This window comes from Pseudomonas sp. Leaf127 (genome assembly GCF_001423155.1).
In the GTDB taxonomy this organism is placed as follows: Bacteria; Pseudomonadota; Gammaproteobacteria; order Pseudomonadales; family Pseudomonadaceae; genus Aquipseudomonas; species Aquipseudomonas ovata.
The window spans coordinates 114606-341094 of sequence record NZ_LMOA01000001.1; the positions used below are offsets into that span (position 1 = coordinate 114606).

Annotated in this window: 215 protein-coding genes, 1 other RNA gene and 1 pseudogene (1 of these 217 running past the window's edge); 131 read left to right on the forward strand and 86 right to left on the reverse strand. The window is 61.9% G+C overall.

The features are described 5' to 3' along the window. Positions 1-37: 37 nt before the first annotated feature. The 10 genes from ASF84_RS00475 to ASF84_RS00520 all read right to left on the reverse strand — a co-directional run bounded on the left by ASF84_RS00475 (position 38) and on the right by ASF84_RS00520 (position 7112). Positions 38-310, reverse strand: coding sequence for an HPr family phosphocarrier protein (locus tag ASF84_RS00475; protein WP_056834140.1), 273 nt, complete (start codon positions 308-310; stop codon positions 38-40). A gap of 15 nt (positions 311-325) precedes the next feature. Continuing rightward, complete coding sequence (gene rapZ / locus ASF84_RS00480; protein WP_056834141.1) at positions 326-1183, reverse strand: RNase adapter RapZ; 858 nt, start codon at positions 1181-1183, stop codon at positions 326-328. Positions 1184-1185: 2 nt separating this feature from the next. Continuing rightward, entirely contained in the window at positions 1186-1650 is a 465-nt protein-coding gene (ptsN, locus tag ASF84_RS00485; RefSeq protein ID WP_056834143.1) for a PTS IIA-like nitrogen regulatory protein PtsN, read from the reverse strand. An 11-nt stretch (positions 1651-1661) separates the two neighbouring features. Further along, complete coding sequence (gene hpf, locus ASF84_RS00490; RefSeq protein ID WP_056834144.1) at positions 1662-1970, reverse strand: ribosome hibernation-promoting factor, HPF/YfiA family; 309 nt, start codon at positions 1968-1970, stop codon at positions 1662-1664. Between the two features lie 120 nt (positions 1971-2090). After that, complete coding sequence (locus ASF84_RS00495; protein ID WP_056834146.1) at positions 2091-3599, reverse strand: RNA polymerase factor sigma-54; 1509 nt, start codon at positions 3597-3599, stop codon at positions 2091-2093. Positions 3600-3758: 159 nt separating this feature from the next. Continuing rightward, complete coding sequence (gene lptB, locus ASF84_RS00500) at positions 3759-4484, reverse strand: LPS export ABC transporter ATP-binding protein (RefSeq protein WP_056834148.1); 726 nt, start codon at positions 4482-4484, stop codon at positions 3759-3761. Continuing rightward, a complete protein-coding gene (gene lptA / locus ASF84_RS00505) occupies positions 4485-5030 on the reverse strand; it encodes a lipopolysaccharide transport periplasmic protein LptA (RefSeq protein WP_056834150.1) in 546 nt (181 codons plus the stop codon). Continuing rightward, on the reverse strand, positions 5017-5589 hold the full coding sequence (gene lptC, locus ASF84_RS00510; protein WP_056834151.1) for an LPS export ABC transporter periplasmic protein LptC: 573 nt from the start codon (positions 5587-5589) through the stop codon (positions 5017-5019). The genes lptA and lptC overlap by 14 nt, the downstream gene beginning before the upstream one ends. Positions 5590-5598: 9 nt before the next feature. Beyond that, complete coding sequence (locus ASF84_RS00515; RefSeq protein ID WP_156684119.1) at positions 5599-6138, reverse strand: KdsC family phosphatase; 540 nt, start codon at positions 6136-6138, stop codon at positions 5599-5601. Next, complete coding sequence (locus ASF84_RS00520) at positions 6138-7112, reverse strand: KpsF/GutQ family sugar-phosphate isomerase (RefSeq protein ID WP_056834152.1); 975 nt, start codon at positions 7110-7112, stop codon at positions 6138-6140. The genes ASF84_RS00515 and ASF84_RS00520 overlap by 1 nt, the downstream gene beginning before the upstream one ends. 299 nt (positions 7113-7411) lie before the next feature. Here ASF84_RS00520 and ASF84_RS00530 point away from each other — a divergent pair, with 299 nt between their 5' ends. The 10 genes from ASF84_RS00530 (at position 7412) to hisC (ending at position 15403) form a co-directional block, all read left to right on the forward strand. Next, positions 7412-8221, forward strand: coding sequence for an ATP-binding cassette domain-containing protein (locus tag ASF84_RS00530; protein ID WP_056834156.1), 810 nt, complete (start codon positions 7412-7414; stop codon positions 8219-8221). Continuing rightward, positions 8221-9018, forward strand: coding sequence for a lipid asymmetry maintenance ABC transporter permease subunit MlaE (mlaE, locus tag ASF84_RS00535; RefSeq protein ID WP_056834157.1), 798 nt, complete (start codon positions 8221-8223; stop codon positions 9016-9018). Before ASF84_RS00530 ends, mlaE begins: the two co-directional genes overlap by 1 nt. Next, complete coding sequence (gene mlaD, locus ASF84_RS00540; protein WP_056834159.1) at positions 9018-9485, forward strand: outer membrane lipid asymmetry maintenance protein MlaD; 468 nt, start codon at positions 9018-9020, stop codon at positions 9483-9485. Before mlaE ends, mlaD begins: the two co-directional genes overlap by 1 nt. Before the next feature lie 11 nt (positions 9486-9496). Further along, positions 9497-10150 (forward strand): MlaC/ttg2D family ABC transporter substrate-binding protein, encoded by a 654-nt coding sequence (locus tag ASF84_RS00545; protein ID WP_056834161.1) that lies wholly within the window; start codon positions 9497-9499, stop codon positions 10148-10150. Then, positions 10147-10464, forward strand: coding sequence for an STAS domain-containing protein (locus ASF84_RS00550; RefSeq protein ID WP_056834163.1), 318 nt, complete (start codon positions 10147-10149; stop codon positions 10462-10464). The genes ASF84_RS00545 and ASF84_RS00550 overlap by 4 nt, the downstream gene beginning before the upstream one ends. 102 nt (positions 10465-10566) lie before the next feature. Further along, a complete protein-coding gene (locus ASF84_RS00555) occupies positions 10567-10806 on the forward strand; it encodes a BolA family protein (protein ID WP_056834165.1) in 240 nt (79 codons plus the stop codon). A 22-nt stretch (positions 10807-10828) separates the two neighbouring features. Beyond that, entirely contained in the window at positions 10829-12094 is a 1266-nt protein-coding gene (gene murA, locus ASF84_RS00560; protein ID WP_056834167.1) for a UDP-N-acetylglucosamine 1-carboxyvinyltransferase, read from the forward strand. Positions 12095-12243: 149 nt separating this feature from the next. After that, a complete protein-coding gene (hisG, locus tag ASF84_RS00565; protein ID WP_056834169.1) occupies positions 12244-12879 on the forward strand; it encodes an ATP phosphoribosyltransferase in 636 nt (211 codons plus the stop codon). Positions 12880-13002: 123 nt separating this feature from the next. After that, positions 13003-14349, forward strand: a complete 1347-nt coding sequence (hisD, locus tag ASF84_RS00570) for a histidinol dehydrogenase (RefSeq protein ID WP_056834172.1) — start codon at positions 13003-13005, stop codon at positions 14347-14349. A 1-nt stretch (position 14350) separates the two neighbouring features. Then, positions 14351-15403, forward strand: coding sequence for a histidinol-phosphate transaminase (gene hisC, locus ASF84_RS00575; protein WP_056834173.1), 1053 nt, complete (start codon positions 14351-14353; stop codon positions 15401-15403). A 16-nt stretch (positions 15404-15419) separates the two neighbouring features. On the opposite strand, the gene algW is transcribed toward hisC, so the two are convergent. Further along, positions 15420-16580 carry a Do family serine endopeptidase AlgW gene (algW, locus tag ASF84_RS00580; RefSeq protein ID WP_056834175.1) on the reverse strand — a complete coding sequence of 387 codons (1161 nt, stop codon included), beginning with the start codon at positions 16578-16580 and terminating at the stop codon, positions 15420-15422. A 175-nt stretch (positions 16581-16755) separates the two neighbouring features. Between algW and ASF84_RS00585 the strand changes: the two genes are divergently transcribed. From ASF84_RS00585 to cysN, 3 genes are all read left to right on the forward strand, one after another. Continuing rightward, a complete protein-coding gene (locus ASF84_RS00585) occupies positions 16756-17514 on the forward strand; it encodes a Nif3-like dinuclear metal center hexameric protein (RefSeq protein WP_056834177.1) in 759 nt (252 codons plus the stop codon). Positions 17515-17723: 209 nt separating this feature from the next. Beyond that, positions 17724-18641 carry a sulfate adenylyltransferase subunit CysD gene (gene cysD / locus ASF84_RS00590; protein WP_056834179.1) on the forward strand — a complete coding sequence of 306 codons (918 nt, stop codon included), beginning with the start codon at positions 17724-17726 and terminating at the stop codon, positions 18639-18641. 15 nt (positions 18642-18656) lie between these two features. After that, entirely contained in the window at positions 18657-20558 is a 1902-nt protein-coding gene (gene cysN, locus ASF84_RS00595) for a sulfate adenylyltransferase subunit CysN (RefSeq protein ID WP_056834181.1), read from the forward strand. 153 nt (positions 20559-20711) lie between these two features. Here cysN and ASF84_RS00600 read toward each other — a convergent pair whose 3' ends face one another. Further along, on the reverse strand, positions 20712-21146 hold the full coding sequence (locus ASF84_RS00600) for a YhcB family protein (protein ID WP_056834183.1): 435 nt from the start codon (positions 21144-21146) through the stop codon (positions 20712-20714). 144 nt (positions 21147-21290) lie between these two features. On the opposite strand from ASF84_RS00600, the gene ASF84_RS00605 reads away from it, so the two are divergent. From ASF84_RS00605 to zapE, 3 genes are read left to right on the forward strand one after another with little or no spacing between them, the layout of a single operon-like run. After that, positions 21291-21938 (forward strand): alpha/beta hydrolase, encoded by a 648-nt coding sequence (locus tag ASF84_RS00605; RefSeq protein WP_056834185.1) that lies wholly within the window; start codon positions 21291-21293, stop codon positions 21936-21938. A gap of 10 nt (positions 21939-21948) precedes the next feature. Continuing rightward, on the forward strand, positions 21949-23307 hold the full coding sequence (locus ASF84_RS00610) for a tryptophan--tRNA ligase (protein ID WP_056834187.1): 1359 nt from the start codon (positions 21949-21951) through the stop codon (positions 23305-23307). A 60-nt stretch (positions 23308-23367) separates the two neighbouring features. Then, positions 23368-24465, forward strand: a complete 1098-nt coding sequence (zapE, locus tag ASF84_RS00615; RefSeq protein ID WP_056834189.1) for a cell division protein ZapE — start codon at positions 23368-23370, stop codon at positions 24463-24465. Positions 24466-24549: 84 nt separating this feature from the next. Here the strand turns inward: zapE and ASF84_RS00620 are convergent, their stop codons facing one another. Beyond that, positions 24550-25446 (reverse strand): GlxA family transcriptional regulator, encoded by an 897-nt coding sequence (locus ASF84_RS00620; protein WP_162241241.1) that lies wholly within the window; start codon positions 25444-25446, stop codon positions 24550-24552. A gap of 462 nt (positions 25447-25908) precedes the next feature. Here ASF84_RS00620 and rplM point away from each other — a divergent pair, with 462 nt between their 5' ends. From rplM to ASF84_RS00655, 7 genes are all read left to right on the forward strand, one after another. Beyond that, entirely contained in the window at positions 25909-26337 is a 429-nt protein-coding gene (rplM, locus tag ASF84_RS00625) for a 50S ribosomal protein L13 (protein WP_056834193.1), read from the forward strand. Between the two features lie 14 nt (positions 26338-26351). Further along, positions 26352-26744, forward strand: a complete 393-nt coding sequence (gene rpsI, locus ASF84_RS00630; protein WP_056834195.1) for a 30S ribosomal protein S9 — start codon at positions 26352-26354, stop codon at positions 26742-26744. Between the two features lie 255 nt (positions 26745-26999). Further along, complete coding sequence (gene petA, locus ASF84_RS00635; protein WP_082481219.1) at positions 27000-27656, forward strand: ubiquinol-cytochrome c reductase iron-sulfur subunit; 657 nt, start codon at positions 27000-27002, stop codon at positions 27654-27656. Next, a complete protein-coding gene (locus ASF84_RS00640; RefSeq protein WP_056834197.1) occupies positions 27653-28864 on the forward strand; it encodes a cytochrome b in 1212 nt (403 codons plus the stop codon). The genes petA and ASF84_RS00640 overlap by 4 nt, the downstream gene beginning before the upstream one ends. Next, positions 28864-29619 carry a cytochrome c1 gene (locus ASF84_RS00645; protein ID WP_056834198.1) on the forward strand — a complete coding sequence of 252 codons (756 nt, stop codon included), beginning with the start codon at positions 28864-28866 and terminating at the stop codon, positions 29617-29619. Before ASF84_RS00640 ends, ASF84_RS00645 begins: the two co-directional genes overlap by 1 nt. Positions 29620-29827: 208 nt before the next feature. Next, on the forward strand, positions 29828-30445 hold the full coding sequence (locus tag ASF84_RS00650; RefSeq protein WP_056834200.1) for a glutathione S-transferase N-terminal domain-containing protein: 618 nt from the start codon (positions 29828-29830) through the stop codon (positions 30443-30445). A 17-nt stretch (positions 30446-30462) separates the two neighbouring features. Continuing rightward, entirely contained in the window at positions 30463-30882 is a 420-nt protein-coding gene (locus tag ASF84_RS00655) for a ClpXP protease specificity-enhancing factor (RefSeq protein ID WP_056834202.1), read from the forward strand. Between the two features lie 45 nt (positions 30883-30927). On the opposite strand, the gene ASF84_RS00660 is transcribed toward ASF84_RS00655, so the two are convergent. From ASF84_RS00660 to ASF84_RS00675, 4 genes are all read right to left on the reverse strand, one after another. Continuing rightward, positions 30928-31506, reverse strand: a complete 579-nt coding sequence (locus ASF84_RS00660; RefSeq protein ID WP_056834204.1) for a BON domain-containing protein — start codon at positions 31504-31506, stop codon at positions 30928-30930. Beyond that, a complete protein-coding gene (locus tag ASF84_RS00665) occupies positions 31503-32096 on the reverse strand; it encodes a phosphoheptose isomerase (RefSeq protein WP_056834206.1) in 594 nt (197 codons plus the stop codon). Before ASF84_RS00665 ends, ASF84_RS00660 begins: the two co-directional genes overlap by 4 nt. A 144-nt stretch (positions 32097-32240) precedes the next feature. After that, complete coding sequence (locus ASF84_RS00670; RefSeq protein ID WP_056834208.1) at positions 32241-32609, reverse strand: YraN family protein; 369 nt, start codon at positions 32607-32609, stop codon at positions 32241-32243. After that, complete coding sequence (locus tag ASF84_RS00675) at positions 32606-34423, reverse strand: penicillin-binding protein activator (RefSeq protein WP_056834211.1); 1818 nt, start codon at positions 34421-34423, stop codon at positions 32606-32608. Before ASF84_RS00675 ends, ASF84_RS00670 begins: the two co-directional genes overlap by 4 nt. Before the next feature lie 259 nt (positions 34424-34682). Between ASF84_RS00675 and rsmI the strand changes: the two genes are divergently transcribed. The 18 genes from rsmI (at position 34683) to lpxC (ending at position 54087) form a co-directional block, all read left to right on the forward strand. After that, entirely contained in the window at positions 34683-35555 is an 873-nt protein-coding gene (gene rsmI / locus ASF84_RS00680; protein ID WP_056834213.1) for a 16S rRNA (cytidine(1402)-2'-O)-methyltransferase, read from the forward strand. An 81-nt stretch (positions 35556-35636) separates the two neighbouring features. Beyond that, an RNA gene (gene rnpB / locus ASF84_RS03705) (RNase P RNA component class A) lies at positions 35637-35994 on the forward strand. 317 nt (positions 35995-36311) lie between these two features. Further along, positions 36312-36767 carry a division/cell wall cluster transcriptional repressor MraZ gene (mraZ, locus tag ASF84_RS00685; protein ID WP_056834215.1) on the forward strand — a complete coding sequence of 152 codons (456 nt, stop codon included), beginning with the start codon at positions 36312-36314 and terminating at the stop codon, positions 36765-36767. A 2-nt stretch (positions 36768-36769) separates the two neighbouring features. Continuing rightward, the gene (rsmH, locus tag ASF84_RS00690; RefSeq protein ID WP_156684120.1) at positions 36770-37711 is read left to right on the forward strand and encodes a 16S rRNA (cytosine(1402)-N(4))-methyltransferase RsmH; all 942 of its coding nucleotides are present in this window, start codon (positions 36770-36772) and stop codon (positions 37709-37711) included. Then, positions 37708-38001 (forward strand): cell division protein FtsL, encoded by a 294-nt coding sequence (gene ftsL / locus ASF84_RS00695; protein ID WP_056834219.1) that lies wholly within the window; start codon positions 37708-37710, stop codon positions 37999-38001. Before rsmH ends, ftsL begins: the two co-directional genes overlap by 4 nt. Further along, positions 37998-39725 (forward strand): peptidoglycan D,D-transpeptidase FtsI family protein, encoded by a 1728-nt coding sequence (locus ASF84_RS00700; RefSeq protein ID WP_056834221.1) that lies wholly within the window; start codon positions 37998-38000, stop codon positions 39723-39725. The genes ftsL and ASF84_RS00700 overlap by 4 nt, the downstream gene beginning before the upstream one ends. Beyond that, entirely contained in the window at positions 39725-41188 is a 1464-nt protein-coding gene (locus tag ASF84_RS00705) for a UDP-N-acetylmuramoyl-L-alanyl-D-glutamate--2,6-diaminopimelate ligase (protein ID WP_056834222.1), read from the forward strand. Before ASF84_RS00700 ends, ASF84_RS00705 begins: the two co-directional genes overlap by 1 nt. Continuing rightward, positions 41181-42551 carry a UDP-N-acetylmuramoyl-tripeptide--D-alanyl-D-alanine ligase gene (locus ASF84_RS00710; protein ID WP_056834224.1) on the forward strand — a complete coding sequence of 457 codons (1371 nt, stop codon included), beginning with the start codon at positions 41181-41183 and terminating at the stop codon, positions 42549-42551. Before ASF84_RS00705 ends, ASF84_RS00710 begins: the two co-directional genes overlap by 8 nt. Further along, entirely contained in the window at positions 42551-43636 is a 1086-nt protein-coding gene (gene mraY / locus ASF84_RS00715) for a phospho-N-acetylmuramoyl-pentapeptide-transferase (RefSeq protein ID WP_056834226.1), read from the forward strand. The genes ASF84_RS00710 and mraY overlap by 1 nt, the downstream gene beginning before the upstream one ends. Before the next feature lie 6 nt (positions 43637-43642). Beyond that, a complete protein-coding gene (murD, locus tag ASF84_RS00720) occupies positions 43643-44989 on the forward strand; it encodes a UDP-N-acetylmuramoyl-L-alanine--D-glutamate ligase (protein WP_056834228.1) in 1347 nt (448 codons plus the stop codon). Then, positions 44986-46200, forward strand: a complete 1215-nt coding sequence (ftsW, locus tag ASF84_RS00725; protein ID WP_056834231.1) for a putative lipid II flippase FtsW — start codon at positions 44986-44988, stop codon at positions 46198-46200. Before murD ends, ftsW begins: the two co-directional genes overlap by 4 nt. Beyond that, positions 46190-47260, forward strand: coding sequence for an undecaprenyldiphospho-muramoylpentapeptide beta-N-acetylglucosaminyltransferase (gene murG, locus ASF84_RS00730; protein ID WP_056834232.1), 1071 nt, complete (start codon positions 46190-46192; stop codon positions 47258-47260). Before ftsW ends, murG begins: the two co-directional genes overlap by 11 nt. 13 nt (positions 47261-47273) lie before the next feature. Continuing rightward, complete coding sequence (gene murC, locus ASF84_RS00735) at positions 47274-48713, forward strand: UDP-N-acetylmuramate--L-alanine ligase (RefSeq protein WP_177339441.1); 1440 nt, start codon at positions 47274-47276, stop codon at positions 48711-48713. After that, positions 48710-49669 (forward strand): D-alanine--D-alanine ligase, encoded by a 960-nt coding sequence (locus tag ASF84_RS00740; protein WP_056834236.1) that lies wholly within the window; start codon positions 48710-48712, stop codon positions 49667-49669. Before murC ends, ASF84_RS00740 begins: the two co-directional genes overlap by 4 nt. Positions 49670-49672: 3 nt before the next feature. After that, a complete protein-coding gene (locus ASF84_RS00745) occupies positions 49673-50539 on the forward strand; it encodes a cell division protein FtsQ/DivIB (protein WP_056834239.1) in 867 nt (288 codons plus the stop codon). 14 nt (positions 50540-50553) lie between these two features. Beyond that, positions 50554-51813: a cell division protein FtsA gene (gene ftsA / locus ASF84_RS00750; RefSeq protein WP_056834241.1), complete on the forward strand. Its 1260-nt coding sequence runs from the start codon at positions 50554-50556 to the stop codon at positions 51811-51813. Between the two features lie 59 nt (positions 51814-51872). Beyond that, the gene (gene ftsZ, locus ASF84_RS00755) at positions 51873-53063 is read left to right on the forward strand and encodes a cell division protein FtsZ (protein WP_056834242.1); all 1191 of its coding nucleotides are present in this window, start codon (positions 51873-51875) and stop codon (positions 53061-53063) included. Positions 53064-53175: 112 nt separating this feature from the next. Continuing rightward, positions 53176-54087, forward strand: a complete 912-nt coding sequence (lpxC, locus tag ASF84_RS00760; RefSeq protein WP_056834244.1) for a UDP-3-O-acyl-N-acetylglucosamine deacetylase — start codon at positions 53176-53178, stop codon at positions 54085-54087. A 129-nt stretch (positions 54088-54216) separates the two neighbouring features. Here the strand turns inward: lpxC and ASF84_RS00765 are convergent, their stop codons facing one another. Further along, positions 54217-54672 carry a DciA family protein gene (locus ASF84_RS00765; RefSeq protein ID WP_056835302.1) on the reverse strand — a complete coding sequence of 152 codons (456 nt, stop codon included), beginning with the start codon at positions 54670-54672 and terminating at the stop codon, positions 54217-54219. A gap of 309 nt (positions 54673-54981) precedes the next feature. Here ASF84_RS00765 and secA point away from each other — a divergent pair, with 309 nt between their 5' ends. From secA to ASF84_RS00780, 3 genes are all read left to right on the forward strand, one after another. Next, on the forward strand, positions 54982-57717 hold the full coding sequence (gene secA, locus ASF84_RS00770; RefSeq protein WP_056834245.1) for a preprotein translocase subunit SecA: 2736 nt from the start codon (positions 54982-54984) through the stop codon (positions 57715-57717). A gap of 105 nt (positions 57718-57822) precedes the next feature. Continuing rightward, the gene (gene argJ / locus ASF84_RS00775; protein WP_056834248.1) at positions 57823-59040 is read left to right on the forward strand and encodes a bifunctional glutamate N-acetyltransferase/amino-acid acetyltransferase ArgJ; all 1218 of its coding nucleotides are present in this window, start codon (positions 57823-57825) and stop codon (positions 59038-59040) included. Positions 59041-59118: 78 nt separating this feature from the next. Then, on the forward strand, positions 59119-60057 hold the full coding sequence (locus ASF84_RS00780) for a Nudix family hydrolase (protein ID WP_056834250.1): 939 nt from the start codon (positions 59119-59121) through the stop codon (positions 60055-60057). Positions 60058-60062: 5 nt separating this feature from the next. Here ASF84_RS00780 and ASF84_RS00785 read toward each other — a convergent pair whose 3' ends face one another. Genes ASF84_RS00785 through ASF84_RS00795 form a run of 3 tightly spaced genes read right to left on the reverse strand, consistent with a single transcriptional unit; the run spans position 60063 to position 63698 of the window. Then, positions 60063-60641, reverse strand: a complete 579-nt coding sequence (locus tag ASF84_RS00785) for a cob(I)yrinic acid a,c-diamide adenosyltransferase (protein ID WP_056834251.1) — start codon at positions 60639-60641, stop codon at positions 60063-60065. A gap of 15 nt (positions 60642-60656) precedes the next feature. Beyond that, positions 60657-62693, reverse strand: coding sequence for a sensor histidine kinase (locus tag ASF84_RS00790; protein ID WP_056834253.1), 2037 nt, complete (start codon positions 62691-62693; stop codon positions 60657-60659). A gap of 45 nt (positions 62694-62738) precedes the next feature. Next, positions 62739-63698, reverse strand: a complete 960-nt coding sequence (locus ASF84_RS00795) for a putative 2-dehydropantoate 2-reductase (protein ID WP_056834255.1) — start codon at positions 63696-63698, stop codon at positions 62739-62741. A 114-nt stretch (positions 63699-63812) separates the two neighbouring features. Here ASF84_RS00795 and ASF84_RS00800 point away from each other — a divergent pair, with 114 nt between their 5' ends. Continuing rightward, the gene (locus tag ASF84_RS00800; protein ID WP_056834257.1) at positions 63813-64298 is read left to right on the forward strand and encodes a YajQ family cyclic di-GMP-binding protein; all 486 of its coding nucleotides are present in this window, start codon (positions 63813-63815) and stop codon (positions 64296-64298) included. 138 nt (positions 64299-64436) lie between these two features. After that, a complete protein-coding gene (locus ASF84_RS00805; RefSeq protein ID WP_056834259.1) occupies positions 64437-65279 on the forward strand; it encodes a mechanosensitive ion channel family protein in 843 nt (280 codons plus the stop codon). Between the two features lie 68 nt (positions 65280-65347). On the opposite strand, the gene ASF84_RS00810 is transcribed toward ASF84_RS00805, so the two are convergent. After that, positions 65348-66877, reverse strand: coding sequence for an AmpG family muropeptide MFS transporter (locus tag ASF84_RS00810; protein ID WP_056834261.1), 1530 nt, complete (start codon positions 66875-66877; stop codon positions 65348-65350). A 42-nt stretch (positions 66878-66919) separates the two neighbouring features. Beyond that, a complete protein-coding gene (locus ASF84_RS00815; protein WP_056834264.1) occupies positions 66920-67291 on the reverse strand; it encodes an MGMT family protein in 372 nt (123 codons plus the stop codon). Positions 67292-67430: 139 nt separating this feature from the next. Here ASF84_RS00815 and ASF84_RS00820 point away from each other — a divergent pair, with 139 nt between their 5' ends. Further along, a complete protein-coding gene (locus tag ASF84_RS00820; RefSeq protein WP_056834266.1) occupies positions 67431-68438 on the forward strand; it encodes a DUF481 domain-containing protein in 1008 nt (335 codons plus the stop codon). A gap of 52 nt (positions 68439-68490) precedes the next feature. On the opposite strand, the gene ASF84_RS00825 is transcribed toward ASF84_RS00820, so the two are convergent. Further along, a complete protein-coding gene (locus ASF84_RS00825) occupies positions 68491-69249 on the reverse strand; it encodes an SDR family oxidoreductase (protein WP_056834269.1) in 759 nt (252 codons plus the stop codon). A gap of 110 nt (positions 69250-69359) precedes the next feature. Between ASF84_RS00825 and ASF84_RS00830 the strand changes: the two genes are divergently transcribed. From ASF84_RS00830 to ASF84_RS00875, 10 genes are all read left to right on the forward strand, one after another. Further along, positions 69360-70091, forward strand: coding sequence for a HugZ family pyridoxamine 5'-phosphate oxidase (locus ASF84_RS00830; RefSeq protein ID WP_056834271.1), 732 nt, complete (start codon positions 69360-69362; stop codon positions 70089-70091). A 66-nt stretch (positions 70092-70157) separates the two neighbouring features. Further along, on the forward strand, positions 70158-70658 hold the full coding sequence (locus ASF84_RS00835; protein WP_056834274.1) for an FxsA family protein: 501 nt from the start codon (positions 70158-70160) through the stop codon (positions 70656-70658). Positions 70659-70901: 243 nt separating this feature from the next. Next, a complete protein-coding gene (locus tag ASF84_RS00840; protein ID WP_056834276.1) occupies positions 70902-71195 on the forward strand; it encodes a co-chaperone GroES in 294 nt (97 codons plus the stop codon). 51 nt (positions 71196-71246) lie between these two features. Further along, positions 71247-72890 carry a chaperonin GroEL gene (groL, locus tag ASF84_RS00845; RefSeq protein WP_056834278.1) on the forward strand — a complete coding sequence of 548 codons (1644 nt, stop codon included), beginning with the start codon at positions 71247-71249 and terminating at the stop codon, positions 72888-72890. A 174-nt stretch (positions 72891-73064) separates the two neighbouring features. Then, positions 73065-73748, forward strand: a complete 684-nt coding sequence (colR, locus tag ASF84_RS00850; protein ID WP_056834281.1) for a two-component system response regulator ColR — start codon at positions 73065-73067, stop codon at positions 73746-73748. Next, positions 73738-75027: a sensor histidine kinase gene (locus tag ASF84_RS00855; protein WP_056834283.1), complete on the forward strand. Its 1290-nt coding sequence runs from the start codon at positions 73738-73740 to the stop codon at positions 75025-75027. Before colR ends, ASF84_RS00855 begins: the two co-directional genes overlap by 11 nt. A gap of 194 nt (positions 75028-75221) precedes the next feature. Continuing rightward, positions 75222-75914: a class I SAM-dependent methyltransferase gene (locus tag ASF84_RS00860; RefSeq protein WP_056834286.1), complete on the forward strand. Its 693-nt coding sequence runs from the start codon at positions 75222-75224 to the stop codon at positions 75912-75914. A gap of 15 nt (positions 75915-75929) precedes the next feature. Then, positions 75930-76634 (forward strand): lipopolysaccharide kinase InaA family protein, encoded by a 705-nt coding sequence (locus tag ASF84_RS00865; protein ID WP_056834288.1) that lies wholly within the window; start codon positions 75930-75932, stop codon positions 76632-76634. Beyond that, positions 76634-76861, forward strand: coding sequence for a hypothetical protein (locus ASF84_RS00870; protein ID WP_056834290.1), 228 nt, complete (start codon positions 76634-76636; stop codon positions 76859-76861). Before ASF84_RS00865 ends, ASF84_RS00870 begins: the two co-directional genes overlap by 1 nt. A gap of 223 nt (positions 76862-77084) precedes the next feature. After that, on the forward strand, positions 77085-77795 hold the full coding sequence (locus ASF84_RS00875; RefSeq protein ID WP_056834292.1) for a PspA/IM30 family protein: 711 nt from the start codon (positions 77085-77087) through the stop codon (positions 77793-77795). Between the two features lie 7 nt (positions 77796-77802). Here the strand turns inward: ASF84_RS00875 and ASF84_RS00880 are convergent, their stop codons facing one another. From ASF84_RS00880 to ASF84_RS00935, 12 genes are all read right to left on the reverse strand, one after another. Continuing rightward, on the reverse strand, positions 77803-78906 hold the full coding sequence (locus tag ASF84_RS00880) for a DUF1513 domain-containing protein (protein ID WP_056835304.1): 1104 nt from the start codon (positions 78904-78906) through the stop codon (positions 77803-77805). Between the two features lie 17 nt (positions 78907-78923). Continuing rightward, positions 78924-79988 carry an imelysin family protein gene (locus tag ASF84_RS00885; protein ID WP_056834294.1) on the reverse strand — a complete coding sequence of 355 codons (1065 nt, stop codon included), beginning with the start codon at positions 79986-79988 and terminating at the stop codon, positions 78924-78926. A gap of 28 nt (positions 79989-80016) precedes the next feature. Further along, positions 80017-81444, reverse strand: coding sequence for a di-heme oxidoreductase family protein (locus ASF84_RS00890; protein ID WP_056834296.1), 1428 nt, complete (start codon positions 81442-81444; stop codon positions 80017-80019). Positions 81445-81546: 102 nt separating this feature from the next. Then, positions 81547-82632: a hypothetical protein gene (locus ASF84_RS00895; protein ID WP_056834298.1), complete on the reverse strand. Its 1086-nt coding sequence runs from the start codon at positions 82630-82632 to the stop codon at positions 81547-81549. A 373-nt stretch (positions 82633-83005) separates the two neighbouring features. Then, on the reverse strand, positions 83006-83749 hold the full coding sequence (locus tag ASF84_RS00900; RefSeq protein ID WP_236709340.1) for a hypothetical protein: 744 nt from the start codon (positions 83747-83749) through the stop codon (positions 83006-83008). Between the two features lie 683 nt (positions 83750-84432). Next, a complete protein-coding gene (locus tag ASF84_RS29560; RefSeq protein WP_236709341.1) occupies positions 84433-85554 on the reverse strand; it encodes a DUF6708 domain-containing protein in 1122 nt (373 codons plus the stop codon). Further along, on the reverse strand, positions 85541-88999 hold the full coding sequence (locus ASF84_RS00910; RefSeq protein WP_056834300.1) for a toxin VasX: 3459 nt from the start codon (positions 88997-88999) through the stop codon (positions 85541-85543). The genes ASF84_RS29560 and ASF84_RS00910 overlap by 14 nt, the downstream gene beginning before the upstream one ends. Further along, complete coding sequence (locus ASF84_RS00915; RefSeq protein WP_056834303.1) at positions 88996-89874, reverse strand: DUF4123 domain-containing protein; 879 nt, start codon at positions 89872-89874, stop codon at positions 88996-88998. The genes ASF84_RS00910 and ASF84_RS00915 overlap by 4 nt, the downstream gene beginning before the upstream one ends. 200 nt (positions 89875-90074) lie before the next feature. Next, complete coding sequence (locus ASF84_RS00920; protein WP_056834306.1) at positions 90075-91457, reverse strand: imelysin family protein; 1383 nt, start codon at positions 91455-91457, stop codon at positions 90075-90077. A 208-nt stretch (positions 91458-91665) separates the two neighbouring features. Beyond that, positions 91666-93717: a putative bifunctional diguanylate cyclase/phosphodiesterase gene (locus ASF84_RS00925; RefSeq protein WP_056834308.1), complete on the reverse strand. Its 2052-nt coding sequence runs from the start codon at positions 93715-93717 to the stop codon at positions 91666-91668. Between the two features lie 359 nt (positions 93718-94076). Next, positions 94077-94658: a superoxide dismutase gene (locus ASF84_RS00930; RefSeq protein ID WP_056834310.1), complete on the reverse strand. Its 582-nt coding sequence runs from the start codon at positions 94656-94658 to the stop codon at positions 94077-94079. A gap of 198 nt (positions 94659-94856) precedes the next feature. Then, entirely contained in the window at positions 94857-95459 is a 603-nt protein-coding gene (locus ASF84_RS00935) for a LysE/ArgO family amino acid transporter (protein ID WP_056834312.1), read from the reverse strand. A 97-nt stretch (positions 95460-95556) separates the two neighbouring features. Here ASF84_RS00935 and ASF84_RS00940 point away from each other — a divergent pair, with 97 nt between their 5' ends. The 4 genes from ASF84_RS00940 to ASF84_RS00955 all read left to right on the forward strand — a co-directional run bounded on the left by ASF84_RS00940 (position 95557) and on the right by ASF84_RS00955 (position 99344). Further along, positions 95557-96477, forward strand: a complete 921-nt coding sequence (locus ASF84_RS00940) for a LysR family transcriptional regulator ArgP (RefSeq protein WP_056834314.1) — start codon at positions 95557-95559, stop codon at positions 96475-96477. Positions 96478-96503: 26 nt separating this feature from the next. Continuing rightward, positions 96504-97514: an NAD-dependent epimerase/dehydratase family protein gene (locus ASF84_RS00945; protein WP_056834317.1), complete on the forward strand. Its 1011-nt coding sequence runs from the start codon at positions 96504-96506 to the stop codon at positions 97512-97514. 69 nt (positions 97515-97583) lie between these two features. Then, entirely contained in the window at positions 97584-98456 is an 873-nt protein-coding gene (locus ASF84_RS00950; protein WP_056834319.1) for a hypothetical protein, read from the forward strand. A 111-nt stretch (positions 98457-98567) separates the two neighbouring features. Then, a complete protein-coding gene (locus ASF84_RS00955; RefSeq protein ID WP_056834322.1) occupies positions 98568-99344 on the forward strand; it encodes a hypothetical protein in 777 nt (258 codons plus the stop codon). A 51-nt stretch (positions 99345-99395) separates the two neighbouring features. On the opposite strand, the gene ASF84_RS00960 is transcribed toward ASF84_RS00955, so the two are convergent. Then, positions 99396-100445, reverse strand: coding sequence for an alkene reductase (locus ASF84_RS00960; protein ID WP_056834323.1), 1050 nt, complete (start codon positions 100443-100445; stop codon positions 99396-99398). Between the two features lie 105 nt (positions 100446-100550). Beyond that, positions 100551-100865 (reverse strand): ArsR/SmtB family transcription factor, encoded by a 315-nt coding sequence (locus ASF84_RS00965; protein WP_056834325.1) that lies wholly within the window; start codon positions 100863-100865, stop codon positions 100551-100553. Positions 100866-101030: 165 nt separating this feature from the next. Here ASF84_RS00965 and ASF84_RS00970 point away from each other — a divergent pair, with 165 nt between their 5' ends. Further along, complete coding sequence (locus ASF84_RS00970) at positions 101031-101669, forward strand: acyl carrier protein phosphodiesterase (RefSeq protein WP_056834326.1); 639 nt, start codon at positions 101031-101033, stop codon at positions 101667-101669. Here ASF84_RS00970 and ASF84_RS00975 read toward each other — a convergent pair. Beyond that, a complete protein-coding gene (locus tag ASF84_RS00975) occupies positions 101588-102391 on the reverse strand; it encodes a lysophospholipid acyltransferase family protein (protein ID WP_056834328.1) in 804 nt (267 codons plus the stop codon). The two genes, ASF84_RS00970 and ASF84_RS00975, sit on opposite strands and share 82 nt — an antisense overlap. Beyond that, positions 102391-103146 carry an L-ornithine N(alpha)-acyltransferase gene (gene olsB, locus ASF84_RS00980; RefSeq protein WP_056834330.1) on the reverse strand — a complete coding sequence of 252 codons (756 nt, stop codon included), beginning with the start codon at positions 103144-103146 and terminating at the stop codon, positions 102391-102393. The genes ASF84_RS00975 and olsB overlap by 1 nt, the downstream gene beginning before the upstream one ends. Before the next feature lie 467 nt (positions 103147-103613). On the opposite strand from olsB, the gene ASF84_RS00985 reads away from it, so the two are divergent. From ASF84_RS00985 to ASF84_RS01000, 4 genes are all read left to right on the forward strand, one after another. After that, a complete protein-coding gene (locus ASF84_RS00985; protein WP_056834331.1) occupies positions 103614-104711 on the forward strand; it encodes a serine hydrolase domain-containing protein in 1098 nt (365 codons plus the stop codon). Further along, positions 104708-105043, forward strand: a complete 336-nt coding sequence (locus ASF84_RS00990) for a hypothetical protein (protein ID WP_056834333.1) — start codon at positions 104708-104710, stop codon at positions 105041-105043. The genes ASF84_RS00985 and ASF84_RS00990 overlap by 4 nt, the downstream gene beginning before the upstream one ends. Before the next feature lie 76 nt (positions 105044-105119). Beyond that, positions 105120-105701, forward strand: a complete 582-nt coding sequence (locus ASF84_RS00995; RefSeq protein ID WP_056834335.1) for a YceI family protein — start codon at positions 105120-105122, stop codon at positions 105699-105701. A 3-nt stretch (positions 105702-105704) separates the two neighbouring features. Then, positions 105705-106868, forward strand: coding sequence for a phospholipase D-like domain-containing protein (locus ASF84_RS01000; protein ID WP_056834338.1), 1164 nt, complete (start codon positions 105705-105707; stop codon positions 106866-106868). Here the strand turns inward: ASF84_RS01000 and ASF84_RS01005 are convergent. Continuing rightward, entirely contained in the window at positions 106865-107800 is a 936-nt protein-coding gene (locus ASF84_RS01005; protein ID WP_056834340.1) for an iron-sulfur-binding ferredoxin reductase, read from the reverse strand. The two genes, ASF84_RS01000 and ASF84_RS01005, sit on opposite strands and share 4 nt — an antisense overlap. A gap of 168 nt (positions 107801-107968) precedes the next feature. Between ASF84_RS01005 and ASF84_RS01010 the strand changes: the two genes are divergently transcribed. Continuing rightward, the gene (locus tag ASF84_RS01010; protein ID WP_056834342.1) at positions 107969-109492 is read left to right on the forward strand and encodes a fumarate hydratase; all 1524 of its coding nucleotides are present in this window, start codon (positions 107969-107971) and stop codon (positions 109490-109492) included. A 537-nt stretch (positions 109493-110029) separates the two neighbouring features. On the opposite strand, the gene pyk is transcribed toward ASF84_RS01010, so the two are convergent. Then, the gene (gene pyk, locus ASF84_RS01015; RefSeq protein ID WP_056834344.1) at positions 110030-111481 is read right to left on the reverse strand and encodes a pyruvate kinase; all 1452 of its coding nucleotides are present in this window, start codon (positions 111479-111481) and stop codon (positions 110030-110032) included. A 170-nt stretch (positions 111482-111651) separates the two neighbouring features. Here pyk and ASF84_RS01020 point away from each other — a divergent pair, with 170 nt between their 5' ends. After that, positions 111652-112026, forward strand: a complete 375-nt coding sequence (locus tag ASF84_RS01020; protein WP_056834345.1) for a tetratricopeptide repeat protein — start codon at positions 111652-111654, stop codon at positions 112024-112026. Positions 112027-112223: 197 nt separating this feature from the next. After that, a complete protein-coding gene (locus ASF84_RS01025; protein ID WP_056834347.1) occupies positions 112224-112577 on the forward strand; it encodes a PilZ domain-containing protein in 354 nt (117 codons plus the stop codon). A 74-nt stretch (positions 112578-112651) separates the two neighbouring features. Here the strand turns inward: ASF84_RS01025 and ASF84_RS01030 are convergent, their stop codons facing one another. From ASF84_RS01030 to ASF84_RS01055, 6 genes are read right to left on the reverse strand one after another with little or no spacing between them, the layout of a single operon-like run. Beyond that, positions 112652-114040 carry a DUF58 domain-containing protein gene (locus ASF84_RS01030; RefSeq protein ID WP_056835306.1) on the reverse strand — a complete coding sequence of 463 codons (1389 nt, stop codon included), beginning with the start codon at positions 114038-114040 and terminating at the stop codon, positions 112652-112654. A gap of 8 nt (positions 114041-114048) precedes the next feature. Continuing rightward, complete coding sequence (locus ASF84_RS01035) at positions 114049-115089, reverse strand: AAA family ATPase (RefSeq protein WP_082481225.1); 1041 nt, start codon at positions 115087-115089, stop codon at positions 114049-114051. Next, positions 115086-116276, reverse strand: coding sequence for a DUF4350 domain-containing protein (locus tag ASF84_RS01040; RefSeq protein ID WP_056834349.1), 1191 nt, complete (start codon positions 116274-116276; stop codon positions 115086-115088). The genes ASF84_RS01035 and ASF84_RS01040 overlap by 4 nt, the downstream gene beginning before the upstream one ends. Further along, on the reverse strand, positions 116273-117814 hold the full coding sequence (locus ASF84_RS01045) for a DUF4129 domain-containing protein (RefSeq protein ID WP_056834351.1): 1542 nt from the start codon (positions 117812-117814) through the stop codon (positions 116273-116275). Before ASF84_RS01045 ends, ASF84_RS01040 begins: the two co-directional genes overlap by 4 nt. Beyond that, a complete protein-coding gene (locus ASF84_RS01050) occupies positions 117801-118826 on the reverse strand; it encodes a stage II sporulation protein M (RefSeq protein ID WP_056834354.1) in 1026 nt (341 codons plus the stop codon). Before ASF84_RS01050 ends, ASF84_RS01045 begins: the two co-directional genes overlap by 14 nt. Further along, positions 118823-119533, reverse strand: coding sequence for an RDD family protein (locus ASF84_RS01055; protein ID WP_082481228.1), 711 nt, complete (start codon positions 119531-119533; stop codon positions 118823-118825). Before ASF84_RS01055 ends, ASF84_RS01050 begins: the two co-directional genes overlap by 4 nt. A gap of 162 nt (positions 119534-119695) precedes the next feature. Here ASF84_RS01055 and sbcB point away from each other — a divergent pair, with 162 nt between their 5' ends. Beyond that, entirely contained in the window at positions 119696-121126 is a 1431-nt protein-coding gene (sbcB, locus tag ASF84_RS01060; RefSeq protein WP_056834358.1) for an exodeoxyribonuclease I, read from the forward strand. 132 nt (positions 121127-121258) lie between these two features. On the opposite strand, the gene mvaT is transcribed toward sbcB, so the two are convergent. After that, the gene (gene mvaT / locus ASF84_RS01065; protein ID WP_056834360.1) at positions 121259-121636 is read right to left on the reverse strand and encodes a histone-like nucleoid-structuring protein MvaT; all 378 of its coding nucleotides are present in this window, start codon (positions 121634-121636) and stop codon (positions 121259-121261) included. Between the two features lie 515 nt (positions 121637-122151). Here mvaT and purU point away from each other — a divergent pair. Further along, positions 122152-123003: a formyltetrahydrofolate deformylase gene (gene purU, locus ASF84_RS01070; RefSeq protein WP_056834363.1), complete on the forward strand. Its 852-nt coding sequence runs from the start codon at positions 122152-122154 to the stop codon at positions 123001-123003. A gap of 66 nt (positions 123004-123069) precedes the next feature. Next, positions 123070-123249 carry a hypothetical protein gene (locus ASF84_RS01075; RefSeq protein ID WP_056834364.1) on the forward strand — a complete coding sequence of 60 codons (180 nt, stop codon included), beginning with the start codon at positions 123070-123072 and terminating at the stop codon, positions 123247-123249. Here the strand turns inward: ASF84_RS01075 and ASF84_RS01080 are convergent. Together ASF84_RS01080 and ASF84_RS01085 are read right to left on the reverse strand one after the other, a co-directional pair. Next, entirely contained in the window at positions 123210-124001 is a 792-nt protein-coding gene (locus ASF84_RS01080) for a DUF2334 domain-containing protein (protein ID WP_056834366.1), read from the reverse strand. The genes ASF84_RS01075 and ASF84_RS01080 overlap by 40 nt on opposite strands. Further along, entirely contained in the window at positions 123994-125103 is a 1110-nt protein-coding gene (locus ASF84_RS01085; RefSeq protein ID WP_056834368.1) for a glycosyltransferase family 4 protein, read from the reverse strand. The genes ASF84_RS01080 and ASF84_RS01085 overlap by 8 nt, the downstream gene beginning before the upstream one ends. A gap of 156 nt (positions 125104-125259) precedes the next feature. On the opposite strand from ASF84_RS01085, the gene ASF84_RS01090 reads away from it, so the two are divergent. Beyond that, positions 125260-126750 carry a helicase HerA-like domain-containing protein gene (locus tag ASF84_RS01090; protein ID WP_056835309.1) on the forward strand — a complete coding sequence of 497 codons (1491 nt, stop codon included), beginning with the start codon at positions 125260-125262 and terminating at the stop codon, positions 126748-126750. 34 nt (positions 126751-126784) lie between these two features. Here ASF84_RS01090 and ASF84_RS01095 read toward each other — a convergent pair whose 3' ends face one another. Next, the gene (locus ASF84_RS01095; protein WP_056834369.1) at positions 126785-128257 is read right to left on the reverse strand and encodes an inorganic phosphate transporter; all 1473 of its coding nucleotides are present in this window, start codon (positions 128255-128257) and stop codon (positions 126785-126787) included. Positions 128258-128430: 173 nt separating this feature from the next. Continuing rightward, positions 128431-128628 carry a hypothetical protein gene (locus ASF84_RS01100; RefSeq protein ID WP_056834371.1) on the reverse strand — a complete coding sequence of 66 codons (198 nt, stop codon included), beginning with the start codon at positions 128626-128628 and terminating at the stop codon, positions 128431-128433. An 865-nt stretch (positions 128629-129493) separates the two neighbouring features. Here ASF84_RS01100 and pcaR point away from each other — a divergent pair. From pcaR to ASF84_RS01125, 5 genes are all read left to right on the forward strand, one after another. Then, a complete protein-coding gene (gene pcaR, locus ASF84_RS01105; protein WP_056834373.1) occupies positions 129494-130336 on the forward strand; it encodes a pca regulon transcriptional regulator PcaR in 843 nt (280 codons plus the stop codon). A gap of 167 nt (positions 130337-130503) precedes the next feature. Then, positions 130504-131361, forward strand: a complete 858-nt coding sequence (locus ASF84_RS01110; protein WP_056834376.1) for a CoA transferase subunit A — start codon at positions 130504-130506, stop codon at positions 131359-131361. Next, positions 131361-132140 carry a CoA-transferase subunit beta gene (locus tag ASF84_RS01115; protein ID WP_056834377.1) on the forward strand — a complete coding sequence of 260 codons (780 nt, stop codon included), beginning with the start codon at positions 131361-131363 and terminating at the stop codon, positions 132138-132140. The genes ASF84_RS01110 and ASF84_RS01115 overlap by 1 nt, the downstream gene beginning before the upstream one ends. Further along, positions 132137-133342 carry a 3-oxoadipyl-CoA thiolase gene (gene pcaF, locus ASF84_RS01120; RefSeq protein WP_177339438.1) on the forward strand — a complete coding sequence of 402 codons (1206 nt, stop codon included), beginning with the start codon at positions 132137-132139 and terminating at the stop codon, positions 133340-133342. The genes ASF84_RS01115 and pcaF overlap by 4 nt, the downstream gene beginning before the upstream one ends. 233 nt (positions 133343-133575) lie before the next feature. Beyond that, on the forward strand, positions 133576-134874 hold the full coding sequence (locus ASF84_RS01125) for an MFS family transporter (RefSeq protein WP_056834382.1): 1299 nt from the start codon (positions 133576-133578) through the stop codon (positions 134872-134874). Between the two features lie 733 nt (positions 134875-135607). Here the strand turns inward: ASF84_RS01125 and adeC are convergent. Genes adeC through ASF84_RS01140 form a run of 3 tightly spaced genes read right to left on the reverse strand, consistent with a single transcriptional unit; the run spans position 135608 to position 141360 of the window. Beyond that, positions 135608-137068: an AdeC/AdeK/OprM family multidrug efflux complex outer membrane factor gene (adeC, locus tag ASF84_RS01130; RefSeq protein ID WP_056834384.1), complete on the reverse strand. Its 1461-nt coding sequence runs from the start codon at positions 137066-137068 to the stop codon at positions 135608-135610. Further along, a complete protein-coding gene (locus ASF84_RS01135; protein WP_056834386.1) occupies positions 137065-140196 on the reverse strand; it encodes an efflux RND transporter permease subunit in 3132 nt (1043 codons plus the stop codon). Before ASF84_RS01135 ends, adeC begins: the two co-directional genes overlap by 4 nt. 3 nt (positions 140197-140199) lie before the next feature. After that, on the reverse strand, positions 140200-141360 hold the full coding sequence (locus tag ASF84_RS01140) for an efflux RND transporter periplasmic adaptor subunit (RefSeq protein WP_056834388.1): 1161 nt from the start codon (positions 141358-141360) through the stop codon (positions 140200-140202). Between the two features lie 241 nt (positions 141361-141601). Between ASF84_RS01140 and ASF84_RS01145 the strand changes: the two genes are divergently transcribed. Both ASF84_RS01145 and ASF84_RS01150 read left to right on the forward strand, forming a co-directional pair. Continuing rightward, positions 141602-142240, forward strand: a complete 639-nt coding sequence (locus tag ASF84_RS01145; RefSeq protein WP_056834389.1) for a TetR family transcriptional regulator — start codon at positions 141602-141604, stop codon at positions 142238-142240. Positions 142241-142457: 217 nt separating this feature from the next. Next, positions 142458-143591: a type VI immunity family protein gene (locus ASF84_RS01150; protein WP_082481231.1), complete on the forward strand. Its 1134-nt coding sequence runs from the start codon at positions 142458-142460 to the stop codon at positions 143589-143591. Here the strand turns inward: ASF84_RS01150 and ASF84_RS01155 are convergent. Further along, a complete protein-coding gene (locus ASF84_RS01155) occupies positions 143588-145081 on the reverse strand; it encodes an MDR family MFS transporter (protein ID WP_269084910.1) in 1494 nt (497 codons plus the stop codon). The genes ASF84_RS01150 and ASF84_RS01155 overlap by 4 nt on opposite strands. A gap of 422 nt (positions 145082-145503) precedes the next feature. Between ASF84_RS01155 and ASF84_RS01160 the strand changes: the two genes are divergently transcribed. After that, positions 145504-145746, forward strand: coding sequence for a hypothetical protein (locus tag ASF84_RS01160; protein ID WP_056834392.1), 243 nt, complete (start codon positions 145504-145506; stop codon positions 145744-145746). A 6-nt stretch (positions 145747-145752) separates the two neighbouring features. Here ASF84_RS01160 and ASF84_RS01165 read toward each other — a convergent pair whose 3' ends face one another. The 7 genes from ASF84_RS01165 to bglX all read right to left on the reverse strand — a co-directional run bounded on the left by ASF84_RS01165 (position 145753) and on the right by bglX (position 156874). Further along, positions 145753-146376, reverse strand: coding sequence for a flavin reductase family protein (locus tag ASF84_RS01165; RefSeq protein ID WP_056834394.1), 624 nt, complete (start codon positions 146374-146376; stop codon positions 145753-145755). A 175-nt stretch (positions 146377-146551) separates the two neighbouring features. Beyond that, positions 146552-147016 carry a hypothetical protein gene (locus ASF84_RS01170; protein WP_056834396.1) on the reverse strand — a complete coding sequence of 155 codons (465 nt, stop codon included), beginning with the start codon at positions 147014-147016 and terminating at the stop codon, positions 146552-146554. Positions 147017-147384: 368 nt separating this feature from the next. Then, positions 147385-148707: an MFS transporter gene (locus tag ASF84_RS01175; RefSeq protein WP_056834398.1), complete on the reverse strand. Its 1323-nt coding sequence runs from the start codon at positions 148705-148707 to the stop codon at positions 147385-147387. A gap of 173 nt (positions 148708-148880) precedes the next feature. Beyond that, entirely contained in the window at positions 148881-151163 is a 2283-nt protein-coding gene (locus tag ASF84_RS01180) for a PAS domain-containing protein (RefSeq protein ID WP_236709351.1), read from the reverse strand. 257 nt (positions 151164-151420) lie between these two features. Further along, positions 151421-152746: a sigma-54-dependent transcriptional regulator gene (locus tag ASF84_RS01185; RefSeq protein ID WP_056834401.1), complete on the reverse strand. Its 1326-nt coding sequence runs from the start codon at positions 152744-152746 to the stop codon at positions 151421-151423. Next, the gene (locus tag ASF84_RS01190; RefSeq protein WP_056834402.1) at positions 152743-154506 is read right to left on the reverse strand and encodes a sensor histidine kinase; all 1764 of its coding nucleotides are present in this window, start codon (positions 154504-154506) and stop codon (positions 152743-152745) included. Before ASF84_RS01190 ends, ASF84_RS01185 begins: the two co-directional genes overlap by 4 nt. Positions 154507-154573: 67 nt before the next feature. Beyond that, on the reverse strand, positions 154574-156874 hold the full coding sequence (gene bglX / locus ASF84_RS01195) for a beta-glucosidase BglX (protein ID WP_056834405.1): 2301 nt from the start codon (positions 156872-156874) through the stop codon (positions 154574-154576). A gap of 392 nt (positions 156875-157266) precedes the next feature. Here bglX and ASF84_RS01200 point away from each other — a divergent pair, with 392 nt between their 5' ends. The 3 genes from ASF84_RS01200 to ASF84_RS01210 all read left to right on the forward strand — a co-directional run bounded on the left by ASF84_RS01200 (position 157267) and on the right by ASF84_RS01210 (position 159937). Continuing rightward, the gene (locus tag ASF84_RS01200) at positions 157267-157986 is read left to right on the forward strand and encodes a TPM domain-containing protein (protein WP_056835316.1); all 720 of its coding nucleotides are present in this window, start codon (positions 157267-157269) and stop codon (positions 157984-157986) included. A gap of 25 nt (positions 157987-158011) precedes the next feature. Next, on the forward strand, positions 158012-158629 hold the full coding sequence (locus ASF84_RS01205) for a TPM domain-containing protein (RefSeq protein WP_056834407.1): 618 nt from the start codon (positions 158012-158014) through the stop codon (positions 158627-158629). A gap of 93 nt (positions 158630-158722) precedes the next feature. After that, positions 158723-159937 (forward strand): class I SAM-dependent methyltransferase, encoded by a 1215-nt coding sequence (locus ASF84_RS01210; RefSeq protein ID WP_056834408.1) that lies wholly within the window; start codon positions 158723-158725, stop codon positions 159935-159937. Here the strand turns inward: ASF84_RS01210 and ASF84_RS01215 are convergent. Beyond that, positions 159930-160820, reverse strand: a complete 891-nt coding sequence (locus ASF84_RS01215) for a DMT family transporter (RefSeq protein ID WP_056834411.1) — start codon at positions 160818-160820, stop codon at positions 159930-159932. The genes ASF84_RS01210 and ASF84_RS01215 overlap by 8 nt on opposite strands. A gap of 236 nt (positions 160821-161056) precedes the next feature. Between ASF84_RS01215 and yiaY the strand changes: the two genes are divergently transcribed. Next, positions 161057-162205: an L-threonine dehydrogenase gene (gene yiaY, locus ASF84_RS01220; RefSeq protein WP_056834413.1), complete on the forward strand. Its 1149-nt coding sequence runs from the start codon at positions 161057-161059 to the stop codon at positions 162203-162205. Between the two features lie 42 nt (positions 162206-162247). On the opposite strand, the gene ASF84_RS01225 is transcribed toward yiaY, so the two are convergent. The 3 genes from ASF84_RS01225 to rtcR all read right to left on the reverse strand — a co-directional run bounded on the left by ASF84_RS01225 (position 162248) and on the right by rtcR (position 165888). Next, positions 162248-163186: a DMT family transporter gene (locus tag ASF84_RS01225; RefSeq protein WP_056834416.1), complete on the reverse strand. Its 939-nt coding sequence runs from the start codon at positions 163184-163186 to the stop codon at positions 162248-162250. A 56-nt stretch (positions 163187-163242) separates the two neighbouring features. Continuing rightward, a complete protein-coding gene (locus ASF84_RS01230; RefSeq protein WP_156684121.1) occupies positions 163243-163986 on the reverse strand; it encodes an AraC family transcriptional regulator in 744 nt (247 codons plus the stop codon). Positions 163987-164274: 288 nt separating this feature from the next. Further along, positions 164275-165888, reverse strand: a complete 1614-nt coding sequence (gene rtcR / locus ASF84_RS01235; RefSeq protein WP_056834420.1) for an RNA repair transcriptional activator RtcR — start codon at positions 165886-165888, stop codon at positions 164275-164277. 203 nt (positions 165889-166091) lie between these two features. Here rtcR and ASF84_RS01240 point away from each other — a divergent pair, with 203 nt between their 5' ends. The 8 genes from ASF84_RS01240 to ASF84_RS01275 all read left to right on the forward strand — a co-directional run bounded on the left by ASF84_RS01240 (position 166092) and on the right by ASF84_RS01275 (position 175495). Next, positions 166092-167642 carry a TROVE domain-containing protein gene (locus ASF84_RS01240; protein WP_056834422.1) on the forward strand — a complete coding sequence of 517 codons (1551 nt, stop codon included), beginning with the start codon at positions 166092-166094 and terminating at the stop codon, positions 167640-167642. A 513-nt stretch (positions 167643-168155) separates the two neighbouring features. After that, complete coding sequence (locus tag ASF84_RS01245) at positions 168156-169394, forward strand: RtcB family protein (RefSeq protein WP_056834423.1); 1239 nt, start codon at positions 168156-168158, stop codon at positions 169392-169394. An 18-nt stretch (positions 169395-169412) separates the two neighbouring features. Further along, complete coding sequence (locus tag ASF84_RS01250) at positions 169413-170201, forward strand: nucleotidyltransferase domain-containing protein (RefSeq protein WP_056834425.1); 789 nt, start codon at positions 169413-169415, stop codon at positions 170199-170201. A gap of 58 nt (positions 170202-170259) precedes the next feature. Then, positions 170260-171285: an RNA 3'-terminal phosphate cyclase gene (gene rtcA / locus ASF84_RS01255; RefSeq protein WP_056834427.1), complete on the forward strand. Its 1026-nt coding sequence runs from the start codon at positions 170260-170262 to the stop codon at positions 171283-171285. A 171-nt stretch (positions 171286-171456) separates the two neighbouring features. After that, on the forward strand, positions 171457-173598 hold the full coding sequence (locus ASF84_RS01260) for a TonB-dependent siderophore receptor (RefSeq protein WP_156684122.1): 2142 nt from the start codon (positions 171457-171459) through the stop codon (positions 173596-173598). A gap of 59 nt (positions 173599-173657) precedes the next feature. Then, the gene (locus ASF84_RS01265) at positions 173658-174266 is read left to right on the forward strand and encodes a DUF998 domain-containing protein (RefSeq protein WP_056834428.1); all 609 of its coding nucleotides are present in this window, start codon (positions 173658-173660) and stop codon (positions 174264-174266) included. After that, complete coding sequence (locus ASF84_RS01270) at positions 174263-175057, forward strand: AraC family transcriptional regulator (protein ID WP_056834430.1); 795 nt, start codon at positions 174263-174265, stop codon at positions 175055-175057. The genes ASF84_RS01265 and ASF84_RS01270 overlap by 4 nt, the downstream gene beginning before the upstream one ends. Before the next feature lie 96 nt (positions 175058-175153). Further along, complete coding sequence (locus tag ASF84_RS01275) at positions 175154-175495, forward strand: cupin domain-containing protein (protein WP_056835320.1); 342 nt, start codon at positions 175154-175156, stop codon at positions 175493-175495. 747 nt (positions 175496-176242) lie between these two features. On the opposite strand, the gene dsbG is transcribed toward ASF84_RS01275, so the two are convergent. The 3 genes from dsbG to dsbD are packed head-to-tail and all read right to left on the reverse strand — an operon-like array spanning position 176243 to position 179582. Beyond that, positions 176243-177013, reverse strand: coding sequence for a thiol:disulfide interchange protein DsbG (gene dsbG / locus ASF84_RS01280; RefSeq protein WP_056834432.1), 771 nt, complete (start codon positions 177011-177013; stop codon positions 176243-176245). A gap of 23 nt (positions 177014-177036) precedes the next feature. Further along, positions 177037-177840 (reverse strand): TlpA family protein disulfide reductase, encoded by an 804-nt coding sequence (locus ASF84_RS01285; RefSeq protein ID WP_056834434.1) that lies wholly within the window; start codon positions 177838-177840, stop codon positions 177037-177039. Next, positions 177840-179582 (reverse strand): protein-disulfide reductase DsbD, encoded by a 1743-nt coding sequence (dsbD, locus tag ASF84_RS01290; RefSeq protein ID WP_056834436.1) that lies wholly within the window; start codon positions 179580-179582, stop codon positions 177840-177842. Before dsbD ends, ASF84_RS01285 begins: the two co-directional genes overlap by 1 nt. A 146-nt stretch (positions 179583-179728) precedes the next feature. Between dsbD and ASF84_RS01295 the strand changes: the two genes are divergently transcribed. Together ASF84_RS01295 and ASF84_RS01300 are read left to right on the forward strand one after the other, a co-directional pair. Next, positions 179729-180409 (forward strand): response regulator, encoded by a 681-nt coding sequence (locus ASF84_RS01295; RefSeq protein ID WP_056834438.1) that lies wholly within the window; start codon positions 179729-179731, stop codon positions 180407-180409. Next, positions 180406-181716: an ATP-binding protein gene (locus ASF84_RS01300; RefSeq protein ID WP_056834440.1), complete on the forward strand. Its 1311-nt coding sequence runs from the start codon at positions 180406-180408 to the stop codon at positions 181714-181716. The genes ASF84_RS01295 and ASF84_RS01300 overlap by 4 nt, the downstream gene beginning before the upstream one ends. A gap of 24 nt (positions 181717-181740) precedes the next feature. On the opposite strand, the gene ASF84_RS01305 is transcribed toward ASF84_RS01300, so the two are convergent. Further along, positions 181741-183006 (reverse strand): OprD family porin, encoded by a 1266-nt coding sequence (locus ASF84_RS01305; RefSeq protein ID WP_056834442.1) that lies wholly within the window; start codon positions 183004-183006, stop codon positions 181741-181743. Between the two features lie 333 nt (positions 183007-183339). On the opposite strand from ASF84_RS01305, the gene ASF84_RS01310 reads away from it, so the two are divergent. The 4 genes from ASF84_RS01310 to ASF84_RS01325 all read left to right on the forward strand — a co-directional run bounded on the left by ASF84_RS01310 (position 183340) and on the right by ASF84_RS01325 (position 186917). Continuing rightward, a complete protein-coding gene (locus ASF84_RS01310) occupies positions 183340-184362 on the forward strand; it encodes a TRAP transporter substrate-binding protein (RefSeq protein ID WP_056835322.1) in 1023 nt (340 codons plus the stop codon). A 17-nt stretch (positions 184363-184379) separates the two neighbouring features. Continuing rightward, positions 184380-184901, forward strand: coding sequence for a TRAP transporter small permease (locus tag ASF84_RS01315; protein ID WP_236709342.1), 522 nt, complete (start codon positions 184380-184382; stop codon positions 184899-184901). Continuing rightward, complete coding sequence (locus ASF84_RS01320; protein ID WP_056834446.1) at positions 184898-186220, forward strand: TRAP transporter large permease; 1323 nt, start codon at positions 184898-184900, stop codon at positions 186218-186220. Before ASF84_RS01315 ends, ASF84_RS01320 begins: the two co-directional genes overlap by 4 nt. Before the next feature lie 304 nt (positions 186221-186524). Next, entirely contained in the window at positions 186525-186917 is a 393-nt protein-coding gene (locus ASF84_RS01325; protein WP_056834448.1) for a hypothetical protein, read from the forward strand. Positions 186918-186958: 41 nt separating this feature from the next. On the opposite strand, the gene ASF84_RS01330 is transcribed toward ASF84_RS01325, so the two are convergent. From ASF84_RS01330 to ASF84_RS01345, 4 genes are all read right to left on the reverse strand, one after another. Further along, positions 186959-187693 carry a hypothetical protein gene (locus ASF84_RS01330; RefSeq protein ID WP_056834449.1) on the reverse strand — a complete coding sequence of 245 codons (735 nt, stop codon included), beginning with the start codon at positions 187691-187693 and terminating at the stop codon, positions 186959-186961. A gap of 38 nt (positions 187694-187731) precedes the next feature. Beyond that, positions 187732-188406: a hypothetical protein gene (locus ASF84_RS01335; RefSeq protein WP_177339439.1), complete on the reverse strand. Its 675-nt coding sequence runs from the start codon at positions 188404-188406 to the stop codon at positions 187732-187734. Positions 188407-188611: 205 nt separating this feature from the next. Next, positions 188612-193018: a response regulator gene (locus ASF84_RS01340; protein WP_056834451.1), complete on the reverse strand. Its 4407-nt coding sequence runs from the start codon at positions 193016-193018 to the stop codon at positions 188612-188614. Between the two features lie 29 nt (positions 193019-193047). Further along, a complete protein-coding gene (locus tag ASF84_RS01345) occupies positions 193048-194205 on the reverse strand; it encodes a response regulator (RefSeq protein WP_056834453.1) in 1158 nt (385 codons plus the stop codon). Positions 194206-194769: 564 nt separating this feature from the next. Between ASF84_RS01345 and ASF84_RS01350 the strand changes: the two genes are divergently transcribed. Together ASF84_RS01350 and ASF84_RS01355 are read left to right on the forward strand one after the other, a co-directional pair. Next, positions 194770-195009: a hypothetical protein gene (locus ASF84_RS01350; protein WP_056834455.1), complete on the forward strand. Its 240-nt coding sequence runs from the start codon at positions 194770-194772 to the stop codon at positions 195007-195009. 536 nt (positions 195010-195545) lie between these two features. After that, a complete protein-coding gene (locus tag ASF84_RS01355) occupies positions 195546-196745 on the forward strand; it encodes a tyrosine-type recombinase/integrase (protein ID WP_056834457.1) in 1200 nt (399 codons plus the stop codon). Between the two features lies 1 nt (position 196746). Here ASF84_RS01355 and ASF84_RS28230 read toward each other — a convergent pair whose 3' ends face one another. From ASF84_RS28230 to ASF84_RS01400, 10 genes are all read right to left on the reverse strand, one after another. Beyond that, positions 196747-196950 (reverse strand): helix-turn-helix transcriptional regulator, encoded by a 204-nt coding sequence (locus ASF84_RS28230; RefSeq protein ID WP_082481234.1) that lies wholly within the window; start codon positions 196948-196950, stop codon positions 196747-196749. Continuing rightward, entirely contained in the window at positions 196947-197342 is a 396-nt protein-coding gene (locus ASF84_RS01360; RefSeq protein WP_056834459.1) for a LytTR family DNA-binding domain-containing protein, read from the reverse strand. The genes ASF84_RS28230 and ASF84_RS01360 overlap by 4 nt, the downstream gene beginning before the upstream one ends. Further along, positions 197329-198180: a hypothetical protein gene (locus tag ASF84_RS01365; protein WP_236709343.1), complete on the reverse strand. Its 852-nt coding sequence runs from the start codon at positions 198178-198180 to the stop codon at positions 197329-197331. Before ASF84_RS01365 ends, ASF84_RS01360 begins: the two co-directional genes overlap by 14 nt. Before the next feature lie 105 nt (positions 198181-198285). Continuing rightward, positions 198286-198747, reverse strand: coding sequence for a hypothetical protein (locus ASF84_RS01370; protein ID WP_056834461.1), 462 nt, complete (start codon positions 198745-198747; stop codon positions 198286-198288). A gap of 41 nt (positions 198748-198788) precedes the next feature. After that, the gene (locus tag ASF84_RS01375; RefSeq protein ID WP_056834464.1) at positions 198789-199028 is read right to left on the reverse strand and encodes a pyocin activator PrtN family protein; all 240 of its coding nucleotides are present in this window, start codon (positions 199026-199028) and stop codon (positions 198789-198791) included. Then, positions 199025-199411, reverse strand: a complete 387-nt coding sequence (locus ASF84_RS01380) for a hypothetical protein (protein WP_056834466.1) — start codon at positions 199409-199411, stop codon at positions 199025-199027. The genes ASF84_RS01375 and ASF84_RS01380 overlap by 4 nt, the downstream gene beginning before the upstream one ends. Beyond that, the gene (locus ASF84_RS01385) at positions 199408-199689 is read right to left on the reverse strand and encodes a hypothetical protein (RefSeq protein ID WP_056834468.1); all 282 of its coding nucleotides are present in this window, start codon (positions 199687-199689) and stop codon (positions 199408-199410) included. Before ASF84_RS01385 ends, ASF84_RS01380 begins: the two co-directional genes overlap by 4 nt. Before the next feature lie 7 nt (positions 199690-199696). Continuing rightward, on the reverse strand, positions 199697-200269 hold the full coding sequence (locus ASF84_RS01390; RefSeq protein ID WP_056834470.1) for a deoxynucleotide monophosphate kinase family protein: 573 nt from the start codon (positions 200267-200269) through the stop codon (positions 199697-199699). A 274-nt stretch (positions 200270-200543) separates the two neighbouring features. Then, entirely contained in the window at positions 200544-200795 is a 252-nt protein-coding gene (locus ASF84_RS01395; protein ID WP_056834472.1) for a DUF1654 domain-containing protein, read from the reverse strand. A 117-nt stretch (positions 200796-200912) separates the two neighbouring features. Continuing rightward, entirely contained in the window at positions 200913-201518 is a 606-nt protein-coding gene (locus ASF84_RS01400) for a LexA family protein (RefSeq protein WP_056835325.1), read from the reverse strand. 145 nt (positions 201519-201663) lie between these two features. On the opposite strand from ASF84_RS01400, the gene ASF84_RS01405 reads away from it, so the two are divergent. From ASF84_RS01405 to ASF84_RS01540, 30 genes and pseudogenes are all read left to right on the forward strand, one after another. Next, on the forward strand, positions 201664-201888 hold the full coding sequence (locus tag ASF84_RS01405) for a helix-turn-helix transcriptional regulator (protein ID WP_056834474.1): 225 nt from the start codon (positions 201664-201666) through the stop codon (positions 201886-201888). Positions 201889-202105: 217 nt separating this feature from the next. Beyond that, positions 202106-202594: a phage regulatory CII family protein gene (locus tag ASF84_RS01410; RefSeq protein WP_056834476.1), complete on the forward strand. Its 489-nt coding sequence runs from the start codon at positions 202106-202108 to the stop codon at positions 202592-202594. Beyond that, positions 202587-202790 (forward strand): TraR/DksA C4-type zinc finger protein, encoded by a 204-nt coding sequence (locus tag ASF84_RS28235; RefSeq protein ID WP_082481240.1) that lies wholly within the window; start codon positions 202587-202589, stop codon positions 202788-202790. Before ASF84_RS01410 ends, ASF84_RS28235 begins: the two co-directional genes overlap by 8 nt. Next, positions 202787-205465 carry a bifunctional DNA primase/polymerase gene (locus tag ASF84_RS01415; RefSeq protein WP_056834479.1) on the forward strand — a complete coding sequence of 893 codons (2679 nt, stop codon included), beginning with the start codon at positions 202787-202789 and terminating at the stop codon, positions 205463-205465. The genes ASF84_RS28235 and ASF84_RS01415 overlap by 4 nt, the downstream gene beginning before the upstream one ends. Beyond that, complete coding sequence (locus tag ASF84_RS28910) at positions 205462-205701, forward strand: hypothetical protein (protein ID WP_156684124.1); 240 nt, start codon at positions 205462-205464, stop codon at positions 205699-205701. Before ASF84_RS01415 ends, ASF84_RS28910 begins: the two co-directional genes overlap by 4 nt. A gap of 91 nt (positions 205702-205792) precedes the next feature. Further along, positions 205793-206254: a hypothetical protein gene (locus ASF84_RS01420; RefSeq protein ID WP_056834481.1), complete on the forward strand. Its 462-nt coding sequence runs from the start codon at positions 205793-205795 to the stop codon at positions 206252-206254. 241 nt (positions 206255-206495) lie between these two features. Continuing rightward, positions 206496-206840, forward strand: coding sequence for a phage holin family protein (locus ASF84_RS01425; protein ID WP_056834483.1), 345 nt, complete (start codon positions 206496-206498; stop codon positions 206838-206840). A 157-nt stretch (positions 206841-206997) separates the two neighbouring features. Next, the gene (locus ASF84_RS01430; RefSeq protein ID WP_056834486.1) at positions 206998-207585 is read left to right on the forward strand and encodes a hypothetical protein; all 588 of its coding nucleotides are present in this window, start codon (positions 206998-207000) and stop codon (positions 207583-207585) included. Positions 207586-207589: 4 nt separating this feature from the next. Further along, a complete protein-coding gene (locus ASF84_RS01435) occupies positions 207590-209623 on the forward strand; it encodes a phage terminase large subunit family protein (protein WP_056834488.1) in 2034 nt (677 codons plus the stop codon). 1 nt (position 209624) lies between these two features. Beyond that, positions 209625-209831 (forward strand): phage head-tail joining protein, encoded by a 207-nt coding sequence (locus ASF84_RS01440; RefSeq protein WP_056834490.1) that lies wholly within the window; start codon positions 209625-209627, stop codon positions 209829-209831. Continuing rightward, positions 209831-211309 (forward strand): phage portal protein, encoded by a 1479-nt coding sequence (locus tag ASF84_RS01445; protein ID WP_056834492.1) that lies wholly within the window; start codon positions 209831-209833, stop codon positions 211307-211309. Before ASF84_RS01440 ends, ASF84_RS01445 begins: the two co-directional genes overlap by 1 nt. Next, positions 211306-212421: a head maturation protease, ClpP-related gene (locus ASF84_RS01450; RefSeq protein ID WP_056834495.1), complete on the forward strand. Its 1116-nt coding sequence runs from the start codon at positions 211306-211308 to the stop codon at positions 212419-212421. The genes ASF84_RS01445 and ASF84_RS01450 overlap by 4 nt, the downstream gene beginning before the upstream one ends. 5 nt (positions 212422-212426) lie before the next feature. Then, complete coding sequence (locus ASF84_RS01455; protein WP_056834497.1) at positions 212427-212771, forward strand: head decoration protein; 345 nt, start codon at positions 212427-212429, stop codon at positions 212769-212771. Positions 212772-212855: 84 nt separating this feature from the next. Next, complete coding sequence (locus ASF84_RS01460; RefSeq protein ID WP_056834499.1) at positions 212856-213851, forward strand: major capsid protein; 996 nt, start codon at positions 212856-212858, stop codon at positions 213849-213851. A gap of 2 nt (positions 213852-213853) precedes the next feature. Further along, a complete protein-coding gene (locus ASF84_RS01465; protein WP_056834500.1) occupies positions 213854-214168 on the forward strand; it encodes a head-tail joining protein in 315 nt (104 codons plus the stop codon). After that, on the forward strand, positions 214165-214830 hold the full coding sequence (locus ASF84_RS01470) for a hypothetical protein (protein WP_056834502.1): 666 nt from the start codon (positions 214165-214167) through the stop codon (positions 214828-214830). The genes ASF84_RS01465 and ASF84_RS01470 overlap by 4 nt, the downstream gene beginning before the upstream one ends. Beyond that, positions 214823-215362, forward strand: a complete 540-nt coding sequence (locus ASF84_RS01475; RefSeq protein ID WP_056835326.1) for a hypothetical protein — start codon at positions 214823-214825, stop codon at positions 215360-215362. The genes ASF84_RS01470 and ASF84_RS01475 overlap by 8 nt, the downstream gene beginning before the upstream one ends. Beyond that, positions 215359-215940 (forward strand): phage baseplate assembly protein V, encoded by a 582-nt coding sequence (locus ASF84_RS01480; protein WP_056834504.1) that lies wholly within the window; start codon positions 215359-215361, stop codon positions 215938-215940. The genes ASF84_RS01475 and ASF84_RS01480 overlap by 4 nt, the downstream gene beginning before the upstream one ends. 56 nt (positions 215941-215996) lie before the next feature. Beyond that, on the forward strand, positions 215997-216236 hold the full coding sequence (locus ASF84_RS01485; RefSeq protein ID WP_056834506.1) for a hypothetical protein: 240 nt from the start codon (positions 215997-215999) through the stop codon (positions 216234-216236). Positions 216237-216238: 2 nt separating this feature from the next. Then, the gene (locus ASF84_RS01490) at positions 216239-216565 is read left to right on the forward strand and encodes a GPW/gp25 family protein (protein WP_056834508.1); all 327 of its coding nucleotides are present in this window, start codon (positions 216239-216241) and stop codon (positions 216563-216565) included. Continuing rightward, positions 216562-217542, forward strand: a complete 981-nt coding sequence (locus ASF84_RS01495; protein WP_056834510.1) for a baseplate assembly protein — start codon at positions 216562-216564, stop codon at positions 217540-217542. The genes ASF84_RS01490 and ASF84_RS01495 overlap by 4 nt, the downstream gene beginning before the upstream one ends. Next, on the forward strand, positions 217539-218261 hold the full coding sequence (locus ASF84_RS01500; RefSeq protein WP_056834512.1) for a phage tail protein I: 723 nt from the start codon (positions 217539-217541) through the stop codon (positions 218259-218261). The genes ASF84_RS01495 and ASF84_RS01500 overlap by 4 nt, the downstream gene beginning before the upstream one ends. A 17-nt stretch (positions 218262-218278) precedes the next feature. Continuing rightward, complete coding sequence (locus ASF84_RS01505) at positions 218279-219115, forward strand: phage tail-collar fiber domain-containing protein (RefSeq protein WP_236709344.1); 837 nt, start codon at positions 218279-218281, stop codon at positions 219113-219115. 10 nt (positions 219116-219125) lie between these two features. After that, on the forward strand, positions 219126-219866 hold the full coding sequence (locus ASF84_RS01510; RefSeq protein ID WP_056834514.1) for a hypothetical protein: 741 nt from the start codon (positions 219126-219128) through the stop codon (positions 219864-219866). Positions 219867-219888: 22 nt separating this feature from the next. Continuing rightward, positions 219889-220362: a hypothetical protein gene (locus ASF84_RS01515; RefSeq protein ID WP_056834516.1), complete on the forward strand. Its 474-nt coding sequence runs from the start codon at positions 219889-219891 to the stop codon at positions 220360-220362. Between the two features lie 93 nt (positions 220363-220455). Beyond that, positions 220456-221631, forward strand: a complete 1176-nt coding sequence (locus tag ASF84_RS01520) for a phage tail sheath subtilisin-like domain-containing protein (protein WP_056834518.1) — start codon at positions 220456-220458, stop codon at positions 221629-221631. 12 nt (positions 221632-221643) lie between these two features. Next, positions 221644-222153: a phage major tail tube protein gene (locus ASF84_RS01525; RefSeq protein ID WP_056834521.1), complete on the forward strand. Its 510-nt coding sequence runs from the start codon at positions 221644-221646 to the stop codon at positions 222151-222153. Between the two features lie 45 nt (positions 222154-222198). Then, positions 222199-222459, forward strand: a pseudogene (locus ASF84_RS29885) (phage tail assembly protein); the annotation flags it as partial. 12 nt (positions 222460-222471) lie between these two features. Beyond that, positions 222472-222774 (forward strand): phage tail assembly protein, encoded by a 303-nt coding sequence (locus ASF84_RS29515; RefSeq protein ID WP_056835327.1) that lies wholly within the window; start codon positions 222472-222474, stop codon positions 222772-222774. Positions 222775-222908: 134 nt separating this feature from the next. After that, on the forward strand, positions 222909-226489 hold the 5' portion of the coding sequence (locus ASF84_RS01540) for a phage tail tape measure protein (RefSeq protein WP_082481248.1). The gene runs 58 nt beyond the window's last position; 3581 of the gene's 3639 nt are visible here — the first part of the coding sequence; the start codon lies at positions 222909-222911; its stop codon lies beyond the right edge, outside the window.

Consider the following 226489-nt stretch of genomic DNA (forward strand, 5'->3'; position numbering starts at 1 on the left):
ACAGGGCCCCTTTTTTGCTATCAACAGCGCTGCAGTATTACTCGCCCTCGTCAAACTTGTTGTTGATCAGTTCGACGATGCTTTGCAGTGCCTGTTCCGCATCGTCGCCCTCGGCGGACACGTGCAGTTCGGTGCCCTTGCCGGCCGCAAGCATCATGACGCCCATGATGCTTTTGCCGTCGATAAGCGTTTCAGGTGTGCGACCGATCCTGATCTGGCAGGGAAACTTGCCGGCCACGCCGACAAACTTGGCGGCGGCCCGGGCATGAAGGCCGAGTTTGTTGATGATGGTGATCTGGCAAGCGGGCATCGCAGTGGAAATCCTTCAGCTGAGGTCGCGGTGGCGAACCTGGACGTTCTTGAGTGATTGTTGCAGAACCTGGCCCAGGCGCTCGGTCAGGTAGACCGAACGGTGGTGTCCGCCGGTACAGCCAATGGCAATGGTCACATAGGAACGGTTGCTGGCGGCGAAGCGCGGCAACCATTTATTGAGGTAGGTGAAGATGTCCTGGAACATTTCCTCGACATCAGGCTGCGCTGCCAGGTACTCGGCCACTATGGGCTCAAGCCCTGAATGGTCGCGCAGTTCAGGCTTCCAGTACGGGTTGGGCAGGCAGCGCACATCGAACACCAGGTCGGCGTCCACGGGCATGCCACGCTTGAAGCCGAACGACTCGATGAGAAAGGCCGTGCCGGGCTCGGGCTTGTTCAACAGGCGCAGCTTCAAGGTGTCACGCAACTGATAGAGGTTCAGGTGCGTCGTGTTGATCTTCAGGTCGGCCAGGTCGATGATCGGCCCCAGCAGTTGGCTCTCGTCGCGGATGGCCTCGGCCAGCGAGCGCTGTGCATTGCTCAACGGGTGACGACGACGGGTCTCGGAAAAGCGCTTGAGCAACGTGGCATCGTCAGCGTCCAGATACAGCACGTCGCAAGAGATGTGCCGGGCACGGACTTCGTCGAGGATCTGCGGAAATCGGGTCAGGTGGCTGGGCATATTGCGCGCGTCGATCGACACGGCCAGCAGCGGCTCGGCCTGCTCGCTGTTGAGCAGGGCGCGCTCGGCCAGTTCGGGCAACAGGCCGGCCGGCAGGTTATCGACGCAGTAGAAGCCATTGTCTTCCAGTACGTCGAGTGCCGTGCTCTTGCCTGAGCCTGAGCGGCCACTGACGATGATCATGCGCATGCTCAATGGCCTTTGAGTTTTTCCAGTACTAAATCGTAAAGCGCCTGACTGCTTTTCGCGCTGCGCAACTGGTCGCGTACATCGCTGCGATCAAGCATGCCGGCAATCTGGCTCAGCAGCTTGAGATGTTCGTCCGTGGCCGCCTGTGGTACCAGCAGTACGAACAGCAGGTCGACGGGCTCACCGTCGATAGCATCGAACTCCACTGCCTTGTCGAGCAACAGAACCGCACTGACCGGTTCTACGCAGTCATTCAGGCGGCAGTGAGGAATGGCGATGCCATTGCCAAAGCCGGTCGAGCCCAGTTTTTCGCGGGCCAGCAGTTTTTCAAATACGTCTTGTGCGTCCAGGGCGGGTACTTCACGCCCGATGAGGTTGGCGATCTGTTCAAGCACGCGTTTCTTGCTGCCTCCCGGCACGTTCACCAGGGAACGGCCGGGGGTCAGTATGTTTTCAAGTCGAATCATGGGTTGGTATGTCAGCGCGCTGTCGCACCCTTGAGGATGCTTTGCTGCTTTTCCTTGTGCTTGAGCAATTGTCTGTCGAGCTTGTCGGTGAGCAGGTCGATGGCCGCGTACATGTCGTCATGTTCGGCGTTGGCTACGACCTCCCCACCATGAATATGCAAAGTGGCTTCGATTTTCTGCTTCAGCTTCTCGACCGTCATCGTGACCTGGACGTTGGTGATCTTGTCGAAATGCCCTTCGAGCTTCTTGAGTTTGAGCTCCACATACTCACGAAGGGGTTTGGTCACTTCCAGATGTTGTCCACTGATATTGACTTGCATACAGCTTTCTCCCTTTGCCAGTGCATAAGAGACAGGTCGGTGACCTGCCACTGGAACGCTGTGGCCTGCGCCTGCAAGCAGCGGTGAGCTCTGGTACGCCACCTGCAGGTGCTTCGTCCGCTACATCAGCCGCTTACGCTCGCTGGACGGCGCTATCCCGAGGGATTCGCGGTACTTGGCGACTGTGCGACGGGCGACTTGAATGCCTTGTGCCTCCAGTAAACCAGCGATCTTGCTGTCGCTCAATGGCTTTTTCTGATTTTCCGCCGCCACCAGTTTCTTGATAATCGCGCGAATGGCCGTGGACGAGCATTCGCCGCCTTCGGAGGTGCTGACGTGGCTGGAAAAGAAGTATTTCAGTTCGTATATGCCACGCGGCGTGTGCATGAATTTCTGCGTGGTGACCCGGGAAATGGTCGATTCATGCATGCCCACGGCTTCGGCGATGTCATGCAACACCAGTGGCTTCATGGCCTCGTCGCCGTATTCGAGAAAGCCGCGCTGGTGCTCGACGATCTGGGTGGCCACCTTCATCAGTGTTTCGTTGCGGCTTTGCAGGCTCTTGATGAACCAGCGGGCTTCCTGCAACTGATTGCGCATGAAGGTGTTGTCGGCGCTGGTGTCGGCGCGGCGCACGAAACCGGCGTACTGCGGGTTGACCCGCAAGCGTGGCACCGCTTCCTGGTTCAGTTCGACCAGCCAGCGTTCGCTGTCCTTGCGCACAATGACATCGGGCACGACATATTCCGGCTCGCTGGACTCGATCTGCGAGCCCGGCCGTGGATTGAGGCTCTGGACCAGTTCGATGACCTGGCGCAGGTCATCTTCCTTGAGCTTCATGCGACGCATCAGTTGCGAGTAGTCGCGCCCGCCCAGCAGATCGATGTAGTCGGTGACCAGGCGCTGGGCTTCGCTCAGCCAGGGCGTACTGGCATGCATCTGGCGCAGTTGCAGCAGCAGGCATTCGCTCAGGGTACGGGCGCCGACGCCGGCCGGTTCGAATTGCTGGATGCGATGCAGCACGGCTTCGATTTCATCGCGTTCGATGTCCAGTTCGGGATCGAAGGCTTCCAGCAGCTCTTCCAGCGACTCTTCCAGATACCCCTGATTGTTGATGCAGTCGATCAGGGTGACGGCAATGAGGCGGTCGGTGTCGGACATCGGCGCGACGTTGAGCTGCCACAGCAGATGGCTCTGCAGGCTTTCACCGACAGAGGTGCGGGTGGTGAAGTCCCACTCGTCATCATCATTGCTGGGCAGGCTGCTGGCGCTGGTCTGGTAGATGTCTTCCCAGGCCGTGTCGACCGGCAGTTCGTTAGGGATGCGCTCGTTCCATTCGCCTTCTTCAAGATTGTCCACGGTGGGTGCGGACGATTCCTGATAGGTCGAATCCTGGGGCTCGTGTTCACGCTCGTTGCCCGGCTTGTTTTCGATATTGTCCGCCATCGGGTCGGAATTATCGAAATCGTCGCCTTCTTCCTGGCGTTCCAGCATGGGGTTGGATTCCAGGGCTTCCTGGATTTCCTGCTGCAAGTCCAGGGTCGACAACTGGAGTAAGCGGATAGCCTGTTGCAGCTGCGGTGTCATCGTCAGCTGCTGGCCCATTCTCAAGACTAGCGATGGTTTCATGGCAGTGGCTCAACACCTTACATTCGCCGGCGCGCGTGCGCCATCCACTACAGGGCGCCTGGGCGCCGCCTTTTATAAGCAAGTTATATGCCTGAAATTCAAGCGCTTGCCTAGAGCGCCACGACAAATAATCCGCTGTCAATGGTCATTGTGGTCGGTCTAGAGGCGGAACTCGTGTCCGAGGTAGACCTCTTTGACCAACTGGTTGGCCAGGATGGTCTCGGCATCGCCTTCGGCGATCAACTGTCCATCATTGACGATGTAGGCGGTTTCGCAGATGTCCAGGGTTTCACGGACGTTGTGATCGGTGATCAGTACGCCAATGCCCTTGGCCTTCAGGTGATGAATGATCTGCTTGATATCGCCGACCGAAATCGGGTCGACACCGGCAAAGGGCTCGTCCAGCAGGATGAACTTGGGGGCAGTGGCCAGTGCCCGGGCAATTTCCACACGGCGCCGCTCGCCACCGGACAGGCTCATGCCCAGGCTGTCGCGGATATGGGTGATGTGAAACTCCTGCAAGAGGTTTTCCAGCTCCTTGCGGCGTGCCGCGCCGTCGAGCTCCTTGCGGGTTTCCAGGATGGCCATGATGTTATCGGCCACGGTCAGCTTGCGAAAAATAGAGGCTTCCTGGGGCAGGTAGCCAATACCGGCGCGAGCCCGGCCGTGCATCGGCTGGTGGCTGACATCCAGGTCATCGATCAGTACGCGCCCCTGGTCGGCCTGCACCAGGCCGACGATCATGTAGAAACACGTCGTCTTGCCGGCACCGTTCGGGCCCAGCAGGCCGACGATCTGGCCACTGTCGATCGACAGGCTTACATCGCGTACGACCTGGCGACTCTTGTAACTCTTGGCCAGGTGCTGGGCTTTGAGCGTTGCCATTTACTGGGCCTTCTGCTGCGGTTCGGTTTTCTTTTTCGGCTGGATGACCATGTCGATCCGTGGCCGTGGCGTCGTCACGTTGCTGCCGGTCGCGCGACCTGCACTGACGATCTGGCGCACGGTGTCGTAGACGATCTTTTCGCCTTCGGAGGTGTTGCCATCGTTGATGACCTTGGCCTTGTCGATCAGTGTGATCCGGTCCTGGCCCGCGTTGTACTGGATGGTCACGGCATAGGCCTGGACGATAGGCTTGGTCGCCGAAGGCTTCTGCTCGTAATAGGCCAGGTTGCCGACCGAGGTGAAAACATCGACTTCGCCCTGGGCATTGCGTGTGATGGTCACGGTGTTGCCGGTGATCTTCATCGAGCCCTGGGTGATGATGACATTGCCCTTGTAGGTGGCAACACCCTGCTTGTCGTCGAGCTGCGCATCGTCCGACTGGATATGAATCGGCTGGTCACGGTCTGTGGGCAGGGACCAGGCGCTCGCGCTTCCCAGTGCTGCGCCCAGGCCGAGCAAGAAAGGAAGAGTTTTAACGAGCCTCATACTGTCCTCTTACGTTGGACAGCAGGTCCATCCTGCCGTCGTTCAAATACGCTTTCATCCCTTTGGCCGTAGTGACACCGCCGCCGGCGTCGATTCTAACGGCTTGCTCGGTCTGCGCATATTGCTTCTGTGGGAATACGGTCATTCGAGTGCTGGTAATGACAGTCGAACGTTTCTTTTCATCGGTGCGCGATACACGCACATCGTCGATCAGCTCGACCTGCTCGCCGCCGGGTGAGACTTCACCGCGTGCGCTCTGCACGTGCCACGGGAACGCCGTGCCACGGTACATCTGCAGGTCCGGCCGGGTCAGCAGGGTGACATCGGAGGCCTTGACGTGTTCGACCTTGTCGGCCGTCATTTCGTACTGCACCTTGCCATCGGGCAGGTACTGCACGCTGCGCGCGTTCAGGGCGTAGTAGTCGATGGCGGTTTCGTCAGGCATCACGGCAGGTTGCTCCATGAAGCTCTCGGGGCTGACATTCCAGTAGCCGACCGCCGCCAGCAGGAATGCCAGTACGCCGAGTATCAGGAAGGTCCGAATCTTTTTGCTGAGCATGAGCGAAGTCTACAAGTAGGCGGCGTGGGCCGCTTCAAGGTTGCCCTGGGCGTTCAGGATCAGCTCGCAGAACTCGCGTGCTGCCCCTTCACCGCCCCGGGCGCAAGTGACGCCGTGGGCGTGCTGGCGAACGAAGCCGGCGGCACTGGCCACGGCCATCCCCAGGCCGACGCGGCGAATGACGGGCAAGTCTGGCAGATCATCCCCCAGGTAGGCGACCTGTTCGTAGCCAAGGTTCAGTTCGCCGAGCAACTGGTCAAGCACCACCAGCTTGTCTTCGCGGCCCTGGTACAAGTGGGCGATGCCCAGGTTTTTGGCGCGACGCTCGACCACCGGGGTCTTGCGCCCGCTGATGATGGCCGTGCTGACGCCCGAGGCGATCAGCATCTTGATGCCCTGGCCGTCGAGGGTATTGAAGGTCTTGAATTCGCTGCCGTCTTCCAGGAAGTACAGGCGGCCATCGGTCAGCACGCCATCGACATCGAAAATCGCCAGCCTGATCTTGCTGGCGCGTTGCAGCAGTTCGTCGCTCACGGTGCGGGTCTCCATTACATGACTCCTGCGCGCAGAAGATCCTGCAGGTTGAAAGCGCCTGTGGGGCGGTCGTGTTCGTCGACCACGATCAGCGCGCTGATCTTGTGGTCCTCCATGATTTTCAGGGCCTGGGCGGCGAGCATGTCGGCGCGCGCGGTCTTGCCGTGCACGGTCATGACTTCGTCGACGGTGGTCTGGTGGATGTCGATCGGACGGTCCAGGGTGCGGCGCAGGTCGCCGTCGGTAAACACCCCGGCCAGCCGGCCGTCGTCTTCGAGAATGGCCGTCATGCCCAGGCCCTTGCGGGTCATTTCCAGCAAGGCATCACGCAGTGGGGTGCCGCGCTTTACCTGGGGCAGGGCGTCGCCACTGTGCATCACATGCTCGACCTTGAGCAGCAGGCGCCGCCCCAGCGCGCCGCCGGGGTGTGAAAACGCGAAGTCTTCAGCGGTGAAGCCGCGCGCATCGAGCAGGGCCACGGCCAGCGCATCGCCCATGACCAGGGCGGCGGTGGTCGAGGAGGTGGGGGCCAGGTTCAGCGGGCAGGCCTCCTGTTCGACGCGGGCATTAAGGTTGACGTCGGCTGCCTTGGCGAGGGTGGATCCGGGGTTGCCGGTCAGGCTGATCATCCGGATACCCAGGCGCTTGATCAGCGGCAGCAGGGTGACGATTTCGCTGGTGGTGCCCGAGTTGGACAGGGCCAGGATCACGTCATCGCGGGTGATCATGCCCATGTCGCCATGGCTGGCTTCGGCTGGATGAACGAAGAATGCCGTGGTGCCGGTGCTGGCCAGGGTGGCGGCGATCTTGCGGCCAATGTGCCCTGACTTGCCCATGCCGACCACGACCACGCGGCCCTTGCTGCCCAGAATCAGTTCGCAGGCACGTACGAAATCGGCATCGATCTGGCCCAGCAGGCCGTCGATGGCCTCGATCTCGAGGCGGATGGTGCGCTGTGCGGAATGAATCAGGTCGTGGGTCAGGCTCATGTCTGAAATCGGTCAGCCGGGGAAAAGCCCGGGATTATAGCGGTAATATCGCTGGCGCTCACGCTCTGATCGCTGCGCGCTTGATCAAGGTGGGCATGGCCGCGAAACCGCAGCGCTTGTCGAGGGGTCTGACCTGCATCGTAACAGCATGTGAACACGAGCACGGGACGTCGGTTCTGCGCTTGGGTGACGTGATGCTGCGGTGGTATAGTTCGCGGCTTGTCCGGCCCGACCTTGTCCTCTTTGCCTCCTGCACAGTGGCCACGCGCAGGGACGAGGCCGTATTGCCAGGAGTTTAAATGAGTGCCGATGACGCTTATGCGGTCGAGTTGAAGGGCGTTACCTTCAAGCGCGGTGCCCGCAATATTTTCAGTGATGTCGATATCCGTATTCCCCGGGGCAAGGTCACGGGGATCATGGGGCCTTCAGGGTGTGGCAAGACCACGCTGCTGCGCCTCATGGGTGCCCAGTTGCGTCCCGATGCCGGTCAGGTATGGGTCAATGGCCAGAACCTGCCCGAGCTGTCGCGTGGCGATCTGTTTGATGCCCGCAAGCAGATGGGCGTGCTGTTCCAGAGCGGTGCGCTGTTCACTGACCTGGATGTGTTCGAGAACGTCGCCTTTCCCCTGCGTGTTCATACCGAGCTGCCCGAGGACATGATCCGCGACATCGTCCTGCTGAAGTTGCAGGCCGTTGGCCTGCGCGGTGCAGTCGAGCTGATGCCCGATGAACTGTCCGGCGGGATGAAGCGACGTGTGGCGCTGGCACGGGCCATTGCGCTGGATCCACAGATCCTCATGTACGACGAGCCGTTCGTCGGTCAGGACCCGATCGCCATGGGGGTGCTGGTGCGGCTGATTCGTCTGCTCAACGACGCGCTGGGCATCACCAGTATCGTGGTGTCGCATGACCTGACCGAAACGGCCAGCATTGCCGATTACCTCTATGTCGTCGGAGACGGCCAGGTCCTGGGGCAGGGCACGCCTGAAGCGCTGATGAACTCGGATAACCCGCGCATTCGTCAGTTCATGACCGGCGAGCCGGATGGCCCGGTGCCTTTTCATTATCCCGCGCCGGATTTTCGCGAAGACCTGTTGGGGAAGCGCTGATGCGCAACAAATCAATCATGGAGCGCGTGCGCCTGCTCGGGCGCTCGGCCATCGATATCGTCACGGTGATGGGACGCTCCGGCATTTTCCTGGTCAATGCCCTGCTGGGGCGTGGCAACGTCAGCGGCGGTTTCCAGTTGCTGGTTCGCCAGCTGTATTCGGTCGGCGTGCTGTCGCTGGTGATCATTGTCGTGTCCGGCATGTTCATCGGCATGGTGCTGGCCCTGCAGGGGTTCAGCATTCTGACCAAGTATGGTTCCGAACAGGCGGTGGGGCAGATGGTGGCCCTGACCCTGCTGCGCGAGCTGGCTCCGGTGGTGGCAGCGTTGTTGTTCGCCGGTCGTGCAGGGTCTGCCCTGACCGCCGAGATCGGCAACATGAAGGCCACCGAGCAGTTGTCGAGCCTGGAAATGATCGGTGTCGACCCGCTCAAGTACATCGTGGCGCCCCGCTTGTGGGCCGGCTTTATTTCATTGCCCATACTGACAGTGATCTTCAGTGTGGTCGGTATCTGGGGTGGCTCATGGGTGGCCATCGACTGGCTGGGAGTCTATGAGGGTTCCTTCTGGTCCAACATGCAGAACAGTGTTTCGTTTGTCGACGATGTGCTCAATGGCGTTCTCAAAAGCGTCGTATTTGCCTTGGTAGTGACCTGGATCGCGGTATTCCAGGGTTACGATTGCGACCCCACCTCCGAAGGGATCGGTCGGGCTACGACAAGGACTGTGGTGTACGCCTCGCTGGCTGTGCTTGGCCTGGACTTTATTCTGACCGCCTTGATGTTTGGAGATTTCTGATGCAAAACCGCGCCATCGAAACCGGTGTCGGCCTGTTCCTGCTGGCCGGCATCCTGGCCCTGCTCCTGCTGGCGTTGCGCGTCAGCGGCCTGAGCGCCAGTGCGACCAGTGACACCTATAAACTTTATGCCTACTTCGACAATATTGCCGGTTTGACTGTCAGAGCCAAGGTCAGCATGGCCGGCGTGACCATCGGTCGGGTAACGGCGATCGATCTGGATCGCGACACCTTTACCGGCCGGGTGACCCTGGAAGTCCAGAAGAAGGTGGATAACCTGCCGCTGGATTCCACGGCGTCGATCCTGACGGCGGGCCTGCTGGGCGAGAAGTACATTGGTATCAGCGTAGGCGGCGATGAAGGCCTGCTCAAGGATGGCGGTACGATCCATGACACCCAGTCGTCGCTGGTGCTTGAGGACCTGATCGGAAAATTCCTGCTCAATACAGTGAGTAAAGAAGCCAAATGAGGAGCTTGTCCATGATTTCTACCCTGCGTCGCGGTCTGCTGGTTCTGCTGGCCATGATGCCGCTGCTGGCCAGTGCAGCGGCTGCCCCGTCTGCCCATGATCTTGTGGAGCGCACCACCCGCGAGCTGCTCAGCGATCTGTCGGCCAACAAGGAGCAATACAAGGCCAGCCCCGGTGCGTTCTACGATGCGCTGAACCGTATCGTGGGTCCCGTGGTGGACGCCGATGGCATTTCGCGCAGCATCATGACCGTCAAGTACTCGCGTAACGCCACGCCTGCGCAGATGCAGCGCTTCCAGGAAAACTTCAAGCGCAGCCTGATGCAGTTCTATGGCAATGCGCTGCTGGAATACAACAACCAGGGCATCACCGTGGCACCGGCCAAGGACGAAAGCGGCGACCGCACCAGTGTCGAGATGCAGGTCAAGGGCACTAACGGGGCCGTCTATCCGGTCTCTTACACCCTGGAGAAAATCAAGGGTGAGTGGAAAGTGCGCAACGTCATCATCAATGGCATCAACATCGGCAAGCTGTTCCGTGACCAGTTCGCCGACGCCATGCAGCGCAATGGCAATAACCTGGACAAGACCATCGACGGCTGGGCCGGCGAGGTGGCCAAGGCCAAGCAGGAAACCGACAAAGCGACAGGCCAGGGCGCGCAATGACCGAGACGGCCGTACGTCTGGCCGGTGCCGGTGAGTTGCGCCTGGACGGCGTGCTCGATTACCGGTCCGGCCCGCAGCTGCGCAAGCAGGGCGCTGCCCTGATTCGCTCCAGCTCGCTGGACAGCCTGGTCATCGACTGCTCCGGCGTCGAGAAATCCAGCAGCGTCGGGCTGGCGCTGCTGCTGGCGTTCATGCGCGACGCGCATGAGGCCGGCAAGTCGGTCAGTGTCCATTCGCTGCCTGACGATATGCGCAAGATTGCCGAAGTCTCAGGAGTGAGCGAGCTTTTCGGCACTCAATCGTCAACCGCCTGATCGCAAGCCCCCGGTCGCCACTCTTTGATGAGGGTTCGCATCGCAGGGGCTTTTTTGTATCATGGCCGACCCGCGCGCACCGAGCGCCGAACGAGGTTAAGCATGCAGGCTGTCGAAGTGAAAAGCTTCCTTGAAGGAAAGCTGCCCGATATCAATGTGGAAGTCGAAGGCGAAGGCTGCAACTTCCAGCTGAATATCATCAGTGACGAGCTGGCCGCCCTGAGCCCCGTCAAGCGTCAGCAACAGATCTACACACATTTGAACCCCTGGATCGCCGATGGCAGCATCCATGCGGTCACCATGAAATTCTTCAGCCGCGCGGCCTGGGCCGAGCGCGCCTGACCTTACGGGTGTCGAAACTGCAATGGACAAACTGATTATTACCGGCGGCGTCCGGCTGGACGGCGAAATTCGCATTTCCGGCGCCAAGAACTCGGCCTTGCCGATTCTGGCGGCGACCTTGCTGGCCGATGGGCCGGTCACGGTCCAGAACCTGCCACACCTGCATGACATCACCACCATGATCGAACTGTTCGGTCGCATGGGTATTGAGCCGGTGATCGACGAGAAACTCAGCGTCGAGATCGACCCGCGCACCATCAAGACCCTGATCGCGCCGTACGAACTGGTGAAAACCATGCGTGCCTCGATCCTGGTGCTGGGCCCGATGGTCGCCCGTTTCGGTGAGGCCGAAGTGGCTCTGCCGGGTGGTTGCGCCATTGGCTCGCGACCGGTCGACCTGCACATCCGTGGCCTGGAAGCCATGGGCGCGATCATCGATGTCGACGGTGGCTACATCAAGGCCAAGGCGCCTGAAGGCGGCCTGCGTGGCGCCCACTTCTTCTTCGATACCGTCAGTGTGACCGGCACCGAGAACATCATGATGGCCGCCAGCCTGGCCCGTGGTCGTTCGGTCCTGCAGAACGCGGCACGCGAGCCTGAAGTGGTCGACCTGGCCAACTTCCTGATCGCCATGGGCGCGAATATCCAGGGTGCGGGCACCGACACCATCACCATCGATGGCGTCGAGCGTCTGCATTCGGCCACCTACCGGGTCATGCCCGACCGTATCGAGACCGGCACCTACCTGGTGGCGGCAGCGGCCACCGGTGGTCGCGTCAAGGTCAAGGACACTGATCCGACCATCCTCGAGGCGGTACTGCTCAAGCTGCAGGAAGCGGGCGCCGAGGTCACCACCGGCGAAGACTGGATCGAGCTGAACATGCACGGTCGTCGTCCCAAGGCCGTCAACATCCGCACCGCACCGTATCCGGCATTCCCCACCGACATGCAGGCGCAGTTCATCTCACTCAACGCCATTGCCGAAGGCACCGGTGCCGTGATCGAGACGATCTTCGAAAACCGCTTCATGCATGTGTATGAAATGCACCGCATGGGCGCGCAGATCCAGGTCGAAGGCAATACTGCGATCGTGACCGGAACCGACGTGCTCAAGGGCGCACCGGTCATGGCCACTGACCTGCGGGCTTCTGCCAGCCTGGTGATTTCGGCGCTGGTCGCCGAAGGCGACACGCTGATCGACCGCATCTATCACATAGACCGCGGCTATGAGTGCATCGAAGAAAAACTGCAAATGCTGGGCGCGAAGATTCGTCGCGTTCCGGGCTAGTCGACAACGGCCTCTCTCGAGGCCGTTGCTTTGCGCGCCGGTGTGATTTCTAATGCGTGACCCGGTTTGTTGCGTTTTGCGCGCCTGCAGGCCGGGCAAGCCCTGGGGACACCCGGGCATGAGTTTCCTGATAAGGACTTACGTTTTCCATGTTGACCATCGCATTGTCCAAGGGCCGCATCCTCGATGACACCCTGCCGCTGCTTGCTGCAGCCGGCATCGTGCCCACCGAGAATCCGGACAAGAGCCGCAAGCTCATCATTCCCACGACCCAGGACGATGTCCGCCTGTTGATCGTGCGCGCCACCGACGTGCCGACCTATGTCGAGCACGGCGCGGCCGACCTGGGGGTCGCCGGCAAGGACGTGCTGATGGAATACGGCGGCCAGGGGCTGTACGAGCCGCTGGACCTGAACATTGCCCGTTGCAAGCTGATGACTGCCGGTGCCATCGGTGCCGTCGAGCCCAAGGGGCGCCTGCGGGTGGCCACCAAGTTCGTCAATGTCGCCAAGCGCTATTACGCCGAGCAGGGCCGTCAGGTCGACATCATCAAGCTGTACGGCTCGATGGAGCTGGCACCGCTGATCGGTCTGGCCGACAAGATCATCGATGTGGTCGACACCGGCAACACCTTGCGCGCCAATGGCCTTGAACCCCAGGACATGATCGCGCACATCAGTTCGCGCCTGGTGGTCAACAAGGCCTCCATGAAGATGCAGCACGCACGCATCCAGGCCCTGATCGACACCCTGCGCCAGGCGGTCGAATCCCGACACCACGGCTGACCTTCCTGCGCGGCATTCGCCGCGTCCAGCTATCCGTGTCATAGCCAAATTTCTCAGGTGTCAGCGCGGATAGCTTGGTAGCTTATGGCACCTGAGCATCCGCCAATCACTGAGGCCCTCGCTATGACCACGTCCACTGCAATACGCCGACTCGATGCTGCCGACCCGGATTTCGCTCGACATCTGGATCATCTGCTGAGCTGGGAAAGCGTGTCCGACGACTCGGTCAACCAGCGGGTACTGGACATCATCAAGGCTGTCCGCGAGCGGGGCGATGCTGCGCTGGTGGAATTCACCCAGCGTTTCGACGGACTTGAAGTGGCCTCGATGGCCGACCTGATCCTGCCGCGCGAGCGCCTTGAACTGGCCCTGACCCGCATCAGCGATGCCCAGCGCCAGGCCCTGGAAGTGGCCGCCGAGCGGGTGCGCAGCTACCACGAACGGCAGAAACAGGACTCCTGGAGCTACACCGAGGCCGATGGCACGGTGCTGGGCCAGAAAGTCACGCCGCTGGACCGTGCCGGCCTGTACGTGCCGGGCGGCAAGGCGTCGTATCCCTCTTCGGTGCTGATGAATGCCATCCCTGCCAAAGTGGCCGGCGTGACTGAAGTGGTCATGGTGGTGCCGACCCCGCGCGGTGAAATAAACGAACTGGTGCTGGCCGCCGCCTGCATCGCCGGCGTCGACCGGGTCTTCACCATCGGTGGCGCCCAGGCCGTCGCAGCCCTGGCCTATGGCACGCAAAGCGTGCCCAAGGTCGACAAGGTCGTCGGCCCCGGCAATATCTATGTGGCCACGGCCAAGCGCCATGTCTTTGGCCAGGTCGGCATCGACATGATCGCCGGGCCCTCGGAAATCCTTGTGGTCTGCGATGGCCAGACCGATCCGGACTGGATCGCCATGGACCTGTTTTCCCAGGCCGAACATGACGAAGACGCCCAGGCCATCCTGGTCAGCCCTGATGGCGAGTTTCTCGACCGCGTGGCGGCCAGCATCGCCAGGCTGCTGCCGGGCATGGACCGCGCCACCATCATCGAGACCTCGATCAACGGCCGTGGCGCGCTGATCAAGGTGGCCGACATGCAGCAGGCCATCGACGTGGCCAACCGTATCGCGCCCGAGCACTTGGAATTGTCAGTGGAAGACCCGCAGGCCTGGCTGCCGCAGATCCGCCATGCCGGCGCGATCTTCATGGGCCGTCACACCAGCGAGGCGCTGGGCGACTATTGCGCCGGTCCCAACCACGTATTGCCGACGTCCGGCACTGCGCGCTTTTCTTCGCCGCTGGGCGTGTATGACTTCCAGAAGCGCTCTTCGATCATCTTCTGCTCGCCGCAAGGCGCGTCCGAGCTGGGCAAGACCGCCTCGGTACTGGCGCGTGGCGAATCGCTGAGTGGCCATGCCCGCAGCGCCGAATACCGCATCACCGACACCGACTGGCAACCCGTGCGCACCGAGCAAGGCAAATAACATGAGCAGATTCTGGAGTCCCTTCGTCAAGAGCCTGGTGCCCTATGTGCCGGGCGAGCAGCCCAAGCTGACCAGGCTGGTCAAGCTCAACACCAATGAAAACCCCTATGGCCCCTCGCCCAGGGCGCTGCAAGCCATGCGCGCCGAACTGGGCGACGACCTGCGTCTGTACCCGGACCCCAACAGCGACCTGCTCAAGCAGGCGGTAGCCCGTTATTACCAGGTACCGCCCAGCCATGTGTTCCTGGGCAACGGCTCGGACGAGGTGCTGGCGCACATTTTCCACGGCCTGTTCCAGCACGACCTGCCGCTGCTGTTCCCGGACATCAGCTACAGCTTCTATCCGGTGTATTGCGGCCTGTATGGCGTGGCGCATGAAACCGTCGCGCTGGATGAGCAGTTCCAGATCCGTCCGCAGGACTACGCCCGGCCCAACGGCGGGATCATCTTCCCCAACCCGAATGCGCCCACCGGCTGCCTGCTGGCGCTGGAGGCGGTCGAGCAGATTCTCAAGGCCAGCCCGGATTCGGTGGTCGTGGTGGATGAAGCGTACATCGATTTTGGCGGTGAAACGGCCATTGCCCTGGTGCAGCGTTATCCGAACCTGCTGGTCACCCAGACCCTGTCCAAGTCGCGCTCGCTGGCCGGTTTGCGGGTGGGGCTTGCGGTCGGGCATCCCGACCTGATCGAGGCGCTGGAGCGGGTCAAGAACAGCTTCAACTCCTACCCGCTGGACCGTCTGGCCATTGTCGGGGCGACGGCGGCGTTCGAAGACCAGGCGCACTTCGACACCACGCGCAATGCGGTGATTGCCAGCCGCGAAATACTGGTCGAGCAGTTGCAGGCCAAGGGCTTTGAGGTGCTGCCGTCGGCCGCCAACTTCATCTTTGTTCGCCATCCGCAACACGATGCGGCCGGCCTGGCCGCCACCCTGCGCGAGCAGGGCGTGATCGTGCGTCACTTCAAGCAGGCGCGCATTGCCCAGTTTCTGCGCATCAGCATCGGCACGCCCGAGCAGAACCAGGCGCTGCTGGACGGCTTGAGCGGCCTCTGAGGCACTGGCCCGTCGATTATTCGGCGGGCTGCGCTGGCGCTGCTGCAGGCGCCGGAGGCGGGCGGATGCCCACTTCGGCGCTCAGGCGGATTTCCTTGTTGTTGCGCATCACGTTGAGGGTGATCTTGTCCTTGGGGCGGGTGCGCGCCACCTGGTTCATCGAGCGCCGCCCGTCGCTGGCCGGCTCGTTATTGATCGCCAGAATCACATCGCCCAATTGCAGGCCGGCTTTCTGTGCCGGACCGTCACGAAAAATCCCCGACACCACGATGCCCGGCCGGTCCTTGAGCCCGAACGATTCGGCCAGCTCTGCCGTCAACGGCTGCACCTCGATCCCCAGCCAGCCACGGATGACCTGGCCGTGCTCGATGATCGACTTCATGACCTCCATGGCCAGCTTGGTCGGGATGGCAAAGCCAATGCCTTGCGAGCCGCCGGACTTGGAAAAGATCGCGGTGTTGATGCCGGTCAGGTTGCCGCTGGCATCGACCAGGGCGCCGCCGGAGTTGCCGGGGTTGATGGCCGCGTCGGTCTGGATGAAGTCCTCGTAGGTGTTCAGGCCCAACTGGTTGCGCCCGGTGGCACTGATGATGCCCATGGTCACGGTCTGGCCGACGCCGAACGGGTTGCCGATGGCCAGGGCGACATCGCCGATGCGGATGCCATCGGAGCGGGCGATGGTCATCGCCGGCAGGTTCTTCAGGTCGATCTTGAGCACTGCCAGGTCGGTTTCCGGGTCGCTGCCGATGACCCGGCCGATGGTCTCCCGGCCATCCTTGAGGGCCACGATGATCTGGTCAGCGCCGCTGGTCACGTGGTTGTTGGTCAGGATGTAGCCTTCCGGGCTCATCAGCACGCCCGAGCCCAGGCTGGACTCCATGCGCTTCTGCTTGGGCTGGTTGTCGCCGAAGAAGCGCCGGAACTGCGGGTCTTCGAACAGCGGGTTGGTCTTGGACATCTTGGTGGTATAGAGATTGACCACCGCAGGGGCCGCCGCACTGACCGCATCGGCGTAAGAGGAGGGGCCTTGCACGACCTGGGTCGTCTGGGGGGCCTGTTGCAGATTGACATCCATGCTCGGCAAACCGACCCATTGAGGGTAACGCTGGATGATCAGCAGGGCGATCAGTACGCCTGCCAGCAATGGCCAGCCATAAAAGCGCAGTGCCTTGAGCATTGAGTGAGGTCCTGAGGGTGCGGGCGCAGAAATTTTTAGCGGGGGTACGCCATAATGGCGGGCATTATACGAGCACCGCGTGCGCTGTCTCGCACTTCGTGTGCAATAAATGATGTCGCCTTGCCGGCTTGGGTGTCTCTGGTCGACGCCAAGCCACTCACAGAGGAATCCTTGCATGGCCGTAGCCCTCAGTACCCTGGTCGAAGAAGCCGACCGTTACCTCAACAGCGCCCGCATTCAGGATTACTGCCCCAACGGCCTGCAGGTCGAAGGGCGCCCCCAGGTCATGCGCATCGTCAGTGGCGTGACCGCCAGCCAGGCCCTGCTGGACGCTGCCGTCGAGGCCCAGGCGGACCTGATCCTGGTCCACCATGGTTATTTCTGGAAAGGCGAAAACCCGTGTGTGGTCGGCATGAAGCAGCGCCGGCTGAAAACCCTGCTCAAGCACGACATCAGCCTGCTGGCCTACCACCTGCCGCTGGATGTCCACCCGGAGGTCGGCAATAACGTCCAGCTGGCGCGGCAACTGGAAATCACCGTCGAAGGCCCGCTGGACCCGGAAAACCCACGCGTGGTCGGGCTGGTCGGCTCACTGGCCGAACCACTCAGTGCGCGTGATTTTGCCCGGCGGGTCGAGGACGTGCTGGGGCGCGAGCCCTTGCTGATCGAGGGCCAGTCGATGATCCGTCGGGTTGGCTGGTGCACCGGGGGCGGGCAGGGCTACATCGATCAGGCGATCCTGGAAGGCGTCGACCTGTTCCTGAGCGGCGAGGCGTCCGAGCAGACCTTTCACAGCGCCCGCGAGAACGGCATCAGCTTCATTGCCGCCGGTCATCATGCGACCGAGCGCTATGGGGTGCAGGCGCTGGGTGATTATCTGGCCCGACGCTTTGCGGTGGAGCACACCTTTATCGATTGCCCCAATCCGATCTGAAGCCTGTGTCCAAGGGGGTGCACAGGTCGGCGACCCTGGGGGTGCAAAACGAGAAGCTATATCGTTAGATCGTTTCGATCTATCCGCGCCGCTGAAGACCCGCTGCCCGGCATGATAAAGTGCGCGGCTCGAATACGGCCCGCAGGCCGCCGCGGGACTTGGGCCCGCCCCGAATCCCGGTCCACAACGAATGCAATCCGTGAGTAGCCATGGTTGACAAACTGACGCATCTGAAACAGCTGGAGGCGGAAAGCATCCACATCATCCGCGAGGTCGCCGCCGAGTTCGATAACCCGGTGATGCTGTACTCGATCGGCAAGGATTCGGCCGTGATGCTGCATCTGGCACGCAAGGCCTTTTTCCCGGGCAAGCTGCCGTTTCCGGTGATGCACGTCGATACCCGGTGGAAATTCCAGGAGATGTACAGCTTCCGCGACAAGATGGTCGAGGAAATGGGCCTGGAGCTGATCACCCACGTCAACCCCGAGGGTGTGGCGCAGGGCATCAACCCCTTCACCCACGGCAGTGCCAAGCACACCGACATCATGAAGACCCAGGGCCTCAAGCAGGCGCTGGACAAGTACGGCTTCGATGCTGCCTTCGGCGGTGCCCGCCGCGACGAAGAAAAGTCCCGGGCCAAGGAGCGGGTCTACTCGTTCCGCGACAGCAAGCACCGCTGGGACCCGAAGAACCAGCGTCCGGAGTTGTGGAACGTCTACAACGGCAAGGTCAACAAGGGCGAGTCGATCCGCGTCTTCCCGCTGTCGAACTGGACCGAGCTGGACATCTGGCAATACATCTACCTCGAAGGCATCCCGATCGTGCCGCTGTACTTCGCCGCCGAGCGTGAAGTGATCGAGAAGAACGGCACGCTGATCATGATCGACGACGAGCGCATCCTCGAGCACCTGTCCGAGGAAGAAAAAGCCCGCATCGTCAAGAAGAAGGTGCGTTTCCGTACCCTGGGCTGCTACCCGTTGACGGGCGCGGTCGAGTCGCAGGCCGAGACCCTGACCGACATCATCCAGGAAATGCTCCTGACCCGGACGTCCGAGCGCCAGGGCCGCGTCATCGACCACGATGGCGCAGGCTCCATGGAAGACAAGAAACGTCAAGGCTACTTCTAATTTCAGGGTTACCTCATGTCGCACCAATCCGATCTGATCAGCGAGGACATCCTCGCCTACCTGTCCCAGCACGAGCGCAAGGAACTGCTGCGCTTCCTGACCTGTGGCAACGTCGATGACGGCAAGAGCACCCTGATCGGGCGCCTGCTGCATGACTCCAAGATGATCTACGAGGACCACCTCGAAGCCATCACCCGCGATTCGAAAAAGAGCGGCACCACCGGCGAAGACATCGATCTGGCGCTGCTGGTCGACGGCTTGCAGGCCGAGCGCGAGCAGGGCATCACCATCGACGTGGCGTACCGCTACTTCTCGACGGCCAAGCGCAAGTTCATCATTGCCGACACCCCGGGCCACGAGCAGTACACCCGCAACATGGCCACCGGCGCCTCGACGTGCGACCTGGCGATCATCCTGGTCGATGCCCGCTACGGCGTGCAGACCCAGACCCGCCGGCACAGCTACATCGCCTCGTTGCTGGGCATCAAGCACATCGTCGTGGCCATCAACAAGATGGACCTCAAGGGCTTTGACGAGCAGGTCTTCGAGTCGATCAAGGCCGATTACCTGGCGTTTGCCGATGCCATCGAGCTGAACCCGAGCAGCCTGCACTTCGTGCCGATGTCGGCGCTCAAGGGCGACAACGTGGTCAACCGCAGCGAGCGTTCGCCGTGGTACACCGGCCCTGCGTTGATGGAAATCCTCGAAACCGTCGAAGTGGCTGCCGATCGCAACTTCACCGACCTGCGTTTCCCGGTGCAGTACGTCAACCGCCCGAACCTGAACTTCCGTGGTTTTGCCGGCACCCTGGCCAGCGGTATCGTGCACAAGGGCGACGAGGTCGTGGTCCTGCCGTCGGGCAAGAGCAGCCGCGTCAAGTCCATCGTCACTTACGAAGGCGAGCTGGAGCAGGCCGGCCCCGGCCAGGCCGTGACCCTGACCATGGAAGACGAGATCGACATCTCCCGTGGCGACCTGCTGGTGCATGCCGACAACGTGCCGACGGTCTCCGACCAGTTCGATGCGATGCTGGTGTGGATGGCCGAAGAGCCGATGCTGCCGGGCAAGAAGTACGACATCAAGCGCGCCACCAGCTATGTGCCGGGCTCGATTGCCAGCATCACCCACAAGGTCGATGTGAACACCCTGGAGCACGGCACCGCCAGTGCCCTGCAACTCAACGAGATCGGCCGGGTCAAGGTCAGCCTCGATGCCGCCATCGCGCTGGACGGCTATGACAGCAACCGCACCACCGGTGCCTTCATCGTCATTGACCGCCTGACCAACGGCACCGTCGGTGCCGGCATGATCATTGCGCCACCGGTGCTGCCGCATGGCACTCACGGCCAGCACGGTGAGCTGGCGCATGTGTCGACCGAAGAGCGTGCCCTGCGCCTGGGTCAGCAACCGGCCACGGTATTGTTCAGCGGCCTGTCCGGCGCCGGCAAGAGCACCCTGGCCTATGCCGTGGAGCGCAAGCTGTTCGACATGGGCCGCTCGGTCTATGTGCTCGATGGCCAGAACCTGCGTCACGACCTGAACAAGGGCTTGCCACAGGACCGCGCCGGCCGTACCGAGAACTGGCGTCGTGCCGCGCACGTGGCGCGTCAGTTCAACGAAGCCGGCCTGTTGACCCTGGCCGCGTTCGTGGCCCCTGATGGGGAAGGTCGTGAGCAGGCCAAGGCCCTGATCGGCAAGGAGCGCCTGATCACCGTGTATGTCCAGGCTTCTCCGCAGGTCTGCCGCGAACGTGACCCGCAGGGCCTGTATGCCGCCGCTGGCGACAACATCCCGGGCGAGTCCTTTGCCTATGACGTGCCGCTCAATGCCGACCTGGTGCTCGACACCCAGAGCCTGAGCGTCGAGGAGTGCGTCAAACAGGTACTGGACCTGCTGCGCAGCCGCGGCGCGATCTGACGCCGCGATCTGCTTTAGCCAGGAGGAATGTGGCGCCCGCTTCCCGGCTAAAGCCGCTCCTGCGGACCAGGCGGAGCGCCATCCGCCCAGTCCGACACAAAAAAGCCCCCGTGCCGCAAGGCCGGGGGCTTTTTCGTATGACCGGTCAACCGATCATTTTTTCAAGCCGTATTGCGCGTCCAGCATGCCGGGGGCATTGGGCGTCTTGGGCGCGTAGTCCTTGGGCGCCTCGGTGTAGCGTGGCGGGGTCAGGCGATCACGCGGCGTCGGGTGGGCCTCCGGGTGCAGCGAGGCCAGCAGGCGCTGACGCGTCAGTTCATCGAGGGCAAGACGGTTGGCGCTCTCGGCGAGATGCTCCTGGACTTCCTGATACTGGTGGTTGAGCTTCTGGATCAGGGTAGCGGTGCTGTTGAAGTGGGTGACCACCTCATTCTGATAGGTATCGAAACGTTCCTGCACGTCATCCAGCTGACGCTGGGTGCTGTTGGGAACGGTATTGGGCAGCAGACGCGCGACCAAAAAACCAATGACGACACCGGCCACCAGGGCAAGAGTCGGCAACAACCAAACTAAGAGCGAGTGTTCCACGAGTCCTTCCTCTATAAACGGCTTTGCTTTACGTTAACGGCTCGAACCTGCGCTGTATAGCCGCGACGCGTCGCCGATATGCCAGCCACAGACATTCAGCTAGACGAGTCGACCCATTTCGGGGTCACGGAGTTCTGTTTACCCATGCGCGAAACCCCAGTCTTCATCGACGGCCCGCAAGGTCCGCTCGAAGCACTTTATCAGGACCTGCCCGATGCCAGGGGCGTGGCGCTGATCTGTCATCCTAACCCGATTCAGGGCGGAACGATGCTCAACAAGGTCGTTTCGACCCTGCAGCGCGCCGCACGCGATGCAGGTCTGATCACCTTGCGCTTCAACTACCGAGGTGTCGGCGCCAGTGCCGGCACCTCGGTGGCAGGTGGTGAAGAAATCGACGACGCCCAGGCCGCCGCGCACTGGTTGCGTGCACAGCAACCTGACTTGCCCATGACGCTGTTCGGTTTTTCGTTTGGCGGCTATGTGGCCGGCAGCCTCAGTGGTCGCCTTGAAGAACAGGGCCAGGCCCTTGAGCAGCTCTTTCTGATCGCGCCGGCGGCCGGGCGCTTCAAGGCGCACGCCGACGTGGCCCGACAGACGCCGCTGACCATTATCCAGCCCGATGCCGACGAGGTCATCGAGCCTGAGGTGGTGTATGCATGGTCGGGAGCACTGCAACGCCCCCATGAGCTGCTGAAAGTGGCAGAATGCGGACACTTCTTTCACGGCAAGCTGACCGATCTGAAGGATCTGGTCATGCCCCGCCTTGCGAACCGATCACAGCCCACAGCTTAAGCGACCTGCCATGACCACTCGTATCCTGACCGGCATTACCACGACCGGTACTCCCCACCTGGGTAACTACGCCGGTGCCATTCGCCCGGCCGTGCTTGCCAGCCGCCAGCCCGGCGTCGACTCGTTCTATTTCCTGGCCGACTACCACGCCCTGATCAAATGCGATGACCCGCTGCGCATCCAGCGCTCGCGTCAGGAAATTGCAGCCACCTGGCTGGCGTCCGGCCTGGACGTGGAGCGAGTGACGTTCTATCGGCAGTCCGATATTCCGGAAATCCCCGAGCTGTGCTGGCTGCTGACCTGCGTCGCGGCCAAGGGCCTGCTCAATCGTGCGCACGCCTACAAGGCCTCGGTCGATCGCAACGTCGAAACCGGTGAAGACCCCGATGCCGGCATCAGCATGGGCCTGTACAGCTACCCTGTGCTGATGGCGGCCGACATCCTGATGTTCAACGCCAACAAGGTGCCGGTCGGTCGTGACCAGATCCAGCACGTGGAAATGGCCCGTGACATCGGCCAGCGCTTCAACCACCTGTTCGGCAATGGCAAGGAATTCTTCGCCATGCCCGAAGCGCTGATCGAAGAGAGCGTGGCCACGCTGCCGGGCCTGGATGGCCGCAAGATGTCCAAGAGCTACGACAACACCATCCCGCTGTTCAGCAGCAGCAAGGAACTCAAGGACGCCGTCTCGCGCATCGTCACTGACTCGCGTGCGCCCGGCGAGGCCAAAGACCCGGACAGCGCGCACCTGTTCACGCTTTACCAGGCCTTCGCCACGGCCGAGCAAAGTGCCGCACTGCGCGCCGAGCTGCTTGATGGCCTGGGTTGGGGCGAGGCCAAGGCGCGTCTGGTCAGCCTGCTCGACAGCGAGCTGGGCGAGGCTCGGGAAACCTACCACCGACTGATTGCACGCCCCGCCGACCTCGAAGACATCCTGCTTGCCGGCGCACAGAAGGCCCGGCGCATTGCCACCCCGTTCCTGGAAACCCTGCGTGAAGCGGTAGGCCTGCGCTCGTTCCGCAGCGTGGCGCAAAGCGCTGAAGGCACCGAAAGCGGCAAGAAGAAGGCCGCCAAGGCCGCTCGCTTTGTCAGTTTCCGTGACGAGGACGGCCGCTTCCGTTTCCGCCTGCTGGCCGCTGACGGTGAGCAATTGCTGTTGTCGCGTGCCTTTGCCGATGGCAAGGCGGCAGGCGCTGTCAGCAAGCAACTGCAACAGGGTGGCGAGCTGGACCTGCGCGCCCAGGACGACCGCTTCAGCCTGTGGCTCGACGGCGAATGCGTGGCCGACAGCCCGCTGTTCAGCGGCACCGATGCACGTGACAGCGCGATCGAGACCCTCAAACTGGCACTCGCTCCTGCACAGGACTGATTGCCATTCCCCGGGGCCGTCGCTACAGTGACGGCCCGTTTTTCAGCCCCGCCGATGACTATGACCACGCCCCTAGAACGATATCAAGCCGACCTGAAACGCCCGGACTTCTTTCATGATGCCGCTCAGGAAAACGCTGTGCGTCATTTGCAGCGTTTGTATGAAGACCTGATCGCCGCCCAGGACAGCAAGCCTGGCCTGTTCGGCAAGCTGTTCGGCAAGAAAGAACCGCAAGTGGTCAAGGGCCTGTATTTCTGGGGCGGAGTAGGGCGCGGCAAAACCTATCTGGTCGACACCTTCTTCGATGCGCTGCCGTTCAAGGAGAAAACGCGCACGCACTTTCACCGCTTCATGAAGCGGGTGCACGAAGAGATGAAGACGCTCAAGGGGGAGAAAAACCCGCTCACGATCATTGCCAGGCGGTTTTCCGACGAAGCGCGGGTGATCTGCTTCGACGAGTTCTTCGTCTCCGACATTACCGATGCCATGATCCTGGGCACGCTGATGGAAGAACTGTTCAAAAATGGCGTCTCGCTGGTGGCCACCTCGAACATCGTGCCTGACGGCCTGTACAAGGACGGCCTGCAGCGTGCGCGCTTCCTGCCGGCCATTGCCCTGATCAAGCAGCACACCGAAGTGGTCAACGTCGACAGCGGCGTCGACTATCGTCTGCGCCATCTGGAGCAGGCCGAGCTGTTCCACTTCCCGCTCAACGATGCCGCCCACGAAAGCCTGCGCGCCAGCTTCAAGGCGCTGACCCCCGATTGCGCCGAAACCGTCGAAAACGACGTGCTGATGATCGAGAACCGGGAAATTCGTGCGGTGCGCACCTGTGACGACGTGGCCTGGTTCAATTTCCGCGACCTGTGCGACGGTCCGCGCAGCCAGAACGACTATATCGAGCTGGGCAAGATCTTCCATGCCGTGTTGCTCAGCAATGTGGAGCAGATGAGCGTGACCACCGATGACATCGCCCGCCGGTTCATCAACATGGTTGACGAATTCTACGACCGCAACGTCAAGCTGATCATCTCTGCCGAGGTCGAGCTCAAGGACCTGTACACGGGGGGGCGCCTGAACTTCGAGTTCCAGCGCACCCTCAGCCGCCTGCTGGAAATGCAGTCGCACGAATTCCTGTCTCGTGCGCACAAGCCATAACCACGCGCAGATTGCTCGCAGGACCGGCTTTAGTCGGGAACGATAGCGCATCATTCCCGGCTAAAGCCGGCCCTGCGGTTTGCCTTAGGCGGCCTGCTGAAACTGTTGCCGGTACTGGTTAGGTGACAGTTCGGTGTGCTGGCGGAACAGACGGGCAAAGAAACTGGCGTCGTCGTAGCCGACTTCGTAGCTGATGGTCTTGATGCTCTTGCGCGTGGCCGACAGCAGCCCCTTGGCGGTCTCGATGCGCAGGCGCTGCAGGTAGTGCAGCGGCTTGTCACCGGTGGCGCTCTGGAAGCGGCGCATGAAGTTGCGGATGCTCATGCCGTGTTCGCGCGCCACGTCTTCAAAGCGGAACTTGTCGGCGAAGTGCTCTTCAAGCCAGTGCTGGATCTGCAGGATGGTCATGTCCTGATGCAGTTTCTGCCCGCCAAAGCCGATCCGGCCGGGCGAATAGTTGCGCCGCACCTCGTAAAGAATGTCGCGGGCCACGGCCTGGGCCACGTTTGCCCCGCAGAATCGCTCGATCAGGTAGATATACAGGTCGCACGCCGAGGTGCTGCCGCCGGCGCAGTACAGGTTGTCGGCATCGGTGATGTGCTTGTCCTGATTGAGATGCACCTTGGGAAAGCGTTCGGCGAACTCATTGAAGAAACGCCAGTAGGTGGTCGCTTCCTTGCCGTCGAGCAGGCCGGTGGCGGCCATCCAGAACACCCCGCTGGCTTCGGCGCACAAGACGGCGCCCCTGGCGTGCTGTTCGCGCAGCCAGGGCAGGATTTGCGGATAGCGCTGGCTCAGGGCGTCGAAATCGTCCCAGAAGGCCGGCAAGACGATGATATCGCTTGATTCCAGGCCGCCGTCGACCGGCAACATGACATCGCTGAAGCTGTTGACGGGCTGGCCGTCGGGGCTGACCAGCCGGATTTCGAAGGACGGCTTGATGCCGTGGCCCAGTTGCTTGCTGTAGCGCAGGCTGGCCAGGTGAAAGAAATCCTTGGCTTGCATCAGGGTCGAGGCGAATACCCGGTCGATAGCCAGGATGCTCACGCGCCGGAGCACGGCGGTTGATTGAGTTGGCATGATCTTTTGTTCTTATAAGGAATAGTGGTCAAACTGCGGCTGAATCGTCTTATGTTTTGCCGGTCCTGTCCAGCCTCGATCCCTGGTGTCGCGCCTGCGTATCCGGATGCTCTGGCAAGGCCGTACTGCATGAGAAATTCAGGTTGAGCTTATCGACGCAGTCTGTATAATTGCGCACCTCTTGGTGGCCGGCGTGATGCCCCGTCCATTGAAGATCCTGCCGTATACGGACGCGCTGACCCGAGCCCCCGATAGCGTCTGTTTCCGGCCGACTTTGGCGAGCCCTGTTGGCTTGTCAAGGAATGCACTGTTCAGTAAGCTCCGCCGTCTCATATTTTCAGGCGGCCCCTGAGGCTATAAAGAATGAAAACTTTTACTGCTAAACCGGAAACAGTTCAGCGCGACTGGTTCGTCGTCGATGCTGCTGGCCAGACCCTGGGTCGTCTGGCCACCGAAATCGCGAGCCGTCTGCGTGGCAAGCACAAGCCTGAGTACACCCCTCACGTTGACACCGGCGACTACATCGTCGTGATCAACGCCGAGCAAGTGCGTGTCACCGGTGCCAAAGCTTCCGACAAGATCTACTATTCTCACTCCGGTTTCCCGGGCGGGATCAAATCGATCACTTTCGAAAAGCTGATCGACAAGGCTCCTGAGCGTGTACTCGAGACCGCGGTCAAAGGCATGCTGCCGAAGAACCCGCTGGGTCGCGACATGTATCGTAAGCTGAAAGTCTATGCGGGCGCTGTTCACCCTCATACTGCTCAGCAGCCCCAAGAACTGAAGTTTTAACGGAATAGTTGATTATGTCGGCGACTCAAAATTACGGCACTGGCCGTCGCAAGACCGCAACCGCTCGCGTTTTCCTGCGTCCGGGTACTGGTAACATCTCGATCAACAACCGTTCGCTGGACGTGTTCTTCGGTCGTGAAACTGCCCGCATGGTAGTTCGTCAGCCGCTGGAGCTGACCGCCACCGTCGAGAAGTTCGACATCTACGTCACCGTTATCGGTGGCGGCGTAAGTGGCCAGGCTGGCGCAATCCGCCACGGCATCACTCGCGCTCTGATGCAGTACGACGAAACCCTGCGCCCTGCACTGCGCAAGGCCGGTTTCGTGACTCGCGATGCCCGTGAAGTTGAACGTAAGAAAGTCGGTCTGCGTAAAGCGCGTAAGCGTCCGCAGTACTCGAAGCGTTAATTCGCTTTCTGCGTTCCGAAAAAACGCCCGCTTCTTACGAAGCCGGGCGTTTTTTTATGCCTGTGATTTGTCGGCCAACTCAAAGGCTGCATGGCTGTAACCCTGTAGTTACAGCCATGCAGCCTTTTCGGCGCGTGTGGTCGTCTTGTAGATGGAAGGGGCTTTTTTTGCCGGCTCAGGCCTCGGCCAGCGACTAGATTATCAAGGGTCGGGCCTTTGCGTTTGCAGGTCTTGCACTGCACGGGAGAGGGTGCAATGAGCAATGACTCCATCCATCCGGATGCGCTCCATCACAATCAGCCTGGGCCAGATCCGCTCGACCCGGGCGCGATCAACCCGCAACGACGCCGCTTTCTGGTTGCCAGTACGTCAGTCGTCGCGGTGGCGGGGCTGGCAGGTGCTGCGGTGCCGTTCGTAGGGTCGTGGTTTCCCGGCGCCAGGGCCAGGGCAGCCGGCGCGCCGGTAAAGGTCAATATCGACAAGCTCGAACCAGGCCAGCAAATGGTGGCCGAGTGGCGCGGCCAGCCGGTCTTCATCCTGCGCCGCACGCCACAGGTGCTTGACGGCCTGAAGGCGCTTGCCGGCCAGTTGGCAGACCCCGAGTCCGCCGAGTCGGTGCAGCCTGACTATGTCGACCGTCTGACCCGCTCGATCAAGCCGCAGGTCCTGTTGCTGGTCGGCTTGTGCACGCATCTGGGCTGTTCGCCGACCTTTCGTCCCGAAGTGGCCCCGGCCGACCTTGGCAAGGACTGGCCGGGCGGCTATTTCTGTCCGTGTCATGGCTCGCGCTACGACCTGGCCGGACGGGTCTACAAGGCACAGCCCGCGCCGCTTAACCTGCCGGTGCCTCCTCATCACTATGAGTCCGAGACCGTCATTGTCATTGGCGTCGATCAGGAGGGTGCGTCATGAGTCGCTTCATGAAGTGGATCGATGCGCGGTTTCCGGTCACGCGGGTGTTCGAAGAGCACTTGAGCAAGTATTACGTCCCGAAAAATTTCAACATCCTGTACATCTTCGGCTCCCTGGCACTGGTGGTGCTGATCAACCAGTTGCTGACCGGCATCTGGCTGACGATGTATTACACGCCAACGGCCGAGGCGGCCTTTGCCTCGATCGAATACCTCATGCGCGATGTCGATTACGGCGCCATCCTGCGCCAGATGCACTCTACGGGGGCGTCGGCGTTTTTCATCGTGATCTACCTGCACATGTTTCGCGGGTTGCTCTACGGGTCGTACCAGGCGCCGCGCGAGCTGGTGTGGATCTTCGGCATGTTCATCTATCTTGCGTTGATGGCCGAGGCGTTCATGGGCTATCTGTTGCCGTGGGGGCAGATGTCCTACTGGGGTGCGCAGGTCATCACCTCCCTGTTCGGCGCCATCCCGGTGATCGGCGAAGGCCTGACCCAGTGGATTCGCGGTGACTACCTGGTGTCCGGGATCACGTTGAATCGCTTCTTTGCCTTGCATGTCATTGCGCTGCCGCTGGTGATCCTGGGGCTGGTAGTGCTGCACATCCTGGCGTTGCATGAGGTGGGCTCGAACAACCCTGACGGGATCGACATCAAGAAGTACAAGGACAAGAACGGCATTCCGCTCGATGGCATTCCCTTTCATCCTTACTACACCGTGAAGGATATCTTCGGTGTGGCGGTGTTTCTTTTTGTGTTCTGCCTTGTGGTGTTCTTTTTCCCGGAAATGGGCGGCTACTTCCTGGAAAAGCCCAATTTCGAGGTCGCCAATGCCTTCAAGACGCCCGAGCACATTGCGCCGGTGTGGTACTTCACGCCGTTCTACGCCATCTTGCGCGCCATCCCGGACAAGCTCATGGGGGTCATGGCGATGGGGGCGGCCATCGCCGTGCTGTTCGTATTGCCATGGCTGGACCGCAGCCCGGTGCGCTCCATGCGCTACAAGGGCTGGCTGAGCCGTGTGTGGCTGTTGGTGTTTTGCGTGTCTTTCGTCACCCTGGGGGTGCTGGGCATGGAGGTGCCGACGCCAGGACTCACCCTGTTGGCGCGGGTCTGCACGGTCCTGTATTTCGCGTACTTCATACTGATGCCGTTCTACACCCGGCTTGAGCACACCAAGCCGGTTCCTGAGAGGGTGACGGGCTGATGAGCAGGCTATGGGTGGTGTGGGTGCTGGTCCTGGTTCCGGTATTGTCTTTGGCGGCCGTGCCAGGCCCGCAGGCGCTGGCGCCGGTCAGGATCGATGTGTCCGACCAGGCAGCCCTGCAGGATGGCGCGCGTACCTTTGTCAATTACTGCATGGGCTGCCACAGCGCCCGGTACCAGCGCTACGAGCGGGTGGCCGATGACCTGGGGATTGCCCATGAAGTGATGCTCGACAAACTGGTCTTTACCGGCGCCCGGATTGGCGATCACATGAACAGCAGCATGCGCCCGGCCGATGCCAAGGCCTGGTTCGGCGTCGAGCCGCCGGACCTGACCCTGGTGGCGCGCGTGCGCGGGACGGACTGGCTGTACCATTACCTGCGTTCGTTCTATCAGGATCCGGCGCGACCGACAGGGGTCAACAACCTTGTATTGCCCAATGTCAGCATGCCCAATGTGCTGGAGCACCTGCAGGGGCGCCAGGTTCTGGATTGCAAGGTGGCGGATGCCGGCACGCCGCAACAGACCTCATCGCTTGAGGCCTGTAACCGCCTGGTCGTGGTGTCCGGCACCGGTCGTCTGAGCGCCGAGCAGTTCGACGACATGATCAGGCACCTGGTGACCTTTCTGGCTTACTCGGCCGAGCCGCTCAAGCTTGAGCATCGACGCATCGGGACCTGGGTCCTGTTGTACCTGGCGGTTTTCATCATCCTGGCCTGGCTGCTCAAGCGCGAATACTGGAAGGGTATACACTGAATGGTATGCCTGGACGGCCCAAGGGCGCGTGTCCTGCGGTGTTCATATGAAGTAATGATTGCAGCGTCGACAGTCGGCGGCGCAAGATTGCCAAATTCTTTGCTGTAAATAAGCTATCTTGTCGCCCGCGAAGCGATCAACAGCGCAGGCCTCCGAGGAGGTTTTTGCGTGTCTGTTCCATCCATTTTTACAAGCGAGGAGGATCACCATGGGCGTGACCAACCGGTTGGCCTGTTATTCCGACCCCGCCGACCACTATTGTCATCGTGTACGCATCGTGCTCGCCGAGAAAGGTGTCACGGCCGAGATCATCGACGTTGTGGCCGGCCGGGTGCCGTCGCAACTGGCCGAGGTCAATCCCTATGGCACCTTGCCGACCCTGGTCGACCGGGATCTGGCGCTGTATGAGCCTGGTGTGGTGATGGAGTACCTGGAAGAGCGTTACCCGCATCCGCCGTTGATGCCGGTGTATCCGGTGGCCAAGGCCAACACGCGTCTGCTGATGCACCGTATCCAGCGTGACTGGTGCGCACTGGTGGATCTGATTCTGGATCCGCGAAGCAAGGAGAGTGCGCGTGTGCAGGCTCGCAAGGAACTGCGCGAGAGTCTGACCGGGGTGTCGCCGCTGTTCGCGGAGAAACCTTTTTTCCTCAGTGACGAGCAAAGTCTCGTTGATTGCTGTCTATTGCCCATACTCTGGCGTTTGCCGGTGTTAGGCATCGAATTGCCTCGGCCTGCCAAGCCGTTGCTCGACTATATGGAGCGCCAGTTCGTACGTGAGGCATTTCAGGCAAGCCTGTCTGCTGCCGAACGTGAAATGCGCTAAGGCTTAAGGAGCCGTTGATGAACTCCAGTCGCCCTTATCTGATTCGTGCTCTTTATGAGTGGATTGTGGATAACGATTGCACCCCGCATGTGCTGGTCAATGCGGAATACCCCTCCGTGCAGGTCCCCCAGGGATTTGCCAATGATGGCCAGATTGTCCTGAACGTTTCACCCACTGCCGTGCGTCATCTGCATATGGATAACGAGGCGGTCAGTTTCGAAGGCCGCTTTGGCGGTGTGCCGCATACGTTGTACGTCCCGGCTGGCGCGATACTGGGCATTTATGCCCGGGAGAATGGCCAGGGGATGGTCTTTGATCTGGAGCCGTCCCTGGACGAGCACGATGTCGACGAGATCGACATGGAAGACGATGCACCACCGCCGGACAACGAGCCACCGCGCCCAAGCGGCAGGCCCAGTCTGAAAGTGGTGAAATAAAAAAAGGCGATCCAGTGGATCGCCTTTTTATTACGGGTGTCTTGATCAGTCGATGTATTCGAACAGCCTGACGATCTTCTGTACGCCCGATACGCCTTGTACCAGATTGGTCGCCCGGTTGGCTTCGTCCTGGGTCACCAGGCCCAGCAGGTAGACAATGCCGTTCTCGGTCACCACCTTGATGCGTGAGCCAGGAATCGAATTGTCGGTGAGCATCTGCGACTTGATCTTGGTGGTCAGCCAGGCATCGTTATTGCGAGCCAGCAGGGAGGACGGCGGCAGGATCTGCAGCTCGTTATTGACCTTCTTGACCCGTTGCACGGAAGCCGCAGCCTGTTCGGCAATGGTCTTGAGTTCGGCGCGCGGGGTCTGGCCAGCCAGCAGCACAATGCCGTTATAGCTGGTCACCACGACATGCGAGCCCTCGGCCAGGTCAGGGTGTGCCTTGGAGATGTTCACCGCGGCCTTGGTTTCGATCAGCGAGTCATCGATCTTGCTGCCGATGGTGCGCGTACCGCGATCATCTTCGATCGGGTTGTCGCGGGTGGCGGTCAGTACCGAGCTGCAACCGCCCAGGCCAAGGCACAGGGCCAGCAAGGCCAGACTGATTCGATTAGGGGTCATTCTTCACTCCCGAACAATTGGCTGTCGATCAGATCGCAAAGGCAATGGATCGCCAGCAGGTGGACTTCTTGAATGCGAGCCGTGACTTTGGCCGGTACGCGGATTTCCACATCTTCGGGCAGCAGCAGCGAAGCGACATCGCCACCGTCGTGCCCGGTCAATGCTACGACAACCATTTCGCGATCATGTGCGGCCTGGATGGCTTGAATAATGTTCGCCGAGTTGCCGCTGGTGGAAATGGCCAGCAGCACATCCCCTGGTTGGCCAAGGGCGCGGATCTGCTTGGAGAACACTTCGTTGAAGCTGTAGTCGTTGGCGATCGAGGTGATGGTCGAGCTGTCGGTGGTCAGTGCGATGGCCGGCAGGCTGGGCCGTTCACGCTCGAAGCGGTTGAGCAGCTCCGATGAAAAATGCTGGGCGTCGCCTGCCGAGCCGCCGTTGCCGCACGACAGCATCTTGCCCTCGTTGAGCAGGGCGTTGACCATGACCTGGCTGGCCAGCTCGATGTGGGGTGCCAGGACGTCCATCGCCTGTTGCTTGGTGTCGATGCTGGCCTGGAAGAGCCGGCGAATACGCGATTGCATGTCCATCTAGAGTGACCTTGGTTAGAGCATAAGGCGGCTGTTGATGCCGCTGTCGCAGGCGCCCGGCAATGCCTTTGTGCGCTCTGTGTGGCAGGGCGTGCAGGCCAGGTTGTCGGGGGCGCGGGATATTCGAGGGTGGTGTCGGCCTGTTCAACTGTCGAAAGCGTTCCTGAGCCAGTTCAGCGGGGCTGCCTGGTCGGATTCACCCTCGATCGCCAGTACATCGAAGCGGCAGGGGTGCTCGGCCCAGTGCGGCGCCTGTTGCAGGAACAGCTGCGCCGCCATGACGAGCTTTTCCTGCTTGCGTGCATCAACGCTTTGCAGTGCGCCGCCCCAGCCTTTGTGACGCCGGTAACGAACTTCGACGAATACTACTGTATCGCCGTCGAGCATGACCAGATCAAGCTCGCCGCGACGGCATGACCAGTTCGTCTCGATCAGGGTCAGGCCTTGTTGCAGCAGGTACCGCAGGGCCCAGGCTTCCGCCTCGCGCCCCGCAGGGTTGTTGCCTGATTTCAAGGCGCGGTGTCCGGCAGGCGCTGGACCTGGCCATTGACGAACTCCGCCCAAGGCAACTGGCGCTCGATGCGGCGATTGGGGTTCAGGCTCAGGCTGCCGGAAAGGCCTTCCAGGCGGCTGTCAGGCAGGGCCTTGAGCTGGCCCAGGCGTGGAGCCAGGCGATAGGCATCGACACCCATGGCATACAGGCGCCCCAGGCTACCGGAAGCTTGTGGCCACTGGGCGACGACCTGCTGGCGCAATGGGTCGTTGGCGTTGAGCAGCCAGGGCGTGTCGCAGAAGCGCACGCCATTGAGGTCGTTGTACTGGGCCTGGTCGTTGCTGTTGGTGAACAGCTGCGAGGTGGCGTAGACCGGTACGTCGCCGGCGTACTGGAAGACCATGGTCGGCTTGATCTGCTGGGCCTGTTGCGGGGTGGCGACCAGGAACATGAAGTCGATTTCCTGGCTGCGCGACGGCTGTGCGGCCACCTGGGCGCCGGTGGTGCTCTGCAGGCGCTGGGCGCGGCCTTCGCTGGAGCGCAACTTGAACATGTCGGCGATCTGGCGGGCCAGGTCGACCGGCTGGTCGATGCGTTCTACGGCCAGCAAGGTGCCGCCCTTGGCGCGCCAGCTGTTATTGAAGGCGGCCAGGACACGGTCGCCCCATTCGCCCTTGGGCACCATGGCCACGGCGGTGCGTTTGCCGTCTGCCCAGGCGCGGCGAGCCACTTCGCGGGCTTCGTCCTCGGCGGCCAGGCCGAACTGGAACAATTCCTGCGGGCCGGAGGTGGCGCTGTCGCTGTAGTTGAGCGCCAGGGTGGTGATCGGCAGGGTCGGACGGGTGCTGAGCTGCTTGACCAGGTCCTTTTCCAGCGGGCCGACAACCAGCTGGACGCCGGCCGCCTGGGCCTGGCGATAGAACTCGTCCATCGAGGTCAGGCGCGAACTGTCGAAGACCTGAATGGCAGGCGGGTTCTGGCCGGCCTGCTGGGCCTGGTAGTGCGCCGCCAGGAAGCCTTCGCGCAGCGCCTTGGCAACATTGGCCAGTTGACCTTCCTGAGGCAGCAGCAGGGCGATGCGGGTCAGCGGTTCGCTGGTCAGTGAGCGCAATTGTGCCAGCGCTGCCGGCAGTTGCTGGGCGCCAGGGTGCTGAGGGTTCTGGGCTTTCCAGGCGTCGATGGCGGCCTGTTGCTGCTCCAGGGTGCCGGCGCCCTTGAGTGCGCGGGCCAGATTCAGCCAGGCGCCGAAATCATCGTTAGTGGTCGCTTGCAATTGCTCGACCGGCAAGGTGGACAGCATCTTCCAGATGGCGTCGTTGTTGGCGACAAGGTCGTTGCCTTGCAGCAGGGGGCCTGCAAATACGCGCTCGCGCACCGCCGGCAGGATCTGGCCGTCCAGCTCCAGGGCCCGGGCATGAACGGTGTGGGTACGCACTTGTTGCTCGACCGACAGTTCGCCCAAGCGCTGCAGGCTCGGGTGGGTCAAGGCGGCAAGGGCGGCCTTGGGCTGGTTGCGACCCAGGGCCAGCTCTGCCGACAGCGTGCTGGCAAACACCTGCAGGCCTGGTGGCAGTTGGTCGAGCTTGACCTGTTCGAGCAGCTGCGCTGCGCGGCCCGGGTTGCCCTGGCGGTTGGCCAGATCAGCGGCACTCAGGCGCAGGGTAGAGGCTTTTTCGGGGGTGTTGGCCGCCGCCGCCTGTTCCAGCAACTGTTCGATGCTGGCATCGGGAGTGCGAGGCAGCTCTCCGAGGCTGGAGGTGGGTGAGCCGGTGGTACAGGCGGCCAGTAAGGCGACGAGACCGAGGGCAGAGAACAGCCGCAGACAAGCGATCATGGATGTGTTCCTGATACTCAAGCAAATTAACGGGCAATTGTACCCAAGCACTGGCCAGGGTGCGACTTTGAAGGCGTGCAAGGGTCTGACGGGGATGGCGCTCGGGGCGTCACGCGCTTTATAGGAGGTGGGTGTACTGCAATCATGCCTTTACTTCCTTTTGCAGGCTTGCCGGTGTGCGACCCCGTCCAAAGCTTTTGTAGCCTGTACAATGCTTCTTTTTATAGATCGCTTGGAGTCATCATATGAGGTGTGCGCTTTGACTGTTCAGGTCGCTTCGAATTCCGCCGCCGGCTCGCTTTATGTCGTGGCCACGCCCATCGGCAATCTGGACGACATGAGTGTGCGGGCGCTGAAGGTTCTGCGTGAAGTCGCGCTTATTGCCGCTGAGGATACACGCCATTCCATGCGATTGATGCAGCACTTTGGCATAGCAACGCCACTGGCGGCCTGTCATGAGCATAACGAGCGTGCCGAGGGCAGCCGCTTCATCGAGCGTCTGCTGGCGGGCGACAATGTGGCGTTGATTTCCGATGCGGGTACGCCTCTGATCTCGGACCCAGGCTATCACCTGGTGCGCCAGGCGCGTGCGGCCGGTATTGCCGTGGTGCCGGTGCCCGGTGCCTGCGCGTTGATTGCCGCCTTGTCGGCCGCCGGACTGCCGTCGGACCGTTTCATCTTCGAGGGTTTTCTGCCGGCCAAGGCGACAGGACGCCGGTCGCGCCTGGAGCAGCTCCTTGAAGAGCCGCGTACGCTGATTTTCTACGAGGCCCCGCACCGCATTCTGGAATGCCTGCAGGACATGGAGGCGATTTTTGGTGCCGAGCGCCCGGCCTTGTTGGCGCGCGAGCTGACCAAGACCTTCGAGACGCTCAAGGGGCTGCCACTGGCGCAGTTGCGTGCATTCGTCGAGGCCGACAGCAACCAGCAGCGCGGTGAGTGTGTGGTGCTGGTCGCCGGCTGGAGCGCGCCCGAGGGCGAAGAGGCGGTCAATGCCGAAGCGCGCCGGGTGCTGGACTTGCTGTTGCAGGACCTGCCGGTCAAGCGGGCGGCCGCTCTGGCCGCTGAAATCACCGGGGTGCGTAAAAACCTGCTTTATCAGTTAGCGCTTGATAAGCAAAAGGAAAAATAAAGCACTTTTGTGACTGCCACGCGCCGGTACAGGCTTTTAAAGCTTGTTCTTGCCGGCGTGTGCCGCTAACCTTGGCGGCGGAGAGTCGATTGGACAGTCGCTGCCTCTTGTTGTTCCGCAACAAGGGGGGGAGGAAAGTCCGGGCTCCATAGGGCGGAGTGCCAGGTAACGCCTGGGAGGCGTGAGCCTACGGAAAGTGCCACAGAAAATAACCGCCTAAGCACTTCGGTGCCGGTAAGGGTGAAAAGGTGCGGTAAGAGCGCACCGCACGTCTGGCAACAGTTCGTGGCAAGGTAAACCCCACTCGGAGCAAGACCAAATAGGGTTCCTAGGCGTGGCCCGCGCTGGAACCGGGTAGGTTGCTAAAGACGTCCAGTGATGGCCGTCGTAGAGGAATGACTGTCCTCGACAGAACCCGGCTTACAGATCGACTCTCCACCTCCTTCCACCTCCTTCCATCTGCTTTTTTGGCAGGCGTGACCGGTTCGCAAATATCAGAAAAATTTTCGAACTTCACAAAACACTTTAACTTCTACTCTCAATTTCCTGATTTCTCGCTGATTAGTCTGCGAGCGGATCGCCTGATACATATCTCCTCATCCAATACCACTCCTAAATCTCCGTTATGTAAGGGTTTTCCTTAGGGGTTCGCCTTGACGGTGTGGTGGGCGCGTTCCTATAGTGTGCGCAAGTGGCAGAAAGTGGCACGAAGTGGGTTTTTCCAGTGCGAGAAGGTAGAATTCGGAGACTTCGCCTGTGTTTCGTGGTGCCAACGCAATCAACCTCGACGCCAAGGGACGTCTCGCCATGCCGAGTCGTTACCGCGACGAGCTCGATTCGCGCAGTGGTGGCCAATTGATCGTGACCATTGATGCTATCGATCCCTGCTTGTGTATTTACCCGCTGTCCGAGTGGGAACTGATTGAGGCGAAGCTGCGTGAGCTCGCCACCTTCCGAGAAGAAAATCGTCGTCTTCAGCGGCTATTGATCGGCAATGCAGTCGATCTGGAGCTTGATGGCAGCGGGCGATTGCTTGTACCGCCACGTTTACGCGTACATGCCAAATTGGATAAGCGCGTGATGTTAGTTGGCCAGCTAAACAAGTTTCAAGTGTGGGACGAGGACGCCTGGAACGCTCTTGCTGAGGCGGACCTGGCGGCTATTCAACAACCTGGCGCGATGCCTGATGATTTACGTGACCTGATCCTGTGACTATGAATGGCGGTTTTACCCACACCACCGTACTGCTGGAAGAAGCAGTAGAGGCCCTGGCCGTACGTGCCGATGGCTGCTATCTCGATGGCACGTTTGGTCGTGGCGGTCACAGTCGTCTCGTGCTTGGGCATCTGGGTCCGCACGGAAGGCTGCTGGGCTTCGACAAGGACCCACAAGCGATTGCCACAGGGCAAGCGCTGGCGGCCGAAGACGGCCGCTTTGTCATTGTGCAGCGCAGTTTTGCCGAACTGGGCGCCGAGGTGCGCGCGCGTGACCTGCATGGCAAGGTCAGTGGCGTACTGCTGGACCTGGGCGTTTCCTCGCCACAGCTGGATGACCCCGAGCGCGGTTTCAGCTTCATGAACGACGGCCCTCTGGACATGCGCATGAATCCGGGGCTGGGCATCAGTGCCGCCCAGTTTGTCGCCACTGCACCCTCTGAAGAGCTGGCCCGCGTGTTCAAGGAATATGGCGAAGAGCGGTTTGCCCGGCGCATGGCCAATGCCGTGGTCGAGCGTCGCCAGGTCACGCCCTTTACCCGCACCGCCGACCTGGCCGAAGTGCTCAAGGTCGCCAATCCGGCCTGGGAAAAGGGCAAGCACCCCGCCACACGTGCCTTCCAGGGGCTGCGCATTCACGTCAACAATGAACTGGGTGATCTGGAGGCCGGCCTTGAGGCGGCCCTCGATGCGCTGGAAATCGGCGGTCGGCTGGTGGTGATCAGCTTCCATTCGCTGGAAGACCGCATCGTCAAGCTGTTCATGCGCAAGCTGGTCAAGGGTGAAACTGACAACCTGCCGCGCAACCTGCCGATCAAGTCCGTGCCCTTCGAGCCGAAAGTCCGTCTGATTGGCAAGGCACAGTTCGCGTCTGAAACCGAAACCCGTGCCAATCCACGCTCGCGCAGTGCCGTCATGCGTGTCGCGGAGAAGTTGCGTTGAGCCGCCTGTTCTTCAAGCCGTTGCCAGGCGGCAGCTTTTTCATGCTGCTGTTGTTCATTGCCGTATTGGTATCGGCCATTGGCGTGTCCTACAGCGCCCACTGGAACCGCCAGTTGCTCAACTCGCTTTACGCCGAGATGAGCGTACGTGACAAGGCGCAGGCCGAATGGGGGCGCCTGATCCTGGAGCAAAGCACCTGGACCGCCCATAGCCGCATCGAGAACCTGGCCACCGAGCAACTGAAGATGCGCATCCCCAGTGCCGCTGAAGTACGGATGGTCGCCCCATGATGAAGCTTGAAGGGGCGCTGTATCCCTGGCGTTTCCGCGTGGTGGTCGGGTTGCTGGTCATGTTGGTGCTCGCCATCTGCTGGCGCATTGTCGACCTGCAGGTCATCGACCACACCTTCCTGCAGGAGCAGGGCGATGCCCGCAGCCTGCGGCATATTCCGATTCCGGCCCACCGTGGCCTGATCACCGACCGCAATGGCGAGCCGCTGGCGGTCAGTACGCCGGTGACCACCTTGTGGGCCAACCCCAAGGAAATGCTCCAGGACCGTAGCAAGTGGCCGATGCTGGCCCAGGCGCTGGGCCAGGACCCCAAGGCACTCACCGAGCGTCTCGAGTCCCAGGCCACCAAGGAGTTCATCTATCTGGTGCGCGGCCTGACGCCCGAGCATGGCCAGGCGGTGCTTGATCTCAAGGTGCCCGGTGTATACGGCATCGAAGAGTTCCGGCGCTTCTATCCGGCCGGGGATGTCACCGCGCACATGGTCGGCTTCACCGATCTGGACGACCATGGTCGCGAAGGCGTCGAGCTGGCCTATGACGACTGGCTGGCCGGCGTGCCCGGCAAGCGGCAGGTCATCAAGGACCGGCGCGGGCGACTGATCAAGGATGTGCAGGTCACCAAGAACGCCAAGGCCGGCAAGACCTTGGCGTTGTCTATCGACCTGCGCCTGCAATACCTGGCGACCCGCGAGCTGCGCAACGCGATCATCGAGAACGAAGCCAAGGCCGGCAGCCTGGTGATCATGGACGTCAAGACCGGGGAAATCCTGGCCATGGTCAACAGCCCGACCTACAACCCCAACAACCGTCGCACCATGGTGCCGGCCGCCATGCGCAACCGGGCGATCATCGACGTGTTCGAGCCCGGCTCGACCATGAAGCCGATCTCCATGGGGGCCGCCCTGGAAAGCGGCCGCTGGAAGCCGACCGACAAGGTCGAAGTCTATCCCGGCACCCTGCAGATCGGTCGCTACACCATTCGTGACGTGAGCAAGAGCGAAGGGCCGGTACTGGACCTGACCGGCATCCTGATCAACTCCAGTAACGTGGGGATGAGCAAGGTGGCCTTCGATGTCGGCGGTGAAAACCTGTTCCGCACCATGCAGCGCATGGGCTTCGGTCAGTACACCGGCCTGGGCTTCCCGGGCGAGCGGGTCGGCAACCTGCCCAACTACCGTGAATGGCGCAAGGCTGAAACCGCCACGCTGTCCTACGGCTATGGCGTCTCGGTGACGGCCCTGCAACTGGTGCATGCCTACGGCGCATTGGCCAACGACGGTCGCATCGTGCCACTGAGCATCCTCAAGAGCAGCGCCGAGCCGACCTCGGTGCAGGCGATTCCGCAAGCCACGGCCAAGACCCTGCACACCATGTTGCAGGCGGTGATCGAAGACACCCGCGGCGTCTACCGCGCCCGCGTGCCGTCCTATCACGTCGGCGGCAAGAGCGGTACGGCCCGCAAGACCTCCATTGGCACCAAAGGCTATGCCGAAAACTCCTACCGCTCGCTGTTCGCCGGTTTCGGGCCGATGAGCAACCCGCGTTACGCCGTGGTCGTGGTCATCGATGAGCCCAGCAAGGGTGGCTACTACGGTGGCCTGGTCTCGGCGCCGGTGTTCAGCAAAGTGATGTCCGGCACGTTGCGCCTGATGAATATCCCGCCTGACAACCTGGCGCCGGAGCAGGTCAATACGGCGCCGGTCGCCAAAGGAGGGCGTGGCTGATGGCTTTCAATCTGAGCAAGATCTTCCCGAGCACCGATCGCGATCCGTTCATTCGCGAACTGACCCTGGACAGCCGCAAGGTGCGTCCGGGTGATCTGTTTCTGGCCGTGCCGGGCCTGAAGGTCGACGGTCGCGAGCATATTGCCGATGCCCTGCATCGCGGTGCCGCCGCCGTGGCCTACGAATCCGAAGGCACCAGCGTGCTGCCACTGACCGACGTGCCGCTGATCCCGGTGCGCGGCCTGGCCGGGCAACTCTCGGCCATTGCCGGGCGCTTTTACGGCGAGCCGAGCCGCAGCCTGAACCTGGTTGGTGTTACCGGCACCAATGGCAAGACCAGTGTCACCCAACTGGTGGCCCAGGCGCTGGACCTGTTGGGCCAGCGCTGTGGCATCGTCGGTACGTTGGGCACCGGTTTCTACGGCGCACTCGAAAGCGGCCGGCATACCACGCCTGACCCGATTGCCGTACAAGCCACCCTGGCCGATCTCATGCAGGCGCACGCGCGCGCCGTGGCCATGGAAGTGTCGTCCCACGGGCTGGAGCAAGGCCGGGTCAAGGCCCTGGAATTCGACGTGGCGGTGTTCACCAACCTGTCGCGTGATCACCTCGATTACCACGGCACCATGGAGGCCTATGGTGCGGCCAAGGCCCGGCTGTTTGCCTGGCCGGACCTGCAATGCCGGGTGATCAACCTGGACGACGCCTTCGGTCGCGAGCTGGCCGACGCGCCACACCGCGGGCGTCTGATCACCTATAGCCTGCTGGACAGCAGCGCTTCGCTGTATTGCCGCGAAGCGCAGTTCGACGATCACGGCGTGCGTGCGACCCTGGTGACTTCACACGGCGAGCATTTCCTGCGCAGCAGCCTGCTGGGCCGCTTCAATCTGAGCAACGTGCTGGCTGCAATCGGTGCCTTGCTGGGCCTGAACTACGCCCTGGACGAAATCCTCAAGGTCCTGCCGAAGCTCGAAGGCCCCGTCGGTCGCATGCAGCGCCTGGGCGGGGGCAGCCAGCCGCTGGTGGTGGTCGATTACGCCCACACCCCCGATGCCCTGGAAAAAGTCCTCGAAGCGCTGCGCCCGCATGCGCGTGGCCGTCTGTTGTGCCTGTTCGGCTGTGGCGGTGACCGTGATCGTGGCAAGCGCCCGCTGATGGCCGAAGTGGCCGAACGCCTGGCCGATGAGGTCCTGGTCACCGACGACAACCCGCGCAGCGAAGCGCCGGCGCAGATTTTCGACGACATCCGCAGTGGCTTTGGCGCTGCCGATCAGGTGCATTTCATCGAAGGCCGTGGCCGGGCCATCGCGCAGTTCATCGCCGCCGCCCAGGCGGACGATGTCGTGCTGCTGGCCGGCAAGGGGCATGAGGACTACCAGGAGATCGATGGTCAGCGCCAGCCGTTCTCCGACCTTGAAGAGGCCACCAGGGCCCTGGCTGCATGGGAGGCCGCACATGCTTGAGCCCTTGAGCTTCAGTCAACTGCTCACGCCGCTGGATGCCCGCCGCGTCGGTGACGACTGCCATTTTTCCGGGGTCAGCATCGACAGCCGCAGCCTTGTGCCGGGTCAGTTGTTCGTGGCCCTTACCGGGCCGAATTTCGACGGTCACGATTACCTGCAACAGGTGGCGGCCAAGGGCGCAGTGGGTGCACTGGTCGAGCGTGAAGTCCCGGGCGTGGCCCTGCCGCAACTGGTGGTGCTCGACACCCGCAAGGCCCTGGCGCAACTGGGTGCGCTCAATCGCAACGCTTTCATTGACCGACCCGTGGCGGCTGTTACCGGCTCCAGCGGCAAGACCACGGTCAAGGAAATGCTCGCCAGCATCCTGCGCACGCGCGGTCCGGTGCTTGCCACCCGCGGCAACCTGAACAACGACCTCGGCGTACCGCTGACCCTGCTGGAGCTGGCCGCTGAACACTGCGCGGCGGTCATCGAGCTGGGCGCTTCGCGGGTCGGTGAGATTGCCTACACCGTCAGCCTGGCCAAGCCGCATGTGGCCATCCTGACCAACGCCGGTACCGCCCACGTAGGTGAGTTCGGCGGTCCCGAGCGCATTGTCGAGGCCAAGGGCGAAATCATCGAAGGCCTCGATGCCCAGGGCGTAGCCGTGCTCAACCTGGACGACAAGGCCTTCCCGATCTGGCACAAGCGCGCCGGCAATCGCCAGGTGCTGGGCTTTGCCCTGAACAACCCGCAAGCCGACTTCCACGCCAGTCAACTGCAGCGTGATGCCCGTGGTTGCCCGTGCTTTACGTTGCACAGCCCGCAGGGTACGGCTGTCGTGCAATTGAACCTGCTGGGTACGCATAACGTGGCCAACGCCCTGGCAGCGGCCGCTGCCGCGAGTGCCCTGGGCGTCGGCCTGGATGGCATCGTGGCCGGTCTTGCGGCCATGCAGCCGGTCAAGGGTCGCGCCGTATCGCAGATCGCCGTCAACGGCCAGCGGGTCATCGACGACACCTACAATGCCAACCCGTCCTCGATCAACGCGGCAGTCGATCTGCTTGGTGATTTCGAGGGCCGCAAGGTGCTGGTACTGGGTGATATCGGTGAGCTGGGTGACTGGGCCGAGCAAGGCCACCGCGAGGTCGGCGCCTACGCCGCCGGCAAGGTTGATGCCCTGTATGCCACCGGCCCCCTGATGCAGCACGCGGTCAATGCCTTCGGCGCGCAGGCGCGCCACTTCGCCAGCCAGGCCGAGCTGATTGCTGCGCTGGCGGACGAACACGATTCAAACACCACTTTACTGATCAAGGGATCGCGCAGTGCCGCCATGGAAAACGTCGTGGCGGCCTTGTGCAGTTCCAGCCTGGAGAAACATTGATGCTGTTGCTGTTGGCTGAATTTCTACAACAGTTCTACAAAGGCTTTGCCGTCTTCCAATACCTGACCTTGCGCGGGATTCTGGGCGTGCTCACCGCCCTGAGCCTGTCACTGTGCCTGGGCCCCTGGATGATCCGCACCCTGCAGACCCGCCAGATCGGCCAGTCAGTGCGCAATGACGGCCCCCAGTCGCACCTGTCCAAGTCCGGTACGCCGACCATGGGCGGCGCCTTGATCCTGTCGTCGATTGCCGTCAGCACCTTGCTGTGGGCCGACCTCACCAACCGTTATGTCTGGGTCGTGCTGCTGGTCACCCTTTTGTTCGGCGCCATCGGCTGGGTCGACGACTACCGCAAGGTGATCGAAAAGAATTCGCGCGGGCTGCCGAGCCGCTGGAAGTACTTCTGGCAATCGGTGTTCGGCTTGTGTGCGGCCATATTCCTTTACGTCACAGCGCAATCGCCGGTCGAAACCACGCTGATCGTGCCGATGTTCAAGGACATGCACTGGCAGTTGGGCGCGGTCTTCTTTGTGGTGCTGACCTACCTGGTCATCGTCGGCTCCAGCAATGCGGTCAACCTGACCGACGGCCTGGACGGCCTGGCCATCATGCCGACGGTCATGGTCGGCGGCGCGCTGGGCATCTTCTGCTACCTGTCGGGCAACGTGAAGTTTGCCGAATACCTGCTGATTCCCTACGTGCCGGGTGCCGGTGAGCTGATCGTATTCTGCAGCGCCCTGATCGGCGCGGGCCTTGGGTTTCTGTGGTTCAACACCTATCCGGCCCAGGTCTTCATGGGCGATGTCGGCGCACTGGCGCTGGGGGCTGCGCTGGGCACCATCGCGGTGATCGTGCGCCAGGAAATCGTGCTGTTCATCATGGGCGGGGTGTTCGTGATGGAAACCCTGTCAGTGGTCATTCAGGTGGCGTCCTTCAAACTGACCGGTCGCCGTGTGTTTCGCATGGCGCCCATCCACCACCACTTTGAACTCAAAGGCTGGCCCGAGCCACGGGTGATCGTCCGCTTCTGGATCATCACGGTGATTCTGGTGCTGTTCGGCCTTGCCACGCTGAAACTGAGGTAGACACGAGTGTCTTTGATCGTTACCGACCAGTTCCGCATCGTTGTCGGCCTCGGCAAGAGCGGCATGTCCCTGGTTCGCTTTCTGGCGAAGCAGGGCGTGGCCTTTGCCGTGGCCGATACCCGGGACAATCCACCGGAGCTGGCGACCTTGCGCCGCGATTATCCGCAGGTGGACGTGCGTTGTGGCGAGCTGGACGTCGAGTTCCTGTGCCGTGCCAGCGAGCTGTATGTCAGCCCCGGCCTGGCCCTGGCCACCGAAGCCTTGCAACAGGCCCAGGCCCGTGGCGTGAAGCTGTCCGGCGACATCGAGCTGTTCGCGCGTCATGCCCGGGCGCCGATCGTGGCCATTACCGGTTCCAACGCCAAGAGCACCGTGACCACACTGGTCGGTGAAATGGCGGTCGCGGCCGGCAAGCGCGTGGCCGTGGGTGGCAACCTGGGCACACCGGCACTGGACCTGCTTGACGACACGGTCGAGCTGTACGTGCTCGAACTGTCCAGCTTCCAGCTGGAAAGCACCGATCAACTGAACGCCGAAGTGGCCACCGTGCTGAACATCAGCGAAGACCATATGGACCGCTACAGCGGTCTGCCGGCCTATCACCTGGCCAAGCACCGGATCTTCCGTGGCGCCCGCCAGGTGGTGGTCAATCGCCAGGATGCCCTGTCGCGGCCGCTGGTTCGCGAAGATGTGCCGTACTGGACCTTTGGCCTGAACACGCCGGATCTGCGCGGTTTCGGTCTGCGTGAAGAGCACGGCGAAAAATACCTCGCGTTCCAGTTCGATCTGTTGCTGCCGGTCAGTGAACTCAAGGTCCGTGGCGCACACAATCAGGCCAATGCCTTGTCGGCACTGGCGCTGGGGCATGCCGCCGGCCTGCCCATGGATGCCATGCTGGCCAGCCTGCGCACCTTCAGCGGCCTTGAACACCGTTGCCAGTGGCTGCGCGAACGCGCCGGGGTGCACTACTACAACGACTCCAAGGCCACCAATGTCGGTGCCGCCCTGGCGGCCATCGAAGGCCTGGGAACTGACATGCACGGCAAGCTGGTGCTGGTCGCCGGCGGCGATGGCAAGGGCGCCGATTTCAGCGGCCTGCGTGCCGCCGTGGCGGCGCATTGCCGGGCCGTGGTCCTGCTGGGCCGCGATGCCGGGTTGATTGCCCGGGCACTGGGTGATGCCGTGCCGCTGGTGCACGTCGCCACCCTTGAAGAAGCGGTGTTGCGCAGTGCGGCGCTGGCGCAAGCGGGCGATGCCGTGCTGCTGTCGCCGGCCTGCGCCAGCCTGGACATGTTCAAGAACTATGAAGAGCGCGGGCGCCTGTTCGCCCGGGCCGTGGAGGAGCTGACATGATTTTCGGCATCCTCAAGCCCTATCCGTCGCCGCTGATCAGCGGCCGGGGCATTGACGTCGACTTTCCGATGCTGGCGGGCTGTCTGGCCTTGCTGGGGCTGGGCCTGGTGATGATCACCTCGTCCTCCTCGGAAGTGGCTGCCGCCCAGTCGGGCAATACGCTGTACATGATGACCCGTCACCTGGTCTACCTGATCATCGGCCTGGGGGCGTGTGGCGCCACCATGATGGTGCCGGTCGCGACCTGGCAGCGCATGGGCTGGCTGATGCTGGCTGGCGCGTTCGGCCTGCTGCTGCTGGTACTGGTGCCTGGCATCGGGCGCGAGGTCAACGGCTCGATGCGCTGGATCGGTTTCGGCGCGTTCAACGTCCAGCCTTCGGAGATCGCCAAGGTCTTCGTGGTGCTGTTCCTGGCCGGTTACCTGGTGCGTCGCCAACAGGAAGTGCGCGAAAGCTGGATGGGCTTTTTCAAGCCCTTCATCGTCTTGCTGCCCATGGCCGGCCTGCTGCTGATGGAACCGGACTTCGGCGCCACCGTGGTGATGATGGGCGCGGCGGCCGCAATGCTGTTTCTGGGCGGGGTCGGGCTGTTCCGCTATTCGCTGATGGTGGTGCTGGCGGTGCTGGCGGTGTTCGTCCTGGTGCAGGCACAGCCCTACCGGATGGCACGCCTGACCAACTTCACCGACCCGTGGGCCGACCAGTTCGGTTCCGGCTACCAGTTGACCCAGGCGCTGATTGCCTTCGGGCGTGGCGAGTGGCTGGGCGTGGGCCTGGGCAACAGCGTGCAGAAGCAGTTCTACCTGCCTGAAGCGCACACCGACTTTGTCTTCTCGGTGCTGGCCGAGGAGCTGGGCGTGGTGGGCTCGCTGCTCACTGTGGGCCTGTTCCTGTTCGTCAGTATCCGTGGCATGTACATCGGCTACTGGGCCGAGCGCGCCAAGCAGTTCTTCGGCGCCTACACCGCCTATGGCCTGTCGTTTCTGTGGATCGGCCAGTTCCTGATCAACATTGGCGTGAACGTCGGCCTGCTGCCGACCAAGGGCCTGACCCTGCCGTTTCTCAGCTATGGCGGCAGCTCGCTGGTGATCTGCTGCGCCAGCCTCGGGCTGTTGCTGCGCATCGAGTGGGAGTCGCGCAACAACATGGGCAGCGAAGAGGCGGAATTCAACGAAAGCGATTTTGCCGAGGAGTCACCCAATGGACGCTAACGTGCTGATCATGGCCGGTGGCACCGGCGGGCACGTGTTCCCGGCGCTGGCGTGTGCGCGCGAGTTGCAGGCGCGCGGCTACAAGGTGCACTGGCTGGGAACGCCCCGCGGCATCGAGAACGAACTGGTGCCCCAGGCCGGCCTGACCCTGCATCGCATCGATGCCAGCGGTTTGCGTGGCAAGGGCAAGCTGTCGTTGCTCAAGGCGCCCCTGATGCTGCTCAAGGCGTTGTGGCAGGCACGCAAGGTGATACGCCAGCTCAAGCCGGCCTTCGTCGTCGGTTTCGGTGGCTATGTCACAGGTCCCGGCGGCCTGGCGGCGAAGCTGGCCGGCGTGCCGCTGGTGATCCACGAGCAGAACGCCGTGGCCGGCACGGCCAACCGCAGCCTGGCCTCGTTCGCCAGCCGCATCTGCGAGGCGTTTCCCGACACCTTTGCCGCCTCTGACAAGCGCCGTACCACCGGCAACCCGGTGCGTACCGAGCTGTTCTTCGAAACCCCGCGCCAGCCACTGGCCGGGCGCAAGGCGCGCCTGCTGGTCTTGGGCGGCAGCCTGGGCGCCGAGCCCTTGAACAAGCTGTTGCCCGAGGCCCTGGCCCTGATTGCCGAGGACATCCGCCCCGAGGTGTTCCATCAGACCGGCAAGCAGCACGACCAGGTCACCGCCGAGCGCTACCGCGCCACAGGCGTCGAGGCACAGGTCGCGCCGTTCATCCAGGACATGGCCCAGGCCTATGCCTGGGCCGATCTGGTGGTGTGCCGCGCCGGTGCCCTGACGGTCAGCGAACTGGCGGCTGCCGGCCTGCCGTCGCTGCTGATCCCGCTGCCGCATGCGATCGACGATCACCAGTCGCGCAATGCCGATTATCTGGCTCGCGAAGGCGCCGCCTTCGTGATGCCGCAAGCGACCACTGGCGCCACCGACATGGCCAGCCGCCTGAAAGAGGTTTTGATGCAACCCGAACAATTGAACACCATGGCCCGCACCGCTCGCCGCCTGGCCAGGCCTGATGCCACCCGCACCGTTGTCGATGTCTGTGTGGAGGTGGCCCGTGGTTGAGAATCAGCGCGCCATGCCGCAGCCTGAAATGCGCCGTATCCGTCGTATCCACTTCGTCGGTATCGGCGGTGTCGGCATGTGTGGTATCGCCGAAGTGTTGCTGAACCTGGGCTATGAAGTGTCCGGCTCGGACCTGAAGAACTCGGCGGTCACCGACCGGCTGACGGCCTTCGGTGCCCAGATATTCATCGGTCACCAGGCCGAGAACATGGCCGGTGCCGATGTGCTGGTCGTGTCCAGCGCGATCAATACTTCCAACCCGGAAATCGCCACGGCGCTGGAGCGTCGCATTCCCATCGTGCCGCGTGCCGAGATGCTGGCCGAACTGATGCGCTATCGCCACGGCATTGCCGTGGCCGGTACCCACGGCAAGACCACCACCACCAGCCTGCTGGCCTCGGTGTTCGCCGCCGGTGGCCTGGACCCGACCTTCGTGATCGGTGGCCGGTTGAACGCCGCTGGCACCAATGCGCAACTGGGCACCAGCCGTTACCTGATCGCCGAAGCCGATGAAAGCGACGCCAGCTTCCTGCACCTGCAGCCGCTGGTGGCCGTGGTCACCAATATCGACGCCGATCACATGGCGACCTACGAAGGCGACTTCAACAAGCTGAAGAAGACCTTCGTCGAATTCCTGCATAACCTGCCGTTCTACGGCCTGGCCGTGGTGTGCATCGATGACCCCGTGGTGCGCGAGATCCTGCCGCAGGTCAAGCGCCCGGCGGTCACCTATGGTTTCGACGAGTCTGCTGACGTGCGGGCCATCAATGTCCGCCAGGAGGGCATGCGCACCTTCTTTACCGTCCTGCGTCGCGACCGCGAGCCGCTGGATGTCTCGGTGAACATGCCGGGCAGACACAACGTGCTCAACTCGCTGGCGACCATCGCCATTGCCACCGATGAAGGCATCAGTGACGAGGCCATCGTGCAGGGGCTGTCGGGCTTCCAGGGCGTCGGCAGGCGCTTCCAGGTGTACGGCGAGCTGCCGGTCGAGGGCGGCCATGTGATGCTGGTCGACGATTACGGTCACCACCCGCGCGAAGTGGCGGCGGTCATCAACGCCGTGCGTGGCGGCTGGCCGGAGCGTCGTCTGGTGATGGTCTATCAGCCACACCGTTTCAGCCGTACCCGCGACCTGTATGACGATTTTGTCCAGGTACTGGCCGAGTCCAATGTGCTGTTGCTGATGGAAGTCTACCCGGCCGGCGAAGAGCCGATTCCGGGCGCTGACAGCCGCAACCTGTGCCACAGCATCCGCCAGCGCGGCCAGTTGGACCCGATTTATATCGAGCGCGGCGCCGAGCTGGCGCCGCTGGTCAAGCCGCTGCTGCGTGCCGGTGACATCCTGCTGTGCCAGGGGGCCGGCGACATCGGCGGTCTGGCACCGCAACTGCTGCGCAGCCCGCTGTTTGCCGGTGCTGTGGCCGCGCCCACCGAAGGCAAGCTGAAATGACTGACCTGAACGCCGCCTCGCTGCACTCGACCCTGGCGCCGAAAGACTTCGGCCGGGTCGCTGTGCTGTTCGGTGGCAAAAGCGCCGAGCGTGAGGTTTCGCTGAAGTCCGGCGCGGCTGTGCTGGAGGCCCTGCTGAGCGCCGGCGTGGATGCGTTCGGGATCGATGTGGGCGATGACCTGCTGCAACGGCTGGGCAGTGAGAGGATCGATCGCGCCTTTATCGTGTTGCACGGTCGTGGCGGCGAAGACGGCACCATGCAGGGCTTTCTGGAGTGCCTGGGCATCCCTTATACCGGTAGTGGCGTATTGGCTTCGGCGCTGGCGATGGACAAGCTGCGCACCAAGCAGATCTGGTCTAGCCTCAGCTTGCCGACGCCCTTGCACGCCGTGCTGCGCAGCGAAAATGACTGTATTTGTGCAGCGACGGAACTGGGCTTGCCTTTGATCGTCAAACCGGCCCATGAGGGTTCAAGTATCGGGATGGCGAAGGTGGGGGATGTACAACAACTGATCGCCGCCTGGAAAACCGCCAGCACCTATGATTCGCAGGTGCTGGTCGAGCAATGGATCGAAGGTCCCGAGTTCACCGTGGCGTGTCTGCGTGGTCAGGTTCTGCCACCGATCGGCCTGGGTACACCGCATGCTTTCTACGATTACCAGGCCAAATACCTGGCTGACGATACCCAGTACCGGATTCCGTCAGGGCTCGATGCCGAGCAACAGCAGGCGCTCGAAACGTTGACTGCAAGCGCTTGTGAGGCGCTCGGCGTAACAGGCTGGTCCCGTACCGATGTCATGCAGGACGCTCAGGGCCGGTTCTGGTTGCTGGAGGTCAATACCGTCCCCGGCATGACCGACCACAGCCTGGTGCCCATGGCTGCGCGTGCGGCAGGGCTGGATTTTCAGCAACTGGTGTTGGCGATTCTGGCCGACAGCGTTCAGGCGAGGGGTTAAGGCATGAACGGCGCTTCGGCACGTCAGCAACCACCGGTTCCCGGCCGCAAGCCGGTACCGCGTGGTGCAAGCCGGATGGTGGCCAAGGAACCGCTGTCGGCACGTGTGCCCAGGCCCGGTACGGGGTTCCTGAAGTACCTGCTGTGGCCGGTGCTGCTGGTGGGGTTGGGGTACGGCACCTATGAGGGCGCGCAACGCCTGCTGCCTTACGTGGACCGCCCCATCAGCCGCATCAACGTGCAGGGCGACCTGAGCTACATCAGCCAGCAGGCGGTGCAGCAGCGTATCGCGCCTTATGCGGCTGCGCGCTTCTTCACCATCGACCTGGCCGGCATGCGCACCGAGCTTGAACAGATGCCATGGATTGCCCATGCCGAAGTGCGCAGGGTCTGGCCGGATCAGGTGGTGATCCGCCTCGAGGAGCAATTGCCGGTGGCACGCTGGGGCGATGAAGCACTGCTCAATAACCTGGGCCAGGCCTTTACGCCACGCGAATTGTCCAATTACGAACACCTTCCCCAGTTGTTCGGCCCGCAGCGGGCCCAGCAGCAGGTGATGCAGCAGTACCAGGTGTTGAGTCAGATGTTGCGTCCGATGGGGTTTTCCATCGTACGCCTTGAGTTGCGTGAGCGGGGCAGCTGGTTTTTGACCACGGGCGCAGGCGCCGCAGGCCCTGGCATCGAGTTGTTGCTGGGTCGCGATCATCTGGTCGAGAAGATGCGCCGCTTCATTTCGATCTACGACAAGACACTCAAAGAACAAATAACGAATATTGCACGCGTTGATCTGCGTTATTCCAACGGCCTTGCGGTCGGATGGCGTGAGCAGGCAGCGCCGACGGCGGTGAAGCCCGCTGTCGCGAAGAATTGACTAGAGGCAGAACCATGGCAAATGTGCAAAGCGGCAAAATGATCGTCGGGCTGGATATCGGTACCTCCAAGGTGGTGGCGCTGGTAGGCGAAGTCGCGGCCGATGGTTCGCTGGAAATCGTCGGAATTGGCAGCCACCCTTCGCGAGGCCTGAAAAAAGGCGTCGTGGTCAACATCGAATCCACCGTGCAGTCGATTCAGCGCGCTATCGAAGAAGCACAACTCATGGCGGGCTGCCGTATCCACTCGGCCTTTGTCGGCGTGGCAGGCAGCCACATCCGCAGCCTCAACTCGCATGGCATCGTCGCCATCCGCGACCGCGAAGTCAGCTCGGCCGACCTTGAGCGTGTGCTCGATGCGGCCCAGGCCGTCGCCATTCCTGCCGACCAGCGTGTCCTGCACACCCTGGCGCAGGATTATGTGATCGACAACCAGGAAGGCGTGCGCGAGCCACTGGGCATGTCGGGTGTGCGCCTGGAAGCCAAGGTGCATGTAGTCACCTGTGCGGTGAACGCTGCGCAGAACATCGAGAAGTGCGTACGCCGCTGCGGCCTGGAAGTCGACGACATCATTCTCGAGCAACTGGCCTCGGCCTACGCGGTGCTGACCGACGACGAGAAAGAGCTGGGCGTGTGCCTGGTGGACATCGGTGGCGGCACCACCGATATCGCGATCTTCACTGAAGGCGCGATCCGCCACACGGCCGTGATCCCGATTGCCGGCGACCAGGTCACCAACGACATTGCCATGGCGTTGCGTACCCCGACCCAGTATGCCGAGGAAATCAAGATTCGCTACGCCTGTGCCCTGGCCAAGCTGGCCGGTGCCGGCGAAACCATCAAGGTACCGAGCGTGGGCGATCGCCCGCCTCGCGAGCTGTCGCGTCAGGCCCTGGCCGAAGTGGTCGAACCTCGTTACGACGAGCTGTTCACCCTGATCCAGGCCGAGCTGCGCCGCAGCGGTTATGAAGATCTGATCCCGGCGGGCATCGTGCTGACCGGCGGGACCTCGAAAATGGAAGGTGCGGTCGAACTGGCCGAGGAAATCTTCCACATGCCGGTACGCCTGGGCGTGCCGCATAGTGTCAAGGGATTGAGTGACGTCATCCGCAATCCGATTTATTCCACGGGCGTAGGCCTGTTGCAGTACGGTTTGCAGAAACAGTCCGACGGCATTTCGCTGTCCGGCCTGGGCGTGAGCAGCAGCAACTATGGCGATGAACCAAAGGCTCCCGTGCTAGAGCGCTTCAAGCGTTGGGTTCAGGGTAATTTCTAAGTTCAACGCTTCAAAGTGGTAGCGGGCAGCAACAACTAGAGAGCTGAAGGAGAGGGAAAATGTTCGAACTCGTAGACAACGTCCCGCAGAGCCCGGTAATCAAGGTTATCGGTGTAGGTGGTGGTGGTGGCAACGCCGTCAATCACATGGTCAAGAGCAGCATCGAAGGCGTCGAATTCATCTGCGCCAACACCGATGCTCAAGCACTGAAAAACATCGGTGCGCGTACCATTCTGCAACTGGGTGCCGGCGTGACCAAAGGTCTCGGTGCCGGTGCCAACCCTGAAGTGGGCCGTCAGGCCGCACTGGAAGACCGCGAGCGTATCGCGGAAGTCCTGCAGGGCACCAACATGGTCTTCATCACCACGGGCATGGGCGGCGGTACCGGTACCGGTGCGGCGCCAATCATTGCCGAAGTGGCCAAGGAGATGGGCATCCTCACCGTTGCGGTGGTGACGCGTCCATTCCCGTTCGAAGGCCGCAAGCGCATGCAGATCGCCGACGAAGGCATTCGCATGCTGGCTGAAAGCGTCGACTCGTTGATCACCATTCCCAACGAGAAGCTGCTGACCATCCTGGGCAAGGACGCCAGCCTGCTGTCAGCGTTCGCCAAGGCCGACGATGTACTGGCCGGTGCCGTTCGCGGTATCTCCGACATCATCAAGCGTCCCGGCATGATCAACGTCGACTTTGCCGACGTACGTACCGTGATGAGCGAAATGGGCATGGCCATGATGGGTACCGGCTGCGCCAGCGGTCCGAACCGTGCGCGTGAAGCGACCGAAGCGGCCATTCGCAACCCGCTGCTCGAAGACGTCAACCTGCAAGGTGCGCGCGGCATCCTGGTCAACATCACAGCAGGTCCTGACCTGTCGCTGGGTGAGTACTCGGACGTGGGCAGCATCATCGAGGCTTTCGCCTCCGACAGCGCCATGGTCAAGGTCGGTACCGTCATCGATCCGGACATGCGCGACGAACTGCACGTTACCGTCGTGGCCACAGGCCTGGGCGCGCGCATCGAGAAGCCGGTCAAGATCATCGACAACACCCTGCAAAGTGCAGCGCCGCAAGCGCCCGTGCACCAGCAGGCCGTCCGCGAGCCGGCTGCCGTCAACTACCGTGATCTGGACCGTCCGACCGTAATGCGCAATCAGGCACATGCCGGTGCGACAGCAGCGACTAAGCTGAACCCTAACGATGATCTGGACTATCTCGATATCCCGGCCTTCCTGCGTCGCCAGGCCGATTGATTATGTCTATCAGGGGGATTCGGGTAATTGGTGTTCAGCAAAGGCTGGGTCTGCTATTATCCCCAGCCTTTGTTGATACCCGTTCGCAACTAGCGCTGAAGCGGCCCATGCCATGATCAAACAACGTACCCTGAAAAATATCATCCGTGCCACAGGCGTCGGTCTGCATTCCGGGGAAAAGGTTTACCTGACCCTGAAGCCCGCACCTGTGAACACCGGTATCGTGTTTTGCCGAACCGACCTGGACCCTGTCGTGCAGATCCCTGCACGTGCGGAAAATGTCGGCGAGACCACTTTGTCGACCACCCTTGTCCAGGGCGATGTCAAGGTCGATACGGTCGAGCACCTGCTGTCGGCCATGGCGGGCCTGGGCATCGACAACGCCTACGTCGAACTGTCCGCCTCCGAAGTGCCGATCATGGACGGCAGTGCCGGACCTTTCGTGTTCCTGATTCAATCGGCCGGCCTGCAAGAGCAGGACGCTCCGAAGCAGTTCATTCGTATCCTGCGTGAAGTCTCGGTCGAGGAGGGCGGCAAACGCGCCACCTTCGTGCCTTTCGAAGGCTTCAAGGTCAGCTTCGAGATCGACTTCGATCACCCGGTATTCCGTGATCGGACTCAAAGCGCCAGCGTGGACTTTTCCAGCACTTCCTTCGTCAAGGAAGTCAGCCGCGCCCGCACCTTCGGCTTCATGAGTGACATAGAGTACCTGCGCAAGCACAACCTGGCGCTCGGTGGCAGTGTCGAAAACGCCATCGTGGTCGACAAGGAAGGCGTATTGAACGAAGACGGCCTGCGTTACGAGGACGAATTCGTCAAGCACAAGATCCTGGACGCCATCGGCGACCTGTACCTGCTGGGCAACAGCCTGATCGGCGAATTCCGTGGCTTCAAGTCTGGCCATGCGCTGAACAACCTTCTGCTGCGCACACTGATCGAACAGAAAGATGCCTGGGAAGTCGTGACTTTCGAGGATGCCAGTACCGCCCCTATTTCCTATATGCGGCCTGTCGCGGCGGCATAAAGGCAAAAAGCTTTACTCTCTTTCCTTTCTTTTGAGGCCGCCTTCGGGCGGTCTTTTTTTATTGCTTTTTTCTGGTCGCGAAGCTGAAACGGCCTCGGGGCAATCGTTATTGATGCCTAACGCCGTCGGTCAGTGACTGGCCTTGCCGTGGCTGGCCAGGCGTTCCAGGGCGGCGCGCAGCTTGGGGTCGCTGATGCCTTCGGCGGTGGCCTGGATGTTCTGCGCCGCGTTCATCGAAAGGTCGATGGTATGGGTCGCAGCCCCTTGCTGCACATGCGGTGGCTGCACCTTGAACAGAATGCGCGTCAGGTTGGCGAACTCGTCGAGCAGCACCAGTTGGCGCTGCAGGCGCCGTTGTTGATAACGCAGGCGTGTGGCCCAGTGGCCGTCGGTGACCACCAGCAACAGACAGCCTTCGCGCCAGGAGGCCACATGGCAATGCGCCCGTGCGGCCGGTTGCAGCTGGCTCTCGATCAGGCGCTGCAAATGGCTCAGGCGCTCGGCCTGGCGGATCAGTGCCCGCAGTGGCTTGGCATCGCGCAGCAATACGGCGGGTTGTCGGGCATTGATAGGGCGAAAAGCCATTGTCTGCAGGACCAAGGGTTACAAGGCGGCAATCTTAACAGAAAGTGTCATGGTTCCCGCATGGCCGGGGATCGCTTCAGTGGGGTTGCCCGGTCCAGGCAAGTTTCACCTTTTGGCAGGGTTGAAGTGGGCCAGAAAGCCCCCATTGAACTTGTGCCCCGTTACAGCGCTGTTGCCAGCATCGTGGAATAACGCCACTTTCCTCACCACCGTTTCCGGGTAGAATGCTCGTTCGCATGCGACCATGAGGGTCGCACGGGCGACTCACGGGGCCGCCCTCCATTCCTATGTGTGGAAGATCCTGTCGATATGTTTGCGCCTTTGTTAAAAAAACTTTTTGGAAGCAAGAACGAGCGTGAAGTCAAGCGCATGCTCAAGACGGTACAGATCGTCAATGCCTTCGAAGAGCAAATGGTGGCCCTTTCGGATGAGCAACTGCGCGCCAAGACCGAAGAGTTCAAGGCCCGCATAGCCAAAGGCGAAACCCTCGATCAACTGCTCCCTGAAGCCTTCGCCGTGGCCCGTGAGGCCGGCAAGCGCGTCATGGGCATGCGTCACTTCGACGTCCAGCTGATTGGCGGCATGACCCTGCACGAAGGGCAGATCGCCGAGATGCGTACCGGTGAGGGCAAGACCCTGGTCGGTACCCTGGGTGTCTACCTCAATGCCCTGTCCGGCAAGGGCGTGCACGTGGTCACGGTCAACGACTACCTGGCCCGTCGTGATGCCAACTGGATGCGGCCGCTGTATGAGTTCCTCGGCCTGACCGTCGGCATCGTCACCCCGTTCCAGCCGCCCGAAGAAAAGCGCGCCGCCTATGCGGCCGACATTACCTACGGCACCAACAACGAGTTCGGTTTCGACTACCTGCGCGACAACATGGCCTTCAGCATGGAGGACAAGTTCCAGCGCGAACTCAACTTCGCGGTGATCGACGAAGTCGACTCGATTCTCATCGACGAAGCCCGTACCCCGCTGATCATCTCCGGCCAGGCCGAAGACAGCTCGCGCCTGTACACCGAGATCAACCGCCTGATTCCGACGCTCAAGCAGCATGTCGAGGAAGTCGAAGGCCAGGTCACGCAGGAAGGCCACTACACCATTGACGAGAAGACCCGCCAGGTCGAACTCAATGAGGCCGGTCACCAGTTCATCGAAGAGATGCTCACCACCGCCGGCCTGCTGGCCGAAGGCGAGAGCCTGTACTCGGCGCACAACCTGGGCCTGCTGACCCATGTGTATGCCGGCCTGCGTGCGCACAAGCTGTTCAACCGCAACGTCGAGTACATCGTCCAGGATGGCCAGGTGCTGCTGGTCGACGAGCACACCGGCCGTACCATGCCGGGTCGTCGCCTGTCCGAGGGCCTGCACCAGGCCATCGAGGCCAAGGAAAACCTCAATATCCAGGCCGAAAGCCAGACCCTGGCCTCGACCACGTTCCAGAACTACTTCCGCCTGTACAACAAGCTGTCGGGCATGACCGGCACGGCCGACACCGAAGCGTTCGAGTTCCACCAGATCTACAACCTGTCGGTCATGGTCATTCCGCCGAACAAGCCGTTGGCGCGCAAGGACTTCAACGACCTGGTGTACCTGACCGCCGAAGAGAAGTACGCGGCCATCGTCGCCGACATCAAGGCGTGCCTGGCTGAAAACCGCCCGGTGCTGGTGGGTACTGCGACCATCGAGACCTCCGAGCACATGTCGGCGCTGCTGCGCAAGGAAGGCATCGACCACAAGGTGCTCAACGCCAAGTTCCACGAGAAGGAAGCCGAGATCATTGCCCAGGCCGGCCGCCCCGGCGCGCTGACCATCGCCACCAACATGGCCGGTCGCGGTACCGACATCCTGCTGGGTGGCAACTGGGAAGTCGAAGTCGCCAACCTGGAAGACCCGACGCCCGAGCAGATCGCGCAGATCAAGGCCGACTGGCAGAAGCGTCACCAGCAAGTGATCGAGGCCGGTGGCCTGCATGTGATCGCTTCCGAGCGTCACGAATCGCGGCGTATCGACAACCAGTTGCGTGGCCGTGCCGGTCGCCAGGGGGACACCGGCTCCAGCCGTTTCTACCTGTCGCTCGAAGACAGCCTGATGCGCATCTTCGCCTCCGACCGGGTGAAGAACTTCATGAAGGCGCTGGGCATGCAGTCCGGCGAAGCGATCGAACACCGGATGGTCACCAACGCCATCGAAAAGGCCCAGCGCAAGGTCGAAGGCCGCAACTTCGATATCCGCAAGCAATTGCTGGAATTCGACGACGTGTCCAACGAGCAGCGCAAGGTGATCTACCACATGCGCAACAGCCTGCTGGCGGCCACCAATATCGGCGACACCATTGCCGACTTCCGTCAGGAAGTGCTGAACAACCTGATCAGCCAGCACATTCCGCCGCAATCGCTGCCCGAACAGTGGGACGTGGCGGGTCTTGAAGCCTCGCTGAACTCGGACTTCGCCGTGAAGCTGCCGATCCAGCAGTGGCTCGACGAAGACGATCACCTGCACGAAGAGACGCTGCGCGCCAAGCTGCTCGAGGAGCTGCTCAGCGCCTACAACGAGAAGGAAGAGCAGGCCAGTGCCGATGCCCTGCGCACCTTCGAGAAGCAGATCCTCTTGCGTGTGATCGACGACCTGTGGAAAGACCACCTGTCGACCATGGACCACCTGCGCCACGGTATCCACCTGCGCGGCTATGCGCAGAAGAACCCGAAGCAGGAGTACAAGCGCGAGTCGTTCACCCTGTTCCAGGAGCTGCTCGACTCGATCAAGCGCGACACCATTCGTGTGCTGTCTCATGTCCAGGTGCGTCGCGAAGACCCCGAGGAAGAAGAGGCGCGCCTGCGCCGCGAGGCCGAAGAGCTGGCCGAGCGCATGCAGTTCCAGCATGCCGATGCGCCGGGCATCGAGCAGGTGGCCAGCGAAGACAGCGAAGAACTCGCCGTAGCGGCGGCCGATCCGGTGCGCAACGACCAGAAGCGCGGCCGTAACGAGCTGTGCTGGTGTGGTTCAGGCAAGAAGTTCAAGCACTGCCACGGTCAGATCGGCTAAGCCGCTGTCCGTTGACACCACGCCGCGACCGGCTCTTGCCGTCGCGGCGTTTTTTCATTGATCGCCGTACCGATACGGCGCAGATAAAGCTCAAGGAGCGCACGCATGGCTGTTGGTCTTGGTCCTTTGCCTACATTGCACCCGGTTGCCGGTTTTGAACTGGGTATCGCCTCGGCCGGTATCAAGCGACCCGGGCGCAAGGACGTGGTCGTGATGCGCTGTGCCGAAGGCTCCAGCGTGGCCGGTGTATTCACCCTCAATGCCTTCTGCGCCGCGCCGGTGATCCTGGCCAGGCAGCGCGTGCAGGGCACCGTTCGCTACCTGCTGACCAACACCGGCAATGCCAACGCCGGCACCGGCGAGCCAGGCCTGGCCGCGGCCCGTCGTACCTGCGAGAAGCTGGCCGGGCTGACCGGCGTGCCGGCCGAGGCCGTGCTGCCATTTTCCACCGGTGTGATCGGTGAACCGCTGCCGGTGGAAAAGATCGAAGGCGCCCTGCAAGCGGCGCTGGATGATCTGTCGGTGAACAACTGGGCGGCTGCCGCCACCGGCATCATGACCACTGACACCTTGCCAAAAGGCGCCAGCCGCCAGTTCCAGCACGACGGCGTGACCGTGACCGTGACCGGTATCAGCAAGGGCGCCGGCATGATCCGGCCGAACATGGCGACCATGCTCGGTTACATCGCCACCGACGCCAAGGTGTCGCAGAACGTCCTCAAGGACCTGATGCTCGACGGCGCCAACAAGTCGTTCAACCGCATCACCATCGATGGCGACACCTCGACCAACGACTGCTGCATGCTGATCGCTACAGGCCAGGCCGACCTGCCGGAAGTGACCGAAGCCAGCGGTCCGCTGTTCGAGGCCTTGAAAAAGGCCGTTTTTGAAGTGTGCATGGAGGTGGCCCAGGCCATCGTGCGCGACGGCGAGGGCGCGACCAAGTTCGTCACCGTCCAGGTCAACGGCGGCGGCAACCACCAGGAGTGCCTGGACGTCGGCTATGCCGTGGCGCATTCGCCGCTGATCAAGACCGCACTGTTTGCCTCGGACCCTAACTGGGGCCGTATCCTGGCCGCCGTCGGCCGCGCCGGCGTACCGGAACTGGATGTCAGCCTGATCGACGTATTCCTGGGCGAAGTGTGTATTGCCAGCCAGGGCTGCCGTTCGGCCAGCTACACCGAGGCCCAGGGCGCCGAGGTCATGGCCCGCGAAGAAATCACCATCCGTATCGAGCTGGGCCGGGGCGATTGCAGCGAAACCATCTGGACCACCGACCTGTCGCACGAATACGTGAAAATCAACGCCGAATACCGTACCTGACTGACCCGCCGCACAGCCGCTCCTGATCTTTCGCAGGAGCGGCTTTAGCCGCGAACCTGCAAAAGAGGAAACCGTGCAATGAAACGTATCCATGTAGTGGCGGCCGTGATTCGCGGCCACGATGGCAGGATTCTCATCGCCCGGCGCGCTGATACCCAGCACCAGGGCGGCCTCTGGGAGTTTCCCGGCGGCAAGGTCGAGGAGGGCGAAGCACCCCGGCTCGCACTGGTCCGGGAGTTGCGCGAAGAGCTGGGCATCGAGGTCGAGGCGGCGCGCCCGCTGATCAAAGTGCAGCACGACTACCCCGACAAGCATGTCTTGCTGGATGTCTGGGAGGTATCAGGTTTCAGCGGCGAACCGCACGGCGCCGAAGGCCAGCCCCTGGCCTGGGTCACACCACGCGAATTGCCCGATTACGAATTTCCGGCGGCCAATCAACCGATCGTTGCGGCGGCCCGTCTGCCCGACCAGTACCTGATCACCCCTGAAGGCCTGGAAAACGGTGAGCTGCTGCGCGGTATCCAGCGCGCCGTGGCCCAGGGCGCAAGGCTGATCCAGCTGCGGGCACCGGGCGGCTATGACCCGGCCTACCGTGACCTTGCGGTGGACGCGGTGGGCCTGTGCGCCGGCAAGGCGCAACTGATGCTCAAGGGGCCTCTGGAATGGCTGGGTGACTTTCCGGCCGCTGGTTGGCACCTGACGGCTGCGCAGTTGCGCAAGTACGCCAGCCGCGGCCGGCCATTCCCGACCGAGCGCTGGCTGGCGGCGTCATGCCATGACGCTGAAGAGCTGGCGCTGGCTGAACAGATGGGTGTGGATTTCGTCACCCTGTCCCCCGTGCAGCCAACCCACACCCATCCCGAGGCCCAACCGCTGGGTTGGGAGCAGGCCACGCACCTGATCGCAGGCTTCGGCAAGCCGGTGTTCCTGCTCGGCGGCGTCGGCCCTGACCAGCGCCAGCAGGCCTGGGACAGCGGCGCACAAGGCGTGGCCGGCATCCGCGCCTTCTGGCCGTAGCGCGTCTACTGCGGCTTGGGCGCCGCCTGCCACAGGATTTCATCCACTCCCTGGCGCCTGGCAATCAGCCGGGCTGCCACAAACAGCAGATCCGACAGTCGGTTGATATACGCCAGCCCCACGCCCTGCAGTGGCTCGATGGCATTAAGTTGCTGGCAGCGCCGTTCTGCCGTGCGGGCCAGGCTGCGGCAGACATGGGCCTGGGCGATCAGCGCCGAGCCGCCGGGCAGGATGAAGTTCTCCAGCGGGCCCAGTTCATCGTTCCACAGGTCGATCGCCGCTTCCAGGCGCTCGATTTCCTGGGTGTTCAAGGCCTGGTAGGCCGGCATCGCCAATTCGCCGCCCAGATCGAACAGCCGATGCTGGCAGGGCGCAAGCACCTCGATCACCTCGGCCAGCGCCGGGCGTTGCTCCACGGCCTCGTTCAGTCCGGCCAGCAGCAGCCCTAACTGACTGTTAAGCGTGTCCACCTCGCCAATGGCCTCGATGCGCGGATGATCCTTGGGCACCCGACGGCCGTCGCCCAGCCCGGTTTCGCCGCTGTCTCCGGTACGTGTGTAGATTTTCGACAGGCGAAAGCCCATACGTGTCGCTCCTGTTCAAGGCTTGTTGATGACATAGGCCGGCACCGTGACCTGGTTGGCCACCAGCGGCAGGCGCAGGGTAAAGCAGGTGCCCAGGCCAATGGACGATTGCACTTCCATCTGGCCCTTGTGATTGTTGGTGATGATGAAGTACGACACCGACAGGCCGAGACCGGTGCCCTGGCCGATCTCCTTGGTGGTGAAAAACGGCTCGAAGGTGCGCTTGCGCACGCTTTCGGACATGCCGATGCCGTTGTCTTCGACCTGGATTTCCGCCCAGGGCGGATTGAGGCGTGTGCGCAGGGTAATACGCCCCGGCTCATCGTCATTGCCACGCTGATGAATCGCCTGGGCAGCGTTCTTGAGCAGGTTGAGCAGCACCTGTTCCAGCTCGTTGGAGATGCATGGCACCGGGCCAAGGTCAGGGTCGAACTGACGAATGATGTGCTGGCCCTTGAAGTCAAAGCCGATGGCCAGGTCGAAATCGTTGCTGGCGATTTCCACTGCCTGATCGATCAGCGCCGGCAGGTCGCACAGCGCCAGTTGCCGGTTGCTCAGGCGACTGAAATTGAGCATGTGGCTGACGATCTTGGCGGCGCGGGCGCCGGCCTGCTGGATGCCGTCGAGCAAGGCCGGTACTTCGCGGGCAGTCAGGTAGCGATTGACCTGCTCAAGGTCCAGGCCCTCGCTTTGCGCCTGCTCCAGGTTTCTGGGCAGCTCCGGCGACAGGCGGCGGCGGATGTTCTGCACATTGTGCAGGATCGCGCCCAGCGGGTTGTTGATCTCATGCGCCATGCCGGCGGCCAGGCCGCCGACCGAGAGCATTTTTTCCGACTGCACCATCATTTCTTCCAGGGAAATGCGCTGGGTAATGTCATCGATACGGATCACCACGCCGCGTCCGGCGTCGCCGGTCAGCGGGTAGAAGGTCAGCGCATAGTGACGGGGCTCGTCCTGCTTGATCCAGGTCACCCGCTCGATCTTGGTGACGCTGTGCTGCTCGACGGTCTGCTTGAGCTGCGGCATGAACGCGCGCATCGGTTCGAAGGCAATGAAGATCGGCTGGTTGAGCGCCTCGTCCAGCCGCGTGCCGGACAAGGTGGCGGCCTCCTGATTCCACTGGGTCACGTACAGCTGTTCATCCAGGGCAATCATTGCTGACGGCATCGAGTCGATGATGCTGTTGAGGTAATTCTGGAAACCGGTGAGTTTCTTTTCGATCTTGCCGCGCACCTGCACTTCCAGTTCCAGCTTGCGGTTGGTGCGCCGGGTTTCTTCAGCCAGTCCGCGGGCCTGGTCATAGGCGTCCTGTGAGTCGTCGCGGGCGCGCTTGAGCTGCTGCTCGCGAGCCTCGATACGGGCCAGCATGGTATTGAAAGCCGAGGCCAGGCTGCCGATCTCGTCCTTGTTGCCCGGCCCGACCCGCAGGGCGTAGTTCTCTTCGCGGGTCACCTGGCGCGACAGCTCTTCAAGCTGGTAGATCGGCTCGGTGATCAGGCGGCGAATCTGTCGGGCCACCACCATCCACAGCAGAATGCTGAATACCAGAATGCCCAGGCTGGCGGTCAGCGTGCCGCTGTAGAACGCGGCAGGCAATTCGCTGCTGGCCACCAGCAACAAGTGCCCCGGTGGCTGATCACCCTTGGGCACCGTGATGACCTGAGTGGTGCGAAACTCGGTCAGCCGCCAGCTCTCGATGCCGCTGTAGCGGCTGGGCAGGTCCAGCGCGTCGCCTTGCTGCAATTGCGCCAGGCGCTGGCCGTCATTGTCATACACCGCCGCTGCTCGCAGCGGGCTGTAGCTCTTGAGCTCGTTCAGCAAGGCCTGGGCGTCGGTACTCGAGTCGAGCGCCCGCTCGTTGAGATTGGCGCTGCTGATCAGTCGGCCGATGGTCTGCATGGCCTGGGGCGCCATGGCTTCCTGGGAGATGTAGTAGGCCGCGCCGATAAAGGTCAGGTTGGCCACCAGCAGCACGGTGGTCAGCAAGACCAGCAGGGCTGCCAGCAGCTTCTGGCCAACCGGCAGGTTATCCAATCGTTGACGCAGGGGCATGGGCAGATCACACGACGACAAAGGGTGCCAGCAGGGTAGCGCGGGCTAGTCGCTACGCAAACCCTTGGCGGCCAGATGCTGGCACAAGCGGTGGTGCAATTGCTGTACATGCGGGATCGTGCAGCGATGGCGACGTGCTGCGGCGCTGGCATAGCCCAGCAGGTAGGCGATTTCGGTACGCCGGCCGTGGGCGACATCCTGGTACATCGACGAGTAGTTGGCGGCCGTGGCCTGGATGACGCGCAGTACGTCGCTGTGCAGGTCGTGTGCGGCGGCAGGTTGACCGCAGCGCTGCAGCAGTTCGGTCAGCTCCTGGCACAGGGTCGCGACTTCGCACGGGTGCTCCAGCAGGCCGCCATTGCGGCAGTCATGCAATACCGTCAGGGGATTGATCGCGCAATTGAGTGCCAGCTTGCGCCACAGGCGGGTCAGAATGTCCGGTGTCCATTCATGGCTGATGCCTGCGGTATGCAGATCGTCCAGCAGGGCGGTGGGGGCTGCCGGGTCTTGCACATCGCCCAGCCAGGTGAAGCCGTGCCCGGCAAAGCGCACCTGCCAGTCCGCTTCGCGAAACGCGCCCTCGGTGCTGGAGGCAAAGATACAGCGCCGCGGATGAATCAGCGCCGCAACGGCCTCCTGGCTGCCCAGGCCGTTCTGCAGCAGGATGACGTCGGCCTGGGCACTCAGGCGCGGTCTCAGTGCGGCGACGGCCTGTTCGGCGTCGTAGGCCTTGCACGCCACCAGCAGGCGCTCGATAGGGGCGTCGCTGGCTGCGGTTTCGGCCGCGATCGGCCACTGGACGCAACGATCCTGTTCGATCAGCGTCAGATGACTGCCATGGGCACGATAGGCCGCCAGCCTGGCTGCATCGCGCAGGATCAGCCGCACCGGCAGGCCGGCCCGTGCCAGGCGCGTCGCCCATAATCCGCCCAGGCTGCCAGCGCCCAGGATATGCCAGGCAGTAGCGGGCGATGCAAGCGGGTGCAGCAAATCGCGGTCAGACATCAAGGCTCACAGTGAAGGCTGGAAAAGTCTCGTTATAATGACCGCTCTTTCAAACCGTCAAGTCATGCGTGCCCGTGAATGATTCGCGCACGCCGTTCAACTGGAGAACCTTAAATGCCCTCGTTCGACGTAGTGTCCGAATTGGATAAACACGAAGTCACTAATGCCGTCGACAACGCGATCAAGGAGCTGGACCGCCGTTACGACCTCAAAGGCAAGGGGACTTTCGAATTCAAGGAAAAGGACCTGGCGATCACGCTCACCGCTGAAGCCGATTTTCAGCTTGAGGCGATGATCGAGATCCTCAAGCTGTCGCTGGTCAAGCGCAAGATCGACGTCAAGTGCCTGGAAGTCAAGGAAGCCTACGCCTCGGGCAAGCTGATGAAGCAGGAAGCGACCCTGCGCGAAGGGATCGACAAGGAACAGGCCAAGAAGATCGTCGCGCACGTCAAGGACGCCAAGCTCAAGGTCCAGGCAGCCATCCAGGGCGAGCAGGTGCGCATCACTGGCAAGAAGCGTGACGATCTGCAGGAAGCCATTGCCCTGCTGCGCGCCTTCGATGCCGAGCTGCCCTTGCAGTTCAACAACTTCCGCGACTGAGTCCTGCACCTGGTCGGGCTGCCGGTGCGCCTGGGCAGCCTCGATGCCTTCTGTTTTCCTGTCTCTGCCGGGTGTCACGCTTGCTTGATTGTCGTGACGCCCAGGCGTTGTCGATTGACCCGTTTCAAGGAGTAAACGATGGATTTGAATGCTGAAGTGGACCACCTGTGGAAGATTTCCCAGTCCTGGGTTCCACTGATCATGCAGTACGGCAGCCGTGTGTTGCTGGCGCTGGTTACGCTGTGCATCGGTTGGTGGCTGATCAACCGCCTGACCAACAAGGTCGGCGCCTTGCTGGCGCTGCGCAATGCCGATCAGGCGCTGCAGGGGTTTGTCAGCAGCCTGGCCAATATCATTCTCAAGATCCTGTTGATCGTCAGCGTGGCGTCGATGATCGGGATCGAGACCACCTCGTTCGTGGCCGCCATCGGTGCGGCGGGCCTGGCCATCGGCCTGGCGCTGCAGGGCAGCCTGTCGAACTTTGCCGGCGGCGTGCTGATTCTGCTGTTCAGGCCGTTTCGCATCGGTGACTGGATCGAGGCGCAGAATGTGTCGGGCACGGTCGATAATATCCAGATTTTCCACACCATCCTGCGCACGGGCGATAACCGTACAGTGATCGTGCCCAATGGCATCTTGTCCAACGGCATCATCACCAACACCAATCGCCAGCCGACCCGCAAGATCGTGTTCGATGTGGGCGTTGACTACGAGGCCGACCTCAAGCAGGCCCAGCAGGTGCTGCTGGACATGGCCGACGATCCCCGGGTGCTCAAGGACCCGGCACCGCAGGCGGTCGTGACAGTGCTCGGCGATAACGCGATTACCCTGCAATTGCGCGTCTGGACCAAGACCGGCGATATGGGCGATCTGGTGTCGAAGTTCAATATCGAGGTCCGGGACCGCCTGAAAGCCGCCGGTATCGACATTCCTTACCCACAGCGGGTGATCCGCGTGGTGCAGGATACGCCGAAGGTGTAGACGCACACGGGGCGTTGAGCGACCCGGCGTTCAGGCCGGGGCGCTCGTACGGGCGCAGAGGAGCCGTCTCAGGGTGTGTCTTCCAGCGGCTCTTGCGGGCGTAGCTCGCGATTCCACTGCAGGATGATCATCACCAGCGTCGGCACCCCCAGCAGGGCGGTGATCAGAAAGAAGTTGTGGTAGCCGAGTTTTTCCACCATCACCCCCGAATACCCCCCGATCAGGCGCGGCAACAGCAGCATGATCGAGCTGAGCAATGCGTACTGGGTGGCCGAGAAGCGCAGGTTGGTCAGGCTCGACAGGTAGGCCACGAAGGCTGACGTCGCCAGCCCCGAACTGAAGTTATCCAGTGAGATGGTCAGGATCAGCATCTTCACGTTCGGCCCCATGTCGGCCAGCAACAGGAACAGGATGTTGGTGGCCGCCGAACTCAGGCCGCCGATGAACAGGATCGGCATGATGCCGAAGCGCACGATCAACAGGCCGCCCGCACCCGCACCGACCAGGGTCATCACCAGGCCGAACAGCTTGCTGACACTGGCGATCTGCTCCTTGGTAAAGCCCTGGTCGATATAGAAGACGTTGGCCATGACGCCCATCACCGTGTCCGACATGCGGTACGTGGCAATCAGCCCCAGCAACAGCAGCGCCTGCCAGCGGTAGCGCATGATGAAATCATTGACCGGCGTCAGCACCGGCGCCAGCCCCCGGCGGCCCATCGATGACAGGCAGCCCAGCGTGAGCAGGGTATAGAGGATGGCACGCAGGAACGCCCGGTCTTCCAGCAGCAGGTCGGTCCAGCCCGTGGCGCCGAACAGCACGCTGGCAAAGTCGGTGTTGTACAACTGGGTGAACATCGCCGGCACCGACACCAGCAGCACGATCAGCACGAACACCGAAGCCAGTTGATGGGTGAAGCCGTAGCGCGCTGCCGACAATTGCGTGCGCAGCGGCACCGGTGGTTCGCGCATGATGAACGTGACCGCCAGTGCCGGCAGCATCAGCAGGCCGAACAGCAGGTAAGTGCCGGTCCAGGCCGAGTGCTTGTAGGCAAAGCCGGTAGAGCCGAAGCCTTCGGCGAAATACAGGGCGCCGGCGGTCGACAGCAGGGCAGCCACCCGATAGCCGGACATGTAGCTGGCTGCCAGTGCGGCTTGCTGGGTGTCCTGGGCGATTTCCAGGCGGTAGGCGTCGATGGCGATGTCTTGCGTGGCCGAGGCAAAGGCCACCACGACGGCAATGGCGATCAGCCAGGACAGATGCTGCTGGGGATCGCAAAAGCCCATGCCGATCAGCCCCAGCATCACCAGGGTCTGCGACAGCACCAGCCAGGAGCGGCGCCGGCCGAGTTTGCCGAGCAACGGCAGGCGCCACTGGTCGAGCAAGGGCGACCAGACCCACTTGAACGCATAGGCCAGGCCGATCAGGCTGGCGTAGCCGATGGTTTCACGCGCGACCCCGGCTTCGCGCAACCAGACCGACAGGGTGGAAAACACCAGCATGTAAGGCAGGCCGGCAGCAAAGCCCAGCAGCAGCAGCACGAACGTTGACGGGCTGGCATAAGCGGCGAGCGCGGCGCGCCAGGTTTTACGGGGCATGAGCTAAGAACGGCCTCGGGTAACGAAAACAAAGGGCGCACTCTAACCGCTGTGCTGCATGGGACGCCAGCCATGGCGCTGCATATCCACACGATTATTGCGGACGGTAATGCCCTCGGCGCGCAATCGGGCGCGCTGCTCGTCGCCTGAGGGCGTGCCGGCCGCCAGGCTGATCCGACCGCCGGCACCCAGCACCCGGTGCCAGGGCAGGGTCGAGCCCTCGGGCAGCTGGCCCAGGGTGCGCCCCACCCAGCGGGCGGCCCGGCCAAGCCCGGCCAGTCGGGCCAGTTCGCCATAGCTGATGACATGACCGGCAGGCACTTGATGCAAGGTCAGGTACAGCGCGGTCTTGCGCATTTCGGCAGGCGACAGGCCAGAGGGTTCGTCGACAGTGGCAGGGTTGGGTTCGTTCATGTTTATTCGATGCGCGGTCCGTGGGGATTTGAACTACAGAACATTCCATGGGTCAGTGCTAATCGCGTCCCGCGGCTGTTCCTGCGAAGTGCTGCCGACGGATAATGCCTGAATTTCTGCCAGAGTCCGGTCGTTGCTTATGTTGTCCAGAACCCTGCTGTGCCTCGCTGTAACCTGCGCCTCCACCCCCTTGCTTGCCGACACTGTCTGGCTGAAGAACGGCGACCGCCTGAGCGGCACGATCAAGCTGTTCGACGGCGGCAAGCTGTTGCTGCAGACCGATTATGGTGGTGCCATCGCGCTGGATTGGAAACAGATCAAGACCCTGGAAAGCAAGGAGCCGCTGCTGGTCAAGCAGGGCGAGTACACCGGCGAAGTCGCCCAGTCCCTGCAAGCCAGTGACGAGGGCAAGGTGGTGCTGTCCGAGGGCGGCGCGCCCAAGACCGTGGAGCTTGCCAGTATCCAGCAGATCATCAAGCCGAAGCCTGTGATCACCGACCTGGTCTGGAAGGGCAATATCGATGCGGCGGTGGACTTCCAGAAAGCCGAGAACGACACCGACGACTACAACCTGGCGTTCAAGACCTCGGCACGCCATGACCGCTGGCGCCACAATGCCAAGGGCGAATATAACCGCGAAAGCCAGGACGACGTGGTCAGCACGGACAACTGGAGTGCCGAATACTCGCTCGATTATTTCCTGACCGACAAATTCTTCTGGGACGGCCGGGTCAATTACAAGCGCGACAAGATCGAAGACCTGAGCCGCGAGCGCACGGTCGGTACCGGTCCCGGCTACCAGCTGTGGGATGACGAACTGGGCGCCTTCAAGGTCGGCGCCTTGCTCAATCGCACCGATTACCAGTTCTCCAACGGGCAGAAGGAAAACTTCTATGCCGTGGCCGGCACCTGGGATTACAACCGCTATCTGGTGGGCAAGAAGTTCGAGTTCTTCACCAACGGCGAGTTGGGCAAGCCGCTGAGCGGCGTGGCTGATTATGCCCTGGATGTCGAGGTCGGCCTGCGTTACAAGGTCACCGACTGGGCCTCGCTGAACCTCAAGGCCGAGAAAGACATCATCAGCGGCTCCAATGACGGCGACGTCGACAAGACCCGCTACACCGCAGGCTTCGGCGTGACCTGGTAAGTCTTGCAGGCTGCACGTGGCCTGACGGCAAACCGTCAGGCCATCGTTGTCTTCAGAGGCGCATGGCGCCATCGAGCTCCAGCACCCGGCCGCTGAAATAATCGTTTTCCAGAATGAACGCCACGCCGTGGGCAATTTCCTCGGGCGTGCCCATGCGCTTGAGCGGGATGGCCGAGGTCATCTTTTCCAGCGCTTCGGGTTTCATGCTGCCGGTCATTTCCGTCTCGATAAAACCGGGTGCCACAGCCGCCACGCGAATGCCGTAGCGCGCAAGCTCCCGCGCCCAGGTCACGGTGGCAGCGACCACACCGGCCTTGGATGCGGCGTAGTTGGTCTGGCCGATATTGCCGGCCCGCGAGATTGACGAAATGTTGATGATCGCGCCCTGGCTCTTCTGCTCGACCATGGTGGCGGCCACTTCGCGGGTGCACAGGAACACGCCGGTCAGGTTGACATCGATCACCGACTGCCACTGCGCCAGGCTCATGGTGCTGATCTGCCCATCCTTGACCTTGACCAGCAGGCCGTCGCGCAGGATGCCGGCATTATTGATCAGCCCGTGGATCGCACCGCTGTCGGCGGCAATGCGCGCAACGGTCTCGACCACCTGCGCCTCGTCGGTGACATTGCACAGGTACGCATGGGCCTGGACGCCCAGCGCTGTACAGGTCGCCACCGCCGCATCAAGCTTGTCCTGATCAAGGTCCAGCAGCGCCAGGTTCGCCCCACGGCCTGCCAGGTGGCGCGCCATCGCCAGGCCCAACCCCTGGCATCCACCGGTAATAATGATTAACTTGCCTTTCAATTCCATACGCGTGCCCATTGAACAAGTCATAGTGATGGCATGGCGGGCATGCCACTGATAGGTATAGCAGTCGAGCCCATGTATCGACCTGCCACTCACCCTGATAAGGAAACACGATGAGCGCCAAAGCCTCTCGATCGGCCCGCGAGCTGTTGCTGCGCGAATACCGTGGCGTACTGTCCACGCACTCCAAGTCGATGCCCGGCTTTCCGTTCGGCTCCGTGGTGCCTTATTGCCTGGACGGGCAGGGCATGCCGCTGATCCTTATCAGCCGTATCGCCCAGCACACCCATAACCTGTTGCAGGATCCCAAGTGTTCGCTGCTGGTGGGCGAACGCGAGGCCGCCAACGTCCAGGCCGTGGGGCGTATCACGATGATGGCCGAAGGGCACAAGCTTACCGAGCCCGACAGCATCGCGGCAGCGGCCCGGCGTTACTACCGCTATTTTCCGGAGTCACAGAGCTATCACAGTGCCCACGATTTCGATTTCTGGCGGCTGACCCCGGTGCGCTATCGCTACATCGGTGGCTTCGGTGCTATCCACTGGCTTGATGATGTGACGCTGGCCAACCCGTTCGCCGGCGCCAGCGAGGCCGGGATGATCGAACACATGAATCAGGATCACGCCCAGGCCATCGCTCATTATGTGCAACTGGCCGGTCTGCCGCAGACCGAGCCGGCGCAGATGGTCGGCGTCGACAGCGAAGGCCTGCATTTGCGTATTGGTCAGGCTTTGTTCTGGTTACCCTTTGGCGAAACCTGCAACACTCCGATACAGGTTCGCGAAGCCTTGGTTTATCTGGCCCGCGCCCGCGAATGGCCGACCCCTGACGCATCCGGCACTTGATTTAACGACTTTCCGGCTGCAAATAGGGTCTATTGGAAGACGTTCTTCCTTAGAGGAATCGATTTGATGCGTGTTTTTCTGCTGCTGTTTCTCCTGTTTCCAGTGATCGAGCTGTTCATCCTGGTGAAGGTCGGCATGTCCATCGGCTTTTTGTGGACGTTCCTGCTGGTGCTGGCGACCTCCATGCTCGGTCTGTTCATCATGCGTGTGGCAGGGCTTGCCACCGCCCTGAGCGCCCGTGAAAGCCTGGCGCGTGGCCAGTTGCCCGCCCAGCAGATGCTTGAAGGACTGATGATGGCGGTCGGTGGCGGCCTGTTGCTGTTGCCCGGTTTTCTCAGCGACATCCTGGGCGTGATCTGCCTGCTGCCGTTCACCCGTCGCCTGCTGATCGCCAGGCTGCGCAAGCGCGCCGAAGACCAGGCCATGCGCCAGCGCGCTTTTGCCGACGACCTGCAGGCCTACCCGCACGCCCGGCAACCCCAGGAGCCTCAGTCTTCAGGGGCGATTCATGCGCCGACGCGCAAGCCCGACGTGATCGAAGGCGAGTTCGAACACCGCGACAAATGACTGGCACTTGCACCGCACACGGCACCTTCGGGTGCCGTGTGCGTTTGATGCCGATGTAAAAAATTTCGCGTCCTGCACTTGTAATCACCTTGGGTGCCCTTATGTATGGGTCACCGCAAGGTTTCTGGCTCGATGCCAGACCGTATTCTGCGGTTCGCCCGTCGAACCGTACCCGGCCATGCCGGAATTCAACAAACCGCCGGTGTGCTCACCGGACGTATAAACAAAATCAGGAGATCGACAATGAAGCTTCGTCCTCTGCATGACCGCGTCGTAATCCGTCGCAGCGAAGAAGAAACGAAAACTGCCGGTGGCATCGTGCTGCCAGGTTCGGCTGCCGAGAAGCCTAACCGTGGCGAAATCGTTGCTGTAGGTACCGGCCGTGTTCTGGACAACGGTGAAGTCCGTGCGCTGGCCGTGAAAGTGGGTGACAAAGTGGTATTTGGCCCTTACTCCGGCAGCAACACCGTGAAAGTAGACGGCGAAGACCTGCTGGTGATGAGCGAGAACGAAATCCTCGCCGTCATCGAAGCCTGAGTCCTCCCGCTCAATTTCCCGCGATTACCCAGTATTTAAGGAATAACGATCATGGCTGCTAAAGAAGTTAAATTCGGCGATGCCGGCCGCAAGAAAATGCTCGCAGGCGTCAACGTCCTGGCTGACGCTGTAAAAGCGACCCTGGGCCCTAAAGGCCGTAACGTGATCATCGAGAAGAGCTTCGGTGCTCCTCTGATCACCAAGGACGGCGTTTCGGTTGCCAAAGAGATCGAACTGAAAGACCGTTTCGAAAACATGGGCGCGCAGCTGGTCAAAGACGTTGCCTCCCGTGCCAACGACGACGCCGGTGACGGCACCACCACGGCGACCGTTCTGGCTCAGGCCATCGTCAACGAAGGCCTGAAAGCCGTCGCTGCCGGCATGAACCCGATGGACCTCAAGCGCGGCATCGACAAGGCGACTATCGCCATCGTTGCCCAGCTCAAGTCGCTGTCCAAGCCATGCACCGACACCAAGGCGATTGCCCAGGTCGGCACCATCTCGGCCAACTCCGACACTTCCATCGGCGACATCATTGCCGAAGCCATGGAAAAAGTGACCAAAGACGGTGTTATCACCGTTGAAGAAGGTTCGGGTCTGGAAAACGAACTGTCGGTTGTAGAAGGCATGCAGTTCGACCGTGGCTACCTGTCCCCGTACTTCATCAACAAGCCGGACACCATGGTGGCCGAGCTCGACAGCCCGCTGCTGTTGCTGGTCGACAAGAAAATCTCCAACATCCGCGAAATGCTGCCAGTGCTGGAAGCCGTTGCCAAAGCCGGCCGTCCGCTGCTGATCGTGGCTGAAGACGTCGAAGGCGAAGCGCTGGCGACCCTGGTCGTCAACAACATGCGTGGCATCGTCAAGGTTGCAGCCGTCAAGGCTCCAGGCTTCGGCGACCGTCGCAAGGCCATGCTGCAGGACATCGCTGTCCTGACCGGCGGCACCGTGATTTCCGAAGAAATCGGCCTGAGCCTGGAAAGCACCACCCTGGAGCACCTGGGTAACGCCAAGCGCGTCGTGCTGAACAAGGAAAACACCACCATCATCGACGGTGCTGGCGTTAAAACCGATATCGACTCGCGCATCGCTCAGATCCGCCAGCAGATCGGCGACACCAGCTCCGACTACGACAAAGAGAAACTGCAAGAGCGCCTGGCCAAGCTGTCCGGCGGTGTTGCCGTGATCAAGGTCGGCGCCGGTTCCGAAGTCGAGATGAAAGAGAAGAAAGCCCGCGTTGAAGACGCCCTGCACGCTACCCGCGCAGCCGTCGAAGAAGGCGTGGTACCTGGCGGTGGCGTAGCACTGGTTCGCTCGCTGCAGGCCATCGAAGGCCTGAAAGGCGACAACGCCGATCAGGACGTGGGTATCGCTCTGCTGCGTCGCGCTGTTGAAGCGCCACTGCGCCAGATCGTGGCCAACTCCGGCGACGAGCCAAGCGTTGTGGTTGACAAGGTCAAGCAAGGCTCGGGTAACTTCGGTTACAACGCAGCGTCCGGCGAATACGGCGACATGATCGAAATGGGCATCCTGGACCCTGCGAAAGTGACTCGTTCTGCTCTGCAGGCCGCGTCCTCGATCGCCAGCCTGATGATCACCACCGAAGCCATGATCGCTGACATCGCCGAAGACAAGCCAGCCGGCGGCGGCATGCCGGACATGGGCGGCATGGGTGGCATGGGCGGCATGATGTAAGTCGCTTCACCCTCAAGCGTCACCTGAAGAACCCCGCCTCGTGCGGGGTTCTTTCATTCAGGGGATGAAATGTATGACGCCGGCGATGGTCTGTTGCCATAGCCATTGCTGCGGCTTGCACTGCAACGTCAACAGCCCCTAAGCTGCGCCAGCCCATTGCCTGCGGAGAGCCTCATGCGAATCCTTCTGGTTGAAGACAACCGCGATATTCTGGCGAACCTGGCCGACTATCTGGGGATGAAGGGATACACCGTCGACTGTGCCCAGGACGGCCTTTCCGGCCTGCACCTGGCCGCCACCGAACATTACGATCTGATCGTGCTGGACATCATGCTGCCCGGCATCGACGGCTACACGCTGTGCAAGCGCCTGCGTGAGGATGCCCGGCGCGATACGCCGGTCATCATGCTGACGGCCCGCGACCAGCTCGACGACCGCCTGCAAGGCTTTCGCTCGGGTGCCGACGACTACCTGCTCAAGCCATTTGCCCTGTCGGAACTGGCTGCACGTATCGAGGCGGTGTTGCGTCGTGCCCAGGGCGGCGGGCGTCGGACCCTGCAAGTGGCCGATCTGGTCTACGACCTCGACACCCTGGAGGTCACCCGTGAAGGGCGACTGCTCAAGCTCAACCCGGTCGGCCTCAAGTTATTGGCGGTGCTGATGCAGAAGAGTCCGCATGTGCTGCGCCGCGAGATTCTCGAAGAGGCGCTGTGGGGCGACGACTGCCCGGACAGCGACAGCCTGCGCAGCCATGTGCACCAGTTGCGCCAGGTCATCGACAAACCGTTCCCCAAAGCGCTGCTGCACACCGTGCACGGCGTGGGCTACCGCTTGGCCGAGGGCCGGGATGGAGTTTAAACAGAGCCTTGCCCAACGGATCATCATCGCCTTTGCCCTGATGAGCGCACTGGTGGCCGGGTCCTTCGCCGTCGGCATCATCTCCACGGTGCACCTGGTCGAGGAAAAACTGATTTCGGCCGGCCTGGGTGGCGATCTCAACCGCTTGTTGCTGGCCGACAGCGTCAGCGACTGGAGTCACCGACCCAAGCAGGATCAGTTGTTCTACTTCAGCAACGGTCCTGGCGATTTCGACCTGCCACAGGACATACGCCACCTGGAGCCCGGCTTTCATGAGGTGTTTCGCGGCCCGTTGTCGTACCACGCCATGATCGAGGTGGTCGAAGGCCGCCACTACGCCTTGCTGCAGGACCAGAGCGATTTCGAGGAGCGCGAGCGCGTGTTGTTCGCGGTGGTGCTGGTGGGCTTTGTCATGGCCCTGGCATTGGCCGTGTTTCTCGGCTGGGTGTTGGCGCGCCGGGTCATCGCCCCTGTATCGCGCCTGGCACGCCAGGTACGACACCGCGACCAGTTGTTGGGCCTGGCGCCACCGCTGGCACCTGATTATGCCGCCGATGAGGTCGGTGAACTGGCTGTGGCCTTCGACGCCACCCTGGGACGACTGCGTCAGGCCCTGAGCCGTGAACGGATGTTCACCAGTGACGTCAGCCATGAGTTGCGTACGCCCTTGATGGTGCTGGCCAGCTCGTGCGAACTGCTACTGGAAAACCCGGCGCTGGACCAGCGTGCCCGGCGTCAGGTCGAGCGTATCGCCCGGGCCTGCGAAGAGATGCGCGATCTGGTCCAGACCTTCCTGATGCTGGCCCGTACCCAGCGCGAAGACCCGACCATGACCCCCAAGGCGACCCTCAACAGCGCTGCAGAGCAATTGGTTGCGCAATGGCGCGGGCCGATTGAAAGCAAGGGGCTGCAATTGATCTACACGCCCAGTGAAAATGATCCGGCGCCCGATATCAGCTACAACGCGACCTTCTTGCTGGCCGTCATGGGCAACTTGCTGCGCAATGCACTGCATTACACCGACAGCGGTTTCATCGCCCTGACGTTGCAGGCTGAAGGTTTTGTGGTCGAAGACAGTGGCGTGGGCATCCCCGAGGAAAAGCGCGAAGCCATGTTCGAGCCATTCGTGCGGGGTAACGAACAGCGTGGCGAAGGATTGGGGCTGGGCTTGTCACTGGTGCAGCGCATCTGCGCCAACCAGGGCTGGACCGTGAGCCTGACCCCCAATGAGCCAAACGGGTGCCGGTTCAGGGTCAGTCTGGAAGTGGCCCGCGCTTGAGCGGGCCTTTCATCCGCAAGGTGTGGATGCCGATAAAGTGCCGTACACCTCCGCGAACAGGCCCGAATAGCCGTAACTTCTTGTAATTTATGGAAACATCCCGTTTCATTGCGTACATTTTTTTCACATTGGCATGACCTGAGCAAGACGCCCGGCTCCTTATCGTGAGCGGCATCTGAATCGGAGACGCCGCCATGAGTGATCGCATCGAACTGGAATTTTCCAGCAAATACGACAATGACCACGCCCAGCAATATTTGCACAAGCACCAGAACGGCCTATGGCGTCAGTTGTCCCATCGGCGTGATGAACAACTGGCCCGCAAGGCCTTGCGCCTGGCAGGCGACCCTGGCCTGGTGCTGGATTTACCTTGCGGGGCAGGGCGTTTCTGGCCATTGCTGGCGGAAAAGCCCAATCGCTTGATCATTGGGGCCGACAATTCGGCCGACATGCTCAGGACCGCTTGCCGGGCACAACCTGCCGAAGTCGTACAACGGGTACAACCCTTGCAGACATCTGCCTTTGACATTGATCTGCCCGACAGTGCAGTAGACAGTATCTTTTGCATGCGCCTGATGCACCATATTGGTCAAGCCGAGCATCGTATCGCTCTATTGCAGGAGTTCCAGCGGGTTACCCGCGACAGTGTCATCGTTTCGTTATGGGTCGATGGCAACTTCAAGGCCTGGAAACGCAAGCGTCTGGAGCGCACTCGCAAGCACTCCGGCGAGCAGGTCGATGGGGAGGACAGTTACCAGAATCGTTTTGTGTTACCAGCCGCTACGGTCGAAGCCGAGTTTGAACAGGCCGGCTTCCGGATCCAGCAGCGGATGGATTTCCTGCCACTGTATGCCATGTGGCGTGTTTATTTGTTGCGCAAGAAGTAATCGGGATGACGCACCATGGGACAGGCAGTACTGACAGAGTCAGAGAATGAGTTCGAGTACTTCTGGGCAACACGCGGTGAGTGGGTCGAGCCGCCCAACGTGCGTCGTGGCGGCGAGAGTGGCGTGCAGCGTGTGCAGGCTGACGACGGTCGTCTACTGTATGTAAAGCGCCAGACCGGCCACATCTACCGCAGTGTGTTGCACCCGTTCGGGCGGCCTACGGTGCTGCGTGAGCGAGACGCGCTGGAAGGTTTGCGCCGTCTGGGTGTTGGCGCGCCGCAAACCGTTTTCTGTGGGGCCGAGCGCGACGAGAAGCTGCAATGGCGTGCCCTGCTGGTGACCGAAGCACTGGTGGGCTATGAGCCGATCGAGGACTGGTACGCTGCCGGTGGCCGTGAGCGTCATGGTGAAGCGCTGCACGACCAGTTGCTGCAGACCCTTGCGCAGAACCTGGCGCGAATGCACCGGGGACGCTGGCAGCACAGTTGCCTGTATATCAAGCATGTGTTCGTCAGGGTCACGGGTGAAGGCGAGCAGGCCGTTGCACAAGTCGCCTTGCTGGACCTGGAAAAAGGCCGGCAACGACTGACCGCCCGGCGCGCAGCACTGCATGACATCAAACAATTACGTCGCCATTCGTCATTCACCGCCCCCGACTGGGAAAAGTTCATCTACTTTTACCAGACAGCGTTTGGCAGCGCCCTCAAGGGGTTGGAGTGATGAAGCTAGAAATGGCTCGAGGTTTATTCCTGGTGGCAGCCCTGGCAACGACCACGGTCGCCATGGCGGCCTGGCAACAGCCGGCTACCCGGATTCTGAGTACCGTACACGGTGAGGGGCATTGTCCCTTGCCACGTGTCGCCAAGTCGCAACCGGTGGTGCGGCCTGACCACGATCTGCTGCTGTTTCTCTACAGCATGACCCAGGGCACCGGCCAGAGAGGTTGAATCCATGCGTCACCCGACAAGCCTCGAGCGTTTGACGCCCGGGGCTTTTTTACGTCCGGCATAAGTAAGGGGCACCTCTGAAGCCTCAAGTCGTGTGGAAATTTCTTACTTCCTCTATGGGATATTTCCGGCATATCCGCCCCTGTGCTTGTGTCATCGTTTTCCCTTGCTCGCTGTAACGTTCGCTTTCATTCATTTCGCGGCTGCGCAGAAGGAAATTGCCATGGGCCTGATCTGGACAAAAATATTGATCGCCTTGCGGGGGCGCGGCCATGATGTCTCCGATACCGTCATGGCCGACCAGGCGTTACGCCTGCTTGATCGGGCGGTGGGTGAAGCCGAAGAGGAGATCGGCCTTGGGCGTTCGAGCCTTGCCAACCTGATGACCAAGCATATCCTGGCCTCCCGGGAAACCGAACAGACCGCTGCGCGGCTGGCGGAACTGGCCGGAAATGCCGGCAAGGCATTGGCGCTGGGACATGATCACCTTGCACTGGAACTGGCTGCCCACATCGGCAGGCTTGAGCGAGTGCAGGTCGAAGACAAGCGCGTCGCGCAACAATACGGCAGGAATGTCGACACGCTGCGCCTGGCACTCGAAAAAGGTGAAAATGCCCTGCGTGCCCTGAAGCGGCAGATTGATACCTTGCGCATCAACACGACCAGACACGCGGCTTTACCCGCTTGCGATACCATCGCCCGTCTCCAGGCGGCAGCCGATGCGCTCGATATCATCTGCCAGCATCAGAGAGAGGTGGCTGCTCAGCTTGAGGCCCGGAATGATCTCTGCACACGTGATCCGCGTCTGGAAAAGCTGCTCTGCGAGCCCGTGATCATTCCTGACGAGTCCAGTGCCTATGCGGTGCTGGCCAGGATCAAGTCCGCACCGCAGCCGTCGCCGGGCAACAGCCTTGCCGGCGGCAAGGTCATGTAGTCCTGGCTCAGGCCACCTGCAGGTGCAGATGGTTATCCCAGAACGCACTTGGCAGGTCCAGCGGCCTGGCCTGCAAATCGGGCTGGCGACAATCGTAGAAACGGCAGCGACCCTGGCCGGACGTCACCACGAAACCCTCACTGACTGCACCCACGCCCGCACAGTCGGGCATGGAGGCATCGAGCCGCAAGGCACCACTGTCCAGGTCCCAGATGAACAGACGGTTGGCCCGTGGTGCCGTGAGCGCCACCAGGCGCAGGTCGTCGTGGATGGCGACGCTGGCTGTGTAATGGTTCATGGCCCGCAGTTGCGCCTCGGCCACCGGGAAGGCTTGAAACGGCTGGCCGGGCCGCTTGATCGCCAGCAGCTCGGCTGTCTCCTGGGCATCGCCCATGAATTGCTGGCCGGCGACAATGGTGCCGTCGCGGGCGACAGCAAGATGACGCACGCTGTTCATCGGCTGGGCCAGGGTTTCCTTGCTCAGCAGCGTACCGTCACGCTTCATCAGGACCAGGCTGGGTTGCATGGCATCGAGGTTCATCTCGACCCGGCTCTCGGCTTCGGTGCGGATACCGCCATTGGCCACGATCAGGGTTTCACCGTCAGGCATCCACGAGACCTGATGCGGGCCGATGCCGTGGGTGGAGACTTCACCGTCACGCACCAGCCGCTCGTTGACGAAGCGATAGGCGCCCAGCACGCCGCGACCGGGATCGCGGGTATCGTTTTCGGTGGCGTACAGCCATTCACCCTGCTGATGAATCACGGCATGGCCATAGAAATGACGGCCCGGCGGCGACACGACGGTCTGCAGCAAGCGGCCGTCACGCAGGTCGATCAGGTAGCTTTCCGTGCCCGGGCGCCTGGCGATGAACACCGCCAGTGGCAGCGTGGGGTGATTGATGATGTCATGGCAACGCAGGCGCACTTCGGTGGCAAAGACGGCCTTGCCATCGAGCCGATAGCCCACGGCATAGTGCTTGCCGTCGGCATCATCGCGTGCCGACAGCAGCAACGGGCCACTTTCCTTCTGCCGAAACAGTGTCCAGCCGCCCAGTGTCACGGCACTGAGCAACAGGCTGCCAAGGGCCAGGGCCTGACGTCGCAACATCATCTGTGTTCTCCCGATCAGTCGCCGTCGTTGGCGTTGAAGCCCAACTGAATGCCCAGCGCCTTGGCCAGTTCGCCTTCCTGCAGGCGATGCACCACGTTGAGGCTGTCATAGAAGGCGTTGAGTTGCTGGCGCCCGGTGTCGCTGGCCAGCAGATCGGCCAGCGGCGGGGTCAGTTGCGAGAGCAGCGTGTGGCTGGCGGCATACGCCGCATCGATCTTGTCGGCCAATGGCTTCTGCTCGCGGCTCAGCAGGCCACGCAAGCCCTTGTTGTCGACACCGGCCCAGACGGTCTCGGCGCTGACCAGGCTGGCCTGCAGGCTGCTCAGCGAGGCCTGACTGCGCCAGGCGTCGGCCTGGAAAGGCTGCGGTACGCCCTTGGACTGGCGACCCAGTGGTGTGCCCAGCTTCTTTTTCAGGGTGTCGAGCGCGGTGACCTGCACACGCAGCAGCTCGGCAATGGCCTCGTGCGAGTCGGCATAGCGCTGGTTGGGGAACTTGCTCAATTGCGCAAGCATGCCGTCGGTGCTGTTCCAGCTGTTGAGGATCTCTTCGGCCAAGGCTTTCTGGCGCGCACCGATAGCGGTCAGCAATGGGCAATAGCGGGCTTTCTGCTCGGCATTGGCCATGTCGATATTGGCATCGAACAGGATGTACTCGTAGGCCGACAGGCCTTGCACCACGACGCTGGCCTTGGTCAGCTCATCGACGCTGATCGCCGGCTGGGCCGTGACCAGTTGCTCGACCTGACGGCCGACCAGGTTTTTCTTGTCGGGCCAGAACTGCACCTGCCAGGCGCGATTGCCCTCGGCCAGCGGGCCGATCAGCAAGGGCTGCAACTCGGCCCAGCTTTTCTGCGCCTTGAGAAAGTCGGCTCGCGCGCTTTGCAGGTCGGTCTTGCCCTGACAGAACGCCAGGGCGCTGGTCGCCAGCTGACGGTCAGCTTCGACCCAGCGGCTGTAGGTCGGCAGAATCACTTGCTTGGCAATGGCCGCCGAAGTGACCGCCTGCGGGTCGGCAGGTGTACAGGCACCCAGGGCCAGGGCCGCAAGGCCGGTGAACAGCAATTTGGGACGGAACATCTCTGGCTCCTTGGTTAAAGGGACGCAATCATAATGAATTGAGGAAAGCCAGCAAGGCTGCTCTTTGTTGTGCATCAAAAGCCAGCACTTGCCGCTGTGCAGCCTGGGCTTCGCCACCGTGCCAGAGAATCGCTTCGAGCACATTGCGGGCCCGGCCATCGTGCAGCAACTGGGTGTGCCCGCTGACGGTCTGGGTCAGGCCCAGGCCCCATAGCGGTGGCGTACGCCATTCACGGCCGGTGGCCTGGAATTCGCTGCGATTGTCGGCCAGACCTTCGCCCATGTCATGCAATAACAGGTCGGTGTAGGGCCGAATGATCTGGTTGGCCAGTTCAGGCTCTGCGGCATCGGCGCGGGTGGTGAACTGCGGCGTGTGGCATTGCTGGCAGCCAGCCTTGAAAAACAGGTTCTTGCCGGCCAGCACTTGAGGATCATCCACCTGGCGACGGGCCGGAACACCCAGGTTACGGGTATAGAACTCGACCAGGCGCAGGATATTGTCGCTGACCTCAGGTTCACCCTGCGGGCCATTGCCGTTGGGTGCTTGAAGGCAGGCGGTCTGTGCCGGCGTGCAGTCATCGAACGGCAGCAGGCGCGTGGTCAGGCCCAGGTCGCCGGCAAACGCATGGGCATTCTGCTGGTTGAGCGTGGGCTGCCCGGCCTTCCAGCCAAAACGCCCCAGCGCCACCTGTTGGCGCGCTTCGTCCCAGACCCAGTTAGGTCGCCCGGAAATGGCATCGCCATCCTGATTCTCAGGGTCGGCATTGGCCAGGATGGCCGCTTCGGGAATGGCTTCGAGCAGGCCCAGGCCGATCATCGGCGGGGCGATGCGCACCGAAATGTGGGTGTCAGGGTGCAGCGGACCATAACCCAGCTGGGTGATGCTCAGTGTGGGCTGGCGCAGTTCGACCTGCATGCCGTCGCGAAAGCGCACGGTCAGTGGGTCGTACTCGACCCGTATCTTGCCTTCAGGCGCGACACCAGGCACTGCCATGTCCTGTAGCTGCGTGCCATACACCGGCTCCGGCACCACCCCGACACGCTGCAGCACTTCGGCCGTACCGGCGCTGTCGGGAATCGACAGCCGGACCAGCATTGACACCGCATTGCTGTCGCCAGGTTCTGGCGGGTGACCACGGCCATCGCGAATATGGCAGTTCTGGCAACCATTGGTATTGAACAACGGCCCCAGCCCGTCGCGCGCCGTGGTGGTCGACGGGGCAATGACCCAGGGGTTGCGGAAAAAACTGTTGCCGACGCTGAAGTCCACCCGCTTGACCGGCGGAAGATTGGCCGATGGCAGGGAAAAGGCATGCTTGTCGCTGCGCTGCACGGTCGTGGCACCCCCCGACAACGCCTCCCCCGGCTCGGCCTGGGTGAAACGCGGCGCGTCCTCGCACCCGGTCAGGACCAAGGCCAACAGCAACGCCAGGGATGAACGCAACGGCACAGTCATAGCACTCTGCAAACAGCCAAACCTCAGGGCGGGCAAGCTTAACAGCCCCGGCCGGTTTGAATAAGAGGGATTATCGTTTGCTGAGGGTGATGCAATTTGTTGTTACGAATTGGCCTCCTCGAAAGCGTCGTCCTCCAGACGCACAAACTCCAGGCATTCGCGTTGATAGTCCATCAGCGTCTTGCCAGTATTGAGGTACTCAAGTCTTTCCAGGGTGAGCTCACGGAACAACTCATCCGGGCGTTTCCATGATCTGGACGGTATCGCTTGCGACCATTCGCGCATCTCTTTCGAGTGCTCGACCCGGTGCAGTTTCTTGATCCAGCGGGCGATATGAAAGGGGAGCGTCCCGCCCGCGAGCAGGTTGAGCGGGATGAAAACCAACAGGTAACGCAGGTAACTGCCTTGCTTGTATAGATCGCGGAGCATATGAAGATGCTCAAGCGTGCCCCCCATTGCATCATGCGCCACGGAATCGGCGGGCAAGTATTTGCGGCCTCTCTCCATGAAAATCCGGATGCTTTCCCATTCGCCCATGGCCTTCTCCAGGCTTGAGTGTGATGAAAGAAATATGTTCGTTTCAGCATCGTCTTCACTAAAGAGCACCAGGTTGAGCGTATAGATCCTGATAGGCTCCGCGAGCAAAGAGGTATGAGTGTCCGTTCCTCTGACAAACGCACCGATCTTCTCCCAGGCAATGAACCGCGTCCGTTGGTCAGCATCGGCAATGTAGGCCATCTCGCGACGCTGGCGGTTGAAGCGCATCGGATAGGGACGCGTCCATACCCAGATGCCTCGCAGGACCGAGCTGATCAATATGAAGGCGATGAACGCCCCGACGCTGATGAGCCAGCCATCGTCCGCCAGCAAGCCGCGCAACCTTTCAAAGGCCGGGCGTTGCCCTGTGAGGCTGATGATGTCGAGCGCAAGGGTGTAAACCAGATAAATCGCGATCAGGCCGAGCGCAAAGCCCAGATAACGGCGAATCACTCGCTCGGGAAGCCGCACCTTTGGGGTGAAATCAAGATAGACCTCGTTGTTATCTGGCAGGCTGAGCTTCGGTGATCGATAGGCACGAAAACCGGTAGGCAGTGGAAAGGGCGACACGCTGATGCTGTCTTTGCATATAGCATCTTCTGCTTGCAGGGAAGTCGTGTCTTGCATGGAATCGGGTTCGAAACTGGGCATGCGGTGCGCCTTGAAAATGAGCAAGACGCGATACTCGGCACAGCCGCCGGGACAAACAAGACGTCAACCTGCGTTTCGGAATAGCCCTACAGCCATTGCAGAAAAGTCAGGTCAGGACGTAATGCCGATCAGTTAAAACGTATCTACCAATGTCTGCCTGGAACACAACCTGGGAGGGCGCTTGCTCGCGATTGAGTGCAAAGCGCTCACAAAAATTGACAGGGCGGCACAATTTTACGAAGGGTCGGCATTAGGGTCTGTTGCCGTTTCAACACGGCTCGTGCTGAAGCGGCAACAGCCCTTAGGTTTGAGCGCAGCTTTTACGGCGAAAACACATGAGGATGCCGGTCGGTGAGCTGATCATTGGCAAGCGTCAGTGCTGCTCACTCTGCAACCTGGCTTCCCTGCGCCGTTTACGCCGCTCCGTAAGCGAGCCGGGTTTAGGGACGGTCGGCGCGCGGGACAGGGCTGTGAAATGATCGATCAAGGTAAGCCCCTTGCGCAGTGTCTTCTGTACTGCCTGGCTTTGTTCGATCAACTCGGCGCTCGGTTGCTGCCATTGATCAGGCGGCAGTGGTTTTGACCATTCCTTGATCGACTTGGGAAAACGGGTGCTGGGCAAGTGCTTGACCCAGGTCGATAAATGGCAAGGCAATGTCCAGCCGCCCAGCGCCTGGAGGCCTATGAAACCGAACAGATACATCAGGTAGCCGTTATGTTCGCGGTAAACTCGACGGCACAACTGAAAGTGTTCCACTGTGCCTTCCTCGATCTCCAGGCGGCTCAGGCCAAAGTACAGGGGGTCTGGTATGTGTCCTTCTTCCATGTAAACACGAATGGCTTCCCATTCACTCAAGGCGCCGGCGACGGTGTAACAGGGGAGGGTCAGCCAGACCACGTCGTTCTTGTCAGGAGCAGGCAGGCCAATCATCAAGTCGGCATCCTGCTGGTCGTCATTTTTGGTGATTGCGGTATCGCTACTGATACAAGCGATGACACTTTCCCATGGAACGATGAGCGGTGGCTGGCCATGATGAGCGATATAGGCGACCTCTCTACGTTGATGGTTGAAACGCATGGGGTAGATACGGGCTTTGGCAAATAAGTCCTCAATCATGGGGGGCGCATAAATTAGCGCGATGCCCGACAATAGGCTCGGTACGATCCAGTGAGAGAGAAATATAATATAAAGGTGTTCGTAAATGGGTGCTCCAAAATGCAGGTAGGAATAAACGCCAAGAAAAAGTCCGACCAGAAAAAAACAAGCGTGATTCCAAAGGTCGTGACCATGGCTGCCCGGATGAAAAACTCGGAGGGGCCGTTGCCTGGTATAAGGTCTACATATGTATTGTCAGGTTTCAGCAGCAGGTTTTGTGAGTAGTGAGGCCGGATACCGGTAGGCAATGGCAGAGGGGCTAAGTAGAAGGCGTACGGATGTGCTTTGTTCTCACTGTCGCCGGCTCGAGGAAGGTGTTCGTGTTTGTGTTTATTGCTTATCATCGATAAAGCTCTTTGTGATCTGGATGGCCGGCAATGGGGCGGAGGTGTCGGGCGCCAGGCCCATGGCAGTGATAGGTTTGTTAACAACGTCCATTCCCAGTGGAATGCGGTAATTCAAATAGCCATTGTCGGATTTCAGAAAATTTTTGGCCATTACAGGTTTGACAGTCAGGCACGGATCCAAGCCTTTTAGTTGCGTATGAGAACTTTTTGGTGTCCGGATTTGAGGGGGTGGAGTTATATGAATTTCCAAAGAAAAAGTCTGTTTGATTTTGAATGAAAATAGTGATTGACTGCTATTCAGTGAGGGTTGTTCTGCAGCTTGGCCTCCCTGCGCCGTTTACGCCGTTCCGTAAGCGAGCCGGGTTTAGGGGCGGTCGGCGCGCGGGACAGTGCTGTGAAATGATCGATCAAGGTAAGTCCCTTGCGCAGTGTCTTTTGTACTGCCTGGCTTTGTTCGATCAATTCGGCGCTCGGTTGCTGCCATTGATCCGGCGGCAGTGGTTTTGACCATTCATGAATCGATTTGGGAAACGCGGTTTTGGGTAGGCGCTGGATCCAGGCTGCAATATGGCAGGGCAACGTCCAGCCGCCCAACGCCTGGAGAAATACGAAGCCGAACAGGTACATCAGGTAACCCTGTTTTTCACGGTAAACACGGCGGCAGAGATGGAAGTGTTCAAGGCTGCCTTCTTCAGCTTCCAGATCACTAACGTCAAAGTATTTGGGACGGGTGTCCGGACCTTCTTCCATGTACACACGAATGGTTTCCCACTCACTGAGGGCGCAGGCCAGGTTGAAGCAGGCAATGTCTAGCCAGACCACCTCGTCTTTTCCAGAGGCGGGCAGACCGATCCTCAGAGTATCGCTAGGCTGATAGCCATATTTTGTAAGGGTTATTGTGCTGCTGATACAGGCGATAAGGTTTTCCCAAGGAACGATATGCGGTGCCATGCCGCGTCTGGCGACATAGGCGACTTCTCGACGTTGGCGATTGAAGCGGATGGGAGGGGTGCGGGCTGTGAGGAATGCTTCCCAAGCAATGGGGCCGCCATAAAGAACTGAGGCACCTAGTAGAAAGAGTGGTATAAACCAATGGGAGAGAAATAAGATATAGATGTCTTCGAGTATGGGGCGCCCAAAATTCAAGTAGGAGTAGGTGCCGAGGAAAAGTGCGATTAAAAATATGAAGAGTGTAAAGCTCATTAAAAGCGCTATCACTATTCTGATGGCGAACTCAAATGAGGCGCTTCGTAACATAATATCCATATACGTATGATCAGTTGCTTGGGTTGGGATCCGTGAGGTATAAGGCTTGGCTCCTGTAGGAAGTGGCAGGGGGGCCAAATAAAAAGTGCGCTGATTTTTTTTATTTTCAATGTCACCTGCTTGCGGAAATTTTTCATGGTTATTGCTGATCATTTATAAAGCTCTTGGTTATTTTTATGGCCGGCAATGGAGCGGAAATGTCGGGGGCAAGGGCCATAGCTGTAATGATATGGTTGACATTATCGAGCCCTAATGGAACACGATAATTTAGATAGCCTGCGTCAGCTTTCAGGAATTGATCTGCTAACAATGGCTTGACAGCCAAGCATAAATCGAGAAAAACCTGATGCCCAAGGTAGTCGCAGGAAAGCTTCAGCTCCAGTATTGCAGGGGAGTCGCTAACTGAACTCAGTGTATGCCTGAAAAAATCGCTAACGTCCAAATTCTCATCCAGACAGCGCCACATGACTTTCCAGCGTAGCGCATCAGTTTCTAGCGAGTCGATTGTCAGCCCAGGTAAGATCAGATGAAGGCTGCGAACGGGTTCGTTTGTTATGGTGTCCGTAACTATGCCCTTATCGACCAGGGTGGGTCGCAACGTCGATTCGGCCAGTTTTTGTTTTGATTCGGTTTCGCTCCATCCTTTGGATTGACGCCCCCATAAACAACCGGATAACCAACGCTGCAGATCATCGAGATGGTAATAGTTATAAATGGCTTCTCCAGCCATTTGCAGTGCCATGAAGGCCAATCCCCAGATGTTCAAACGTGCTGAGGATCGCAGGAAGCGTGTGCCGCGAGTTGCCCATGCTTGATTGGCAATTAGTTTTTTCTGTTCAGGTGGAACTTTGCGAACTTCATTTAAAAGCCCTAGAAGCTCATGGCCGGCAGTCGCGCTGATAATCATGGAGGTGCCTGTAACACCTAGATCACCAGAAAAACCAATCAATGCACCTATTTTCTCTCCCGGCGTGCCTTGAGTGATTGCAGTTTGCCATTTTGAGTAGTTGTTCAGCGCAGTGCTTGAATTTATAAATAAAGCCAGGAAAGATAATGTCGCACCGTAGCCGAGTCCCAACTTTCCGATCTTGACAGCCGTAAGGCTGCCAGAATGCACTGGTACGCCAGTGGAGAGGGTCTGCATCACGTTGTCCAGCATGGCGATGTGTGCGACTTGATAAACGGTCAAACTACTTACTAAAACGCTAGTAAGTGCAGAGGCGAAAAGTATGTCTTTTCGGATAGAGCCTGTTCCCTCATTTCTTTCTCTACGCCAGATGCGCCAGGCCTCTCCAAGGTTCATCGCCTGTAACGTTCCCAACAACAGCGGTGCCCAACTGCTCTTGAAAGCCGCCTGGTAAGCCCCGGGCGTGGCATATCCACCCCGTAGGCCGGCTTGCAGGCGTCGCGTCTCCTCCTGCAGTCCCGCGCGCTGGGCATCGGTTATATCCAGACGGACCTGGATATAACCGGCGGACAATGCAGTGGTCGGTTCTATGCTGCTTTCAATCAGCCGTAGCACGGCTGCACGTTCATGGCGCGTATTCAGCAAATCCTGGCTGGCCGCCTGTTTGGTATAGGCGATCTGGTGTTTTTCATCCGTCGACAATCCACGCCGACGATGCTGCTTTTTCAGTTTTTCGACCTGTTTTCTGAGTTGGTCTTCCCGGTCGATCAATTGACCAAAGCGAATCAGTCGTTCCCTGAACTGCTCGACGTCCGGTTGATCGGCTACTTTCAGAATGATGCCTTCAGTCTTCAAGGCAACCAGCAAGCCCAGGCGGTGAGCCCGGTTGGTGGCCCGGCTGAGTTTGTCGAGGTGGCCCTGTAATTGATGGTCGTCAAGAACGCTATGCATTCGGGCCAGCCAGTTATTCATATCCAGAGCAACCGAAGGCAGATAGCTGGCCAGTACAGCCTGATGCCGGGCCTGCAAGTGCGGCGGCAGCTCCAGACTCCTCGACCAGTGATGACTCATGATTTGATCAATTTCATGCACCCGTGCATTCGCATCGACCAGCCCTTGCCCGAAGTTGCGAATGTCATCCAGCCACTTGTTCAGGTCGCCGGCCTTGCTCTTGAGGAAGTTAAAATCCAGCCGGCCCTGGAAAACCGGCAGGATGTAATGCGGGTTTTCATGAAAGAACTCACCGACCTTTCTCAGGCTTTCGTCAGTGCGGCACAGGTCGCGCATGCAGTTCTGTTCGACGATCAGCGCCTGCTCCAGTTGTTCGGCGTTCTCGGGGTCGAAGTACCAGGTGCTGCGGTGGTATTCGCTGCGGCTCAGCAGGTGGGTGCGGTCCTCGGTGATGGCTTCCAGGCGTTGCTGCCAGCGCTTGAGGTGGGCGCGCTCGCGGTGCAGGTAGGCTTGCATGTCTTCGTGGCGCACCAGGTCGTGGATGCCGCGTGCACCCAGGCCTATGCCATTCAGGGTGCCCTGGCTGCTGTCCTCCAGGGCTTCGATCTCCCGCTTGAGTTCGTTGTAGCGGACCTCGCCAAGCGCTTCGATCATTTCACGCTTGCGCAGGGTCATGTCCTGCTCGGCCATCCGGGTTTCTATCGGCTCCTGGGGGATCTCATCGAAGCGGTAGGTCGTGTCGCGGTAGTTTGTACGTTTTTCCCAGCGCCACCGATTGCGTGCATTGACCCAGGCGTAGATGGACGCACGCTGGTCGGGGGTGGTTTTCTCGAACAGCGTCGAGTCGCTGCCGGCGCTCTGTCGTGCCGTATGCTCGCCCACGGTCATCAGGGTATCGATGTAGCTGGCCGTGACGTAGCGCAGTTCATTGTCATGTGCTTCGCGCCAGTCGCTGATCCAGTCGACGACCCGGTCCTGCTCATCGGCCAGGTCCTCGATAATGCCCAGGCTGTCTTCAAGCACCAGATACAGGTGGTCGTTTTCATAGAGAGGGTTGAGCGCCTGTTTCAATTGGCCGATATGCGCTTCGCGAAACAACGGCGGATCTTCCCAGTGATAATCCTGTTGTTCCTTTTCGGGAATGCCCGGGGCGAAGCAGTGCGCGGCCGGCTGTTCGGCAATTTCAGCCAGTTGCTGCCTGATCTGGCTTTCCACACGCAAGTGCGGGCCACCTTTCTGGCAGTCGGCCTTGGCCAGGTGCACCTGCTGCATGAAGTAATAGCGGTCCAGCGAGCTGTCCAGCACGTGCATGCATTTGGCGGCGGTCCATTGAATGGGGGACCAGGCCACATGCAGCAGGCTGTCGTGGGGGAAAACCATATCCGGGGAGCCGCCCGGCTCCAGGCGGATATCCTGGGTCACTTGCCTGCCCTTCCACAGCAACCCGGCAGGCCGGCCATCGACCAGGCAGTATTCACGCAGCTCGACATCGTTTTCGTCGATCACGTACAGAAAACCGTCACGCACCAGGCGCAGGCCCAATGGGCGCTGGAGGCCCTTGTAGCGATCCCCGTCAGGTTGGCTGCGCAGGCGTTCCACCCGGCCATAGCGCACGGGGATCAACTGCACGTTTTTACCCATCAGCGGGCAGGCGCTGATGCTGTCCTTCACATCCACATGGCTTCTGGCGCGCGATTCCCAGTGGGCTTTTTCGATGGGGGACAGCGTCTTGCGGCTCATGACGAGGCTCCTGCATGGCTTCGTTCCACGGCCAGCCAGTTGGCCTGCTGGACACGCTGCGAGTGGGTCAAGGGGGACGTCGTGGTCAACAGTTGGCGAATGTCGGCATGCGCATCAGTGGGCTGGGTCGAGAGAAAGTGGCTGACGTTGGCGTAGTGGAAGATGTCCATCTCGGTGGTGAAACCCTGCGCATAGGCCTGGCTCGCCAGGCCATGCAGATGCTGATAGCGCTCCGGCAGGCTGGCATACGGCAGGTAGTCGGTGAAGAACTGGCGCATGTGCTTTTCCAGTTCGATCACCATGATGTTCAGGTTGCTCTCGCCCAGGGCTTGCAGCTGCATCGTGTTCAGGCCGTACAGCGGTTGTTTCTGCGCCAGCGGGGGCGGACCCTGACGCACATGACGCCGCCAGCAGGCGTGGATGACATCGGCGGCATGCACCTGTTCGATGGGGCCGAACAGGCGATCATCGGTGTGCTGTGGGTGCAGGCCGTACAGGGCGTTGGCCACGATCGGGTCGGAGAGGTTCAGGTAGGTCGGCTTGCGGCCCGGTTCGTCGACGAACAGCAGCCAGCGCAGGTGAGCGAGGATGTCCTGCATGGGGCTTTCGCTGAACAGCAGCAGGCCCCAGTCGTGCCAGATGTGCTTGAGGAACAGCTCGTAGAGTGGATCGAAGCGTCCCTCGATCGCGACCAGCATGGGCGACTTGTCCAGCAGCTCCTTGAAGCGTGTCAGCAGGAATACCGGCTGCGGGTCGATACCGGATTTGCAGCTGTACAGGGTGCGAGCCAGGTGCTCGACATTGACGCCGTTGAACAGCAGCCAGGCGGGTGTGGACCAGGGCAGGTCGACGGGACCGGATTCGAAGTCGGGCATGCAGGTACGCCTTGAGCAGGATCAAGACGCGATAGTCGGCACAGCCGCCAGGACAAACAATACGCCAACCTGCGTTTCGGAATAGCCCTACAGCCATTGCAGAAAAGTCAGGGCGGGGCGCGGCTGCTCATCCGCAAAACCATAAAAAATGCCGGTCAGCGAACTGACCGGCATGTGTGTGTTGCGCGTTACCGGACGGATCAGAACTCGTGATCGGCAGTGTCCGGGTTCAGGTCGGTGATGCCCAGTTTGCCGGCAGCCTGTTCGATGGCGCCGGTCTGCTTGACCAGGGCTGCGATGGCGTCCCGGACCACCTGGTTGCCTTCGGTGTTGCCGGCGGCGATCAGTTGGTCGAAGTGCTCGCCCTTGCCGGCGCGGTCAACCAGCACCTGGAGTTTGGCCTGGGTGTTGTCCAGGTCGCTGCGCAGGGTGGCGTCGGTGGCGGCGTCAGCCTTGGCCACCAGCGACGACAGGCTTGGGCCGCTGACTTTGCTGCCGTCGGTGCGGGTGTACTCGCCCAGGTAGACGTTGCGGATGCCCAGGCCGTTGTAGAAGTGCGAGTTGTGCGTGTTGTCGCTGAAGCAGTCGTGCTCGTCTTCGCTGGAGTTGGCTTCCAGGGCCACTTTCATGCGCTCGCCGGCCAGTTCGCCCAGCGACAGGCTGCCCATGCCGAACAGCATCTTGCGCAGGCCGTTCTCGCCGGACTCGGCTTCCAGGGTGGCACGGTAGTTGTCAGCCACGCCCGGCTTCCAGTTGTTGACCATTTCCTGCAGGTCGTTTACCAGCAGTTCGGTGACGGCCTTCAGGTACGCACGGCGGCGTTCGTTGTGGCCACCGGTGGCGCCTTCGCCTTGGAGGTAGTCAGTGGCAGGGCGCTCGCCGGCACCTGGACCATTGCCGTGCAGGTCCTGGCCCCAGAGCAGGAATTCAACGGCATGATAGCCGGTGGCGACGTTGGCTTCCGAACCGCCCAGCTCGTTGAGGCTGGCAAGTTTCTCGGCGGTGATGTCCTTGACGTCGACCTTGTCTTCGCCCACCTGGATCTCGGTGTTGGCGATGATGTTGGCGCTGGCGCCGGGGTTGCCCAGCGCGTGTTGATAGTCCTTGGCGACGTAGTCGATCAGGCCTTCATCCAGCGGCCAGGCGTTAACCTGACCTTCCCAGTCGTCGATGATGGTGTTGCCGAAGCGAAAGACTTCGGTCTGCATGTAAGGCACGCGGGCGGCGACCCAGGCGTCGCGAGCGGCCTTGAGGGTGGTGTCGTTCGGGGCGGCGAGGAATTCGTCGATGGCGACCTGCAGTTTCTTCGCGCTGGCCTCGGCGTCACTGAAGACGGCATGCACGATGTTGGCGTAGTTGGCGACCACGGCCTTGGCGGCTGCATCGTTGGTCTGTGCGGCGGCCGCTGGCGCTGCTGCAGCTGGTGCTGTGGCTGGCGCCGGAGCCGGTGCAGGCGCTGCTGCGGGGGCCGGTGCAGCGGCAGGTGCAGGGGCGGCTGCCTTGTTGTCCTTGCCTTCGCCGCAACCGGCGAGAGAGATAGCGATGGCCAGCAGACTGGCACTGGCCAGAGGCATACGAATCATGACGAAATCCTGCGTTCTAGGAAGAAGAGGTGGCGCGGACGCCCGAAAAAGCTGCGACATAATGCGAAAGATTCACATTCGGTGTAAAGGCATAACGCCGGTAAAGCCGCAGACAGTTTCAGTGCGGATGTAACCAATGATTTCAGGAACGCGGTCAAGGGGGCACGAATCCAGCCAGCCCGATGCTGTGGGCCGTTCGGCAGCGGCTCTACAACGTGGCTGTGCTGCTGCGCCGGGCCTGTTTGAGGTAGGTCAGCAACTCGCGTGCCGCCAAGGGTTTGCTGTACAGATAGCCCTGGCCCTCGTGACAGCCTTCGGAAATGATGTAGGCCTCCTGTTCGACCGTTTCCACGCCTTCGGCGATGACCTGCATGCCCAGGCTTTTGCCCAGCTGGATGATGGCGCGCACGATGGTGGCGTCGTCATCGTCGTCGATCAGGTCCTGAACGAAGCTTTTGTCGATCTTGATCTTGTCCAGCGGCAGGCTCTTGAGGTAACTCAAGGACGAATAGCCGGTGCCGAAGTCGTCGATGGCAATCAGCGCGCCGGAGCGGCGCAGACTGAGCAGGTGCTGGGCGGCGGTGCTGATGTCTTCCATCAGGCCGGTTTCGGTCACTTCCAGCTCCAGGCTGCGCGGCGGCAGGCGATAGATCTGCAAGAGGTTGTTGACCACCCGCGGCAGCTCGCTGTGGTGCAGTTGCACGGTCGACAGGTTCACTGCCATGCGCAGCTCGACGAAGCCCTGGTCATGCCATTCGCGCAACTGGCGACAGGCCTGGTCGAGTACCCACTCGCCGATGGCGATGATCGTGCCGTTCTGTTCGGCCAGCGGAATGAATACATCCGGCGGCACCAGGCCATGCTCGGGATGTTGCCAACGGATCAGGGCCTCGACACCCATGATGCTGTGGTCCTTGTAACTGACCTGCGGCTGGTAGACCAGGTACAGCTGGTTACGGGGCAGGGCTTCGCGCAGGTCTTTTTCCAGTTCGCGGCGCCGACGTATTTCACTGTCGACGCTGGCGATATAGAACTGATAGCGATTGCGTGAGCGGGTCTTGGCCAGGGTCATGGTCTGCTCGGCCTTTTGCAGCAGCTTCTCGGTGCTGTCGCCATCCTCCGGAAACAGGGTGATGCCGATGGTGGCGCGCAGGCGGATTTCCTGCTGCTCCAGGGCAAAGGGTGCTTCCAGGCCGTCGAGAATGTTCTGGGCCAGTTCCGCCGCTTCGTAGGGTTGTTCGATGTCGGCCTGTACCAGCGCAAACTGGTCGCCGCCCAGGCGTGCCAGCGCCCCGAGCCGCCCGCTGTGGGTGCGCAGGCGGTCGGCCAGGGCCAGCAGCAATTGGTCGCCGGCCTGGTAGCTGAACTGTTCGTTGATGCCCTTGAAATCGTCCAGCCCTACGCACAGCACCGCCACCCGGCGTTGTTGACGTCCGGCGGCCTCAAGGATCTGGTCCAGTTGCAGCTGCAGTTGCAGGCGATTGGGCAGGCCGGTGAGAAAGTCGTACTGGGCCATGCGTTGCAGGCTGTTCTCGGCTTCGTGGCGCAAGTAGGTATTGCGTTCGATAGAGGCCAGCAACTGGTTGGCGGTATTGATCCACAGGCCCAGCTCGTTCTTTTCGTGACCCCTGAGCAGTGGCAGTTGGTGTTCGCTGGGGCGGTCAGGATTGATATCGGTCAGGTGCTCGATGATCTTCGACAGGGGCTTGGTGAGCATCCAGTGATAAATCAGGTACAGCACCAGCGCCAGGACCAGCGCACGCAAGGTGCCGGAAACGAAGATGATCAGCGCACTGATCAGAAAGCTTTCGCCGTAGTTGGCGGTGTCGAGGGTGATGCGCAGGTCGCCGTAGTACTCGCTGTAGGGACTGCGACCCATCAATTGGGTGGTAAAGCTGCGCTCCTGGCCAAGGATGAGGTCGGTCAGCCAGCGGCTGGAGGACTGGGTGAGGGGGCGTTCCTTTTCGGCCAGCAGGGTTTCATTGGGATGGCCGATCGACGCCTGGCGCACCGAGCTGTCCTGGAACAGACCCTCGATGACCTGCATGCCCATTTCGCGATCCAGGCTGTACACCGCCTGGGTCGAAGGGTCGCGGAACATGTCGAGGATGCGTTCGGCGTCATACGCCAGGGTCTGGCGGGTCTTGTAGGCATCGAAGACGATTTGCGCGCAACTGAGCACGACGCCGACGACCAGCGCTGCCAGCAGCACGACACGCAGTAGCTTCACCGACAGGCTGTGTTTGAATTCCAGCTTCAAATGCTCATTCCTTTAATCGGTTCCGGGAGCCTGCTGATCAACCACGGGTGAACGATGCGCAACACCGGCAAGCGGGCAGGGGGCCGGATGACGCTGCGATTGCCTCCTTGCGCAGGGAGGGGCGTCCATAATGTCGGACGAATAGGCCAAGAACTTGAGCGAAAAGTAGAAAGATACAAAAAAGTGATATTGCTCCGCCATCGCTTTCTGGCTGCACGAACGACTTTGATCGGGAACCGTGCACCCAGGCTTGCGTGCCTTGCGGCTGGGACGGCTCTGGTGGGTTCGCGCACCGGGAACGCAGTTGCGCAGGCAACAAAAAACCCGGACAAGCCGGGTTTTTTGTATGCAACAGGGAATCAGGCCGCGTATTGCTTGGCCACGAAGTCCCAGTTCACCAGGTTCCAGAACGCCTCGACGTACTTGGGACGCAGGTTGCGGTAGTCGATGTAGTAGGCGTGTTCCCAGACATCGCAGGTCAGCAGCGGGGTTTCGCCGCTGGTCAGCGGGTTGCCGGCGCCGATGGTGCTGGCCAGGGCCAGGGAGCCGTCAGCCTTCTTGACCAGCCAGCCCCAGCCGGAACCGAACGTGCCGATGGTGACCTTGCTGAACTCTTCCTTGAATTTCTCGAAGGAGCCAAAGGAAGCGGTGATGGCGTCAGCCAGTGCACCAGTAGGCTCGCCGCCGCCGTTTGGCGACAGGCATTCCCAGTAGAACGTGTGGTTCCAGACCTGGGCGGCGTTGTTGAAGATGCCGCCCGAAGAGGACTTGATGATCTCTTCCAGGGTCTTGCCTTCGAACTCGGTGCCAGGCACCAGGTTGTTCAGGTTCACGACGTAGGTGTTGTGGTGCTTGTCGTGGTGATATTCCAGTGTTTCCGCGGAAATGTGCGGCAACAGCGCGTCTTTTGCGTAAGGCAGTGGCGGCAATTCAAAAGCCATGGTCTATCTCCTTTCAGGACGAGTGCGAATATCGCGGGGCCGCTCACGGTGCGGCCGTCTGCAACAACATGCGCCGGGAGTTTCTACTCTTTTGCGACGCAGACCCCGGATCATAGCACCGGCCCTTGAGCATAACCACGCAACAACTGTGTGGAATAGGGGTTCAAGGATTTTCGTCAATAAAGGTATAAGCGGCACTCAAGCGCTGCGGATCAACTGGATCGCGACGCTGAACATCATCACCGCCACCATCAGGTCCAGCAGCCGCCAGGTCGCCGGGCGTGCCAGCCACGGCGCCAGCCAGGCCGCGCCGATCGCCAGGGCCGAGAACCACAGGAACGACCCGCTGGCGGCCCCCACGACATAAGCACCCGGCACACTTTGCTGAGCCCCCAGCGAGCCGATCAGCAAGACGGTGTCGAGGTACACATGCGGGTTGAGCAAGGTGACCGCCAGGGCACTGAGCAACACGGTGCGCAACGATTTGACGCCCTGTTGTGCGTCATTGGTCAGGCTCTGGCGGGCGCAGGCCCGGCGCAGGGCTTGCAGGCCGTACCAGCTCAGAAACACCACACCGCCCCAGCGGGCGACCGCCAGCAGGGTCGGGTTCTGCACCAGCAGGCTGGCCAGGCCGAATACGCCGACGGCCACCAGCAGGGCGTCGCAGACAATGCATAAAAGCGCCACCGGGATGTGGTGTTCGCGGCGCAGCCCCTGGGCAAGGACAAAGGCGTTTTGCGCACCGATGGCCATGATCAGTCCGAGGGCGACCAGCAGGCCGTTGAGATAGCTTTGCCACATGAGAAGTCATCCAGGTGCAAGAAGTCAGGCTGGCGATTCTGCGTGGAAGGCCTGTATAAGAAAAATCAATCCTGTTCATCACTCATTAGGAAAACTGATGTTCGATTACAAGCTCTTGGCGGCCCTGGCGGCCGTGGTCGAGCAGGCCGGGTTTGAGCGTGCCGCTCAAGTGCTGGGGTTGTCGCAATCGGCGGTGTCGCAGCGCATCAAGTTGCTGGAGGCGCGAGTGGGTCAGCCGGTGCTGGTGCGCGCCACACCGCCGGGGCCGACCGAGATCGGTCGGCGGCTGCTCAACCATGTCCAGCAGGTGCGTTTGCTGGAGCGCGACCTGCAAGGCCAGGTGCCGAGCCTGGACGAAGAAAGCCTGCCTGAGCGCCTGCGCATCGCCCTCAATGCCGACAGCCTGGCGACCTGGTGGGCGACAGCGGTGGGTGATTTCTGCATTCGCCACCGCTTGTTGCTGGAGCTGGTGGTCGAAGACCAGGACGTCGGCCTCAAGCGCATGCGTGCCGGTGAGGTGGCGGCCTGCCTGTGCGCCAGCGAGCGCCCGGTGGCCGGTGCGCGCAGCCTGCCGATCGGGGCGATGCGCTATCTGGCCGTGGCCAGTCCTGCATTCATCGGGCGACATTTTGCCGCCGGCCCGGACCCCGCCGGGCTGGCCCAGGCGCCGGCACTGGTGTTCGGTCCGGACGATACGCTGCAGCATCGTTACCTGGCAGCGCTTGGCCTGCATGGCGGTTTCGCGCATCATCTGTGCCCCTCGTCCGAAGGCTTCGTGCGCATGCTCGAAGCCGGCCTGGGTTGGGGCATGGTGCCCGATCTGCAGGTGCGCGAGCAGTTGCGCAGCGGCACGTTGCGCGATCTGTTTCCGGGGCGTTGCATCGAAGTGCCATTGTACTGGCATCATTGGCGCAATGGCGGGCAACTCCTGACCTTGCTGACGGCGCACCTGGCCCGGCAGTCCGGTCAATGGCTGGTGCCGTGCAAGCCTGATGGCGCGTCATTGCCCACGGATTAATGTGTGTGTCGCTTAGGGAGCGGTGAATGAAGATTCTGGTCACAGGTGCAAGCGGCTTCATCGGCGGGCGCTTTGCGCAGCACGCTCTGGAGCAAGGCCTGAGCGTCAGGATCAATGCCCGGCGTGAAGAGGCTCTGCAACACCTGATATTACAGGGCGCCGAGTTCGTGCCTGGCGACCTGGGCGATGCCGAACAGGTGCGGGTCATGTGTCGCGAGGTCGATGCCGTCGTGCATTGCGCCGGTTCAGTCAGCACCTGGGGGCGGCGTCAGGAACTGGTCCAGGCCAACGTGCAACTGACCGAGAACGTGGTCGAAGCCTGCCTGAAACAGAAAGTCCGGCGGCTGGTGCATCTGTCGTCGCCGTCGATCTATTTCGATGGTCGCTCGCACCTTGGGCTCAAGGAAGACCAGGTGCTCAAGCACCCGGGCAATGCCTATGCCGCCAGCAAACGGCTGGCTGAGCAAAAGGTCTTCGGGGCACAGGAGTTCGGCCTGCAGGTCATCGCCTTGCGGCCGCGGCTGGTGACGGGCGCCGGCGATCATCGCTTCTTCCCGCGGCTGTTGCGCCTGCAACGCAGCAAGCGCCTGGCGATTGTAGGCAACGGGCTCAACAAGGTGGATTTCACCAGCATGGCCAACCTCAATCAGGCGCTGTTGAGCAGTCTGCTGGCCGGGTCGGCCGCCCTGGGCAAGGCCTACAACATCAGTAACGGCCAGCCGGTACCCTTGTGGGACGCCATCAACTACGTCATGCGTCGCCTGCAACTGGCCCAGGTCACCCGTTACCGCGGTTATGGCACGACCTGCATGCTGGCCGCGCTCAACGAAGGTGCCTGCCTGCTCTGGCCCGGGCGACCGGAGCCTGCGCTGTCGCGCCTGGACACCCGGATCATGCATAAGGATTTCACCCTGGATATCAGCCGTGCCCGGCATTATCTGGGCTACGAACCCCAGGTCAGCCTGTGGGCGGCGCTGGACGAGTTCTGTGCCTGGTGGCAAGCCGGGCCGGGCATTGATCGGCATGCTGCACGATGAGCCCTGTTCGCCAGGCTGGAGCGTTTATACTGCCCGGCCTGCTTCTAACCGTTCCTGAAAGGGTTGCTTATGCGTAAAGATCCCCACGACGACATCGATGATATCCCCAGCCTCAGCGCCCGGGATGGCGACGATGACGACTTCGTGCAAACCCGTGGCGCACGCGAGCGCACCACGGTGTATTCGCGCACAACACCGGTGGTCAAGGTCAAGGGCCCGAGCACCGGCCCCCTGTGGGCACTGATCGGGGCGTTGATTATCGCCTTCTGCGGATTGGGCTGGTGGAGTTTCCAGCAGATCTCGCTGATGGAACAGCAACTGGTCGCGACCCAGGAAAGCTTCGCGCGCATCAGTGAGGAAGCGGCAGGCCGGTTGCAGGATCTCTCCGGCAAGATGGTCACACCCGAAACCCTGAGCCGCGACAGTGAGGCCCTCAAGCAGCGCCTCGGCCAGCTTGATGCACAATTGCAGGAGCAGAACGCTGCACGTGAAAATGCCCAGGGGCAGCAAGGCAGCCTGGACAAGCGTCTGGAGCTGATCGGCACGCAGGCCACGCGCCAGCAGGAAGAACTGGCGCAGGTGCAGGAACAACTCAAGGGGCTGGTCACTGAACTGACCACCCTCAAGGAGGCCCTGCCGGAGCAGATCAAAGGGGCACAGGGCGATCAGGGCAAGCTCGAAGCACAGATCAAGAGCCTGGGCGCCGACGTTGCCAGCCTCAAGAAACAAGACAACCCGGCCGCCGCCATCGAGCGCCTGGAGCAGGAGCTGCTGGTGATCAGGAGCGAGCAGGACAGCCGTGTTGCCGCCGCTGCTCCAGCCGCTTCGGGTGGTCCGAGTAATGCCGAGTACGATGCCTTTCGGGCTCAGGTCACGCGCAATATCAACGCCTTGAGCAGCCAGCTGCAAAGCCTTTCGCAGCGCGTCAATACCCGGCCGTAACGAGAGCGGGTGCCCGGTCAGGATAAAATTCCCTGCAATACATATGTAGGGAATTGTTACGGCGGGGTTGTCATACAGTAAGCCCATTGTCAAACCCAATGGAGCTTTACCATGAATGGAATCAAGGGACTTCAGGGCAATCCCGGTGCCCTGGCCGAAGCCTGGCAAGACGTCGAGTACATTGATGATACGGCTGTCGAGCACGATAAAAGCGCGGATATGCGCCTGGCGCCCGCTGCGCCGGCCATCAAGCCGCCTGTGAACAAAGGGGGATCTTTCAAGCCTCCGGTCGACAAGGGCGGGTCGAAAAAGCCGCCCGTCAATAAAGGCGGCGCAATCAAACCGCCCGTCGACAAGGGAGGGATAAAGCCGCCGGTCGACAAGGGTGGCGTGAACCCACCCGTCACCAAGGTCGGGTCAGGCAAGTCGCCTGCCAACCAGCCCAAGAGACCGCCGGTCAAGCGCTCGGCCAGCGGGCAACCGGTCAGGACCCTGAGCCGCGACAGCGCACCTGAAGTCCTGACCCCGGTATCGACGTTTGAAAGAGTCACCACAACGGTTAATACGGTGGTCGGCGTCTTGAGTCTGATCCCGCAACTGCACAGCGTGTTCAACGCCAACGGCGAAGCGGTCCTGCCCAATGGCACGGTGGTGGATGCGCAGGGTGAGACAGCGACTTACCCTGATGGCACCGTGCAGCATGTCGATGGCCGGATCGTGCACACCGACGGCACGATCGAGCATGCCGATGGCAGTTTCGAATACAAGGATGGCACCTGGAAGATGGCCGATGGGGCGGTGCACTACCCCAATGGTAACTGGCTGCTGGCCGATGGCACATTGATCGATGCCGAAGGCAACGAACTCGGCAAAGTCGGGGCTGCGTAAGTCATTCCCTGGCGGACAAGACCCTGGCGTGCCAGGGTCTTGTCGCGTCGATCAAAGCCGCGGGTAATCGATATAGCCCACCGGGCCGTTGCTGTAGAAGGTTTTGGCATCAGCGTCATTCAGCGGCGCATCCTGGGCCAGGCGCTCGGGCAGGTCCGGGTTGGCAATGAACGGCACGCCGAACGCCACGGCATCGGCCTTGCCGTTCTGCAGCCAGGCATTGGCGCTGTCTTTGGTGAACGCCTCGTTGGCGATGTATACGCCGCCAAAAGCCTGCTTGAGTTGCGGGCCAATGCTGTCTGCGGCCTCATGCTCGCGGGCGCAGATAAACGCAATGTTGCGCTGGCCCAGGGCTGTGGCCACGTAGCCGAAGGTCGCGGCCAGGTTGTCGTCGCCCATGTCATATAAATCGGCACGGGGCGACAGGTGCACGCCGACCCGGCCGGCGCCCCAGATCTCGCTGACCGCATCGGTCACTTCCAGCAACAGGCGCGCGCGGTTTTCCAGCGAACCGCCATAGGCGTCGGTGCGGTGATTGGTGCTGCTCTGCAGGAACTGATCAAGCAGGTAGCCATTGGCGGCATGGATTTCCACCCCGTCGAACCCGGCCGCCTTGGCATTCTCTGCGCCGACACGGAAAGCCTCGACGACATCGTCGATTTCGGCCAGCTCCAGCGCGCGCGGTGTCGGGAAGTCTGCCTTCGGACGCATCAGGCTGACATGTCCTGCGGGCTTGACGGCACTCGGCGCGACCGGTGTTTCACCGTTCAGGTAAGCGGGGTGCGAGATACGCCCCACATGCCAGAGCTGCAACACGATACGTCCACCGGCGCCATGCACGGCCTTGGTGATATTGCTCCAGCCGCGCACCTGATCGGCGGACCAGATGCCGGGTGTATCGGGATAACCCACGCCCATTGGCGTCACCGAGGTGGCTTCGCTGATGATCAGCCCGGCCGAAGCACGCTGTACGTAGTACTCGGCCATCATGGCATTGGGGACCCGGCCTTCGTCGGCGCGGCAGCGGGTCAGCGGCGCCATGATGATGCGGTTGGGCAAGTGCAGGTCACCCACGGTAATCGGGTCAAACAGCGTTGTCATGAGCATTCCCTCAGGGTTGAGTTGCAGGTATCAGGTTCGGCTTGGCAGTCTGGCGGAAAGTGATCAGGGTCACCGCCAGCACCGCGGCGGCCAGCGGTACGCAGGTCAGCGCGGGGTGCCGAGTTCGGTCACCAGGGCTTGAACGAAGGCCTGCAGGGTTTCTTCATGGCGTTTGAAGAAATGCCATTGGCCGACTTTCTTGCTGGTGATCAGGCCCGCGCGTTGCAAGGTGGCAAGGTGGGCGGACACCGTCGATTGAGAAAGCCCGGCCCGCTGATCGATCTGGCCGGCGCAAACGCCATGCTCCAGCGAGTGTTCCTGCCCTGGAAAGCACGCGTGCGGGTCCTTGAGCCAGACCAGGATTTCACGGCGAACCGGGTGGGCCAGGGCTTTCATGATTTCGTCGAGGTCGATAGGCATGCCGTTCTCAATGGGTGGTGTAGCGGTATATCGCGATACGGCGAACTTTATATCGGGGTAATGCGATATACAAATACACGAAAAGATTGAGTGCTGAGCAAATCGGTATATCGCGTTATAACGATGCGGTGGCCGTTTCCCGGTCATCCAGCGTAGGCTTGCGGCATGAACTATCTCGCGCACCTTCATCTTGGCGGCCAGCGGCCCGCCCAATTGCTCGGCAGCCTGTATGGCGACTTCGTCAAAGGGCCGCTGGCCGGGCGCTTTGCCCCGGAGCTGGAAGCCTCGATCCGCCTGCATCGGCGCATCGATGTGTTCACCGACCAGCATCCTGTGGTCCGCCACGCCTTGCAACGCTTCGCCCCCGGGCAGCGGCGTTATGCCGGCATCGTGCTGGATGTGTTTTTCGATCATTGCCTGGCCCGTGACTGGCCTCGGCATGCCGCCATGCCGCTGCCGGTCTTTACTGATCAGGTGTACCGTGTGCTGGCCGCCGAGCCCGACCTGCCGGAGCGCCTGGCGCTGATTGCACCGCGCATGGCAGCGCAGGACTGGCTGGGCTCGTACCGGGACTATGCCGTGGTGGAGATGGCGCTACAGGGCATCGCCCGGCGCCTGAGTCGCCCGGCCGGGTTGTTCGAGGCCATGCAGCAATTGCCTGGCCTCTACGAGCCCTTGAGTGCCGACTTCGAGGCGTTCTACCCGCTGTTGCGGGCGTTCGCTCAGGCGGCCCTGGCCGATGACGGCGAGACGGGCGTCATCACCGGCGCCTCGACCGGCTCGGCGCCGAATAACGCCAGTTGAACCGCCTGCCGGGCCTGCAAGGCCAATACGGCACGATCCTGGCCTGCGCTGGCAATGGGCTTGAGCAGGTGGACATGCACCTCACCCTGTTCGTGACTCAGTAACCTGCGGATATGCGAGAGCAGGTCGTCATCGCCAATGAATGGCGCGAGGGTATCGGGTTGGCCGTTTCGCAGGTACTGGATAGCCACCGGTTGCAGGTCGACACCGGCCTCGATGGCGCTGCCCAGCAGGCGGCCATGAAAGGTGCGCAGGCTGCGTCCGTCGGTGGTGGTGCCTTCCGGAAAGATCAGCAGCGGGCTGCCTTGTTGCAGGTGCTGGGTCATCTGGCGCTGCACCAGGCGGCTGTCGCCGGCACCCCGACGGATGAACAGCGTGCCGGCCTTGTGCGCCAGCCAGCCGGCGACCGGCCAGGTGCGCACCTCGGCCTTGGACAGGAATGACAGCGGCATCAGCCGGCCCAGCAACGGAATGTCGGTCCACGACACGTGGTTGCACACCCATAGCATCGGTCGGTCTGGTCGTTCGCCGATAACCGTGATGCGAAACGGCAGGGCATTGCTCAGGCGCGCCATGAACCAGCGGCTGCAACGTTGGCGCATGGCCATCGAACCGCCCAGTTTGAGCCGCTCCAGGGCCGCCACCGCGCTGGCCATCAGCAACCCGGCCAGCACCACCAGCAGCACCCGGGTCACACGCGCCAGGCGACGCACCCGGATCATCACACGGCGGCCTTGAAGTGCTTGGCGTAGCGCGGGCACAAGTCATCGCGCTTGAGCAGGATGAACACGTCGGCCACCTGGAATTCCGGGTCCCAGCACGGCTCGCCGCAAATCTTGGCGCCCAGGCGCATGTAGGCCTTGAGCAGCGGCGGCATTTCGCAGATCACATTGTTCGGCACGTCGAGGCTGGGCAGTGGGGTCTTGGGTTCGGCGCGCAGGTGTTCATTGCACAGGTAGCGTTCGCGCAGGCGCTGCATGATGGCGTGGGCCTGGATGCCACCGTCCTGCATCGGAATGCTGGCGCAGCCCATCAGGTAGCTGTAGCGGCCCTCATTGAGCACTTCGGCCAGCTCGCTCCAGAGCACGGCAATGGTGCCGCCGTTGCGGTAGGCCGGGTCGACGCAGGTGCGGCCCAGCTCCAGGATCGGGCCCTGCAAGTGGCTGAGGCCGTGCAGGCTGAATTCTTCTTCGCTGTAGAAGCGCCCCAGGGTGTCGGCGGCTTTATGGTCGAGCAGGCGGGTGGTCGCTACCAGGCGCCCGGTGCTGAGGTCGCGTACGCCGATGTGCATGCAGTGAACGTCGTAGTCGTCGATGTCCAGGCCCAGTTCGGCGCCCTTCAGACGGGCATTGAATTCCTGGCTGAAGACACTGAAGCGCAGGGCCTGGGCTTCCTGCAGGGCACGCTGCCCGGTCAGGCGTTCGGCCTGGAGACGACGTTCGGGGCGGGTGTCACGAATGCGAGCGATCTGGGTCATGCGAACTCTCCGGGAGCCAGCCCTGCAAGGGCTGTTCGACTGAATGTGTCCAAGCGCTTTGCTGTAGATGCAGGCTAGGGAGGCGCCGTGTCATGCCCGTGAAGCTTTGGTGATGGTTGTGTTACGAGGGGTTTGCGGGTGCTTGACTGTTCTCGGGTTGTTTGTGAACAGACTGGTAAAACCGACCCGCTTGCAGTGGATGTGTCGCCGACAGCCAGCTGGTTCTGATCAAAATAAAAATAACTTACTGATTTTACTGGCGATTAAATTCACCTTTGTAGGAGCGCGCTCTGCCCGCGACCGGCTGCGTAGCAGTCGTAAATTTTCAGCGTCTATACAATTTTGCGAGCGTTGCGCACTCGGTCGCGGTGGTCCGGCATTCCGGCAGAGCGCGCTCCTACACCAGCCCCTCGTTCTGTCATCAACCGTTGTTAGGGTCGTTGCATTGTCATGCCGGTAGACCTTCGATGATTCAGCGTCTGGCCCTCTTTTTGTTGATGAGCCTGAGTGCGACCGCCAGCCAGGCTGAATACTGGCCGCAGTCGCAATGGCATGCGGCGCCGGCCACCTCAAGCGCGGCCTTGCAGGCGCTCGAAGGCTATGCGTTTGCGCCTCGTGACGAAGCCACCCGCGAAGGCGTGCGCACCGATGCCTTGCTGGTGGTGCGTGACGGACAACTCGTCTACGAGCGCTATGCCGGCGTGACCACGGCCAATACGCCGCACCTGACCTGGTCGGTGAGCAAGAGCGTGTTGGCCACGCTGCTGGGGGTGGCCTTCGGCGAAGGACGCTTCGACCTGCAGGACCCGGTGGCGCAGTTCTACCTGCCGTTCAAGGCCCATCCGCAGGTCAGGCTTGAAGACCTGTTGCACTGGGCCTCCGGGCTCGACTGGCAGGAAAGCTACGAATATGCCCCGCTCAATTCCTCGGTGGTGGCCATGCTTTATACCCGTGGGCGCCAGGACATGGCGCGGTTTGCTGCCGATCATGGCACGGCCTGGGCGCCCGGTACGGCCTGGCGCTATTCCAGCGGCGACAGCACGGTGCTGGCGGCGGCGCTGAAAACCATGGTCGGCGCCCAGGCTTATGCTGACTATCCCTGGACGGCCCTGTTCGAGCCGCTGGGCATCGACAGCGCCGTCTGGGAAACCGACGCCAGCGGCACGTTCGTCGGTTCGTCGTACCTGTACATGAGTGCGCGCGACCTGGCCCGTGTCGGCCTGTTGATGCAGCGTTCGGGGCGTTGGCAAGACAGGCAGCTGGTGCCGCGCGCGTGGGTCGACTTTTTGCTCACGCCCTTTGCCGGGCGCAATGCCGATGCCGGCAACGAGGCCATTGGCGGTCACTGGTGGCTCAATCGCACGGTCACCGGCGCGCCCGGTCCCTGGCCGCAGGCGCCGGCCGACACCTTCGCCGGCCTCGGGCACTGGGGGCAGGGCGTGTATGTGATCCCCAGCGCAGGGCTGGTGATCGTGCGTTACGGGGACGATCGCGACGGCGGCTTCAGCCATGACCGCCTGCTGCAACTGACGCTGGCCGCCTTCGCTGCGCAGGCCCGGCCATGAGCGCGCCTCGCGGGTTTGTCCGGCGTCACCCGTGGGTGACCTTGTTGCTGCTGGCCATGGCGGCCCTGATCGTCTGGCTGTGGCAACAGCGCGTTGCCTTGCAGGCCTTTCCCGACATCATCAGTGCCTACACCGCCAAGGAGTATTGCTCGTGCCGCTATGTCACGCGCAACCCCGCCGAGTACTGCCGTGGCTACGTCAAGCAGTACGTACCGGGCACGCTGAGCGACGATGCGGCCACCCGCACCGTTACCGCCAGCGGCATGGGGCGCAGTAACCGGGCGATGTGGCTGGGCGAGCGCCAGGGGTGTCGGTTATTGTCGACACCCTGATTGCAGGCGGCGAACCACGCTGTTTGCCAGCGGTCTGACAGCCCGACGGTTGTCGTCCCTTGTGCTCGGAGTGTGCATGCTCAATTTCCTTCGTCTGCTGCCGGTGATAGTCGCCACCCTGGCGCTGCCGGCTCAGGCTGGCTGGTCACTGGATAACGATTCTTCGCGGTTGTCGTTCACCACCTCCAGCAACGCCGGGCGCGCCGAGGTGCATCGCTTCGTGGTGCTCAAGGGCAAGGTCGATGACCAGGGCCAGGCGCAGGTGGACGTCGAGCTGGACTCGGTCAGCACCGGTATTGCCCGGCGCGACGAACAACTGCGCGAGCACCTGTTCGACATCAAGCGTACGCCCGGCGCGCGCCTTCAGGCCCGACTGACCCTGGCGCCACTGCTGGCCCTGGCGCCCGGCGCACAGATGGAAATGCGCCTGCCCGTTACTGTGACGTTGCGTGGCAGGCAGCACACCTACAAGGCCGACTTGCTGGTGACCCGGCTCGACCTGCGGCGTTTTCAGGTGGTGACCCTGGAACCGCTGGTGGTGCAGGCCGACGACTTCGGCCTGGCGCAAGGTTTTGAAACCCTGCGCAAGCACGGCGCCCTGGCGGCGCTCAACCTGGCGGTGCCGGTCGGTGCCGTCCTGATCTTCGCGGCGAACTGACCCATGGCCGGAGCGATCTTTCCGTGGCGCAAAGACAACCGGTTCGAACTGTTGATCGACGGACCGAGCTTTTTCCCGCGCATGCTGGCGGCCATCGACCAGGCGCAACAACAGGTCGACCTGGAGCTGTACCTGGTCGAGGCCGGCAGTTGCGCGGACGCGGTGGTCGACGCGCTGGTTGCGGCGGCGCGGCGCGGGGTGATCGTGCGGTGTCTGTTCGATGGCTACGGCGCCCAGGCCTTCGGCTCGCGCCTGCGCCAGCGGCTGGCCGATGCCGGCGTGATCTTGCGCTTGTATAACCCGGTCGGCCTGCGCCGCGGCCTGCGCAACCTGTACCGCGATCATCGCAAGCTGTTGCTGGTCGACAAGCGCCTGGCGGTGGTCGGCGGCACCGGGGTGACCGATGAGTTCTGGGAGCCTGATAAACCGGTCAGCCAGTGGCATGAGGTGATGGTGGAAATCACCGGCCCCTTGGTGATCGACTGGCAGGCGCTGTTCGACCGGCAGTTTCATGCCAATGACAAACCCACGGCCTGGCGCCCGCAGGAAAACTTCGGCCTGACCCATTTGCCCAAGGTGCCGGTCTCGGGCCAGGGGTTGGGGCGGGTGGCGTATGCCGACTCGCGTCAGCACCGCGACATTCTGCAGTCGCTGGTGCGGGCCCTGAACAGCGGGCAGCGGCGGATCTGGCTGGCGACGCCGTATTTCCTGCCCACCTGGCGGGTACGCCGTTCATTGCGCAAGGCGGCAATGAACGGGGTGGATGTGCGCCTGTTGCTCACCGGCCCCCGCACCGATCACCCTTCGGTGCGCTATGCCGGGCATCGCTACTACCCACGCCTGCTGCGCGCCGGGGTCAAGATCTTCGAATACCAACCGTGTTTTCTGCACCTGAAAATGGTGTTGATCGACGACTGGACCAGCATCGGCTCGTGCAACTTCGATCACTGGAACCTGCATTTCAATCTGGAGGCGAACCTGGAGGCCATCGACCCTGCGCTGACGGCCCAGGTCGTGGCCAGCTTCGACACCGACTTTGCCCGCAGCAGCCCGGTGACCCTGGAAGACTGGAAAGCCCGGCCGCTCTGGCGCCGGATCAAGCAACGGGTATGGGGCTGGCTGGACCGGCTGGTGGTCAACCTGCTGGACCGGGGGCGAAGAGGCTAGCGGGTCACGAACGCATCCGCCAGCAACTGGCTGCGTGGCAGGCCACTCAGGTACAGGCGCTTGGCAAACGTCTCGACGCTCGCCGGGCTGCCGCACACCAGCGCCATCGCCCGGCGCGACACCAGGCGTAGCTCATCCAGGGCGGCAGGCAGCTCGTCCGGCGTAACCTGGCGCACGGTCAGCGACGGGTGCTGCGCCACCAGCGCTGCCAGTTCATTGGCCAGGTAGTGTCCGGCAGGTTCAGGCGCCAGATGCAGCAGGCGTATCGGTCCCTGATGCTCCTGCTGCAAGGCGTCGCGCAGCACGCCCCACAGCGGCCCCAGGCCGGTGCCGGCCGCCAGCAGCAGCAAGGGCCGCTCCTGCCAGTCCGGATCATAGTGCAAGGCGCCGCCGCTCAACTCACCCAGGCGCAGCGCATCGCCCACCTGCCACTGGCGCGCCACATCGCAGAACGCGCCTGGCTGGCGGCAATCAAGGTGGTACTCAAGAAAGCGGTCTTCGCCGGGCAGGCTGGCCAGCGAGTAGGGGCGGGCAATGCCGCAGGCGGTCCACAGCACCTGATGCTGGCCGGCGCGGTAACGCAGCGGGCGCTGCGGCTCGACGCGCAGGCGCAGTACGTGCGGCCCCAGCCAGTCGTGCCCTGCAACGTGCGCGGGCAAACCGTCGCGCACCGGGTCGAACACTTCGACCCGCACATCGTCGACCACCCGGCACTGACAGGCCAGGCGCCAGCCTTGCTGGCGCTGGCCGGCGGTCAGTGCCAGGGGCAAGGCATCGAGTGGCTCGCCCTGCACGCAGCGCACCAGGCAGGCGTGGCAACTGCCGGCCCGGCAACTGTAGGGAACGGCTACGCCGGCCTGGTTCAAGGCATCGAGCAGATTGCTGGCCGACGCCACTGACCACTGCCGGTCACCGACATACACCTGGGGCATTGGCTGCCATCCGTAGAAAATAACCGCGATTGTACAGGTAGGCCTTGCGGGCAGGTTATACTGCCGCGCCTTTTTGCGCCCGCTACGGCTACTCTGACACCTCAGCCTGTGCCAGAGGTGTGCCGATAGCGTCATCAATGTTCCCGTCCAGATAGAGGAGCGCGCCGCATGACCGTGATCAAGCAAGACGACCTGATTCAGAGCGTTGCCGACGCCCTGCAATTCATTTCCTACTACCATCCCGTGGATTTCATCCAGGCGATGCACGAAGCCTATCTGCGCGAGGAGTCGCCGGCTGCCCGCGATTCCATCGCCCAGATCCTGATCAACTCGCGCATGTGCGCCACCGGCCACCGGCCGATCTGCCAGGACACCGGCATCGTCACCGTGTTCGTACGCGTCGGCATGGACGTGCGCTGGGATGGCGCGACCCTGAGCCTGGACGACATGATCAACGAAGGCGTGCGCCGCGCCTACAACCTGCCGGAAAACGTCCTGCGTGCCTCGATCCTGGCCGACCCGGCCGGTGCCCGCAAGAACACCAAGGACAACACCCCGGCGGTGATCCACTACTCCATCGTGCCGGGTAACACCGTCGAAGTGGACGTCGCGGCCAAGGGCGGCGGCTCGGAAAACAAGTCGAAAATGGCGATGCTCAACCCGTCCGACTCGATCGTCGACTGGGTCCTGAAAACCGTGCCGACCATGGGTGCCGGCTGGTGCCCACCGGGCATGCTCGGCATCGGCATCGGCGGCACCGCCGAAAAGGCAGCGGTCATGGCCAAGGAAGTGTTGATGGAGTCCATCGACATCCACGAGCTCAAGGCCCGTGGCCCGCAGAACCGCATCGAAGAGATCCGCCTGGAACTGTTCGACAAGGTCAACCAGCTGGGCATCGGCGCCCAGGGCCTGGGCGGCCTGACCACCGTGCTCGACGTCAAGATCATGGATTACCCGACCCACGCCGCGTCCCTGCCGGTGTGCATGATCCCCAACTGCGCCGCCACCCGTCACGCGCACTTCGTGCTCGACGGTTCCGGCCCTGCCGAGCTTGAGGCGCCATCGCTGGACGCCTACCCGGAAATCGTCTGGGAAGCCGGTCCTTCGGCCCGCCGTGTCGACCTCGACACCCTGACGCCTGAAGAAGTGCAAAGCTGGAAGCCGGGCGAAACCGTCCTGCTCAACGGCAAGATGCTCACCGGTCGCGACGCCGCGCACAAGCGCATGGTCGAGATGCTCAACAAGGGTGAAACCCTGCCGGTGGACCTCAAGGGCCGCTTCATCTATTACGTCGGCCCGGTCGATCCGGTGCGCGAAGAAGTGGTGGGCCCGGCCGGCCCGACCACCGCGACGCGCATGGACAAGTTCACCCGCCAGATCCTCGATCAGACCGGCCTGCTGGGCATGATCGGCAAGTCCGAGCGCGGCCCGACCGCCATCGAGGCGATCAAGGACCACAAGGCCGTGTACCTGATGGCCGTCGGCGGTGCTGCGTACCTGGTGGCACAGGCGATCCGCAAGTCGAAAGTCGTGGCCTTCGCCGAGCTGGGCATGGAAGCGATCTACGAGTTCGAGGTCAAGGACATGCCGGTCACCGTGGCGGTGGACAGCAACGGTGAGTCGGTGCACATCACAGGTCCCGCGATCTGGCAGAAGAAGATCAGCGACAGCCTGGCGGTCGAGGTGCAGTAAGCGCTCCGATAGTCTCAAGGCCCGGCCCGCAAAGGCCGGGCTTTTTTATTGGGCGCATGTTCTTGGGTCGGTAACCGCCCGGCGTGCACTGTCAAATCTGTCAGTAGACGCGTGTGGACCGTCCTTGCACACTGTCCCGGCAGCTGCAAAAAACGTCATGGATGACACGTTCTTCTCCCTTGTGGCCAGGCCCGTCAGGATGTCGGGTATGACCGAGCAACAGGATAGTGCTGGCGACACTGATGGTGTTGCCGCCGTGAACGATCAGGCCGATCGCATGCCGGCCTGCAGTGATCGGTAAACTGGTGGCCATCGGCAATGCCGAGAGGGAGAAGGCCACGAGCGAATCTGATTGCAGGCGCCACCCGGTCCGGAGGGCGCAGCGTTGATCATGGCTCATCAGGGTTATGATGGTTCGACGATATGAAGACCGTTCTGGATGCACGGGCTGTGGTGGCCTTCGAGCGCGCTTCAGGCCCTCATATGAAAAAGCCCCGGCGTCTTCACGCCAGGGCTTTTTTCGTTACTGCCTTCGCATTACACCAATGGGTCGCCCACGTGCAGGATCTTCATGCCGTTGGTGCCACCGATGGTGTGGTAGCTGTCGCCCTTGGTCAGGATCACCCAGTCGCCTTGCTCGACCAGTCCGCGCTTGAGCAGCTCGTCCACCGCCGCCTGGCTGACCTGGCCTGGTGGCAGGGCAGCCGGGTCGAACGGCACGGTGTAGACACCCCGGAACATGGCCGCCCGCGCCTGCGTCCCGCGGTGCGGGGAGAAGGCGTAGATCGGCATCGAGGAGCGGATGCGCGACATGATCAGCGGCGTGTAGCCGCTCTCGGTCAGGGCAATGATCGCCTTCACACCCGGAAAGTGGTTGGCGGTGTACATGGCCGCGAGGGCAATGCTCTCGTCGCAGCGGGTGAAGTTCTCACCGATGCGATGCTTGGAGGTCTTGCCCGTCGGATGACGTTCGGCGCCCAGGCAGATACGGGCCATGGCCTGCACCGCTTCGACCGGGTAGGAGCCGGCGGCGCTTTCGGCCGAGAGCATCACCGCGTCGGTGTAGTCGAGCACGGCGTTGGCCACGTCGGACACTTCGGCGCGGGTCGGCATGGGGCTGGTGATCATCGACTCCATCATCTGCGTGGCGACGATCACCGCCTTGTTGTGCGTGCGGGCGTGGGCAATGATTTTCTTCTGCACGCCCACCAGCTCGGCGTCGCCGATTTCAACGCCCAGGTCACCACGGGCGACCATGACCGCGTCGCTGGCCCGGATCAGTGCGTCGAGCACCTCGTCATTGGCCACCGCTTCCGCGCGTTCGATCTTGGCCACCAGCCAGGCCGTACCGCCGGACTCGTCGCGCAGTTGACGGGCGTATTCCATGTCGGCGGCATCGCGCGGGAAGGAGACGGCCAGGTAGTCCAGGTCCATCTCGGCGGCCAGCTTGATGTCGCGCTTGTCTTTCTCGGTCAGCGCCGGTGCGGTCAGGCCACCGCCACGGCGGTTGATGCCCTTGTGGTCCGACAGAGGGCCACCGACCACGACGGTGCAGTGCAGCGCATCGGCGGTCTGGGTGTTGACTTCCATGACCACGCGGCCGTCGTCGAGCAGCAATACATCGCCGACACCGCAATCTTTGACCAGGTCGGGGTAGTCGATGCCCACGATTTCCTGATTGCCATCGGTCAGCGGGTGAGCGGTGGAGAAGGTGAACTTGTCACCGACCTTCAGCTCTATTCGCTTGTTGGTGAATTTGGCGATGCGGATCTTTGGCCCTTGCAGGTCGCCCAACAGGGCAACGAAGCGGCCATGCTTGGCGGCAATTTCACGGATCAGCACGGCGCGAGCCTTGTGCTCGTCCGGCGTGCCGTGGGAGAAGTTGAGGCGGGCAACGTCCAGACCCGAAAGGATCAGTTGCTCGATGACTTCTGGCGAGTTACTGGCAGGGCCCAGTGTGGCGACGATTTTGGTGCGGCGAACGGTCATGCACAAACTCCTAGATTGAAGCGCAGCGAAAGGCTACTCCTGTCTGGACCTGTAGTCATTGTTCCTTTGCACTACCTGCCGGGCGTTCGACAGGGCAACCGGCTGACGATTGGTGCTGAAGAAATCCGCAGTGCAGCCGATAGGTGGCTCAGTACAGGAGATTTTGACCCATGCGTATCGTGATGCTTGTCGTATTGCTGGCTGCTGCCAGCGGTTGCACCCGTTGGGCCATGAATTCCAACCTCGACGACGCCTACGTCGCCTACGAGCGCGGCGACTGCGAACGGGTCATGCTGTTGCTTTCAAGGGTCGACCGGCAAAGCCGTTCGCGCCGCTATGTACAGCCGGAAGTGACGATGCTGCGCGGCCAGTGCCTGGAGCGGCAGAAGCTGTTCGTCGATGCGGCACAGACCTATATGTTCCTGGTCAATCAGTTCCCCGGCCATGAATATGCGTACCGGGCGCGAGCGCGCCTTGATACGCTGGCGCAATTGGGCCACTACCCGCCGCGGTCACCGGCAACGACTTTTCCTGCCTCACGCTAGTTACACCCGATTGGATGATTGGTAATGTAGTCGGGTGGATGTTCGCAAATATTGCGCTAGTCTGAGTGTTAACGGAATGAAAGGGCTGAAAAGCCCTGCATCCAGGGATTTTCGTGCGGCGGGCAGGTTTGCGTCTGCAGTGTTCCAGAATGTTGGCGTGACGACTTCCCGTGGTCATTGAAGGGGCTGCCAAGCTTATGGAAAGAAGAATAGAGCGACACCAATTGCAGTATTACCTTCAGGTCTTCAATCGGTACACCGACCGCCCCATGGGCTGCCTGGGCAATGTATCCGAAGACGGGTTGATGCTGATCAGCGATCTGCCGATGCTGGTGGGCGGACGCTTCGACCTGCGCCTCAAGGTGCCTCATGGCAATGACGGGTTTCGCGTGGTGGATGTCAGCGCCACCTGCCAGTGGTGCCACGAAGACGAAACACCGGGCTGCTACGATTCAGGGTTCCATGTGCAGGAAGCACCGGCCGAATACCTTGAGCTGATGCACAGCCTGCAGCATTACTTCAGCTTCTACCCGCTCGAAGCTTCGGCTTGAGGCGCAGGCAGGCCTGACACCAGGCCGGTTCACACCAGACCCTGGGGTCTGTACAAAAAGTCGGTGAGCGAAGGTCAGGCAAGGCAAAAAGCGGCGAGCAAGCGCAGTTGACACGTGTCAATGAGCATTGCGAGTCGCTTTTTAACGCCGCATGGCCCCAGATAGCGACCTGTCAGACGTGCGCCAAGTTCTTGAGGGCGTACATCGATCACCGTGATACCGAGTGCTGCCAGGCGTTCGTGAAGGTTATTGCGGGCCTCAATAAAATCCACCGCGCCACAATAGGCCAGCGCCTGTTCATGGCGTTGCACCGGGCTGTGGCGCAGCCGGTCGAGCACGTCCTCACGCAGGCTGGCCACCAGCACCCGATGCCGCAGGCTCAACTGCCGTGCCGCACTCAACAATTGCTCATCGTCTTCGTCGCGCAGGCTGGTCACCAGCACCACCAGGGCGCGGCGTTTCTGATGGGCCATCACGTGTTGTGCGGCGGCGCTGTAGTCGGCCGGTTGTTGCGTGCTCTGCAGATCGAAGACCGTGCCGAGCAACCGGTTCAATTGCCGATTGCCCTTTTGTGGCGGCAGGTAACGGTTCTGGTCGCCGGCAAAGGTCGACAGGCCCACGGCGTCGCCCTGGCGCAAGGCCACATGGCTCAGCAGCAGGCAGGCATTGAGGGCATGGTCGAAGTGCGCCAGCTCATCATCCTGGCTGCGCATGTGTCGGCCACAATCGAGCATCAACAGCAGTTGCTGGTCGCGTTCGTCCTGGTACTCCCGGGCAATCGGTGTGCGAAGCCGGGCCGTGGTCTTCCAGTCGATCTGGCGCAGGCTGTCGCCCTCGCGAAATTCACGCAACTGATGAAATTCCAGCCCCGGTCCACGACGCTGGTGCTGGCGCACACCGATCCGGCTCAGCCAGTGATCGATACCCAGCAGAGGCTCGTCGTGCAGACGAGCGAAGTCCGGGTAGACGCGCACACTGTCGTTCAGCGCCAGAACGCGCCGGGTTTCCCACAGGCGCAAGGGGCTGCACAGCATCACCTCACAGTGCTCGAACACAGAGTACCCGCGTTGCAGGGCGCGCAGCGGATAACTCAGGCGTGCCCGGGTGCCGGTCTCAAGCACCAGGCGTTGCGGCAGTTGCTCGAACGACAGCCCGGGCGGTGGATGATCGAAGACGCGCAGGTGCAGGGCGCGTGCAGCCTTGTGCTCCAGTGTCAGTTGCACCTCGCTCCAGCGGCCCAGTGCCAGGCTGGCGGGCAGGTGCCGCTGCAGGCGCGGTGAGGGCAAGCGCAGCACCAGCAGGGCATCGATCAGTGCCAGCCCGACAAGCGCCAGCAAGGCGCCCCAGGACAGTGGGGGGACCCAGGCCGGAATGTCGATCACCAGCGCCTCGAGCACGCCCGGTATCAGGGCGCTGACGGCCAGCAATGCTGTCCAGCCCAATAGCGCACCCGCAGGGCGCAAGTGCTGTTTCACAGGCGCGGCGCCGGAACCTGGTCGAACAGTTGCCTGAGCACCTGATCCACCGACAGCCCTTCGATGTCCAGCTCCGGCGTCAGGCGTACACGGTGACGCAGCACGGCCAGGGCGCACTGCCTGATGTCGTCGGGGGTAACGAACTCTGCGCCGCGCAGCAGTGCCCGCGCCCGTCCGCCACGCACCAGCGCAATCGAGGCCCGGGGGCCTGCGCCCAGTGCCAGCCCAGGCCAGCTGCGGGTTGCCCGCGCCAGGCGCACGGCGTATTCCAGCACCTGCTCGTCGATGGGCAGTTCGCTGGCGATGCGTTGCAGCGCCTGTACCTCGCGCGGCTGCATCACCACGCGCAAGGGCTGCACGTCGAGCATGTCGGCGCGGGTCGAGCGCGTCACTTGGCGCACCATCAGCAATTCTTCGTGGGCGGCCGGATAATCGATGTGCAGCTTGAGCATGAAGCGGTCCAGCTCGGCTTCCGGCAATGGATAGGTGCCTTCCTGCTCGATGGGGTTCTGGGTGGCCAGGACCATGAACGGCTGGGCGATGGGCAGTGTGCGGCCCTCAAGGGTAACCTGGCGCTCCTGCATGGCTTCGAGCAGGGCCGCCTGGGTCTTGGCCGGTGCGCGGTTGATTTCGTCGGCCAGCAGCAGGTGGGTGAACACCGGGCCCTTGCGCAGCTTGAATTGTTCGCTTTGCTGGTCGTAGACGGCATGCCCGGTCACGTCGCTGGGCATCAGGTCGGGCGTGAACTGGATGCGCGCAAACTCACCGCCGAAACAGCGCGCCAGGGCACGCACCAGTAACGTCTTGCCCAGCCCCGGCACGCCTTCGATCAACACATGCCCGGCACCGATCAGGGCGGTGAGCACATCATCGATGACTGCTTGCTGGCCGATCACGGCCTTTTGCAATTCCTGGCGCAGGCCTTGTGCCAACTGGCTGGCGCGCTGGCGCTGGCGTACCTGGTTATCGTCGGTCGGCGTCAGCTCCGGCGTGGCTGAAGGGACATCGGGAAACAGCGGTTCGCTGTACTCGCTCATAGGGCATTCCTGAGGGTTTGCAGGCGGGCGACCTGGCGGGTGAATTCGGCACTGGACAGGCGCTGCACCGGACGCGGATGCAGAGCCTCACCGATGACGCTGGTGGGTTGGCGGGTCAGGCGCGCCAGGACTTGCCATTGGTCGGCAACGCCCAGCGCTTCGAAACCGGGATGGCGCAGGCGCGCACGGCGCAGGATGTCCTGTTGCAGATGCTTCAACAGGGCCTGATGGCCATGGTGCCTGAACAAGAAGTCGGCACTGGCGCGCAAGTGTTCGGCCAGCTGTCGGCGGGCCAGCGGGGGCGGCGTCTGCAACGGGCCTTCGCGTCGCGCGACCCGCCAGAGCGCCAGCACCAGCAAGAGCGCCAGGCAGGTCAAGGCCAGGGGGAAGTGGCGCAGCAACAGCGTTATCAGGTTGTCATGCCCGGTGCCGCGCACCAGCGTGACCTGGCTGTCCTGGGTCAGGTACCACAGCAACCAGGCATTGTCGTGCCCGGCGATGGTGCTGTTCTGCCAGAGCCCGGCATCGGTCACGACCGTCACCAGGCCCTGGCCGTGCGCCAGTTGCAGCAGGTGGGTGGCCGATGCGCTGTTGGCCCAGTAGCGGGCATGGTCTTCAGGGTCTTCCAGGTGCCAGGTCGTATCGAACTCCAGATAGGCCGGCGCCTGCTCGTTCTCAAGGTACAGGCGGGTCAGCTCCGGCCAGCGCGGGCTGACAGGTTCTGGCGCGGCCAGGGGAATCGCGGGCACTGGCTGATCGGGCTCTGGCAGGTCGTGGGTCGACAGCCGGCGAATCTGCAGGCGGTCCAGCAGCAGGTCGCCGCTGCGTTGGGTCTGCTCGTTCCAGGTCTGCTCGGCGACCAGCACCAGATGCCCGCCTTTGTCTACCCAATCCAGCAGTTGTTCGACCTCGGCGGGCCGCATGTAGGTGCGCTTGTCGAGCAGCATCAGGGTCTGGCGCTGCGGACCCGGGTCGGGCAAGTCATTCCAGGTCGTGACCGTATGTACAGGGATCGAGCGTTCGCGCAGAAAGTACTCGGCGGCCAGCCAGGGATTTTGCCGGGCCTCGGGCGAAGGTCCTTGTTCGACCATTTCTTCGTAGCGCTCAAGCGGCGGCATCAACAGCACGATCAGCCCGGCCAGAAGGGCCATCAGCAAAAGGCCGAGCAACGGGTAGCGCCACTTCATGGGCGTGACCTGTGGTCGAACAGTTGCCGCCAGGTGTCACACAGGCGTTGCTGAACATCCGTGCCAGGCAGGCGATGACCGTAGGCGAGGTTTTGCCAATGGCCGGTCAGTTCCTGGCTGAATGCGCTCAAGGCCGGGTGATCGAGCCGGTTGATACGTTCAAGCACCTGTTCTTCGGTGTCGGCACCGCTGATGGGCAATTGGTAATCGCGGGCCACCCGACTGATGAGGGCCCGGTACAACAGGCCGAGGGCTTCACGCGGCTGGCTGGCCCACAAGGCCTGAACCTGGGTAGCAATGTCCTCGGGCAAGCACTCGGCCACCGGTGGCGTATCGAATGATGCAGGCGCTGTCGGGCGCACCGGGCGTTTGCGCATGCCGATTGGCACGACAAACAGCTGCATCCATTGGCGGTAGCGCCAGAGCACCAGCACCGACAGACTGATGGCCAGCCCCCAGAGCAGCACTTCAATCAGGCGGGCAATCAGGCTGGCCCCTTTGAGCAGCCCGTTCAGCCAGTCAGGGCCGGAACCTGAAGGGGGCTGAGCGGGCTCGGCTTCAGCCTGCGGTGATTCGGCCACTCGCCAGCCCGAGACGGTTTCAGGATTGCTGAAAGGCGGCGCTTGCAGAATCTGCTCGATCGTTTCACGCGATTGCTTGCTGGTCAGCGGCTGGTGGGTCAGGCGCGGACTGTCAGGCGTTGCTTCGGGCTCGACACTGGCGGCCCAGCCCGTGGCCGGCAGGCCGCACAGGATCAGGCTGGCGCCCAGTAGCAGGGCGCTGGCGCTACCGGCCAGGCGCTGGCGCAGGCGCCTGAACACCAGCTCGATGTCCCAGGCCTCCAGGCGCGTGCGCCGGTTAAGGTAAAGCGTGAAGCCGCAGGTGACATACACCGGTTCCCAGGCGATCAGCGCCAGCGCATAGAGCCCGTTGAGCAGGTGATCGAGCCATAGCGGCTGCCCGAAGCCCTGCAGCAGGCCGGTCCAGTCCACGTCATCCGTGAGCGGTGCCGGGATCAGGGCGTACAGCAGCAGGATCAGGCCGATATACAAAACCATTTCCAGGTGCATGCCCACCAGGGTCAGGCAGCGTGCGGCGCGCATGTCGGCCTGACAGAGTACGCCCAGGCGCCGGCGACGTTCATCACCGGCCAGGCCTTCGAGCTGCTGCACCGGCAGGGTGAAACTGCGCACCAGGCTCAGGCGCCGCCAGGTCAGGCTGGGCAGCCATTGGCGTCTGAGGGTTACCGGCCAGGCCTTGAGGGCTTGTCCGAGGGTCGGTGTCGCCCCGAACAGCGCCTGGGACACAATCAGCAGTGGCAGACGTTCATAGAGTGGCTTGAGCCACCAGAACATCACCATGACCGCGCCGGGATAGTCCCACAGCAGCGCACTGAGCAGCGCCAGCAATGGCAGGGTGACCAGCGCCCAGGAGGCCATGAGCAGGCCACGGTGCTCACGGGCCAGCAGGATGCCCAGGTCCAGGGCTTCCCAGGCAGGGCGGGGGCGCACCTCGATACTGGCGTCAGTCAGGCGCATGTGCAGTGCGTCCTGCCAGCAGCAGCCAGGCAGCCACCAGTGTCCATAAAAGCCCGCCCACCAGGTATTTGATCCACGGCGCCGGCCAGGCCATCGATGACCAGTAGGCCTCGATGAACGCAGCAATCAGCAGCATGGCAATCACCCCGCCCAGCAACTGCATGCTGGTCCGGCCGGCTTCGCGCAGAGCGTGGCTGCGGGTCAGCCTGCCCGGTGCCAGGATCGCCCAGCCCAGTTTCAGCCCGGCCGCGCCGGCCAGCGCGATGGCGGTCAGTTCAAAGGCACCATGGCCGACCACGAAGGTCCAGAACGTCTGGCCATAGCCCAGTTGCGTCAGGTAGCCGGCCACCGCACCCATCATCAGTCCGTTGTAAAGCAGGATGAACAGGCTGCCCAGCCCCAGTAGTACGCCGGTGGCATAGGTCTGAAAGGCAATGCCGATGTTGTTCATGATGTAGTAGCCGAACATCTCCCAGTCTGCGCTGGCGGAGCGCTCGGGCGCTCTGCCGATGTGCTCGGCATCAGGTGCGTACATGGCCTGCAAGCTGCTGACCTGGCCGGGACTGACGACGCTGTACACCAGCTCGGGCACCGCATGCACCAGCAGGCCCATGCCCAGCAGGCTGCCGAACAGCAGCAGGCCCGACACGGCCACGAAACGCCATTGGGCCCGGACCTGCCTTGGAAAACCGGCCAGCATGAAGACCAGCAATTGCGTCACGGCCGTGCCTTGATGGCGATACAGTTGCTGATGGCCGCGCATGGCCAGTTGTTGCAGCGAGTCGACCAGGAACGTGCTGTAGCCCCGGGCCTGGGCCAGCGCCAGATGCTGGCAGAGGCGCCGGTAGTCGCGGCTGAAGGTTTCGTGATTCAGCCTGTGCCGAGGGCGCGCTTCAGGCCACAGTGCCTTGCGTTTGCCGGGCGTGCGGCGACGGTGCTCAAGCCGGTCCAGTTGTTCGGCAAAGGCGTTCCAGTCGGCCTGGTAGCGGGATTCGAACTGGCGCTGTTTCATGCCGGGCCTACCAGGGTGCGTGCAATGCCGTAAAGCTGTGCCACGGCCTGGTCGGGATGCACACGCAACGGCCCGGCCAGGTGGGCGGCCAGTTCATGGATGCGGGCAGCGGACAGCTCGCCCTGGCGCTCGGCCAGTTCGAGAATGGCGCGCTGCTCTGGCAGGGTCAGGGCAAAGGGGGCCACCGCCGGCATGGCTTCAGGCAGCACCGGTCGCGACCGTGGCCGTTCGCGATAAATGACTTGCGTGCCGGCGGCGAGGTCGCCCAGGCGTTTGAACGAGGCGTGGTTGAGGCTGGCGACAGCGCCAAGGGCATAGCCGAACGGCAGCATGTCGATGGCCCGCAGCAAATTGCGGATCAGTGAGGATGACCAGCCCACCGGCGTGCCGTCGTCATGCACCACGCGCAGCCCCATCCACTGTTTGCCGGGCGTACGGCCCTGGTTGAGCACCTCGAACAGCACCGGGTACCACCAGTTGAGCATGAACAGGGCGATGGCGATCAGCCCCGCACCCAGTTGGTCAAGCAGCGAAAACCCGCCATAGATGCCCAGCAACAAGAGGCCGCGCAGGCCCAGGTCGAGGCTGAAGGCCAGGGCGCGCACCACCAGGCCGGCAGGGCGCAGGATCAGGTCGATGCCCTCGGGGGTCTCGATCCTGAGTCGGGTGTCCAGAGGAAGGGCCGGCCTTGTCGAATCTGCAAGCATGGTCATGGCACTTGGGGAGCGATAAGGGATGTTAGCACTGTGTATCCGTCAAGCGGGCTGCACAGACAGACCTTGCCCGATCCATGCAGCAACCACGCGCCAATTGGCTATTTGAAGCCGTCAGGTTCTACACTTCTCAGGTCTTCAGTTCAGGAACAGCCCGTGACTTCCAGCATCTTCTGGTACGACTACGAAACCACCGGCATCAATCCGCGCTGCGATCGTCCGTTGCAAATGGCCGGTATCCGTACCGACGCCGACCTCAATGAAATTGCCGCGCCCGTCAACCTCTATTGCCAGCCCGGCGACGATATCCTGCCGCATCCGATAGCGTGCCTGATCACCGGTATCACACCGGCACGGCTGGCGGAGCAGGGTATGTGCGAGGCTGACTTCATGCGTCTGGTGCATGCACAACTGGCTGCGCCTGGCACCTGCGGCGCGGGCTATAACACGCTGCGTTTCGACGACGAAGTGACCCGGTATAGCCTGTATCGCAATTTCTACGACCCTTACGGCCGTGAATGGCAGGGCGGCAACAGCCGTTGGGACCTGATCGATGTGGTGCGTGCCGCGTATGCATTGCGCCCCGATGGCATTGTCTGGCCCGAAGAGCAAGGGCGGGTCAGCCTCAAGCTTGAGCGCCTGACGGCCGCCAATGGTATCGATCATGGCCAGGCCCATGATGCATTGTCCGACGTGCGCGCCACCATCGCACTGGCACGCTTGATTCGTGACCGGCAACCCAAGCTCTACAATTACCTGTTCAACCTGCGTAACAAGCGCAAGGTGCAAGAGCAGATCACCTTGTTACAGCCGCTGGTGCACATCTCCGGGCGCTTTTCGGCGGCCCGGCACTATCTGGGCGTGGTCCTGCCGCTGGCCTGGCACCCGCATAACCGTAATGCCCTGATTGTCTGCGATCTGCACGCAGACCCTGGACCGTTGCTTGAGGAAGAGGCCGAGACCTTGCGCCAACGGTTATACACCCGGCACGAAGACCTGGCCGAGGGGACGCGGCCGGTGCCGCTGAAACTTGTGCATATCAATCGCTGCCCGGTGCTGGCGCCACTGAATGTTTTACGGCCGCAAGATCAACAGCGTTTGCAACTGGACATGACCACCGTGCACGCACGCGCCGCGTCATTGCAGCACAATCCGCAACTTTGGCAGGACCGTGTGCAGGCGGTGTATGGCAAGGAAGACTTCAGTGGGCATGAAGATCCTGAGCAACAGTTGTATGACGGTTTTATAGGCGAGCGCGACAGGCGCTTGTGCGAGCAAGTGCGCATGGCCGAACCCGAGCAACTGGCGCAACCGGTGTGGCCGTTCGATGACGGGCGCTTGCCTGAATTGCTGTTCCGCTATCGGGCGCGTAATTTTGCCGACACCTTGAATACGGCTGAACAACAACGCTGGCTGGATTTTTGTCGGGCCAGGCTGAGTCACGCGGAGTACGGCGCGCCGAATACTTTGCAAAGTTTTACCGCCGCCGTGGCCGAAGTATCGCCAAGTGCCAGTCCCGAGCAGCGTAAGGTCATTGGCCAGTGGCAGGATTATGTGCAGCAATTGCGTAATCGACTGGGGCTCTAGGGGGGGGCGCAGCGTTACATCGGTTGAGCCCGGGTGCGTGTTGAGGGCGGAATAACAAGGCCGGGGTTATCGTTCAATTTCATGCAAATAAAAAACGCCAGCAAGCTGGCGTTTTGAGGTGGACGGTGGGGATCAGCCCAGCAGCGTCGACCAGCTTTCAACTTCATCGCCACCCCAGCGGGCTTTCCACTCTTTCAGGGTCTTGTGATTGCCACCCTTGGTTTCGATGACTTCGCCGTTGTGCGGGTTCTTGTATTGCTTGACCTTGCGCGCGCGCTTGGTCGTGGTGGTTTTTACAGCGCCACGCGGTGCCTTGTTGATCTTGGCTTCCGGGTCGAGCAGGGCAATGATGTCGCGCAGCGACTTCTGGTACTCACCCATCAGGGCGCGCAGTTTGCCTTCGAACTCGAGCTCGGCTTGCAATTTGTCATCTTGGGACAGATTTTTCAAACGCGCCTGCAGCTCTTTGATAGCTTCTTCAGTGGCGCGATATTCGATGATCAGGGACATGAGTCATACCTAGGATGTGAGGGTTGCAGGGGACAGTGGGGGCAATAATAGTCAGGGTACTTGAGCAAGTAAACAGTATTTAAAGTTTTCTTTGAAGTGAGTCATGGATATACAGCGTTTGTACAGCATGACGGAACTAGCCGAGCGCTGCAATCGTACCTAATTATGTTGGTTGTGGCTGTACGAAATGCCGTTGCAATGGCCGTGCACGCCGGCATGAAAACCGCGTGTGACGACCGGTGCAATCGTTCTTAGTCTGCTTTATGTCGGATCACAAGATCCTGTTTAAGGATGTCCCTGAAATAGCCATATGTCGGAATTTAATGCGCGAAAATTCCTCATTGAGTGTCAGGCTTTTCCTTTTAGCTCTATGCGGCAAGCGCATTGACAAGATGAAATCCGAGGGATGAGGCCTTGTGCCATGTTTGAGTGGCTAAAAGGCATGACCGTACTACTGCAGTTTTGCAGCGCAGCAGCTAGAATGGCCGCCTTTATGGAGCTCTGGAGTTTTACCCATGCGCACTTTTCGCCTGGTGATCGCTTGCCCGGACCGGGTCGGCATCGTTGCCAAGGTCAGTAACTTTCTGGCGTCCTACAATGGGTGGATTACAGAATCGAGTCATCACTCTGACAACCTCAGTGGCTGGTTCTTCATGCGCCACGAAATTCGCGCCGATACGCTGCCCTTCGACCTGGACGGTTTTCGCCAGGCATTTGCGCCGATTGCCGAAGAATTCTCGATGGACTGGCGCATTACCGATTCCAGCCAGAAAAAGCGCGTGGTCCTGATGGCCAGTCGCGAATCGCACTGCCTGGCCGACCTGCTGCACCGCTGGCACAGTGAAGAACTGGACTGTGAGATCGCCTGCGTGATTTCCAACCACCAGGACCTGCGCAGCATGGTCGAGTGGCACAACATTCCCTACTACCATGTACCGGTCGACCCCAAGGACAAGCAGCCCGCGTTCGCCGAAGTGTCGCGCCTGGTAGGCGAGCACCAGGCCGATGTCGTGGTCCTGGCGCGCTACATGCAGATCCTGCCGCCGCAGTTGTGCCAGGACTATGCGCACCGGGTCATCAATATCCACCACAGCTTCCTGCCCTCGTTCGTGGGCGCCAAGCCTTACCATCAGGCTGCCCTGCGGGGTGTGAAACTGATCGGCGCCACGTGTCACTACGTCACCGAAGAGCTCGATGCCGGTCCCATCATCGAGCAGGACGTGGCCCGCATCAGCCATCGCGACAGCATCGAGACCACCGTTCGCCTGGGGCGTGACGTCGAGAAGCTGGTGCTGGCCCGTGGCCTGCGTGCGCACCTGGAAGACCGGGTCATGGTCCACGACAACAAGACCGTGGTCTTCGACTGATCCGGGCTGGCCCACCGCCGCGCGCTGCGCTACGGTGGGCCCTGTCGTCGCATCGGGAGACCGTCCATGAACGATCCGCTGGATAAAGCCACCTCCAAAGCCCCACCGGTGACCGGTGAGGGCTGCCTGAGCCGTTATGACCCGGACGCCCTGGGGCCGGAAGATGGCACCGACTTTCCGGACGCGGCCCGATTGTGGCGCCAGATTCAGGATTCGCAGCGCGACGACGGCGACCAACAGGCCTGAGTGGCCAGCCAGTCATGCTTGGTCAGCGGCTGGCGTCCTTCATCGAGCAGGCGTTCCAGCACCGTCAACCAGTACGTGCGCGCCAACGCATGCTGCATGTCCACCGGGTGCAGGCCCAGGCGGATGACGGGCGCCTGGCGCCATTGCCATTCATGACACCGCCCCACCAGCCATGACGCGCCTCGGCGCAATGAACTGCGCGCGCTCCAGACCAGGCCCGGTGCCGCAAAGCGCTTGAAATCAGGCAGCCGGTATAAGGCGTGCAGGTCGCTGGTGTACTGCAGCGGTCGCTGGGCCAGCGCCTGGCGGGTGCCGTCGCTCATCAGCCAGGCCGGGGCGACAAAACCGTAAAGAGGCCAGGCATACCGTTCGAACACGTCGATACCGGCATCCAGGCGCGCCAGCGCCTGTTGCCGGGTAAGGGGATAGAACTCGCCTTCATGGGTGTATAGCCGGCGCATGAAGCCGTCCACAGGGTGGCGTGGGGCAGGTGCATCATCGCAATGGTAGTAGCCGTGCAGCGCCAGTTCATCACCCAGCTCCAGGCGCTGGTGCAGCAGGTTCAGCAAGTGTGGATCGCGATCGAGCGCGTGGCGTTTGTGAAAGTCCGGCACCACCAGCCAGGTCACCGGCACCGGCCCGAGTGCATCGACGGCTGCGATGAAATCCCGGTAGAACTGCCAGCTGCAAGGGGCCACATCATGCAGGACCAGCAGCACGGCAGGCCGGGCCAGGGAGGCCGGTTCAGTCATGGGGCCTGGCCGGCAGGTGACCCAGGACGGTGCGGTAGTGGCCCAGCAGTCCGGCGACCACATTGTCCCAGCTGTAGCGCTGTTCGACATGGCGCCGGCCGGCCTGTCCCACGGCCCGGACATCCCGGCTGAACAGCTCACGCACTGCGCAGGCCATGGCGTGTGGCTGGTTGGCCTCGCACAGGACGCCGCAACTGGAAGGAATGATCTCGCTGAACGCCCCGGCGTCGACGGCCACCACGGCCGTGCCACAGGCCATGGCTTCGAGTACGACCAGGCCAAAGGTCTCCTGGTCGCCGGCGTGCAGCAAGGCATCGGCACTGGCCAGCAGGCGCGCCACTTCGCCGGGCGGGCGGAAATGCCCGATTACCGAGACATTGTCCGGTCGATGGCTGGGCATGTGCGACCCCACCAGCAACAGGTGATAACCGGGTCCCAGGTGCTGCATGCAATGCAGCAATACGTGGAGGTTTTTTTCCCTGGAGCCGCGTCCGGCAAAGATCAGCAGCCGTGTATCGGGTCTCAGCCCCAGCACCTGTTTCAGGCACGGGTCGCAATGACGAGGATGAAAGGCTTGCAGGTCGACACCCAGCGGCTGTACATGCACCTGCTCCACGCCCATCGCCAGGAGCTTGTCGGCCATTGCCTGGCTGGGCGCCAGGACCCGGTCGAAGTGGCCATACAGCTTGCTGATATACGCCTGGGCGCTGCTGCCCATCCACTGCCCGATACGGTTGCTGACCAGCAAGGGCAGGTCGGAATGATAAAAACCGATGACCGGTACATCCAGTTGCCGGCGTGCATCCAGCGCCGCCCAGGCGGTCAGGTACGGGTCACCCACTTCGATAAGGTCTGGCTTGAGACCTTGCAAGGTGATACGCCAGGGGCTGACCCGCCAGGGAAAACGGTAGCCGTTGCCGAAGGGCAGTGGCGGGGCAGGCACCTGGTAGATGCCGTTGTGATGGCTGCTGCGTGCGCCCGGGATCAACAGGCTGTGATGTACCCCCGGATAACGCATCAGGCGACGATGCTTGGCGTCCAGGTAGGTGCGCACCCCGCCGCTGGCCGGGGCGTAGAACATGGTCATGTCGGCGATGTGCACGCGGCATGCTCCTGCGATGAGTGGCTCTCTAAAGAGGGATCACTGACAGCGTAGTTGTTCGTATCACCTTGCGACCGTCCGCCGGGTGGAAGGTCATGAGTCGGGTTTCGGGTGGAAACTGAGAAGTCCGATGCCAACCTGAAGAGGATTGACTCAATGGCGGACTCTCAAACAATTGTCCTGGGTGTAGACCCGGCGGCTCAACCGGTGGCCCAGGCGCTGCGGCTGGCCAACCGCCATGGCCTGGTCGCCGGTGCTACCGGGACGGGCAAGACGGTGACTTTGCAACGCCTGGCCGAAGCGTTCAGTGAGGCCGGAGTGGCAGTATTTGCCGCCGATATCAAGGGCGATCTCTGTGGCCTGGGCGCGGCTGGCGCCGTGCAGGGCAAGATTGCCGAGCGGCTGGCCGGCATGCCCTGGCTGAATCATCGACCCCAGGCTTATCCGGTCATCCTGTGGGACGTCGACGGCGTGTCCGGTCACCCACTGCGCACCACACTGAGTGAAATGGGCCCCTTGTTGCTGGGCAACCTGCTGGCCCTGACCGACAGCCAGCAGGCCGCGCTCTATGCGGCGTTCAAGGTGGCCGACCGTGAAGGCCTGTTGCTGTTGGACCTCAAGGACCTCAAGGCCCTGCTCGTTCATCTGCGCGATCATCCGCAACGGTTGGGCGAAGATGCGGCTCTGATGACCACCGGCTCCAGCCAGGCTTTGCAGCGTCGCCTGGCCGGGCTGGAGCAGCAGGGCGCGGCAGCACTGTTCGGTGAGCCTGCGGTGCAACTGCAGGACCTGTTGCAGCCGGCCAGCGACGGGCGAGGGCGTATTCATCTGCTGGACGCACGCCGTCTGGTGCACGAGGCGCCCAAGGTCTATGCCACCTTCCTGTTGTGGCTGCTGGCGGAGCTGTTCGAGCAGTTGCCCGAGCGTGGCGATGCCGACAAACCGTTACTGGCCTTGTTCTTCGATGAGGCGCACCTGCTGTTTGCCGATACGCCCAAGGCCTTGCAGGAACGGCTTGAACAGGTTGTGCGGCTGGTCCGGTCCAAGGGCGTGGGGGTGTATTTCGTGACCCAGTCGCCAAGCGACTTGCCCGATGACATCCTGGCGCAGTTGGGTTTGCGTATCCAGCATGGCCTGCGGGCCTTTACCGCACGCGAGCAGAAGGCGCTGCGCGCCGTGGCCGAAGGCTTCAGGGCCAACCCTGACTTCGATGCACGAGCGGTGTTGACCGAGCTGGGCATTGGCGAGGCGCTGGTCGGCACCCTTCAGGACAAAGGCACCCCGGCCAGGGTGCAGCGCGTGCTGATCGCCCCGCCGCAATCGCGCATCGGGCCGCTGAGCGAGGCCGAGCGTCGGGCATTGATCGCGGTGTCGCCGTTGGCAGGGCGTTATGACCAGCCTGTCGACCGCGAATCGGCCTACGAGATCCTGGCGGCGCGCACGCTTGCTGAGCCTGGGCCCCATCAGCCGCCCGGCCCGGCCGGGCCGCCGGAGGCCAGCCTGGGCGACAAGGCCGGTGACTTTCTCGGTGGCCTGGCCGGGCAGGCCATGAAAGGCGTCATGCGTCAGGCCGCCAGTCAGCTTGGACGGCAACTGGTGCGGGGATTGATGGGATCGTTGCTGGGCAGCAAGACACGCCGCCGATGAACAGACCCCAGGCACCGGCCCGGGGCTCATGCGCTCAGGACAGCGCCATGGACGCCAGCCAGAACAGGCCGGCTGACAGCGTGACCGTGGCCGGCAGGGTCAGTACCCAGGCCAGCAGGATGGTGCGGACCGTGCCGCCCTGCAGGCCGCTGCGGTTGGCGACCATGGTGCCCGCCACGCCTGAAGACAGGATATGCGTGGTCGACACCGGCAGGCTGAACACATTGGCCAGACCGATGGCCGTGGCTGTGGTGATCTGCGCCGACATGCCTTGGGCGTAGGTCATGCCCTGGCGGCCGATTTTCTCACCGATGGTCAGCACTACGCGTTTCCAGCCGACCATGGTACCGATGCCCAGGGCCAGGGCCACCGCGAGAATCACCCAGAACGGTGCGTACTCGGTGGTGGCGGTCAGGTCCTTGCGCAGCTTGTTCAGGTCGGATTTTTCGCGCGCGGCCAGGTCGGGCAGCTTGCTGACCTTGCGCGCCGTGTCGTCCAGGCACAGCAGGTAGCGGCGCACTTCAATGCGGTCTTCGGCGCTCAGGCCCTTGTAGTCGGTCACGCCTTGCAGTCTGGCGAGCAGGGCGTCGATGGTCGGCATGGTCTGCTTGGGATCGCACGCTGCAGTGGATGGCAGGTCGCCTGGCGCGGCCTTGCCCATGGCCAGGTATTCACCCAGCGTAGCGTTATTACGCTGGTAGAACTGGCTCAGGTGCAAGGTGGCATCGCGGGTGCGCTCGATCTGGTAGGTGGTGCTGTTCAGGTCGAGAACGAACTGGGCCGGCACGATACCGATCAGCACCAGCATGATCAGGCCGATGCCTTTCTGGCCATCGTTGGAGCCATGCACGAAGCTGACGGCCATTGCGGAAATGACCAGTACCAGACGATTCCAGAACGGCGGGTGCTTCTTGTCGTCGAGTGTGCGGCGCTGCTCCGGGGTCTTGTGCATCTTCGACAGCGGGCGCCACCACTTCAGCAACAGCAACAGCAGGCCGGCAATCAGGAAACCGCCCAGGGGCGAGAACACCAGCGAGGCACCGATATCGATTGCTTTCTGCCAGTTCACGCCTTCACTGACCGGAATGCCGTTGATCAGGGCGTTGGCCAGGCCCACGCCCAGGATCGAGCCGATCAACGTGTGCGAACTGGAGGCCGGAATACCGAAGTACCAGGTGCCCAGGTTCCAGGCGATGGCGGCCGTCAGCAATGAGAAGACCATGGCCAGCCCATGACCGGTATTGACGTTGATCAGCAGCTCGACCGGCAGCAGGTGCACGATCGCATAGGCCACGCCCACACCGCCGAGCAGCACCCCGAGGAAGTTGAAGACCCCCGAGGCAAACACCGCAAGATGCGGTGGCATGGCTTTGGTATAGATGACCGTCGCCACCGCGTTGGCCGTGTCGTGGAAGCCATTGATGAACTCGAACGATAGGACGAATGCCAGGGCGAGCAACAGGCTGACCAGCACCCATGCATCAAGCCCGCTGAATAAATCGATCATGTAGAATTTCTGACCCGTTCTTAAGGGGGCGGGATTATGACAGAAAAAATACACTTCCATATATCGACCGCTGATCGGTATCGATAATCAGTGGTTCGCAGGCATGGCGCAGCCGCCCCGAAAAGGGGAAGAAAACAACGTCAGGGGCGGTCGGGGGCTGCTGAAGTCGACGGTCACTCGTCGTCTTTAAGCTCTTTTTCCATTCGTTGCAGCTCTTGCTTGAACGCCTGGTCCTGCACTGTGGCACGCTTGCGCCAGGGTTTGCGCTCGGGCTCGGGCTGCGCGGCATAGGTGGTCACTTCGCCGCCGTAAACTTCTTTGTAGCGTTGTTCGTGGCGCTCAAGTTCCGCGCGCAGTTCATCTTTAGTCACGGGTGTTACCTGATCATATCCAAATGAGTTCCAGTGATAACGCCAGGCACTCCATGCGCGCACATTCACCTGATTGGCCGGGGAGCAGGGCAGACAATTCAGTCAGGCCCTGCGGATCATCCGGTACTTCAAGGTAATGCAAACACCTGCAGTGGCTCGCGGCTACGGGCACTGGAAAAAAACAGCTGTCGTAGCGACATTCGTATGGGGCAGCCACAATGCTGGACATTGCGGACGTTGACCAGACCTTGCATCGAGGTGAACGCAACAGGGCGTTGCGTGACGCATCGAAAAATGGCGATCGGCCCTGGCATGGCACGAAGGGCACAATCAGGACGCAAGGTATAACCGGCCAAGTGACCGCTACTATCTCCAAGAAGTACCGGGACGTCAACTACAGGAAACGCCCAATGTGCAGGGTATTGCCCTGACAGTTGCACGAGAAGTTTCAGCCATGAACAAATATGAAACATCTTTTTCCGGGCACAGCACGTTGAGCCCGCTAAGACATCGGGGCGATGCCGGGCTGTAGCAGTGAACAGGCAGACAGGCGTTGAACCACCCGGCAGGAAAAGCATGGCGGGCGTTGAAACGGCGACCGGTACTGACGGAAAAGCGGCAATAATAAAAACGGCCTTGCTTCGTGGACAAGGCCGTTGCCTTGGACTTCTCAGTGGGTACCTGACCAGGATTTCCAAGAAGCCACTTCATGGCAGGGGTAAAGGTATAAGTATATTTGTCAGGGGTCAATTGCGATTATCGGCCACTTGTTCGATAATCGCACGACCGGGCCGCCTCCATTGCGTCGCATACGGCCTGAACCTTTGAAATACAAGGTCTGCAAGGATAATGCTGAGGTGTGGTCATGAATGAAGAACTGCGTAATTCTTTTGTCTCGCTGGCGCCGCCCATCGTGGCGTCACCGGCCAAACGCATTCAAGCGCTGACCGGCGACCCGGACTTCATGACGTCACTGGCGCGTGGCCTGGCGGTCATTCATGCCTTTCAGGAACGCAAGCGGCACCTGACCATTGCCCAGATCAGCCATCGCACAGAAATTCCTCGCGCGGCCGTTCGCCGCTGCCTGCACACCCTGATCAAGCTCGGTTATGCGACCACCGACGGTCGTACCTATTCGCTGCTGCCCAAGGTCCTGACCCTGGGCCATGCCTATCTGTCGTCCACGCCGCTGGCGATGTCATCGCAGCCCTATCTTGACCGCATGAGCGACCAGTTGCATGAAGCCTGCAACATGGCCACGCTCGAAGGCGAGGACATCCTTTATATCGCCCGTTCCGCCACGACCCAGCGGCTGATCTCGGTCGACCTCTCGGTGGGCGGGCGCCTGCCTGCCTATTGCACCTCCATGGGGCGCATCCTGCTGGCGGCGCTGGACGACGTCACCCTGCGTGAATACCTCGACCATGTCGACATGCAGCCCAAGACCAGCCGCACCCTGCGCACCCCTGAAGCCCTGTTCGAATGCCTGCAACAAGTGCGTCAGCAAGGCTGGTGCATCGTCGATCAGGAGCTGGAGCAAGGCCTGCGCTCGATTGCCGTGCCGGTGTATGACGCCTCGGGGCAAGTGCTGGCGGCGCTCAACGTCAGCACCAGTGCCGCCCGTGTGGCCCGCAATGAACTGGAGCAGCGTTTTTTACCGATCATGCTCGAAGCCAGCCGCGAACTGAGTGCACAGATCTTTACCTGAATGCCTTGAAAACAGCCATTTGCACGCGCGGCGATCTTGTTCGATTATCGAACGAATAATCGATTATCGGATTGTTTGCTGCCCGGCTCACGCATAACCTCATGTTCATCGCGGCGCCAATCCAGTGCGTCGCTCATTTAACGTGACGTTGGGTTCGGGAGCACCTCATGGCTGAAATCATGTCTTTACGTGATGCGGTGAAACAACTGGTCAACGATGGCGACACCGTTGCGCTGGAAGGTTTCACGCATTTGATCCCCTCGGCCGCCGGCCATGAAATCATCCGTCAGGGCAAACGCGACCTGACCCTGGTGCGCATGACCCCGGACCTGATCTATGACCAGTTGATCGGCGCCGGCTGCGTCAAGCGCCTGATCTTTTCCTGGGGCGGCAACCCGGGTGTCGGTTCCCTGCACCGCCTGCGCGATGCCGTCGAGAAAAAATGGCCGCGCCCTCTGGAGCTGGAAGAACACAGCCACGCCGACCTGGCCAACGCCTATGTGGCCGGTGCCTCGGGCCTGCCGTTCGCGGTGCTGCGTGCCTATGCCGGCTCCGACCTGCCCAAGGTCAACCCGCTGATCAAGACCGTCACCTGCCCGTTTACCGGTGAAGTACTGGCGGCGGTACCGGCGGTACGCCCTGATGTGACCGTGATTCACGCCCAGAAGGCCGACCGCAAGGGCAACGTGCTGATCTGGGGCATCCTCGGCTCGCAGAAGGAAGCGGCCCTGGCGGCCAAGCGTTGCATCGTCACGGTCGAGGAAATCGTCGACGACCTGCAGGCACCAATGAACTCTTGCGTATTGCCGACCTGGGCCCTGAGCGCTGTGTGCGTGGTGCCTGGCGGCGCGCATCCCTCGTATGCCCATGGCTACTACGAGCGCGACAACCGCTTCTATCAGGACTGGGACCCGATTGCCCGTGATCGCGAGGGCTTCCAGGCCTGGATCAAGGAGTACATCGAGGACACGGCGGATTTCGCTGAATTCAAGAACAAGCTGGCCAGCGCTGCGGAGGCAAAGTAATGACTTACACCACCAGTGAAATGATGACCATCGCCGCCGCACGTCGTCTGCACAACGGCACGGTCTGCTTTGTGGGCATCGGCCTGCCGTCCAAGGCCGCCAACCTCGCCCGCCTGACCTCGGCGCCGGACGTGGTACTGATTTACGAATCGGGCCCGATCGGCGCCAAGCCGACCGTATTGCCGCTGTCGATCGGCGACGGTGAACTGGCCGAAACCGCCGACACCGTGGTGTCGACCAGCGAAATCTTCCGCTACTGGCTGCAAGGCGGCCGCGTTGACCTGGGCTTCCTGGGGGCCGCGCAGGTCGACCGCTTCGGCAACATCAACACCACCGTGGTCGGCGATTACCACAACCCCAAGGTGCGCCTGCCGGGTGCCGGTGGCGCACCGGAGATTGCCGGCTCTGCCAAGTCAGTGCTGATCATCCTCAAGCAGTCGCCACGTTCGTTCGTCGAGCGCCTGGACTTCATCACCTCGGTGGGCCATGGCGAAGGCGGCGACTCGCGCAAGCGTCTCGGCCTGCCGGGTGCCGGTCCTGTGGGCATTATCACCGACCTGTGCATCATGGAGCCGGAGGAGGGCAGCAACGAGTTCGTGGTCACTACGCTGCACCCTGGCGTCACCCGTGAACAAGTCACCGCCGCCACCGGCTGGCCAGTGCGCTTTGCCGAAAACGTAACCTGTTCCGCCGATCCGACCGAGGTTGAACTGACCGCGCTGCGTGATCTGGAAGCGCGTACTGCCGCCGCCCACGGTCAGGCACCAGGAGAAGCATGATGCGTGACGTCTTTATCTGCGATGCCATCCGCACCCCGATCGGCCGCTTCGGCGGTGGTTTGTCCGGCGTACGCGCCGATGACCTGGCCGCTGTGCCGATCAAGGCGCTGATCGAGCGCAACCCTTCGGTCAACTGGGCCGAAGTGGACGAAGTCTTCTACGGCTGCGCCAACCAGGCCGGCGAAGACAACCGCAACGTGGCGCGCATGGCCGCACTGCTGGCCGGCCTGCCGGCGAGCATTCCGGGTGTGACCCTCAACCGCCTGTGCGCCTCGGGCATGGACGCCATCGGCACGGCATTTCGTGCCATTGCTTCGGGCGAAATGGAGCTGGCCATTGCCGGCGGCGTCGAGTCGATGTCGCGTGCACCGTTCGTGATGGGCAAGGCTGATGCCGCGTTCTCGCGCAACATGAAACTGGAAGACACCACCATTGGCTGGCGCTTCATCAATCCGCTGATGAAAGCCCAGTATGGCGTTGATGCCATGCCGGAAACCGCTGACAACGTGGCCGATGACTACAAGGTGTCGCGCGCCGACCAGGATGCGTTTGCCCTGCGCAGCCAGCAGCGCACCGCCGCCGCCCAGGCTGCCGGTTTCTTTGCCGAAGAAATCGTGCCGGTGCGCGTGGCGCACAAGAAGGGTGAAACCATCGTCGACAAGGACGAACATCCGCGTGCCGACACCAGCCTGGAAACCCTGAGCAAGCTCAAGCCGGTCAACGGTGCGAACAAGACCGTGACCGCCGGCAACGCCTCGGGTGTCAACGACGGTGCCGCCGCGCTGATTCTGGCTTCGGCTGAAGCGGTCAAGAAACACGGCCTGACCCCGCGTGCACGGATTCTCGGCATGGCCAGCGCCGGTGTCGACCCGCGGGTCATGGGCATCGGTCCGGTGCCTGCTGTACGCAAGCTGGTCGAGCGCCTGGGTGTGGCCGTGACTGATTTCGATGTGATCGAACTCAACGAAGCTTTTGCCAGCCAGGGGCTTGCCGTGCTGCGCGAGCTGGGCCTGGCCGACGACGCGCCGCAGGTCAACCCGAACGGCGGCGCCATCGCCCTGGGCCATCCCTTGGGCATGAGCGGCGCACGGCTGGTGCTGACGGCCTTGCACCAACTGGAAAAAACCGGGGGCCGCAAGGGCTTGGCCACCATGTGCGTAGGCGTAGGCCAGGGCCTGGCGCTGGCCATCGAGCGTACCTGAGGGTTGTTCTGTCACTGTCCGGACCTGCCTCCACGAACGGGCAGGCCGGACGATTGCTTATCCGCTTTACCTCCTCTTCGCAGGCCTTGGCCTGCGTCTTTTTACCCGCGAAATGCCCCTCGTAAAGCGTCTACGTGGAACTTTCATTTCGGCAAGTGTGACCAATTGTTTCGCGATGGGGTTATCCTAGCGGGGTAATCGTGTCGATATCACACCAGGATGGGGGAGCAACAATGGCAACGACCACGCAGCCGCACTACACCGGTGAGGAGCGGCGCAAACGCATCTTCGCCATCGTCGGGGCCTCGTCAGGCAACCTTGTCGAGTGGTTCGACTTCTACATCTATGCCTTCTGCGCCATCTACTTTGCGCCTGCGTTCTTTCCCTCCGACGACCCTACCGTGCAGTTGCTCAACACCGCAGGCGTGTTCGCTGCCGGCTTTCTGATGCGGCCCATCGGCGGCTGGCTGTTTGGCCGGGTGGCCGACAAGCACGGGCGCAAGAGTTCGATGCTGATCTCGGTGAGCATGATGTGCTTCGGTTCGCTGGTGATCGCCTGCCTGCCCACTTACGCCAGCATCGGGGCCTGGGCGCCGGCGCTGCTGCTGGTGGCGCGCCTGATCCAGGGGCTGTCGGTAGGCGGCGAGTACGGCACCACCGCCACCTACATGAGTGAGGTGGCGCTGCGTGGCCAGCGTGGTTTTTTTGCTTCGTTCCAGTACGTGACCCTGATCGGCGGCCAGTTGCTGGCGGTGCTGACCGTGGTGATCCTGCAGCAGTTTCTGACCACCGAAGAGCTGCGTGACTATGGCTGGCGCATTCCGTTCGTGATCGGCGCCTGTGCGGCGATCATTGCCTTGTTCCTGCGTCGCAGCCTGGATGAGACCACCACCGCCGAAAGCCGCAAGGACAAGGACGCCGGCAGCGTGTCAGCCCTGTTCAAGCATCACAAGGCAGCGTTTATCACGGTGCTGGGCTACACCGCGGGTGGCTCGCTGATTTTCTATACCTTTACCACTTATATGCAGAAGTACCTGGTCAATACCGGCGGCATGCCGCCCAAGACGGCGAGCTACATCATGACCGGCGCCTTGTTCGTGTACATGTGCATGCAGCCGTTGTTCGGCATGCTGGCCGACCGTATCGGGCGGCGTAATTCGATGCTGTGGTTCGGCGCGCTGGGCACCTTGTGCACGTTTCCGATCCTGATGGCGCTCAAGACCGTGAGCAGTCCGTGGATGGCCTTTGTGCTGATCACGCTGGCGCTGGCGATCGTCAGTTTCTACACCTCAATCAGCGGCCTGGTAAAAGCCGAGATGTTTCCGCCGCAGGTGCGTGCGCTGGGTGTGGGCCTTGCGTATGCGGTGGCCAACGCGATGTTTGGTGGCTCGGCTGAATATGTGGCACTGAACCTGAAGAACATGGGGATGGAGAGCAATTTCTACTGGTACGTGACGGTGATGATGGCCGTGGCGTTCCTGTTCAGCCTGCGGCTGCCCAAGGAACCGGCTTATTTGCATCACGATCATTGATTGAGGCTGGTGGCTGAGGTTGTGTCGGGTTGAACGGAGTTCATGCCTGGCTCCAGACGATGGGAGGCGGCTTGCCGCTGTTGAGTTTTGTACGGTGTTGTCCGTGCTTGCTGTGACTGGCCCTTAGAGCGGTTCCGACCCTCTTCGGGCCGGGTTACTTTGTCTTGGCAAAGTAACCAAACCGCTGGCTCCTGGCTGGGCCCCTGCGGGGTTCCCTCCTTGCGGCGCCCCTCCATCGGGCCGCGCCGATGGGCCGTCCCTGGCCCAGCGGCGCTGGCTCGGCATCCCTGCCTCGCTCCCCGATTCCGCGACACCTCCACTCGGCCTGCGCCCAAGTCGCGATCTGTGTCGTCTGTGATATTTGCGTAGAAGAGCAACAGCAACAGCAACAGCTTTTGCTCTTGCTCTGCTTTTCATGCGCGAGGGTGCAGGCGACGCAGAACGCGACTTGTGCAGGCCGAGTGGAGGCGTTGCGCAGGGGGGAAAAGGGCCAGGACGGCCCAGGGACGGCCCATAAGCGGCGACCCCCGGAGCAATGCCGGAGGGAGGGGACCCCGAAGGGGCCGGAACCAGGAGCAAACGGTTTGCTTACTTTGCCAGGACAAAGTAAGCCGGCCCGAAGAGGGCCGGAACCCCCTCTCAAAGACCACCACAAATAGTCCAGGCACCATCGTCCCCCTTCAAAAACAAAAAACCCGCCATTAGGCGGGTTTGTCGTCATATAGCCACAGCGTTAGAACAACTGCACCGAAGGCTTTTCCTTGGCAATCGGCTGGTTCTGCGCGCTGTTCTCGTACCACCCACCCCCCAACGACTTGTACAGATTGACCTCGCTGGTCAACTGCGCCAGGCGGTCGGTGATCAGCGTCTGCTGGGCACTGAACAGCGAGCGCTGTGCATCGAGGAAGGTCAGGTTACTGTCGATCCCGATCCGATAGCGACGCTCGGCCAGGCGGTAGTAATCCTGGTTGGCCGTGACGAAATCACGCTGCGCCTGCAACTGCTCGTCGTAGGTCTTGCGCGCCGCCAGGCCATCGGACACTTCCTGGAAGGCCGTCTGAATCGCCTTCTCATAGTTGGCGACGCTGATTTCCTTCTGGATCTTCGAATAATCCAGGCTGGCACGCAGGCTGCCGGCGTTGAAGATCGGCAGGTTGATGCTCGGCTGGAACAACCAGGTCCCCGAGCCGCCACCGAACAACCCGGACAGGTCCGGGCTGATGCTACCGGCATTGGCCGTCAGGCTGATGCTGGGGAAAAACGCTGCACGGGCTGCGCCGATATTGGCGTTGGCCGCCTTCAGGTTGTACTCGGCCTGGAGAATGTCAGGGCGACGCTGCAACAGGTCCGACGGCATGCCGGCCGGCATTTCGCTGAACAGGTCAGCACTCAATGGCTGGGCCTGTGGCAGGTTGGCCGGCAGGCCGGTGCCCAGCAGCAGGGTCAGGTTGTTCTGATCCTGCGCCACCAGGCGCTGGTACTGGGCCAGCCGGGCCTTGGCGCTTTCCACCGAGGTGCGTGCCTGGCTCAGGTCCAGGGCCGAGGCCACGCCTACTTCGTTGCTGCGGCTGGTCAGGCGCAGGCTTTCGTTGTAGGTCTTGAGCGTGTCCTCGGTCAGCTTGAGCAGCTCCTTGTCGGCCTGCCAGGTCAGGTAGGCATTGGCCACGCTGGCCACCAGGCTGATCTGCGTGCTGCGCCGGGCTTCTTCGGTGGCGAAGTAGTTCTGCAAGGCTTGCTCGCTCAGGCTGCGCACCCGGCCGAACAGGTCCAGCTCATAGGCGCTGACGCCCAGGGTCGCCGAGTAGGTGCTGCTGATGCTGCTTTGCCCGGTGGTCGACATGTCGGCCGGCAGGCGCTGGCGATTGCCGCTGCCGGTGGCCGAGACCGCCGGAAACAGGTCAGCCCGCTGGATACGGTACTGGGCGCGGTAGGCATCGATGTTCAATGCCGCCACGCGCAGGTCGCGGTTGTTGACCAGCGCGGTCTGGATCAGTTGCTGCAAGGCCGGGTCACGGAAAAACTGCCGCCAGCCTTGTTCGGCTGCCGCCACGTTGGCCGCCTGGGCTGGCTCGTAGGCCGGTCCTTGCGGGTACTGGGCGGCCACCGGGGCGGCCGGTTGCTGGTACTCGGGTATCAGGGAGCAGCCGCCGAGGATGAACGCGGTGACTGCCAGGGAGATCAGGGACTTGCTCATTGGCCAGCCTCGTGGTGTGGAGTGTTTTTCTGTTTGCTCTTGAACAGCCCGGAGATCGAGACAAAGAACAGCGGCACCCAGAAGATCGCCAGAACGACGGCGGTAATCATACCGCCAATCACGCCGGTACCGATCGAGTGCTGGCTGCCGGAGCCGGCGCCGGTCGAAATCACCAGTGGCACGACACCCAGGATGAACGCCATGGAGGTCATGATGATCGGGCGCAGACGCATCCGGCAGGCTTCGACCGTGGCTTCCACCAGGCCCTTGCCCTGTTCATGCAACTCCTTGGCAAACTCGACGATCAGAATGGCGTTTTTCGCCGCCAGACCCACCGTTACGAGCAGGCCGACCTGGAAGAACACGTCGTTGGACAGGCCACGCAGGCTGGTCGCCATCAAGGCACCGATCACCCCCAGCGGTACGACCAGCATGACTGCGATCGGGATCGACCAGCTTTCATACAGGGCCGCCAGGCAGAGGAACACCACCAGCAGCGACAGCGCATACAGGGCCGGTGCCTGCGAGCCCGACAGGCGCTCTTCGTACGACAGGCCGGTCCAGGAGATACCAATGCCGGCCGGCAGGTCCTTGGCCATGCGCTCGATCTCGGCCATGGCTTGTCCGGTACTGTAGCCCGGTGCCGGGGTACCCAGTACTTCCATGGCCGGTACGCCGTTGTAGCGGGTCAGCTTCGGTGCACCGTAGACCCACTCGCCGCTGGCGAAGGCCGACAGCGGTACCATTTGCCCCTGGTTGTTGCGCACGTACCACTTTTTCAGGTCTTCAGGGTTCATCCGCGCACCGGCGTCGCCCTGCAGGTAGACCTTCTTGACCCGACCGCGGTCGATGAAGTCGTTGACGTAGCTGCCACCCAGCGCAATCGACAGGGTGTCGTTGATGTCCGACAGCGTCACGCCCAGGGCGCTGGCATGCTCGTCGTCGATGATCAACTGGTATTGCGGCTCATCGTTCAGGCCGTTGGGGCGCACACCGGCCAGGATCTTGCTCTGGGCGGCGGCACCGAGCAACTGGTTGCGCGCAGCCAGGAGTTTCTCATGGCCGACACCGCCCTGGTCCTGCAGGTAGACGTCAAAACCGGTGGCGTTACCCAACTCCAGTACCGAAGGTGGCACCACGGCAAATACCATCGCATCGCGCAGGCTGAAGAAGTAGCCCTGGGCACGCTTGGCCAGTTCGAACACGCTGTTTTCGGCGGTACGCTCATCCCATGGCTTGAGCAGGACGAAGGCAATCGCCGAGCTCTGGCCGCGACCGGCGAAGTTGAAGCCGTTGACCGTGAACACCGACTTCACCGCACCGGCTTCCTTGGTCAGCAGGTGTTCACGCATGGTGTCGAGCACCTGCTGGGTGCGTTCGGAGGTGGAGCCCGCCGGGGTCTGGACCTGGACGAACATCACGCCCTGGTCTTCCTCGGGCAGGAAGGCGGCCGGGATGCGGTTGAACATCCACACCATGCCTACGCAGATCAGCGCATAGGCGATATAGGCCGGCCACTTGTGCTTGAGCATGCCGTTCACGCCGCGCTCGTAACCATGTACGCCACGGTCGAAGGTGCGGTTGAACCAGCCGAAGAAGCCGCGCTTTTCCAGGTCGTGGGAGTGGTCGATCGGCTTGAGCATGGTGGCGCACAAGGCCGGGGTGAAGATCAGTGCCACGACCACCGACAAGGCCATGGCCGAGACAATGGTGATGGAGAACTGCTTGTAGATCACACCCGTCGAGCCGCCGAAGAACGCCATGGGCAGCAATACTGCCGAGAGCACCAGGGCGATACCGACCAGTGCACCCTGGATCTGGGTCATCGAGCGAATGGTCGCGTCACGCGGTGACAGTTTGTCTTCGATCATCACCCGTTCGACGTTTTCCACCACGACGATGGCATCGTCCACCAGCAAGCCGATGGCCAGCACCATGCCGAACATGGTCAGGGTGTTGATGGTAAAGCCGAAGGCCGCCAGGATGCCGAATGTCCCCAGCAACACCACCGGCACCGTCAGGGTGGTAATCACCGTGGCGCGGAAGTTCTGCAGGAACAGGTACATGACCAGGAACACCAGCGCGACCGCTTCGATCAGGGTGTGGACCACCCCGGAAATCGACTCGCTGACCACTGGCGTGGTGTCATACGGGAAAGCGACCTGCATGCCAGGCGGGAAGAACGGTTCCAGCGAGGCGATGGTCGCCCGGATCGCCTTGGCGGTGTCCAGTGCGTTGGCGCCGGGGGCCAGCTTGATCGCCAGGCCCGAGGCCGGCTTGCCGTTGAATTGCGAGTCGACGCTGTAGTTCTGTGCACCCAGGCCGACCGTGGCGACATCCTTGACGCGCACTTGCGAGCCGTCGGTGTTGACCTTGAGCAGAATGTTCTCGAACTGTTCGGCAGTCTGCAGGCGGGTCTTGCCGATGATCGTGGCATTGAGCTGCTGGCCGCTGATCGACGGCAGGCCGCCAAGCTGACCGGTGGCCACCTGGACGTTCTGCGCGCTGATGGCGGTTCTGACATCGCCCGGGGTCAGCTGGAAGTTGTTCAGCTTGGCCGGGTCGAGCCAGATACGCATGGCGTACTGGGCACCGAAGACCTGGAAGTCACCCACGCCCGAGGTCCGGGAGATCGGGTCCTGCATGTTGGAGACGATGTAGTTGGCCAGGTCTTCCTTGGTCAGGCTGCCGTCCTCGGACACCAGCGCGATTACCATCAGGAAGTTCTTCACCGCCTTGGTCACGCGGATACCCTGCTGCTGCACTTCTTGCGGCAGCAGCGGGGTGGCCAGGTTCAGCTTGTTCTGCACCTGGACCTGCGCGGTGTCAGGGTTGGTGCCCTGCTCGAAGGTCACGGTGATGGTCATGCTGCCGTCGGAGTTGCTCTCCGAACCGACATAGCGCAAGCGGTCGATACCGTTGAGCTGTTGCTCGATGACCTGCACCACGGTGTCCTGCACGGTCTGCGCCGAAGCGCCCGGGTAGCTGACCTGGATGTCGATGGCCGGTGGCGCGATGCTGGGGTACTGGTTGATCGGCAGCTTGAGGATCGACAAACCGCCGACCAGCATGATCACCAGGGCGATTACCCAGGCGAAGATGGGGCGGTCAATGAAAAATTTCGACATGGGTTACTCCCCTTTGCTGCCGGCGGCTTTATCGGTGGCCGCAGCAGGTGCCGGGTTGGCGCCTTTCACGTTGGTGGCTTCGCTGGCTTTCACTTCGGCACCCGGCTTCACGTACTGCAGGCCTTCGGTGATGATGCGGTCGCCCTCGTTCAGGCCTTTCTCGACCAGCCATTTGTCGCCGACGGTGCGGTCAGCCACCAGGGTGCGCTGCTCGACCTTGTTGTCCTGGTTGACCACCAGGGCGGTCGGGATGCCTTTCTGATCGCGGGTGATGCCCTGTTGCGGCGCCAGGATGGCCTTGGCATTCACACCGGCTTGTAGCTGCGCGTGGACGAACATGCCGGGCAGCAGACGGTGCTCGGGGTTGGGGAACACAGCGCGCAGGGTGACCGAGCCACTGGTCTGGTCCACCGACACTTCCGAGAATTCCAGGGTGCCTTCCTGCGGGTAGGCGCTGTTGTCTTCCAGGGTCAGCTGGACCTTGGCGGAGTTGGCGCCGGTTTTCTGCAACTTGCCGCTTTCAAGGTCGGCGCGCAGCTTGAGCATTTCGGCCGAGGATTGCACCACGTCGACATAGATCGGATCGAGCTGCTGGATGGTGGCCAGGGCGCTGGTCTGGCCGCTGGTAACCAATGCGCCTTCGGTGACGACCGAGCGGCCGATGCGGCCGGAAATCGGGGCCAGCACCTTGGTGTAGCGCAGGTTGATCTGTGCGGTCTGCAAGGCGGCCTGGGCTTCCAGGCTGGTGGCCAGGGCCTGGTCGTATTCCTGACGGCTCACTGCCTGCTCGCTGACCAGTTGCTTGTAGCGGTCGGCCAGGGACTTGGCCGATTGCAGCGTGGCCTTGGCGCTGTTGGCGGTGGCTTCATACAGTGCCGGGTCGATCTGGTAGAGCTGCTGACCGGCCTTGACGTCGGCGCCTTCGGTGTACAGCCGCTTGAGAATGATGCCGTCGACCTGTGGCCTCACTTCGGCCACCCGGTAGGCGGTGGTGCGCCCCGGAAGCTCGGTGGTCAGGGTATAAGGCTGGGCTTTGAGGGTCACCACGCCGACCTGAGGAGTCTGAGCGGGCGGGGCCGCTTCTTCCTTCTTGCTACAACCGCTGAGCAGTGTTGCCAGGGCGACGGCAGTGACCAGAACGGGAACAGCTGGCTTGAATTGCATGAAGATCCTCGGAAGGTCAGAACCCTTGATTGCTCAAGAATGTGGAGATGTAAAAAAACTTTGCCGCTAGATAAGTAGCATGCTAATGAATATACTTACATTCACGGCTGTTTGTAAACAGTCGATTATGAGACTTTAAGCCGCAGCCAGCGGGTCGGGACCCAGAAAACAACGCTCACCCGACCGTGCCTCCAGCACCTGTGCAAACAGGCTGGAGCATTTTTATTGAGGTTTTACTGCCATGGTTCGTCGCACCAAAGAGGAAGCACAAGCCACCCGTAGCCAGATTCTGGAAGCTGCCGAGCAGGCGTTCTATGAGCGCGGCGTCGCGCGGACCACGCTCGCCGACATCGCGACGCTCGCCGGTGTGACCCGTGGTGCCATTTATTGGCATTTCACCAACAAGGCCGAACTGGTTCAGGCGATGCTCGACAGCCTGCACGAACCCCTCGAAGAAATGTCCCTGGCCACCCAGAGCGAGGCTGAACACGACCCCTTGGGGTGCATCAAGAAGCTGCTGATTCATTTGTTTCATCAGGTTTCCAAGGACCCTAAAACCCGACGCATCAATGAGATCCTTTTTCATAAATGCGAGTTCACTGACGAGATGTGCGATTTTCGCCGGCAGCGCCGGGCCAACGCACTCTTTTGTAACGAACGGATCGGGCTTGCATTAAGCAACGCCGTGCGCAAGGGGCAACTGCCGGCCACGCTGGATATCTTTAGGGCCTCTGTCTGCATGCATGCCTACATCGATGGTGTGCTCGGGCAGTGGTTGCTGGTGCCTGACAGTTTCTGCCTGCACGAACAGGCCGAGCCATTGGTCGACACCTGCCTGGACATGCTCAGGTTCAGCCCGGCGCTGTGCAAGGCGTCCTGACCTGCGACCGTGCGGATTGATCGTGCAGTCGGAAATCATACGCCGGCAAGGTGTACATATCGCTATTACCGGTAGGAAATTGTCCCGTCTGTCAGACCGCAAGTCAGATATTTCCAGATATGTGTAGCTGATTTCCCAAACTTCTCCGGCCATATTGCTCATTGCCATATCTGTCTTCACTCTGCGGCCCTTCACCGTGCCGCTTGGGAGGGCAGACATGTTGCAAACAGCACCGGAACCTGAGTGTTCGCTGGCAGACCTGACGCGTCAGGCCCAAGCGCTGACCATTGATAATGCTCGATGCATGGCCATCGTCCGGCTGGGGCTGATTACCACGCTGTATTTCAGGAATGGCCATACGCAAGCCGTGCGCGAGCGTCTTGAGGCGTGTTTCCTGCGCTTCTACCAAGCGTTCAGGGCTGAGCTCAAATGTCAGTTTTTCCAGCATCGACGCTCGCTTTCGCCTTCAGGTTTTGCCGCCTGCCGACGTCAGGCCCGTGAACGCTCGCCGGACCTGCCACTGCTATGGTCGTTGTCCAGCAGCGGTGCCGAGCAGGCCGCGGCCTACAGCCTGTTTGTCGTGGCCGCTTCCCGGATGCAGGGTGAGAACGACCTTTCATGCCTGAAAATGGTCTTGCCGTGGTCTTTCCTGACTGAACCTGACGGCCTGCGGGCCTACGATGACTGGATACGCTATCTGTGCAATGCCGTGCAGGCCGAGCACGGGTTTGGCGGGCTGGCCTGCGTGCTGCCCGCCGAGGGGCATCGCTACCTGCCGCTGGAATACCAGCTCGCCCGGCAGTACAGCGGGCTGATGGTCGACCCGCGCCCGCATATCGACAGCCTGCGTCTGCTCAGGCATATCAAGGGCGTGAGCTGGTACACGGTGCTGGGCCATTCATTCGTCAAGCGTCTGGGGGGCAGCGATGCCCTGCGTGCGCGTGCAAGCCTCTGGAGCGATGTGCAATTTCAGGCGTACGACGGCGGGCTGTTGATTCGTGCCGGTCGAGTGCCGGAACTGGGCGATGTGAGGGGGGCGGCGCCACAGGCGTATGTCCGGGTCAACCGGCTGATCCGCCCGGTGCGTCTGCAGGACACCGGCTGCCTGCATCCGTATCTGCCCAGCGACAAGGGATTTACTCCTCAGAGCACGGCCCGTTGGTATGCGCGCTTTGACGACAAACCGGTGCCGCCGGTCAGTGCCGGGCAAGCCTGCCCGCAAGCCGGCTATTGGTTCAGCAACGCCCGTGCCGGTTCACGTCGCCTGTTTCGCGAGGGCGAGATCATGCCCGGCTTTGCCGGCATCAAGGTCGAGCGTACGCAGTGGTTTCTGGACAAGCAGCAAGGCTAGCGCCCGCGCAAGACGGTATTGGGCATTGCCAGCGCGACCCCGAGGCCCAGCAGGGCGATGCCGGCGCTGACCAGCAACAGATGGCGGAACGTCTGCGCCAGTTCTGCCCGCAATGCCTCAAGCGCCGGTCCGCGGGTGGCCTCGAGGCTGGCGAGCAAGGCGTTGCCTGAATGACCTTCGCTGCCCAGTGCTCCTGCGCCCAGCGCTCCAAGGCCAGTGCCTTGCAGCATGGCCAGCAACAACGCCGACATCAGCGCCACGCCCATGGCCCCACCCAGCGAGCGAAACAGGTTGCTGGTGCTGGTCGCCACGCCCATGTCGCGCGCCTGCACAGCGTTCTGTCCTCCCACCAGCGAGGTCGGAAACAGCATCCCGGTGCCAATGCCGGTCAAGACCATGAACGCCCCCGTCAGCCACACCTGCTGCGGGGCCGTAAAGGCCAGACCCAGAATCGCCAGGGGCAGTAGCAACGTACCGCCCAGAATCAGGGGTTTGTAACGCCCCGTCATCGATGCGCGCCGGCCGGCGCAATACGCCCCCAATGGCATGCCCATCGCCAACGGTAACAGGTGCAGGGCCGCGCTATCGGCGCCTGCGCCGGTCAGCGTCTGATAACGCAGCGGCATCAATACCGTCAGCGAAATGGACTGGAAACTGGCGAAAAACACGGTCAGCCAGCACAGCACCGCACTGCGGCTGGCAAACAGGTGCATCGGCAGCACCGGCTCGGCGGCCCGACGCTCATAAGCAATGAAGGCCACCAGCGCCAGCACGGCAACGCCCAGCAGGGCCTGCACATGCCGGTCGGCCAGGCCATGGCCCTGGCCGATTTCCGTGATGCCCAGCAACAAGGCGCCCAGGCCGAGGATCATCAACATCGTGCCGAGGTAATCGATCACCGGTTTGCGTTGCGGAACCGGCAGGCCCTTGAGCGTGCGGTGGGCAACGACCAGGGCGACGACGCCCAGCGGCAGATTGATCAGAAATACCCAGCGCCATGACCAGTACTCGGTCATCACGCCACCCAGCACCGGGCCGGCGACACTGGCCAGGGCGTACATGCTGCTGAAATAGCCCTGGTAACGTCCGCGTTCGCGAGGCGGGATAATGTCGCCAATGATCGCCTGGCTGACCGAAACCATGCCACCGGCACCCACTCCCTGGAGCACGCGCGCCATTACCAGTTGTTCCATGCTCTGGGCCATGCCGCACAACAACGAGGCCACCGTGAACAGCGACAGGCCGATCAGCATCAGGCGCCGTCGTCCGTACAGGTCGCCCAGCTTGCCGTAGATCGGCACAGCGACGGTCATGGCCACCATATAGCCGGAAATCACCCAGGCCAGCAGGTCGACGTCCTTGAGTTGGGCAGAAATGGCCGGCAGCGACACCGCGACGATGGTCTGGTCCAGGGCGCTGAGAAAAGTCGCCATCATCAAGGCGAACAGAATACTGCCGATGGCAGGCGAAGTCGGATCGGGGCGGGTCACGGCAAAACCTGAAGGTGGTTACCCCGCGTGTAAGCGGGTCGGTCATGCCGGCCAGTCTAGTCCGTTAGCTTGCTAATCGATAGCCTTGCACAGCCTCATCGCAAGGCGGCAAGTGAGGCATTGGTGGGGGAGCAGTGGCCAAAGGCACACGCGACGGCAGCGGGCGCTTGCCGGATCTGCTCGATACGGTAGGCGCCAGCGGCATACAACGCAAAGACGCCAACCAGACCCATTACAGCCAGGCATTTTCTTGTAGTGACTCTCATGACGCACCCCCTGGATCGACCTGTGGAGTATTTGAAGAGTTACTTCAAGTGTAGGACAACACTGCGGTTTGCAAGAAAAATTGGCCAGAGGCCAGCGCCTGTCCCGTCCTGGGGAGGTTAGAATCGCCGATCTTTTTACCAGAGGAGCATCTTCACATGGCCCGTAGGGAATTCGAGCATTTCGAAGCGGTGTCGGCGGCGATTCCAGCGCAAGGCGCCTATCAGGCGGCCATTGCCGTCAAGGCACTGCAGAGTGGCGGCGCGCCGCGTTTTCATGCCGTGCTCGACGGCCAGGCGTTCAAGACCGCCGATGAGGCCGACCAAGCGGCCGTCGGCGAGCTTGAGCGTCTGCTGGGCGTCGATGCCGACGCTGAACTGGTCTGGCGCCCGGCCTCGTAGACAGCCTCAGGTCCTGGGGCGGTGCATCTTGAACAGCGCCTCGGGGCCCAGCTGGAAATAATCGGCAGGGCCACCGCCGCGCAGGATCGGCTCGGCGGCAGCGGTATCATAGATGCCGTCCTTGAGCAGCCAGCTGGCGATATGCACCGCCACCACCTCACCCAGAATCAGCCAGCTCGGCACCAGTGCCTGATCGGCCCGTTGCAGTTGCACGATCTGGGTCACCTTGCATTCGAACGCCACCGGCGTTTCCTTGACCCTCGGCACCGCCACCCGTTGTGAAGCCTGCGGTGTCAGCCCGGCCAGTTGAAACTCGTCAATGTCGGCCGGTACGGCCGCGCAGCTCTGGTTCATGGCCTCGGCGAGCGAGCGAGTGGCCAGGTTCCAGACGAACTCGCCGGTCTGCTCGATGTTATTGAGGCTGTCCTTGCGGCCGACGCTGCAAAAACCAATGATCGGCGGCACATAGTTGAAGGCATTGAAAAAGCTGTAGGGCGCCAGGTTCAGAACGCCCTGGGCATCCTGGGAAGAAATCCAGCCGATCGGACGCGGACCGACAATGGCATTGAACGGGTCATGCGGCAGGCCGTGGCCCTTGGACGGTTCATAGGAGTAGATGTCATCTGACATGTCGTGCTTCCTGGCAGCGGGGTGTTGTTGAGGCCTTAATAGTGCTGGCGCAGGCAATCTGTGGCAATCAGTGCCGCGACATGAACGGACAAGCCATAAAAAAATGCCAGTCAGGGGGCTGACTGGCATTAAACAGGAGCATCGAGGAAAGCTGGAGCAGAACGTTGAGCACCGATCAGGTCAGGCGGTTGGCACCGACACGGTCGGCACCGTCAGCGGCCAGGCGGTTGGCACCTACACGGTCGGCACCGTCGGAAGTCAGGCGGTTGGCACCGACACGGTCAGCACCGTCAGCGGCCAGGCGGTTGGCACCTACACGGTCGGCACCGTCGGAAGTCAGACGGTTGGCACCGACACGGTCAGCACCGTCAGCGGCCAGGCGGTTGGCGCCTACACGGTCGGCACCGTCGGAAGTCAGGCGGTTGGCACCGACGCGATCGGCACCGTCAGCGGCCAGGCTCTGGTCGGCACCCTTGATGTCGATCAGGGGCTGGCGGTTAGGGCCGACGTTGTCGGAACCATCGGCGGCCAGGTAGTCGGCGCTGATGGCTTGATGAGCGGTGTCAGTGGCTGGCAGGGCGAAGGCGCTGGAAGCCAGAACAGAGAAAACGAGGCCGGCGAATACAGTGGTCTTTTTCATGGTGGTGTCTCCAAGTTCGGGAAGTCTGTTCGGGTGAGTTGTTGTCCCGGTATGGAGGCCATGCTACGCCGCGCATGATTATTAAGAAGTTAATAGGGTTGCTAGCGAACATTGCTGAAAATGATAGTTGGCCGCAGCGCCCGGTTTTCGGGCCGCGCAGACCGGAATGGGCATTGACGGTGCACTTTCTGAAATATCGTGAAATAAGCCCTCTTGACAAATCTGAAAATGGCTTTTTAGACGCCCGAATGAGCGCCGGGCAGGGCAGCGTCGTGCACTGTCGTGAGCCGGCTTGATCAAGCGCTGGCCATGAAAAAAGGGACAGCCCACGGATGCGGACTGTCCCTTCTCATCAACGCAACGCGAGATCAGTCGGTTTCGATCCGCGAATGCTTGCGTGTGTCCTTCATGAACACGTACACCAGCAGCGAGCAGGCGATGCACGCGGTGACGTACCAGTAATAGCCGGTTTCCATGCCGACGCTCTTGAACCACAGCGCGATGTATTCAGCGGTGCCACCGAACAGCGAAACGGTCAGCGCATACGGCAGGCCCACGCCCAGGGCGCGAATCTCGGTCGGGAACAGCTCGGCCTTGACCACTGCGTTGATCGAGGTGTAGCCGCTGACGATGATCAGCGCCCCCATGATCAGGAAGAACGCGCCCCACCAGCTCTGGATGGTATGCAGGGTGGTCAGGATCGGCACCGTGAACAGCGTACCCAGGACACCGAAGGCGATCAGGATCGGACGCCTGCCGATCTTGTCCGACAGCGCACCGATGACCGGTTGCAGCAGCATGAACAGGAACAGTGTCGCCGCCGAGATCGAGGTCGAGTCAGTGATGCTCATGCCCACCGTGTTGACCAGGTACTTCTGCATGTAGGTGGTGTAGGTGTAGAACGCCAGGGTGCCGCCCATGGTCAGGCCGACCACCGTCAACAGCTCCTTGGGATGGCGCATCAGGGTGCGCATCAGGCTTTCCTTGGCCTTTTCCTTTTTCTTCTTGGTGAACGACTCGGTTTCTTCCATGCCGCGACGCAGGTACAGCGCCACTACCGCACACAACGCGCCGATCACGAACGGAACGCGCCAGCCCCAGGCGTACAGCTCTTCGGTGGTCAGGACCCGTTGCAGTACGATCAGCACGCCCAGGGCGATGAGCTGGCCGGAAATCAGCGTCACATACTGGAAGCTGGAAAAGAAGCCACGGCGTTCCTTGGTCGCCATCTCACTGAGGTAGGTGGCCGAGGTGCCGTATTCGCCACCGACCGACAGGCCTTGCAGCAGGCGGGCGAAGATCAGCAGGATCGGTGCGCCGATACCGATGGTTTCATAGCCCGGTGTCAGGGCAATGACCAGCGAGCCGAAGCACATCAGGATCACCGACGCCATCAATGCAGCCTTGCGGCCTTTGTAGTCGGCATACAGGCCCATCAGCCAGCCGCCGATCGGGCGCATCAGAAAGCCGACGGCGAAGATGGCAGCGGTATTGAGCAGTTGTGCGGTGGTGTCGCCCTTGGGGAAGAACGCCTTGGCGAAATACAGCGAGAACGCTGCGTAGACATACCAGTCGTACCACTCGACCATGTTGCCGACCGAGCCGCTGAAGATCGACTTGAGGCGCGAGGAAGTGGTTTTTGGCGCGGCGGTAGTGCCCGCCGACTCGGTGGAGGAGTTGGGAATAGCCATCGTGATCCTTTGCCAGGTCATTGTTTTTAGTAAGGGCCGCGTGACTGCGGTCCATGGACAAGACATAGCAGGACTTGTGCCACCCCCTGAAGGCCCGTAATAGAGCGATTCAGGGGTGGTGGGTAAGCAATAATCCGCCTATTGGCCCGATGGCATGAGCGGATTTTTGCCGATCAGGACGACTCGGATCGGGTGGGGCGGGCACTGGCATACAGCCGTGCGCACAAGTCTTCGATCCGGTAGGGCTTTTGCAACAGCTCGAAGCGCTGTGAAGGTTCTCTATTGAGGTCGGCAAATGCAATGCTGTAGCCACTGGTAAGGATCACCGGCATGCCGGGCCAGGCCTGCTGGATGTTGGCGTACAGTTCGACGCCGCTCATGCCGGGCATGGCGATGTCCGAAAACACCACATCGAAGGGCTCTGGATCCGTGCGCAAGACCTCCAGCGCCTGTTCGGCCGCCGCGGCCCATACGACTTTGAAGCCGCTCTGTTCCAGCATGGCCGAGGTGTAGGTGCCGATCTGCGGATTGTCTTCGACCATCAGCACCCTCAGGCCGCTATCGGCCAGCACCGGACGGCTGTGCTGCATGGGCGCTTGCTCGGGATGGGTGGCGCTGGGCAGATAAAGGGTAAAGCGACTGCCGCTGCCCAGTTCGCTGTGCACCGCCACTTCACCGCCGGACTGTTTGACAAAGCCGAAGACCTGCGACAGCCCAAGCCCGGTGCCCTGGCCGACGCCTTTGGTGGTGTAGAACGGTTCGAAAATCAGACCCAGCTTGTCTGCTGCGATGCCAGAACCGGTATCGGTCAGGGTGATGGCCACATAAGCGCCCGGTGCCAGGCTAGTCACGGGCGCCAGGGCAGAGGCCTCCACGCGCTCGACCCGGATCGTCAACTGGCCGACACCGTCCATGGCATCGCGCGCATTGACCACCATATTGATCAGGGCCGTGTCGAACTGGCTGCCATCGGCGTAGATGTAGCAGGGCTCCCCGGGGAGTTCGATACCGACCTGAATGCGTGAGCCGGTCAGGCTGTCCATCATCTCGCCGATGCGCGATACGCTTTCGTTGAGGTCGAACACTTGCGGTTGCAAGGCCTGGCGCCGGGCAAACGCCAGTAACTGGCCGGTCAGGCGGGCGGCGCGGTCAACGGTGCTGGAAATGGCCTCGACATAGCGCATGCGCTTGGCTTCGGGAAGGTGTTCAGGCTTGAGCAGGTCGGTACAGGACTTGATCACCGTCAGCAGGTTGTTGAAGTCATGGGCCACGCCACCGGTCAACTGGCCGATGGCTTCCAGCTTTTGTGCCTGGCGCAAGGATTCTTCGGTGATCCGCAAGGCTTCGCTGGCCTCGACCTGCGCCTGGATGTCCCGGCCTACGGCATGAATGAACTGCTGATCGGGTACGGCGGCCCAGGCGATGGTCCGGTACGAGCCGTCAGCATGCCGATAACGGTTCTTGAAGTCGGCGATCCTCAAGCCGTGCGCCAGATTGCCCATGGCCGCGAGGGTCGGCTCGACATCATCCGGGTGCACCAGGTGCATGAAATCGCCACCCGGCAACGACGCCTCATCCCAGCCAAGCACGCTGTTCCAGGCCGGATTGAGCGCATGAATGGTGCCGTCAAAGCGCGCCACCAGCATCAGGTCGGTCGACAGTTGCCAGATCCGGTCGCGGTCAAGGGTGCGCTCCTGCACCCGTTGTTCGAGCGAGTCGTTCAGTGCGCGCAGGGCCTCTTCGGCATCGTAGAGCGCGGTCATGTCGCGTGATACGCAGAGGATCTTTTCCGGTTGACCGTTCTTGCCCAGCACCGGGCTGACGTGTACGTGCCACCATTTGCGCTTGCCACCCAGCGTCTCGGCCATGCCGGTAAAGCTTCTGCTCTGGCCGGCCCTGGCGGCGGCAACGGCAGCCCGGGCTTCCAGGTTGCCCTGGCCTTCCCAGAAGTCCGGCCAGGGACAACCATGCACGTCATTGAAGTCGCTGACTTCCATTATTTTCTGACCGCCTTCGTTCATGAAGGTCAGCCGTGCTTCCAGGTCCAGCACCTTGATGCAGTCGTTGATACTGGCCAGCACGCGCTGGCTGAAAGCATGCTCCTGTTGTTGAACCGCCTGGGCGTTGACCTGCGCGGTCAGGTCATGCACCACGCAGAGTGCGCCGGCCACGGGACTGTCTTCTCCGGCCAGCAATGAGTCCGACAGCGGTGAGCACGACAACGTCCACCAACGGGTCTGTGGCGGCTCAAGGTGCGTGCAGGACACGGGCATGGATTCGCATTGCGTGCTGTGCCCTGCCAGCGCTTGCATGATGTACGGACCCAGGCTGTGCCAGGGCAGGCCTGCCACCGAGGCTGCCGGCTTGCCCAGCAACAGGTGCGGCGCAAGACCCAGCGCCGTGCAGCCGGCGTCATTGGCAAACAACAGGTGTTGCGGGCCCCAGACCAGCAGCATGCAGGTCGGTGAGGCGAACATCAGGTTCAGGGCGCCCAGCAGAGGGGCGGGCCAGTGCTCACGCACGCCCAGGGTGCTGCTCGACCAGTCATGCTCGCGTACGAAGCGGGCCGCTTCTGCACGGCTGACAGGCTGTTTCGGGGAAATGGTCACGGTAGGTTCAGCTCCAGGTCTGGTTCCATGAAGCGCAAATTTCGCGGCCAGATGATGTCATTGTGCTTTGGTCCTGGCGAGCGCCGGGGGTTCAGGCACATCGCTCAGGTCAGGAAGTGTTCGCGTACCAGTCCGTGGCGTTGCATTTTCTCGTTCAAGGTTCGACGCGGCAGCTGCAACTCGTTGAGCACCGCCTTGATGTCGCCTCTGTGCCGGGTTAGCGCGGCGCGCAGGCATTGAGCTTCAAATGCTTCCTGTTGATCGACCAGCGATTGTCCGGAAGGTTCGCTTGGCGTCTGGTTCAGGCCCAGGACTTCGCGCTCGGCGGCATTGGCCAGCTCGCGGACATTGCCAGGCCAGTCATGACTGAGCAGCCGGCCCAGCCGGGCGCCGTCCGGGATCGGTGCCGATCGGCCCAGGCGTGCGGCCGCCGCCTGGATGAAATGCTGGTAGAGCAGGGCGATGTCCTCACGGCGTTCACGCAAGGCCGGCAGGCGCAGTTCGGCCACATTCAGCCGGTAGGCCAGGTCTTCGCGGAAACGCCCGGCGCGGGCTTCGTCGAGCAGGTCGGGCTTGGTGGCGGCAATGATGCGCACATCGACACTGATGCTATGGTTCGAGCCCAGGCGCTGCAGCTGTCGATCCTGCAACACGCGCAGCAGTTTGGCTTGCTGGGCGAGGGGCATGCTTTCGATTTCGTCGAGAAACACCGTGCCGCCGTTGGCGAACTCCAGCCGGCCGATGCGCTTGCCCTGGGCACCGGTAAACGCGCCGTTTTCATGCCCGAACAGCTCGGCTTCGAACAACTGCTCGGGAATCGCGGCGCAGTTCAAGGCCACAAACGGCTTGTCGGCGCGCGAGCCGAAGTCATGCAGGCAGCGCGCAACCAGTTCCTTGCCGCTGCCGGTTTCACCACGAATCAACACGTTCACCGGCAGGCCGGCCAGTTCCAGCACCTGGCGGCGCAAGGTCTGCAGGCTAGGCGATACCCCCAGCAGCGCGGCTTCAAGCCGGCTGCGCGCGTCGGCCTGTTCATGCAGGCGACGGTTTTCCAGGATCAACTGGCGCTTTTCCAGAGCGCGGCGCAGGGTGTCGAGCAGCGCCTGCGGACTGAAGGGTTTTTCCAGAAAGTCATAGGCGCCTTCGCGCATCGCTTCCACGGCCATCGGCACGTCACCGTGGCCGGTCAGCAGAATCACCGGCAGGTCCTTGTCCTGGGCCTGCAAGCGGGCCAGCAGCGCCAGGCCGCCCATGCCGGGCATGCGCACGTCGCTGATGATCACGCCGGGAAAGTGCTCGGGCAACTGCGCCAGGCACTCTTCGGCACGGCTGTGCAACTGCACCTCGAAGCCTGCCAGGGTCAGCCAGGGCTCGATGGCCTGGCGAATGGCGGTTTCGTCATCGACCACGATGACCGAATTGAGGGTCATGGTTCGGACTCCAGGAAATCATTGGCCAGGCTGAAACTGAACACCGCGCCGTCATCGCCATTGCGGGCCGTCAATTGCCCGCCCAGGCTGTGGATGATCGCATACGACACCGCCAGCCCCAGGCCCAGCCCGTCACCCACCGGCTTTGTGGTAAAGAACGGATCGAACAGGCAGGGCAGGTGCTCGGCTGCAATGCCGGTGCCGCTGTCGATCACGCTCAGTTGCCACTGATCATCCCGGGCTTCGATACGCACTTCCAGGCGCTTGTGCGGCTGACCGCGCAGGGCATCCAGGGCGTTGCGCAACAGGTTGATCAGCACCTGTTCCAGGCGGATGGCGTCGCCGCGCACCCAGGCCGGCCGCGCCAGGTGCAACACGCATTCGACCTGTTCCTCGCGCAGGCGGGTGTCAAGCAGCAGCAGGGCCTGGTCGACCACATTGGCCAGGTCCAGGCGCTCGCGCAGCCCGTCGGGACTCTTGCGGGCAAAGGTCTTGAGGTGACCGGTCAAGGCGGCCATGCGGGTCAGTTGCTGGTCGAGCAAGGCCAGCGCCTGGCAGGCATCTTCGATACGGCCCTGATCGAGCAGCAGGCGCAGGGTTGCCAGTTGCATACGCTGCGCGGTCAGTGGCTGATTGATCTCATGGGCCAGGGCCGCCGACATCTGCCCCAGCGCCGCCAGCTTGGTCGATTGCACCAGGCCTTCCTGAGCGGTGCGCAGGTCACGGGTGCGTTCCTCGACCAGGCGTTCCAGCTCGTTGCGGCTGCGTTCGCGCAAGCGCGCCATGCGCCAGCGCTGCGACAGGAACAGCCCGAGAAACACCAGCATCAGCCAGAGACTGGCGGCGGCAAGGCCTGCATTGCGAATGTCTTCATTGACCGACACCGGCTTGCGCAGCAGGTGCAGGGTCCAGCTCTCATCGGGCATCGCTTGCGATTGCCAGAGATACTCGGCGCTGCCTTCGGGGGCTTCCACGCGACTCAAGTGGCTGCCGGGACCAAAGCGTTGCAACACCCGGCTGCGCAAGGGCGACAGGGGTTTCTTGTCATATTGGCGGGTGCTCAGCAGGTCGGCGCGGTCTTCGACGGAAATCGATTGCAGCTCGCGGTAACGCCAGTCAGTGCGGTTGGCCAGAAACACAATGCCCTTGGCATCGCTGGCCATCAGCAGGTCGTCGTCCTGGGCCCATTCGCGCTCAAGGGTGGGGAATTCCAGCTTGACCACCATGGCGCCCATGAACTCGCCATCGTCATCGAGCACGGCATTGGACAAGAAGTAACCGGGAATGCCGGTGGTCACCCCCACGGCATAGAAACGCCCCGTCCCTTTGGCGCGGGCCTGCAGGAAATAGGGGCGAAAACCGTAGTTATTGCCGACATAGCTCTTGGGGTTGCGCCAGTTGCTGGCGCCCACCGCCACCCCATGCCGATCCATCAGCTCCAGCGAGGAGGAGTGCGCTGCCCCGTTGATGCTTTCGAGCTTGCGATTGAGCGACGCCTGCGCCTGTTCGCCCAGAGGCGCACGCACTGCATTGCGGATCTCGGTGTCCAGCGCCAGTACCGCCGGCAGGGCGCGGTAACGCTCGATCAGCGTATGCAGGGTGTTGGCATACAAGGCCAGCCGGTCGCTGGCGCGCCTGGCTTCTTCACTGAGCACATGCTGCTGGGTCTGACGCATGGCCAGCGCGGCACAAATCGCCGCGCCGGTTACAATGACCAGCACATAGACGAACAGGCGCAGCGTGCGTTGGGTAAGCGTCATCGGGGAGCCTGCAGTTTTCAAACGGTTGCCCGGGCAGGCGTGTGCCTGCCCGGTGCCGCCAACAACCTTAAAGCAGGTTGAAACGGGTTTCCTTCACGTTCGCCGAGTCCAGGCCGATCATCACCTTGAACTCGCCGGCTTCGGCCGCGTACTTGAGTGCCTGGTTGTAGAACTTCAGGTCGTTCTCGCTCAGGGTGAAGGTCACGACCTGTTCCTGGCCAGGCTCAAGCATGACGTTCTGGAAGCCCTTGAGCTCCTTGACCGGGCGGCTGATCGAGGCGGCCACGTCGCGCAGGTACAACTGCACCACGGTGGCGCCGGCGACCTTGCCGGTGTTCTTGACCGTGACGCTGGCGGTCAGCGTGCCCTGGCGTGGCAGCGTATCGGCAGACAGGGTGATGTCCGAGACATCGAAGTTCGTGTAGCTCAGGCCATAGCCGAACGGAAACAGCGGGCCGTTGGTTTCCTCGAAGTATTGCGAGGTGTAGTTGCCAGGCTTGCCCGGTGTATAGGGACGACCGGTGTTCAGGTGCGCATAGTAGCTGGGCAACTGGCCAACCGAGCGTGGGAAGGTCATGGGCAGCTTGCCCGACGGGTTGTAGTCGCCGAACAGCACATCGGCAATCGCGTTGCCGCCTTCGGTGCCGGCAAACCAGGTTTCCAGTACGGCGTCGGCCTGCTCCAGCTCCTCGCCCAGCGCCAGCGGCCGGCCATTCATCAGCACCAGCACCAGCGGCTTGCCGGTGGCCTTGAGGGCCTTGATCAGGTCGCGCTGCCGGCCGGGAATGTACAGAGTGCTGCGGCTGGCCGACTCGTGGGACATGCCACGCGACTCACCGACCACCGCCACGACCACGTCGGCCTGCTGGGCGACCTGGACCGCCTCGTCGATCATTTCCTGGGCCGGACGCGGGTCGACATCCACTTCCTTCTCGATGAAGTTCAGGTAGTTGAGTACGTTTTCCTTGTCGCTGACGTTGGCACCGCGCGCATAAACCAGTTTGGCCTTGTCTCCAACGGCCTTTGCCAGTCCGTCATAGACAGTGACCGACTGGTTGGGGCGTCCGGCGGCCGACCAGCTGCCGAGCATGTCCAGCTGGCTCTGCGCCAGGCCGCCGATCACGGCGATGGTGCCTTGCTTGTTCAGCGGCAGGGCGTTGTTGTCGTTTTTCAGCAGCACCAGGGTCTTGCGTGCCACCTCGCGGGCTTCGGCACGGTGCAGGCGATCTTCGGAATACGTGTCGGCCGGATCGTCACCGGCCACGCCGATGCGCTTGTACGGGTCGGCAAACAGCCCCATGTCGTACTTGGCGCCCAGCACTTCACGTACGGCGTTATCGATTTCCTTGACCGACACCTCACCGGACTTGACCAGCTCGGGCAGGTATTTGCCGTAGGCGGCATCGTTCATGCTCAGGTCGATGCCGGCCTTGATCGACAGCTTGGCCGCCTCGCGGTTGTCCTTGGCCACGCCGTGCTGGATCAGTTCGCCAATGGCGCCGTGGTCGCTGATGGTCACGCCCTTGAAGCCCCAGTCCTTGCGCAGCAGGTCCTGCATCAGCCAGGTGTTGGAGGTCGCCGGGACGCCATTGATCGAGTTGAGCGCGACCATGACCGCACCGGCCCCCGCATCCAGGCCAGCCCGGTAAGGCGGCAGGTAGTCCTGGTGCATGCGCGTCGGGCTCATGTCGACGGTGTTGTAGTCGCGACCGCCCTCGACCGCGCCATACAGGGCGAAGTGCTTGACGGCAGCCATGATGCTGGCCTGCTCGGCCGGGCTGTTGCCCTGGAAAGCCTTGACCATGGTTTCGGAAATGCGCGACACCAGGTAGGTGTCCTCGCCAAAGCCCTCGGAGCTGCGACCCCAGCGTGGGTCACGCGAGATGTCGACCATCGGCGCGAAGGTCATGTCGATACCATCGGCGGCGGCCTCTTTGGCCGAGATGCGACCGCTCAGGGCGATGGCCTCAAGGTCCCAGCTCGCCGCCATGCCCAGGCTGATCGGGAAAATCGTCCGATGACCATGCACCACGTCATAGGCGAAGAACATCGGAATCTTCAGACGGCTTTTGGCGACAGCGGCCTCTTGCAGAGGACGGTTTTCTGCCCGTGTAATGGAGTTGAAGGTGCTGCCAATCCGACCGGCGGCAATTTCCTTGAGAATCATGGGCTGCGGCACTTCACTGCTGATGCTGATCAGGCGCAGTTGGCCGATCTTTTCATCGAGCGTCATCTGTTTCATCAGGCCGGCGATGAAGGCATTCTTGGCTTGCAGAGGCGTTTGCTGCGCAGCCCCGGTCGGGGTGGCGGCCAGCGTCGAATGGCTGGCCAGGACGGCCAGCAAACCTGTTAAGCACAACTTGTTCATGAATGATTTCTCAAGGCTTATGCCAGTAACCTGCGTCAAATACCGGCTGCCAGATTTTAGGGTTTGAACCTTTGGCGGTATTGTTAAGCCAGAGCACAGAGGTCGTCGCTGGACGTTTTGTTGCATCATAGGGCGCTGATGCAGCCAGTTTTGACCGATACTCCGGCATTGGCGCCGGATTATGCCGGGGAACTTGCGATTTGGCTAAGGCAGCGATTTTTCCGGCGACTCGAAACGTACGACAGGAGACACTCCAGAATGCATGCACAGGGTTGCAGTCATGCCCCAGGCCTGCGGCATAGAGCGCCAGGGCGTCAATGGGTTACCCTCTGCGGGTTACGGATTGGCAAGGCCGGGCAGGTGAAGCTTTGAAGGCTGTTCTAAACATGATGATGCTGTCTGTGCTGGTGCTGTGCAGCGCCACCCAGATGGCCCGGGCCGACGAGCCTGCTTTATTGTTCCCGCCCATGACGGGCAGCGTGGTCGATGCCGCCCAGATGCTCGACAACCCGACCACGGCGCGCCTGTCGACCATGCTCGGCGAGCATGAACAGGCGACCGGCGAGCGGGTCGTGGTGGTCACGCTGGTCGACCTGCAGGGCACGACCATCGAGGATTACGGCACGCGCCTGGGCAAGGCCTGGGGCATGGGCAGCAAGGGCAATGGCGCCCTGCTGATCGTCTCGCGGGACAACCGCAAGGTGCGTATCGAGGTCGGTACCGGCTTGCAGGGCCGCCTCAACGAGGCCCAGTCATCGATGATCATCAACATGCTGGTCACCCCGGAGTTTCGCGAAGGCAATTTCGCCACCGGCATCGAGCGTGGCGCCCAGGCCATGATCGCAGCGCTGGGCGGGCATGTGCCGGATGACCCTGACCCGTCCCCGGACAGCACCTACGTGGGGCAGTCGGGCAGCGTGCTGTGGTCCGTGCTGCTGCTGGTGCTGGCCTGCGTGGCGCTGTTCATGGCCGTGCTGGCGATGACCAACCTGGGCCGACGCCTGCGCAGCAAGGCCGACGGCGGCCGGGGCAAGCTCGACCCCTCGGGCAGCCGCGTCATTCGTGGCAGTGGCAAGGGCTTTGGCGGTGGCGGCGCTTCCGGCAACTGGTAAAACAGGAATTGAACATGAGGCATGCATGGCTTTACTGAGTCAGGATGAACAGCAACTGGTCGCCGAAGCGATCAGCCGTGTCGAACGCCGCACCGATGCCGAACTGGTCACGGTCCTGACCGCAAGGTCGGACGATTACGCCTACGTGCCGCTGGTCTGGGCTGGGGTCATGGGCCTGCTGCTGCCAGGCATCGTCAGTTACACCACCGAGGCGCTCACGGCCAACCAGTTGCTGCTGGCGCAACTGACCACCTTCGTACTGGTCGCACTGCTGTGCCGCATCACCCGGGTCACCAGCCAGTTGGTGCCTTCTTCGGTGCGTCGCTGGCGCGCCGGTAACCTGGCCCGTCGACAGTTTCTCGAACAGAACCTGCATGCTACGCCCGGCAGCACCGGCATCCTGCTGTTTGTCAGCGAGGCCGAGCGTTATGTCGAGATCCTGGTCGACCAGGGCATTTCCAGCCGCCTGCACGACGAGACCTTCAAGGCGATGGTCGATGTGTTTACCCAGCAACTGCGCAACGGTCAAAACCTGCAAGGCTTCCTGGGCTGCATTCATGCCTGTGGCGAGCTACTGGCCGACCATGTGCCGGTGACCCGCACGCGCAATGAACTGCCAAACCGGTTGGTGGTGCTGGGTTAGTCGACGGCGGCAGACACACAAAGCGGACTTCTGGCAGCGCTGGCGCTAAAATGCCCCGCTTCCTGATCTGCCCAGCCGCCCGAGGCGTTTTCGATGTCTGCCACTTCCACACCTTCTTCTGCCACCGACCCGCGTGACCGGTTTCTCGGCCTGCTGGACGACTGCCTGACGCAAAATGCCCTGGTCAAGCTGGTCCTGGCCCGTCATGTGGGCACCGAGGCCGACCTGCAGCGCATCATCATCACCCCGGTGACGATCAAGGAGCAGGCCTGCCTGTCGTTCGTCTACCGCTACAAGACCCGCGACATCACCAAGAACCACGCGCTGGTCGAGGCGCAGGCGTTGATCGGCGACTTGCTGCCCGGTGCCTTTCGCAATGCCCATCTGCTGACCCTCAGCGACGAGGCGCAGCTGGAGTTCAGCAAGAAGGGCAAGCCCAGCCTGGCACGTCATGCCGCGCAACAGTCGCGCGAAGCGCCGCCTGCCGGGCATGACCGCGAGAAAAAGCGCTACCTGGAACTGACCCGGCCGTTTCTCACCGATCTGGGCGTGACCAACCGCCAGCACGAGCTGATCCCGGCCATGTCGCGCAAGTGGAAGCAGATCAACAAGTTCATCGAGGTGTTTTCCCATGCCCTGGCCACCTCACCACTGAGCCTGGACAAGCCCGTGCGCGTGGCCGACTTCGGCTCGGGCAAGGGCTACCTGACTTTTGCCATTCACGACTACCTGCGCAACACCTTGCAGGCCGAGGGTGAAGTCACGGGTGTGGAGCTGCGTGAAGACATGGTGACCCTGTGCAACACTGCTGCCGCGCGCCTGGAGCACCCCGGCCTGGTGTTTCGCTGTGGCGACGTGCGCAGCGTGGCGCCCAGCGAACTGGACGTGATGATCGCCCTGCATGCCTGCGACATTGCCACCGATTACGCGATCCACACCGGCATCCGCTCGGGCGCGGCCATCATCATGTGCTCGCCGTGCTGCCATAAACAGATCCGCCAGCAGATCCAGAGCCCGGGCCTGTTGCAACCAATGCTGCAATACGGCCTGCACATGGGCCAGCAAGCCGAAATGGTCACCGACAGCCTGCGCGCCCTGTTGCTCGAAGCCTGCGGCTACGAGACCAAGGTGTTCGAGTTCATCTCGCTGGAGCACACCAACAAGAACAAGATGATCCTGGCAGTCAAGCGCGCAGAACCGGTCGACCCGGCCCGCCTGCTGGCGCGCATCGCCGAGCTCAAGGCGTTCTACGCCATCACCGAGCAGTGCCTGGAAACCCTGCTGCGCGCCGACGGTTTTCTCAGCTGACGACGGGCTTGGGGGCTACGACCGTGGTCTTGCGCCCCAGGACCACTGTGCCGATCACGGCAACCGCAAAGAGCCAGGTGATCGGTTCGACCTGCTCGCCAAACAGCAGTGCCGACAAGGCGATGGTGAAGAAAATCTGCAGCAGCTGGATCTGGCTGACCCGCGAGATCCCACCCATCGCCAGGCCCGAGTACCAGGCAAAAAAGCCCAAAAACTGCGAAAACAGCGTCACATAGCCAAACGCCCACCAGGCCGATGCCGAGACCGGTCCCTGATGCTGGCTGGCCAGCCAGAGCACCGGCCCCAACAGCAGCGGAAACGCCAACACCAGCGCCCAGCAGATCACCTGCCAGCCGCCCATTTCCCTGGCCAGTCGTCCGCCTTCGGCGTAGCCCAGGGCGCCGACGGCAATCGCGCCGAGCATCCACAGGTCGCCGACCTGAATGCTGCCGGCGCCATTGATCAGCGCATACCCGAGCACCAGCGCGCTGCCCAGCGCTGCGCAGGCCCAGAAGGCCCGCGAAGGGCGCTCGTGCGAGAGCCAGGCGGCATAAATGGCCACGAACAGCGGCTGGATACCGTTGACCAGCGCGCCGTGCGAGGCCGGCAGGCTTTGCATGGCCCAGGCCGACAGCACCGGAAAACCGACGATCACCCCCAGCACCACCAGCGCCAGGCCCTTGAGTTGCTGGCGGGTCGGCCATTTCTCCCGGCGCCAGAGCAGCAGCAGCGCGGCGGGAATCGCCGCCAGCAGGGCGCGGCCCATGCCGTTGAGCAGGGGGTGGATTTCCTGGACCACGATGCGTGTCATCGGCAGGGTCAGGCTGAAGATGATCACGCCCAGCAGGCCCAGGGCCATGCCGGTATTTTCACGAGAGGACATAAGTGACGCCAGCGTTGTGCAGTGGAGGGCAAAGCCGGCATCTAGCCATAGACCGCCGGGTTTTTCCTTCACAGCTGGGCAGTGATTGAGCCGTACAGTTGGTCGGGTCAAGGCCATGCAGGCGCGTTTTCATTGCGCCAGGTCAATACCGCTGCCCTGTGCTGCGCCGATGCTGGGCCCCTGTCTACACACCCATGCCCCGCGCCGGCCCGGACGGCGTATCAAGAGGATCCGCCATGAGCAGCACCTTTTTCATTCCCGCCGTGAACATGATCGGCAGCGGTTGCCTGCAAGAGGCCATGCAGGCCATTCGCAAATACGGCTTTCTCAAGGCGCTGATCGTCACCGACGCCGGCCTGGCCAAGGCCGGCGTGGCCACGCAAGTGGCCGGGTTGCTGGTCGAGCAGGGCATCGACTCGGTGATCTATGACGGTGCCCGGCCCAACCCGACCATCGCCAACGTCGAGCAGGGGCTTGAGCTGCTGCAGGCGCACCAGTGTGATTTCGTGATTTCGCTGGGCGGCGGCTCGCCCCATGACTGCGCCAAGGGCATTGCCCTGTGCGCCAGCAACGGCGGCCACATCAGCGACTACGAAGGCGTCGACCGCTCGCAGCAGCCGCAACTGCCACTGGTGGCTATCAACACCACGGCCGGCACCGCCAGTGAGATGACCCGCTTCTGCATCATCACCGACACGGCACGGCACGTGAAAATGGCGATCATCGACCGCAACGTCACCCCGATCCTGTCGGTCAACGACCCGCAAATGATGGCCGGCATGCCGCGTTCGCTGACCGCTGCGACCGGCATGGATGCCTTGACCCATGCCGTCGAAGCGTACGTGTCCACTGCCGCCACACCGATCACCGACGCCTGCGCACTCAAGGCCATTGGTTTGATCGCCGGCAACCTGCAGCGGGCCGTCGAGCAGGGCGACGACTTGCAGGCCCGGGAAAACATGGCCTATGCGCAGTTTCTGGCCGGCATGGCGTTCAACAACGCCTCGCTCGGCTATGTGCATGCCATGGCGCACCAACTGGGCGGTTTCTACGACTTGCCGCACGGTGTATGCAATGCGGTGCTGCTGCCCCATGTCCAGCGCTTCAATGCCAGTGTCAGCGCCGCGCGGCTGACCGATGTGGCCCACGCCATGGGTGCCAATATTCGTGGCATGAGCCCCGAGGCCGGCGCCCAGGCCGCCATCGATGCCATCAGCCAACTGGCGGCCAGCGTCGAGATTCCGGCCGGGCTGACCCAGTTGGGGGTCAAGCAAAGCGACATCCCGACCCTGGCCGCCAACGCCCTGAAAGACGCCTGCGGCCTGACCAACCCGCGCCCGGCCGATCAGCAACAGATCGAAAGTATTTTCCAGGCGGCGCTGTAACCCGCAAACACGGCCCCCTGCACCGAATTCAACACCCGGTAATCAGTGATTCATTAATGTTTGATGCGAGCGCAAACAGCCCACTACGCCCATTACCAGCAACACAATGGCGGCATATTCCACCGGTTGCGGCCAGCGGCCTTCCCAGAGAAAGCCCAGTAGCAAGGCCGCCAGGGTTTCGATGACCAGCACCTGGCCGCTGAGCGCCAGCGGCAGCAGGCGACTGGCCTGGTTCCACAAGGCGCCGCCGAGCACCGAAGCCAGCAGGGCCACGCCACCGGCCACCAGCATGAAGTGCAGCCAGGTGTGCGGGGTGTGTGCACTGAATGCCGGTCCCAGCAACGGCACCGCGAGCACCAGTGACTGGGCACCGGTCATGACCCCGGCCAGCAATGCCCAGTCATTGGCCGACACGCCGGTCATGGTGCTCAGGCACCGGGTATTGCTGACCGCAAACCAGCTCCAGCTCAACAGTGCGCCGACGGCACACAGCAGGCCCCAGCCGATATCGGCTGTGTTTTCAGCGTGGCCGCCGATGGACAGGGCGTGCAGGCTGATCAGCAGGACGCCGGCGATGGCGCAGCACAATGAAGGCGCCAGCCTGGGCAGCGAAACGGCATTGGCATCCTTGCGCCCGGCCAGCGTCATCAGTACCGGGATTAGGCCGACAATCAACGAGATGGTGGCGACGCCAGCCAGTTGTACACCACTGCCGACCAGCGAGTAATACAGCAGGTTGCCGATCAGGCTGAGCCAGAACAGCGACACCCAGTCCTCACGGCGCAGGCTGGCACAGGCGCGGCGCCAGCGCGGGGCCAGCAGCAAGACCGAAATCAGCCCGTAACAGAGAAAGCGCAGCACGGCGAACTGAGCGCCCGACAGACCGGGCGTCAGTTTCGGCCCGAGAAAAATCACGCCCCAGCACATCCCTGCACCCACGCCAAAACCGATGCCCCTGAGCAGTACCCGATCAGCCACCATCACCACCACCGCCGTGCAGATTCAAAGCGGCCAGTCTGAAAGGTGGCGATCAGGTTTTATTGTCTGAACGTCCCGGGTTTTTTACCCAGGCTCTTGCGATAGGCTGCCGGTGTGACGCCACACAGGCGGTGCATGGCGCGGGTCAGCGCGGCCTGGTCGGAAAAGCCGCAGCGAAGGGCGATTTCGGCAATCGGCAGACGGCTGTCGGTCAGCCATTGTCGGGCTTTATGCAGGCGTACATCGGCCAGCCAGGCTTGCGGGGTTTGATCAAACAGCGCTCGAAAGCGCAGGTGCAGCTGGCTCAGGCTCATGCCGGCCAGACGGGCCATGGCGTCATTGGTCCACGCCGCGGCGGGGTTGGCCTGCAATTGCGCCAACAATGCCTGGATGCCGCTGGGCGCCGACAGCGGACTGCAGGCCAGGGACGACAGCAGCAAGGGCGCCAGTTGCCCGGCACTGTTGCCAAGCGTTCGAGCGTCGACCAGTTCGGCGAACTCGATCAAGCGTCGTGTGGCCGGCGAAATGGGGATATAAATGCGCTGCGCCAGGCTGTCCAGCACCTGTTCCTGCCAATCGCCTGGCGGGCAGTCGAGCACCAGAAAGCGGCTGCCGGCCTCGGCCACCTGCGCATGCCGGGCGCCTGGTACGACCAGCGCAGCGGTGCCAGCGTCCAGGCGTGCGCCATGACCTTCCACGTCGATTTCCATGCGTCCACTGATAGGCAGCACCAGTTGGGTGAAATCGTGCTGATGGTGGGGATGCTCGCCGTGATAGCGGCGGATGTCGAGCGTTGGGGCCACGGGAGATTCCGGTGCAAGGGGCCGAGGCCATGAATCTATCACAGCCATCGACTGCCGTAGGGTGGCCCTTGCGTGGGGTGTGCCATCCTCCTTCAAAAATAAAATAACTTATTGATTTAATTAAATATTAAATGCACCGCCTGTAGGAGCGCGCTTGCCCGCGACCGGCTGCATTAGCAGTCGTAAATTTTTAGCGTCTGTACAATTTTTGCGAGCGCTAACGCACTCGGTCGCGGGCAAGCGCGCTCCTACACCCTGTGTTTGCTGCGCGACAGTGTGCCGCCTTGGCTATCGGGTCTGGTCCCGAATCGTCTTCCACTCCAGCCCGAACCGTGCCAGGTATTTGCGCAGCCGGTCGGCATCGTTGGGGTTGGCCTTGCCCAGGCGTGACACGCCGAATAGCGTGCGCCCGGCAGCGGACAGGCTGTCGGCCTGACGGCACACCTCAATCACAGCCTTCAGTTGCAGGCGATCGAACAGGTCCAGCTCCAGGCCGTCTTCGAGCAGGGGTTGCAGGGTGTCCTGTTGCTGTTCCTGCTCGAGCCCCCAGGCAAAGCGCAGGCGCTGGATTTCTTCTTCGACCTGGCTTTCATCGATGCGTCCGCTGTCGGCCAGGGTGGCCATGCGTGTGATCGAGGCCGACAGTTCACGGAAGTTGCCCAGCCAGGCGGCTTCACCGGCGCAGGCAAAATCCAGGTAACGCCGGCGGGCCTCCAGGTTGAAGCGCACCAGCCGGCCTTGCTCACGGGCGTAACGTTCCAGTTCGAAGTCGATATTGGGCTCGATGTCTTCACGCCGGCCATTGAGCCCCGGCAGGCTGAAGGTCCACAGGTTGATGCGCGCATACAGGTCTTCGCGAAACTGCCCCTGCAGCACCCGCTCGCGCAGGTCGCGGTGGGTGCCGGCGATGATCAGGAAATCGCTGGCCACTTCCTTGTCCGAGCCCATGGGGAAGAAGCGCTTTTCTTCGATGGCCTTGAGCAGCATGGCCTGTTCGTCGGCCCCCAGCTCACCGATCTCGTCGAGAAACAGCATGCCGCCATCGGCCGCCCGCAACAGGCCGTCGCGGGCGTTCTGCGCGCCGGTAAAGGCGCCCTTGAGATGGCCGAACAGGGCCGACATGGCACCGTCGCCGCGCAGGGTGGCGCAGTTGACCTCGACAAAGCGGCCTGGCACCTGGTGCCGGCTGCGCTTGAGTTCGTAGATGCGCCGGGCCAGGAACGACTTGCCGGCCCCGGTCGGGCCGATCAGCAGCATCGGCGCGGTGGAGCGCAGGGCGACCCGTTCGATCTGTTCGATGGAGCGATTGAAGGCCGGGTTGCGCGTGGCAATGCCGGCCTTCAGAAACGCCAGGCCTTGCAGGCGCTTGTCGGCAAAGCGCGAAGCAATATGATCATAGCGCGACAGGTCCAGGTCGATGATGCTGTGGGTGCCGGTGGCGAGCGCTTCCGGGTCCAGGCGCCGGGCCGGCGAGGTCTGGATCAGCCGCGCCGGCAGGTAGCGCGCCTCGGTCAGCAGGAACCAGCAGATCTGCGCGACGTGGGTGCCGGTGGTGATGTGCACCAGGTAATCCTCGTGTTCCACATCGAACGGGTAGGCGCTGGCAAAGTCGTGCAGCGCGCCATACACCTCCTGGAAGTCCCAGGGGTTTTTCAGGTCCATCGGATGCAGGCGGACCTCGGTTTCCGGCGACACCTGACGGATGTCCTCGACCACCCGCTGGGCCAGGCTGACGTCGCGGGCGTCGATACCGTGGATCAGCTCCAGACGGTGAATCAGTACATCCGGCTGCTGGCACAGGCCAATGCTTGGCCGCCAGTGGCTCCAGCGTGCCGCGCCCTTGCCGACCCGGTCAAGGGTGGCGCCGAGAAAACCGATGGCAACGGTATGCTTGGTGGACATATTGATACTCTGGGATAAGTGGCGATAAAGAAGGATAGATTTTCAGCGATTGAATTGCCACGCAAAAACCATAGGCGAGAATTGATAAAAGATTAATTCCTTATTAATCAATGAGTTGAAAATTTATTGGCATTGAAAAACAAACCTGGCACGTCGGCTGCAATATCTCTCGTAACAACAGGACAACAGAGTGAGATGCCACGATGGCCAACGTCAAACTGTTCAACAGTCACCCGGCAACCTTGCCAGCCAGCGATACGCACAATGCGGCCAAGGCCCCGGCCTATGCCTACAGTGCCCGGCACCAGCTGGCACAACTGAGCGTGACCGGCTGCCTGAACCAGACGTTCTACGCCGCTCCCGAAGCGCAGCTCGACAGCGTGCTGCAACGGGTGGGCGAGCTGGACAGCCGCTACGTGGCCAAGGCCGCTCTGTATGCCCGTCGCAAAGGCCATATGAAAGACATGCCCGCCTTGTTGCTGGCTGCCCTGGTGGCGCAGCGCTCGGCCCTGGTGCCAGCCCTGTTCGGTGAGGTCATCGACAGCGGCAAGATGTTGCGCACCTTCGTGCAGATTCTGCGCAGCGGCGTGACCGGGCGCAAATCGCTCGGTTCGCAGCCCAAGCGCCTGGTGCAACAGTGGTTGAACAACGCCACCGAGTACCAATTGTTACAGGCCTCGGTGGGCAACCAGCCATCGCTGGCCGATGTGCTGAAGATGGTGCATCCCAAGCCTGCTGAAACCTGGCGCGAAGCGTTTTTCGCCTGGGTGATCGGCAAGCCGGTGGATGTCCAGGCCTTGCCTGAACTGACCCGCGCGCTGTTGGCGTTTCGCAGCGGTGCCTCTACAGAAGTACCCGGCGTACCCTTCCAGTTGCTGGGCAACGAAACCCTGAGTGCCGAGCAATGGGCGCACCTGGCCGGCACGATGGGCTGGCAGGCCCTGCGCATGAACCTCAACACCCTGGCGCGTCACGGCGCGTTTGAGGTGCCCGGTTGTGCCGAGCGTGTGGCGGCCCGCCTGGCGGATCCGGCGGCAGTGGCCAAGGCACGGGTGTACCCGTACCAGTTGCTGGCGGCGTACCGCATGACCGGCGACGATGTTCCGGCCAGCGTGCGCAATGCCTTGCAGGATGCACTGGAATTGTCCCTGGGCAACGTGCCGGTATTGCCGGGCAACGTGGTGGTCTGTCCGGATGTGTCGGGGTCGATGCACACCCCGGTCACCGGTTACCGGCAGGGGGCGAGCACGGCGGTGCGCTGCATCGATGTGGCGGCCCTGGTGGCGGCGGCGGTGTTGCGCAAGCAGCCCAATGCCCGGGTGATGCCGTTCGAGGTCGATGTGGTGGACGTGCAGCTCAATGCCCGCGACAGCGTGATGAGCAATGCGCAGAAACTGGCCGCCATCGGCGGTGGCGGCACCAACTGCTCGGCACCGCTGGCGCGGCTGGCCAATGCCGGCTGCAAGGTCGACACCCTGATCCTGGTCTCGGACAACGAGTCGTGGATCGATGCACGGCGCCACGGCGCCACCGAGACAATGCGGCAATGGGAGCGCATCAAGAAGATTAACCCGCAGGCACGGCTGGTGTGCATCGATATGCAGCCTGGCGCGACCACCCAGGCGGCAGACCGCGAGGACATCCTCAACGTCGGGGGCTTCAGTGATGCGGTGTTCGATGTGATTGAGCAGTTCATCAGCGGTCGCTACGGCGCCCGGCAGTGGGTACAGGCCATCGAGGCCATGGAGTTTTGAATGACGGGCATCCATTGGGTGCCCTGCGAAAAGTGTTTTTCACCGGCGCTGAATGCCGACGGGACTACATCCAAGACGTCTCGTCAGACCCTTGTCAGCGCCAGTGAACGGTGCGAATGCCGATGGCTGTACATCAAAATGTGCTTATCAGTCATCTCTGTTGTCGCACCACCCTGTTTGAGTTCGCTTTGCGAGCGATGTTTTCACCGGCGCTGAATGCCGACGGGACTACATTCCAAGACGTCTCGTCAGCCCCTTGTCAGCGCCAGTGAACGGTGCGAATGCCGGTGGCTGTACATCTAATGTACTTAATCAGCCACCTCTGTTGTCGCACCACCTTTTTGAATTTGCCCGGCGAATGCCGGTGGAACTACAGGATGCTGGGGTCGCGGGTTCAAGTCCCGCCAGCCGTAAGGCTGTAGCTCAGTCGGTAGAGCGCAGCAAATGTTTCACCTCGATTTGTCGCCCAAGGGCCCGGAACACAGGCCGCACGATCGGCCAGAAGGAATGATCATGAAAGAGCAGGAAACCAAGAGCACCTGGCAGTTGCTGGAAGTGGCCAACGGCAAGCCCATCAAGCTGTGGACCGAAGGCGTGCCGGTCGAAAACGAAGCCCGCACGCAGTTGATGAACACCGCGAAGATGCCGTTCATCTTCAAGCATCTGGCCGTGATGCCCGATGTGCACCTGGGCAAGGGGTCGACCATCGGCAGCGTGATTCCCACGGTGGGCGCCATCATCCCGGCTGCGGTCGGGGTCGATATCGGTTGCGGCATGATTGCCGCCCGTACCTCGCTGACCGCCAGTGACCTGCCGGACAACCTGGCCGGGCTGCGCAGCGCTATCGAAAAGGCCGTGCCGCATGGCCGTACCGTGACCCGTGGTGGCCGCGACAAAGGCTCATGGCAGGACGTCCCGCAGCAGGCCGATAACGCCTGGGGCGCGCTGGCGCCACGTTTCAAGGCCATCACTGACAAGTACCCGAAGCTGAGCAAGACCAACAACCGCCAGCACCTGGGTACCCTGGGTGGCGGCAACCACTTCGTCGAGGTCTGCCTGGACGAAGCCAACCGGGTCTGGTTCATGCTGCACAGCGGTTCGCGCGGGGTCGGCAATGCCATCGGCAACCTGTTCATTCATATGGCCCAGGACGATATGCGTCAGCACATCGCGAATCTGCCGGACCGGGACCTGGCGTACTTCGAAGAAGGCAGCGAGCACTTCGATGACTATGTCGAAGCGGTCGGCTGGGCCCAGGATTTTGCCCGGCAGAACCGTGAGCTGATGATGCAGGCGGTGATCAAGGCCACCCGCCAGGTCATCACCAAGCCGTTCGAGGTCGCGCTGGAGGCAGTGAACTGCCACCACAACTATGTGCAGAAAGAGCGGCATTTTGGTGAAGACGTGCTGATCACCCGCAAGGGTGCGGTGTCGGCCAAGAAGGGCGAGTTGGGCATCATTCCCGGTTCCATGGGCGCCAAGAGCTTTATCGTGCGCGGGCTGGGCAACGAAGAGGCGTTCAGTTCGTGCAGCCACGGTGCCGGGCGGACCATGAGCCGTACCCAGGCCAAGAAGCAGTTCACCGTCGAGGACCAGATTCGCGCCACCGCCCATGTGGAGTGCCGCAAGGACGCCGATGTGATCGACGAAATCCCGATGGCCTACAAGGACATCGATCAGGTCATGCATGCCCAGCGCGAACTGGTGGAAGTGCTGCACACCCTGCGTCAGGTGGTATGCGTGAAAGGCTGAACAAACAGGAGAAGGACCATGGACCGCACAGAGGTTCATCCACTGAGCAGCGCCATGCGCGAGCGGGTGCTGCAGGCGTTGCAACGCATAGAGCGCGAGCACAACGTCACGGTGCTGTATGCCTGCGAGTCGGGCAGCCGCGCCTGGGGTTTTGCCTCGACCGACAGCGACTACGACGTGCGTTTTGTCTATGTCGAGAAACCCGACTGGTTCGTGCAGGTCGACACGCCGCGTGACGTGATCGAGCGACCGCTGGACGACGAACTGGATGTCAGCGGCTGGGAGCTGCGCAAGACCCTGGGGTTGCTGCGCAAGTCCAACCCGACGCTACTGGAGTGGCTGGATTCGCCCTTGGTGTACCGCCAGGAAGCGGCCGCCACGGCCGGGCTGCGTGCCCTGGCCGAGACGTTCTACAGCCCGCCGGCAGCGCGCAACCATTACCTGTCGATGGCGCGCAAGAATTTTCGCGGTTACCTGCAAGGCGACACGGTGCGGTTCAAGAAGTACTTCTATGTGCTGCGTCCCTTGCTGGCGGTGCGCTGGATCGACCAGGACCGGGGCCGTCCGCCGATGACCTTCGAGGCCTTGCTGGGCACGCTGGATGACCCGCTGTTGCTGGCGGAAATCGACGAGCTGCTGGCGCTCAAGCGCAATGCCGACGAAGCCAGCTACGGCCCGCGTCGCCCGCGACTGCATGCGTTCATCAACGCCGAGTTGCAACGCGAGGTCCCGGCGCTGCCACGCACACGCCAGGACAGCGGGCTGCTGGACATGTACCTGCGCGACACCGTGGCGCGGTATGCCTGAACGGCTGACACCGGACTGATGCACTTATCGGCAAACCTATTCGATTCCAAGGAACACCATGAAAAAGGACGTTATTGAACTGGACGGCAGCATCGGTGGCGGGCAGGTGCTGCGCAGTGCCTTGAGCCTGTCGATGATCACCGGCCAGCCGCTGCGCATCGACAACATCCGCGCCCGGCGCGTCCGGCCCGGCCTGTTGCGCCAGCACCTGACTGCCGTACTGGCCGCCGCCGAAGTGTGCGGCGCCACGGTCGAGGGCGCGCAGATGCATTCGCAGCAGCTGTATTTCGAGCCTGGCGCCATTCGCGGCGGCGACTACCGCTTCAGCATCGGTACCGCCGGCAGTTGCAGCCTGGTGTTGCAGACCCTGCTGCCGGCCTTGCTGCATGCCCCGCAAGCGAGTCGCGTGCACATCAGCGGCGGCACGCACAACCCGCTGGCACCGCCGGCCGATTTCCTGCAGCGCGGGTTCTTGCCGCTGATACAGCGCATGGGTGCTCGGGTTGAATTGCAACTGCTGCGCCATGGCTTCGTGCCGGCCGGCGGTGGCGAGCTGCTGGCCTTTGTCCAGCCCTCGACCTTGCAACCCTTGCACCTGTGCGAGCGCGGTGCGCTGTTGAGCCGGCGTGCCACGGCAGTCATCGCCGGTGTGCCGGGGCATGTGGCCGAGCGTGAGTTGAGCCGTCTCGCCAAACGCTTGAACCTGGCACCTGAAGCGTTGCACTGGCAGGTCCTCGACCCTGAGCACGGCCCCGGCAACGTGCTGATGCTTGAAGTGGTCTGCGAACACCTGAGCGAGCTGTTTTTCGCCTTCGGCCAGTCCGGGCTGCGCGCCGAGAAAGTGGCCGATTACCTGATCGATGCCGCCCGGCCGTGGCTGGGCAGCGAGGCGGCGGTGGCCGAGCACCTGGCCGACCAGCTGTTGTTGCCCATGGCCCTGGCCGGCGCCGGCAGCTTTACCACCACGCACGTCAGTGAGCACCTGCGCAGCAACATCAGCGTGATCGAACGCTTCTTGCCGGTGTTGATCGATTGCCAGCAGCAAGGTGAAAACCTGTGCAAGGTCGAGATTGAGGCCTGTTGAGGCGCGGCGTGACGACGCATTGTGAATAAAAAATATTCACAAATGACATTCAATCCTATCTAATGTCGCCGCGCCTTGACGCTGCCGACAGTCCTGAGATGCACAGGGACCGCTTCTGGTACGGGCACGTCCAGCCACACCCGTCCTGTCTCTGCTCATCAAGGAATCGTCATGCGGCCTCTTTCCCGCCCTTTCTTCATCGCTGTCCGGGGCACGGCCCTGGGCCTGCTGGTCACCAGCCCGGCCGTGCTGGCCGACACCACCGGCACGCCTGCCGGCAGCGCCGTGCAATTGCCGGACATCAATGTCGAATCCAGCCGCGAGCAGACCCCGGTCACGGCGCCGTTCACCGGCTACAAGGCCGAGCGGGCGCAGAGTGCGACCAAGACCAACACCGCCATCAATGAAACCCCGCAATCGATCACCGTGATCGGCAGCGAACAACTGCGTGACCAGAACGTCCAGTCGCTGGCCGAAAGCCTGCGCTATACCGCCGGTGTCAATGCCGGCCAGCGCGGCCGGCGCGGGCTGGATGACTTCATCGTGCGCGGTTTCGTGCAGAGCGCCTACAAGTTCGTCGATGGCATGCGCATGGACTCGGACATGTGGATCCAGAGCGATCCGTTTGCCTTCGAGCGCATTGAAGTGCTCAAGGGGCCGGCGTCGATCCTCTATGGCCAGATCGCCCCGGGCGGGGTCATCAACCAGGTCAGCAAGCGGCCCACCGATGAGCCCTTGGCCGAGGTCGGCCTGGGCCTGGGCAACTATGGCCAGCGCAAGTACACCGCCGACCTGTCCGACCGCCTCAATGCCGACGGCAGCCTGCGTTACCGGCTGGTGGCGCTGTATTCCGAAAGCGATGACATCGTCGATTACGTCGACCGCGACCGCACGTATCTGGCGCCGTCATTGACCTGGGACATCAGTGACGACACGAGCCTGACCCTGCTGGCCAGCTATCAGAAAAGCCACTATGTGCCCATTCGTGGCCTGCCGGCCGAAGGCACGGTGTTGAACAACCCCAACGGCAGCATTGCCCGCGACCGTTTTGTCGGCGTGCCGGGTATCGACCGCTACACCACCGAGCAGCAGATGCTGGGCTACGAGCTGGAGCACCGCTTCGCGCCCAACGTCACTTTCCGCCAGAAGCTGCGCTACAACGAATACGACCTGGACGGTGCCTTCTCCAGCCCGACCTCGCTGGCCGCCAACAAGCGCAGCTACAACCGCCAGGTGCAATGGCGTGACGTGCAGGGCGAAGTGTTCACCATGGATAACCAGTTGAACGTGCAGTTCGACACCGGCCCCTTCGGCCACGATGTGCTGGTGGGCCTGGACTGGTTCGACTTCCACACCGACGACACCCGCCACACTTCGACCCTGGCAGCCATCGACCTGTACAACCCGTCCTACAGCGTGGTGCCGGGGCCCAAGACCTTCCAGGCCACTACCAGCGGCACTGAAGACATGCTGCAGCGCGGCCTGTACCTGCAAGACCAGATCACGTTCGGTGATGGCTGGAACCTGTTGCTGGGCCTGCGCCACGACGACTCCGAACTCAAGTCGCATCGTGGCAGTACGCGCACGACCACCAACGAGAACGCCACCACCGGCCGCGTCGGCCTGCTGTACGCCTTCGACAACGGCTGGTCGCCGTACATCAGCTACAGCGAGTCGTTCGTGCCGGTCACCGGCAGCGACATCAGCGGCAAGGCCTTCGAGCCGGAAACCGGCGAGCAGACCGAAATCGGCCTGAAGTACGAGTCGCCCGGCAAGGCGCTGGACGTGACCTTTGCGCTGTACGACCTCAAGCGCCAGAACGTCACCACCACCGACCCGAGCAACAGCGGCTTCAGCGTGCAGGTCGGCGAGCAGCGTCACCAGGGCGCGGAAATCGAACTGCATGGCCGGCTGACCGAGCAACTCGACCTGGTGGCCACCTACAGCTACATCGACGCCGAAGTCACCAAGAGCAATGACGGCTTCCAGGGCAACCGGCCGATCCAGGTGCCCGAGCACATGGCCAATGCCTGGCTGCGCTATGACCTGTCCAGCCTGCTGCCGGGCCTGGGTCTGGGCGCCGGAGTGCGCTATATCGGCGAACAGGCGGGCGATCAGGCCAACACCTTCGACTCGCCCGACTACACGCTCTACGACATGATGGTCGACTACAAGACCGGCCCGTGGCGCTTTGCGGTCAACGGCAGCAACCTGACCAACAAGGACTACATCGCCAGCTGCGCCAGCACCTCGGCCTGCTTCCCCGGGGATCCACGGATGCTGATGTTCAGCGCCAACTATAAATTCAAATAAACTCAGTACACTTGCAGGCACAGACAAGGCTGCGCCTGCCCACTGACAAGGACGCGACAATGCAGAAGGGATTTCTGAACATGGGCCGGGTGATCCCGGTGTGGCTGTTTTTCGGCGTGTGGCTGACCGCACTGGGTTATCCGGGCTACAGCCATGTCGACCAGGCGATGAGCCAGCTTGGCGCCGTTGGTGCGCCCACCCACGGTTATTCGGCCTGGGTCAATAACGTGCCGCTCGGCATCCTGTTCATCCTGTTTGCTTGTGGCGTCAGCCTGCACTTTCGCACCTCGCGCCTGGCGTTGTTGAGCGCCGCCCTGATCGGTGTGCATGGCCTGGCCAGTTTCGCCACCGGCTACTTTGCCTGCGATGCCGGTTGCGCCCCGGCGCAGCCGTCAGCCTCCCAGAACCTGCATAACCTGGCCGGGCTGGTGATGTTCCTGTCGCTGACCCTGGCGAGCGCTCTGTGGGTCTGGCTGGGCAAGCGCTTGCTGGGATCGACCGGCTTTACCGTCTGGTCGGCGCTGTGCACGGTGCTGGCGCTGGTCACGGTGGCGCTGATGGGGCAGGCACTGGAAGCCGGGCAGGGCTTCGGCCTGTACCAGCGGCTCAACTATGGTGTTTCAGTGCTTTGGGTGGCGACCCTGGCGCAGCTATCCTTGCGGGCATGAACACAGATTGGGTCCTGCACGGCGAGTCACCCTCGCGCATCGAGCGTATCGAGGCGTATTTCAGTGGCCACGGCTACACGCCGCACCGGCACGACACTTACGCCATCGGCCGCACCCTGGCCGGCGTGCAGAGCTTTCAGTACCAGAAGGTGCTGCGCCACAGCCTGCCGGGCGGCACGCTGGTGCTGCACCCCGATGAGCTGCACGATGGCATGGCTGGCACCGAAGCGGGCTTTCATTACCGCATGGTTTACGTCGAGCCGGTGCTGATCCAGCAGGTGCTCGGTGGGCGGCCGTTGCCATTCATCAAGGGCGCATTGAGCGCGGACACACGTCTGTACCAGGCCTGCGAGGTGTTCATGCAGGCCATGGACTGCCCGCTGGAAGTGTTGCAGGAGCAGGACGCGCTGTTTGACCTGGCCCAGGCGCTGCAGGCCGTGGCCGGCAAGCCCAGGGCAAGGCGGTGCTTCGATTATCGCGCCGCCGAGCGTGCCCGCGACTACATCGACAGCCGGCAGGGCGCCGGGGTGACCCTTGATGAGCTGGAGCGGGTCAGCGGTCGCGAGCGCTGGAGCCTGTCGCGCGATTTTCGGGTGCTGTACGGCACCAGTCCTTATCGCTACGTGATCTTGCGCCGCCTGGACCTGTGCCGTCGCCTGCTGCGCTCGGGCTTTGCCCTGGTCGATGCAGCACTGGCCGCAGGTTTCTTCGATCAGAGCCACATGACCCGACACTTCATCGCCTGCCATGGCGTGCCCCCGGCGCGCTGGTTGCGCATGCAGGCACGCTGAAGCTGCACGATCGTACAAGAACGGCCACGGCGGGCCCGCTAGGCTGGCGATACTTCATTCATCAGGAGTTTCGCTGTGAGCCAATCGATCAACCTCATGCACAAACTGTCGCTGTTCAACGACCAGTGGTCGCCCCGGGTCATCGCCGAAATGAACGACTACCAGTTCAAGGTGGTGCGTATCCAGGGCGATTTCATCTGGCATGCCCATGCTGAAACCGACGAAGCCTTTCTGGTGCTCGACGGCACGTTGCGCATCGATTTTCGCGACGGCCACGTGCTGTTGAATCCCGGCGAACTGTATGTGGTGCCCAAGGGCGTGGAACACAAGCCGTACGCCGGGCACGAGGTGCAGATGATGCTGATCGAGCCCCGTGGCGTGCTCAATACCGGCGAGCAGGGCGGCGAGCGCACGGCCATAAACGATCTGTGGATCTAATGCCGATCATTTAAACCTGTGGGAGGCGGCTTGCCGGCGATGGCTATGGGACAGGCGCAGCAGGTACATGGGCCTTGCTGGCGTCATCGCCGGCAGAGCCGCCTCCCACAGGGTTGATGAGCGCCCCGGATCTTGTGCCAGGCACAAGACCTGTGGAAGGCAGCTCTGCTGGCGATGGCTGCGTGACAGACGCAGCAGGTGTATGGGCCTTGCTGGCCTCATCGCCGGCAAGCCGCCTCCCACCGGATTGATGTTGCCCAGGATCTCGGGCCTGACACCGGACTGTGGGGGGCTCTGCTGGCGATGGCTATGTGACAGACGCAGCAGGTGTATGGGCTTTGCCGGCCTCATCGTCGGATCGCCGCCCGCAGCAAGCCGCCTCCCACAGGTTTGATGTGACCCTGAGTTTCGTGTCTGGCACCAGACTGTGGGAGGCAGCTCTGCTGGCGATGGCTGCGTGACAGRCGCAGCAGGTGTATGGGCCTTGCTGGCCTCATCGTCGGATCGCCGCCCGCAGCAAGCCGCCTCCCACCGGATTGATGTGACCCTGAGTTTCGTGTCTGGCACCAGACTGTGGGAGGCAGCTCTGCTGGCGATGGCTGCGTGACAGRCGCAGCAGGTGTATGGGCTTTGCCGAGCTCATCGTCGGATCGCCGCCCGGAGCAGAGCGCCCTTCCACCTGTTCGGCATTCGACGAATTCCGCCTGACTGATCGGCATTAATCTGTGGAACTGAGCCAGCCTGGCCTCAGCGCGCCGCCAGCGGCCCGAGCAATTGCGCCAGCGCCTCAGGCCGGGGGGCGCCTTGCTGTTGTTGCAGGCGGCCCTGGTCGTTCAGATAGAAGATCGCCGGAGTGGCCTGGGTGCCCAGTTCCTTCATCAACCCGGTGTGTTCGGCCAGTTGTTTCTGGATGCTCTGCGGGATGGTCGCCAGCGGCTTGAGGGTGCTGGCCTTGCCGGCCGACTCATGGGCGTGCAGCGCCGCCTTTGGGTCCCTGGCACTGAGCAGGGCGGCGGACTTGCCGCTGCTGTCGGCGCGGATCAGGCCGACCATGACATGGCGCAATTGCACTTTGCCTGCGTCGACCCAGGGCCGGGACTGGTTCCAGAACAGGTTGCAGTAGGGGCAGTTGGGGTCGCTGAACACATACAGGATGCGCGGCGCCTTGGGGTCGCCGTCGGCGATCCAGGTGGTGGCTTGCAAGCGTGACCACATCTGCTGGGCAAGCGGTTCGTACACCAGCCGGTCCAGCGGAGCCTGGCTCAGGTCCTGGCCCTTGGCATCGAACAGGCTGCCGGCCAGCACATGCTCGCCGTCCGGGGTCAGGTACAGGGCCACGCCCTGACCTTGATAGCGGGCGGCATAGCCCTTGAGCCCGCCCGGTGCGTCGAAGCTGCCGACCACGGTGGCGCCACGGGCTTCTATCGCAGCAAGGGCGGCGGGGTGTTCGCTGGCGTGCAGGCTGGCGAGCGGCAACAGGCCGGCCAGCAGCCAGGTCAATGGCTGGGTGGATTTCATCGCAGATTTCCTTACTTGGTGATTCAAGGCTTAAAGGCTTCAAGGGTCTGGGCCAGGCTGGCGCTGGACAGTTCGCCCAGGTGACTGGCGACCCGCCGCCCCTGGGCGTCATAGAACAACGTGGTCGGCAGGGCAGTGGAGCCGACCGTGCGGCCGAACTGGCTGTCGGCATCGAACAGCACATTGCGCAGGGCCAGGTTCTGGCTGCGCAGAAAGCGTGTGACCGTGTCGGGCGTCTCGCCCTGATTGACAAACACAAACTCGATGTCGGGATGCTCGGCCTGGGCGGCCATGAGCACCGGCATTTCGCGTCGGCACGGTGGGCACCAGGTGGCCCAGAGGTTGACCACGCGAGGTTTGCCCGCCGTGGCCTGCCAGTCGACCGGCTGGCCGTATTGATCGTGGAGGGTGACGGCCGGTAATGCGCTGCCGCGTTCCAGGCCCTGCCAGACCAGATTGGCCGCGCCCCAGCCCAGGACGCCGACCGCCAGCGCCGCGCCCAGGGGCTTGCGCAACGCCTGGGTGCGCCATGTCAGCCAGCCGCCCACGGCCAATGCCACGCCGACACCCGGCCAGGCGCTGAAGCCGCCATCGCGAATATCGATGATGCGCCACAGCGCACCCTGGTAATGCTCAAAATAGCGGGCCACGAACACCAGCCGGGCCACCAGCAGCGTGATGATCAACAGCCAGAACAACTGGCGCTCGGGGTTGCAGCCCTGGCGCCGGCCGAGCCACCCGCCGGTCAGGGTGGCCGCCATCAGGCTGGCCAGCACCAGAGCATGGTGCATGCCCAGGGCAAAGGGGCCCAGGTTCAACGTCAGCATCAACCGCGCTCCCGCAAGGTAATCCAGTGATCGACAAAGGTCTTGGCGTCCACCTCGCCAATGATCCGCGCCTCACGCCGCTCCTGGCCGTCCGGGCCGATCCACAGCAGGGTCGGCGGGCCGGGGACGTCGAAGCGCTGCAGCAGCGCCCGGCTCGCCTCATCGTTACGCGTGACGTCGGGCTTGAGGATACGCACCCCGGCCAGGCTGGACTGGACCTCCGGCCTGGCGAAGACCTGTTTGTCCATGACCTTGCAGCTCACGCACCAGTCAGCGTAGTAGTCGACCAGCACCCATTGGCGTGCGTCTCTTGCCTGTGCCAGTGCCGCCTCCAGGGCTTGCACCGAGTCGAGCTTGTGCGCCTGGGCCATGTCGACGGTGGCCACCGGCGCGCGCGAGGTGTAGACCGCCAGCGGTTGCCACGGATCACTCGCACCCCCGGCGGCGCCCACCAGCAGCAGGCCACCCCACAACCCGACCAGCCACGCCGCACCCCGGTACAGCGGCTGCCGGGTCGGTAACTGGCCGGCCATGTGCAGCAAGGTAGCGCCCAGCATCAGTAACAGCACGCCCCACAGGCCCAGCCACAGCCAGTCGGCCAGCAGCACGCGGACCATCAACAGGGCGGCGATCAGGAACATGAAACCAAACAGGTTCTTGAGCCGGTCCATCCATGCCCCGGGCTTGGGCAGAAAGCGATTGCCGACCGTCACCAGCAACAACAGCGGCACGCCCATGCCCAGGCCGAGCGCAAACAGCACCAGGGCGCCGTGCAGCGCATTGCCGCTCTGGGCGATGAACAGCAGCGCGGCGGCCAGCGGGGCGGTCATGCACGGACCGATCAACAAACCCGACAGCACGCCAAGCGTCGCCGCCCCGAACAGGCTGCCACCGCGCTGGCGGCGGCTGGCGCTGTCGAGCCGATGACGGATAAAGGCCGGCAGTTGCAGCTCGAACACCCCGAACATCGGCAACGCCAGCAGCACGAACAATGCGGCAAGGCTGCCCAGCAACCACGGCTGTTGCAAGGCCGCCTGCAGGTTGGCCCCCAGCAGGGCAGCCAGCACGCCGAGACCGGCATACACCATCGCCATGCTCAGCACATAAGTGCCGGCCAGCAGCACACCGCGCCGGGCCGAAACGCCTTTGCCGACCACGATGCCGGCCAGGATCGGCAGCATCGGCAGCGAGCAGGGCGTGAAGGCCAGCAGCAGGCCGAAGCCGAAAAACATCACCAGGCTCCAGGCCAGTGCACGCTCCTGAAGCTGACCGGACAGCGCCTGGTCCGGGGCTTGCGCCGTGGCCGGCGGCGACTCGTCCGGCGCCGCGCCGTCCAGCACCAGGTCGCGGCTTTGCGGCGGGTAGCACAGGCCGGCGTCGGCACAGCCTTGCCAGCTCACCTTGACGTGCTGGCCGGCCCCGGCACCCAGCGTGAGAGTCAGGCTGTGGCGATAGATCTCGGTGTCGCCGAAATATTCGTCGCGGTGCGCCTCGCCGTCCGGCAGCTCAGGCATCGCCCCGGGTGCCAGTCCGGTCAGGTGCAGGCGGTGCTTGTAAAGGTAGTAGCCGGGGGCAATCTTCCAGTGCAACTGCGTGGTGCCGTTTTCCAGCGGCAGCACGCTCAGGTCGAAGGCCTGCTCGGCGGCCAGGAAACGGTTGTCCAGGCTGCGTGTGAACAGCCCGCTGCTGGCCGTGGCCAGGCCGGACATGAGCAACAGAACCAGAAAAATGAGGGGGCGCATGAGGCTCCTTGCAAGACGCTTGAGTGACCAGTGCCGCGCAGCTTGCGGTGCCGTGATTAACGGTCGGTTAACGTTCGGAAAAGGTTGGGATAATGCCGCCTTAACCGAACCCCCGGATGATGAGCGTTTTTGCGCAGGAGCTTTGCATGCACGTTTTGCTGGTCGAGGACGATGCCCTGATTGCCAGTGGCATCGTCGCCGGGCTGAATGCCCAGCGCCTGACAGTCGATCATGTGGCCAGCGCCAGTGCGGCCGAGGCCATGCTGCGCACCGGCCACTTCGAGGTGCTGGTCCTCGACCTGGGCCTGCCCGATGAAGACGGTGTCAGCCTGTTACGGCGCCTGCGCCAGCAGGGCATGGCACTGCCGGTGCTGGTGCTGACCGCCCGCGATGCCGTCACCGACCGGGTCATCGGCCTGCAGGCCGGCGCTGACGATTACCTGCTCAAGCCCTTCGACCTGCGTGAGCTGACCGCCCGGCTGCACACTCTGGTCAGGCGTTCGGCCGGGCGCTGTGTCAACACGGTCGAGCACGGGCGCCTGAGCTATGACCCGAGCCGCTGCCAGGCCTGGCTCGACGGCACCGAGGTGGAGCTGTCACGCCGGGAGCTGGGGTTGTTGCAAGTGCTGTTGAACAACCCGGAGCGGGTGCTGAGCAGCGATCAGCTCAAGGATGCGATCTACGGTTTTGGCGAAGACGTCGAGAGCAATGCCCTGAGCGTGCACATTCATCATTTGCGCCGCAAACTGGGCAACGGCATCGTCGAGACGGTGCGCGGGCTGGGTTATCGCCTGGGTACTGCCGGTCATGAGCCATGCGCCTCATGAGCCTGCGCCTGCGCCTGACCCTGATGCTCGGCTCGGCCTTCGTGCTGCTCTGGTTGCTGGCCGCCGCCTGGATGCTGCACGACCTGCGCACGCAGATGATGCGCTCGCTGGACGAACGCCTGGCCGCGTCGGCGCACATGGTGGCCGGCTTGCTGGCGCAGTTGCCGCAACCGTTGAGCCCGGACGGCACGCGGCGCAGCATCAGCGCCGAACAACTGGGCATCGCCAATGGCCTGGTGTGCCAGGTCAGCTCGCTGCGCGGCGAAGTGCTGGCGCGCAGCCCGTCGGCGCCGGGGCAGGCGCTGCAGGCCGAGGACGGCGGCTTTCAGCAACAGATGATCGAGGGCGTGGCCTGGCGCAGTTTCACCCTGGCGCAAGGCGAACTGCGCATCACCACCGCCGACCGGCTGGATGAGCGCGATGCCCTCAGTCATTCGGTGTTGTTGGCGGCCGCATTGCCAGTGGCCGTGGCCTTGCTGGGCAGCCTGGGGTTGCTCTGGCTGTGCCTGGGCCGCGGGCTGGCGCCCTTGCGGCAGATTCGCCAGGCGCTGCAGCAACGCAGCCCCGACTCGCTGCAACCCTTGCAACTGGACGCCTTGCCGGCGGAATTGCAGCCATTGGTACATACCCAGAACCAGCTGTTCCAGCGCATTGCCCAGGCCATCGAGCGTGAACGACGCTTCACCGGTGACGCCGCCCATGAACTTCGCAGTCCGCTGACGGCCATCAAGACCCACCTGCAGGTTGCCCGTTTGATCCATGGCGAAAGCGACTCTTCGCTGGCCAATGCCGAGGCTGGCGCTGATCGCCTGCAGCGCACGCTGGAACAATTGCTGCTGCTGGCGCGGGTCGAGGGTCGCCAGGCGTTCGACGATGGCCTGCACTGCTCGGCGCGCGAGATCGCGCACCTGGCCATGGTCGACCTCGACGCCGCCCAGCGCCCGCGCATCGACCTGCACCTGGCCACCGGACTGACCGACGCGCCCGTGACGGTGCCGGTGACCCTGCTGGTCTCGGCCCTGCGCAACCTGCTGGAAAATGCCCTGCGCCATACGCCCGCCGGCAGCCCGGTACAACTGAGCATCAGCGCCTCGGTCGACGGCCTGCACCTGAGCGTGCGTGATCATGGTCCGGGCATCCCCGACGAACATTTGCCTTGCATGACCCGGCGTTTCTGGCGCAGCGCCGGCAGCCAGGGCAGCGGCCTGGGCCTGTCGATCGTGCAGGCGATTGCCGAACGGTGCGGCGGCCGACTGCAATGGATCAATCATGCCGACGGGCTTGAGGTCACGCTGTGGGTGCCTTGAAGGCCCGAGCGGCGCTGCACCGGATCAGAACAACGGCAAGGTATAGCCGACGATCACCCGGTTTTCGTCGATGTCGCTGGTCAAGCCACCGCTTGAGCGAAAGGTGGCGTTGCGCAGGCGGACATTCAGCCCCTTGAACGTGCCGTTCTGGAAGGTGTAGACCAGGTCGGTGTCGCGCTCCCATTCCTTGCCACCGCTGACCCGTGCGGTCTCGATGTGCTTACCGTTCACGTAGCGGCTCATGAAGCTCAGGCCGGGAATGCCCAGGGCGGCGAAGTCATAGTCGTAGCGGGCTTGCCAGGCATCGGTCCCGGCCTTGGTGAACACGTTGACCGTGACCAGGTTGACCGAATACGGGTCCAGCCCCGGATAGGCGAAGTCGCCGTCGCCGGACAGGTTCTGGTACCCGGCGCCGAACTTGTGTGCCCCCAGGCCCAGGGTGAGCATGCCGTTGAAAAAACGGTTGTCGATGCGCCCGCCGTCGACCCGGGCGCTGCTGCGATAGCGGTGCTCGCCGTCTTCGCCGGTGTCGAAAAAGCGCAGGTCGGTCTTGAGGCTGACGCCTTCAGCCAGCGCCGTGGTGTGGGTGAGCCCGGCGAAATGCTGGCGGTAGAGGTTGTCCATCTGCGCGTAGTAGTAGCTCAGGGTCAGGTTCGGGTTCAGCGCGTAGCTGCCGCCGAACAGGTCCAGATGAGCGCTTTGCACACCGCCATAGTTCATCTCGTCATTGCTCGACGAGTCGCGCAGGTTGATCTTTTCCAGGCGCCCGGCGTTCAGGGTCAGGCCGTCGATTTCCCGGCTGGTCAGCAGGCCGCCCGAATAGGTCGAGGACAACAGGCGCACATCATTGTAGGCCGCCACCGGCAGCGACGGTTGCAGGGTGCCCAGCTTGAGTACGCTCTTGGACAGCCTGATCTTGGCGGTCAGGCCCAGCTCGCTGTAGTCATCCACCGGCTCCAGGCTGCTGGCGCCATAGGGCAACAGGCCGGTGCCACGGCGGTCGCGGCTGGAATCGAGCTTGATGCCCAACTGACCGATGGCGTCGAGGCCAAACCCTACCGTGCCCTCGGTAAAGCCCGACTCCAGGCGGGCGGTGAACCCCTGCGCCCATTCCTCGGCCTTGGCCTGGGCGGCCCCGCTTTGGCGAAAGTCGCGGCTCAGGTACATGTTGCGTGCTTCAAGGCTGGCCTTGCTGTCGGCAAAAAAGTCGGCCTGAGCGGCGCCGCTGAAGCTGCAAGCGCTGCCCAGCAGGCAGGCGAGTGCCGGCAGGGGGTGTCGATTCCTGATCATTGTTTTTATCTCCAGGACATGGGTGATGAACCGCCACGGCTGAAATCCCCATGCCGTGGCGGCGCTTATCAAGCCATATGGTTAATCTGTTAACAATAGTTTTTCTGACCGATAAAAAAAGAAAATGATGATCGAATATCGTCAAAAAATGATTCATATATTTGTTTTTATTGGTTTTATTTTATTTTCTATGTGGCTTTTGAAGATTTTCTGGCCAGCCCCTACTTTCGTGGATATTGACAATTTTCTATAAAAACTTAATTTATTAATGTATTGCGCTTCCTGCCGCCACTGCACCTGCATGGCTACAAAAACAAAAACGGAGCTACCTGCATGACATCCATCAAGATTGCCGCCCTGTGCCTGGTCATGGCGGGCGCTGCATCGGCACACGCCGCCGAGACCGTCACCCTCAAGGTGGCCCACTTCCTGCCTTCGACCTCCAATGCCCAGGCCAACATCATCGAGCCGTGGTGCGAGCAACTGCGCCAGGAGTCGGCCGGGCGCATCCAGTGCCAGCTGTATCCTTCGATGCAACTGGGCGGCACGCCGGCCAAGCTGGCCGACATGGCGCGCAATGGCGTGGCCGACATCGTCTGGACCGCGCCGGCCTACTCGCCGGGCAAGTTTCCCCGGGTCGAAGCGCTGGAGCTGCCGTTCGTGCTGCCGTACGGCGGCAAGGCCGGCAATGACATCATCTGGCAGTTCTACGAGCAGTACGCCAAAGAGGACTTCAAGGGCTACAAGGTGCTGGTGGTGCACGGCGATGGCGGCATGAACCTGCACACCCGGGGCAAGGCGGTGCACACCCTGGCCGACCTGAAAGGCCTGAAGCTGCGTGCCTCCAGCCGCACCGCCGCCAAGACGGTCGAAAGCCTGGGCGCCACGCCGGTCAGCATGCCGCCGGCGCAGATGACCGAGGCCATCTCCAAGGGCGTGGTCGACGGCGCACTGGCGGCCTGGGAAGTGGTGCCGGCGACCAAGCTCGATGAGGTGACCCAGTATCACAGCGTCACCCCGGCCGGGCAGCCGGCGCTGGGCTACACCGTGCTGGCCATGCTCATGAACCAGAAAAAATTCGACAGCCTGCCGGCCGATCTGCAGGCGATCATCGAACGCAACAGCGGCAAGGTGTTGTCCGAGCGCTTCGCCACCGCCTGGGACAAGGCCACCGATGCCGCCCATGACGCCACCCCGGCCCAGGGCCTGGTGAATATCGAGGCGGGTGCCTACGAAGACATGCACAAGGCGTCGGCCAGCGCGGTCGAGCAGTGGATCAGCGAAGCCGATGCCAAGGGCCTGGAGGGCAAGGTGCTGGTGCAGCAGGTGCGCAGCCTGTCCGGCGTGGCGCAGTAACCGCCATGCAGGAATCCTTGAGTGTCGAATTGGTCGTCGAGCCCCATCACGGTCGGGCGCGCCGGTTGCTGGGCCAGGTGACCCAGGCGTTTGCCCTGGGAGGCGGCCTGTTGTTGATGGCGCTGATCGGCATGTCGCTGGTGTCGATCATTGGCCGCAAGCTGTTCTCCATGCCGGTGCGTGGCGACATGGAGCTGGTCGAGGTCGGCGCCTCGATCGCGATTGCCGCCTTTCTGCCGCTGTGCGAGCTGCGCGGCACGCACATCAAGGTCGATGCGCTGACCTCATGGCTGCCCGCCGTGGTGCGCGCCAGCCTCGACGGTGTGGCGCACCTGCTGTGCTGTGCGGTGGCGTGGCTGCTGGCCTGGCGCACCGGGCTGCAAATGCTCGACAACCATGAAAATGGCGACACCACGACGCTGTTGTCATTTCCACTGTGGGTGGCGCTGCTGTTTATCGTTCCCAGCCTGGTGCTGCTGGGCGTCTGCGCGCTGGCGCGGGTTCACGATGTCTGGTGCAAGGCAAGGGGGCGTTCATGAGCGGTCTGGGATTGGGGCTGGTGGCGCTGGGCATCACCATGCTGCTGTTGTTGTTACGCGTGCACATCGGCATCACCATGCTGATCGGCGGTGCGGCGTGTTTCTGGGCGGTCAATGACGGCGACCTGTCGAGCCTGATGTTCACCCTCAACGACCTGGCGTACTCGCGGCTGTCCAACTACGACCTGGCGGTGATCCCGCTGTTCGTGATGATGGGCCAGTTCGCCACGCATGGCGGCCTGTCGCGCTCGATCTTTCGCTGCGCCGCCGCGTTCATCGGGCACTGGAAGGGCGGCATGGGCCTGTCGGCGATTGGCGCCTGTGCAGGGTTCGGTGCGATCTGCGGTTCGTCGCTGGCCACCGCCGCGACCATGAGCCATGTGGCCTTGCCCGAGCTGCGCCGGCATAACTACTCCGGGCGCCTGGCCACCGCCACGGTGGCGGCGGGCGGGACGCTGGGCATCCTGATTCCACCGTCGGTGCCGCTGATTATCTATGCAGTGCTGACCCAGGAGTCCATCGCCAAGCTGTTCATGGCCGCCATCGTGCCGGGGGTGATTGCGATCATCGGCTACATGCTGGTGCTGCGCATCATGGTCGGCCGCGATGGCAGCCAGACGACCCTGTCGCCCAAGGCGTCGGGTGCCGAACGATTCAAGGCGTTGATCAATGTCTCGCCGGTGATCGGTGTGTTTCTGGTGGTCATCGTCGGGATTTATGGCGGCTGGGCCAACCCTACGGAGGCGGCGTCCATTGGCGCGGCGGCCTGCGCAATTCTGGCCATCTGGCAAGGCGGCATGCGCTGGATCGGCATTCGCGCCAGCCTGTTGGGCACAGCGGAAACCTCGGCGATGATCTTTCTGGTGCTGCTGGGCGCCGACCTGCTCAACTCCGGACTGGCCCTGACCCAGATGCCCGGCGAACTGGCGGCCTGGGTCATCGCCAGCGGCCTGGCCCCGATGCTGGTGCTGATCATCATCCTGGGGCTGTACCTGGTCCTGGGCTGTGTGATGGATTCGCTGGCGATGATCCTGCTGACCATCCCGATTTTCTACCCGATGATCATGGGCCTGGATTTCTTTGGCCTGAGCGAGTCGGACAAGTCAATCTGGTTCGGCATCCTGGCCCTGATGGTGGTGGAAATCGGCCTGATCCATCCCCCCCTGGGCATGAACCTGTTCATCGTCCAGCGCACCGCCGGTGACGTGCCCTACGGCGAGACGGCCAAGGGCATCGTGCCGTTCCTGTGCTCGGACCTGCTGCGCATCGTATTGCTGGTGGCCTTTCCGGGACTGTGCCTGTGGTTGCTGACAGTGTAATGCCGCTATCTCCCCCGTAGGAGCGCGCTCTGCCGGAATGCCGGACCACCGCGACCGGCTGCGTTAGCAGTCGTAAAATTGTGGCGTTTCGCAGATTTTGAATGTGTTACCAGCTGTAGATTTTCAGCGCTTGATCAATTTTGCGAGCGCTGCGTACTCGGTCGTGGTGGTCCGGCATTCCGGCAGAGCGCGCTCCTACCAAGCCCTATGTCCGCTGGCCAATCCTGCGGCTAGTACACCTGTGCTATTGAAGAAAACGGCCGTAAGCATTTACTGTGCCCTCAACTGCACAAGGACTGCTGTAATGAAGAAAACGATGTCGGCCCTGCTGTGTTCATCTGTATTGCTGGTGGGCTGCGGCCCTGACGCCGTGGTCCGGGAGCTGCCTTCGCCAGGCGGGAAATACCATGCCCAGGTGCGTCACTGCCCTGAAAGCGGGGCCATCAACTGGAGCGAGCAACTGGAAATCTACGTGCTTGATGCTGGCGTCGAGTCGAGGTGCCATTCCTATGTAGAGCCTCTGGTGGGATTCAAGGTCAGGCCGCCGGAGATGCCACTCGACCAGGTGCAAGTGCAATGGCTGACCGACACTCGATTAAGGGTCTGGTATCCAGGCCTGAAGCCGGATGTCTCGCCCGATTCGATGTATCGCAAGTCCGACTCACCGATCGAAATGGTCTTCCAGCCCAGGCCGTGACCTCAGGCTGGCCTGGCAGCGCCGTGGTGCCTGCAAGGGCCTCAGTTCGAGGACAATGCCGCCGGCACAGGGTAGTGTTTGCCGTCGTATTCCAGCGTGAACCGGGAGACAACCGGTGTGCGTTCGACGTCTTTGCAGTCGTCACCCTTGGCCACGCTTTTGATATGGATGACCTTCTGCTCGACCTGCAGGCTGGCCAGGCCGTTCTTGCTCTTGTCAGCGATCGAGATCGTACGCTCTGCCTGGGTGAAATCACCGTTGCAGGTGCCGTCCCAGTCAGCGCTGCTGCTGCTCACTTGCAGCGTGTCCATGACCGGGCGCAATGTCTGGCCCTCCAGGACATAGAGATTGAGCTGCTTGCTGCTGGAAGGATTGACCCGCGAAGACCCCAGGTGACTGATGCGTACGCCAAACGCCCGCAGCCCGGGGGCAAGCTGATAGCGGGCGGTGTCCAGGACCAGGCTGTCAAAGTAGACGGCGTCTGACACGATCGCGCTGCGCTCGTAGTGCCGGGCAATGATCTTGCCGGTGGCCGTGTCGGCAACGACCACGCCCAGGCCATACTCACCCTGGCCATCGGCGTCGACATTCTCGGCCAAGGGGAGGGCGGCCAGGGTCTGGCGCGGGTTGCCCGGATTGATCTTGCACACCGCATGTTCGCTGTCGAGCTTCAGGTCGGGCTGCAGGCTCCTGGCCCAGGTGGGCAGATGCTCGGTGCAGTCGGCCGACGCAAACAGAGGGATGAACAGCAGCGCCAGCGCGGAAAGTGTACGCATCGAACAAATCTTCCTTTGAGTGTGTGGGCTGGAGGGTATCAAGGCTTGAAGGCTTCGACACCCAGCAGCACGACCAGCAGGAGTGCCATCAGCGCGATCATCGATGTTCGGGTCAACATTGATCGCGCCTTCCCGCGGTGATGGCCCGGGCGCGGGGCCTGAGGCGTTGTGGCCGGCGTGCGGTAACGCAGGGCCTGTGTACGTTCTGGCGATAGCATGCGGTTGTTGATGCCGGGTTCGATCCTGCCGGCAAAACGCGGCACCGGCACATTCATCAGTTCGCCAAAGGTGCGGTAGGCGGAGTTGCTGTTGACGGTGCCCCGCCACAGGCTGAAGCCGTAGTTGGGGTAGTTCAGGTCTTGCGCATTGCAGGCCGATACGGCGTTTACCGCGGTGTTCCAGCGCGCCAGGATTTCCTCCCGGCCACCGATGGCGACCGTGCAGGCTTGCTGATCATCGCGAATGAAGCTGGTGCGGTTGACCGGCGCGCCGATCAAGTCGGCGTAACCGGCATCGTGCGGGTAATGCCAGGCCCGCAGTGAATGCCGGGCTTCATTGAAACCGATCGCAATGGCCTTGCCGGTCCGGCGCTCGGTGGCCAGGCCATGCAACTGCGCCAGAGCATGACCGTGCTCGTCGCGCAGCACCCAATAGTTGTGTGCGGCGACCCCGAGGATATTGAGTGATCGTGCTTCGATCGAGTAGCCGGGCATGGTTGTCTTCTGGGGTGTGGGTGATCGCAAGGGTCCGGCTCGACGTTTTGAGGTCATTCTAGCTGGTATGGGGCCATTTTTAATGCAGGAGGCACCCCGGGGCCATGGGCCAACGGTGCCTGGCCAATGCCGATCAGTTAAAGTGAATTTCGTCGAATGCCGGACATGGGGGAGGGGGCCCCGGTGGCGGATGGAGAGACGCCCGTCAGGCGCCTCTTGCTGACTCGCCCTGCAATAACGCCAGGGCTCGGTCAAAGTCAAACAACTCAACCTGTCGGGCTACCAGCGCAAGCCGCTTGGCCAGGCGCTCGTCAAGCCGCTGTCGGCGCAGATCCTCAAGTACCTTCACCGCAGCAGTGTCGCTCTCGCCCAGCAACCGTATGAGTAAGTTCAGTTGCGCTTCTACCTCTGTGTTGTTGCACAGAGCGTCGCTCTGCGGGCTCGCACAGCCGTCCCCAAGAAGGGTCAAGGCTGCCAGGACTGGCGCCAGGCAGCGCTGTACCTCTGTCACTAAATGGCTTACGGCGAGCGCCTGATCGCCGGCCTTGCAGGCTCCCTCAAGCGCGCCTGCAGCCTGAGCCACAGCCTTGGCGCCGATATTGCCAGCGGTGCCCCGCAGGTTATGGGCGAGTCGGCTGGCAGCGCTTGCGTCCGGATCGGCCAAAGCCGCCTGGAACTGCTCAGGGAAGCCCGTTTGAGTGTCACGGAATTTGCGCAACAGGCGCAGGTAAAGATCGCGACGCCCCATGCATGTGCTCAGGCCTGCCGCGATATCGATGCCTTCGATGCGCTCCGGCAGGTCGGCCAGGGTCGGCGCCAGCGATGAAAGCGCAGGTTTATGGCGAGAGGGCTTGGGATGGATCCACTTGGCCAGGGTGGCGAACATGCCGTCGACGTTCAACGGTTTGGATATATGGTCGTTCATGCCACAAGCCTGTGCACGCTCGCGATCACCCTCCATCGCGTTGGCGGTCATGGCGAGTATCGGTAATTCCGAGAAATGTGCCTGCTCACGGATTCTGCGAGTGGCGGTATAACCGTCCATGACCGGCATTTGGCAATCCATCAACACACCGTCGAAGTCGGTATCGCCAATCAGGATGTCCAGTGCTTCCTGGCCATGCCGTGCAAGGCGCAACTGTATCCCGGCGCTCTCCAGCAGCTCACAGGCAAGCTCCTGATTCAGCTCGTTGTCCTCCACGAGCAGCAAGCGCGCGCCACGTAGGCCGGCAACAAGATAGGCACTTTGCTTGGAACGCTCGCTCGTCCGGGTCTCGCCTTGGGGCGCCCGATACAAGACCGCGCCGATGGCTTCGAGCAATGACGATGAGGTCACCGGCTTGGTCAGCACAATTGGCAGTTGGATGCCATGCCGCTCGGCCTCATCGCGAGCATCGTCACGGCCGAAGGCGGTAACCATGATCACCGATGGCGTGGGGCGCGGGTTGCCAGAACGCATCCGGCTCACCGTTTCCATGCCGTCCATACCAGGCATCCGCCAGTCCATCAGCACCAGGTCGTAAGGCAGCTCGCGCGCTTCGGCATCGCCCAGCAGGCGAAGTGCCCTGCCGCCGTTCTCGGCGACGTCCACCTCCAGGCCGAAGCTGCGCGCCATGCCAGAGAGGATTTCCCGGGCGCTGGCGTTGTCGTCCACCACCAGAATACGCATGCCCGGCAATTCGTCGGCCCTGAACATGCGCCGTGGCGGTACACCCTGTTGCAGGCCGAGGCGCACCTGGAAATGGAAGGTAGAACCGTGTCCCGGCACGCTTTCCACCCAGATTCGTCCCTCCATCAGCTCCACCAGCTTCTTCGAAATGGAAAGACCCAACCCGGTGCCCCCATACTTGCGTGTGGTTGAACTGTCGGCCTGGCTGAACGACATGAACATGCGCTCGCACTGTTCGAAGGTCATGCCGATACCGGTGTCACGCACCCAGAAATGCAGCTCGACCTGCTCGCCGTTCGTACCTGTCTGTTCTGCGCCGACCACAATCTCGCCGCGCTCGGTGAACTTGGCGGCATTGTTGCCCAGATTGATAAGCACCTGCCCCAATCGCAGGGGATCGCCAACCAGAGCGGTGCTCAATTGCGGTTGCATATTGAACAGCAATTCCAGTTCCTTGTCCTGGGCCTTCAGACCGACCATGTTCGCAAAGCTGTCGAGTACGTCTTCCAGCCGGAAGGGAATGTGCTCAAGGCTCATCCTGCCTGCTTCGATCTTGGAGAAGTCGAGAATGTCATTGATGATGCCCAGCAGATTCTCCGCTGAGCGATGAACTTTCTCGATGTAGTTGCGCTGCCTGTTGTTCAGTTCGGTGCGCAACGCCAGGTGGCTCATGCCGATGATGGCGTTCATCGGTGTGCGGATTTCATGGCTCATATTGGCGAGGAACTCGCTCTTGGCTCGAGTCGCCTCTTCAGCCACCGCCCGCGCCTCCACCAGTTCGGTGATGTCGATCTTGACACCCGTAGCACGCAGTGGCTTGCCATCCGCAGCCCGCGTGAAACGGCTGAGCGATTTGAAGGTGCGCACCGCGCCGTCGTTGCGCCTTACGATGCGGAAATCCAGTTCAAAACGATCTACACCGCTTAAAATCGCCTTTGCGTAAGCAGCCTCGGCAGCCTGCGCGTCATCGGGATGCAGCAGTGCATTCCAATGCGCCATGGTCCCGCCAAACGCTCCCGTTTCGAGCCCGAACATGTGCTCCAGCTGCGGCGTCCAGTAGTCTTGACCCGTCACCAGGTCAACGTCGAACAGGCCAATATCACCCGCCTCCTGAGCCAGGCTCAAGCGGTCGCTTGCTGTGCGCAGCCTGGTTTCCATCGCCCGTCGCTCACTGACGTCACGCACCGATGCGCAGACGCAGATACCACGCCCCTCGAGGCTAGGCAGATGAGAAAGGCCAATTTCCACCGAAAACTGGCTGCTGTCCTTGCGCACGCCGCGCAGGTCATCCAGGTTACCGCCCATCTGGCGCGTGGTGCCGTTGGCGATGAAACCGTCGCGTAAACCAACATGCCGTTCGCGAGCGGCTTTCGGTACCAACCGCTCGACAAAAGCTCCGATCAGTTCGCCCTGTTCATAGCCAAATAGAATGTCGAGTTGCGGGTTGGTCATCATGATGCGACCGTCGGCACCTATTACCAAAATGCCGTCAGGTGACGCTTCGATGATGCCGCGATACCAGGCTTCGGTCGCGCGCAGTGCACCCTGCTGGGCCTCCAGCTCCTGAGCCTGGCGCTCCAGTTGCTGCGCCTGACTGCCCATCTCGTCTGCTTGACGACGCGTCTCCTGCAGCAATGCCTGAGCGGCTTCGCTTCGCTCCATGATCGCCAAGGCACCAGCCAGCCTGGGAAGCACCTCCTGCAGCAGCAGTTCCTCGTTCTCGTCCAGAGGATGGAACCCGGCTAGCTCCAGCACCCCGAGCAAGCGCTCGCCACGCATGATCGGCTGTACCAGCAGATGGCTGACTTGCGCCTCGCCCAAGTGGGAGCGCACATGCCAAAAGGATTCTGGAAGCTCGTTAAACTGACGCGGTTTGTGATCGCGGGCACACTGGCCTACAAGGCCTTCACCCATCTCCACCTCTGCGTATGGCCGGCTTTGCCCATCCAGCGCGTAGCCGCCCAGCAATCGCAGCTGTGAGGCTCCCTGATAGAGGGCATACAGCGCCCCTTGGCACATGGCCAACTGCGGGACCATGCGGCTGAAGAAGGCCTGGGCCAAATCCTGCGGCGTTTCCGCTTGCTGCAGGTCTATCTGCAGCAAGGAGGCGTGCCCTTTGATCCAGCGCTGGCGCTCAAGCTGACGCGACTCAAGCTGGAGCTTGGCGATAGCACGCGCCAGGTCGCCGGTCTCGTTCTGCAGGTCTGTATGAGGAATCTGCTGATCAAGCTTGCCGGATGCCAGCTCGTCCACCGCCACGCGTACCCGGTTGAGAGGCAGGCGAATCGATCGGCTGACCAGCCATGCAAGTATCAGTGCCAGCGTCGAGCCACACAGCAACAGGGCGTAAGTCACATTGCTGCTGCGCACTGCATAATCGGCGAGATACTTCGCCGTATCGTGAATATCGGCTTTCTTGTTTTCCGCCACACGATTCAACAGCGCATCACTTTCCATTTCCAGATCGATGAACGCCTGACTCGTGAGCACGGCCATGGCCTGGCCCGAATAGCCACGCCCTATCAGCGCGAGCGCCTCATCACCGCTGCTCAACAGACGTTGCAGGGAAACCTCGAATTCGGCCAGCCCCTTCTGGCTGGCAGGTCGGCGCAAGGTCGGGCGCGCCTGAGCTATGGCCTCTTGCAAGTGCTTCTGTGCTTCTTGCATGTGAGTCAATGCTGCGATGCGCACGTCCGCATTATTGGTACCGACCGCTCTTTGCAGGGCCTGCATCACATGGGGCAACTGCACCCGGGCCTCCTGCACCAGTTCTATGCCGACCAGGTCTTGCTGATACAACTGCTGCATCTCGTGCTTGAGTGTGCTCTGAGAACGCAGGCTCTGCACACCAAGCAGCAGGATCATCGCGAGCAGAGCGCTGAAGCCGATCAGCAGCTTGCGCCCAAGAGGGAGACGCTCCAGCAGGTCGAATAATAGGGTCATGTATCTTCTCTTGAGAGGGTGCACCGAATTCAAGGTTGCCGGGCAATGTGCGCTAACGTTGCCAGTTGCCTGGCCATGTCTTGATCGGTGTCAGAGAAGCGCTCGGATATTTCACGAAAGCGCTCTGCGTTAGCCACAAAGACGTCGCAGATATCGGGATCGAAATGCGAGCCGCGTCCCGCGCGAATGATGCCGACCGCCTGCTCATGAGGCATGCCTGGCTTGTACACGCGTCGGCTGATCAAGGCGTCATAGACGTCCGCTACTGCCATCAGGCGGGCGCTGATGGGAATGTCGTCAGCAGCCAGCCCTTCCGGGTAGCCACTGCCGTCCCATTTTTCCTGATGGCTGTAAGCGATTTCCTTGGCGAGACGTAAAAAATCAACCTTCACACCCAACTGATTCTCGGCATGCTGAATGGCATCGCGTCCCAGTGTGGTATGAGTCTTCATAATCTCGAACTCTTCGGGGGTGAAGCGCCCCGGCTTGAGCAATATATGGTCGGGAATGCCGATCTTGCCGATGTCATGCAACGGCGCGGACTTGAACAGCAGCCTGATAGTGTCCTCATCAAGAAAATGCCGAAACCGTGAATGCTCGCGCAGTAGATTTGCCAATAACCGAACGTAATGCTGGGTTCGACGGATATGGTTGCCGGTCTCGTTGTCACGGGTCTCGGCAAGAGAGGCCATCGCATGGATGGTGACATCCTGAATCGCCGTCACCTCGCGAGTGCGCCGCTGCACCTCCTGCTCAAGAAAGTCGTTCTTGTCTCGCAGGAAGTCGGCAGCCGCTTTGACCTTGAGTTGAGTATCGACTCTTGCCAGCACCAACGGTGGGCTGATCGGTTTGGTTATATAGTCCACAGCCCCCATTTCGAGGCCGATGATCTCGTCTTCGATGGTGGCCATGGCGGTAAGGAAGATGATTGGGATATCACATGTTCGCGGCGCCTGTTTCAAGCGCTTGGCCACTTCGTAGCCGGACAGTTCAGGCATCATGATGTCCAGCAGAATCAGATCCGGTAACGGGTCGCGCTCAAGGATACGCAACGCCTTCTCGCCGCTGTTGGCGGCTTTGATCCGATAACGATCCTTGAGCAGGTCAACCATTAACATCAGATTGTCGGGGGTGTCGTCGACCACGAGAACGGTAGTGGGCTGAGGAACATAGTGCTCGCTATCCATGGGATATCAGCTCCCTTGCTAATCGAGGACAGCCAGGAAAGCCGCTCCGTTTTGGGGAGCGTAGCCGAGAAATATGCAGGCGTTATCAAGCTTTGGCTGTTCTGGAGAACTTTAGTTGCCGATGGCTGTCACCAGGGCGCCGCATGCTGGTCAAGGTGAATGCAACCGCGTGATTGGCACACCTTGCACCGATCAGGCAGGCATCCACTGAGGCGGCAGCAGTCGCTCGATCTTACTGGCCCGCTGCGTCGGTAGCCGCATGAGCACATCCCGCAGATAAGTATGCATACGGGGCGGTGGTCTAACGAAGAACACCGTGCAACGAGTGACACTGTCTACCCTATGGATGGCACGCCGACACTTGGCAATACGATCGATGTGCGCCTGTAAGGTGGGAAATGGCTGCCGCGATGTGCTCGTGGCAGTTAAAACACAGAAATGAGCGGGTGACCTGATCGTTTTTGATCGATTTGCCGCGTGCAGCATCGGCGAGTGCTGAAGCCCGCCAGAAATACATGGCGACTTCAGGCCCTCCTCAAGGGGAAAAGAACCAGGAGCAGGAAAATGAAATCCGCATTGGCCATTACGCTTTGGGTGCTAATGCCTGTAGGCGTTATTACGTTCATCGCGTCTCACTATCCGTCAATGATTGAGCGCAGAGCAATGGCAAACAAAGCACATGGCCAGGCTGGCCAGCTTCAGCCAAAACCTGTCGGTACTGAACTTGAAATCATTCTGCCTAACGGCCAACGGCTCAAGGCTCAGGAATTTTCGTCTGACGCTCAGGCCAGTAAGCTCGAATAGCTGTAGTTTGAAAATCCTTGAGAGTGAGTAGTCGGCAATGTCGCGCGAAGCGGGCGCGGATGAGCCCATTCGAGTCGATAGGCGTCGGCAGGGCTGCCGGCTCGGAATGTTGCATTGGCACGGAGAGTTGTGGGTCAATCTTCGCGATCTGCCCGAGCGGGTTCAGGTGCAGCAGGAAACGCAGATGTCACGTTGGGAGACGCTGAGGCGATTTTTTCGAAGTGACAAAAGAGTATGGAGCCGGGAGGAGGGCCGTATCGCGAATAGCCAAAGCCAGTTACTGCATGGCTTTTTGGCTATCGGTGCGGTAACCGGAGGTTACGCGGAAGGGACTGGAGCGGGTGAAGGGAATCGAACCCTCGTTATCAGCTTGGGAAGCTGTATCACGTGCAATATCATCATATCGAACTGGGTATCTGATTCTTGCTTTTGCCTATGTAAATCAAGGGCTTGTAGGGGTATTTCCAGTATCATTTCATATCGGGTAATCTGCTATTAATTCCGGCTAACAGACACCTGAAACAGACACCTTCCTTATGCTAACAGACAAACAGATTCGATCATTGAAGCCAGGTCCGACCGACTACACCCGATCCGACCAGCGCGGCTCTCGCGGGGATGGTGTCTTGGTGGTCAAGGTCAAGACCACGGGCGTGAAAGAGCTTTACTACGTCAGGTATGTCCAGAAGAAAATCCGGCGTAAAAAGCTGGGTAACTGGCCGGATCTGTCACTGGCAGATGCGCGTTTGAAATGCAGCCAGGCAAGCGAGACAGATGCATCAGGGGCGTCGTTATCGCTGCTCCTGGACTCTTACGTTGCAAAGCTGCAGGTTGAGAACGCCGTATCGCATGATGATGTGAAGTGGTCATTCAAGAAGTACGTCACCGATCCGCATCCAGACATTGCGAAAATGCCTGCTGCTCTGATCGAGCCAGGGCATATCAAAGATATTCTGTCGAAGATGATTAAAGATGGCGTGACGACGTTCACCAACCGGGTCAGGTCAAGACTGCATGCCGCGTTCCAGCATGGTCTTAATCATGAAAACAACCCCCGAGAGTATCTGCAGGACGGTGTGCGGTTTGGGCTGAAGCACAACCCGGTTGCCGGCGTCCCTGTTCAAGAGGACTGGGAAAAGCCTGGTGAGCGGGCATTGTCTCCCGAGGAACTGGGCAAGCTTTGGAATCTTCTTCCCGATCAACTTAGCCTGGTCACTTCGGAACTGATCAAGTTCCTCATTGCAACCGGTGGCCAGCGGCCGACGCAGTTGCTGGCAACTGATCGCGATGGTTATCACAAGGACCATGTCCTGCTTCGGGACAGGAAAAGTAAGTCTGGGGAGCGCACGGCGCACGCGGTGCCGCTGACGCCGCTCAGCTCGGCCTGCTTGGAGCGGCTGTCGATGATCACGGCGGATAACCCGTACCCATTCTCTGGTAAGGATCTCAAGGAATCGATCCATACGAACTCTCTATCCAGGGCTGTGACGAAACTTTATTCGAGGCACAAGGGGGAGTTCGCTGGGCCGTTTACGCTCAGGGATATTCGTCGCACGTGCAAGACTTTGATGGGGGCCGCTGGGCTTAGCAAGGATGTGCGTGACCGTATTCAGGGGCACGCTCTGTCTGATGTGTCGTCTAAACACTACGACCGCTACGACTACTTTAAGGAGAAACAGGCAGCCCTTGAGGTGTGGGCTGCCTGGTTGGTGAAGGAGGCAAAGATTACTCCCTAACTCATGCGGCCTCGCGGGTAGCCCAGTCTGCTGGAGCGCTCTGCCAGACCGCAATCTCGGATGCTCGCCATCCCACGCGGCCTGGTGAGATCCGAATAGGTTTAGGGAAGCGCTTTGCCTTTACCTCGCGCCAGATGGTTGCGTGGGACAAGGAGGTGACTTGTAGGACTTCTGCCTCTTTGAGGTATCGATCAAGCGCGGTCATGGTGTTTCTCCGGCCTGGGCTCGCTTGGCGATGGCTTGCTCTACTGCTTTTCGCACGCTGGGGGTGTAGCGTCGGGAAACGTCTATCGGCTCGGCCTGGCCAGCTACGTGCACGGCTGCCAAGACGCCGCGATATTCGTTGGGATGGCGGAAGCTTTGCAGGCGCTCATGCATTACAAGCGCATTGCGATGTGCCCTGACCACGCGATCTGCGTAGATGCACTCTATCTCTATCAGCGGTGTGTTCAGTAGCAGCTCCCCGCCGTCGTGGTACACGACCACATACTTCTGTTCGGCTTTGAAGTGGCTGATGTCCTCGATCAGTACGCGAACGACTTTGCGGCGATACGTGGACTGGATGTAGTCGGCGTGAAGTTCTTCAGACGCTTTCATTGGCTTCGACCTCCAGCTGGTCTGCATGCCGTTCGGCGAGTTGGGTCTTGACCCTATCCACCTCAGATTGACGAGCTTCCCATGCAGCCTGATCAATGGCGGCACGTAGGTGGGTCTCGACCAAGCCATTCAGGTACGCTGGATTGAGCGCATCCAGCTCCCAGCTCGATGATCCGTGGAGCTTCCGGTATGAGGCGAAGCGCGAGTCGGTGGTCTTGGCTGGGTTTTCCGGTGGGCGCACCTCATCGATCTGATCGCGGGTTAGTGCAATGCGGTTCACCGCCTCTGGCGGCAGGCCGGACTCGGTGAACAGGCAGATGCGATCTTGGAGGTCGCGGGTCATGTCGATGCCCGATGGGTCATGGTCACCCAGGTGCAGGATCATGGGGCACTGATCGCGCTCCATCGCTGGCAGCAAGTGGCGCTCGGCGAATTCGCGTAGCACAGTGCCGCTCGGATAACCGCGTGCCGCGAGAATCGGCACGTCCCAAGTGCGGCACAGTCGTGACAGCACGCCAACTAGAGCCTCCTTTTCAATAATCACGAAGACTCGAAAATCCTGGTTGGCCCACATGTCCATCTTGAACTGGCTGGCACACGCCCCCGTGATGTCGCTGCCCAGCTCCCAGTGGTTGTTGGTGACGAACTCGCGGGTGCGGTCCTCGATAGCGTCCCAGTCAATCCGGCCGGCCAGCTTGGCGTCGTTGATCAGTCCAGCGACCCGTTTATACGACTGCAGCGTATTTTCTATCAGGTCGCGGGCCACAAGCTGGTAATAGAGCTGACGCACTGTGAGGACATAGCCCTGGCGTTGGTACTCGGCGATCAGGGTGTTCATGAATTGGATCATCAGGTCATTGGCCTGATTGAACGATTTGGGGATATAGCAAACCTTAGCCATTGGACTGACTCCCGGCGCTCATGCTAACGATATGATGATCTGTCATGCCGCCTGCTCCCGAGCTGCTTGAGTGGCTGCACCGCACAGGCGGCTGTTCAGTACCTCCAGTTTCGTGTGCAGCACGGTAGCCTTGCGGGCCATCGGTTCAGCACCTTTGATCGGTGTCCAGGTACGCCGTGCCAGCTCAATAATGTTCGCTGCCTGGATTAGTAGGCCGATGTCGGTCGGGGTCACTTCCACGGCCAATCCGTTGGCGGCCCGCAATTGCTCCAGATCGGCGCGTGCAAGTGCCAGCTCTTCGTCCAGGCGGTCGATTTGTTGCCAAGCGGCTGTAGTGGCCTGCTTTTGGGCGACCATCATTGGCTCCAAAACTGCAGTGGTAGCGTTGCTTCCTGCCTCACGGCCACGTCGATGAGCCGTGGTGATTGCGCGGAAGAACGCGTAGGTCAGAGCGGCGAAGCTCAGGATCAGGCCGCCCAAAGCAATGATGTGTTCTGTTTGCATGTGCTGTGTCTCTCAGTAGTTTGTCGCCGCCATGGGCGGTGTTACGCGACTTGTGCGCCGATGCTGTCGAGGTACTGGGCCAGGTGGTGCAGGTACACAAAGGGGTGTCCCTGTCTGCTGCCGCCTGTGCGGGTAACGGTCAAAGCGATACGGCCTGCATTGATTTTGCGAAGCAGTGCCCGGTCGGTGGATATGTGCGAGAAATAGCGTGTACGCACAGCGCTCAACGTCGGGCAGGGGGTTGCGAACTCTTTACGCAACAGGTCAATCGTTTCGCTCACGCCTGATCCTCCCCGGCCCCCGCCAGATGGGGCAGGGCTTTGAGCTGCATGCGGATCAACTCGGCGAGCCCTTCCTTGGATTTGCCAACGGCTGTCGCCAACAAGCGCCCGTGAGAGTCCGCAACGACCGCGCCAAAGGGCTTTTCAGGGCATTTGGTTGGTGTCACGTACGCGACTTGCCCTGGTTGCACGACCGCATCGACGCGGCGAAACACTTCTGCCAGTTCCGTAGCGGCCGCTGGAAGCGCGTCGAGCAGGGTCAGTGCTTCTGCACTGGCCCCGATGAGCGTGGCTCGGCTGATGATCGTCGGGTGGTTGAGGTACATAGGGATCAGCTTCAGTGCCCCTACGGCCTGGGTGATTACGTTTGGTGCTGTGCTCATGCTGTGCCGTCCTTGCCCTGCGTGCTGATCGAAATACCCAGTTGCTTTGCCAGCCAGGCCACACCGCGTTCGGTGACCATGACGACGGAATAGTGGGTATAGGTGTGGATCGCCTGGTTCCAGCGGCTGCGCGGGTCGGCAAATAGGTATCCCTGGCCGACGTGCTTGCTCGCCAGATCGCCGGTCTGGGTCAAGATGCCCAGTTCACGAAGCCGTAGGCGCAGAGCCCTGGAGCCGAGGCCCAGGACTGCTGCGGTTGAGTCGAGGTTCCTGTTCATGCGGACCTCAAGCGGCTTTGGATGCGATGGCAGCGTGCTGGGCAATGACCAGTTGATCGAGCTGGCCGTACAGGTCGGTCAGCTCGCCATCGTTGTTGATCACTAGGTCATGTGGGTGAACGGCCACACCCAGCTCACTGATGTGAGCGTTCACGTCAGGAGCGTCGTTGCGCTTCATGTGGACAATCAGACCGCCACGCTTGCGGATGAAGTCGGCTTCGTTCTCGAATCGGACATCGCTAATCACGAAGCCAGGTGAGTAGGGCTCCAGCTCGGCCAGCGCATCCAGATTCTGCTCGGCGATGTCGACCCAAATACTCGCGCTGATCATGTCGCGCCCCCACTCGGTACCGAGCAGTTGCATCAGTTGGCGTGGTGAGCGGCCCACCCACGGGATCAGTTGCTCTTTGTCTTCACCTTCAAGGTCTTCGATGTTCAGGCCGAACATCGCGGCGATGCCTTCCTTGAGCGGAGTGGCGAAGGCATAGGTCTGGAAACCATGTTCGCTGGCCAGGTGATCGGCAGAGGTGGTTTTGCCGGTGCGTGCATGGCCGGTGAGGCCGATAAGGATTTGCTTCATGCTGCGTCACCTCCCCATGGAGAGGTGGGCACAGTCAACGCGGCGCGGCGCTTGGTGCTTACGATGACGACCAAGCCAGTAGTGCGCTGGATCACTTCAATGATGCGGGGGGTTGTTGCTGCCGGGTGCAGGTACACCGGGCAGCGTTGAGGCTGCTTTGTCTGCATGATTGTAATCCTGTGGAAGGGAAGCCCTGTGGAAGGTGGGCAGGATTAACAATACATCTCGTATTTCAGCCGGTCAATACAGTGTGTAATTTGATTATCTGTTGCCACTACACAGCGTTGTCATCCTTCTCCACAAACCATGCGATGTGAGCGCTCCCATCTTGAAGCCTGCTAAGGGTCACACCGTCAGCATCATTGATCTCCTCAAGCAATCGATCCCAGTCCTGAGCCGATTCATGGGAAGTTTTTGAAATGGTGACTTGGTGTTCAAGCTGAGATCTAGGGCTCGAGATTATTTCCTGAACTCTTTTAACCAGGTGTTCGTAGGAATTCCCTGCCTTGTGGGTGGTTTGTGCCATTGGTGTCCTCCTTTTCTATTGCTGTATATACATACAGTATTGCGAATAATGGCCATTTGCAAGAAGAGCAGGCATGAAAAAGCCCGCTAAAGCGGGCCTTTCAAAGTCGTGTGCGGATTAAAGCTTAAGGTTGGCGCGAACAATAGTTCCCAAAAGGCGCGCATCTTGACGCATGGTTATAAGCGGATAAGCAGGGTTGAGTGGCTTCAAGAATAGCTGACCAGAATCCTCAACCAGCTTTTTGAAGGTGGCTTCATTGCTCTCTGGCAGCTTTGCTAAGACCAGTTTCCCTGGGGTTGGCTGTATGCCGCTGTCGACAAGTATCAGCGTTCCTTCCGGGATGCTACGCCCGGCCGACGCGGTCATTGAGTCGCCGCGAACTTCAAGCCAGAAAGCGGGGCCTTTTGCTTTGTAGTCGGTCAGCTCATACGTGTCTGAATAGCCAGGCGGATAAGGCTCCACAGCCTCTGCCCAACCACCTGCTGTTACCCAGCTAATGACTGGATAACGGTATAAGCGTTGAGATGAAAGGGGAGCCGCATCAGGGGCTTGAACGGTATCTGGCAGATTTATTGAAAGTGCTGGAGCGCCCAGTTCTGCCAGTAACCGATTGATCATTTCCAGCTTCGGCTCACGTTTTCCGTTCAGCCAATGCCCTACTGCGCCTTGGGTTACCCCCAAACGCTCGGCCATGCTCTCTTGGCTAATGCCTTGAGCTTCCATGAGCTTTTTAGCTATTTCGTACCATTCGTTCATAGAGAAGAATAATACGGTTCGTATTGATTTACTCAATAGACACCGTGTATTGGTTTCTTGCATGAAATAACTACACCGTGTATTGTCTCCATCGAAACCGAAGGAGATTGCTATGAGTGCTCTATCCAAGGCCCGCAGGGCAGCGAATTTGACCCAGCAACAGCTCGCAGATCTGGTCCACCTGACTCAGGCCGCTATTGGTCATTACGAAAGGCTGCGCCGGACTCCGGGCTTGTCTGAGTGCCGGAGCATTGTCCGTGTACTGAACTCCAAAGGGTTCGCTTGCACTCTTGATGATGTCTTTCCCGAGGATGAGGAAAGGCGGGAAGCTGCCTGAAGTTGCCTTGCCGGGATGCCCTTCCACGGTTATCCCGGCTTGGCATGGACAGCGATTAAACGCTGTCAGCTCGCTGACCAGACTCCCTTCCACAGTTATCTGGTCAGCTCAAACGAAACACCGTGCCCACAGCACGCAAACACAGCATCTCGGTCGTGGCTGAAGGATAGGGCGTGCCCGCTTCTTTGGCTACACCGTAAAAGGAGCATTTACGGTTATGAGTCGTACAGATCTGTTGCCGGACCCGGGTCCGGTCCTTTCTCTGCGTCATGCGCTTTACCGTGCAGGTCGTGACTACAAGGGCGGGGTAACTGCCCTTGCTTTTGCCATGGTTATTGAAACCGACACGTTGCAGAAAAAACTCCATCTTGATGAAGAGCGCCGCTGGCTGGGGCCTGATGAACTTGAAGAAGTCATCAGGCTGACAGCTGATCCGCGTTTGCTCGATGCCCTAGTACGTCCTGCGGGCGCTGTTTGGTATAAGCCGGTGCCGGTGCCCGCAACTCAAGAATCCCTGAAAGCGGTCGGTGCCATGCTCGCTCAGGCTGGGCATTTCGTAGCGACCATGCACCACGGTGCTGTCGACGGCGTATGGGAAGAGCATGAAGTCGCGGCGCTGGAAAAGGCCGGTCACGACCTGATCCGTGAAGTGCTTGGCATCATGGCCGGTGCTGCCCAGGCGGTGGAGGGTCGCGATCATGGCTGATGAAGTTGATCTGGCTAATGATCAGGCTGAATACCACCTGCAGGTTGCCCTTCGTCGAGTGCCGTCGACCTCAAACGCGGCCAGCGCAATCTTTTGTGATGACTGTGATGAGCCGATACCTGAACTTCGCCGGCAGGCCGTTCAAGGGTGCTTCACCTGCATCGACTGCCAATCGCGTCGGGAGCGTCGAGCATGATCGATGCGTCGTTTCCCATCTCGTCGTATGCCCGCTTCTACATTGAAAAACTCAACATGGCCTTGGTCCCTATCTCGCCCGGCGAGAAAGGGCCAAAGGGGGCTGCCTGGAACAAGCCGGGCGGCTACTTCACTGATCCTGTTGCCGCCGAGACGTTCTGGCAGGAAAACCCGACCTACAACATGGGCGTGGTCCATGCGCCCAGCCGCGTTTGTTCGCTTGACGTAGATGACGTGCAGTGGACCCGTCATGTGCTTTACGACCTGCTCGGTATGGACCTTGATGCTATGGCATTGGTGTTTCCAACCGTAGTCGGTAACCCTGCACGGTTCCGCGTCATGTTCCGAGTGCCTGAAGGTATTGAGCTGGAAAAGCATGCCCTCGCTTGGCCAGCAGAGAACGACCCTGATGGCTCGAAGCATAAGGAACTGATGCGCCAGGCTCGTGAAGCGGCCAAGGTCGGTGATGATGCGCGAGAAAAGCTGTTCCGCACCGAGGCCCAGCAATATGCGCGGCTGACGGTTTTCGAGTTGCGTGCCGGCCTGCACCAAGACGTGCTGCCGCCGTCGATCCATCCTGGTACCGGAAAGCCTTATGTCTGGCGTACAGCACCAGGTGATGACCTGCCGGTGCTGTCGGCTGAGTTGCTCGCGGTCTGGAACAACTGGGACATTTTCAAGCGTGATGCCGAGGCGGCGTGCCCTTGGGCGCCAAAGCCTAAAGCGAAACCTGCAAAGCCCAAGCGGTTATCGGCGCCGGCTGGTAACCGGCCATCTGTGATCGACGAGTTCAATCGTTGTCATGACGTCACCGAGCTGCTGCGTGCGCACGGCTATGTGCAGAAAGGTAGTAAGTGGCTTTACCCTGGATCGTCAACCGGTCTGCCGGGCATCACGGTTGATAAGGACGAAGGGCGCGTTTACTCGCATCACGCCGCCGATCCGCTCGCCAATGGCCATAAGAATGATGCTTTCGAGGTGTTCTGCCTGCTTGAGCATAACGGCGACCAGTCGAACGCGATCAAGGCCGCAGCCAAGATGCTTGGCATGGAGATCAGCCGTTCAAGGCCGCCTGAACCTTCCCCGACCCCATCCGGTGAGAGCGCGCCGACAGGCGACCCAACGCAGTCCAGCGCGGCTGCTCCTGAATACGGGGGGCAGGGGGAGGGCCTGACCCTGGAGCAAATGCTGCGGCGTTTTGCATTGATTGAGGCCACGACGCAGGTTTGGGACATCGATAAATCGGTGCGGATGAAAAAGTCGGCGCACGAAGCCTTGGTCGGGAAGGCCAAGGCCAAGGAGTGGCTAGAGAGTCCTGGGCGAAAGCTGATTGGTGATGACCAGGTCAAGGACGTTGAGCGCAACAGAAAGGATTCGAGCAAGAAAGCCGGTGCCTTGGGTATGGCGCCCATTGAGCGCTATGTGTACATCGATGGCACGAAGGATGTCTGGGACCGGGAAAAGAAACGGCGCATTGCCGAGGGCGCGCTGAAGATGGCGCTCGGGGATTTTTATCCAATGTGGTTGAACAGCCCGAAACGTCGAGTTGTGGACGTTGACCATATCGTCTTCGACCCAACGATGAAAAAGGACCCAGCGGTTTACATCAACACGTTCGATGGGTTGCCTCTTGAGCCGGTTGATGATCCGGCTGCCTGCGAGAGCCTGCGTTGGCTAATCGGCTTTTTATGCAACGGTGATGAGGAAGCGACCCGGTGGCTTACGCGCTGGCTCGCTTATCCCTTGCAGCACCTCGGGGCGAAAATGGACACGGCGGTGCTGATGCACTCGGTAATGGAAGGCTCGGGCAAGAGCCTTCTGTTCGCTGATACGTTTGGTCAGCTCTACGGCCAGTACGCTGCAACGGTCGGGCAGACCCAGCTTGAAAGCAACTTCAACGCCTGGCAAAGCCGGAAGATGTGGGCCGTGTTCGAGGAAGTGGTCAGCCGTGATCAGCGCTACAACCAGGTGGGCAAGATCAAGCACTTGGTGACCGGCAAAACGGTACGGATGGAATCGAAGTTTATCAACGGTTGGGAAGAGTCCAACCACATGAACGCGGTGTTCCTCTCCAACGAGATCCTGCCTTGGCCGATCAGTGAAAGCGACCGGCGCATGTTGGTCATGTGGCCCATGGAAACGCTGCCAGTCGAACGACAGAAGGCCATCGGCCGTGAGCTGCAGGGCGGTGGTGTAGCCGCGTTGTATGGCTGGTTGCTGACGGTCGACCTGGGCGACTTCGATCAGCGCACCCGGCCACCGAACACCGATGCTCGCGAGCGGTTGGTGGCCCTGAGTAGGGCCGGCTGGCAGACCTTTCAATATCTATGGCGCACCGGCGAGCTGGGTCGCGGCCTATGGGGACCGTGCCTGACGAGCGATCTCTATGCCTTGTTCCTGGAGTGGTGTCAGCGGAACAAGGAGCACTCGATGAGCCAGACGAAGTTTTCATTGTTCATCAGCTCCGAGGTTGAAAAGACCCGCTCTATACCCTGGACAGAAGGCAACACCCGTAAGTTTGGGGCGTTCTTTGTGCCGAGCGATGCAGAGGCTTCCCTTCCCCCATCAATGAAGGCGCCGGACTTGGGGCGCAGCGTCACGGAATGGCGTGAGCGGGCGAAGCTGTCGGGTTGGCGGGTGGATGATTGGGATCATGTGAAGGCGGCTGCAGCATGAATCTGTCTATTGGTGTGTCGAGTGTGTTGGGTTTGTGTTGGGTTGATTTGGACGACATGACACACAAGAGAGCCTCTGTTTTCGCGGGCTGGAGCGGTGGTGTGTCGAGTGTGTTGGGTTTACGCGCACGCACGCGCCTGAGCGATATTTTATTGGCTGATATGAAGGCAGGAAAAAACTCCATGCGACTACTTATAAACCCAACAAACCCAACACACTCAACACAAATATATTGAAAGTGTTGATTTTAAAGGGCTTTAGGTGTGTTGGGTTTGTGTTGGGTTGTTTGATTCTGTGTCGGGTACAGTTTTTCCAGGGGATTGGACAATGATCGCGACGATTGAAGACTTGATGGTTCATTGGGGTGAGCAGCACGCCCGGCTCGGCCTGGGTTCTGGAGTCGGCAGCCAAATGGGAACCATCATGGAATGGAAGGGGTTGCCGCCCAGTGGTACGCCTGGATCACGAATTCTCAAGGACGGAATGGGACTGGATCACATTGCGAGCGAAGTCGAGGCAGCGGTGGCCGAACTTGAACGCAACTTTAACGGTGCGGCACGGCGCGGGCCTCGACTCGCCAAGCTTGCCAAGTTGCGGTACTTGGACCACGCGACGGTTCGGGAGCAGATGCGGGAGGTGGGAATTGCAGAGGGTGCTGACCGTACGTACCGCAACTGGGTCACAGCGTTGCATCAGCAGGTCATGACGATACTGATCCTGCGTGCCGGCCCCGCACGGGCGATTGCCGGGAAGCTGAGTGTACAGCTCAAGCAGGCCCCGCGCTCCTGACCGCTTGTCGGGGCTAATTGTCAAAGTGTGGTCAAAGTGTGGTTGAAGTGCGGTCGAACTCGACCCAACCGTTAAACGCCCCTTTTCGGTTTTTCCGAACGCAGGTACAAAGTCGCCACTATCTGAGATTTCCGCCTGACGGCGTTCCACAGCACGTGCTGTGCATCCAGCCTGGGTTATTCACCCAGCACTCCAAACCCTGCCATTCGGCGGGGTTTCTTTTTTTCAATTCGAGGTTGTTATGACGGACGAGCAGCAAGCCTTGGCTGAGATGCCAATTTGGTTGGTGATCATTCTGGCCCTGGTCGGCGGGGTGTCGGGTGAGATGTGGCGGGCCGACAAGGATGGCGCCCGAGGCTGGTCGTTGATCCGCCGACTTGCATTGCGCTCCGGTGCCTGCGTGGTCTGCGGTCTGTCGACGATGATGTTGCTGTATGCCGCCGGGGTGTCGATCTGGACGGCTGGCGGGTTCGGTTGCCTGACCGCGATGGCCGGTGCCGACGTGGCCATCGGGCTTTATGAACGCTGGGCCGCGAAACGCCTGGGCGTCTCGGCGCCGCTGCCCCCCGGCGAACCGGGGCAGTAGGGGGTGGTCCCGCCGACCCCGATGGGACCCTGGCATATCTTGGCCCATACGGGTAAGGGAACTCGCGGGAAAGCGTTAGCGGACGGTTCACCCGCTTAGTGAACTGAGGTGAACAGGTGAACGGATTCCGGTTAACCCGGTGAACTGGATGGCAATCATGACGGTTATCAGCAAATCGGAGTTTGCAGCCCGCCGGGGCTGGGCCAAGTCCTACGTTTCAAAGCTGGCCAACCAGGATCGCCTGGTGTTGACGCCTGATGGCAAGGTGGAGCTGGAAGCCACTGAGGCGTTGCTGGATCAGTCTGCCGACCCCAGCAAGGCCGCTGTGGCCGCCAGGCATGAGGATGCCCGGATTCAGAAGGGGGTGCGGGACCATATCGCGCCGCTGGCCGACACGTCGGTTGACCTTCCTCCTCTCCAGGTGCGTGGGGGGCGGGGGGCCGACTATCAGAAGTCTCGGGCACACCGGGAGTATTACCTGGCGCAACTGGCCGAGTCCCAGTTCTTGAAGGACCAAGGCAACCTGGTTGAGGTAGAGGCGGTGAAGACTGCCGCCTTCGATGCTGGCCGCGCACTTCGTGATGCCCTGCTGGGTTTGCCTGCGCAGATCGCCGGCGAATTGGTTCCCATGTCCGATGTGTGGGACATCGAGCGGCACCTGACAACGGCATTGCGCCGCGTGCTCGATGACGCCCAGCGCTTATCTGCGGTCGATCTCGACCGTGCCCTTATCTCAACGAGTTGATCCTATGCACACGGAAATGCCTGACGGTGCAAAGGTGTACTGCGAAGCATATTTCCGTGGTTTGACCCCTGATCCCGACCTGTGGGTCGATGAATGGTCAGACAAGTACATGCGTATCCCTCGGGATGCCGGTGCTGCTGAGCCGGGGAAATACCGCACGGCGCGGACACCGTATGCCCGTGAACCCATGCGTTGTTTGTCACCGGCCCACCCCTGCAAACGGGTGGTGACTATGGTGGCTTCGCAGCTCATGAAGACGCAGATTGCACTCAACTGGATAGGCGGGCTCATCCATATGGTGCCTTCGAACATCCTGACGCTGTTGCCCAGCCTGGGCCTGGCCAAGCGTATTTCGTCACGGATCAGCAAGACGGTGGCCGCTACCCCTGAGCTGCGCGAGCGGGTGGCCAACAGCCGTTCCCGGGATGCCCGCAACACCCTGGACACCAAGGAGTTCGATGGCGGAGCGCTGTACATCACTACGGCGGGATCGGCTGCGAACCTGTCGGAGCTGTCTGCCCGTTACATCTACGGCGATGAGGTAGACCGCTGGGACGTGGACGTGGGAGAAGAGGGTGATCCTATCGAACTGGCCGAGGCGCGTGGCTCGACGTTCGGGCGGCGGGCCAAGTTCTATTTCTCCAGCAGCCCGACTATTAAGGGCGCGAGTCGAATCGCGGATCTGTTCGACATGAGTGACCAGCGGCACTACTACGTGCCATGCCCGACCTGTGGCCACATGCAGACGCTGGAGTGGGAGCGCCTGATCTACAGCCCGGATTATCGGGTGGTGCATTACCAGTGCGCCAATGCCAACTGTGATGTGCTGATCGAAGAGCATTGCAAGAACGGCATGCTTGAGCAGGGCGAGTGGCGTGCCCATTCGGCGGGTGACGGTGAAACGGTGGGCTTTACGCTCAATGCCTTGTACGCGCCCTTGGGCTGGCAGGACTGGCCTTCACTGGCCAAGCAGTATGAACGGGCCAAGAGAGCGTTGGCCAAGGGCGACCAGGAGCCGATGCAGGTGTTCTACAACACGCGCCTGGCCAAGGTATGGGACAGTGCCATCGAGCAGACCAAAGCCGAGGTGCTGCTGCAGCGTGCTCGTCTGTCGGGCTACGGACTTGGCTCGATGCCAGCCGATGTGCTGATGCTCACCGGGGCCGTGGACGTGCAGGGCAACCGGCTGGAGTTCATGGTCGTGGGTTGGGGCGTTGGCATGGAGCGCTGGATCGTCGACTTCCAGGTGATCGCGGGTGACCCCTCGGATGACCGCACCTGGGCGGCGCTGGATGAAATGCTCAAGGCCAAGTACCGGCACCCGTGCGGGGTGGGTCTGGGGATCCTGGCCACAGCGGTGGACAGCGGTGGTCACCACACCGATGAGGTGTATCACTTCTGCCGCGTCAGGCGCTGGCGCAACATCTTTGCCGTCAAGGGTGCGAACAAGCCCGGCCGGCCTGTGATCGCCCAGCGGCCGTCCATGGTGGATGTCACCTGGAAAGGCCAGACCGAACGCGGCGGTGCCGAGTTGTGGTTTGTCGGCACCGACACGGCCAAGGACTGGATCTACAACCGTTATCCGTTCGAGCAGGGACCGGGTGCGCTGCACTTTGCCAATGACTTGCCGGATGACTTCTTTGCGCAATGTGTGGCAGAGCGCAAGGTCGTTCGATACGTCCGGGGTCACAAGCGCATTGAGTGGGTCAAGGGCAAGTCGGAGCGCAACGAAGCGCTCGACCTCATGGTGTACAACCTGGCCATGGCGCAGTACCTGGGCATCAACCGTTACAACGAAGGCGACTGGTCGCGGGTGCGGCAAGCTCTGGCGCAGGCGGGCCTGTTCGATGAGGCCCCGGTTTCACGCACGGTGTCTGCACCTGCTGTCCAGCCCGGCCCGGCTCCGACCATGCCGGTTTCTACACCGTCGCCTTCATCACCACCAACCTCGCCAACGGCTGCGCCCGTGGCGCGCCCAGCGGCCGCCACTCCACCCCCACGTCGCTCGACACGCAGCGGCTACCTGAAGAGACGCTGACATGTCCTTTACGCAAAAGCACCTTGAGGCCGTCGAGGCGGCCATTGCACGCGGCGAAAAAGTCGTTCGCTACGCTGACCGGACTGTCGAATACCGCACCGTCGACGAACTGTTGAAAGCCCGCGACGAGATTCGCGGCTCGTTGGCCAGCAGTGGGCCGGCGCGTCCTCGCGCTTTCCGGCTCAGGCATGGCGGCAGGGGGCTCTGATGGCACGCTATCCGAACCTGACCCGCAATGGCTTCCTGTTGCCGTCCAATATCAAGGCTAGTTACGAAGGCGCTGGTGAAGGCCGGCGCTCATCAAACTGGGATGCCCCCGACAACGGCATCAACAGCCTGTTGATGCCGGCCCTGACCAACCTGCGTTCCCGCTCTCGGGCGGCGCTGCGCAATGACCCGTATGCCTTCAATGTGATCGACCGGCGAGTCAGCAACCTTATCGGCACCGGCATCACGCCAAGGCCGCTGATCACCGATGCCGCCTTGCGCAAGGTCCAGCAGGAGTTGTGGTCGGACTGGGTGGACGAAGCCGATGCCGATGACCGTAGTGACTTTTACGGCTTGCAGGCGCTGGTGGCAAAAACCGTGGAAACGTCCGGCGAGTGTTTCGTGCGCCTGCGCCCCAGGCTGTTAACGGACGGTTATGCCGTGCCGCTACAGATTCAGGTGCTGGCCCCCGAGTTTGTCCCGCATGACAAGTTTGAGGTCACGCGTACAGGCAACGTCATCAAGGCCGGGGTCGAGTTCAACGGCATCGGCCGGCGCGTGGCGTACTGGATGTACCGCTCGCACCCGCGTGATGCCTCCTCGCTCAACGGTGGCTATAACCAGTTGATCCGGGTTCCGGCCGCGCAGGTGCTACACATCTTTGAATCCCAGGAACCGGGCCAGTTGCGTGGCTTGCCCCGCCTGGCTCCTGTACTCAAGCGCTTGCGCAGCCTGGACAACTACGACGACGCGGTGTTGTTCCGCCAGGAAGTGGCCAACCTGTTCGCCGGCTTCATCAAGCGGCCAGCCCCCGACGCAGGGCCAATGCCACGCGACCCGATCACAGGCGCACCCCTGAGCCTTGATCAGGATGGCTTCACGCCGATGGTGGCCTTGGAGCCCGGCACGATGCAGGAGCTGGGGGCCGGTGAGGAAATCGAGTTCTCCACGCCACCGGATGCAGGAAACAACTACCCCGACTTCATGCGGCAGCAACTGATGGCGGCGGCCGCCGGTGCCGGCATGCCCTATGAACTGCTCACGGGCGACATGCGTGGGGTCAGCGACCGGGTCATGCGCGTGGTGCTCAACGAATTTCGCCGACGCATCGAGCAGTTGCAGTTCGGTGTGTACGTTCATCAGTTATGCCGCCCGGTGCGCGCCGCCTGGATGGACATGGCCGTGTTGTCCGGTGCGCTGGAATTGCCGGACTACGCCCAGCGTCGGCGCGAATACCTGCGCACCCGCTGGATCCCGCAGGGCTGGGCCTACATCAACCCGGTGCAGGACGTTCAAGCGCGGGCCATGGAGGTCAATGCGGGCTTTGCTTCTCGCAGCGAGATAGTGCTGCGCACCGGCTACGACGCCGAGACCGTCGACGATGAAAACGCCGCCGACATCGCCCGCGCCCAGCGGCTGGGCCTCAACTATACAACGCTCGTCACCGAGCCAATCGACGAATCAGAGGAAAAACCATGAGCAAAGCGGTCGCGCCGGTGGTGTACAACCAGGCCGGGAAAAAGGTGCAGGTCAAGGCCGAACATTGGTATCACATCCAGGCATCCGGCGAAGCCGAGCAGGGCGTCATTGAGGTGTACGTCTATGGCGAAATCGGCGCATGGGGCATCACGGCCAACCAGTTCGTGCAGGATCTGCGTGCCGTCGACGATGGCACATCGCAGGTCATTGCCGCGTTCAACAGCCCAGGCGGTGACCTGTTCGACGGCTTGGCCATTCACAACGCGCTGGCCCGCCTGGGTGAGCGTGCCGTGGGCCGGATTGATGCCTTGGCCGCCAGTGCGGCGAGCGTGGCGGTGTGCGGTGCACATCGGGTGGTGATGGCCGGTAATGCGATCATGATGATCCATAACCCTTGGACCTGGGCTGCCGGTGATGCCGAGGGCCTGCGTCACGTCGCCGATGTGCTCGACCAGACCCTGGAGGCCATTGTGGCGGCCTACAAAGCCAAGGCACCGGACATCGACGAGGTCGAGCTACGCCGGCTGATCGATGCCGAAACCTGGCTCACGGCCAACGAGGCCAAAACGTTGGGTCTGGTCGATGAGGTTACAACCGGCGTCGAGGTCAAGGCCTGCTTGGGTCAGGGGCAAGCCATGAAGCGTTTCCGAAACGCGCCCGCTTCACTGGGCGCTGACAAACCGGCCCCGACCAAGCCTGAGCCGGTCACGGCTGAGGATGCGCCTGCGCTGGCCTTGCTGATCACCCAGGGCTGCAAGGAGGCCGGGATCAGCAATCTGGTCGAGCCCATCATCAGCAGCACCAAGCTGGCCAGCGAGGCGGTGGTGAAAGCCGCCATTGGCCAGGCCAAACAGATCCACACCCTTTGTGTGGCTGCTCGCTTGCCGGAGCTGGCCACCGAGTACGTCACGGCCGGACTCGACACCACGGCGGTGCGCGCCCGGCTGTTCGAGAAGGTGGTCGGCACCGGTCAAGGGATCGAGATCGATAACAGCCTGCCCATCAACGACGACCCGGCCAGCAAGCCTGCCGCCAAGCAACCTGATGTGCACAACATCTATGCCGCTCGCCGTGCGGCGCAAACCGGTCATTCAGCCGCCAATAGAAGGTAACCCCCATGAGCATCATTCAAGAGCCGATCCACCCCGGCGAGTTTGTGCTGTCCGAAGGCAGCGGCAGTATCTCTCGCGAATCCATCAATGTGATCGCCGGTGATGCCTTGCCGGCCGGCCAGTTGCTGGGTCTTGTGACCGCATCGGGTCAGTTCGCGCCGTACGATCCGACGGCTGAGGACGGCAGTGAAGTGGCCTCGGCCATCCTGTTCGCCGGTCTGGCGTCCTCGGACATTGTCCGCCGTGGCCGTGCCGTGGTGCGTCTGGCCGAGGTTAGCGAAGCGCATCTGACGGGCCTGGATCTGGATGCTGAAAAGGCCCTGGGCAAGCAGTCGGTGATCGTTCGCTAGCGACGTTCCCCCGCCAGTCTCTCTGGCTCATCAACCTATTAAAGCCCCGCAATGGCGGGGTTTCGCGTTTCTGGAGAATTATTCGTGGCTGAAATCAATATTTTTGAAGACCTGGTGTTTGGGGTGCCGGCGCTGACCGTGGCCATCAACGAACAGCCTTACCTTCCGGGCCGTATCAGCGGCCTGGGTTTGTTCCAGGAACAGGGCATTCAGACCCTGACGGTGCAGATCGAAAAGGACGGCGACACCCTGGCCCTGGTGCCAGCGGGCGAGCGTGGTACCTCGGGGCTGGTGGTCGGTTCCAGCAAGCGCAGCATGATCCCGTTCAACACCGTGCACCTGCCAGAGCGCTTCACCATCAAGGCCGACGAGATCCAGAGTATCCGCGCCTTCGGCAGCCAGACCGAGTTGCAGGCTGCTCAAGATGTCGTCAATGCGCGACTGGCCAAGGCCCGCCGGCAACTGGATGCTACCCATGAGTTCCAGCGCATGGGAGCACTGAACGGTCTGATTCTTGACGCGGACGGGCAAACCGTCTTGCTCAACATCCATGAACGCTTTGGTGTACAGCAACAAACCTTGGTCATGGGGCTGAACGATCCGGCCACGGATGTCCGTGTGAAAGCAGGCGAAGCGCTGGACATGCAAGAGGATGCGCTGGGCAGCGTGACCAGCTCCGGCTCGCGGGCGTTCTGCGGCAAGAACTTCTGGAACAAGCTGATTGTTCATAAGTCGGTCAAGGAAAGCTATCTGGCGACTACCGCTGCCGCTGAGCTGCGTGGCGATGCGCGGGCCAGCTTCGAGTTTGCAGGCATCGTTTGGGAACGCTATCGCGGCAAGGTCGCCGGTATTTCGTTTGTGCACGACGATGAAGCCTTGCTCGTGCCGGAAGACGTCCCTGACCTCTATATCTCGGCATTCGCCCCGGCCGACTATATGGAGACGGTCAACACCCTGGGTATCCCGTATTACAGCAAGCTGGAGCCACTGCCATTCGGCAAGGGCGTGGCCGGTGAGGCCCAGTCCAACCCGCTGCACATCTGCACCCGGCCTCGGGCGCAGATCCGCCTGAAGATGTAGCGATGAGCTTCCGTGACCTGGTGGCTGACATTGATACGGTCGTTTTCGACACCTTGTCGGATGAAGGTGTGATCGAGGGCCGTACGGTCTGGGGCATGTTCTCTGCTCCCTGGTTACAGCCGAAGCTGGGCCAGTTGAGGACTGCACTGCGCGAGCCGAACTTTGTCGTGCGTGTTGCTGACAGCGATGGGGTAGCAAAGGCGCAAAGCCTGACGGTCAACCTGCCGGTGCAGGATGGGGGCGGGAGTTACACGATTGTCCATATCGAACCCACGGGCGATGGCCTGGTGACCCTGGTGTTGAGGATCAAGCCATGAGCGTAGGCAGCTATTACAAGACCTCGGCCGATAGCGGCCTGATCACCCTGCAAACCAGCAAGGCGGATCTGGCAGCCTTCACGACTTTCGCTGACCAGGTGCCCAAGGCCGCAGCAGCGGCCCAGCGCCGGGCGATCAACAAGACCCTGCGCTGGTTGCAGACACACATCAGCCGGACGGTCGGCCAGCAGGAACGCATCGCCATTGCGGCGGTGCGGCGTCGTATGCGGGTGTTCCCGCTCACCGGCAGCGGCCAAGGGCAGGGCAAGTTGTGGATGGGTATCAAGCCCATCGAAGCCAGCCGCACTGGCCGGCCCCGGCAGTCGCGCTCGGGTGTGAGTGTTGGCAAGCGCCGGTATGAAGGCGCCTTCTTCAAGAAGGTGTATGGCGGTAAGCCTGACATCTGGATCCGCACGGCCAGCAAGCACTTCCGGGCGAGCGATTACCCGGGCAGTGAAGTGTCTGGCGGCGGTGGGCCCAGCTCAGGGTGGGTCGGTGAGAACGGCAGCCGGTTCCCTCTGGCCAAGGCCAAGGTTTCGCTGGAGGCGGTTCGCCCTCACTTCGAAGCCTGGACCCGAAAAGCCAAAGAGCGCATGCGTGATGTGCTGGCCCAGGAAATGAATTACGAACTGCAGAAGTATTTGCGAGGTGGCCGTGGCTGACCAACCCTTCCAGCTTGATGAGCTGTACGCAGCGATTGAGCTGCATATCAACCAGCATCTGCCGGGGCTGGCCTATGTCGGCACCATGCCCGACATGCTCAGCCGCATTGACGTTCCGGCGGTAGTGATCGAGCTTGCTGACTTCGAGCCAGGCGACGACCCAGGCACCGGTGAGACCGCGCTGGTGCTGCGGCTTGAGGCGCGGATCATCGTCGGTGCTGAAACAGATGATTGCCATAAGCTGGCGGCCTGGAGCGCGGCCCAACTAGCGATCCTGCTGCGTATGCAGCACTGGGGGCTAGAAGTAGAGGCTGCCCAGTTTGAGCGTGCAGGTCAGGACTGGTCTCGACCGGAACTGGACAGCTATGTGGTGTGGGTCGTCGAGTGGACGCAGGGAGTTTACCTGGGCGAGGAAGAATGGCCTTGGCCAGTTCAGCCACCAGGTTCGCTGGTCTGGGGTATTCACCCTGATGTCGGGCCAGGCCATGAGCCTGACTATGTGCCGGCCGATCAATTAGGCGACCTGCCATGAGCTTCGCAGCAGCGGAGCACGACCGCATGCTGGCTGGCGTGGCGATTGAATGCCGTGTTGTCGCGGTTGATCTGGCGAACGCCCGGGTACGCGTGTCCGATGGCGGGAGCTGGACCAGCGCCTGGGTACGCTGGCATGCACAGGCCGCTGGCAAGTCGCGGCACTGGCGGGCGCCCAGCGAAGGCGAGCAGGGCATGTTGAACAGCCCGAGCGGTGACCCCGCTCAGGGTACGTTCAACCCGGGCTTGTACGGCGCGGCCGGCGCGCAGGCTGACAACCGCGATCACGTCGAGGTCTGGCGGTTCGAAGATGGCGGTTCTCTGGTCTACGACTGGCAGGCCAAGAGCTACACCATCGATCTGCCCACGGGCACCGTGAACATCAAGGTGGGCAGCACCGAGGCTGTGTTGACCGACGATGCGATAACGGCCAAGTCGGGCACCGCAACGATTGAGGCCGGCAATATCACCCTCAAGGGGGCGGTGCAGATCGAGGGCGCGTTACGCGTAACGGGCGACATTTTCGGCATGGGCTCGATCATCGACACCAAGGGCAACACGCCGAATCACAAGCACTGATTTAAACATCCATCCAAGCCCGCCCCGTGCGGGCTTTCTCGTTTCTGGAGGGTCCTATGGCCACTGTGAAAAAACCCACTGTCGACGATGCTGAGCAATCCGCCGCCGGCGAAGTCGCCCCGGCCGCCCTGGCGACCGTGATCTACACCGACACGCTCTACACCTCGCGCTCGCTGTTCCTGCAGAACGACCGCGAGCTGAAAGTGCTGCGCGGCCGCGTCGAGGTGCCGGCCGATGATGCCGAGGCGCTGGCCTATCTCGCCGGCCACCCCGAACTCAAGCTGCTGGCTGAATAGCCGTGATTGGCCTGGACCGCCGCAATGGCCAGGCTCGGCACGGCGTTGAGCATTTGCGCCAGTCGGTTGAAGACATCCTGACAACCCGCCTCGGATCGCGGCGGATGCGGCCTGAGTACGGTAGCCGGCTACGTGATTACGTCGACCTGCCGGTCAATGAGGGCTGGAAAAGCGCGGTACAGGCCGAAGTCGCCCGCGCTTTGGGCCGTTGGGAACCGCGCTTGAAGCTGGAACGGGTGCGGGTGACAGCCGTTCTTGACGGCCAGATCACTCTGCAGTTGACCGGCCAGTACCTGGGCAGCAGTGCAGTCCTGGAGGTAAGTGCATGATCGATCTTTCCCTGTTACCCCCGCCCGATGTCATCGAAACCCTGGAGTTCGAAACGCTGTATCAGGAGGCACTGAGCAATTTTCGCGGGCAGATGGGCGATCAGTGGACAGCGCTGCTGGAGTCTGACCCGGTGGTCAAGTTGCTGGAGGTCGCGGCCTATCAGCAGATGCTGGGCCGGGCCCGGGTCAACGCGGCGGCCAAGGCCAGTTTGCTGGCTTATGCCAAAGGCGCGGATCTGGACAATCGGGCAGCCGACTACGGCGTAAAGCGCCTGGTGCTGGTCGCGGCCAAGCCTAACGCCGTGCCGCCGGTGGCCGCTGTGATGGAAGGTAACGAGGAGTTGCGTTATCGGACGCGGCTGTCACTGGAAGCGCTGTCGGTTGCCGGCAGTCGCGGCGCTTACGAATACCACGCCCTGGGCGCGTCGGCCGAGATAGCCGGCGTGTCGGTCGATTCGCCCACCTTTGTCGGGGTGGAAGTCAACGCGGCACTCAGAGCGCAGTTGCCTGCAGGGGCCATTGTCCTGGTCTGCGATTACGACGCCGGGCTGGCCAACCCGCTGCCCGGCGATGTGTCGCTGGCCGTGCTGCCCCGGGTTGACGCCGTCACTCCTGGCGTCGACCTGGTCGGGGCCGTGCAAACCGCACTGTCAGCGGAAACGGTGCGCCCGCTCACGGATCGGCCGCGCACCCAGCTCGGCCAGCCGCTTGATTTTAAGGTGGTGGCCAACCTGCAGGTAGAGGCAGGGCCCAGCCCGAGTGTAGTCAGGGCGCAAGCCCGGGCCAACCTGGACAAGGCCCTTGCCGAGGCCCGGCGTCTGGAAGGGGAGCTGTCGCTGTCAGCGATCTATGCCGCGCTGCATGTGTCGGGTATCAGCAAAGTCGAGCTGCTGCAGCCGCTGGACGGGGTGACGTGTAACAAGCGGCAGTATCCCAACTGCACAGCCATTCAGTTGAACGCGCAGGTGGCGCCATGAGCCTGCTGCCGGACAACTCGACACCGCTGGAACGGGCCCTGGAGGTCGCCTGCGACCAAAGCATTGACCCCGAGGTCATTCGGGGGATTGCCGATTCGGCGCGCTGCCCGCCCAACTTCCTGCCGTGGCTCGGCTGGGCCATGCGCGTGGAGGGCTGGGAAGCGGCGAACGACGACGCCCAGCGCCGGGCGCTGATCCGCGAAGCGATCCCGGTCCACAAGACGAAGGGCACGCTGGGCGCAATCCGGCGGGTACTGAAAGCGGTACGGGTCAATGCCGACGTGAAGGAATGGCAGCAGATCCCGAACGCGGCGCCGTACACGTTCCACATCACGGTCTGGGCGAACGAGAACCGCGAAGGCGAAGGCTCGATTATTTCGCCGCAACTGGGCGAGCGGCTGCGCGCCCTGATCGATGCAACCAAGAACGAGCGCAGTCATTACTCGTTCGCACTGGGCGCGCGTTTTGACGGCGGCCTGCAGTTGGCCAATGCCACCCAGTCACGGGCGCTGATGCGGCAGACGGTTGAGGCGCAGTTGCCACTGGCCGACACGTTCGCCCAAGGCCAGCAGGTCGCCAACACCACTCAATCGCTGGGCGTGGTTCGACAGGTTGTCGAGCTGCAGAGCGAACCGATCAACGCCGAGGCCGGGCTGCAAGTGGCCTGTGCAACCCGGTCCCTGACAGTCGTGCGCGGCACGATGGAGGCCGTTCTATGAGTACCCCGTTACAACCTGTGATCACCAAAACCGGCTTGGCGGCGATCTTTACCGCCGATAACACCGGCGTCTCGGCCCGGATCGGCAGCATCGTACTGGGCACGTCGAGCTATACGCCCAGTGCCGATCAGAAAAGCCTGGTCACGCAAGTGGCTGAATACCCCATCGCCGACGGTGAGCGCCTGAGCAGCACGATGCTGCATATCACCGCACTGGCCGATGGACCGCATGCGTTCTGGGTTCGGGAGGTTGGCTTTAAGTTGACCGACGGCACGTTGCTCGCCGTCTGGTCGCACCCGACCGAGGCCCTGACGTACAAGGCGGCGAACGCAAGCATTCTGCTGGCTTACGACCTGTCGTTGTCCGCGTTGCCGGCGGACAGCGTGACCATTGTCAGTTCTGGAGCCGGCCTGAGCTTGAGTCTTGCCGGTCCGCTGGCGACGCAGGCCACCGCCATGCTGGCCGAGCAACTGCGTGGATTGCGACAGCAGGAACTGCTGAACAGCCATGCCCGGCAGCACTTCGCTGCCAATGGCCAGCTTGAGTCTTTGACAGAGCGCATGCGCCTGGCCGAAGGGCGACAAGACACGGACAAGGCTGACCTGGCCGAGCAGGGCGCGGCGCTGGCGACCGCACTGTTTCACGAGTTACTGCGCGGTGTACGGCAGCAGGACGCGCTGGGAGAGCATGCCCGGTTGCATCAAGTCGAAGGCCTGCAAATTGCCAGTCTGACCGACCGGATGAAGGCGGGCGAGTTGCGGCAGGACGCCGACCGCGACGGCCTGTTGGCCGCCATCGCTGTAAACGCTGCAGGGCTTATCTCCCTGCAAACCCTTTTCGTAAAAACACTCTGAGGTTTATCACATGAGTCTGGAATCTGGCATCGCCGAACTGACGTCGGCCGCTAACAGCTTGATCGCTTACTTCAACTCCCGAAAGGCCAGTATCGATGCGGCCGTGACCGACGCGCTGTTGGCGATCCCGAACAACAAGAAAGTCTATTACGTCGACAATGTCGCAGGCTCTGACGCCAACACGGGCAAGCTCGCGTCTCCGTTCAAAACCATCGACAAGGCGGTGGCCAGCACCCCCTATGGTGGGTCGTGTCAGGCTGTATTGCTGTCGGATTACATCTTCGACACTGATACCTCGCTGGACGGTATTTCGCTGTTTATCACGTCCTCTGTGCCGGGTACGAAACGAAAGCTGATGGTGCGTAACTATTTCAACAGCACCAGTAACACCAACTGGATGGCGGCGCTGTTGATGCTGGCCGGCTCTGCCGTGACCTTCAAGGATGTGAGTCTCAACTTCCCGACGGTCACCGGCTTGACCAACCCCCCTCTGGGCGGGCCCAACACCTTTTTCCGGGGGAGTGTCAGCGGGCAATCGCCGCTGGTGCAGGTCAAGCTGCTGGATTGCGAAATCGTTGATGCGTCCGGTGCCACGGCGTTGCTGGCCTATTCACCGACCTCGGCGTTGCTGCTGGAGGTCTACAACACCACGTTCCCTTCGGGCTTTGCCGGGCGTTATGTTTTCGGTCTTGCTGCTGGTGCGCAGTCGAATGCGCAAAGCAACGTGCTGACCAACCTGACCACTTTCTAACCCTCACTATCAAGGCCGGTTTATGCAAATCAAAGACATCAGTATCACGTTTCAGGGCCGCTCCTATGTGGGCTTCGACTTTCAGGGCCTGCCACTGGAAGTAGCTGTGGCGGTCGGTCAGCAGCAGGTCGACAAGGCCGCCGATGCAGCGCGTATTTTGGTGCTGGGCGAGTGTTCCCGCGCCGTTGAATACGATATTGCGGCGTCCGAAGCGCAGGCGTTCACAGCGGCGGGCTATGAGGGCGATGCCCCGGGCTCTGTTGAGGCGCTGGTGGTAGCGTCCGGGGTAACAGCCCAAGAAGCGGCAGACAGCATTCTGACCGCTGCCACGGCCTTCCGTGATGCGATCAATGGTGTTCGTGCCATTCGCCTCAAAGCCAAGCGCGACATTGCTCTGGCGATCAATCACGACGGTGTCGAGTTCATTACCGATACCGCCGCCGCCCAAATCACGGCCCGTATCGCAGGCGTCGGCAACGCCGCTCAAGACCTGTAAGCCTGCCGGCAACACACAAGCGCCCCGATTCAGGGGCGTTGTCGTTTCTACAGGGTCGCCATGGGCGGCCCTTGTGCTTTCTGGAGTGTATCCATGAGTTTTTATCACGGCATTACCACGGCGCTCGTCGACACCGGGGCCCGTACCATCGCGTTGCCGTCGTCTTCGATCATTGGCCTGGTGGACACGTTCACCCCGGGCCCGGGCGCGACCAGCACGCCGACAGCAGCGGCAAATGACCTGGTGCTGATCACGAACGAGCGCGAAGCCATTGCAGCATTCGGCGCTGAATCAGCTATGGCCAAGGCCTGCAAGGCGATCTACACCCGCGCCAAGGCCGTGATCGTCGCGTGTGGCGTGGCCAAGGTGGCCGACCCGGCGCAGCAGACCTCGGCCATCATCGGCGGCGTACTGGCCAACGGCAAGCGTACCGGCCTGCAAGCCCTGCTCGATGGCAAAAGCCGCTTTAACGCGCAGCCCCGTCTGTTGATCGCGCCCAAGCACAGCGCCACTCAGGCGGTCGCTACGACGATGGATTCCCTGGCTGCCAAGCTGCGCGGTATCGGCATCATCGACGGCCCTGGCACCACTGATGAAGCGGCTATTTCCTATGCGGCCAAGTTCGGTTCCAAGCGCCTGCTGATGGTCGACCCGGGCGTGCAGTATTGGGACACCGCCGCGAACGACACCCTTGACGGGCCCGCCTCGGCCTGGACGGCGGGGCTCTGGGCCTGGACGGATGCCGAGTACGGTTTCTGGGCCTCGCCGTCGAACAAGGAGTTCGTCGGTATCACCGGCACCACTCGTTCGGTTGATTACCTGGCCGGCGATGAAACCTGCCGGGCCAACCTGCTGAACAATGCCTTGGTGGCCACGATTATCCGGGCCGGCGGCTACCGCCTGTGGGGCAACCGCACGCTGTCGAGTGATGCGAAATGGTCGTTCGTCACTCGCGTACGCACCCTGGACATCATCATGGATGCCGTGCAGGCCGGGCATCAATGGGCCGTCGACCAAGGCATTACCGCGACCTACATCAAGGATGTGACCGATGGCCTGGAAGCGTTCATGCGCGACCTCAAGAATCAGGGCGCGATCATCAATTTCGAGGTTTACGCGGACCCTGTCTTGAACACGGCCAGCTCGCTGGAGCAGGGCAAGGTGTACTGGAACATTCGTTTCACGGACGTGCCGCCTGCAGAAAACCCGATCTTCCGCTTCGAAGTCACGAACCAGTGGCTGAACGAAGTCCTCGACATCGCCGCTTAAGGAGCGCACGCAATGGCACTGATTCCAGAAACGCTGGCGAACATGAACCTGTTCGCGGATGGCGTGAGCTTTCAAGGCGACGTCCCCAGCCTGACCCTGCCCAAGCTGACTATCAAGACCGAGGAACACCGCGCAGGTGGCATGGATGCCGCTATCGAGCTGGACATGGGCATGGAGAAGCAAGAGGCCAATTTCACGACTACCGGCGTGCGCAAGGAATCGCTGAAATTCTTTGGCCTGGCCGATGGGACCGCCGGTAACTGGGTGTTCCGTGGCGCCTTCAAGGGCCTGAAAGGCGTGATCAAGCCCGTCATTGTCACCCTGCGCGGGCTGCTCAAAGAGGTCGACATGGGCGACTGGAAGGCCGGCGACAAGGCCGAGGTCAAGCATGCCGTAGCGCTGACTTACTACAAGCTCGAAATCGACGGCGCTGTGATGTACGAGATCGATGCGCTCGGCATGAAGCGCGTGATCAACGGCGTCGACCAGCTCGCCGCCCAGCGTCAGGCCCTGGGTCTGTAACGCCCCTCCCTTTCCTCCCTCTCGCAATAACAAGGACATCTGTTCATGGGCAAACCATTGCCGAAATACCTGGAGCCGACCCCTGTCGGCGTGTTTGTCACGCTGAGCAAGCCGGTCGAGTTGGGTGGCGTCACGCAGGGCCGCATCATGCTGCGCGAACCGCTGGTGATCGATTCTCGCCAGGCCAACAAGGGCGCTGATGATGAAGAACAGGCGGAAATGAATCTGTTTGCGGCGCTGGCCGGCGTCAACAGCAAGGAGCTGGAAGGCCTGCACATCAAGGACTATTCCCGTGTGCAAGCGGGCTATTTCTTCCTGGTGCAGGAAGAACAGCCCAAGCCTGACTATCTGGACGTAACGCTTGATGGCGTTACCGTCACGCTGAGCAAAAAGACAGATCTGAACGGCATTCCTCATGAGCGCATCGTGTTTCGTGCGCCGACCGTGCGTGACGTTCGTACTGCGCAAGCGACCGCCGGCGGTGATGCTGAACAGCGCGAAATCAGCCTGTTCGCCTCGCTGGCCGAGGTTGGCTGCAATGACCTGGACGGCTTGCGCCTTAAGGATTACACCCGCCTGCAGGCGGGTTATTTTCGTATGGTGCAAGACGACGGGCTTTGATCCCTCGATCCAGAAAAGTCTGTCCAAAAGACTGGCCCGGGAGCTGGGCTTTTCGGCCACTGACATAACGGACATGCCCTGGTCGGACATGGTCTGGTGGCTCACGGACTGAGCCACGCACGGGGGAATAGCGCATGGCAAAAATGGCACTGGCGCTTGTAATCGGCGGTGCTGTGGCATCGTCGCTCGGATCCGCGTTCAACGCGGTCGAGGGCCGTATCCAGAAGCTGGAGGCCAAAGGTAGCAAGGCCAAGGTGTTGAAAAACATCATTGGCGAGACGATGAAGCTGCGTGATGAGTGGAAGCGCGCACACGACAGCGGTGTGGCATCGGCCGATGGCCTGTTGCGCAAGCTCGACACAAACCTGGACTCCCTGCGCAAGCAAGGTGTTCAGGTCGGCAAGCTGGGTCAGGAGTACCGCCGGCTCGGGCAGGAGGCGAAGTCGGCCGATCTGCAGCTTAAAGGCCACCAGCAGGTGCAGGCCGGCAAAGAGTCGATGAGGTCGAACATCGGCCAGGCGGTGGCCGGCGCTGGCATGGTCGCGGTGCCGACCAAGATCAGCGGCGACTATCAGGCGGTGATTCGGGACATTGCGATCAAGGCCGGGATGGCCGGCAAGCCCGAAGAAGCGCAGATGGCACAGACGGTGGTGCAGACCTCGCGTGACACCGGCATGGCGCGCAACGACGTGGCCGACCTGGTCAACCAGTTGGTCGGCACCGGCATGGATGTGAAAAAGGCACTGGAGTACGCGCCTGTCGCGGCGAAATTTTCCATCGGTCAAGGCACTGATGGCACCACGACGGCGAAAATGATCAGCGCCCTGGGGCAGAACGCTCAGATCACTGATCCGAAAATGATGGAACAGGCGCTGGAGGCCATTGCGTTTCAAGGCCAAGCGGGCAGTTTTGAAGCGGCCGACATGGCCAAGTGGTTCCCCGAACTGCTGTCGAACATGGCCGGTATGAAAATCACGGGCATGGATGCCGTGACGCAGTTGGGCGCGATTCTGCAGGTGCAGATGAAGTCTGCCGGCAGCAGCGACGAAGCCGCGAACAACCTGAAAAACTGGATGGGCAAGATCGGTGCGAGTGACACCGTTGATGCCTACAAGAAAGTTGGCATTGACTATGAAAAGTCGATGCAAACCGGCCTGCAAAACAAAAAATCCACGTTGGAGTCCAGCTTTGCCCTGGCGCAGGAGTACGTCCAGAAGACGGACCCCAAGAAAGATAAACAAATGGCCGAAGCGATGGCCAAGATCAACAAGGAGACGGACCCCGCAAAAGCCAGGGCCCAGATCGAGGCGCTGAATGATTCCCTGAAAACGGGCAACATTTTCGCTGACATGCAGGTCAAGGCGGCGCTGCAGGCGTACACGCAAAACAAGGCGCTGTATGAGGAACTCAAGTCGTCGGCGGGCAACTCGAAAGGTATTCTTGACAAGAACCTGTCCGAACGGCGCGAGACGTCGAATCAGCGCTGGGCTGAGACCGGGCAGGCGCTCAACGACTCGATGCGCAGCATTGGCGATGCCATCCGCCCGATTACCGATCAGGTGGCTCAGGGCATCACGAAAGTGGCGCAGGAGTTCACGCGCCTGTCTGATGGCTCGCAATCGGTCATCGCCGGTGCCGTGGCCATCGGTGCCGCATTCGTCGGGCTCAAGACCGCGTTCAGCGCCTTCACGATCGGCAAGGGTCTGCTCAATATCGCCCGGGGCAAAGTTGGGGGGCTCGGTGCCGGTGACCCGAACAAGGTCCAGAAGGTATTCGTCACGAATGCCGACGACGACAAGGGCGATGGCAAGGGTGCCGGCAAGGCGGCTGGAAAGGCCGCTGGCAAGGATGGCGACGACGACAAGAAAGGCGGCAAGCGCGCCAAAGTGCTGGGCCTGCTGGCCTTGGGGCTCGGTGCGTTCGGCAAGAAGGCCGCCGCCGCTGATGCTGACGACGATGCCGGCGCCGACAAGGACGATGGCGACAGCGCGTCAGGAAAGGACACCCCGGGCACCGCCGCCCAGGGCGACAAGGAGGACAAGGACGGCAAGGGTAAGGCCGACAAGCAAGACCCGCCCGACGTGCGTGGCAAGTTGCTGGATCTGCTCGATACCGGCGTCAAGACCATTCGCAAGAAGGGTGCCGGTGAAGGTGAGGCCGCCGAAGGTGCTGAGGCGCCCGAGGAAGGCATGCGCGGCAAAGTGCTGGGGCTGGTAGAGACAGGTATCAAAACGCTGCGCATGGGCGGCCCTGGAGCCGCTGAGGGTGATGCAGAGGCCGAAGGCGGCGACGGTGAAGACGAGGCGCCCGGCGGCCTGGTGGGCACCGGCCTCAAGCTGCTGGATATTTTCCAGAATGCCAGCAACGACGATGAGGGTGGCGACGACGGCGGCGATGGCGAAGGCGGCGCCGTCGAGCTGCAGAAGGTGTTCGTCGTGAACGCCTCGGAAATCGGCGGGCCGGGTGCTGCCGGTGGCGGCGCTCAGGCTGATGCCGGCGGCCGGCGCGGTCGCGGTCGCCGGGGTCGTGGTGGTCGTGGTCGACGTGGCGGCAATGACGACGGCGGCGAGGGTGGCCATGGGGCGCGTTCCGGGTCACGACCTGGTGCGCGCCCGCCGGTGCCACCTGTACCGCCGATTCCGCCGGCACCGCCCCCGGCGCCCGAGATTGGCCGCATTGGTCGGATGATGGGCGCGGTGGGCAAGGTCGGTGACCTGGCCAAGCGCCTGCCGGGCGGTTCGCTGGTCGATGCCGGCATGTCGGCGGTAAACGTCGCAATGACCGCCGAAACCAATGACGAGAAAGCCGAAGGCTACGGCGCGGCCGCCGGCAGCCTGGCGGGTACGCTGGCCGGCGCTGCTGCAGGCGCGGCCATCGGTTCCGTCGTGCCGGTGATCGGTACAGCGGTCGGGGGTGCGGTGGGTGCCATGCTCGGCAGCATGGGCGGGGAGTTCGGCGGTAGCTGGCTGGGCAAGACGCTGTTCGGTGACGACGCGCCGGCGGATGAAACCAAGGACAAGGACGGCGGCGAAGCCAAGGAAGACGAGTCGTCGGTGGGCAAGTGGCTGGGCGACTTGTTCGGCTCTGCCCCCGAACAGCCGGAGCCCGTGCCGCCACCTGCACCGGCGTTGGGCGATGCGGTAAGGCCTCCGGTGGCGGTAGAGCCGGCGGCACCGATAAAGCCTGTTGTCCAAGCGCCCCCCCTGGTGCTGGGCGATGCGTTACGCGTAACGGTGCCCCCAGTGCCCGAGGTCAAGCCGCCGGCTCTGGGGGATGCGGTACGTCCTCCGGTGCCGCTCATGATGTCGAGTGAAGCGGTGCGCGAGCTGGCCAAGGCCATGCCGCCACCTGTGCCGGCACCGGGTGATGCGTTGCGCGTAACAGCGCCACCCAAGCCCGAGGTCAAGCCGCCGGCACTGGGCGATGCAGTACGCGCCCCGGCGCCGGTCGAAGTGCCGGCGAAATCTGCCGATCGTACTCCGGCCATTACGCCGGGTGACGTGGTGCGCGAGCTGGCCAAGGCCGCGCCACCCCCGCCGCCGGCGCAGGAAATGGCCAAGGCTGCAGCGCCGCCGGTTGCTGCAGGCGCCAAGGTCGACCAGTCGTTCACATTCTCGCCAAACATGCCCGTTCGGGTGGATGGCGATGTGAAAGATCCGGCGCAGTTGGCCCGCGATCTGTTGCCGCACCTTCAGCGGCACTGGGAAGCGTTCCA

Excerpts from the sequence above, each read along its gene's own strand:
- ASF84_RS00475 (WP_056834140.1), bottom strand. The coding sequence starts at position 310 with ATGCCCGCTTGCCAGATCACCATCATCAACAAACTCGGCCTTCATGCC.
- rapZ (WP_056834141.1), bottom strand. The coding sequence starts at position 1,183 with ATGCGCATGATCATCGTCAGTGGCCGCTCAGGCTCAGGCAAGAGCACG.
- ptsN (WP_056834143.1), bottom strand. The coding sequence starts at position 1,650 with ATGATTCGACTTGAAAACATACTGACCCCCGGCCGTTCCCTGGTGAAC.
- hpf (WP_056834144.1), bottom strand. The coding sequence starts at position 1,970 with ATGCAAGTCAATATCAGTGGACAACATCTGGAAGTGACCAAACCCCTT.
- ASF84_RS00495 (WP_056834146.1), bottom strand. The coding sequence starts at position 3,599 with ATGAAACCATCGCTAGTCTTGAGAATGGGCCAGCAGCTGACGATGACA.
- lptB (WP_056834148.1), bottom strand. The coding sequence starts at position 4,484 with ATGGCAACGCTCAAAGCCCAGCACCTGGCCAAGAGTTACAAGAGTCGC.
- lptA (WP_056834150.1), bottom strand. The coding sequence starts at position 5,030 with ATGAGGCTCGTTAAAACTCTTCCTTTCTTGCTCGGCCTGGGCGCAGCA.
- lptC (WP_056834151.1), bottom strand. The coding sequence starts at position 5,589 with ATGCTCAGCAAAAAGATTCGGACCTTCCTGATACTCGGCGTACTGGCA.
- ASF84_RS00515 (WP_156684119.1), bottom strand. The coding sequence starts at position 6,138 with ATGGAGACCCGCACCGTGAGCGACGAACTGCTGCAACGCGCCAGCAAG.
- ASF84_RS00520 (WP_056834152.1), bottom strand. The coding sequence starts at position 7,112 with ATGAGCCTGACCCACGACCTGATTCATTCCGCACAGCGCACCATCCGC.
- ASF84_RS00530 (WP_056834156.1), top strand. The coding sequence starts at position 7,412 with ATGAGTGCCGATGACGCTTATGCGGTCGAGTTGAAGGGCGTTACCTTC.
- mlaE (WP_056834157.1), top strand. The coding sequence starts at position 8,221 with ATGCGCAACAAATCAATCATGGAGCGCGTGCGCCTGCTCGGGCGCTCG.
- mlaD (WP_056834159.1), top strand. The coding sequence starts at position 9,018 with ATGCAAAACCGCGCCATCGAAACCGGTGTCGGCCTGTTCCTGCTGGCC.
- ASF84_RS00545 (WP_056834161.1), top strand. The coding sequence starts at position 9,497 with ATGATTTCTACCCTGCGTCGCGGTCTGCTGGTTCTGCTGGCCATGATG.
- ASF84_RS00550 (WP_056834163.1), top strand. The coding sequence starts at position 10,147 with ATGACCGAGACGGCCGTACGTCTGGCCGGTGCCGGTGAGTTGCGCCTG.
- ASF84_RS00555 (WP_056834165.1), top strand. The coding sequence starts at position 10,567 with ATGCAGGCTGTCGAAGTGAAAAGCTTCCTTGAAGGAAAGCTGCCCGAT.
- murA (WP_056834167.1), top strand. The coding sequence starts at position 10,829 with ATGGACAAACTGATTATTACCGGCGGCGTCCGGCTGGACGGCGAAATT.
- hisG (WP_056834169.1), top strand. The coding sequence starts at position 12,244 with ATGTTGACCATCGCATTGTCCAAGGGCCGCATCCTCGATGACACCCTG.
- hisD (WP_056834172.1), top strand. The coding sequence starts at position 13,003 with ATGACCACGTCCACTGCAATACGCCGACTCGATGCTGCCGACCCGGAT.
- hisC (WP_056834173.1), top strand. The coding sequence starts at position 14,351 with ATGAGCAGATTCTGGAGTCCCTTCGTCAAGAGCCTGGTGCCCTATGTG.
- algW (WP_056834175.1), bottom strand. The coding sequence starts at position 16,580 with ATGCTCAAGGCACTGCGCTTTTATGGCTGGCCATTGCTGGCAGGCGTA.
- ASF84_RS00585 (WP_056834177.1), top strand. The coding sequence starts at position 16,756 with ATGGCCGTAGCCCTCAGTACCCTGGTCGAAGAAGCCGACCGTTACCTC.
- cysD (WP_056834179.1), top strand. The coding sequence starts at position 17,724 with ATGGTTGACAAACTGACGCATCTGAAACAGCTGGAGGCGGAAAGCATC.
- cysN (WP_056834181.1), top strand. The coding sequence starts at position 18,657 with ATGTCGCACCAATCCGATCTGATCAGCGAGGACATCCTCGCCTACCTG.
- ASF84_RS00605 (WP_056834185.1), top strand. The coding sequence starts at position 21,291 with ATGCGCGAAACCCCAGTCTTCATCGACGGCCCGCAAGGTCCGCTCGAA.
- ASF84_RS00610 (WP_056834187.1), top strand. The coding sequence starts at position 21,949 with ATGACCACTCGTATCCTGACCGGCATTACCACGACCGGTACTCCCCAC.
- zapE (WP_056834189.1), top strand. The coding sequence starts at position 23,368 with ATGACCACGCCCCTAGAACGATATCAAGCCGACCTGAAACGCCCGGAC.
- rplM (WP_056834193.1), top strand. The coding sequence starts at position 25,909 with ATGAAAACTTTTACTGCTAAACCGGAAACAGTTCAGCGCGACTGGTTC.
- rpsI (WP_056834195.1), top strand. The coding sequence starts at position 26,352 with ATGTCGGCGACTCAAAATTACGGCACTGGCCGTCGCAAGACCGCAACC.
- petA (WP_082481219.1), top strand. The coding sequence starts at position 27,000 with ATGAGCAATGACTCCATCCATCCGGATGCGCTCCATCACAATCAGCCT.
- ASF84_RS00640 (WP_056834197.1), top strand. The coding sequence starts at position 27,653 with ATGAGTCGCTTCATGAAGTGGATCGATGCGCGGTTTCCGGTCACGCGG.
- ASF84_RS00645 (WP_056834198.1), top strand. The coding sequence starts at position 28,864 with ATGAGCAGGCTATGGGTGGTGTGGGTGCTGGTCCTGGTTCCGGTATTG.
- ASF84_RS00650 (WP_056834200.1), top strand. The coding sequence starts at position 29,828 with ATGGGCGTGACCAACCGGTTGGCCTGTTATTCCGACCCCGCCGACCAC.
- ASF84_RS00655 (WP_056834202.1), top strand. The coding sequence starts at position 30,463 with ATGAACTCCAGTCGCCCTTATCTGATTCGTGCTCTTTATGAGTGGATT.
- ASF84_RS00660 (WP_056834204.1), bottom strand. The coding sequence starts at position 31,506 with ATGACCCCTAATCGAATCAGTCTGGCCTTGCTGGCCCTGTGCCTTGGC.
- ASF84_RS00665 (WP_056834206.1), bottom strand. The coding sequence starts at position 32,096 with ATGGACATGCAATCGCGTATTCGCCGGCTCTTCCAGGCCAGCATCGAC.
- ASF84_RS00675 (WP_056834211.1), bottom strand. The coding sequence starts at position 34,423 with ATGATCGCTTGTCTGCGGCTGTTCTCTGCCCTCGGTCTCGTCGCCTTA.
- rsmH (WP_156684120.1), top strand. The coding sequence starts at position 36,770 with ATGAATGGCGGTTTTACCCACACCACCGTACTGCTGGAAGAAGCAGTA.
- ASF84_RS00700 (WP_056834221.1), top strand. The coding sequence starts at position 37,998 with ATGATGAAGCTTGAAGGGGCGCTGTATCCCTGGCGTTTCCGCGTGGTG.
- ASF84_RS00705 (WP_056834222.1), top strand. The coding sequence starts at position 39,725 with ATGGCTTTCAATCTGAGCAAGATCTTCCCGAGCACCGATCGCGATCCG.
- ASF84_RS00710 (WP_056834224.1), top strand. The coding sequence starts at position 41,181 with ATGCTTGAGCCCTTGAGCTTCAGTCAACTGCTCACGCCGCTGGATGCC.
- mraY (WP_056834226.1), top strand. The coding sequence starts at position 42,551 with ATGCTGTTGCTGTTGGCTGAATTTCTACAACAGTTCTACAAAGGCTTT.
- ftsW (WP_056834231.1), top strand. The coding sequence starts at position 44,986 with ATGATTTTCGGCATCCTCAAGCCCTATCCGTCGCCGCTGATCAGCGGC.
- murG (WP_056834232.1), top strand. The coding sequence starts at position 46,190 with ATGGACGCTAACGTGCTGATCATGGCCGGTGGCACCGGCGGGCACGTG.
- murC (WP_177339441.1), top strand. The coding sequence starts at position 47,274 with ATGCCGCAGCCTGAAATGCGCCGTATCCGTCGTATCCACTTCGTCGGT.
- ASF84_RS00740 (WP_056834236.1), top strand. The coding sequence starts at position 48,710 with ATGACTGACCTGAACGCCGCCTCGCTGCACTCGACCCTGGCGCCGAAA.
- ASF84_RS00745 (WP_056834239.1), top strand. The coding sequence starts at position 49,673 with ATGAACGGCGCTTCGGCACGTCAGCAACCACCGGTTCCCGGCCGCAAG.
- ftsA (WP_056834241.1), top strand. The coding sequence starts at position 50,554 with ATGGCAAATGTGCAAAGCGGCAAAATGATCGTCGGGCTGGATATCGGT.
- ftsZ (WP_056834242.1), top strand. The coding sequence starts at position 51,873 with ATGTTCGAACTCGTAGACAACGTCCCGCAGAGCCCGGTAATCAAGGTT.
- lpxC (WP_056834244.1), top strand. The coding sequence starts at position 53,176 with ATGATCAAACAACGTACCCTGAAAAATATCATCCGTGCCACAGGCGTC.
- ASF84_RS00765 (WP_056835302.1), bottom strand. The coding sequence starts at position 54,672 with ATGGCTTTTCGCCCTATCAATGCCCGACAACCCGCCGTATTGCTGCGC.
- secA (WP_056834245.1), top strand. The coding sequence starts at position 54,982 with ATGTTTGCGCCTTTGTTAAAAAAACTTTTTGGAAGCAAGAACGAGCGT.
- argJ (WP_056834248.1), top strand. The coding sequence starts at position 57,823 with ATGGCTGTTGGTCTTGGTCCTTTGCCTACATTGCACCCGGTTGCCGGT.
- ASF84_RS00780 (WP_056834250.1), top strand. The coding sequence starts at position 59,119 with ATGAAACGTATCCATGTAGTGGCGGCCGTGATTCGCGGCCACGATGGC.
- ASF84_RS00785 (WP_056834251.1), bottom strand. The coding sequence starts at position 60,641 with ATGGGCTTTCGCCTGTCGAAAATCTACACACGTACCGGAGACAGCGGC.
- ASF84_RS00790 (WP_056834253.1), bottom strand. The coding sequence starts at position 62,693 with ATGCCCCTGCGTCAACGATTGGATAACCTGCCGGTTGGCCAGAAGCTG.
- ASF84_RS00795 (WP_056834255.1), bottom strand. The coding sequence starts at position 63,698 with ATGTCTGACCGCGATTTGCTGCACCCGCTTGCATCGCCCGCTACTGCC.
- ASF84_RS00800 (WP_056834257.1), top strand. The coding sequence starts at position 63,813 with ATGCCCTCGTTCGACGTAGTGTCCGAATTGGATAAACACGAAGTCACT.
- ASF84_RS00805 (WP_056834259.1), top strand. The coding sequence starts at position 64,437 with ATGGATTTGAATGCTGAAGTGGACCACCTGTGGAAGATTTCCCAGTCC.
- ASF84_RS00810 (WP_056834261.1), bottom strand. The coding sequence starts at position 66,877 with ATGCCCCGTAAAACCTGGCGCGCCGCGCTCGCCGCTTATGCCAGCCCG.
- ASF84_RS00815 (WP_056834264.1), bottom strand. The coding sequence starts at position 67,291 with ATGAACGAACCCAACCCTGCCACTGTCGACGAACCCTCTGGCCTGTCG.
- ASF84_RS00820 (WP_056834266.1), top strand. The coding sequence starts at position 67,431 with ATGTTGTCCAGAACCCTGCTGTGCCTCGCTGTAACCTGCGCCTCCACC.
- ASF84_RS00825 (WP_056834269.1), bottom strand. The coding sequence starts at position 69,249 with ATGGAATTGAAAGGCAAGTTAATCATTATTACCGGTGGATGCCAGGGG.
- ASF84_RS00830 (WP_056834271.1), top strand. The coding sequence starts at position 69,360 with ATGAGCGCCAAAGCCTCTCGATCGGCCCGCGAGCTGTTGCTGCGCGAA.
- ASF84_RS00835 (WP_056834274.1), top strand. The coding sequence starts at position 70,158 with ATGCGTGTTTTTCTGCTGCTGTTTCTCCTGTTTCCAGTGATCGAGCTG.
- ASF84_RS00840 (WP_056834276.1), top strand. The coding sequence starts at position 70,902 with ATGAAGCTTCGTCCTCTGCATGACCGCGTCGTAATCCGTCGCAGCGAA.
- groL (WP_056834278.1), top strand. The coding sequence starts at position 71,247 with ATGGCTGCTAAAGAAGTTAAATTCGGCGATGCCGGCCGCAAGAAAATG.
- colR (WP_056834281.1), top strand. The coding sequence starts at position 73,065 with ATGCGAATCCTTCTGGTTGAAGACAACCGCGATATTCTGGCGAACCTG.
- ASF84_RS00855 (WP_056834283.1), top strand. The coding sequence starts at position 73,738 with ATGGAGTTTAAACAGAGCCTTGCCCAACGGATCATCATCGCCTTTGCC.
- ASF84_RS00860 (WP_056834286.1), top strand. The coding sequence starts at position 75,222 with ATGAGTGATCGCATCGAACTGGAATTTTCCAGCAAATACGACAATGAC.
- ASF84_RS00865 (WP_056834288.1), top strand. The coding sequence starts at position 75,930 with ATGGGACAGGCAGTACTGACAGAGTCAGAGAATGAGTTCGAGTACTTC.
- ASF84_RS00870 (WP_056834290.1), top strand. The coding sequence starts at position 76,634 with ATGAAGCTAGAAATGGCTCGAGGTTTATTCCTGGTGGCAGCCCTGGCA.
- ASF84_RS00875 (WP_056834292.1), top strand. The coding sequence starts at position 77,085 with ATGGGCCTGATCTGGACAAAAATATTGATCGCCTTGCGGGGGCGCGGC.
- ASF84_RS00880 (WP_056835304.1), bottom strand. The coding sequence starts at position 78,906 with ATGTTGCGACGTCAGGCCCTGGCCCTTGGCAGCCTGTTGCTCAGTGCC.
- ASF84_RS00885 (WP_056834294.1), bottom strand. The coding sequence starts at position 79,988 with ATGTTCCGTCCCAAATTGCTGTTCACCGGCCTTGCGGCCCTGGCCCTG.
- ASF84_RS00890 (WP_056834296.1), bottom strand. The coding sequence starts at position 81,444 with ATGACTGTGCCGTTGCGTTCATCCCTGGCGTTGCTGTTGGCCTTGGTC.
- ASF84_RS00895 (WP_056834298.1), bottom strand. The coding sequence starts at position 82,632 with ATGCCCAGTTTCGAACCCGATTCCATGCAAGACACGACTTCCCTGCAA.
- ASF84_RS00900 (WP_236709340.1), bottom strand. The coding sequence starts at position 83,749 with ATGATTGAGGACTTATTTGCCAAAGCCCGTATCTACCCCATGCGTTTC.
- ASF84_RS29560 (WP_236709341.1), bottom strand. The coding sequence starts at position 85,554 with ATGATCAGCAATAACCATGAAAAATTTCCGCAAGCAGGTGACATTGAA.
- ASF84_RS00910 (WP_056834300.1), bottom strand. The coding sequence starts at position 88,999 with ATGAGCCGCAAGACGCTGTCCCCCATCGAAAAAGCCCACTGGGAATCG.
- ASF84_RS00915 (WP_056834303.1), bottom strand. The coding sequence starts at position 89,874 with ATGCCCGACTTCGAATCCGGTCCCGTCGACCTGCCCTGGTCCACACCC.
- ASF84_RS00920 (WP_056834306.1), bottom strand. The coding sequence starts at position 91,457 with ATGATTCGTATGCCTCTGGCCAGTGCCAGTCTGCTGGCCATCGCTATC.
- ASF84_RS00930 (WP_056834310.1), bottom strand. The coding sequence starts at position 94,658 with ATGGCTTTTGAATTGCCGCCACTGCCTTACGCAAAAGACGCGCTGTTG.
- ASF84_RS00935 (WP_056834312.1), bottom strand. The coding sequence starts at position 95,459 with ATGTGGCAAAGCTATCTCAACGGCCTGCTGGTCGCCCTCGGACTGATC.
- ASF84_RS00940 (WP_056834314.1), top strand. The coding sequence starts at position 95,557 with ATGTTCGATTACAAGCTCTTGGCGGCCCTGGCGGCCGTGGTCGAGCAG.
- ASF84_RS00945 (WP_056834317.1), top strand. The coding sequence starts at position 96,504 with ATGAAGATTCTGGTCACAGGTGCAAGCGGCTTCATCGGCGGGCGCTTT.
- ASF84_RS00950 (WP_056834319.1), top strand. The coding sequence starts at position 97,584 with ATGCGTAAAGATCCCCACGACGACATCGATGATATCCCCAGCCTCAGC.
- ASF84_RS00955 (WP_056834322.1), top strand. The coding sequence starts at position 98,568 with ATGAATGGAATCAAGGGACTTCAGGGCAATCCCGGTGCCCTGGCCGAA.
- ASF84_RS00960 (WP_056834323.1), bottom strand. The coding sequence starts at position 100,445 with ATGACAACGCTGTTTGACCCGATTACCGTGGGTGACCTGCACTTGCCC.
- ASF84_RS00965 (WP_056834325.1), bottom strand. The coding sequence starts at position 100,865 with ATGCCTATCGACCTCGACGAAATCATGAAAGCCCTGGCCCACCCGGTT.
- ASF84_RS00970 (WP_056834326.1), top strand. The coding sequence starts at position 101,031 with ATGAACTATCTCGCGCACCTTCATCTTGGCGGCCAGCGGCCCGCCCAA.
- ASF84_RS00975 (WP_056834328.1), bottom strand. The coding sequence starts at position 102,391 with ATGATCCGGGTGCGTCGCCTGGCGCGTGTGACCCGGGTGCTGCTGGTG.
- olsB (WP_056834330.1), bottom strand. The coding sequence starts at position 103,146 with ATGACCCAGATCGCTCGCATTCGTGACACCCGCCCCGAACGTCGTCTC.
- ASF84_RS00985 (WP_056834331.1), top strand. The coding sequence starts at position 103,614 with ATGATTCAGCGTCTGGCCCTCTTTTTGTTGATGAGCCTGAGTGCGACC.
- ASF84_RS00990 (WP_056834333.1), top strand. The coding sequence starts at position 104,708 with ATGAGCGCGCCTCGCGGGTTTGTCCGGCGTCACCCGTGGGTGACCTTG.
- ASF84_RS00995 (WP_056834335.1), top strand. The coding sequence starts at position 105,120 with ATGCTCAATTTCCTTCGTCTGCTGCCGGTGATAGTCGCCACCCTGGCG.
- ASF84_RS01000 (WP_056834338.1), top strand. The coding sequence starts at position 105,705 with ATGGCCGGAGCGATCTTTCCGTGGCGCAAAGACAACCGGTTCGAACTG.
- ASF84_RS01005 (WP_056834340.1), bottom strand. The coding sequence starts at position 107,800 with ATGCCCCAGGTGTATGTCGGTGACCGGCAGTGGTCAGTGGCGTCGGCC.
- ASF84_RS01010 (WP_056834342.1), top strand. The coding sequence starts at position 107,969 with ATGACCGTGATCAAGCAAGACGACCTGATTCAGAGCGTTGCCGACGCC.
- pyk (WP_056834344.1), bottom strand. The coding sequence starts at position 111,481 with ATGACCGTTCGCCGCACCAAAATCGTCGCCACACTGGGCCCTGCCAGT.
- ASF84_RS01020 (WP_056834345.1), top strand. The coding sequence starts at position 111,652 with ATGCGTATCGTGATGCTTGTCGTATTGCTGGCTGCTGCCAGCGGTTGC.
- ASF84_RS01025 (WP_056834347.1), top strand. The coding sequence starts at position 112,224 with ATGGAAAGAAGAATAGAGCGACACCAATTGCAGTATTACCTTCAGGTC.
- ASF84_RS01035 (WP_082481225.1), bottom strand. The coding sequence starts at position 115,089 with ATGAGCGAGTACAGCGAACCGCTGTTTCCCGATGTCCCTTCAGCCACG.
- ASF84_RS01040 (WP_056834349.1), bottom strand. The coding sequence starts at position 116,276 with ATGAAGTGGCGCTACCCGTTGCTCGGCCTTTTGCTGATGGCCCTTCTG.
- ASF84_RS01045 (WP_056834351.1), bottom strand. The coding sequence starts at position 117,814 with ATGCGCCTGACTGACGCCAGTATCGAGGTGCGCCCCCGCCCTGCCTGG.
- ASF84_RS01050 (WP_056834354.1), bottom strand. The coding sequence starts at position 118,826 with ATGAAACAGCGCCAGTTCGAATCCCGCTACCAGGCCGACTGGAACGCC.
- ASF84_RS01055 (WP_082481228.1), bottom strand. The coding sequence starts at position 119,533 with ATGCTTGCAGATTCGACAAGGCCGGCCCTTCCTCTGGACACCCGACTC.
- mvaT (WP_056834360.1), bottom strand. The coding sequence starts at position 121,636 with ATGTCCCTGATCATCGAATATCGCGCCACTGAAGAAGCTATCAAAGAG.
- purU (WP_056834363.1), top strand. The coding sequence starts at position 122,152 with ATGCGCACTTTTCGCCTGGTGATCGCTTGCCCGGACCGGGTCGGCATC.
- ASF84_RS01075 (WP_056834364.1), top strand. The coding sequence starts at position 123,070 with ATGAACGATCCGCTGGATAAAGCCACCTCCAAAGCCCCACCGGTGACC.
- ASF84_RS01080 (WP_056834366.1), bottom strand. The coding sequence starts at position 124,001 with ATGACTGAACCGGCCTCCCTGGCCCGGCCTGCCGTGCTGCTGGTCCTG.
- ASF84_RS01090 (WP_056835309.1), top strand. The coding sequence starts at position 125,260 with ATGGCGGACTCTCAAACAATTGTCCTGGGTGTAGACCCGGCGGCTCAA.
- ASF84_RS01095 (WP_056834369.1), bottom strand. The coding sequence starts at position 128,257 with ATGATCGATTTATTCAGCGGGCTTGATGCATGGGTGCTGGTCAGCCTG.
- pcaR (WP_056834373.1), top strand. The coding sequence starts at position 129,494 with ATGAATGAAGAACTGCGTAATTCTTTTGTCTCGCTGGCGCCGCCCATC.
- ASF84_RS01110 (WP_056834376.1), top strand. The coding sequence starts at position 130,504 with ATGGCTGAAATCATGTCTTTACGTGATGCGGTGAAACAACTGGTCAAC.
- ASF84_RS01115 (WP_056834377.1), top strand. The coding sequence starts at position 131,361 with ATGACTTACACCACCAGTGAAATGATGACCATCGCCGCCGCACGTCGT.
- pcaF (WP_177339438.1), top strand. The coding sequence starts at position 132,137 with ATGATGCGTGACGTCTTTATCTGCGATGCCATCCGCACCCCGATCGGC.
- ASF84_RS01125 (WP_056834382.1), top strand. The coding sequence starts at position 133,576 with ATGGCAACGACCACGCAGCCGCACTACACCGGTGAGGAGCGGCGCAAA.
- adeC (WP_056834384.1), bottom strand. The coding sequence starts at position 137,068 with ATGAGCAAGTCCCTGATCTCCCTGGCAGTCACCGCGTTCATCCTCGGC.
- ASF84_RS01135 (WP_056834386.1), bottom strand. The coding sequence starts at position 140,196 with ATGTCGAAATTTTTCATTGACCGCCCCATCTTCGCCTGGGTAATCGCC.
- ASF84_RS01140 (WP_056834388.1), bottom strand. The coding sequence starts at position 141,360 with ATGCAATTCAAGCCAGCTGTTCCCGTTCTGGTCACTGCCGTCGCCCTG.
- ASF84_RS01145 (WP_056834389.1), top strand. The coding sequence starts at position 141,602 with ATGGTTCGTCGCACCAAAGAGGAAGCACAAGCCACCCGTAGCCAGATT.
- ASF84_RS01150 (WP_082481231.1), top strand. The coding sequence starts at position 142,458 with ATGTTGCAAACAGCACCGGAACCTGAGTGTTCGCTGGCAGACCTGACG.
- ASF84_RS01160 (WP_056834392.1), top strand. The coding sequence starts at position 145,504 with ATGGCCCGTAGGGAATTCGAGCATTTCGAAGCGGTGTCGGCGGCGATT.
- ASF84_RS01165 (WP_056834394.1), bottom strand. The coding sequence starts at position 146,376 with ATGTCAGATGACATCTACTCCTATGAACCGTCCAAGGGCCACGGCCTG.
- ASF84_RS01170 (WP_056834396.1), bottom strand. The coding sequence starts at position 147,016 with ATGAAAAAGACCACTGTATTCGCCGGCCTCGTTTTCTCTGTTCTGGCT.
- ASF84_RS01175 (WP_056834398.1), bottom strand. The coding sequence starts at position 148,707 with ATGGCTATTCCCAACTCCTCCACCGAGTCGGCGGGCACTACCGCCGCG.
- ASF84_RS01180 (WP_236709351.1), bottom strand. The coding sequence starts at position 151,163 with ATGCTGCTGGTCTGGGGCCCGCAACACCTGTTGTTTGCCAATGACGCC.
- ASF84_RS01185 (WP_056834401.1), bottom strand. The coding sequence starts at position 152,746 with ATGACCCTCAATTCGGTCATCGTGGTCGATGACGAAACCGCCATTCGC.
- ASF84_RS01190 (WP_056834402.1), bottom strand. The coding sequence starts at position 154,506 with ATGACGCTTACCCAACGCACGCTGCGCCTGTTCGTCTATGTGCTGGTC.
- bglX (WP_056834405.1), bottom strand. The coding sequence starts at position 156,874 with ATGAACAAGTTGTGCTTAACAGGTTTGCTGGCCGTCCTGGCCAGCCAT.
- ASF84_RS01200 (WP_056835316.1), top strand. The coding sequence starts at position 157,267 with ATGCTGTCTGTGCTGGTGCTGTGCAGCGCCACCCAGATGGCCCGGGCC.
- ASF84_RS01205 (WP_056834407.1), top strand. The coding sequence starts at position 158,012 with ATGGCTTTACTGAGTCAGGATGAACAGCAACTGGTCGCCGAAGCGATC.
- ASF84_RS01210 (WP_056834408.1), top strand. The coding sequence starts at position 158,723 with ATGTCTGCCACTTCCACACCTTCTTCTGCCACCGACCCGCGTGACCGG.
- ASF84_RS01215 (WP_056834411.1), bottom strand. The coding sequence starts at position 160,820 with ATGTCCTCTCGTGAAAATACCGGCATGGCCCTGGGCCTGCTGGGCGTG.
- yiaY (WP_056834413.1), top strand. The coding sequence starts at position 161,057 with ATGAGCAGCACCTTTTTCATTCCCGCCGTGAACATGATCGGCAGCGGT.
- ASF84_RS01225 (WP_056834416.1), bottom strand. The coding sequence starts at position 163,186 with ATGGTGGCTGATCGGGTACTGCTCAGGGGCATCGGTTTTGGCGTGGGT.
- rtcR (WP_056834420.1), bottom strand. The coding sequence starts at position 165,888 with ATGTCCACCAAGCATACCGTTGCCATCGGTTTTCTCGGCGCCACCCTT.
- ASF84_RS01240 (WP_056834422.1), top strand. The coding sequence starts at position 166,092 with ATGGCCAACGTCAAACTGTTCAACAGTCACCCGGCAACCTTGCCAGCC.
- ASF84_RS01245 (WP_056834423.1), top strand. The coding sequence starts at position 168,156 with ATGAAAGAGCAGGAAACCAAGAGCACCTGGCAGTTGCTGGAAGTGGCC.
- ASF84_RS01250 (WP_056834425.1), top strand. The coding sequence starts at position 169,413 with ATGGACCGCACAGAGGTTCATCCACTGAGCAGCGCCATGCGCGAGCGG.
- rtcA (WP_056834427.1), top strand. The coding sequence starts at position 170,260 with ATGAAAAAGGACGTTATTGAACTGGACGGCAGCATCGGTGGCGGGCAG.
- ASF84_RS01260 (WP_156684122.1), top strand. The coding sequence starts at position 171,457 with ATGCGGCCTCTTTCCCGCCCTTTCTTCATCGCTGTCCGGGGCACGGCC.
- ASF84_RS01265 (WP_056834428.1), top strand. The coding sequence starts at position 173,658 with ATGCAGAAGGGATTTCTGAACATGGGCCGGGTGATCCCGGTGTGGCTG.
- ASF84_RS01270 (WP_056834430.1), top strand. The coding sequence starts at position 174,263 with ATGAACACAGATTGGGTCCTGCACGGCGAGTCACCCTCGCGCATCGAG.
- ASF84_RS01275 (WP_056835320.1), top strand. The coding sequence starts at position 175,154 with ATGCACAAACTGTCGCTGTTCAACGACCAGTGGTCGCCCCGGGTCATC.
- dsbG (WP_056834432.1), bottom strand. The coding sequence starts at position 177,013 with ATGAAATCCACCCAGCCATTGACCTGGCTGCTGGCCGGCCTGTTGCCG.
- ASF84_RS01285 (WP_056834434.1), bottom strand. The coding sequence starts at position 177,840 with ATGCTGACGTTGAACCTGGGCCCCTTTGCCCTGGGCATGCACCATGCT.
- dsbD (WP_056834436.1), bottom strand. The coding sequence starts at position 179,582 with ATGCGCCCCCTCATTTTTCTGGTTCTGTTGCTCATGTCCGGCCTGGCC.
- ASF84_RS01295 (WP_056834438.1), top strand. The coding sequence starts at position 179,729 with ATGCACGTTTTGCTGGTCGAGGACGATGCCCTGATTGCCAGTGGCATC.
- ASF84_RS01300 (WP_056834440.1), top strand. The coding sequence starts at position 180,406 with ATGAGCCTGCGCCTGCGCCTGACCCTGATGCTCGGCTCGGCCTTCGTG.
- ASF84_RS01305 (WP_056834442.1), bottom strand. The coding sequence starts at position 183,006 with ATGATCAGGAATCGACACCCCCTGCCGGCACTCGCCTGCCTGCTGGGC.
- ASF84_RS01310 (WP_056835322.1), top strand. The coding sequence starts at position 183,340 with ATGACATCCATCAAGATTGCCGCCCTGTGCCTGGTCATGGCGGGCGCT.
- ASF84_RS01320 (WP_056834446.1), top strand. The coding sequence starts at position 184,898 with ATGAGCGGTCTGGGATTGGGGCTGGTGGCGCTGGGCATCACCATGCTG.
- ASF84_RS01325 (WP_056834448.1), top strand. The coding sequence starts at position 186,525 with ATGAAGAAAACGATGTCGGCCCTGCTGTGTTCATCTGTATTGCTGGTG.
- ASF84_RS01330 (WP_056834449.1), bottom strand. The coding sequence starts at position 187,693 with ATGCGTACACTTTCCGCGCTGGCGCTGCTGTTCATCCCTCTGTTTGCG.
- ASF84_RS01335 (WP_177339439.1), bottom strand. The coding sequence starts at position 188,406 with ATGCCCGGCTACTCGATCGAAGCACGATCACTCAATATCCTCGGGGTC.
- ASF84_RS01340 (WP_056834451.1), bottom strand. The coding sequence starts at position 193,018 with ATGACCCTATTATTCGACCTGCTGGAGCGTCTCCCTCTTGGGCGCAAG.
- ASF84_RS01345 (WP_056834453.1), bottom strand. The coding sequence starts at position 194,205 with ATGGATAGCGAGCACTATGTTCCTCAGCCCACTACCGTTCTCGTGGTC.
- ASF84_RS01350 (WP_056834455.1), top strand. The coding sequence starts at position 194,770 with ATGAAATCCGCATTGGCCATTACGCTTTGGGTGCTAATGCCTGTAGGC.
- ASF84_RS01355 (WP_056834457.1), top strand. The coding sequence starts at position 195,546 with ATGCTAACAGACAAACAGATTCGATCATTGAAGCCAGGTCCGACCGAC.
- ASF84_RS28230 (WP_082481234.1), bottom strand. The coding sequence starts at position 196,950 with ATGACCGCGCTTGATCGATACCTCAAAGAGGCAGAAGTCCTACAAGTC.
- ASF84_RS01360 (WP_056834459.1), bottom strand. The coding sequence starts at position 197,342 with ATGAAAGCGTCTGAAGAACTTCACGCCGACTACATCCAGTCCACGTAT.
- ASF84_RS01365 (WP_236709343.1), bottom strand. The coding sequence starts at position 198,180 with ATGAACACCCTGATCGCCGAGTACCAACGCCAGGGCTATGTCCTCACA.
- ASF84_RS01370 (WP_056834461.1), bottom strand. The coding sequence starts at position 198,747 with ATGCAAACAGAACACATCATTGCTTTGGGCGGCCTGATCCTGAGCTTC.
- ASF84_RS01380 (WP_056834466.1), bottom strand. The coding sequence starts at position 199,411 with ATGAGCACAGCACCAAACGTAATCACCCAGGCCGTAGGGGCACTGAAG.
- ASF84_RS01385 (WP_056834468.1), bottom strand. The coding sequence starts at position 199,689 with ATGAACAGGAACCTCGACTCAACCGCAGCAGTCCTGGGCCTCGGCTCC.
- ASF84_RS01390 (WP_056834470.1), bottom strand. The coding sequence starts at position 200,269 with ATGAAGCAAATCCTTATCGGCCTCACCGGCCATGCACGCACCGGCAAA.
- ASF84_RS01395 (WP_056834472.1), bottom strand. The coding sequence starts at position 200,795 with ATGGCACAAACCACCCACAAGGCAGGGAATTCCTACGAACACCTGGTT.
- ASF84_RS01400 (WP_056835325.1), bottom strand. The coding sequence starts at position 201,518 with ATGGAAGCTCAAGGCATTAGCCAAGAGAGCATGGCCGAGCGTTTGGGG.
- ASF84_RS01405 (WP_056834474.1), top strand. The coding sequence starts at position 201,664 with ATGAGTGCTCTATCCAAGGCCCGCAGGGCAGCGAATTTGACCCAGCAA.
- ASF84_RS01410 (WP_056834476.1), top strand. The coding sequence starts at position 202,106 with ATGAGTCGTACAGATCTGTTGCCGGACCCGGGTCCGGTCCTTTCTCTG.
- ASF84_RS28235 (WP_082481240.1), top strand. The coding sequence starts at position 202,587 with ATGGCTGATGAAGTTGATCTGGCTAATGATCAGGCTGAATACCACCTG.
- ASF84_RS01415 (WP_056834479.1), top strand. The coding sequence starts at position 202,787 with ATGATCGATGCGTCGTTTCCCATCTCGTCGTATGCCCGCTTCTACATT.
- ASF84_RS28910 (WP_156684124.1), top strand. The coding sequence starts at position 205,462 with ATGAATCTGTCTATTGGTGTGTCGAGTGTGTTGGGTTTGTGTTGGGTT.
- ASF84_RS01420 (WP_056834481.1), top strand. The coding sequence starts at position 205,793 with ATGATCGCGACGATTGAAGACTTGATGGTTCATTGGGGTGAGCAGCAC.
- ASF84_RS01425 (WP_056834483.1), top strand. The coding sequence starts at position 206,496 with ATGACGGACGAGCAGCAAGCCTTGGCTGAGATGCCAATTTGGTTGGTG.
- ASF84_RS01430 (WP_056834486.1), top strand. The coding sequence starts at position 206,998 with ATGACGGTTATCAGCAAATCGGAGTTTGCAGCCCGCCGGGGCTGGGCC.
- ASF84_RS01435 (WP_056834488.1), top strand. The coding sequence starts at position 207,590 with ATGCACACGGAAATGCCTGACGGTGCAAAGGTGTACTGCGAAGCATAT.
- ASF84_RS01440 (WP_056834490.1), top strand. The coding sequence starts at position 209,625 with ATGTCCTTTACGCAAAAGCACCTTGAGGCCGTCGAGGCGGCCATTGCA.
- ASF84_RS01445 (WP_056834492.1), top strand. The coding sequence starts at position 209,831 with ATGGCACGCTATCCGAACCTGACCCGCAATGGCTTCCTGTTGCCGTCC.
- ASF84_RS01450 (WP_056834495.1), top strand. The coding sequence starts at position 211,306 with ATGAGCAAAGCGGTCGCGCCGGTGGTGTACAACCAGGCCGGGAAAAAG.
- ASF84_RS01455 (WP_056834497.1), top strand. The coding sequence starts at position 212,427 with ATGAGCATCATTCAAGAGCCGATCCACCCCGGCGAGTTTGTGCTGTCC.
- ASF84_RS01465 (WP_056834500.1), top strand. The coding sequence starts at position 213,854 with ATGAGCTTCCGTGACCTGGTGGCTGACATTGATACGGTCGTTTTCGAC.
- ASF84_RS01470 (WP_056834502.1), top strand. The coding sequence starts at position 214,165 with ATGAGCGTAGGCAGCTATTACAAGACCTCGGCCGATAGCGGCCTGATC.
- ASF84_RS01480 (WP_056834504.1), top strand. The coding sequence starts at position 215,359 with ATGAGCTTCGCAGCAGCGGAGCACGACCGCATGCTGGCTGGCGTGGCG.
- ASF84_RS01485 (WP_056834506.1), top strand. The coding sequence starts at position 215,997 with ATGGCCACTGTGAAAAAACCCACTGTCGACGATGCTGAGCAATCCGCC.
- ASF84_RS01495 (WP_056834510.1), top strand. The coding sequence starts at position 216,562 with ATGATCGATCTTTCCCTGTTACCCCCGCCCGATGTCATCGAAACCCTG.
- ASF84_RS01500 (WP_056834512.1), top strand. The coding sequence starts at position 217,539 with ATGAGCCTGCTGCCGGACAACTCGACACCGCTGGAACGGGCCCTGGAG.
- ASF84_RS01510 (WP_056834514.1), top strand. The coding sequence starts at position 219,126 with ATGAGTCTGGAATCTGGCATCGCCGAACTGACGTCGGCCGCTAACAGC.
- ASF84_RS01515 (WP_056834516.1), top strand. The coding sequence starts at position 219,889 with ATGCAAATCAAAGACATCAGTATCACGTTTCAGGGCCGCTCCTATGTG.
- ASF84_RS01520 (WP_056834518.1), top strand. The coding sequence starts at position 220,456 with ATGAGTTTTTATCACGGCATTACCACGGCGCTCGTCGACACCGGGGCC.
- ASF84_RS01525 (WP_056834521.1), top strand. The coding sequence starts at position 221,644 with ATGGCACTGATTCCAGAAACGCTGGCGAACATGAACCTGTTCGCGGAT.